This is a genomic window from Tautonia sp. JC769 (genome assembly GCF_040717455.1).
GTDB lineage: Bacteria > Planctomycetota > Planctomycetia > Isosphaerales > Isosphaeraceae > Tautonia.
Window position 1 is genome coordinate 57,672 of sequence record NZ_JBFEFH010000007.1, and the last position, 222,115, is coordinate 279,786.

Consider the following 222,115-nt stretch of genomic DNA (forward strand, 5'->3'; position numbering starts at 1 on the left):
TCCAGCCCGATCGGGACCCGGTGCGGCCCGGGCCCCCGGGCATAGAGGCTGATCGTCAACGAGAGTCGGGCCAGCCCGCCGTCGGCCGGCACCTGCCCGACCACCTCGATCGCCGTCACCCCCGAGAGGGCCGACCGGGCGACGTCCTCCAGCTGTTCCCCCGACCGGACGACCACCACCGGGATCTCCGATTCGGGACCCGCCGGAGGCCCGACCTCGGCCTGAACCTCAACCTCGGCCTCGGCCTCGCCCCTGACTCCAGGCGCATCCTCATCCTGCGCCGGCGATGCCCCGGGAGCCATCAGCAGCGTGAGGACCGCGCATCTCCAAAGAAGGTCACGATTTCGGGCCACGCGGCGCACCCTCGCTCAGGTCGTGGAGATTGACCGGCGTCGCCGAGACAGGATACGACGCGAGCCAGGTCAAACAGCCGGAGGGGATTCGATCCGGTCGTTCGATCGCAGCAGGATGAGTCATCCGGCAAATTGTACCACCTGGAGAACCCCGGAGTCACGGTGCGACCTGACCGGCTCGTCCTCCTCGACCTCCCGAGGAGAACGCCATGCAACCACTCCCCGAAGACTCCCGAGCCGAGCGGACGAAGCTCGGTCCTCGGTGCGTCCGGCCCGACCACCCGACGCGGTTCGACGCGGATCACGACTCCTCGGTCGATGACCCACTGCTCCCCCAGGCGGCCGCCGCCGCCCGGGCAGCCTCGTCGTGCACGAGGCCGTTGGTGGCGAGAATCTCCTGGCTGTACAGGTCATACGGCCCGCCGTCGAGGGCCGAGACGGTGCCGCCGGCCTCCCGCACGAGCAAGACCCCCGCGGCGACGTCCCAGGGATGCACGTGCGTCCCGAAGCAGACGTCGGCCCCTCCCGACGCGAGCGTGGCCAGGTTCCAGGCGGTCGACCCGCTGCGGCGCACCGAGTGCGTATCGGTCGAGAAGCGTCCCATCAGGGCGAGCTGCCGGGGAGCGTCGGAGCCGAACCGCGTGGGAAAGGCCGCGGAGATCAAGCAGCGTTGCAGGCGATCCGCCCGGCTGACCCGGACCGGCTTCCCGTCCCTGGTCGTCCCGCCTCCCAAGCTGGCCGACCACATGGTGTCGGTCAGCGGGGCGTAGACGACCCCCGCGATCAGCCTTCCCTGGTGTTCCAGGCCGATGGACACCGTCCAGATGGGGAACTGGTGGGCGAAGTTGACGGTCCCGTCCAACGGGTCGACGATCCAGCGGAAGGGGCGATCCGGATCGGGCCGAACCCCTTCCTCCTCGGCGAGCAGGGTATGCCCGGGGAACCGCTCGGCCAGCAGGGCGGCGATGGTTCGCTGGCTGGCCAGGTCGGCCGCCGTGACCAGATCGCTCGGCCCCTTCTCGCGGGCCTCGACGCGCCCGTAGTGCTCGAGCAACACCTCGCCCGCCCGCCGAGCAACCTCCTCGGCGACCCCCCGATACTCGTGATACGCTTCGGCCACGAACCGAGCCCTCCCCGAACGTCAATGACCGGGCCATTGCCATCGAAGCCCTCCCCGGGGACACCCGGGGAGGGCTCCTCCCGGCCATCGATCTTGCCAGACCCGGGGCGACGGCGTCTATCCCCGTGGGCCCGGTCCAGGACGGGCCCGGAGGGTCAACGGGCCGGGGTCAATCGGTCCTCCTTGAGCAGATCCTGCCACGCCTTCAGGCCAGGGCCATCGGGGGCATCGGGGTCGTAGCCGAGCGCCTCGCGGCCGGTCAACATCATCAAGGTATCGAGGGCGAGCTGACGGACCCCCGGGTTGGGCGAGGCCAGGTCGGCGACGAGCTCGGCGTAAACCTCCTCCTCGCCAACCCGATCCTCGGGGATCCCCAGCAGGAGGCGGTCGAACGCCTCGGCGGCCTCGGGGGGGGCGACGAACCGCTCCAGCAGCTCCCGGACCTCCTCGGCCGGCTCGCTCCCCCGGGCCATCCGCCGCATGACGATCCCGATGGCCGTCCCCCGGACGGCCGGGTCTCCGGGACGATTCAAAAGGGGCATGACCTGCTCCAGGGCCTCGGCATCGGACCCGGCCATCGCCCCCAGGGCCGCGACCGAGAGGCTTCGAACGGTCGGGTCCGGATCCTCGATCCCTTCGAGCAGGGTGAAGGTGATGGATCCGGTGGAATGCTCGAAGAGGCCCGAGAAGGCCTCACCGGCCTGGATGTCGGCGGGTTGCGGCTCGGGGTCGACGACCCACTGGGGCATCACGGCCGGCTCCGCGCCGAGGATGCCGTCTTCCGGGTCGACGCTGACCAGGATCGGCCCCTCGAACTCCTGCGGCTCGCCGCCGTCGAAGCTCGCGCCCAGCGTGCCCGCCGGGCAGAGGATCGTCAGCAAGGGACGGCCCGCCGCCGCCCCGGGCAACTTCAACCCCATCCAGGACAGGCCGACCGGACGCCCCGGGGGCAGTCGCAGCGACACCGTACGCCCTTCGAAGCCGACGGCGATCGGCGTCTCGGGATCGGAGGACCGGAGCACGACGCTCCCGTCGATCAATGCGAACCGCGGCGTGTCGGCCAGCTCCGGCTCCTCCACGCGCAGCTCGGACTGGGCGATCATGGTCACCCGGACCGCCCCCAGGCCGATCGAGGTGCGGAACGGGGCCAGGTTCACCACCCGGTCTCCCGGCGCGAGGGGATCATCGGCTTCGAGCCGCTCCCAGGTCGGATTCGCCCGCAGAACGACCCCATCCGTCTGCTCGACGACCGCCGCCTCCCCGTCCGCCAGGGGGGCCTCGACCTCGGCAGGGGGCTCCGGTGTCGGTTCGGGCTCGGGTCCGGGCTCGGGTCCCTCGGCCGGCAGGCTCGGATCCGGCTCGGTGACGGGCGGAGGGGCGGGTCGACCGCCGTCCTCGTCCTCGGCCTCGTCCTCGGCCGGCTCGCCCCCGGCGTCGGCATCGAACTGCGCGGCGACGAGCGCATCCGCCTCTCGGATCTGGACGCCGGCGTACCGCAGGTTCAGGTAACCGACCACCCCGAGCACCCCGATGAGCAGCACGGCCACCACCCAGGGCACGACCTGCTCGAAGCCGGATCGCGGCACCGGGGCCGTCTTCGCCCAGGGGGCCTCCGGGGCGCCTGACACGGCGTCGGGGAGCATGCCGGCCGCGGGGGGGACGGCCTCCCGGTAATTCGTCCGGACCGCCTCCGGCCCCTTGAACAGGCGATACATCCGGTATCGCGACTCGGAGGGGACCTTGGCCTTGTTCTTGATCAGGCTGAGAATCTGGTGACAACTGGCGGCCTCGGCCAGGTGCAGATCGGACTCCAGGCAGAGCTTTTCGTATTCGGCGACCTTGTCGGCTTCCAGCTCATTGTCGAGGTAAGCGGCCACGGTGTTCGGGTCAACCGCCTCGGGCCCGCTGTTCGGTGGCACCGTCAGCCGACGGCGGCGGGTCACCTTGCGAATCCGCTCGATGAGCGTCTGGGCGAACGGGGTGCTCGAAACCTGCAACCCGATCTCGCGCACCTCTTCCGGCGGAAGGGTATCGTCGAGCCAGGCAAGAAGCGTACGGAGAGTCAGTCGCATCGGAGTCGCTCGGGTCCAGAGATGCCGAGAGTCGGTCGGATGGCCGGAGCTTCCGGTTCCGAACCGCTCGTCCTCAATTCTATCAGTGCCCTGAGCCGAGCCGATCCGTCGAAAAACTTCCGAAATCCCCACCGCCATCAGCCGCTCAACCCGGAACAATCCGCTCGCTTTACGTCCTTTCCGACGACGCCTCGGCTCATCGACGCTCAACCCGGTAAATCCGAAACAAGGGGTCGGGCGGCTCCTGCCCGTAGAGAGGCGTGAACTGCCCGGGATATTGCTCGGCCCACTGGCGCTCGACGGGCCAGGGTTCGCTCGCATTATGCCGGGCAACCACCAGCAGCTCGATCTGCTCGGCCCGGAGGTTGGCGAGCCAGGCGTCGTAATCCTGCTCCTCGCGGTCCCAGCCGGGCATGTCGCCGGGCCAGTTCGGGCGCCCTTCGGCGACGGCCTCGCGGTGGTAGTCGTGCATCAACCAGTCGCGATGCTCGTTGACATTCACGTACCGCACCCGATTCTTCATGCCCGGCCCGAGCAGGAAGTACGGCAGGTTCGTCCCGGCATAGGCAACCCGAGCCCCGTCGGGACCGGACAACCGGTCGAGCGTCAGCCAGCCTCGGAAATAGTCGACGAACACCGGGAAGAATCGCAACGGTTCCGACATCCCCCAGGGAGCCGTCACCATCCCTCCGATCATAAACAACGCCGCCAACGCCCCCCACGCGGCCCCCTTCGTCTTCGCCTGCGTCGGTCGGTTGAGCGCCCGGCCGATCATGGCCGCCGCCCAGAAGGCCAGCAGGCCGATGATCCAAGGGCCGTACACGAGAGAACCGACCCGGACCATCTCCGCCCACTGACCGGCATCCACGGCTGCCGTGAGCGAGTCCCCCCAATCGTCGCTCGGCATCGGCAGCACGATCGGGCCGGGCGTGGTGTTCGGAATCATCGGCGAGAAATCCCAGGGGATCTTCTGTTCCTCCCCGAACCTCGCCCAGGGCCACCCCTGGCCGGTCATCGTATGCAAGGCCAGCAAGACGACCCCGACCACGCGCAGCAGCTTCGCCCGATCCAACAGCATCGCCACCGGCACCGCCGCCATGCCCACCGCCGGGAAGAGAAACCGCTGCTGGGTCCGATACGGGATGATTCCCCAGTAAATCACCGCATTCATCACCGCCAACGCCGCAATCGCCCAGGTCCAGCGTGCCCGAGCCTTCTCCCGGCGCCTCCCGATCGACCAGAAGCCCAGCAGCGCCGCCAGCCAGAGCGGGGCCAGCCTCGGGTCGAAGACCTGCAAGAACATGTCGATCCCCGCCCGCCAGTCGCGGGGGTCGATGTAATAGCGGCTCCCTTGCATCACCTCTGGCGCGTACCAGCCGGTCAGCCACACCCGACCGAAGGCCTCAACCTGCACCGGATAGAGCGGATTGCCGGTCAGCCGGGCGTTCCGGGCGTACCAGTATCCGGCCGTCAGCATCGGTGCGAGGGCCAGGATCGCCAGGTGACCGAGCTTCGATCGCCACCCTTCGGCCCGCACCAAGGCCGCCAGCCCCGCCGCCGCCAGCAAGGGGGGCACCAGGACCAGCCCCGTCGGCTTGCATCCCCAGCAACACCCCGCCGCCAGGGCCCCGAGCGTCAAGGTCCGGGGCCCACCCTCTCCCATCGCGTACCGGAGCAGGAAGAAGGCCGACGCCAGGTAGCCGGCCTGGAGGATCGTATCGACGTTCGCCTCGAAGCCGAACACGATGTAAGGGGAGCAGGTCAGCATCCAGGCCGCGGCGATCATCGCCGCCGATCGCCCCGCCCCCACCTGCCGGGCCATCGCGAAGACGGCCATCCCGGTCATGACGTGGAACGGCGCCTGGCCGACCTTCGCCAGCAGGTCGCCCCCCCAGCCGATCATCAGCCAGGCGAACCAGAGATCACCGATCGCCGAGAAGTAGGTCACCACGTTGTCGCCGAACGGCGCGGCGACCAGGTCGAGCGACCCCGATTCCCACCACCGGGCCGCGAACCAGAGGTGATAGATCGGCCCATCGCTGATCACCTTCACCGGCAACAAGAGCGACCGCATCCCGAGCAAGACCGACGCCCAGAGCGTCAGGCCGAGGGCCACCGTCGCATCGAGATGCCAGGTCGGATCGCCGGCGGGGAAGACCTCGTCGGGCCCGGCGTCCGGGATCGGCCACCGCATCCGTGACAACCAGCCGAGAACACCTCCCGCGATCGACCAGGCCAGCAGCGGGGCGCGCCCCAGGAGCCCGATCGCCCCGAGCACCTCCATCCCCAGCGTCACCCAGGTCCAGGCGATGACCGCCGTCGCGAGCCATCGGACCACCCCCCTCGGTTGCCCGAACGCATGGCCGGCCGCCCAGGAGGCCCCGGCCAGCACCGGGGCGTTGAGCAAGGTCGTCCAGAGCAGGCCGACGCCGATCGCGGTCATGCCGAGGGTCCTTCTCCTGGTTTCCGGCCCACCGCGATCGTCGACAACGCGGGCCAGCCGGGAATCCGCTCGATCACCTTCGCCACCGGCAGGAGCAGGTCGAACAGCCGCATCTGCCCCGGGGAGAGCCGATCGCGTCCGAAGATCTTCCCGCTCACGTACCAGCCGACCGTCCCGAACCGGTTGAACCCCTGTTGATGGACGACCTCGAAGCCCGCGGCCTCCAGCTTCCGGCGCAACTCCACCTCCTCGTACCGCCGCTCGTGCCCCAGCGCGCGGTCGGTCGGCGAGTAGAGCCAGGGGTGTTGCGGCACGAGGATGATCGCGTGCCCACCGGGCCGGAGCACCCGGAAGAACTGGCGAAGCACCTCCTCGTCGGGCGCGATGTGCTCCAGCACGTTCAGGCAGACGATCGTATCAAGCCGCTCGGCCTCGATCCGATCGTAGTCGGCCGATCGGGTCAGGTCCATCTCGACGGTTTCGACATTCTCGAGATGACCGAACCGTCGGGAGATCATTTCAACGTAAAAGGCTTCGTTATCGGTTGCGATCAGCCGGTCGCTGTCCAGCAGCAGCTCCGTCAGGTTCCCGATCCCGCAGCCGGCCTCCAGCACCCGGGAGCCGATCCAGGGCTCGATCTGCCGGAGCAGCCAGCGATTCAGGCCCCGGGCCTTGCGCATGGCGACGAGGATCGCGTAGCCGTCGTGCGTCGTGAAGCGGCGATCGAAGAACCGGCAGCGGAGCATCACCCCGATCGCCCGCAAGCCGTCGACCCATCGGACCTTCTTCCCCTCCAGGTACGTCCGGCCCGCGTAGCTGATCGCCACCTCGTACAGCCGGACGCCCCACTGGGCGAGCCGCACGGTCAGCTCCGGCTCGAACCCGAACTTTCGGCTCTTGAGCGGGGTCTGCCGGAGCAGGTCGGCGCGGATGGCCTTGTAGCCGGTCTCCATGTCGGTCAGGTTCAGGTCGCAGAGGACGTTGCAGAGCCACGTCAAGAGGCCGTTGCCGAGGCTGTGCCAGTAATACAGGACCCGTCGGTAGTCTCCGCTCAGGAATCGGCTGCCGAAGACGGCGTCGGCCCGGCCGTCGAGGATCGGCTGCACGAGCCGGGGCAGGTCGTTCGGGTCGTACTCCAGGTCGGCGTCCTGAATGACAACGATCTCGCCCCGCAGGTGGGGCAGGGCGGTCCGGATCGAGGCCCCTTTGCCCCGGTTCCTGGAATGGTGCAGCACCCGGATGCGCGGGTCGGACTCGGCCAGGGCGCGGAGCACCTCGTCCGAGCCGTCCGTCGAGCCGTCGTCCACGGCGATCAACTCGAGCGGCACCGGCACCGGCGCCTCGAAGACCCGCCGGATGATCGTCCGCAAGGTCCGCCGCTCGTTGAAGACGGGCATCACCAGGCTCAGGACCGGCCGATCGGCCGAGGCAGGGGGTGATCCGCAGGGGAGGTCGGGCTCGGGCATGCGTTCGCTTCGAGTTCGCCGAGGACAAGACGAGGGGTGGAGTGCCATCCGATCCGATCGTTTGGGCCTGCCCGGGGGCGACCGGTCACTCGGGGACGGGCCACGCGATCGCCCAAAAGGGTGACAGACCCGACGGCCCGCCGTCCAGAGGGTTCCCGGATCGATGCCCGATCCGAAGCGGGCCGATCCGAAGGTCAGGGCCCCTCACGCCGGGCATGATCATCATGGGCTTGTGGACGCCGCCAGCGCCGATAGGTCGTCAGCAACGACCGCGCGGCCCGGTCGCTGCCGATCCGAGCCAGCAGATTGCCGAGCGCCTCGGCGTGCATCCTCGGCTGATCGGCCCCGGAGGACGGGGCGGCCCTCGGCCGACCGAGGATCACCGCATGGGCCAGGGCCGCGATCAGGGCCAGCATCAGGAAGTGGCCGGCCACGATCCCCAGCTCCGGCACCTGCCGGATCACCTGCCAGGGGGTCGGCATTGCCGACTCGGCCCCCAGCAAGAACGCCCCCTCGACGAACGCCACCTTGCGCCCGGACGAACCGACCCAATCAGCCACCCTCATCGTCAACGGCCGGCGAGCATGCGGGACCACCGCCGCATTGAGCAGGAACGAGCCGTTGGCCACGACCAGCACGGCCGAGGGGTCCTCATCCTCGATCGCGTCTTCCCAGGACCAGTCCATCGCAAGCACCCGGTCGTCGTCCCCGGTCAACAGGGGGACCTCCGCGGGGCTGCTGATCTCCAGCGCCCGATGCAAGGGCAAGGCCGCGGCCCCGGGTTCCACCCCTTCGGCCCAGGGGCCGCCCAGCGTTTTCGAGGGCCCGGGCACCCCGACCTGCTCGTCGAACCGGAACCAGAGGTCCGGGTCGGCGAGCTGGAAGCCCGGCGGAGGGCCTTCCGACACCCAGTCCGAGGCCCTCGCCAGCCTCTCCTCGATCCGATCGCGTTGAGATTCGGGGGCGTCGGCGGGGAGGGCGTCCAGCGCGCCTTGCCAGTATTCGGCCTCGGCGCCGCCATCGCGACAGACGAGGATCAGGCGACGGCCATACCCGGACATCTGCCAGTCGAAGTACCAGTCGGCCTCCTCCTGGGTCACGCCCCCCGGCTCCGGCAGGAACCGGACGATCGTCTCGGCCCAGCCCCCCAGCTCGTCGTTCAGCCGGCGAGCCGCCCGGACCTCGTGCCCTCGGTCGCGCAGCAGCGAGGCGAAGACCCCCGTCCCGTTCACGCTCCGACCGGCGACCCTCCCATAGGTCGTATCGATCTGGGTTTCCCCGCACCCCGAGGCCAGCACGAGAACCCCCAGGGCCGGCCACCAGCGTCCCGAGCGTCGCCATCCGGTCCCCTCGAATCGGCTCATCGCGCCACCCCCGAAGCAAGGACCGCTTCCAGCGACTCGGCCTCCTCCCAGAGGGCCTCGAACGACTCGGCGTCGGGTTCCTGGTGGCCGTAGGAGACGGCCTCGAACATGCGAAGCGTCCGGCCGACCGCCCCTTGCACCACCCGGTCCTCGATCGACCGGACCAGCTGCCGGCCGGTCCGACCGGGGGCGAGCCGGATCAGGCCCATCCGGTCGAGCAGCAACAACTGGTGGACGAACAGCAAGACCACGGCCCGGCCACGATCCCCCCGATCCCGGAACCGGCGAGCGGCCTCCAGCGGGTCGGCGTCGTCCGTCTCCAGGCCCGTCGGCAGCGCGTCGATTCGGCTGGCCGACCCCGTCACCTGCGCCGCCTTCGAGGCCGTTCGGGACGGCCCGGACTCCTCGATCCTCCGCTGCCAGGTGCGGGCGAGGTAGAGGATCAGGGCCATCAATCCCGCGGCCAGCAGGACGAAGACGATCAGCCGGCCGAGGTCCTGCAGGTTCAGCGACGGCCAGTCGAACCACGACCCTCCCCCTCCCGCCCGGGCGTTCGGCAGCGTCGGAGGGCGGGGCGGCGTGACCGGGCGGAACCCGTCATTCTGGGCGTCGTACCAGGGGAAGCTCCGGTCGGCAAAGGCCCGGCGGACCGCCTCGACCGCCTCGCGATCGGCCGACGCTCCCGAGGGCGTCTGGGCCTGCCCCAGCGCGCACGCCCAGGGAACCCCCGAGACGAGCACGAGCACCACCATCCCGAGCATCCGTCGGATCACCATGCGTCGGAGTCCTCGTTCATGGCCCGCCCGACCGCCCGCAGCCGCAGCTCGACCTCCCAGCCTTCGAGCCGGATCCGCTGGTCGATGTACGTCAGGAAGCGGACGACCGCGAAGAAGGCGACCGCGATCCAGGCCCCGACGACGATCCAGGCGTTGAACACGAAATCGAGCTCCGAATACCCCCAGGTCAGCTCCCCCTCGAAGACGCTCAGCACCTGGCCGCTCGCGAACCAGAAGGCCAGCACGAACACGGCCCCGAAGATCACCTGCACCATCCACTGGCTGAACAGCTCGCCGCCGCGATCGCTGCTCAGGTCGGTGCAACGCGCCCAGGCCCGTCGCCACTTGCCGCGCTCCAGCAAGAGCACCTCATTCATGAACACCTGACGCACCGGGATCAACCAGGCCAGGACGATCGACACGAGCAGGATGCTCCGCAGGACGAACTGGTACGTCAGCAGGGGGACGAGGTGCCTGAGCATCGTGCCGAGCACCTGGCCCGGCCTCGGCGTGCTGCCGAACATCATCCCGCCCAGCACGACCGTCAGCGGGGCCGTGGCGAACGGCGCCTCCAGCGCGATCGCCCAGAGGTGGCCGACCACCCGCATCTCCTCGACGTCGCGCAGGATCCAGGCGTTGAGCAGGGCCCACGGGGCGATCCCCAGCGCCGCCGTGACCCCGATCGTCATCGGCCGGTGCCGGATCACCACAAGCGCCAGGTCGAGGATGTCCAGGAACGATCGCTCCCGGATCTGGACCAACGTTCGATCAACGGCCACGATCTCGCTCCGATCCCTTGCCGACCGACTCGGCGAAACCGCCCGACTCCCCGGCCGCCCCGCGACCCCCCAGCCCCACGTAAACCAGGAGCAAGAGCGTACTGCCGATCGCCACCCCCGCCTTCCCCCAGTAGGGCAAGGCCGACGCCGACACGAACCCCTCCACGAACGCCGCCAGCACGAACAGGCAGACCGCCGTGCCGACCACCGGCAACGAGGCCCGAGCCTCCCGGGCCAGCGAATCGAGCCGGCGCTGCCCCTTCGTGTCGATCAGGCCCCAGCCCAGCCGCAAGCCGGCCGCACCCGACATCACGATCGCCGTCAGCTCGAACGGCCCGTGGGCCGTGACGAACTCGTAGAAATTCGAGGCCGAGGGGGTCGTCGCCATGTGCCCGAACATCGTCCCCAGCACGATCGCCTGGAAGCTCAGCTCGTAGAGCGTCATGAGGCCGAAGGTCAGGCCATACGCATAGCACTTCAGGCCGATCGCCGCGTTGTGGTTGATGTAGAACCCGGTCATGAAGGCGTCTTCGCGGGGCATCTCGGTCAAGGGGCGGGCGTACATTTCCTCCAGGTTGGCCAGCTGGCCGGGGCCGACGATCTTCTCGGCGAAGCCGGGCCTGCCGGCGGCCAGCAGCCCGGCCAGGATCATCAGGCCCCAAAAGACCGCCGACGCCAGCTTCAGGAACGGCTCCGAGCGCAGCCGCCTCGGGACCACCTCCAGCAGCTCCGAGGCCCAGTCCCGGACGCGAAAGCCCGGCGTCCGGTAGATCGAATTGTGGGCCCGGCCGACCAGGGCGTGCAGATACGCCACCGTCTCCCGGGGCAGATCATACGCCTCGGCCAGCATCAAATCGGCGCAGGCGGCCCGGTACAGCTCCCCCAGCCGGACCACCTCGGCCGCCCCGATGCGGCCATCGGGGGCGGGGGCGGTCGGGTCTTCCTGCTGCTCGGCGGCGATCGTCGACGACCGGGGCAGGAGCCGACGGCCTCGCAAGGCCCCGGCCTGCTCGAATCGGATCAGGAGCGCATCCAGCTCTCGCCAGACCTGCTCGCGACGGGCAAGGCGCTCGGCGACCCTCATGCGCGATCACTCCTCCAGGAAGACGCGGTGGTACAGGGCGCAGAGCACGGCGTCTCCCGGCGCCTCGCCCGGCAAATCGTACGCCTTGCGGGCCGGGACCGCGAGATGGGCGGCCATTTCCTCCCGGCGCGACGCGCTGAACCGCTTCCGGTGCGCCACATAATCGGCCAGCGCCCTCGACAGCTCCGGCCCGGCCTCGATCCGGGCCGGCAGCCGGGGCAAGAGGGCCTCGACCGCCCGATCGTCGAGGGGCACCACGCCCCCCCGGGTCGGCCTCTGCTCGACGATCACCATCGTCCGGGCCGCCAGGTCCCCGAGCCGCTGGAACCGACGGGTCAGCATCATGCTGGCGATCGCCGGCAAGTAGCCGAACGGGACGATCCCGTCGAAGCACCAGAGCAGATTCCGCAGGAACGCCTGGCCCCCGTTGATCGGCACCCCCTCGACCGACACCACCCGAATCCCCATCGCCCGCTTGCCGACGGTCTGGCCGTTGAGCATCCCCTCGAGCAGGGCCCCGTAGCCGAACCGGAGCCCGAACAGGATGACCAGGAACAGCCCGCCGCCCGCCGCCGTCCCGAGCGCCAGCAGCAGCGACACCATCAGCCCCAGGAAGATGAGCATCCCCAGGACCCCCAGGTCGATCAGGTAGGCCGTCGCCCGGCGGAACGGGCCGGCCAGCGGGTACTGGAACGTGATCCGCTCCGGGGTGATCAACTGGACGGTCGTATCGAGTGCCTCGACCGTCGCGTCAGGGGCCGCCGTGGCCATGGGATGTGCTCGATCTCGACGCCGCAAGGTCCTGGGACCGGTCCCGCGCCCCGGGCCATCCGGCGCGCCGTCTCGCCCGTCCCCGGGGTCGATCCATGCTATCCCCCTGAGCGCCGGCCGGCAACGTCCCGAACCTCGGCGATCCGCCGATCCGGCCCATTCTCCTCATCATTGCGCCCGAGGCCGGGCGCGGGGACCACCACGCGGGCCGAGAACCACGAGGCCGCTCACCCGCCCGACTCCTCGGTCCGGAGGTGCCTCGGCACGTACTCTCGGAAGACGGTCGTGACCACCGCCCCGCGATAGAGGTCGGTCAGGTAATCGTCGACCAGCTCGGTCTGCTTCCGAGACTTCAGGAGATCCCGGATCTCGTCCTGCACCTCCTCGAACCGCTTCCGGCCGGCCGGCCGGACCGTCTCGAGCCGGACCAGGTGCAGGCCGTTCGGGCCCTCGAGCACCGTGCTCATCTGCCCGGGCTTGAGCCGCCCGAGGGCCTCGTTCACCGAGGCCACCGCATAGCTCCCCGGCGCCGTCGTCCAGAGGCCGCCGGTGTCGACATTCGGCCCCTCTCCCATGGCCCGAGCGATCTCCTCGAACGGTGCCCCCCGGGCGATCCGGGCCATCGCCTCGTCCATCTTCGCCCGGGCGGCCTCCCGGCTCGGATGATTGGCGAACCGCAGGTGGATCTCCCGCCAGGTCAGCTGCGGACCTTGCTGGAACCGCTCCTCCTCGCGATGCTCGAAGTAATACGCCCGCATCTCGGGCAGGTCGACATGCACCTTCGAGGCGACGTTCATCATCAGAAACTGCTGATAAATCGTCTCCAGCTTGAACGAGTCGAGGATCTCGTCGAACGACTCGTTGCGCTCCGAGAGCACCCGTTCCAGCGCGTAGCGGTCCTCCACGTTGTATTTCTTCAACAGGGCGGGGAGCCGCTCCTTCTCGAACAGCTCGACGGCGAACTTGTTGATCAGTTCCCAGCGCTTCGCGTCCTTCAACTCATTGCGCCGGGCGCGCTGGATCACGAGCGACCGGTCGATCAGGTGGTCGAGCACGTTGGCCGCCAGCGATTCCCGGACCCCGGGGGCCATCTGCATCTGGGGGTCCAGCTCACGGAACCGCCGAGCCACCTCCGACTGCAACTCGTTCCAGGTGATGATGTCGCTCTCGACCCGGGCCGCCCACTCCCCCACCGGCTGCCCGATGGGCACCTCGATTTCTTGCTCTCGCCCCGATTCCGCCGTGTCCGCGCCGGTCTTGAGGCCCATCCGGTCCGCCCCCGGAGACGCGTCCGGCTTTCGCCCCACCTCGGCCGAGGCCCGGATCACCTGCGGATCGACCGGGACGTTTCCCGACGCCGGCGGGAGCGGCGGGATCGCCACCTCACCCCGGGCCGCCATCGGCGGGTCGGCCGGCAATGCCGGCAGGTCGGCCGGCAACTCCGGCAATTCGCCGGGGACGCCCGCCTGATCGAGCGGCGTCGAGACGCCCTCGGTCGCGGTCCCGGTCGCGGTCGCGGTCGAGGCCAGGAGGGCCGGGGCCGGATCAGGAGCCTCAGACTCACCGACCCGAGCATGCTCATGCGCACCGCCGAGCGCGGCCGATCCTTCGCCCATCGACGACCCGTCGAGCATCCTCGGCGGGAACGGGTCGGGGCCGGCGTTGACCCGCTCCTGGATCGGGGGCAGGCCCGAGGGCAAGGCGGCCGGCGGCAAGCCCTCGGTCGGACGAATCCCCTCGCGGTTCTGAGTGCAACCGGTCACCGCCCCCGCGAGAATCCAAAGGCCGACCAGGCGATTCATCGACACTCTCCTCCATGCCCGAGGACCTCGGCGCAGGCCCATCGAGCCACCGAATCCGGATGGGGCCACGACCCGTCCCACACGACGTGCTGGCTGGCTGAGGAACGACGTCAAGAGGCGCCTCCGGACACACGAGAACTCGTCGAACGAACGTGCGATCTTGTGAGATGCGGGGACGGGAAGCCGGGACACTACGACGAGCCTCCCCCCTTGGCAAGTCCAGATCCAAGGCCCCCGGGCGCCTCGCCCCCCGCGCCGTCACGGCCGGCCTTGACCCTCTCGGCCGATCGGCTTATGGTACGGCCGCCCCTGGCTTCGAAGGCACCACCCCGAGGGAAGGAACCCGTGGGCTCCGATCGCACCTGCATCCTGGTCCTCAACTACAACGGCCGAGACCTGCTGGCCGATTGCCTGCCTTCGGTGCTCGTCGCGGCCGAGCGTGCCCCCATGCCCTGTCCCGTCGCGGTGGTCGACAATGACTCCACCGACGACTCGGTCGCCTTCATCCGAAGCCGCTGGCCCTCGGTCCCCATCGAGCACGAGCCGAACCGCGGCCTCGCCTCCTTCAATCGGGTGCTCGCCCGCCGCGATGAAGACGTGATTTTGCTTTTGAATAATGACGTGAAGCTCGACCCCCACGCCGTCGCCCCCCTGGTCGAGGCCGTCCGACGGCGCCCCGACGCCCTCTTCGCCGCCCCCCGCTGCTGGACCTTCGACGGCCAGACCTACGAGGGCATGCGGACCCGGGTCCGCATGCGGTTCGGCCTGGTCCAGGGCCGCTGCCGCGTCCCCGGCTTCGAGGCCCACGTCGACGAGCCTGGCCTGACGGCCGCCGCCGGGCCGATCCTGGCCGTCGACCGCGAGAAGTTCCTCGCCCTCGGCGGCTTCGACGAACTCTACTTCCCGGGCCGCATCGAGGACCTCGACCTCGGCTTCCAGGGCTGGATGCGCGGCTGGGTCGGCCTTTACGTCCCCGACTCGCTCGCGTATCACCGCGGCTTCGGCTCGTTCGGCCCGGCGTTCGGGAAGGCCGGCTGCGATCACCTGGCCATCCGGAACACCTTGCTCTTTTCCTGGAAAAATCTCCGGGGCCGGCTCCTGCTCTCGCATCTCCTCTGGCTCGTGGTGCGGTTGATCGTCGCCATCGGCTCCGGTCGGCTCGCATTCCTCAAGGCATTCCGCGACGCCCTGGGCAAGCTCGGCGGGGCGATCGCCGCCCGGCGCCGCGTCCAGGAGGCCCATCCCGGCTGGATCGCCCGCCAGGACGCCTTCTTCGGGGAATTCCGCTGGGAGTCGCCCCGGCCCCTCCCCGGGGCGAGCCGGATCGACGACCCCGCTCGCCCCGCGACCCGGCGCAGGCACGCCGGCCTCGGCGTCCCCCTGCACGGCCGGCAGACCTGACCCGTACGCCTCGGACCTCGACCGCCCCGCTCGACAACGCCGGCGCATGGAGGCGCCCGATGCCACGCTCCCGGACCCTACCCCCTCTGATCATCGACGCCCGGCCCCGAGGGCCCGAGGGGCCGATGGCCGGCGTCCCCTTGCTCGGCCGGCCGGTCATCGCCCACCTGGTCGACCTGGCCACCGGGGTCGGTGCCCATCCGACGCTCACCGTCCACGCCCGGCTCGAGGAGCACGAGACGCTCCGGGGGCTCCTCGGCGCGGCGGCTCCCCGCAACACCACCGGCATCACATTCGCCACCGGACCGCCCCCGGAAGGGGCCTTCATCCTCCGGACCGACCGGCTTTACGACCCCTCGCGCCTCCGTCGGGTCGCCCGACGGGGCAAGGATGCCGAATCCGCCGTGGTCTGGCGGCTCGACTCGCCGCAAGGCCTGGCCGGGGCCGAGGCCGAGCTGGTCCGTCGCAAATGCTACCAGCCGATCGGCCGCTTCTGGTCGGTTGGCCTGTCCGGGGTCCTCGTCCGGCTGCTGGCCCCGACCCGGGTCCGCCCCCACGCGCTGACGGTCGGATCGTTCCTGTTCATGATCGCCGCGGCGGCGATGGTCGCCTGGGGGACGCTCGATCCGTGGCTCCGCTGGTCCACCGCCGGGGCCTTGGCCGTCGCGCTGGTCCTCGATGGCGCCGACGGCCGGCTCGCCCGACGCCAGGGGACCGCCTCGCCGCTCGGCCGGTGGCTCGACACCACGCTCGACGAGAGCGGCGAGATGCTCCTCCACGCCGCCATCGCCTATGCCGCCTTCTCCCGGACCGGGTGGGCCGGCTGGCTCGGCCTGGGCATGGCCTTCGCCATGGGCAAATACCTGTTCACGCTGAGCAACGACGAATGGAACCGGGCCGTCGAGTCGGGAGACGGCAAGACGACCCTGGCCCGGGAACCGCTCGACGCCCGGCCCCGGCCCTTCAGCCCGACGTGGTGGGGCCGCAAGCTCGGCCACGCCGACATCCGCTGGCACCTCTGGATCGTCGCCGCCGCGGCCGGTCGCCTGGAATGGGCCCTGGCCGCCTACGCCGCGTATTTCCCGACCCGCGCCCTGGCCGGCGCGATCCGAAAGGTAGGACCGACATGGCGAAGCGACCTCGCATCTCGGCCCTGATCATCGCCCGGGACGAGGCCCGCAACCTGCCCGGCTGCCTCGCCTCGCTCGGCTGGGCCGACGAGCTGATCGTGGTCGTCGATGCCGCGAGCCGCGACGAGACCCTCGCCATCGCCCGGCAACGGGCCGATCGCGCCATCGTCCGGCCGTTCGACGACTTCGCCTCCCAGCGCAACGCCGCCCTCGACGCCGCGACCGGCGACTGGGTCTTCGCCATCGACGCCGACGAGCGCGCCACCCCGGCCCTCGCCGCCGAGATCCGCGCCGTCGTGGCCGACCCGAAGGCCCACCACACCGGCTACCGCGTGCCGATCCGCAGCGAGATCCTCGGCCGCCGCTTCTCCTACTCCGGCACCCAGGACGACCGCCCGTTGCGCCTCTTCCGACGAGGCCGAGGCTGGTGGTTCGGCACCGTCCACGAGACCGTCTCCCTCCGCGGCTCGGCCGGCACCCTCTCGCAGCACCTCCTGCACCGCACCATCCCGACCATGAATGTCTTTCTTTATAAACTCAACAAGTACACCTCCCTCGAAGCGATCGAATTCGTCCGCCGAGGCCGCCCCGTCCGCACGATCGACTGGACCGTGCGCCCCTTCTGGACCTTCGCCAAGCTCTACCTCGGCAAGCGAGGCTACCGAGACGGCGCCGAGGGCCTCGTCTTCTGCGCCCTCTCGGGGGTCTCGGTCGCCGTGCGACACTGGAAGCACCGCGAACTCGTGCGCCGGGCCGAGTCCCCTGGGAGGGCCGCGTGACGACCTCGGCACACGCCACCCCCCGATTCGAGGCCGAGGTCGCCGCCCGCTTCGACCTCCTGGAGGCCCGATTCAAGGACGAGGTCCCCGCCGACGACGTCCGGCTCGAAGCCATCCTCCGCCACCTCGGGCCGATCGCGGACCGCCTGGTCCTCGACGCCGGCTGCGGCAAGGGTCGCTTCGCCGCCCGACTGGCCGAACACGGCGCCCGGATCCTCGGCCTCGACCCTTCCGCCGGGATGCTCCGGGCCGCCCATCGCCGCGGCCTGCCCGTGGCGAGGGCATCGGCCAGGCGCCTGCCATTGCACAACGCTTCGATCGACGCGGTCATGTTCGTCGAAGTGCTCGAACACATGGAAATCCAGGGCATCATGGACAGCTTGCGCGAGGCGGCCCGGGCCCTTCGGCCCGGGGGCCGCGTCGTGATCGTGGACAAGAACGCGGCCTCGCTCGACCCGGTGCGCCCCTGGCTCCCCGCCGTCCTGGTCAAGCGGATCGACGAGCGGCGCGGGCGATGGATGTATCCCCCCGGCTCTCGGGCCCGCGAGCGCTGGTTCTGGCCCGGTCAGATGCGCCGCTGGCTCCGGCTCGCCGGGTTCACCAACATCCGCTCCGAGGCGCTGCTCGATCCTTCGGAGCGTCGCTCCGTCGCCTTCCGGCGCGTTCCGATGGCCCGGCGCTTCGTCGCCTGGTCGGCCACTCGACCAGAGGAAGGGGGCGGGCCATGTTGACGAGCACCGCATCCGTTTCACTCGCGGATCTGGCGACCGCCGCCGCGACCGGCCCGCCGCTCCTGCCGCTCCTGCTCTGGAAGACGCCCCCGGGGCTGGACCTGATCCTCCGCCAGGAAGGCATCCCCTTCGAGACGATCAGCGAGCCGCACCCGATCGTCCTCCATCGCGGCCGGTTCGTCCTCTTCGACAGCCACTCCGACGACTCGTCGCGCGGGGTCCCCGTGGGCGTCGACCAGGTGGCCATCGACATCGCCCGACTCCGGGACGGCTGGGCGTTCGACCCCTTCGCCGCCCTCATCGACACCCAGGCCGGGCTCCATTCGTGGGACGTCGCCGGGGTCACACTCACCGAGCGCATCGCCGCGTTCGACAAGGGGAGCATCCGACGCGCCTTGCTCGCCCGGCTCCGCGAGGAAGTCACCCGCCTCGGCGGCCTCTGGATTCGACTCGCCGTCTTCCCCTATCCCTACCGCGGGGCCTTCAACCTCCGCCTCGACCTCGACGAGCCGATCCCGACCGATTACCACCGCTTCGCCGAGGCCCGCCGGCCGCTCGACGACTGCACCACCCACTTCGTCAGCACCGCCGCCTACGGCCTCGACGAGTCGGTGCTCACCGACCTGAAACACGTCGACACCCAATCTCATGGGCATTTCCACGTCGTCTACCGCGACCCCGCCAGCAACCGCCGCAACCTCGAACGTGCCCATGACCTCCTGACCGCCGCCGGGTTCGATCCCTTCGGTTTCGCCGCCCCCGAAGGGCGATGGAACCCGGGGCTCGACGACGCGATCGAGCACCTCGGCTACCGCTACTCGTCCGATTTCTCGGTCGGCTACAACGACCTCCCCTTCTTCCCCTGGCGGGGCGATCGCTTCTCGAAAATCCTGCAAGTCCCGATCCATCCCATCTGCGAAGGGTTGTTCGTGGACGCCGGGCGGGGCGACGGCCTCGGCATCGCCGCCCACCTCGTCGGGGTCGTCCGCGCCCGGATCGACCAGGGCGAGCCGGCCTTCGTCTACGGCCACCCCGAGCGTCGCCTGGCCCGATTCCCGGAAGTCCTCGCGGCCCTGGCCCGGGAAATCGAGCGGTACGACCTGCTCTGGCGGACCACCTTGACCGACTTCGCGCACTGGTGGGCCTGGCGAGGCCGCCGCCGCTGGTCGGTCACCGCCCGAGGGGCCGGGCGGGTCGAGGTCGCCTTCGAGGACTGGAGCGACTCCTACCCCCTGACCCTCGAAATCGTCCGAGGCTCGCACGTCGCCAGCCTCCCCATGCGACGCCCGCGCGGCACGCTCCAGCTCGACGGCCTCTCCTTCGAACGCGCGACGGCCCGGGTCGATCTCCCCTCGCCGGCGCTCGTCCGCCGCCCGTTCAGCCTCAAATCCGCCGTCCGATCGGCGATCGACTGGGAGACGGTCACCCCCGTCGAGGAACTCGACGACAGCTCCCCCAGCCTCCTGCTCAAGAAGACCCTCCGCCGCCTCCGCGACCGCTGGCGATCACCCCGGTAGCCCGTGGTTTCCCTCGACCGTGGTGCAGACCCTCATCGAAACGAACCCAGCATCCTCCGCCCGGTTGGGAGCGAACCCTTCGGCCAGACGATGAATCGATCGACCGACCTTGCCAACTTCCTGCACCCCGGCCACGCCCGCCCGACCGCCTCCGCGATGGACTGGCTCCGGGGGCGTTCCCTCGGCCCGATGGAACCCGGCGCCGTCCTGCTCCACGCCCCCGGCCACGCCTTCCAGGCCCCCGGCGGCGGCGAAGTGCAACTGGCGAGGACGGCCAGGCATCTCGACGCCCTCGGCGTCCGCGTCCGGCCGATGAACCCCTGGACCGACCGGCTGGAGCAGGCTCGGCTGCTTCACCTGTTCGGCATGAGCCGCGAGGGTTTGGAACTGGCGAAGGTCGCCCGATCGCGGAACGTCCCCGTCGTCCTCTCGCCGATCTGCTGGTTCGAGCCCTCGGCGCTGGCCGCCCTGGCGGGAGGTCGCCTCCAGGCGGCTCGGGCCCTGGCGGCCTGGGGAATCCGCCGGGCTTTCCCTCGGGTCCCGGGCTGGCGGAGGGAACTGCTCCAGCGATCCGATGCCGTCCTGCCGAACTCGTCGGCCGAAGGCGTGCAACTCGTCCGCCTGTTCGGGCTCGCCCCGCGGAACATTCGAGTCGTGCCCAACGGCGTCGAGCCGAACGTGCTCGACGCCGACCCGGGGCCGTTCCGGGCGCTCGTCGGGCAAGCCGATTTCGTCCTCTACGCCGGGCGGATCGAGCCGAGGAAGAATGTGCTCGGGCTCGTCAGGGCCTGCGCCGACGCCCGATTGCCCCTGGTCGTCGTGGGCGACCCGGTCCCCGGTCATGAATCCTACGCCGAGCAGTGCAGGGGGGTGCCTCGATCCTCCGTCACCTGGATTGCTCGGATGGATGCGGACGACCCCGTACTCGCCTCGGCCTTCGCGGCGGCCCGGGTCTTCGCCCTGCCGAGCTGGTTCGAGACGCCCGGCCTGGCCGCCCTCGAAGCCGCCCTGGCCGGGTGCGCCGTCGTCATCACCCCCTTCGGCTGCACCCGGGAATATTTCGGAAATCGGGCAATCTACGCACGCCCCGGCAACATCGGGGAGATTTCGAGGGGCTTACGACAGGCGTGGGAGGCCGGTCGAGGCGGAACTGAGCTTGCCGAAGTTGTCCATCGGCGGTACCTCTGGGCAACCGTGGCCCGAAGGACGGCGGAGGTTTATGACGAAGTCGCCCCGACAGGATGATCGGGCGCCGAGCCCCGTGCCGGTGCGTCGCTATCGCTACAGCAAGTGGCGCTGGCGCGTCCTGGTCGGCACGCTGGATCTGGTGGGAGGGCTCGCGATGCGCCTCTGGCGCATGGCCCGGCCGATCCCGACGTGGCCCGCGCCGCGCCGGATCCTGGTCGTGCAGCTCGACCACCTGGGAGACTCGGTCCTCTCCAGCCCGCTCTTCCCGAGGCTCAAACGCCACCACCCCGACGCCGCGATCGATGTGCTCGCCTCGCCGAGCAACCGGGCCGTCTTCGAGGCCGACCCGCTCGTCGATCGGGTCCTCCTGGCCGACCGCAACTGGTTCGAGCGCCAGCCGGGCCGCTGGGCCCTGGCCTCGGCCGTCTGGTCGATCGCCCGGATGCTCCGGGGGAAGGGATACGACCTCGGCATCGACGTCCGGGGCGACGTGCTCTCCGTGCTCGTCCTGGCAATGGCCGGCATCCCGCGCCGGGTCGGCTGGGCGATGGGGGGCGGCGGCTTCCTGCTGACCGACCTGGCCGACTGGGTCCCCGGCCGTCACGAGGTCCGCTCTCGCCTGGCCCTGCTCGATGCCCTCTCCTTGACCGACGATCCTGCCGGCGACCGCGACGTCCCGGCCCGCGTCTCGGTCCACGTCTCCGATCGCGACCGATCCCGGGTCGCCCGGATGCTCGCCGACTCCTGGGCATCGCCCGCCCCCGCCTCGACACGCCCCGCGAAACGAGCCGTCCGCAAGGCCTCGGCCGAACTGGTGATCGTCGGCTCCGGCCCCCCGGGCCCCTTGATCGACGACGACTTCGCCCCCGGTCCGGAATCGGCATCGCAATTCGATACGATCCCTCGCCCGACCCTCGCCCCCGCCGGGGGAGAGGGCGGCCGCAGGCCGGGTGAGGGGGAGGTCTGCCGACGTGCCGAGCCTCGCGATCCGGCCTGGGCCCCCTCACCCCAGCCCTCTCCCCGCTCGCGGGGAGAGGGAGCGAACTCAACCCTCGCCCCCGGTCGCGGGGGAGAGGGTGGCCGCAGGCCGGGTGAGGGGGGCCGCTCCCCTCGGCCCGCCCGTGAAAACCGCCTCGACTCCCCGCTCAACGATCCCTCCAGCGGCCCCGAGGCCGACTGGCTCCACGCCGGACGATTCGGCGCACCGGCCCCGTTGCTCGCGGTCCATCTGGGCGCGGGGACGCCGGCCAAGCGCTGGCCGATCGAACATTGGGACTCCCTGCTCGCCCAATTCCTCCGCGACGGCTGGCGCGTGCTCATCGTCGGCGGTCCGGATGACGCCGAACTCGCCGCCCGGCTCACCCCGCACGATTCCCTCCGCGACTGGACCGGCCGACTGGCCGTGACCGAGACCACCGCCCTGCTCGAACGGGCCGACCTGTTCCTCGGCTCCGACAGCGGCCCGGCCCACCTGGCCGCCTGTGCCGGAGTGCCGTCGGTCGTGTTGTTCAGCGGGACGAACCGGGTCGGCCAGTGGCGCCCCTGGTCGCGCCGGAGCCTCGTCCTGCGGCACGACGTCCCCTGCAACCCCTGCCACCGCAAGGTCTGCCCGCTGGCCGATCACCCCTGCATGACCGCCCTGACCCCCGATCGCGTCTACCAGGCCACCCGCCGCTGGTGGTCGCGCCTGCATCGCGCGGAGTCTCCCCATGCCCCCCTCTGACGATGGACCAATCGAACTGACGACCTCCCGGATCGACTGGCGATCGTGGCTCGCCCTGGCCTGGGTGATCGTCTTCGGATCACTCTACGCCCGGATGGTCCTGCAAGAGCGGGCCCCCGGCCTCTGGGCCTCGATCCGGGGCGTCCTCCCCCTCGACTGATCCCGACATCTCGGGACCGAACGGTGGGGGCGGGCAGAGCCTCCCCAACTCCTCGGCATCCAACGGCAGCGCGAGCACCCCGCCGTAATAGTTGGCAAATCGGACGGTGCGGCGATTCGCGTGGGGAGAACCGTCTCCCCGCGCCGCCTGCTCGCGGAACGTGTCGAGGTCGAGATCCACGGGCGCCGTCCAGGGAATCTCGCTGGCCCCCAGCTCGACCAGCAGGACGGTCCGATCCCGCACCCCTTCGAATTCCCTCGTGTTCGCCGCCCGATCGGGCGGGAAGCACGTGCCCGGCCCGACGACGGCCACGACGCTCGTGAACCGGGTCGATCCGCCTTGCCTCGCCTGGTCGGTCGGGCACTGGAAGCTCGTCGGCATCCGGTCGATGAGCAACGAGTTGTTCGGCCCGTCCCACGGCTCATCGAACCGATACAAAGCGTAAAGCGCATGCCCCTCCAGGAAGGGCAGCACGAGCACCCGCCAGCTGTGCCAGGGGGTTCCATCCGGACCTCGCACGACGGCCGGGGGCAACGTCCCATGAAAGTCCTCGTAGTTCGCCAGCGCCATGCCCAGTTGGCTGAGCACCCCGATGCATTGCGATTGCCTCGCCTCCTCTCGTGCCGTGTTCACCACCCGAACAAAGGCGAGGACCAGGGCGATCACCACCATCCGCCCCATCCAGCCCAGGATGGTCGTCCCCTTGCGGCCTGTTCGGTCGGCCATCGGATCAGCCACGAGCGGTTCCCCCGATCGCGTTTTGCTTCAGGAGGTCGCGGCCTGGCTGGCCGCCTCGCCCATCCGGGTCAGGAAGCCGCGGAACTCGTCGATGTAGTTCGAAACCTCGGGCCGCATCCCCCCGTAAAGGTTCTGCTCCAGCATCAACAGGTCCTTTTCCAGGACGTTGCTACAGGTCGGGTGCGTCCCCTGGAAGTCGACCGTCTGCCCGGCGACCGTCAGGCGAGACGACCGCGCCTCGCGCATCGCCCGGGTCGCCTCCTCCAGCCGTTCGGGGTGTTCCGACAGGCTTTCGAGATACCAGAGGTAATGCAGTCGCCAGGCGAGATCGACCTTCTGCCCGCCGTTGAACCGCAGATAGGTGCTGCACAGGTTCTTCACGTGGGCGAACGCCTCCGGACCGAGACTCGGCACCAGCCCTCGCCTCGGCGATCGGGTCTGCACGTACGAGAACGGGTCGAGGTCCACCTCCCGGCCGTTGACCGTCGCCACCTTGTGATACCCGTCGATCGGCCGGAACCGCGAGCGCACCCACTGCGCATCGAGCGCGAGGTTCCAGCTCCCGAAGATCAGGTCGTCGGGCGTCAACCCGTCGAATCGTGCCGTCTCGTAGCCCGCGAAGTGCCACTCGTTGGCCTTCAGGGCCTCGTGCATCCGGGCGAAGTAATGAGGGTCGATCGGATAGAGGTCGAAGTCGTGCAGGATCGCGTAGCGGCTCCGGCAGGCGGCCAGGCCCCGCGTCCAGTTCAATGCCGCGTAGAACTTCGACTGGTTCACCTTCTCCGTGATCCGGCCGGCGATCGGCGGGTGGAACTGGAAGTCGAGCGGCAGCCCGGGGAACCGTTGCCGGATGCCCTCGATGAACGCCTCCCCCCCCGGCTGCTCGATCCGGTCGAAGACCAGGTGCACCCCCGCCAGGCCGTCCAATTGCTGCCGGCCGACGAACCGCAGGTTCACCGCCAGCAGGTGGCGGAGCGCCCACGGGACCCCCAGAATAATGCTGTAACCGGGCCGAGGATCGTGCAGGCGAGACCAGCGCATCAACGGATTCAGGGCCCGTTTGATCAACTCGCGCTTATTCAACATCAAGGGACTCGGATCGAAAACCATGAAGACGCTCCGAGGCCGGATCGTCGGCCCCAGAAGCGTCGGAGATCCTCTCGTCACCGGGTTTCCTCGGGTGTGCCCTCGATCTTAAGCTTCTCCGGCGACGGTTGACAGTCCCCCGCCACGGCCCACGGGGCCCCCCCTCCATCTCCGCGCCCCATCCCGATGCGTCCCGGCACGCCACTCGGTAGGCGCGGTCGCGGGGCCTCTGATACCTTGATCGCAGGGCGTCGGTCCCTCAAAATCGGGCCGAGCAGTGGGGGAGCCATGCGCCGCCGGTGTCGCGCGACGGCTCCTCTCCGCCACCATGCCGCTTTTTTCTTTGAACGATTCCAACAGCCAACGGGACGGACATGGCCGCGGTCGATCCTTATTCTCCCTGCCCGTGCGGAAGCCAGGAAAAGTACAAGTGGTGCTGCCACAAGGCCGAAGAACCGGCCCTGCGCGCCGAGCGCCTGATCCGCTCCGAGCAGTTCGACCAGGCCCTGAAGGTCATCGACGAGGGGCTTCGCAAGGTCAAAGGGGCCCTCTGGCTCCTGATGCAGAAGGCCATCGTCCACGAGCGTCGCGACGAGCCCGAGCCGGCCCGGGCGGCGGTCAACGCCATCCTCCAGGCGAAGCCCGACCACCTCGGCGCCCTGGCGCATCGGGTGCAATCGACCTTGATGGCCGAAGGCCCTGAACCGGCCGCGGCCGACCTCCAGTCCGCCCTCTCGGCCATGGCACCCGAGGATCGCCCGAAGTTCGCCGGCGTCTTCCGCATGGTCGGCGTCATGCTCGTCCGCTCCGGCAGCATCCCGGCCGGCATCGCCCACCTCGAGATCGGCACCGCGGCCGACGCCGAGGACGACCCGATCGCCCAGCCCGCCCTGCGGTCGTTGATGACCGACCCCGGCGTCTCGGCCTGGCTGAAGAACCCATACGACCTGATGACCACGCCCCCGGGGCTCGACCCGGAGACGCACAGGCGGTTCGAGGCCGCGCTGCAGGCCGCCGACGAAGCCCTCTGGGGCCAGGCCGCCGCCGGGTTCGAGACCCTCTCGGCCGACGGCGTCGCCGAGGCCGACCGCAACCTCGGCCTCTGCCGCCTCTGGATGGCCGACAACGCCGGGGCCATCGCGGCCTTCCGCCGCTACACGAAATTCACCGGCCCGACCGCCGAGGCCGTCGACCTGGAAGCCCTCTGCCAACAGACCGAGCCGATCGGCGACGAGGACCTCGTCGAGCACGTCCGCCTCACCTGGCCCCTGAACAACCGCGACGGCCTGCTCCAGGCCCTCAAGGACGCCGAGCAGAACGACAAGACCGTCGTCTCCGAGGGCGCCGGCGTGCTCGACCCGGACGACCCCGAGGCCGAGGAGGTCGAGGCGTTCACCCTGCTCGATCGCCCCCGGCCCGAGGCCCGGCCCGGCATGACCCCCTCGGAGATGGCCCGCGTCGTCGGCCGGGCGATCGTCGGGCAAGAGAGCGTCATGCTCGACGGCTTCGACCTCGGCAAGCAGTTCGACGACCTCCGCGAGCAGTTCATCGCCCTCGCCGGGGCGAATATCCCGCCGGCCCAGCCCCGCACCGACGTCCTGGAGAAGGTGGCCCGCGTCTCCCTGGCCATGCGGACCGAATGGGCCGTGCCCGAGGGGCTCGACCCCGAGGAGACCCGCCGCATCCAGCGCGAGGAGCAGGCCCGGGTCCTCCGCGAGGTCTGGCCCGAGACCCCCTTGCCCGGCCTTGGCGGCCGGACCCCTCGCCAGGCGATCAAGGACGGCAACGCCCAGATCCCCCTCCGCGCCGCCTTCTGCCAGCTCGACGCCGGCCGGGCCAACCCGAACCTCGACCTGCCCGCCCTCCGGGCCGAGCTGGGCATCCCCGGCGAGCCGACCCCCGACCCGGCCTCCGTCGACATCGAGCGGATCCACCTCGCCCGGCTCTTCCGCGTGCCGACCGCCCAGCTCTCCGACGATCGCCTCTGGCACCTCTTCCTCCGCAGCCGGACCTTCGGCCAGCACCGCGCCCTGGAGCAGGCCGCCCAGGCCCTGGTCAACCGGCCGAAACTCCTCGATTCCAAAGGGCCCTCCGAACGCTTCGCCGTCTTCGGCGACCTGGCCAACCTCACCGCGGGCCGGGGCGACTTCGCCGAGGCCCTCGCCTGGATCGAGCAGGCCCGCCGCGACGAGCCGCCCGCCCACCGCGGCCCCAACGCCCCCCGCTGGGACTTCCTCGCCCTCCGCATCCGGGCCCGGAACGAGTCGCCCGAGCAGTGGGTCCCCGAGCTGGCCGTCGTCCTCGACCGCTACCGCGAGGACCGCGCCGCGAGCCAGGTCGTCGTCTCGAACCTGCTCGACATGGGCCTGATGCAGATGGTCCCCCACCCCGACCAGCCCGAGCAGGTCATGCTCGACAGCCGCCCGCTCATGTCGCTGATCTCCCGCTACGGCCCCCGCGTCACCACCGCCTCGGGGGCGCTCGGCGTCTCCGCCTCCCGGCCCGAGATCTGGACCCCCGGCGGCCCGAGCAGCTCCGGCGGGGGCGGCGTCTGGACCCCCGACTCTCCTGGTTCGTCGGGGCAGGGGGGCGGCGAACGGAAGATCATCCTGCCGGGTCAGTAAAGCGCCGGGGGCTGGCGGCGTACTCCCGCCGCACGCCCCCGCTCAAGGCTGAGGGGAGGCTCGCCCCCGATGAACCCGATCTCCGTGACGGGACCGGGCCGCGAACTGGAGCGGCTCCGGGAACTCCTCCGCCGCCGCCGCGGTGGCGAAGCCTGCCCATGGAGCTGGAGCCCCTCACACTCCTGGTTTACCCTCCGGATTACCCGGATGGGCCTCGCAGGGAACCTTCACCTGGGTCTCGGGGATGCCGAACGCGTCGAATTCGAGAACCGGCTCCTCGACATCGACCTGCTCATCGACGTGATCGAGGACACGCGACGCAAGGCCCGAGGCGGATGGCCCTCGTCGGCACGATTCAGGGTCCGTGATCGTGATCGGCTCCTCGTCGAATGCAGCCTCCTCCGCGTCGAGTTCAACGTGCCTCCCGTCTTCGGGATCCCCTGAACGGCGCCTTCGAGGCGACCTCTCGGCCCGCCAACCTGCGTCCTCCTGATTCGCCCCCGTTCCGATGAGTCGACCGATGGCTTCCGACCTCCCCCCCCAGGCCGCCGAGGCCGCCCTGTCGCTCGTCCACGAAGGCTGGCGGCAGCTCCAGCTCCAGCGCCCGCTGGCAAGCTGGGCCTGCTGGCAGCAGGCGTTACGACTCAAGCCGGGCGACCGCGCCGCGAGCGAAGCCCTCGACCGCCTCGCCGATTCCGACGAACTCCCCGAGGTCGCCCGCAAGCCCCGACGCCTCGACAACCCCGCCGACGACGAATCCCGAGCCCGCTGGGACGAGACCTTCCGGTCCCGCAACCTCGCCAACCTCGCCGACGCCCTCGACGCCTTCGAGGAACTCTCCGAGGACGAGCCGACCGACGCCGCCGCCTGGTCGAACCGCGCCCTCTGCCTCGCCTGGCTCGGCCGCAATGAGGAGGCGATCGACGCCCTCGACTATCTCGTCCACCTGACCGCCTCGGCCGACCCCGACCGCGCCGCCGAGTCGTGGGCCCTGGCCGAGATCCTCCGCCACGGGGCAGGGGCCGAGCCCCGGGCCGACGACCTGAACTACGCCTTCGAGCTCACGTGGCCCGACGACGCCCCACCCCCCTTCGACGCCGACGAGGCCGCCGGGGCCGTCCGGGTCATGCCCATGCCCGTCGACCCGATGACCCTCGCGCCGATGGCCCCCGGCGCCCGGATCGTCGAGTGGCTCGACCGCCCGATGCCCCCGAGCGATCCCGAGCCGGCCGCCGCCGATTTGCCGATCGTCCGGGCCGTCGTCATCCTCAACGAGGGGGTCCTCCGCTGCTCCAGCCTCCGGCGCGGGGCGATCGAGGAGGTCGAGCGCGTCATCGAGGGCCGCCTCGGCCGCGGCCTGGAGTTCGACCGCACCATCTCCCCCTTGCCCCTGGCCATGCTCGACGCCGCCGTGGCCACCGTCCGCCTGCCCGACGGGCTCTCGGTCGACGCCCGGAAGCGCCTCCAGGCCGACGCCATCGCCTCCTACTTCGAGTCCCGCTGGGTCGACGTCCCCCGGATCGGCCTCGGTGCCGGCCTGGGGGACGAGGAAGGCCCGCCCCGGCGCTCCCCCCTCGACGCCGCCCGCCTGGTCGCCGAGGGTGATGACGTGATGCGGGCCAAGCTCTCCGGCATCCTCCTCGTCCGCGAGCAACTGGCCCGACGCCCCCGATCGGCCGAGCTCTACCTCGGCTACGACTTCGACCGCCTCCGCCGCCGCCTCGGCATCGACCCCCTCGACGCCCCACCCGCCGGCGTCGACCTCCCCCTCCAGCCCCGGGACGATTGACGTGACCTCCTCCACCCCGATCGAACCCGCCTTCCTCGACTCCTTGAAATGGGGCGCCGACGGCCTCATCCCGGCCATCGTCCAGGATGCCGAGTCGGGCGACGTGCTCATGATGGCCTGGATGGACCGGCCCGCCGTCCTCCGCACGATCGAGACCGGCCAGACGCATTTCTACTCCCGATCGCGCGGGCAGGCCTGGCACAAAGGGGGCAGTTCCGGCCACGTCCAGCACGTCGAGGAGATCCGGGTCGACTGCGACGCCGACGTCCTCCTGATCCGCGCCCGGCAGGTCGGCGGCGCCTGCCACGAAGGCTACCGCTCGTGCTTCTTCCGCAAGGTTGACGACTCGGGGGGGCTGGAAGTTTCCGGCTCAAGGGTCTTCGACCCGGGGAAGGTTTACGGTTCCGGGCATTGAGCGATTCTCGAGTTCTGGCGCGGCCCAGGTGCCGATGGGATTTAAGACTTGGATATCAAAGTGCTGTAAGGATTCGCGAGCGTTTCAGCCCGCTGTATATCCTCGTCCTTGGAGAATTGAAGATTGCATGACGCAACGCTGTCTCATAGCATGGAGTCAGCGATTTTGCGCTGTCCTTTCGATTTGTAGAAAGAAGAGGCTCCGATGAAGGCGATCCTGTTGCTACTCGCCCTGACCGTGACCGGTCAGTCCCCGGTCTCGTCGCACACGCAACTGATGGAAGCCATCGGCGAGCAAGGGGCCGCGGCGCTGGCCGCCGAACGGGGCTTGATCCCGATCCTGACCGACGCGGACAAGAGTCTTCGGCAGGGCTTCGATCAGGTCTACCGGTCGGGCAAGCAGGTGATCGTCATCGAGGCCAAGGGGGGATCGAGCCGCCTGGGAGTGGCGCGGGGGCACGCCCAGGCTTCCGAGGCCTGGACGCTGGCCGTGGCGCGAGAGACGCTCAAACGGTCGTCGGCCACCCAGGCCGAGCTGACTGCGGCCAGGGAGGTGCTCGCCGCCGCGCCGCGGGGCAACCTGACCATCGAGGTCGTGCGTACGAAGATGAAGGACGGACAGCTCCGGACGGTCGTCGAGCACGTCGTCAAGACTCGCAACGAGGTGGCCATCGCCCGGCTGGCGGCGGCAGTGGGCCTGGCACTTGAACTCTACACGCGGATCACTCGGGCGATGGCCATCGAAGTCGAGTACGGCGCCGGCCGCATCGATGTGGCCGAGCGGGACCGCCGCCATCTGAAGAACCTGGGCGGATCGCTCGGGGCACTGGGCACCGCCGGCACCGCGATGGTGCTCGTCGGGCCCCAGGGGGTGGCCGTCTCGCTCCTCTTCGGCGGCGGGGCCTATGTGATCGGTGACTGGGCCGGGGGGCAGGCTGCGGTCTTGCTTGCCGACTGGCTGCATGACCGGGACATTTCGGTCAGCGAGTCCTGCGCGGCGATGGCCGCTCGTGCGGCCTCGGCCGGGGCCGAGGCCTGGTCGTGGGTGCAGCAATCCGGCGGTGCTGCCTGGTCGTGGACCGCCGAGCAGGGAGGAATCGCCTGGAGTTGGGTCCGCGACGTCGGAACCGGCGCCTGGTCCTGGACCGCCCGGCAGGGCAACTCCGCCTGGGACTGGACCGCCGAGTCCTCGTCTTCGGCCTGGGGATGGACGAGCCGGAGCGCCGACAACGCCTGGTCCTGGACAAGCCAGACGGGGCAGGGTGCCTGGCGTTGGACGACCCGCTCCGGCCATTCGATCCTCGAATCGGCGCAGGAATCGGGCCTGGGAGCGTGGGATTGGGCACGCCGCAACGGCGGCGCCGCCTGGGAGTGGACCGCCCGCAAGCTCCCGGGCTGGTGAGCATCGCCAGTATGCGGAGCGAGTCGACCACTCCCAGCTCGGCAGGATGCCGTGTGACGAGTGGATCGAGAGCAAGGCCGGTTTGCGGGGTGCGTCGGCCGACCGTCTCGAGAGTGATCGGCGCTATCGAGATGGCAACCAGGACGAGGGGAACGGAGGGTTCTCCCGAACATCTCTCCCCGAACCCGGGTCGACTTGGGTAAAATGGTCCTTTACCCGCCCCAACGTGCCCGCCAACGCACGAGCGCGACATTCCACAAGGAACCTGTACGATGCGCAAGCCGCGCCTCATGGCCCCCGGCCCCGCTCCGGTCCCCGAAGACGTGATGCTGGAGATGGCCAAGCCGGTCATCCACTCCCGAGACCCCCGCACCAAGGAAGGGATCAAGAAGGCGGTCCAGGGGCTCCAGGAGATCCTGAAGACCTCCAACGACGTCGCCATCCTCGCCGCCACCGGCACCGGGGCGATGGAGGCCGCCGCCCTGCACGCCGTCCCGCCCGGCAAGAAGGCCCTGGTCCTCAACGCCGGCTGGTTCGGCCTGCGATGGGCCAAGATCTGCCAGGCCCACGGCATCGACTTCGAGACGATCGACTTCGAATGGGGCCAGCCGGTCGACCCGAACCGCGTGGCCGAGGCCCTCAAGGGGCGCACCGACATCGCCGTCGTCATGGGCACGCTCAGCGAGACCTCGACCGGCACCGGCCACCCGATCGAGGCCATCGGCAAGGTCGTCGCCGAGACCGACGCCCTCTTCGCCGTCGACGGCATCTCCGGCGTCGGCGCGATGGAGTGCCACGTCGACGCCTGGAAGATCGACTTCCTCTGCGTCGGCTCGCAGAAGGCATTGATGCTGCCCCCCGGCCTCGCCTTCGTCAGCGTCAGCCCGAAGGCCTGGGCCGTGATCGACTCCTTCGAGCCGAAGGCCTTCTACTTCGGCCTGAAGGCCGCGAAGAAGAAACTGGCCGACTGGGACACCCCCTACACCCCGGCCCACACCCTCATCTTCGGCCTGAACAAGTCGCTCGACATGATCCGGGCCGAGGGGATCGAGAACGTCTGGGCCCGCCACAAGGCGATGAGCGACGCCTGCCAGGCCGGCGTCAAGGCCCTCGGCCTCGAACTCTTCAGCGCCCGGCCCGCCGAGGGGCTCACCGCCTTCGTCGTCCCCGACGGCCTGAAGGACTCCGACATCCGCAAGAAGCTCGACGAGCGCTTCGGCATCACCGTCGTCGGCGGCCAGGACAAGCTCAAGGGCAAGATCGTCCGGATCGGCCACATGGGCTACAATGACGAGGTCGACGTCGTCGGCGCCCTCGCCGCCCTGGAGATGGTCCTCGCCCAGCTCGGCCACGACTTCGAGCCCGGCGCCGGCGTCTCCGCCGCCCAGCGGGCCCTGATCGGCCAGGGCAGCCCGGTCGGGGCGGCCTGAGCCCCTCGGATTCCTGGATGTCCGCTCCTCCTCTCGCGACCACGGGAGCGGAGGAGATTCCATCGCCGCCCCCCTCCTCGGGGCGGCGATCCCCGTTTCCGGACGATCCCTTCCCCATTCGCCACCGATCGCCAAAGTGGAGCCTGATCGACGTGCCCTATCGCGTGCTGGTCACCGACAAAGTGTCTGAAGAAGGACTCGCCCTGCTCAGGGCCGAGCCCGACTTCGAGGTCATCGTCCGAACCGAGCTTGCCAAGGACGTGCCCGGCCTGAAGGCCGCGTTGGCCGAGGCCGATGCCCTGGTCGTCCGATCGGGGACGCAGGTCACGGCCGACATCCTGCAAGGCCAGACCCGCCTGAAGGCGATCGCCCGCGCCGGGGTCGGCGTCGACAACATCGACGTCCCGGCCGCGACCCAGAACGGCATCGTCGTGATGAACACGCCGGGCGGCAACACCGTCTCGACGGCCGAGCACACGATGGCGCTCATGCTCTCGCTCGCCCGCAACGTCCCCCAGGCCAACGAGAGCCTCAAGGCCGGCCGATGGGACCGCAACAAGCTCACCGGCCGGCAGCTCGAGGGCAAGACCCTCGGGATCATCGGCATGGGCCGCGTCGGCCAGACGGTCGCCAAGCAGGCCCTCGGCTTCTCGATGCGGGTCATCGGCTTCGACCCCTTCCTCTCGGCCGAACGCGCCACCGAGCTGGGGATCGAGAGCGTCCCCCACCTGCACGACCTCTGGGGCCAGTGCGACTACGTCACCCTGCACACCCCCCTGACGGCCGACACCCGCCACCTCATCAACGCCGAAACCCTCAAGCAGATGCGCCCCGGCGTCCGCATCATCAACTGCGCCCGAGGCGGCCTGATCGACCCCGACGCCCTGAAAGCGGCCCTCGACTCCGGCCACGTCGCCGGGGCCGCGGTCGACGTCTTCGACCCCGAGCCTCCCCCGGCCGATCACCCGCTGGTCAACCACCCGAAGGTGGTCGTCACCCCCCACCTCGGCGCCTCGACCGAGGAGGCCCAGGTCGCCGTCGCCGAGGAGGCCGCCCGCCTCCTGGCCGACTTCCTCGCCCGCGGACAGGTCCGCTTCGCCGTCAACATGGCGACGCTCAACCGCGCCGAGATGGAAGACCTCCGCCAGTACCTCGACCTGGCCCGCCGCCTCGGCATGCTCCACGCCCAGATGGACCGCGGCATCATCCGGTCGGCCACCCTCCGCTACCGGGGGGAGGTCGCGGCCAAGAACACCCGGCTCATCACCGCCGCCTTCGCCGCCGGCTGGATGGAGACCGCGCTCCAGGGTCAGGTGAACCTCGTCAACGCCGAGGCCCGCCTGAAGGAGCGCGGCATCACCCTGACCGAGGAGAAATCGACCGAGCCGGGCGACTTCGCCTCGATGATCCAGAGCGAGGTCGTCACCGACCGGAAGACCTACGTCGCCGCCGGCACCACCTTCGGCCGCGAGTTCCTCCGCCTCGTCCGGCTCGGGCCGTATCGGCTCGACGCCCACCTCGACGGCACCCTGTTCATCTTCACCCACAACGACCGCCCCGGCCTGATCGGCGCCATCGGCACCGAGTTCGGCAAGCGCGGCGTGAACATCGCCCAGATGAACGTCGGCCGCGAGACCCAGGGTGGCGAGGCGATCGGCGTCGTCAACCTCGACGCCGTGCCCGACGAGGCCGCCCTGAAGGCCGTCTCCGAGCTGCCCGACATGCTCAGCGTCAGCCTCATCCGCCTCCCGGCCCACAACGAGCTGCCGAGCTGGCTCCAGCTCTGAGCCCACCCCCTCGCCGGCCTCCCCGACCGGACGGTTCTTGCCCCCACTCCCCACGCGGGGTCGTGGGGAGCGAGCGGGTCGCGCGGACGTCGGCGACACCCTCGCGAAGCGTCCGCAGCAGCGTCCGGCCCCCTCTCCCCACGCGTGGGGAGAGGGCCGGGGTGAGGGGTCCGTGCCTTCGAAGCCCGGCCCGGTGCATCGTCTCGGCCCGATTCGCCTGGATCCGTGTCCTCTCGTCGGGTCCGTGGCGCGGACCGGTCCCTCGACGCCGAATCAAGATCGGCCCACGCCGCGGACCCGACAACGGCAACTCATCCGAGGCATGCGGGATCAGCCCTCCGCTCCCTCGACTCGCGGAAGCGGGGAGGCTCCCAGCGGCCCGGGGCACCTCGCCGGCTCAATCCCCACGCTCGAACCGGCCAATCGTCCCCTGCTCACCTCTGGCACCGGGATTGCACCCGGATCAAGGCATGCGGAGTTCGGATGCCCGAGCGATCTCCCGATCGATCGGCCCGCCTCCTCCCCCTTTGATTTTGCTGCAACCACCCGAGGTGATCCCATAATGGCCCGCTCGACCGCCGAGCCCCCCCCCAAGGCGCAACAGACCGAACTCGGCCGCGAGGCCTGGGTGCGGACGGTGGCCCTGGTCGTCATCGCCGCCGTGCTGGTGCTGGCCGCCAGCACGCAGATGACCGGCCTGATCATCCCCTTGATCCTCGCCCTGGTCGTCGCCATCGCCTTGCATCCGATCGCACACTGGATCGAGCGCCGCGGGCTGGGCCGGGGCGTCTCCAGCATCTTCTGCACGGCGATCGTGGCGCTCATCTTCCTGGCCGCCGTCGGGCTGGTCATCGCGCAGGCCGGGCAGGTGGTCCGGAATTCGGAACGCTACTTCGAGCAGTTCAGCCAGCTCGCCTCCCGGGTCAACGAGTCGGTGCGGGGCACACCGCTGCTCGGCACGCTCATCGAGCCGGAACAGATGACCGGCAAGGAAGCGCCCGACGACTCGGACAACGACGAAGCCCCAGGCTCCGAGTCCGAGTCCGAGTCCGGGTCCGGGTCCGAGGCCGCACCGGCCCCCTCGGAATCCTCGCCCGATTCGGGCCGCGAATCCGGCTCCGGCTCGGGATCGTCGGCCGCGGCCGAGGACCGCCCGCAATTCGCCTCGCAGCATTACTGGACCTCCAAAATCCGGGAGAATGCCGGGGCCATCGGACAGTGGCTGCTCCAGAGCGTCGGGGGCGTCCTCGGCGTGCTCGGGCAGGTGGTGGTCTTCCTGTTCCTCGTTCTGTACATCCTCTACACCCGGGGGACCTGGTCGGACCGGATCATCCGCGCCGGCCGGGCCCTGGGCATGGAGCTGCGGTCGGACGACCTCGACCGCATGGGACGCACCATCAGCAGTTGGATCGGCTGCGTCCTGCTCGTCGCCACCGGCTACGCCGTGACGATCACCGTGGTCAGTTGGTTGCTCGGCCTCCCGCAATGGGGGCTCTGGGGCGTCATGACCGGCCTGCTGGTGCTCATCCCCTACTTCGGCGCCCTGATCGCCGGCGCCATGCTGGTCACCGTGGCCGCGATCACCAGCCAGGCGCTCTGGCCGCCGCTGGTCATGCTGGGCGTCTACGTGCTGCTCCAGACCCTGGAGAGCTACGTCATCCTGCCCATGCTCTACGGCGACGCCATCTCGATCGACCCGCTTGCCGTCCTCGTCGGCGTCCTCTTCTTCGGCTTCCTCTGGGGGCCGCTCGGGTTCATCGCGGCCTTGCCGGTCATGGTCCTAATCCGGGGCTTCGTCGAGGTCACCCCCGGCTCCGCGCCGCTCCAGGCGTTGTTCGGGGGCGATGGGCGGGGATCCTAGCCGACCGCTTCGCCGCCCTTCAAGCCGGGAGCGACCGATGCCGACGCCCCCCACCGCCTCGACCGCCGTCCCCCCGCACTGGGGGACGACCGTCCGGACCATCAGCATCCAGCTCGCCGCCGCGGTGGTGATCGGCGGGGCCGCCCACCTGGCCCCCGGCCTGGTGGTCCCCCCGCTGCTGGCCATCGTCCTGGCCATGGCCCTGTCTCCCGTGGCCCGATGGCTGGAAGGAAAGGGGCTGCCGCCACTCGGGTCGAGCCTGATCTGCACCGCCGGCATCGGGGCGATCCTGGCATTGATCATCTCCCTGCTCGCCTACGAGGCCGGCGAGCTGTTCCGGCAGCTGATCGGCAACCTCGACCGGATCAGCACCCTGATCGCCGCCGCCCTGCGACGGGCGGGGGTCGTCACCGCGGCGGCCACCCCCGAATTCTGGAGCGTCACGCTCTCGGAACTCATCCGGACCTCGCTCGACTGGACGGTCCGGCGGCTCGGCGGGTTGCTCGGCGTCGTCGCCGGGGCCATCTTCCTGCTCCTGAGCCTCTTCTTCCTGCTCCGACGGCGAGACGCCTGGGCGGGCCGGGCGTTCCGACTGGCCGACTGGCTGGGCCTCCGACGCGATCCCGAGGTTGTCAAGGCCACCCGAAACCGGGTCGCGAGCTATCTCGGCATCCTCTCAGTGATCGCCGCGTCTTACACCGTGCTCATCAGCCTGGTCTTCTGGGCGATCGGCCTGCCGAACCCGATCCTCTGGGGGGCCCTGACCGGCCTGCTCGAATTCATCCCGATCTTCGGCCCCTTGATCTCCGGGTCGCTGGCGACCCTCGGCTCCTTGGCCTCGGGGACCCTCTGGAAGCCCGCCCTGGTGGCGACCATCTTCATCATCCTGCACACGATCGAAGGGTACATCCTCTGGCCGATCGTCTTCGGCAAGACCATCCAGTCGGATCAGGTCACGATCCTCCTGGGCATCCTCTTCTTCGGCTGGCTGCTCGGCCCGCTCGGCCCGGTGCTCGGCCTGCCGCTGGTCATCATCCTCCGGGGGCTCACCGCCCTGACCCCCGGCACCCCCGCGCTCGACGCCCTCGTGGCCGCCGAGGATGCCGCCGATTGACCCCCGAAACGACCACCCCTCCGCCCCCGAATGTCCCGGGGGCGGAGGAGCGTGACATCACTCGTTCTCCCGACACAATCAGTCGAGCGACACCGTCACCGTCTTCTGCTCGATGTAATTGTCGAGCGCCTTCTCGCCCAGCTCCCGGCCGATCCCGCTGGCCTTGAAGCCGCCGAACGGCGCCGCGGCGTCGAACACGTCGTAGCAGTTGACCCAGACCGTCCCGGCCCGGACCCGGTTGGCGATCGCGTGGGCCTTGCCGATGTCCCGGGTCCAGACCGCCGCGGCCAGGCCGTAGTCGGTCGTGTTGGCCCGCTCGACGACCTCGTCGATCTCGCGGAACTTCAGGACCTGCATGACCGGCCCGAAGATCTCATCCGTGGCGATCGCCATGTCGTCCTTCACGTCGGCGAACACGGTCGGCTTGATGAAATACCCCTTGTCGCCGAACCGCTCGCCGCCGGACACGCAGCGGGCCCCTTGCTCCTTGCCCTTCTCGATGTAGCCGAGGATCTTCTCGAACTGCTCGCGGTCGACCTGCGGCCCCTGCTCGGTCTCCGGGTCGAACGGATCGCCGAGCCGCCGGGCGCTGCTCTTGTCGGCCAGGCGTTCGACCATCTCGTCATACACCGATTCCTGCACGAACAACCGGCTGCCGGCGCAGCAGCACTGCCCCTGATTCAGGTACAGGCCGAGCATCGCGCCGTCGACCGCCTTCTCCAGGTCGGCGTCGGCGAAGACGATGTTCGGGCTCTTGCCGCCCAGCTCCAGCGTCACCCGCTTCAGGGTGTTCGACGCATTCCGCATGATCAGCTTGCCGACCTCGGTCGATCCCGTGAACGCGACCTTGTCGACCCCCGGGTGATCGACCAGCGCCGACCCGGCCCCCGGCCCGTACCCGGGCACGATGTTGATCACGCCTTCCGGGAACCCGGCCTCCATGGCCAGCTCCCCCATGCGGAGGCAGGACAGGGGGGTCTGCTCGGCCGGCTTCATCACGATCGTGCAGCCTGCGGCCAGCGCCGGGCCCCACTTCCACGACACCATCAGCATCGGGAAGTTCCACGGGATGATCTGCCCGGCCACCCCGACCGGCTCCTTCCTCGTGTAGCTGAAGAAATTCCCCCGGATCGGGATCGTCTGGCCGTGGATCTTGTCGGCCCAGCCGGCGTAGTACCGCAGGCAATCGACCACCAGCGGCAGGTCGCCGTTGCGGGCCTCGCTCAGCGGCTTGCCGTTGTCGAGCGACTCGAGCGCCGCCAGGTCGTCGATCTGCGACTCGATCAGGTCGGCCAGTTTATTGAGGAGCCGGCCGCGGTCCCGGGCGTCCATCGTGCGCCAGGGGCCCGAGTCGAACGCCTTCCGGGCGGCCTTGACCGCCAGGTCGATGTCGGCGGCGTCTGCCTCGGCCACCCGGGCGATGACCTCCTCGGTCGCCGGGTTGATCGTCTCGAAGGTCTTCCCGCTGACGCTGTCGCGCCACTGGCCGTTAATGAGGAGCTTCGTCTGGAACGAACGATTGAGCGTGGGTCGGGCCTCGGTCGCCGTGGCCATGGGGGGGACCTCCGTTCTCGGTTCGGTCTTGGCGGACACTGTAAAGGGCGGAGAGGAGCCCTTCGCTCCCCGATCGATCCTCCGGGAGAGGGCACCTGTTCATCTTATCCCCCCGGCTCCGCCCGGCTCAACCCGCGGGACGGGCCGAATCGAACTGTTGAACAATCGGCCGGTTCGTGCTTACGCCCGGAATTCCCGCGTGATAGAGTCGACGTTCCGGCGTGGGGGTCGCGCCGGACGCCCGGATCCCGTTTTTCCCAACCACGCGGAGGCCATCCCTGATGTCTCTGGACAACCGCAACGACGCCCGCCCCGACTCGGTTTCTCGTCGCCAGTTCGTCCGCACCGTCGGCGGTGCGGCCGCCCTCAGCGGCCTGGCCCCGCTGGTCAACGCCCACGCCGGCTTCGTCGGCGACGGCCCGAGCCGCAGCAGCGCGGCCGAGACCGCCGCCGCCCGGCTCTTCGAGTCGCTCAAGCCCGAGCAGCGCGAGGTGCTCTGCTTCCCCTACGACCACCCGCTCCGCACCAAGATCAACGCCAACTGGGCCATCACCGAGCCGACCATCGGCCAGCTCGACACCGAGCAACAAATGCTCGTCGAGGACATCGTCCGGGGCGTCACCAGCCCCGAGGGCTACGATCGCTTCCGCATCCAGATGGATCAGGACTCCGGCGGCTTCGAGGAGTACCACATCGCCCTCTTCGGCAAGCCCGACTCCGACCAGTTCGAATTCGAGATGACCGGCCGCCACCTGACCCTCCGCGCCGACGGCAACAGCAACCCCGGCGCCGCCTTCGGCGGGCCGATCGTCTACGGCCACGGCGAAGGGGACGCCAAGAAGGGCCTGCCCGGCAACGTCTTCTACTACCAGACCGTCAAGGCCAACCAGGTCTTCGGCGCCCTCGACGGCAAGCAGCGTGAGCTGGCCCTCGTCGAGAACGCCCCCCGCGAGACCGCCGTCCAGCTCCAGGGCGAGGGCGGCCAGTACCCCGGCATCTGCCTCTCCGAGCTGTCCGGCGACCAGAAAGAGCTGGTCCACTCCGTCATCCGGGTCCTCCTCGACCCCTACCGCTCCGAGGACGTCGAGGAGGCCCTCGCCATCATCGAGGCCGGCGGCGGGCTCGACGCCCTGCACATGGCCTTCTACAAGGAAGGCGACCTCGGCGACGACAGCGAGTGGGACATCTGGCGCCTCGAAGGCCCCACCTTCGTCTGGCACTTCCGCGGCGCCCCCCACGTCCACACGTATGTGAACATTGCCAAGAAAGTCTGAGCCGATTCCTTCGTCCCCCAACCCCCTCCCCCGCGAGCGGGAGAGGCCCGTGCACGGGTCAATCGGGCCTGCTCCCTGAATCTCAACCCTCGCCTCCTTTTTGGGGGAGAGGGTGGCCGAAGGCCGGGTGAGGGGGTCCCCGGCCCGTTCGCCCTACTTTGCGATCCGAACGCAAACCCAGACCCCTCACCCCGGCCCTCTCCCCGCGAGCGGGGAGAGGGAGGCCGAAGGCCGGGTGAGGGGACCGTCCTGAACGACACCCCCGAAGCAACGCCACTCGCCGATCGGTCGGCCTTGCGACTCGCCGCCCGAGCCTCCCCTCACCTCCCGAGGCGCGCCCCATGACGATCACCCGACGCTCCTTCGTCCGATCCGCCGCGGCCGCCGGCGCCTTCGCCGCCATGCCCGGGATTCTGCAGGCGAAACAGGACCAGACCTACTCGACCGCCCTGATCGGCTCCGGCTGGTGGGGGACCAACATCCTCCGCGAGGCCATCGCCTCCGGCCGATGCCGCACCGTCGCCCTCTGCGACGTCGACGCGTCGCAAATCGAATCCTGCAAGTCGACCCTCGGCGGCATGCTCCCCGATTCGATCAAAATCTACACCGATTTCCGCGAGCTGCTCGACGAGCAGAAGCCCGACATCGCCATCGTCGCCACCCCCGACCACTGGCACCCGCTCATCACCATCGCCGCCTGCGACGCCGGCTCGCACGTCTACGTCGAGAAGCCGATCGGCCACACCATCCTCGAAGGCAAGGCCATGGTCGCCGCCGCCCGGCGCAACGACCGGGTCGTGCAGGTCGGCACCCACCGCCGCGTCTCGCCGCACAACCTCGCCGGCATGGAGATGCTCCGCGACGGGACCGTGGGCGACGTCGGCATGATCCGCGCCTTCGTCCACTACGGCGGCGGCCCCGAGGAACCGAGCCCCAACGACGATCCCCCCGCCGGGCTCGACTGGGACCTCTGGTGCGGCCCCGCCCCGCTCCGCCCGTTCAACCCCAAGCTCCACCCCAAAGGGTTCCGCAACTTCCTCGACCTGGCCAACGGCACCCTCGGCGACTGGGGCATCCACTGGATGGATCAGGTCCTCTGGTCCACCGACGAGGTCGCCCCGAAGACCGTCTTCTCCACCGGCGGCCGACCGATCGCCGGCCCCGCCATCGACGACGGCGACCGCCTCACCACCGACGCCCCCGACCACCAGATCGCCGCCTTCGCGTTCGACAACTTCTCCCTCAGTTGGGAGCACCGCCGCTTCGCCGGCAACACCGCCGAGAAGACCCACCCCCAGCAGGCCGTCGGCTGCTACTTCTACGGCACCAACGGCACCCTGCACATCGGCTGGCTCGACGGCACCACCTTCTACCCGCGCGACGCCAAGCGCGCCGCCGTCAACGTCCCCGCCCAGCTCCACGAGCCCGACCAGCAGAACATCCGAGAACTCTGGGCCGACTTCCTCGACGCCATCGCCTCCGGCCGCCGGCCCGTCTCCGACATCGAGATCGGCCACCGCTCGACCAACCTCAGCCTCCTCGGCATGCTCTCCTACAAGCTCGGCCGCAGCATCCACTGGGACCACGACGCCCACACCGTCCCCGGCGACGACGAGGCCAATGCCCTGCTCCGCCGCGAGTACCGCGCCCCCTGGACCTACCCCGCCTGACCGAGACGGGCCCGCGCGATTCCTCCCGCAAAGAATCTTTGTCTTTGCAAATCACCCCTCCCTTGATCCAAGATGAGGCGGCGGGGCCTCGGGGCGTGGACTTCGGTCCGCGTCCCGGGACCTCGCGTTGATGGTCGTCGCTCTGGAGTCAGCGGCTCGAATCCATCGTGAGGGAGGATTGCCATGGGGTCGCACGCCGGTCGCAGGCCGACTCGGGCCCTCGGGGCAGGGGCGGCGTGGCTCGTCGTCCTATCGGCCTTGATGGGCGCGTCATCGCACGCCCAGACGATCGCCCCGGAATTCGCCGGGGACTACTCGTTCCTCGACCTGGGCACCCCGACCGGGGTCCCGGGACGGCTCGGGGGCCTCACGCTCCTGGCCGGCGATCCGAACACCCTGCTCATCGGCGGGAACGCCAACAACGCGAACGGGGGCATCTACCAGATCGGCCTCACCCGGGATGCCGAGGACCACATCATCGGCTTCTCGGGCCAGGCGAGCCTCTTCGCGACGGCCCCCGAGATCGACGGCGGCCTGGCCTATGGGCCGGAGGGGGTCCTGTTCTACACGGGGTATATCGAGAACCTCCTCGGCCAGATCCGACCGGGGAGCACCTCACCCGACAAGATCATCGCCCTGGGACCGCTGGGGGTCGAACGATCGGTCGGCTCGCTCGCCTTCGTCCCCGACGGGTTTCCCGGGGCGGGCGGGTTCCGGCTGGTGTCGTACAGGACGGGGGCACTCTACGCGGCGGACCTGATGCCCGACGGCTCCGGAACGTTCGACCTCGACGGCCTGACCTTCCTGACCCGATTCCCAGGCGTCGGCCCCGAGGGCGTCGCCTACGTCCCGACCGGGTCGCCGCAGTTCGACGCGCCCTCGATGCTCGTCTCGGAGTTCGGCCTCAGCCGCATCTCGGCCTATGAACTGGACCCCTCGGGCATCCCCGTCCTCGCGACCCGACGCGACCTGGTCACCGGCCTCAGCGGGGCCCAGGGGGCGTTCATCGACCCCCTGACCGGCGACTTCCTCTTCTCGACCTTCGGCACCGACAACCGGGTGATCGTCGTCCGGGGCTTCGCCCAACCCTCCGTCATCCCGGAGCCGTCCAGCCTGGTGCTGCTGGGATTCGGGCTGGCCGGGGCGATCGCCTACGCCTCCCGCCGCCGATCCCGAGGGGGCATGGGCCCTTGACGAGCAGGCCATCGCCAGGCCCGCCATCCCGGCGATCGGGCCGAGGGGATCGCAGCCCCTCGGCCCGATCACGACCCCTTCCGCGTCTCCAACTCCTTCAGAATCCCCACCAGCAGCTCCGGCTCGCGCTTCTGCATCAGGTGCTCGATCCGGGAGGCCGGGAACTCCATCTTCGTCAGGATGTCGGCCGCCTGCTTCCACAGGCGGTCGCTCTTCTTCCCCTCGGCCAGGTAGATCTCGGCGATCAGGTCCGAGAGGCGCTGCGACTTGATCGCGTCGAAATTGTCGTAGTATCGCTTGATGATCTTCTGCTGGTGCGGCGAGTAGTTGCGGTCGGCCATCGGCGGGAGACTCCGTTCCGGATTCCGGTCAGTCGAATTTCGGGGGCTTGCGCAGCTTCTTGGTCGTCGAGCGTTGCTTCTTCTGCTCGGCCCGGCGCACCTTCGAGCCGAGCGTCGGCTTCGTGGCGATCCTCGGCTTCGGCGGCGTGGCCGCCTCCAGCACCAGATCCCGCACCTTGTCCAGGCAATCGTCGATATTCCGCAGGCGGTCCCTCGTCCGCTGCGACGAGACGATCAGATCCCCCTCGGTCGTCAGCCGAGAACCGATCTGACGCATCAATCGGCGGCGGACCGGCTCGGGCAGGCTCGGGCTGTCCCCCGGCCTCCAGCGCAGGACGGCCTTGGTCGCCACCTTGTTGACGTTCTGCCCGCCGGGCCCGCCGGATCGGATGTAATCGAATTGGAATTCGTCCATCGGGATCGAAATCCGGTCGTTGATCCGAAGCATGCCCGCCCCCTCCGGTCGGTGCGTCTCAAAGGATTACGAGACAAGCCCCCCGGCACAAGGTCCGGGGGGCTTCGCTCGATCAATCGTCCTATCCTAACGACCGCGAGGGGGGCCGGTCAGGTTCAGATTCGGATCACTCCCGGCCGGATCACCGCGCCGATCCCCCCCCGTGCTGGCCGTAGTCGATCGCGACGGTCGGGGCCGACACCGGCCGGGTCGAGACGACCGGCTGCACCGGCATCCGGATCGACGGGCCCCGCAGGGTCGATTGCGGGGCGGGGGTCGAGGCCCCCGGCCGGTTCCCGAGGGTGATCACCGGGCCGCTGCCCACCGTCACCCCCGGGTCTCGGGCCGCCCCGCCCCCCAGCGTGGCCGCCGGAGACGGCTGGCCGAGCAGCAGCCGAGGCGGCACGACCGGGGCAGGGGCCGGCGTCGGCGTCGGCGTCGGGGCAGGGGCCGGCGTCTGGAAGAGCTGCCGACCGAGCGCCGCCTGCGTGGGCACCGCGCCCAGGGTCCCGTGGATCGCCGGGGCCAGCACCTCCCGGAGCCTCGGTCCCTGGCCCGGCAGCAAGCCGTTATACAGGGCGAACGGCTGCGGCGGCGGGGTCGGGGCCGGCTGCGGCACCACGTTGATGCCCGCCATGAACATCGAGGCGTCGCGGTTGAAGATCTCGAACGGGCTCTCGAACTCCGTCCCGTCGTTCAGCTGGCCGGTCAGGGTCACGAACGTGGCCCCGGGCGGCAAGGGGTCGAGGTCGGTGCTCAGGAAGACGTACGTGGCGTCCAGGTACGGGTCCCGATTGGCGAAGCTCGTGAAGACCGACACCGGCTCGGCCCCCGAGAGGCGCACCGTCGGCGTCGCGATCTCCTCGACGTTGAACCGCGGCGACCCGAAGACGTTGACCCGGACCAGTTGCGGGTGCGCCGTGTTGACCACCCGGTGCTGGTGCGGATTGACCAGGATCTTCGGCTCCAGGGGCGGGCAATCCGGCGGCGGCGGCGGGGGCGGCGGCGGGGGCGGCGGCGGCGGCGGGGGAGGCGGCGGCAGGATCGACTCGCCGAAGGTGAACGGCAGGGGCGGGATCTGCGCCTCGCTGATCCCGTCGTCCTGGGCCGACCCGGCGAACGCCGAGACCTGCAGGTCGCGCTCGGGGGTCAGGGTCTCGCCCGTCTGCCGGGTGTACAACTCCGAGAAGTTCCGGATCTCGAACTCGAAGCTCGGCGACTCCGGCGTGTTCGTCAGGAACGAGGTCCCGATGAACTCCGGCAGCATCGCGCCGAAGCCCCCCCGGAGCGGGTCGGCCGAGTACTCGGCCACCATGTAGGTCTGCCGGAGCGGCTGGAGCGTGTCGGGGTCGATCCCCCCGTTCATCCCCGCCACCACGTTGTCCGTGAGCGTCGTCGGGTCGTTCAGGTCGTCGTTGTTCAGGAAGTCGATGCTGACGTACATGTACTCCGAACCCCCGAGCAGCATCGGGTCTTCGAAGAACAACGGCAGCGCCTCGATCTCCGACGCGACGGTCCCGCCGTTCAGGTTGTTGTCGGCGTCGCCGGCGATCACCGTCTGGCCGGTCTTCTGGTTGACCGGCTGCTGCATCCCGAACGCCAGGGCGTCGCGGTCCGCGTCATACGAGACGCGGATCGCGTCGAGCTGGAATCCGGAGACCCGGATGAAGTCCCCCAGCTCCGGCGGTTCGTCGGGAATGATGGGGACCAGGTAATCTGGGTCGCCTGGTTCGGGCGTGAGGACCACAACACCTGGACTTGTTGTTTCCGGAAAATCGATTAAAACGTTTCCCGTGAAGTCGACGCTCATGAGTTGTCGATGATCCAGATGCTCGACTGCGGCCCCCGAGCGCCTTCGCGACTTCCGCGCGAATGGCTCCCGGCGGGGTCGCCAGGAAAGCATGGCCTGGAGGATCTTCCTGATCGCGGTCATGGCGTCCTCGTCCTTTCTCACGGGAGGCCCGCGCCGGAGGCGGCCCCGGGCATGACGCGTATCGGGCCGCCGACGTGGCGGCCGGGCCGGCGCGCGACGCAGTCCGACGATGACCCCAGGAGGGGGAATCGATGGCCAACGCCGCCGGGGAGTGGAGCCTTTGCCGGTCGGCCCGCGGCACGACCCGAGCCAAACCCACTCCTCGATGATCGATCGTTCGGTGTCCCGGGGTGTTCGCTCCGAGCGGAATGCCCGGTCCCGATCAGCCGCCGAGACGTGGAAGGAGACACGGCATGCGGCAGCACAACTGCCCCATCTTGATAGCGGTCGGTTTCGGCCTGATCCTGGTCGCCAGGACGGCCTCGGCCGGTGCCATCCAGCTCACCGGGAACGTCGAGAACGACTTCCCGATCGAGCCCGGCAATGGCATCGTGGTCATCGTCGATAACCCCGACTCGTTCGGGAACCCGAGCCCCGGAGACGTGGCTCAGCACGCGTCGCTGTCCGGCACGACCGGGTGGAACATCAAGGACCTTCGACTGGCCTACGATGATTCCGCCGATCGCATGTCGTTCGGCCTGAATTTCTGGGGCATCGCCGGCGACGCCGACGGTGACGGGAGGCCCGGTCAGCTCTCCGCACCCCTCGGCAAGGATCGGCCCAGCCTCGGCGGCCTGGAGTCGATCGTCGTGGCCCTCGACCTGAACCTCGACGGCACGCCCGACGTCATCGCCGGCGTCCCGGCCAACAAGCCGTCCACCGGCAAGGGGACCGACCACTTCACCGTCGCCCAGTACAAGCAGTCGCCCGCCGGCATGGCCTTCAGCTTCGGCGATACCCTCACCGAGCACCTCGGGGCGCTCGCCTTCGATCCGTCGGCCGAGCACCCCGACTTCCAGTTCACCATCGACAACTTCATGCAGTTCGACGGCCTGGTGCCGGAAGACGGCTTCATCGTCAGCGCCTTCGCGGGCGCCCCCGACGACGTCATCGCCGGCGAAGATTACATCTCCAGCACCCGCATCGCCTTCCCCGGCCGGGAACAAGGGGGTTCGGGAGATCCCGTCGTCCCCGAGCCCTCGACCGTGCTCGCCTGGGCCCTGATGGCCGGAGGAGCCGTCGCCTACCGGGTGCGAACCCGGTCGCGGCAACCACTCTGATCCAGTCATCTCGACTCGGGCGACCATCGCTCGAACTCCGTGTCCAATCCGTTCCGATCGCAAGGCGGGACTCCCTCCGTGGGGTTCCGCCTTTTTCTTTCGGCGGATCCGATCGCCGAACTCCCGCGCCCGATCCGGATTGAGACGACCCCTCCTGCGCCCTCCGTCATCACCGTCGAACTCGACGCCGCCTGCCGTCACCCCCCAGCCCGCAACCCGCACCCGACCCTCCGCGTTGCAGCCCCTCGACCCGATCGGTACGCTTCCCTCAGGCGGCAACCCTTCCCGCATCCCCCAGGACGCCCCGACCGAACGACCCGAACCGAACCGGACCGAACCGACCCGCTCGCCGTCCGACCGGCCGACCGACTGCCCTTCGAGACACCCTCGCCCGGACCCAAGGGACACGGACTCCAATGGCGTACTCACCCACCCTCCGACCCCGGATCGCGGCCCTCGCCCTCCTGCTGCTCCCCTCGCTCCTGCTCGGCGGAGGCCCGATGCCGCCGGCCCTCGGCACGCCCCCCGGCGTCGACGACGACGACCCCGCCAAGCCCCGGCGCCCCGACCTGACCGACCCGATCATCTGCCTCAACGTCCGCGGCTTCCGCGACTTCGAGCCCCGGGACGAGCCGACCCTGACCCCCGACCAGAAGCTCGAAGTCTACTACGAGCCGTTCAACTTCCTCATCCTCCGCGACCCCGACGCCGGCCCCTACCGCGCCCACCTCGTCCAGGACGTCCACATCCGCCGCGCCGGCAACCCCCGACGCCTGCAGTCCCTCCCCGCCGCCATCGACTACGCCCCCCGGGCCAAGGAGCCCCCCACCTCGCTCTACCTCCACACCACCATCTCCCTCAAGGACCTCCGCCCCGGCCCCTACGAGGTCGACCTCGTCCTCCGCGACCGCCTCGGCGACGGCCCCTCCGAGACCACCCGCACCCTCTCCTTCCAAGTCGTCTCCTCCCTCCCCGACGATCGCTGACGGCTCGCCCCCCCGCCCCGCCATTTCCCCTGTCCCGATTCCCCCCGATCGCCTATGATCCTGCCGCGATCGGCGTCCGCGTCCCTCGCCCCTCGGCCCCCCCGCTCCCGCCTTTTCGTGGCGATTCGGGTGGCACGGCTCAACCCTCTCCCGCCTTGCGGGAGGGGCACTCCCAACCCTCGCCCCCCTTTGGGGGAGAGGGTGGCCGCAGGCCGGGTGAGGGGGCCCGCGGCCAGACCCCAAGCCGTCGCCCCCCGCAACGCCCGGCCCGGCCTGCCCGCAACGGTCACACGCCCGGGCGAGGTGATCCGCCGACCGCGACTCTCCCCGACCGCCGATCGAACGACGAGGGCCGCCCCCATGCCTCACGCTCGAAATCGAACCGTCGCCTGCGTGGTCGGGACCCGGCCCGAAGCCGTCAAGATGGCCCCCGTCATCCTCAAGCTCCGCCAGTCCGGGGCCGAGGCCGGCCTCCGCGTCCGCGTCGTCTCCACCGGCCAGCACCGCGAATTGCTCGACCGCGCCCTGGCCGACTTCGGCCTCCGGACCGACGACGACCTGGCACTCATGCGTCCCGGCCAGGATCTCGTCGAGTTGACCGGCCGATGCCTCCTGGCCGTCGGCCAGTGGCTCGACGCGCACCGCCCCGACGTCCTGATCGCCCAGGGGGACACGACCACCGTCTTCGCCTCGGCCCTGGCCTGCCACTACCGCCACGTCCCGTTCGTCCACGTCGAGGCCGGGCTCCGCTCCGGCTCCCTCGCCGAGCCGTTCCCGGAGGAGAGCAACCGCATCCTCACCGCCCGCCTGGCCGACCTGCACTTCGCCCCGACCGCCGCCGCCTGCGCCAACCTGCTCCGCGAAGGGATCCCGGCCGATCGCATCCGGGTCGTCGGCAACACGGTCATCGACGCCCTCCGCTGGATCGAGGCCCGCCCCGTCCCCCTGCCGGTCACGCCCAGCACCGACCGCATGATCCTCATGACCGCACACCGCCGCGAGAATCTCGGCCTGCCGCTCGCCCGCGCCTGCCGGGCCGTCGCGCACCTGCTCGAACAGGACACCACCCTCTGCCTCGTCTTCCCGGTCCACCCCAACCCCGAGGTCCGCGCCGTCGTCTCCCGGGAACTCGGCGGCCTCGACCGCGTCCACCTGATCGAGCCGGTCGGCTCGCCCCAGTTCGTCGCGTTGATGAAGGCGGCCCGCCTGATCCTCAGCGACTCCGGCGGCGTGCAGGAAGAGGCCCCCGCCCTCGGCCGCCCGGTCCTCGTCCTCCGCGACCGCACCGAACGCCCCGAGGCCGTCGAAGCCGGCTCCTGCCGCCTCGTCGGCACCGACCCCGACCGCATCCTCGCCGAGGCCCTCCCCCTGCTCGCGCCCGGCGCCGTCCCCGTGCCCGCCCGCTCCCCCTTCGGCGACGGCTTCGCCGCCGACCGCATCGTCCGCACCCTGGCCGACCGCTTCCCCTCCCTGAACCTCGAGCCCGACGCCGACGCCCCCGACCTCCCCTCGCGTGCCCCCCGCGCCGCCTGACCCCCGGCCCGCCCCCGTGTTTTGCCGGGTGCTCCCGTGGCGGATTCGCCGACGGGTCGTTATCCTGGCCCTCTCGCAAGCCGTCCGCGCCACCGCCGTCGATCAATCGAGGTCCCCGGGCTGACCTGATGCACGCCTTCGAGATGATCGGCTCCCGATCGCCGGGAGCCCTCCGGCCCATCTACGCCCTCTTCGGCGACGACGCGTTCCTCCGCCGCGAGGCGACCCACGCCATCATCCGCGCCGCGATGGACGACGGCGAATCCAGGGGCGACGCCGGTGCCGGTGCCGGTGCGGGCACCGATGCCGACGACGAGGACGAGATGGGCGTCTCCCGCGTCGCCGGCCCCCAGGCCGAGCTGGCCCGGGTGCTCGACGAGGTCCGCACCCTGCCGTTCCTCGCCCCCCGTCGGGTCGTGATCGTCGAGGACGCCGACACCTTCGTCACCGCCCACCGCAAGGAGCTGGAGGCCTTCGCCGCCCAGCCGAGCCCCACCGGCGTGCTCGTCCTCTCGGTCAAGTCGTGGCCGTCGAACACGAAGCTCGCCAAGCTCGTCGAGCAGCACGGCGCCTCGGTCGACTGCAAGGCCCCCCGCGAACGCGAGCTGCTCGGCTGGCTCGGCCGCCTCGCCACCGACCGCTGGGGCGTCTCCCTGCCCGACGACGCCGCTCGGCTGATGATCGAGCTGGTCGGCCCCGAGCCGGGATTGCTCGCCGTCGAGGTCGATAAACTGGTGGCGTACGTCGGCGATCGCCGATCCATTACCAGGGACGACGTCGGCCGGATGGTCGGCGCCGGCCGCACCCTCGAAGTCTGGGACATGATCGACCGGGCCACCCTCGGCGACGCCGCCGGCGCCCTGAAGGTCCTCGATCGCCTGCTCACCGCCGGCGAGGCCCCGCAGCGACTCCTGGCCGCGCTGGCCACCTCGCTCCGCAAGGTCCACCACGCCGGCAAGCTCCGCCAGGCCCGTCGCGATCTGAAGGACGCCTGCCGATCGGCCGGCATCCCCCCCATGGCCATCGAGAAGACCGGCCGACAGCACGCCCACCTCGGCCCCTCCCGCGTCGACCGCCTGCCCGTCGTGCTCCTCGAGACCGACCTGGCCCTGAAAGGGTCGTCCACGCTCAACGAACGCGCCGTCCTCGAACGCCTGCTCCTCGGCCTGGCCCGCCCCCGCAGCGATTGACCCGACTCGACCCGACCCGATCCGGCCCCTGCACCCCCAATAACCGAAGCCATGAGCACATCCGCACCCGACGACCCCGTCGCCCACTGCGTCGCCAGGGTCGTCGCGCTCGCCGCGATCGAATCTCCCGACCGCCGGGACTTGCTCCAGCTCGGCTACAACCTCGGCCGCCTCAGCGAGCTGACCGGCGCCGGCCGCGCCCCCTTCTGGGACGCCTGGAAAGGCCCCGTCTCCGCCTGGGACCGCGCCACGCTCCAGTCGCTTGCTCACCGGTTACAGATCAACCACAATCCCGTCCCATCGAACGATCCAGACGTCTCGACCCCGCCGGAATAATCGCGACGGCCGCCCCCGGATTCTGCCCCTGGCCCCTTGAGGACCCGGCGACAATCCTGTTTACTATAACAGGTCCGACTGACGGACCCAGATTTGCAACATTCTCAGCCCGAGCCCCCTGCAACCATGCAGCGTGCCGCTCTGGCGAGCCGACCGATGACCCCGGCACGGCGAAGCGACCCATGGAAGAATCCGCGATTTTGCTTGCAATTCGCCCGCTGAACGCCCCACAATGGTGCTGCTCAGACCCAAGGGCAAATGTGACTCCCTCCTGGATCGCTGACCCTTCGCGATCTCGACTCTCCGCATTGGATCTCAGGAGTGATGGACGATGAGGAGCAACCTTGGGAATGGTTCGACCTCATTTCTTCAGCAGGTCGAGCATTCTATCCGGCAGACGACGCATGGACGGATTCGTGACCTGGCCGTCGAAGAGGTGCAGGGCCGTTATGTCGTCCGAGGGCGGGTCCCCTCGTATCACACCAAGCAACTGGCGCTCTACGCGGCGCTCGAGTTGCTCCCGAGCGATCGGTTCGACATGAACATCCTCGTCTCATAGGTCGAAGACGTCATCGCTTGCCGTTCGACAGCCGGCCTTCATCCGCCGGCTGCCGTGCATCATCCCGTGCGTCCAACCACCCGGCCCCGCCAGCGGGCCCGACCTCTCCGCGCGCGATCGACCGATCCTGCGCGGCTCGGCTTGCCGCGCGTGCGGCTTCCGGCCATAGTGAATCGCACGGGTGCGGCCGCTCGCGACCGCCCCCGTGCGGTTCTTGTTTCTGTTCGTGATTGAGGAGCGATCGGGGCGGGGGCGGTCTCCCGGGCCTTGGCCGGTCGGTCTCGAACCCTCGCCCGCCGCGCGAGCCATCGCCGCGGGCCCCCGCGGGGTCGACCGTCCGTACGCCACGCGCGCGGGCCTCACTTGACTTGCCCAGCCCCTTCGACCGACCGGACCGGGAGGGCTTGGCCCGATGATTCGCAGTGGGATCGATCCGACGCGCCGACCCGCCCGAGGCGCCTCGTGGGCGCTCGGGCTCGTGCTCCTCCTGTCCGGGAGCCCCGGTCGCGCCGAGCCTCCCCAGGATTCCCCGCGGCAGCAAGAGCAGCCGCAGGCCACGCCCCCCGACCGCGCCACCCGAGAGGCCTGGGACGCCGTCTTCATCGCCGGCCGCAAGGTCGGCCACATCCACCTGCAGGTCGAGCCGGTCACGGCCGGCGACGGCCGCGAGCTGCTCCGCATCCAGGTCGACTCCAAGCTCACGCTCAAGCGGCTCGACGACCAGGTCGTCATCGCCACCCGCTACGGCACGATCGAGACCTACGACGGCCAGGTCCTCCGGCTCGACGCCCGCAGCCTCGCCGGGCCGAACGAGACCCGGGTCTCCGGCGACGTGCAAAACGGGGTCATGCCCCTGACCCTCACCGCCGGCGGCCGACAGACCCGCGTCGAGCTTCCCTGGCCCGACGACGTCCGCGGCCCCTACGGCCCCGAGCTGAGCCTCGCCCGGTCCCCCATGCAGCCCGGCGACCGCCGCGAGATCAAGACCTTCATCCCCGACCTCAACCAGATCGGCCTGACCACCCTCACCGCCCGGCAGGTCGAGCCGGTCGAGCTGGGCGGCGGCAGCACCGTCGACTTGCTCCGCGTCGAGGGCCAGGTCAAGGGGCCCGACGGCGCCCCCTTGCCCGGCATGGACGCCAGCTACTGGGTCGACACCGGCGGCCAGATCCTCAAGAGCCGCACCGACGCCTTCGGCGGCATCGTCACCTACCGGACCACCCGCGAAGGGGCCCTCGCCCCCGGCGGCGGCGGCTTCGACATCGTCCAGGCGACCATCGTCAAGGTCGGCCGCCGCATCACCCAGTCCGGCAACGTCCGGTCGGCCACCTACCGCGTCAACCTGACCGGCGACACCCCCGCCGAGACCGTCTTCCCGGGCGACGAACGCCAGTCCGTCCGCCGCGCCGGCGACGGCTCCGTCCTGCTCGACGTCCGGACCGCCGAGCCCCAGGCCGGCGCGGCCGACCCCTCCCCCGTCCCCCCCGAATACCTCGCCGCCAACCCGATGATCAACAGCGAGGACTCCCAGGTCGTCTCCCTCGCCCGGCGAGCCCTCGCCGACGTCGGCCCCGACCCCTGGGAACGCGCCCAGGCCATCACCCGATGGGTCGCCGACAACGTCCGCGAGAAGAACTTCGAGACCGCCTTCGCCACCGCCCGCGACGTCGCCCGCGACCTGAGCGGCGATTGCAGCGAGCACAGCGTCCTGACCGCCGCCATGTGCCGCGCCTCGGGCATCCCCGCCCGCGTCGCCGTCGGCCTCCTCTATGTCGACGAGCTAGGCGGCTTCGGCTTCCACATGTGGAATGAGGTTCACGTCAACGGCCGTTGGGTCGCCGTCGATGCCGCCCTGCGCCAGACCGAGGTCGACGCCACCCACCTGAAGCTCAACGCCACCAGCCTCGACGGCGTCTCCCCCTACGCCCAGTTCCTCGACGTCGTCCGCGTCTTCGACAAGCTCACCCTCGACCCCCTCCAGGTCCAGTAACCCCACCCCCTCATCCCACCCTCCGCGCGTCCGGCTCTCCCAACCCTCGCCCCCATTCGGGGGAGAGGGTGGCCGAAGGCCGGGTGAGTGGGCCCCGGCCCAAACGGCAGGCGTTGCGATCCTCCCTCCCGCGATCGCAACCCCCTCCGTTCACGTCGCCCCTCGCCCGACGCAAGCTCCCCTCTCCGATCCATCATCCCCCGCTCGCCACTTCCCCTAAACCCTCCACAAATGATCGTCTTTTCCCGCGTCCTCCTCCTTACCGAGGGACCCGCGGACCTTCCCAGCACCACCGCGTCGCCCCTCCACTCCCCGCGCCTGCCGATCGAAACCGGCTTGCGTGTCAATTCTGGGAAGATGCGAAAACTCTACCGCCCCCCGTCATCGGGGCGATTGAAAAAACGACCGTAGAAGGGGCATCCCGGGTCGAATTGGACTTGATTGTCATACAAATCGAGGCGTAGGATGTGCCCCGCGCGATTCACCGGATCACGGATGAGCCGACCGCGCCCGAGGTTCGATGCGACAGCACGGATGGGACATCGGGACGAACCACCTCAAGGAGGGGGGACCGAGACTGCAATGATCGTCAAGCTCGACGGTAGCAAGCGAGGACGAGGTCCGACCTCCGGCGCCTCCTCGCGAGGGTTCACGACGCCGGCCTTCGATGCCCAGGACCTCGACTCCGGCCTGGCCGCCACCCGCCGGTGGCTCCTCGACCAGCAACGCGACGACGGCCACTGGGTCGGCGAGCTCGAAGGGGACACCATCCTCGAATCCGAGTTCGTCCTCCTGCTGACCTCCCTCGGCCGCGAAGACGACCCGGTCGTCGCCAAGCTCTGCAACTACCTGCTCGAGCAGCGATTGCCCGAAGGCGGCTGGGCCATCTACCCCGGCGGCCCGTTCGACCTCAGCGCCTCGGTCAAGGCCTACTTCGCCCTGAAGCTCGTCGGGGTCGACCCCAACGACCCCGAGATGGTCCGCGTCCGCGAGCGGATTCTCGACGCCGGCGGTGCCCAGTCGAGCAACAGCTACACGCGCTTCTATCTCGCCCTGCTCGGCCAGATGTCGTACGACGACTGCCCGTACGTCCCCCCCGAGCTGATCTTCCTCCCCACCCACCTCGGCCTCAGCATCTACGACATGTCGTCCTGGACCCGGACGATGGTCGTCCCCCTGGCCATCCTCTCGGTCCTCCGCCCCGTCCGCCACCTGCCCGCCGAGCAGGGGATCGCCGAGCTCTTCCGGCCCGACCTCCCCCCCCCGTCGCGACGCACCGAGCAGACCTGGAGCTGGGCCAACTTCTTCGTCGCCTGCGACCGCCTGATGAAGTGGGCCCACCGGGTCGTCCCGAAGGCCGTCCGACGCCCCGGCCTCTCCGCCGCCCACCGCTGGATGGTCGAGCATTTCGACCGCTCCGAGGGGCTCGGCGCCATCTTCCCGGCGATGGTCTACTCCGTCTTCGCCCTCCGCGCCCTCGGCTACGCCGACGACCACCCCTTCGTCCGCCGGGCCCTGCGGCAGCTCGAAGACCTGATGATCGAGGAGCACGACACCGTCCGCGTCCAGCCGTGCGTCTCCCCCACCTGGGACTCGGCCATCGCCATGATCGCCCTGGCCGATTCCGGCCTCCCGGCCGAGGACCCGCGCATGGTCCAGGCCGCCCGCTGGCTGCTCGACCGCGAGATCCGGACCCCCGGCGACTGGCAGCGCCGCCGCCCCGGCCTCGAACCGACCGGCTGGGCCTTCGAGTACCGCAACGACTTCTACCCCGACATCGACGACACCGCCATGGTCCTGCTCGCCCTCGGCCGGACCGCCCTCATGCGGCAGCCCGAGGGCCGGGCCGTCACCGATCGCGCCGTCGCCTGGCTCCTGGCCATGCAGAACCGCGACGGCGGCTGGGCGGCCTTCGATGTTGATATCGACAATCAACTGCTCACCAAGGTCCCCTTCGCCGACCACAACGCCATCCTCGACCCGAGCTGCGCCGACATCACCGCCCGGATCCTCGAGATCCTCGGCACCCTCGGCTACCGCGCCGATCACCCGGCCGTCTCCCGGGGGCTGGAGTACCTCTGGTCCAGCCAGGAGCCCGAGGGCTGCTGGTACGGCCGCTGGGGGGTCAACTACATCTACGGCACCTGGCAGGTCCTGCTCGGCCTCCAGGCGATCGGCTTCCCGATGGACCACCCGAGCGTCCAGCGCGCGGCCGACTGGCTCGAATCGGTCCAGCAGGACGACGGCGGCTGGGGCGAGTCGTGCCAGAGCTACGACGACCCCGCCTGGATGGGCAAGGGCGTCACCACCGCCTCGCAGACCGCCTGGGCCGTCAACGGCCTGATCGCCGCCGGCCGCGCCCACAGCGCCAGCGTCCGACGCGGCGTCTCCTTCCTGCTCCGCACCCAGAACCCCGACGGCACCTGGGACGAGCCCCAGTTCACCGGCACCGGCTTCCCGAAGGTCTTCTACCTCCGCTACCACCTCTACCGCATCTATTTCCCCCTGATGGCCCTCGCCCGCTACCGCTCGGCCCTCTCCCTCCCCTCCCGCGTCCCCGCCTCCGGCGCCCTCGCCTGCGGCATCCCCGCCGACCCCCGCCCGCTCGACGTCTAACGCGGCCCACTCGACCGAAAGGCGCTCCCTCACCCGCCGTGGAGCGCCCGACACCTTCACCCCTCACCCCCCCTTCGGGTGAGTGGGTGGCCGCCAGGCCGGGTGAGAACCTCGACACGAGACGCGAGGCCCGACTCCGAACGCAACGACCCCTCACCCCGGCCCTCTCCCCGCTCGCGGGGAGTGGGGGCCAATTCAACCCTCGCCCCCATTTGGGGGAGAGGGTGGCCGAAGGCCGGGTGAGGGGGCCGATGCCTCGAACGCCTCGCCCCGCAATCCGATCGGGGCCTCCTCCCCCCGCCCGCGATGAGAGGGTGACCCAACTCTCCGCCCCCGTTCGGGGGAGAGGGGGGCCGCCGTCCGGGTGAGGGGGGCCGACACCCTGCACGACACCGCGACGATCACCCCGGACGCCCCTCTTGATTTCCGACGCCTCCCTCGGCCATCCTTCAGGGCCGACCCCTCACATTCCGCCTCGCACCGACCCGCGACCGACCGACCCAGACGCATGAACCAGGTCCTGCCCGCCCCCGAACCGTCCGACGTCGGCATCGTGATCGCCCTGCCCATCGAGGCCGACCCGATCGTCGAGCTCCTGCACGACGTCCGCACCTACTCCGACCCCGAAGGCTCGAACCGCTCCGTCACCGAAGGGGTGCTCGGGGCCGGAGGGAAGACCGTCGTCACCCTCATCGTCTCCGGCGTCGGCCGCAACCTCGCGACCAAGGGGGCCAGACGCCTCATCGGCGGCCACCGGCCGAAGTGGCTCCTCTCGGCCGGCTTCTGCGGCGCCCTCGATCCGACCCTCAAGCGCAACGACATCGTCTTCCCGACCGAGATCCTCGACGCCAACCGCCCCGACGATCCCCCGCTCGTCATCCCCTTCACCCCCCCCGAATCCTCCCCGTCCTCCAAAATCCGGTTCCGCCCCGGCCGCCTCCTGACCGCCTCGAAAATCGTCCGCACCGCCGCCGAGAAGGCCGCCCTCCGCGACCGCTTCGCCGCCGACGTCGTCGACATGGAGACCGCCGCCGTCGCCTCCCTCTGCGCCGACCGCGGCCAGCGCTTCCTCGCCATCCGCGTCGTCAGCGACGAGGCCGACACCGACCTCCCCCCCGAGGTCCTCACCGTCATGGGCCCCACCGGCGGCTTCCGCCTCGGCGCCACCCTCGGCGCCCTCATGAAACGCCCGAGCAGCGTCAAGGACCTCTGGACCCTCCGCGAGCACGCCGTCGAGGCCTCCGACCGCCTCGCCGAGGTCCTCCCCGGCATCCTCGCCCAGCTCTCCTGATCGCACAATCGAAAACGTGTTTCATCATGCGTTCCGGCTGCCCCCGGCCGCCTGATCGCGCGTATCATCACGAATCGCCCGGATCAGTCTTCGCTTGTAGGGTCCGCTCTGCGGACCGATCCCTCAAGACTGTCAGGAGATCGGTCCGCACAGCGGACCCTACAAAGGGAATTCTTCCGGGCGATTCGGTATCACAAGAACTGACACAACGATGCGTCTCAGGTACCCCCGGTTGGCGAGCAACCGGGGCGCGCAGCCGCACGAGGCGACGCGGTGCCCCACCAAGTCCAGTTCGCGTTCGAGTGCGAGCCCTCACGCCGCTCCACGACCGCGCCTGGCGAGCCATCGAAGCGACCCGGGCAAGTGATGCGCGAGCGGCGCAGCGCGTCTCCGCACGACGAACGATCGGGGATTCACGGCCCCGCCGGCGCCGTCGCCTTCTCGGGCGTCGGGGCCGGTTCTTCATCCCCTTGCGTCGGCATGTTCACCGTCGACGAGGCCGACTTGCGGATCGAACGCTGCTGCGGCGGGATCGGCCGATCGCGCATGTTCGCCCTCGGCCCGGCCTTCAGGCTGTCCATCGCCATCGCCGCCGTGAAGGCCACCAGCACCACCGCCACCGGCCCCAGCAGCAGCGCATGCGAGGCATGGAACTGCAACACCAGGCAGAACAGCACGAACCCGGCGATCGCCAGCATCGCCGTGTACGCGACGTCGGTCGTCACCATGTCCACGCTCGACGGGTCCCACCACGTCAGGAAGGCCGCCATCGCCAGCGAGCTCGCCCCCACCTTCAGCCCCGCAAGCGGCGTCACCTCATCATAAAAGTATCGCTGACCGTACTCGGTCACGATGAACGAGGCCACGAACAGCAAGAGCCAGTAAATCAAGAACATCCAGAGCCAGAACATGGCGCGACCCCTTCCCGATCCGAGCGAGCGTCCGTCCGACCGATCCACCGAATCCCTGCCGCCTGACGGGGCTTGCCTCCGGGGACATTTCCCCCCTTCGCCTTCCCGCGTCACCGACCTCTCCCGCACCATCCTACCTCACGGCTCACCGATCGCCACCGTCTGCCCCCATCGCCATCTCCCTCCCGCAGGATGCCATCAAGTCGTCGAACACGCACCGATCCGACTCCATTGATCCGTCCAGGGTAGCCCCGGTTGCTCGCCAACCGGGGCGGCGCGGCCGCACGAGGCGATCGGAGGCCGCACCGAAGCCTCTCGTCGCTCCGCGACCCCGATTGCTCGCCGATCGGGGCCACCCTGGAAAATCCCACCATCGTTGAGTGAAAGGTCGACGACGACCGCTTCCAGCGCCCCATGGGGCGAGGATCCCCCATCGGACGATGCTCCGTGTTCCGGGTCGTCCCGGTCCCGCGTCATCGTTCTTCTCAGGTTTTGTGACTAAGACTCCCCGATTTCCTGATGATATCAAGTGTGGCCCCGATCCGATCCCGCGATCGAACCCGATCGCCCCCGGCCCGGCCGGCCCCTCCCTGTCATGGCCCCTTGCCTCGAATCGACACCACCCGAATCCAAGGACCCTCCCCATGGCGACCCCCTCCGACTCCGTTTCGCACGCGACCGGCCCCCGCACCGAGGCCGGCAAGCTCGCCAGCTCGTTCAACGCCGTCTCGCACGGCCTGACCGCCCGCCGCCCCCTCTGCGACGAGGAGGCCGAGCGGCTCATCCTCATCGCCGACCGCTGGGTGGCCAAACACCTGCCGCAGACCGACTCCGAGGAGGCCCTCATCCGGTCGGCCGCCATGGAATACGTCCGCTACCTCCGCTGCGCCGACGCCGAGGAGGCCCGCCTCCAGCCGGCCACCCGCGAGGCCGTCCGCCGGTGGGAAGAATCCCGACGCCACGCCATCCGGCGCAAGGCCCAGGGGCTCCGCGACGACCCCGAGGCCGTCGTCTCCCAGTTGCAGGCCAGCGCCTTCGGCATCGACTGGCTCGTCCGGCACTGGCAGACCCTGCTCCACCTGCTCGACTCGGGCCAGGGCTGGGCCGGCTCCGACCTCGATACGGCCCTCCGCCTCACCGGCCGGACCGCCGAATTCGAGGACGATCCCCACGTCGACGCCCGACGCCTCCGCGACCTCGTCGCCCGCGTCAGCCCCGGGGCGATCCGGCCCGACGCCGCCCCCGGCCTGGCCGACGACCCCGACGCCCTCGCCCGGCTCCGCGCCCTGGTCGTCGACCGGATCGACCGCCTCCGGGACCTCCGCCCAATCGCCTGGGACGACGAGGAGGGTCCCCAGCGCCTCGCCGTCGAGACCGCCGCCCTCCTCGACACCTCGAAGGACGGCCAGCTCCGCCAGCGCTACCGCCGCGAGGCCCTCCGGGACATGCAGCGCAGCCTCTCGATGGTCGTGAACCTCAAGGTCGAACGCTCGAAGATGGACACCCGGGTCCTCCACCAGGACCGGCTCGCCGCCTCAAGCCGCCCGGCCTCCGAATGGTTCCGCTCGACGGCCCCCCACGAGCCGCCCGCGATCCCCCCCCGGTACAATCCCCCGGCTCCGCCTCCGACCGCCGCCGCCCCGGCCCCCGAGGCGTTCGAATCCCGAAACGAACGGCCCGACGCCCCTTCCGTCACCCCGACCGTCCGCCATAACCCCAATCAAGACAATGGCAACCGCCCCGAACTGCCCAACGCCCCGTCCCTCGATCGGCGGCGCACCTGGCCGCGTCCCGAGGCGCACCCGGGCGCACCGGGCGGCCCCCCCGAGTCCCCCTCCGGTGCCCCCGCGACCCCCGGCGATCCGCGTCCCGGGGCCTGATCGCCCCTGGATTCGTCCCCGCCCGAACCTCGGACCGCCCGCCGACGGAGGCCGACCGCCCGCCGGTCGCCCGGGGTGCGACCGGGGCATCCGGTCGGCTTTGGGGCTGCGAACCGTTCGCAGAAAGGCGTCGGAGTGGTAGAATCGCGGGCATTGATCGCCGTCCCACCGCCCCGGGTGTCTCCGACATCGGGACCAGCCCGTAGACCGGAACCGATCCCACCCACCCCCGGCAAAACCGAGACCGCCCCATGATCTACCTGAGCGCCTTCGCCGACGAGATCTCGGCCGACCCCGCCGAGCAGCTCGACACCCTCTTGATCCACAGCATCCGCTTCGTCGAGTTCCGCTCCATCTTCGGAACCAACGTGCTCGACCTGACCGGCGAGCAGCACGAGCAGTTCCGCACCATGCTCAAGGAGCGCGGCATGGGCCTCAGCGCGCTCGGCTCCCCCATCGGCAAGATCAAGGCCGACGAGCCGTTCGAGCCCCACCTCGAACGCTACAAGATCGCCCTCGACCTGTGCGACTTCTACGAGTGCCCCCGCATCCGGATCTTCTCCTATTACATCCCCGAGGGGACCGAGCCGGAAAGCCACCGCGACGAGGTCGTCCGCCGCATGGCCGCCAAGGCCAAGATCGCCGAGGAACGCGGCGTGACCCTCCTGCTCGAGAACGAGAAGGGCATCTACGGCGACACGGCCGACCGGGTCAAGGACTTGCTCGACGCCGTCAACTCGCCCGCGCTGGCCCACGCCTTCGACCCGGCCAATTACCTCGAAGTCGGCCAGCCGGTCGACAAGGCCTGGAACCTGCTCCGCGACCGCGTCCAGCACTTCCACGTCAAGGACTACGACACGAAGCTCAAGAAGAACGTCCCCGCCGGCGAGGGGGAGGGGATGATCCCCCAGCTCATCACCGACGCCGTGGCCAAGGGGTTCGACGGCTATTGCGTCCTCGAACCCCACCTCGTCGTCGCCGAGGCCAGCTACGGCTTCACCGGCCCCGACCGCTTCGGCGACGCCGCCGTCGCCCTCCAGACCGCCCTCTCCCGCGAAGGCGTCACCTACGCCTGAGCCTGGCCACGGCCCCTCTTCACTCCACCCTCTCCCAACCCTCGCCCCCGTTCGGGGGAGAGGGTGGCCGCAGGCCGGGTAGGGGGCCGTCGGCCGACCCGCCGAGCGTTGCGATCCCGCCAGTGACCCCTCTCCCCGCAAGCGGGGCGAGGGGGACGGAGTCAGCCCTCGCCCTCACCATGAGAAGAGCGCTGCCTCCTTCGTTACTGCCTACCGCCTACCGCTTACTCTTCCCAGGACTCAACACCATACTCAACACCAGGATCAACACCATCCCGCTCCAGAAGAACCAGCTCGGCATCTCCAGGTTGTGGGCCAGCCACTCGGGCACCTGATCTTTCCAGCCGCCGGTCAGGCGATCCTCCCCCCGATACAGGGCGTGATGGAACCCCGAGCCGATCAGCTTCAACCCGATCCAGCCGACCAGCAAGTACGCCCCGACCGCCAGCCCCTTGAACCGGTTCAGCAGCAGCAGGAAGTACCCGGCCACGAACCGCATCGTGATGATCCCGAGGACCCCACCGATGTAGATCACCCAGGTCTTGAGCGTGAAGAACCCGAACTCGACCTCCTGCAGGCGCTCCGGCATCCCGTCGGCGATCGCCACGGCGGCCAGGATCGAGTCGATCGAGAAGGCGATGTCCGCCATCTCGACCCCCGCGACCGTCGCCCAGAAGCCCCCGCGATGCCGCCGACGCTTCGGAGCGGCCGTCTCGTGCAACGCCGGCGCGGCCTGTTCGCCGGGCACGGTGGTCTCGGTCCCCTGGCTCACGGCGTCCGAGGCCGGCTCGGGCAGGGCGCTCGGCTCCGGCTCGTCGTAATGAGGCTCGTCTTCCCCACTGATCAAATGGCGGACGGCCAGTTGCAGCAGATAGATCCCGCCGACCACCTCCAGTTGCCAGTAATCCAGGATCTTCGCCGCCAGCAAGACGGCGATGAACCGGAAGACGAACGCGCCGATGATCCCGTACCGCAACGCCTTCTTCTGCTGCTCGCGCGGCAGGTGACGCACCATCACCGCCAAGACCAGCGCATTGTCGGCACTGAGCAACCCTTCCAGGGCGATCAACGTCAGGATCGTCCCGCCGAGCGTCATCCAGTCGGCGGTGGTCAGGACCTCAAACAAGGCAGGAAGCTCCGGGAAGGATCACGGCACGACGACGTGGCTCGGGCGGTCGCAGGGCGGGTGGAGGGACATTCCGGCGGGTCGATCGCCGATCGACTTCGACTATCATGGGGACCGACGGCGTCAAAGGTCAATGCGTCCCGGGGCTTCGATCCGATCCGGTCGGAGTGCTCGCCCGGTTCCTCCCGATCCGGCCCCCCAGCCTTCGGAGCTTCGCATGCGACGATCCTCGCCCGCTGAGCCGACGCCGACGCCGACCCAGACGCCGCGTCGAGAGTTCCTGGTCCTCGCCGTGTTGAGTGCCTCGGCCCTCGTCCCTCCCTCCCTCGCCGACGGCTCGAAGCCTTCCGATGATCCGCCCTCTCCTTCGACGTCGCGGCCAGACGCGGACGACCCGAAGCCGGAAGCCGCCGACGACCCGAAGCCCGACCCCGCCCCGCGCCGCGTCGGCCCGACGGTCCGATCGGCCAACGCCCTGGCCGACCAACGCCGCGGATCGCCGGGCGACCCCTACGACGGCTCGATCGACTGGCGGAGCATCCCCGCCTGGCAGCAGACCTCGTTCTTCGGCATCCGGGCCAAAGGGTCCTTCTTCGTCTTCGTCGTCGATTGTTCCGGCAGCATGGACGACGACTCCCGGATCGACCGGGCCCGGCAGGAACTCCGCCGCTGCATCAACGGCCTGCGCTACCCCCAGCGCTTCCTGGTCATCTTCTTCAACGAGCGCTCGATCCCGATGGCCGGCGGCATCCCCCAGTCGGCCGACACGAAGGGGAAGCGGGCCGCGACCGCCTGGCTCAACACGATCGCCCCCGAGGGGGGGACCGACCCCCGGGCCTCGATGAAGCTCGCCCTCGGCCTCCGCCCCGACGCCGTCTTCCTGCTGACCGACGGCGAATTCCCGGGCGGCACCGACACGACCATCCTCACCCGCAACACCGACCGCACCCCGATCCACTGCATCGACCTCGGCGGCGGCCGGGGCTCCGCCCAGCTCCGCGCCATCGCCGACGATTCCGGCGGCCGCTACCTCTCCCGGACCGCGTCCCCCTGATCCGTCATACAACCCGTCCACCCCGTCCGCCCGCTCTTTGACAACCCGACCTCTCCACACCCCCGGCCCGTTGGTTCGGCACGGGGACCATGTTCCGCGACGGCCCCGGTCACTGCCCGGCCGACCGCGAGCCGTTCGGCCCGCCTCGGATCGGCATGCCTTCGGGCAAGGGGCGGGCGGCGATGGTGAAGCCGTACTCGTGCAGGGCGTCCCAGAGCCTCCTGTAGAGCGGGAAGCCGTCCGGATAGACCCAGAGGGTGATGGTCGTCCGCCCCGGATCGAGGCGCTGGAGGACCCGGCCGACCTCCGAGACGGGGGACAGGGCCATCTCGAACGGCTCGCCCCGCTGGGCCCGCGTCGGCACGATCTCGAACCCCTGAAGCCCGAACGAGGCCGAGACCGCCGCCGGCCGCCTCGGGTCGGCCGAGATCCCGACACCCGTCGGCCCGATCTGGTACGACATCGAGAAGGCCCCGATCGGCCCGACCGTCCCGGAGACCCCCCGCGTGTTCAAGCCGGTCATCCGCAGGCGGAGCTTCGCGTCCGCCTGGGCCTTCTCCAGCAATCGGTCGAGGTCGATGAACGCGACCCGATCCCCGCGGATCTCGAAGTGGTACTCCTCGCCGGTGATCGTCCGGGCGACCGGGCTCCGGCTGGTGTTGAGCGCCTCCCTCGGCGGCGGGGCGGCCCCGATCGCGGCGATCACCCGATTCAAGCGGTCGCGCTCCTGCTGCAACACGGCGATGTTGGCGCGGGCCTCGGCCACCCGCTCGGCCTCGCGTCGGAGCCGCTCGGCCGACTCGGCCGCGGTCCGATCGGCCGCCAGGGTCCGGAGCTCGGTCGTCTCCCGTTCGGCGGCGAGCCGGGCCTCCTCCTGTTCGGCCGACCGCAAGGCCGCCTCGACCGCGTTCAACTCCTCCTCGGCCCGGGCCAGGGCGACCGGATCGGGTCCGATCGGCTCGGGTTCCGGCTCCGGTACCGGGTCGGGAAGGGGGGGCGGCTCGGGATCGGGCACCGCCTCCTCCGGCAGGACCTCCGGCACCGGTTCGGCCGGCGGCTCGGCCTCGACCACCGCCGGATCGACCGCGGCGACCGGCTCTGCCTTCGGAATGCGGACGATCCAGGCCCCCAGGCCGACGACCAGCAGGACCAGGGCGGTCGCCTCCAGCAGCACCCGGCCCGGCGATTTCCAGGCGGCCGCCGCGTCCGATCGGTTCGACGATGTGGCCGTGCTCATCACCAACGCTCCGATCCAAAGAGGGAGAAGGTCCTCGGCTGGCTGGCCTGCCAGGTGATCGGCCACTCCGGCCTCGCCAGCTCGACCTGGCTGCGGGCCGACCAGTAGAGGCCGTAGCCCCCCGGCTCGACCAGGAACCGGACCGATGGGACCGGGTCGCTGGCCGGCTGCTTCCGCCGCTCCGACGCCGCGACCGCCTCGATCGCCTTCATCAGCCGCCCGTCATCCTGCTTCACCGTCTCCTCGCTCAGGCGGTAGCCGCCCGGGTGGATCGTCACCCCCTTGCGGCCGCTGGCCACGACCAGCTCGATCCGACGCCGACCGGGACCGGAGCCGAACCCCGATCCGGGACTCGATCCCGACGACGGTGAGGCCGATCCGCCCGGCTCCCCTTCACCGTGATCCCCCGAGGCCGACCGCCGATCCCCCTCGGCCGACGGATCGCCCGGGTTCGGCTCACCCGAGGGCAGCCCGGCCCCGGCCCCCGAGCCGTTCGGCTCGCCGGGCCCGGCCCCCGACACGCCGCCCGATCGGCCCCCGGCCTGGCCATCGCCGTCGAAACCGAGCAGCTCATCCAGGCCCGGCACGGCAAGGCCCGGCCGGCCCGATCCCGGCTCGCCGTCCCGCAGGCCGAGGCCGGTCCCGCCGCCGCCCCCCGGGACGCCTCGCCCCCCGGTTGGATTGCCCGAGCCACCGCCACCGGCCCCCATCCCCGGCCGACCCGCCAGGCCCGACCCGGCCGCGATTCGGGAGCCGGGTTCCGACCGGTCGCCCCCCGGCAGGCCGTCGAGGCCCGGGACCTCCGGCTCGACGATGCTCGACCAGGCCCCTCGGCGGTTGGATCCCGCGGCGATCGACCCCTCAGGCCCGGCGGTGCCGGCGGGGGGAGGCCCCCCCCGGAAGTCGGCCCCCGGGCCTCCCGCCCCGAGCCCCGACTCTCCCGAATGCCCTCCGGGTCCGGGGCCTCGACGGCCGAGGCCAGAGCCGGCCCTCGGCTCGCCGGGCAGGCCGACGGGAGCGTCCGGCACCAGCTCGGCCAGGCTCCGCAGCTCGTCGGCGATCGCGGCCCCTCCGGGATACGAGGGGACGCCCAGGGGACTCGGCTCGCCGATCCCGCCGGCCATCCCCCCTTGGTCGCCGAGGCCGCCGTACCCGCCGTCGCCCCCCAGCCCGGCGAGGCCGGGGTCGTCGCCGGTCGCGGCGGCGGCGTCCCAGTCGGGCGGGTCGGACTGGAGCGAGGCATCGAGCGATTCCCAGATAGTAGGGTCGTCCCAGGCGGGATACTCGACCTCCCAATCCTGGTCGACCAGCTCGTACCCATAAGGGATCCCGACCGCGTCGAGCGACGACCGGGCCTCGTAGAACGGGCGGATGCCGTCGGGCCGGACCACGAACAGGACGTACGCCTCGACCCGCTCGCCGCCGGGTGCCCCTTGCTGTTCGAGCAGGAAGGCCAGCCGCTTGACCGCCGCGCCGAACGGCCCGGACCGGCCGGGCATGGCGGCCAGCTCGACCATCGAGAAGCTCATGCCGCCCGGCTCCATCACGGCCATCCCGTTGCGGCACTCGACCGGGATCGGCCGCCGCCAGGTGCCGGAGGGCCCCCGGTAGGGGAGGATGGCGTAGCCGGGACGCTCGATCTTCCGGCGATGCTGTTGCTCGGCCTGATTCCTCTGGCGTTCGAGCACATCCCGTTCCAGGGCCACCAGTTGCAGCTCGGCCTCCAGTTGCTGGGCCTCGGCCGCCAGGCGGAGCCGACGCCGGTCGGACTCCCTCGCCTCGGTCAGGAATGCCTCGATCCGCCGCCCCGCCTCGGTGACGCTGCCGCCGATCTCGGCCACCCGACGCGAGACCCGATCGACCTTCTCGGCCAGCCTCGCCCGCCTCGCGGCGATCTCGGCCAGGGCCTCGGCCGTCAGGTCGACCGCCGGCGCGGGGACGGGCTCGGGGACGGGTTCCGGGATTGGCTCAGGCTCAGGCTCAGGCTCGGGTTCCGGCTCGGGCGCGGCCTCGGAGGGCGGGACGTCCTCGGCCGGGCCGGTCGCGGTGCCGACGCCCGAGGCGGGCAACGCCACGACGGCCGCGGGAGGCTCCTCCGGCCCGACCCGCTGGTGCGCGGCGATGACCAGGGCGCAGGTCCCCCCGACCCCCAGCACAAACATCAGCAGGGTCAGGGCTTCCAGCAATACGACGGGCACGGCCCGGGCGCGGCCCTCGCCCTGGCCGTCGCCGACGCCCTCGCCCTGTCCCGGATTCCGCTCCCTGTCGGGTCCGTCGCGATCCATCGCGCCTCACCCTCCTGGTTCGATCAAGCCCGGCCGGTCGATCCTGACCGCCCGTCTTCAACGATCGGAAGGTGCGGGGTCTACCTTGAGCAGAGAACCCTGGGATTTGCGGGAACCTGGCTAGATCAAGGAAATTCAGGGAACATGGGCAATCCCTGAAACTCAGACAAGGCGACGCACGACGGCCGGGACGACCAGGGCCAGGGCGAGGGCCAGGCCGAGGCTGAACCCGAGCGGCAGGCCGAGGTTAGGCCCGAACAGGGCGACCAGCGCCGCCCCGAGGGACGCCAGGGCGACCGATCGCCCGGCCGACAGGGAGGAGGCCAGGAGGATCAACGCCGCCAGGCCGGCGCCGACGTAGCGGAAGAGCAGGGCGAGCAGGCGGGGGGCGACCTCAGCCCGGAGCGGCTGGGCCCGGGACGCCTCGGCCTGGAGGGACTGGCGGCGGGCGTCGAGCGACCGGCCGATCTCGGCGAGGTCGAGCTCCTCGGGCGACCGGGCGGCCTCGACCAGCTCCGAAGGGGTTTCCCGGGGGATCAGGCGGTTCTGATGGGCCCAGGCGAGGAACCCGGCCAGCAGGGCCAGGCCGACGAGCAATCGGACGCGAGGGCCGGTCAGGGTGTCCAGCAGGGTGATCGCCCGGCGCCGGAGGCGGTCGAGGGACGTCTCGGCCTCGACCGCGACCAGGGCGGACTCGGGGTCCCGGACCGCCTCGGCCAGCGAGGCGGCGAGGTTGCCGCCGGGCGGGCCTTCGCCGCGTTCGAAGGCCCGGGCGCGGGCGATCAGGGCCGGGCCGATCCGCCACGATCGGCGGCGGGCGGTCAGCTCGGGGACCTCGGCGGCCTGGAGACGGGCCTCTTCGAGGGCGGTCAGGACGGTGCGATCGCGCTCGTCGCGGCGGAGGCTCAGGCGGGTGTCGAGGAAGCGAGCCACCCGGCCGAGCAGCTCGACCCGCAGCAGGCGATCGGGCCAGGGCAACGCCCGACGCTGGGCGACGGCCCGGTAGGCGTCGTCGCCGAAGAGGCCCAGGAAGAGCGGCCCCCAGTGCTCGCCGCCGTGGTCGACGGCGAAGGATCGGACGGCCGGCTCGGTCAGGCCGTGGACGCGGAGGTCCCGGAGCAGGGCCGAGGCCCGCTCGATCGGCTCGCGGCGCTCCTGGGCGAGGCGGTCGTCGATCAAGGCCTCGCGGACCCCGGCCAGGATGGCCGCGACGATCCCCAGGGCGATCATGATGCCGAGCAATCCGGCCGCCTTCAGGCCGAGCAGGCCCAGCACCACCGCCGCGGCGACCGTCGCCAGGTCGCGACCCCGACCGCCGAGGACGAAGCGCCGGACCCGGTCGAACACGGGCCCACCGCGCCGGACCCCTCCCACGATGAACCCGAAGGCGGCGGTCATGAGCATCAGGTGGATCAGGCCGAGGGCCAGGCTCGGCAAGGCGAGCAGCAGGGCGAGCAGGGCTAATGCCCCCGTCCCGCCGTAGAAGCCCAGCGTGACGAGCTTCCGCAGGCGGGCGCTCGGGGCCTCGGCATAAGCCAGGGCGAACGACCGGTAGGCGTCGACCAGCTCTTGCCGGGGGAGGAACGTCTCAGCAGTCGGGGCGCCGACGATCCGCTCCAACTCGGCGACGGCCGGGGCGATCGACCCGAAGCCGCCGTCGGCGGCCGGCAGGCGGAGCCTCCGAATGACGGCGGAAACGCTGGCGGGGACGCGGCGGTTGATCGACTCGGGCGGGGGGGTGTCGGCGGGGTCGGGCGAGCGGCCGGGGGCGGTGCCGGTGAGCCGTTCGTAGAGGACCCGGCCGAGGGCGTCGAGGTCCGACCGCTCGGCCGAGGGGTCGGGGAAGGCGGGCGGCTCGGCCCCCTCGCGGTCTTCCGGGGGGGGTGGGATGCGGCCGAGGCCGGCGAGGATCACCCGGCCGTCGGCCAGCTCGACCAGCGACTCGGGGCCGATGTTGCCGTGGCTCAGGCCGAGGGCGTGCAGGGCCTGGACCGCCCGGGCGGCCTGGAGCGCCTCGCCGACGGCGCGGCGGACGGAGGAGGGGCCGGGGCGGTGCCGGGGTTCGTGGTTCGATTCGGGGGGATCCGGGGCCTCGGCCCGGACGGGGCCGCCGGGGCGTTCGACCAGGGCGAGGCGGCCGCCGAGGGATTCGAACCGCAGGACCTGGGCGAGGTTCGGGTGCCGGACCCGTCCCAGGGCGAACGCCTGACGGGCGAGGCGTTCGGCCCGGATCGGGTCCTCCTCGGAGCGCCGGCCGTCGATCCAGAGCGTCACCGCGTCCCCCTCGCCGGGGGACCAGGCCCGGTAGGAGACGCCCGAGCCGTCCGGCCCGATCGGCCCGAGCACGGCCAGGCCGGCCCGGGCGGCGGGAATCTGCGAGGGTCGGGGGACGCGGATCATGGCTTCGGGAGGCCCTCCGGTCGGGGCGGGCCGGCGCTCGCAGAGGAGGCCCGGGCCGATCGCGACGTCGGGGATCGGCCCGGGGTGCCCGCCACGATGCCACGATACGAGCCGCGGGGCGTCGGGAACAGTCCGTGCTCCCATCGATCCACAATCGGGCGGAACCGGCATGGCGGCCCGGGCGGGAGTCGGGGTATGCTTGGACGCGAGAGAGTCGCCACCGCAGGTCTTGCCACGCTGAACCCGACGATCCGAACGCACGGCCAGGCACGTCCCGTCGAGGAATCCAACCCGCCTCGTCGCGAGCGTCGCCGAGCAGAAGGGGGGACGACTGTGGCCCGATCCGAACGCTACACGATCGTGGTGGCCGACGACGACGACGCCCTGCGCACCGTGACCGCCAACTGCCTGCGGGACGCCGGCATGACCGTCTGGGAGGCGGCCGACGGCAACGAGGCCATCGCTCAGGTGCGGAAGCATCACCCGCACGTGCTCGTGCTCGACCTCTGGATGCCCCGGCGCGACGGGCTGCAGGTGCTGGAAGCCCTGCGGTTCGATCCGCTGGCGATCGGCCTCCAGGTGGTCATCCTGACCGGCGACGGCCAGGCCGACGGCCGATTGCTCGCCCTGGCCGGCGGGGCCTCCCGCATCCTGTTGAAGGGGGGGCCGTTCCAGGACTTGCTGGGGGCCGTCCGCTCGTGTGCCGAGCACGCCCTCAGGCCCCCGTTCGGCCTGGACGACCCCGACCCCGACGACGACGACGACCATCTGGAAGGGTCGGGAGCCGTCCCCGTGTCTCACGACCCTACGCGCGACCTTCACCCCACCAGGCCCGACCTGCCTTGAGCACCGACGCCTACCGGGACTGCCTCGACCGCCTCTACGCCCGGCTCGATTACGAACGGGTCGGCATGCCGGCCTCGGCCGCCTCGACCGAGCTCCGCCTGGCCCGGATGCGGCGCCTGCTCCGCCGGCTGGGCGACCCGCAACGCCACCTGCGGATCGTCCACGTCGCCGGGACGAAGGGGAAGGGATCCACCTCGACGATGATCGCCTCGAGCCTCTCGGCCGGGGGGATCACGACGGGCCTGTTCACCTCGCCGCACCTGCACCGCCTGGAGGAACGGTTCGTCATCGACGGCGCGATGATGGACCCGGGCGACCTGGTCGACCTGTACGAAGCGGTGCTCCCGAGCGTCGAGGAGGTCGAGCGGCGATGGCCGGCGCCGGTCGGCATGACCTTCTTCGAGGTGACGACGGCGATGGGCCTGCTCCACTTCGCCCGATCCGGCTGCCGGGCGGTGGCCCTGGAAGTGGGGATGGGGGGGCGGCTCGACTCGACGAACGTCGTGCGGCCGTCCGTCTCGGTCATCACGTCGATCTCGCTCGACCACGTCCGGCAGCTCGGGCCGACGCTCGGGCACATCGCGGCCGAGAAGGCGGGGATCCTCAAGCGCCGGACCCCGGCGGTGGTCGGCGTGGCCGAGGCGGAGCCGCGGGGGGTGATCCGGCGCATCGCCCGGGCGCGACGCTGCCCGATCCGCCAGATCGGCGTCGATTTCGCGTACTCCTACGAACGGCCGACGCCCCCGCCGGCTCGCCCCGACAACGGCCGGGTGGCCGTCCGGACCTGGAGGCGCGACTGGGGGTCGCTCGCCTGCCCCTTGCCGGGCGAGCACCAGGCGAGGAACCTCGCCGTGGCGGTGGCGGCGCTCGACGCCTTGGGGGAATCGGACCCGACGCTGGATCTGTCGGTCGAGGCGGTCGTGCGGGGTCTGGCCGGCCTGCGATGGCCGGCGAGGGTCGAGGTGGTGGGGGAGGCCCCCTGGCTGGTGATCGACGGGGCGCACAATGTCGCCTCGGCCGGGGCGCTGGCCGAGACGTTGCAGTCGTGCTTCCCGGAGGTCCCCCGCACGCTCGTCTTCGGGACGAGCCGCGACAAGGACCTGCCCGGCCAGCTCCGGGCCTTGCTGCCGATGTTCGGGGCGGTGGTCGCCACCCGGTTCGTCGAGAACCCGCGCGCGGTCGATCCCGAGACGGTGGCCGAGGCCGTCGCGCAGCTCGGCGGCCCCCCGTGCGTGACCGCCGCCGACCCGACGCTCGCCCTGAGCGAGGCCAGGAGGATCACGCCGGGTTCGGGCCTGATCTGCGTGACCGGCTCGCTGTTCCTCGCGGCCGAGGCGAGGGCGTCGGCCCTGGGGCTGAGAGGGGTGCCGGCGGCGCCTCGACTCGTCCCTTGAGTCGCGTCGCCGGCCGGGGAGCGGGGGCTGACGGGGCAAGGGGGGAGGGACGCGGGCGGGCCCAGCGATGCGGCATGCTGGCCGAACGGGATCGATTGCCGGTATGATGCCGGGAGATCCTGCTGGACGCCGCACCCCTCGGAGCCCGCGCCATGACTCTGATCCGGAACCGCTGGACGCCCGTCGTTCCCCTGGCCGCGACCGCGCTGCTGGTCCTGCTCGGCCCGAGCGTCCGGGCCGAGGAGGAGACCGCCAACGCCCTGTCGGCCGAGGAGGTCGCCGCGGGCTGGATCCAGCTCTTCGACGGCGAGACGACCTTCGGCTGGACGGTCAGGGCGGAGAACCCGGCCGAGGCGGTTGCGGTGGTCGACGGGGCCCTGGTCATCCGGGGGCCGGCCGTGGTGCGGACGACCACCGAGTTCGGCCCGAGCACGATCCGATTCGCCAGCCGATACGCGGGGGCGGGCGATGCGCTGATGGCCTTGATCCGGCCCGACACGAAGCCCGCCGCGCTCTTGGTCCTCGGCTCGGATGGCCCGACCGCGCCGGACAGTTGGGATCGCTACGAGGTGACCGCCGACGCCGAGGGGATCGACGGGAGGACGGAGACCCGGGACGGCGAGTTCCTCGCCGCCGGGGTGTTCCGGGAGAAGTACCTCGTGTCCGGCCCGGTGCGGCAGGCCGTCGGGTTCCGCGTGGGAGAGGGGGCGACCTTGATGCTCCGCGATGTGGAGCTGAAGCCCGAGGCGATGGAACCCCTTTTCAACGGCGAGGACCTGACGGGCTGGAAGGTGCTCGACGGCGGGGAGTCGGTCTATTCGGTGACGGATGAAGGATATTTGAACGTGTCGAACGGCCGGGGGGACATCCAGACCGAGGGGCAGTACGACGACTTCATCCTGCAACTCGACATCTTCTCGAACGGCGAGCACCTGAACAGCGGCATCTTCTTCCGGGCGATCCCGGGGGAGTTCTGGAGCGGGTACGAGTCGCAGATCCGCAACGAATACGAGGGTGACGACCGCACCAAGCCGGTCGATTACGGCACGGGGGCGATCTATCGCCGGGTGGCCGCGCGGAAGGTGGTGGCCGACGACTTCGAGTGGTTCACCAAGACCTTGATCGCGCACGGCAACCACTTCGCCGTCTGGGTGAATGGATATCAGGTGACCGACTGGCACGACGACCGTGAGCCGGCCGACAACGGGCGCAACGGATTCAAGGCGGCGCCGGGGGTCATCAGCATCCAGGGGCACGACCCGACGACGGACCTGAGCTTCCGGAACATTCGCATCGGCGAATTGCCGGGCGAGGAGTGACCCAGGAGGAGAAGGCGGCCGGGCCGGCGGGGTCGGCGAGCACGCCCGAGTTGAGGCAGGTTGCCGACGCGGCGACAATGAGGGGGAGAGGTCGGTCGGCGCGAACGATCAGACAGGGGGTTGTGTCGTCGTTCGCGACGCATCGAGCCATCGAATTGCATCGAACTGAATCGAATCGGAAAGGCAAGAGGCAGATGAACGGAGCACGCTGGGCGCGGATCGGGGCCGTCCTGGGCGCCGTGGCGGTGATCGCCGGGACGTTCGGGGCGCATGGGCTGGAGGGGAGGGTGGATCCGGACGCGCTGGAGACTTTCGAGATCGGCGTGCGCTACCAGATGTATCATGCCCTGGCCCTGCTGGCCGTGGGGTTGCTGGCCCTGCGAACCGGGCCGAGCCGGCTGATCGAGGCCTCGGGGTGGCTGTTCCTCTTCGGTTCGATCGTCTTCCCGGGGACCCTGTACCTGCTGGTGCTCGCCGGCGGCACGGCCAACTGGCTGGGGATGATCACGCCGATCGGCGGGGTGGGGTTCGTCTTCGGCTGGATCGCGCTGGCCGCGGCCTGCCGGGCCGACCGCCTCGGGCCCCCGAAGGAATGCCTCGACGGCGGCGCGACCCGGGTGGGCGCCCAGGATCCGCAGCGGGTCGCCTGACGATTCGAGCAACACGAATATTCATTACACAGGAGTCCCATGCACACCTATATCGTGACGGTCACGGCCGCCGACCGCGTCGGGATCGTCCACGCGGTCACCGGGTCGATTTCCGATCAGGGCGGGAACATCATTGAATTGAGCCAGACGGTCCTCCGGGGCTACTTCACGATCATCCTGGCCGCCGCCTTTCCGGAGGTGATTGACCCCCGAGCGCTCCGCGATGCGATCGTCGCCCGTGGCGAGCGGTTCGACCTGAAAGTCGCCGTCTTGCCCGATGAGGGGCACCACGTGGACCCGGTGCCCGGCGGCGATCGGTTCATCCTGACCGTGCTGGGGCAGGACAGCCCGGGGAATATCTACCGGATCGCCGGCAAGCTGGCGGACCGGGGGGTCAATATCGTCGACCTGCACGCGAGGTCGGACGGCCCGAACTTCCGATTGATCATGGAAGCATTCTTGCCTCCCCAGGTGAAGCCGGCCGAGCTGCGATCGGACCTGGAGCAGTTCGGCGCGGGGCTGGGCATGGAGGTGTTCGTGCAGCACGAGGACATTTTCCTGGCCACCAACGAGCCGCGCCCGGTCCGGGTCGGTTCGAGCCGCAATCCCGAGGGGAGCGACGTCGTTGTACCGCACTGAGGACGTTCTCACCACGCTGGGCATGGTCCGGCAGCACAAGCTCGACGTCCGCACCGTGACGATGGGCGTGGACTTGCAGAGCTGCGGATCTCCGGATGTCTCGATCCTGTGCGACCGCATCCGCGCCCGCCTGCTGCACTACGCCGGGCGGCTCCGCGAGGTCTGCCAGGAGGTGCAGGGGCGCTACGGCATCCCGATCGTGAACCGGCGGATCGCCGTCAGCCCGATCGCGGGGGTCGCCGCCGGGCACGACACCGAGGGGTTGATCGCCGTCGCCCGGACCCTCGACGCCACGGCGGCCGAGGTGGGCGTGGACCTCGTCGGCGGCTTCACCGCGCAGGTGCAGAAGGGGTGGACCGAGGCGGAGAAACGCCTGATCGAGGCATTGCCGCTCGTGCTCTCGACGACGCAGCGGGTCTGCTCGTCGGTCAATGTCGGCACGACGGCGGCGGGCATCAACATGGATGCGATTGCCCTGCTCGGTCATGTGCTCAAGGACACGGCCGAGCGGACGCGGTCGCACGACGGGTTCGGGTGTGCCAAGCTGGTGATCTTCGGCAACGCCCCGACCGACAACCCCTTCATGGCCGGCGCCTTCCACGGAGCGGGGGAGCCGGACTGCGTGATCAACATCGGCGTCAGCGGCCCGGGGGTGGTGAAGGCGGCGGTCGAGGACCTCGTCACCAACGCCAAGGCCCGCCCGACGCTGGGCGAGATCGCCGAGGAGATCAAGAGCACCGCCTTCCGCGTCACCCGGGTGGGGGAGTTGATCGGCCGCGAGGTGGCGGCGCGGCTCGGCGTGGCGTTCGGCATCGTCGATCTCTCGCTCGCGCCGACCCCGGAGGTGGGGGATTCGGTCGGCGAGATTTTGCAGGTGATGGGGGTGAAGCGGCTGGGTGCCCCCGGCTCGACCGCGGCCCTGGCGCTGCTCAACGACGCGGTGAAGAAGGGGGGGAGCTTCGCCAGCTCCAGCGTCGGCGGCCTGTCGGGCGCGTTCGTCGCGGTGAGCGAGGACGCGGCGCTGGCCGACGCCGTCGCCTGCGGCGACCTGACCCTGGCGAAGCTCGAGGCGATGACGGCGGTCTGCTCGGTCGGTCTTGATATGATCGCCGTCCCGGGCGACACCGACGCCGAGACCCTCGCCGCCCTGATCGCCGACGAGGTCGCCATCGGCGTCATCAACCACAAGACGACCGCCGTGCGGGTCATCCCCGTCCCCGGCAAGGGCCCGGGCGATCGCGCCGTCTTCGGCGGGCTCTTCGGCGAGATGGACATCCTGCCCATCCACGCCGCCGGGGGCAGCACCGCGTTCGTGCAGCACGGGGGGCGGATCCCGGCCCCGTTGTCGAGTTTGCGGAACTGATCCGAACGCGTTCGATCTTGACGCCGGCCGCCGATTGTGCGACTCACATCATCGCATGCCGCCCCCCCGATGACCGAGGGGGGCGGCCCCCACCCCCGGCGAAGGATCGACCGATGCGCTTCCGCTCCGGGCCCCGGACGGCCCTGCTGACCCTCATCACCCTCTCCTGGAACGCCGCCGTCGCCGACGGATCGGCGATCCGCTATCAGTTCCGGGGGACGATCGACGGCCTCCTGACCGGCGACGACGACATGGGAGGCGTCCGACATCACGACCGATTCGAGGCCGCCGGGTCGGAGTTCGGGGTCGGCGACCCGTTCGACGCCACGCTGGTCGTCCGGCAGATCCCGCCGTCCGACGCCGTTCGGGATCACACGGGCGAATTCCTCTCGTACCGCCTGGGCGGGGGGGACTCGACCTTCGAGGTCGCCGTCGGGGGCCGGACATTCGGCCGTTCGGCCCGAGGCGGCGACCTGTTCCTCAACGTCCAGAGCAGCCCGTACAGGAAGGCCTTCGACGGCTACCAGCAATTCGGGGAGGTCGACCCGACGGTCGCGTGGTCGGTCGCCGACTTCGACCTCGCCGGGACCTCCTCGGACCTGTTCCGCGACCCGGGGATGCCGACCCTGCTGCCCATCGATGCCTTCACGGGCCCGCCGCCGTTCTTCAGCCGCCGTTTCCTCCTCCAGCTCGGGTTCGAGGAAGGGGGGTGGCTCGAACTGACGGCCGTCATCGACGCGATCGAGGTCACGATTGAGGACGACCCGGTACCGGGCGGGCCGATCGGCCCCGGCCCGGCCGACCCCTCGACGCCCGTGCCCGAGCCTGGGATGATGACCCTGTTCGGCGGGATGGCGCTGGCCGTGCTGGCCCGGCGCCGCCTCCGGGGTCCCTCGGCCGGCTGACCCGGGCGGCCCGGCCTCGAAGGTGCCCGCCGCGATCGGGGTCCTCCTCTCCCCCCGCTTCGATCTCGCCACGCCCTTCGACTCGCCGCCCCGCCGAGGACTCCCATGAGACGACACCTCAGAGTGATGATCGCGTTGGTGTTCCTGTCTGCGCCCTGCGTCGCTGGAGACGACCTGCTCACCGTCGCCGAACGCAGCGACTTCGAGGCCACCGCCCGGTTCGACGAGGTGGTCGAACTCTGTCGGACGCTCGACGAGCGTTCGGACCTGGTCCGCCTGACGACCCTCGGCACGACCGTCGAGGGGCGATCGATCCCCGTCATGATCGTCGGCGACCCGCCGGTGGCCTCGGCCGAGGAGGCGAAGGCGTCGGGCAAACTGGTGGTCCTGGCGATCGGCGCCATCCACGGGGGGGAGGTCTGCGGCAAGGAGGCCCTGCTCATGCTCGTCCGCGACTTCACGGACGAGCCGGGGCATCCACTCCTGCAGGACGTGATCCTGTGCGTGGCCCCGGTCTTCAACGCCGATGGGGCGGAGCGATTCTCGACCGAGAACCGGTGGGGTCAGGACGGGCCGGCGCAGGGGACGGGCACGCGAGGGAACGCGGACGGGCTGGACCTGAACCGCGATTTTATCGCGCTGATGGCACCGGAGACGCGGGGATTGGTCCGGTTCCTCGGCGAGTGGGACCCGCACCTGTTCATCGACACGCACACGACGAATGGATCGGCCCACCGATACCTGATCACGTACGACGGCCCGAAGAATCCGGCCACCCATCCCGACATCCTCTCCTTTTCTCGGGAAACGTTCCTACCGGGGGTGGCCGATGCCTTCCACGAGGCGACCGGGGAGCACGCCTTCTTCTACGGGAATTTCGAACGCGATCACGCCGAGTGGACGACGTATCCGGCCAATCCACGGTTCGGGACGACGTACGTGGGCCTGCGCAATCGCCTCTCCATCCTTTCGGAAGCCTATGCGTATGCCCCGTTCGAGGACCGCGTGACCGGGACGCTTGCCTTCGTCCGATCGGCGCTGGAGCAGGCCGCCGATCACCGGGAGGAGATCCATTCACTGCTCGATCGCGCCCGATCGGAGACGACCAATGCCGACGACCCCGCCATCCCGATCCGTTCCGAGGCCCGGCCGTTCGATGAGCCGGTGACGATCCTCGGCTTCGAGGAATCGGCCGGGGCCAGGCCCTCGGAGAGTTACGCCGCCGGGGTGCCGAAGGACTACGAGGCCGCGTTCGTGGCCCGATTCGAGCCGACGAAGACCGTACGGCGGCCGTTCGCTTACGCGATTCCTCCCGGACATGACGCGGCAATCGCCACGCTCGGACGGCACGGGATTGACCGCGAGCACCTTCGCGAGGACATCGAGGTTGAGGCCGAGATCGCGACCCTGGACGCGGTTCGCCGGAACGGGGGCGGGTATCACGGCCCTGCGTCGATCGAGGCCGAGGTAACGGTGGAAACGGCCTCGCGGCGTGTGCCGGCCGGATCGGTGATCGTCCGAACGGCGCATCCGCTCGGCACGCTGGCGAGCTATCTCCTGGAGCCGGAGTCGGATGATAATCTGATGACCTGGGGATTCTTCGGTGATGAACTTGCGGCGGGAGACGAATTCCCGGTTCTCCGGCTGGTGAATGAGGTTGGTCTGCTGACGGTACCGGAGGTGCAGGATGACGAGGAGGAGCGGAGGCCGATCACCTTCGACGTGTTGAATGGCGGGGATCGGCCCGATTTCAACGGCTCGCCCGCCTCGGTGCGGTGGCTCGACGGCGAGCATTATCTTCAATCGAGGGACGGCCGCCTGATGAAGGTCGATGCGGCCAGCGGCGAGGCCGAGCCCTATCTCGATGCCGAGCCGATTGCCAAAGCCCTAGCCACCTTGCCGACCATAGGCGAGGATGCCGCCGAAGGCCTGGCCCGACGCGCCATCGCGGGCTACTCGGCGAACGATCCGGGCGTCTTGATCTCATATGGCGATGATCTGTACTTCGCCACGATCGACGGGTCGGAGGCGAATCGACTGACCAGCACGCCGGGCGAGGAGGAGATGGCCGAGTTCAGCCCCGACGGGCGATTCGTCGCCTTCGTTCGCAGCAACGATCTCCACGTCGTTGATCTGGAGACGGCCACCGAGCGAGCCCTGACGACCGGCGGCAGCGATCGGGGCCGGAACGGGAAGGCGGTCTGGGTCTACTTCGAGGAGTTGTTCGACCGGAGCTGGAAGGCCTTCTGGTGGAGCCCCGACGGCGAGCACCTCGCCTTCCTCCGGCTCGACGATCGCCCGTTGGACATGCACACCGTGCTCGACGACACCGGCCCGAGGCGGACGGTCGAGGACACGCCGTACCCGTTCGCGGGCGACCCGAACCCGAGGGTCGCGCTCGGCATCGTCGCGGCCCGAGGGGGGGAGCCGCGCTTCGCAGATCTCTCGCGATACCTGGAAGACTCGTTCCTCATCAGCCATGTCGGGTGGGAGCCGGATGGGAAGGCGGCGCTGGCGTATATTCAGAATCGGACGCAGACGTGGCTGGATGTGCTCCGCGTGCCGACCTCGGGCGGGGCGCCGACGAGGCTGTTCCGGGATCAGACGGAAGCCTGGATCACCAGCCCGGGCGACCCGATCGGGCTGCCCGACGACACCTTCCTCTGGCTGAGCGAGCGCGACGGCTGGCAACACCTGTACCACTACGAGGCCGACGGCACCTTGATCAAGCAGGTGACGATGGGCGAGTGGGAGGTGCGGAAGGTCGAGCACGTTGATCCGGAAGCCCGTGTGGTGTTCGTCACCGGGACGATGGACAGTCACATCGCGGAGAACCTGTACCGGGTGTCGCTCGATGACCTCTGCGTCGATCGGCTCACGACCGAATCGGGTCATCATACGGTGCGGGTCGCCCCCGACGGGAAGCACTTCGTGGATACGTGGTCGAGCGTGACGACGCCGGCGAAGGTTGCGCTGCGCTCGACGGAAGACGGTGCGCTCGTGCGGATGATCGACGACAACCCGGTCCCCGATGTCGAGCGGTACCGATTCGGCCCGAGGGAACTGGTGCAGATCGAGACGCCGGACGGCTTTTTGCTCGAAGGGGAGGTGATCCTGCCGCCCGACCTGGACGAGTCGAAGATGTACCCGGTCTGGTTCCAGACCTATGCCGGGCCGCACTACCCGACGATCCAGGACTCGTGGGCCGGCGGCCGGGCGCAGGACCAGGCGCTCGCGTCGGAGGGGTTCATCGTCTTCCGGGCCGACCCGAGGAGCGCCAGCGGCAAGGGGGCAGTCTCGGCCTGGACGGCGTACAAGAGGCTCGGCGTTCCGGAGCTGGAGGACATCGAGACGGCGATCGACTGGATCAAGGAACGCACCTATGTCGATCCGGACCGGATCGGCATGACCGGGCACAGCTACGGCGGGTTCATGACGGCGTATGCGCTGACCCACAGCGACCGGTTCGCCGCGGGGATCGCGGGCGCCCCGGTCACCGACTGGCGGAACTACGACACGATCTACACCGAGCGCTACATGCTCACGCCCCAGGAGAATCCCGAAGGCTATGCCGAGACCTCGGTGGTCGAGGCGGCGAAGGACCTGAAGGGGAGGTTGCTGATCGCCCACGGCGCGAAGGATGACAACGTGTCGGTGCGCAATGCGTATCAACTCATCCACAACCTCCAGCAGGCGGCCCGGCCGTTCGAGCTGATGATCTACCCGGAGGCGAGGCACGGGATCTACGGCGAGCACTACGCGAACCTCCGCCTCGAATTCATCCGCCGGACCCTGGGCGGCGGGCCGAAGGATCGCTCGACCGAGGCGGAGGCTCCGGTCGGGGCGACGACGGGGGAGGGCAAGTGAGGTGATCGGTCGGATCGAGGTGTCCCCGGTCGGCGATTGCGGTACACTGGGTCGAGGGCATTCCCGATCGTTGTCGTCGAGATCAACCCGACGGAGCATGCCGTGATCCGATTCCTCGCCCCCGCCCGAACCCGACGAGAGCCCGCGACGCGCCGCGAATTCCTCAGGATCGGCGGGCTCGCGGGCCTCGGCTCGCTCGGCCTGGCCCGCGGTGCGTCCGGACGCGGCGAGACGTCGGGGCCGGGGTTCGGCAAGGCCCGATCGGTGATCCTCGTGTATGCGAACGGGGGCCAGAGCCAGTTCGAGACGTGGGACCCGAAGCCGGAAGCCCCTCGCGAGATCCGGGGCGCGTTCGATGCGATCGCGTCGAGGGTGCCAGGCACGATGGTCTGCGAGCACCTGCCGAGGCTCGCGAGCCTGGCCGATCGGTACGCGATCCTCCGGAGCGTTTCGCACGATGACCTCGACCACGGGTCGGCCGCCTACCTCGCGCTGACGGGGCGGTATCACCCGAGGAAGTCGTCGAATCCCTTACCATCGCCGAACGATTTCCCCACGCTGGGGGCGGTGCTGAAGCGGGTCAGGCCCTCGGAGTCGAGCCCGTACACGGCGGCTCACATCAACATGCCGGTCGTGGTGCCCGAACTGCCCGCGCCGGGGCAGGACGGCGGCTTCCTGGGCCGGGCCGACGCGCCGCTGGTGGTGGGCGACCCGACCGATCCCGAGGGGTCGTTGCCCGACCTGGAATTGCCCGACGCCGTCCCCACTGTCCGGATGGAGGCCCGCCGGTCGTTGCTGGAGGCGATCGAACGGGCCCGGCGCGAGGCGATGGGGGTCGCCGGGACCGACGAGCATCAGGCCATGTATCGGAATGCCTATGCGATGCTCTCGGACCCGAGCGTCCGCCAGGCGTTCGACCTGGCGGCCGAGCCGGATCGGGTCCGCGAGCGCTACGGGGCGTTCCGCTCGGGCCAGGCGTGCTTGCTGGCGAGGCGACTGGTCGAGGCGGGTGTCCCCTGGATCACGGTCTCGTGGAACCATTCGGCACGCGGGCAGGACCGCCGGCCCGACGAGTTCGACTGGCTCGGGTGGGACACGCATAACGATATTTTTGACGTGATGGAACAATTACTTCCCCGGTTCGACTGGAGCCTGTCGGCCTTGCTGGAGGACCTGGACGAGCGGGGATTGCTCGACGAGACCCTGGTCGTCTGCATGGGGGAATTCGGCCGGGCGCCCCGGGTGGCGTTGGAGCCGAGGTTCTCCGGGGCGTCGCCGGGTCGGAAGCACTGGGCGAATGCCTATTCGATCCTGGTCGCGGGCGCGGGGACCGCGCGGGGGAGCGTGGTGGGGGGGACGGATCGGATGGGAGCCTATCCGACCTCGGATCGGGTCGGCCCGTGGGACGTCGCGGCGACCATGTTCGCGAGTCTGGGGGTGGACCCGGACGGCGAGTATCGCGACCCGCTCAACCGGCCCTTCCCGGTCACCGTCGGCAAGCCGATCTCGGCGCTCTATCGCTGATCCCTAATCCCCCGCATACGGCTCGACGCGCCGGATGATCGCCTCGACGGCGGATCGGGCCGCGTCGTCCGGGGAGCGGCTCAGGGCGTTGCGGGCATTGTCGAGGGCGACGTCGGCCCGACCGGCATCGAACTCGACGAGGGCGAGGCCGAAGTGGGCGTCGAAGAGGTCGGGGTCGTCGCGAAGGGCCTGGCGGTAGGCGTCGCGGGCGGCGTCCAGGTCGTCTTCGGCGTAGAAGGTGGCGGCGACCCGGGCCTGGCGGAGGGCCGGGTCCGGGGGATCGGCCACGGCCTGCCAGGACGATCGGGCCCGGTCCGGGTGGCCCAGGTGCATCTGCAGCGAGGCGATGCGGTCGGCGGTCGGCCAGTCGCTCTCGGCGGGGGGATACTGCTCTTCCAGCAAGTCGACGGCCGACTCCACCCGGCCGGAGTCGAGCAGGGCATCGACGCTGCGGCGGATGCGATCGCCATTGGAGACGTCGATCCGGGGCTCGCGGCCGAGCTGGGCCCTCAGGCGTGCCAGTTGGGCCCGCGAGGCGTCGCGAGAGGTCGCCTGCTGGGGAGAGCGGGGCGGGCGGGCGGCCGATCGCTCGAGCAAGGGGAGGGCGACCTCGGTCATCCCCCCCTGGAGGGAGAGGCCGAGCAGGGCCGACAGGGCAATTTGCTCATCGGGGTTGCGCCTGAGGGCCTGGCGGGCGAAGGCGGCGACCCGAGCCCGGTGGACGTCAGCGACGGGGTCGAACGGGCGGAGGTAGCGGCGGTCGGGCCCGGCCATCCCCAGCCCGGGGACCCGGCCCAGTTCGAGGGCGGCGGCGTAGGCCCAGGGTTCGGCGGCGTCGGGCAGGCGACGGCGGGTCTCCCGGGCGCGGTCGAGGCCGAGGGGGATGAGGACGGCGGCCTGATCGGGTCGGCCTCGCTGCTCGAGCAGGACGAGGACGAATTTGCTCAGGCCCTTGGTGGAGGCTTGCCACTCGGCGTCGAGGGTCGGGGGCGAGGGGTCGGGCTGGGTGCCGAAGTGGCGGCCGAGGAAGTCGACGGCGGGGAAGTCGGCCGAGCGGGCGTCGGACTCGTGGACGAAGACCGAGGCCAGCTCATCGAACCAGACGCAGCGCCACGAGGCATCGAGCAGGAACGAGATGCCGACCCGGGTGGCCAGGTCGTGGTCGGCCAGCACGACCGGGTTGCCGGCCTGCTCGAGCAGGGGCTTCCAGGGGGAGCGGGGGTCGTCGGTGGCGACCGCTCGGCTCAGATTCGAATAGGCGCGGTACTGATCGGGGCCCATCACTTCGAGCCGGGGGTCGACGAAGACCTTCCGCTCGGGGCCGTGGTGATAGATGAACAGGGCATCGTGGCCGATGTGGAACCCGAGGAAGCGCGGGGGCAGCCCTTCGCTGCCGGCGAACTCGACGGCGCGGTGCGGGAACCAGGCGGGTTCCTCGCCCAGGCCGATGGTGCGGCCCTCTTCGGCCAGGTCGTAGAGCCGTCCCGTGGCCACGGTGGCGAGCAGGGCGAGGGTGACACCGAGCGCGACGAGCCTCGGCCAGAGGCGAGGGGTCGCGTCCCGTCCCCGGTCGGCGCGGCGGCGGAGCACCGCGGCGGCCCACTCGCCGAAGTTCCAGGCGGTGACGGTGCCGACGATCGCGGCGAACTGGTGGCTGTTGCGGGTCGCCTGCCAACTGAGGGCCGTGAAGGCGAGGAAGAGGAGCAGGCGGAAGGGCCGGAGCGACCAGGAGGGCTCGCTCAGGTGTTCACGTTGGGCGGCGCGTCGGGCCGAAGACTTCGCCTTTTTCCCCTTGCTCTTCTTCGGGCGCTCGGGGGGCTCGGGGGCGGCGGAGGGAGGCTGCCGGAGGTCGCTGAGCCGGGCCGTGCCCTGCCAGAGGAACGGGAGGATGAAGCTGAGGCCGCCGAGCGTGGCAACCGTCAGGTGGACCATGAGCATGAAATGCGGATAGCCGGCCGACTCGGCGATCAGGCGGGGGATCGAGCTGAGTTCGGCAATCTCTTGCTTGAAGATCGGATCATTCAAGGTGCCGAACAGCAAGTCGGTCAACGGGAAGAGGGCGCCCCGGAGGCCGTAGGGGTTCATCAGGCAGGCGAGGCCGACGAGGGCCGTCACCCCCAGGGCGATCCGCCACCAGCGGCGGCGATCGGGGCCGAACGCATTCGGGCGCAAGGCGGCATCGATCAGCGCGAAGCCGAGCAGGATGGGGCCGAAGACGAACAGACCTTGCGTGTTGACCCAGCAGGCCTGCGTGACGGGCAGGATCAGCCCGAGCCACGGCCGCCGATCCCAGCGGAAGAGGACCGCCAAAAAGATGGAAATGTAGAGGAGCGTCAAGGTTTCCGGGCGGATGTACATGCGGCCGCCGAGCAGGACCAGGGCGGGCAGCCAGGCCAGGACCATCACCCAGAGGGGCCACTCCTTGCGTTTTGCGGTCACGAGGAGCAGGACGGCGACGGTCGTGATGACGCACTTGGCCAGGTTCAGGAAGACGACCCCGCCGCGTTCGAACCCGTAGCTGAGGAGGAGCTGGAACCCCCAGTGCAAGTCGATCCAGGAGCGATCGGGGACGGTGTAGGTATACAGGTCGGTGCGGGGGATCGCGCCGGTTTCTCGGATCAGATCCCCCGTGCGGAGGTGCCACCAGAAATCGACGTCCTTGAGCGGGAAGACGCCCAGCAGGAATGTGACGGCGGCGAACGCGAGCAGGATGGCCCCATCGGCCAGGCGGAGCCGGGCCGGATCGGCGGGGGCGGGGGTTTCACCGGGAGTGCTGGCCCGCGTCGGGACGGGAATCGTGGGCACGGACGGACCTCGACTCGGACGAAGGGGGCGATGACGCGGGCGATCCGAAGGAGAGGTTTTCGCCCTGGTTTCGAGACCTCAACGGCGTGGGGTCCGGACTGGCGGCCCTTGCCGGTTGGGGAGAGGTCCGCACAGCGGACCCGACACGTTCAGGCGAAAACCGATCGCGCGGGCGACGATGGAGTCATCCTAGCGCGCCGACGGGCGGCCGGGGAAGTGGGATCAGGTCGTCGGATCGCTCGGGACGCCCGGTAGATCAACGGCCAGGCGATCGCCCGGAGCCGATTACCCCTCCTGGCCGCGGAGCAAGGCGCCATAGTTGCGTTCGTTCTGGAAGTGGCAGAGGGCGACGGCGCAGGCGTCGGCGACGTCGTGGGGTTCGGGGAGGCGGTCGAGGCCCAGCTCGGTCCGGATCGCGTGCTGCATCTGCTCCTTCGGCGCCCGGCCGTGTCCGGTGAGGGTCTTCTTGATCCGGGAGGCGGCGTAGCCGATCACCGGGACCCCTCGGCGGGCGGCGGCGAGCATGATGACGCCGCGGGCATGGGCCATCAGGATGGCCGTCCTGGGGTGGGCCGGCCGGCTGTGCACCTGTTCCAGCGCAAGGGCGGAGGGGGGAAACGCGTCGAGGACTTCGAGAATCCCCTGGTAGATGGTCTCAAGGCGGCCGGCGAGCGGGTCGTCTCGCTTCGCGCGGATCACCCCGGCCTCGACCACCAGCGGGGGCGGGCCGATCAGGCCCGACGCGGGCCGAGGGGCCGGCTCGATCACGGCGTAGCCGGTGACCCCCAAGCCCGGGTCGATGCCGACGACCCGGCCGGGCACCACGCGGCCCGGCTGTCCCGATCCTGATTCCGCCACCGTCGATGCCATTGCGCCCTCCTCCGTCCCTGGACCTCGATCATGGCCGAGGCGGATGCATCCGTCCACCCCAACCGGGTCGGAAGGCCGCGGCCCGGTCCGAGACGGAGGGTCGACCGATCAGCGGTCGCCCTCGATCTTCCAGCCGGTGCCGTCGCGGCGGTCTTCGAGCACGACGCCGAGGGCGGCGAGGCGGTCGCGGATCTGGTCGGCGAGGGCGAAGTTGCGGTCCTTTCGGGCCTGGGCGCGGAGCTCGATGAACAGCTCGACCAGGGGGCCGGTCAGGCCGCCGGAATCGGGCTCGACGTGGGCCGGGGGCCGGAGAAACAGGCCGAGCAATCGGGACAGCTCGCGGAGGACGATCACCCCATTCGTCCAGGATTCGAGAGCAGGGGAGGGGTCCTCTCCTTTGCGGTCGTCGAGCCGCTCGGCGTCGGCGAAGCGGTTGAGGGCGCGGACGAGCTCGAACAGCTCGCCGACGGCGCCGCCGGTGTTGAAGTCGTCGTCCATCGCGTCGAGGAATCGGGAGCGATGGTCGAGGACGTCGGGCGGGAGAGTGCCGGAGGCGTGGCGGTCGCCGTCCTCTCGGGAGGAGGGGGCGTCGAGGTCGTAGAACGATCGCCCGGTGAGGCGCTCGACCCGGTCGAAGAGGGAGCGGAAGGCCCGCAGGCCGCGCTCGACCTCCTGGAGGCGGGCGGGGCTGAAGTCGATCGGGCGGCGGTAGTGGCTGGAGAGGAGCAGGGCGCGGATGGTGTCGGGCTCGTACTGGTCGAGCAGGTCGGCCATGAGGACGACGGTATCGGGGTCGGACTTGCTGATCTTCCGCCCTTTATTGGTGAGCAGGCCGTTGTGCATCCAGTAGGTGGCGAAGGTCTTGCCCGAGAAGCATTCGGACTGCACCACCTCGTTCTCGTGGTGGGGGAAGACGAGGTCGAGGCCGCCGCCGTGGATGTCGAAGTGCTCGCCGAGGAGTTTCATGCTCATGGCCGAGCATTCGATGTGCCAGCCGGGCCGACCGGGGCCCCACGGGCTTTCCCAGGCGGGTTCGCCGGGCTTCGAGGCCTTCCAGAGGGCGAAGTCGCCGGGGTGTTTCTTCTTCTCGGTCGGCTCGATCCGGGCGCCGGCCTGGAGTTCCTCGGGGTTCCGGTGGCTGAGCTTGCCGTACTCGGCGGCCTTGCTCACGTCGAAGTAGACGTCGCCGCCGGCCGGGTAGGCGTAGCCCTTGTCGATGAGCCCCTGGGTGATGCCGAGGATGCCGTCGATGTGCTCGGTGGCGCGCGGCATGTGGTCGATGCCGGTGACGCCCAGGGCGTCGAGGCAGGCGAGGTAGTCGGCCGTCACGCGCTCGGCCAGGTCCTTGACGGTCGTCCCCTCGGCGTTGGCCTGGACGATGAGCTTGTCGTCCACGTCGGTGATGTTCACCACCCAGGTCACGTCGTAGCCGCTGTGGACGAGGAACCGCTTGATCGTGTCGAAGATCACCGGCCCGACCATGTGGCCGATGTGGCTGTTCGAGTAAACCGTCGGCCCGCAGACGTACATGCCCACCTTGCCGGGGACGACGGTCTGGAGCGGTTCCTTGGCCTGGGTCAAGGTGTTGTAGACGCGGATGGGCATGGTCGTGGTGGATCCCAATGCAAAAAGGGGAGGCAGGGCCGAGCACCAGGCAAAGGGGGGCGGGGAGTCACTTCCAGCCAGGACGTCGATGCCCTCGGACCAGCGGTCAGGCCCGCGTGACCAGCACGATCGCCTCGCAGCTCATCGCCTCGGAGCGGCCGATCGGGCCGACGTGCTCGCCGGTCTTGGCCTTCACGTTCACGGCGTCTTCGGGGAGGCCGAGCAATCGGGCGACGTTGGCCCGGATGGCGGGCTTGTGGGCGAGCAGTTTCGGGCGCTGGGCGTGGATCACGAGGTCGCAGTTGACCGCCCGCCAGCCGGCCGAGGCGACCCGGGAGACGACCTCGGCCAGGAGCTTGCCGCTGTCGAGCCCCTCGTGCTGGGGGTCGGTGTCGGGGAAGAGCTCGCCGATGTCGCCGAGGGCCGCGGCGCCGAGCAGGGCGTCGGCCACGGCGTGCAGCACGATGTCGGCGTCGGAGTGCCCGGCCAGGCCGCGATCGAAGTCGATCCGCACGCCCCCGAGGATCAAGGGCCGTCCCTCAACCAGACGATGAGTGTCGTGACCGATCCCGACGCGCACGGCTGAACCTCCTTCAGGAAAACGAGTATCGTACCGCACGACGCCGAGGCTCGCCATCCCGGCCGGGCGAAAGCGGCTCGGGGGCGATCTCGGGGCCCGGCCCGCGCCTCGGGCTTGCATCGCGCCGTACAATGGGGAAATCACGCCACCCTCGGCCGTCGAGTCGTCGTCCATCGAGGAGCGAACGAATGACGATCCGCGTACTCGTGCTGGCGGTCCTGATGCTGGGTCAAATCCCGGGCGATCCGGAACCGCTGAGCGACCGGGAGGTCGTGGAACTGGTCGAGTCGGCCCGGAACCGCTTCCGGCAGCCGACGATCGACCGGGAGGAGCGGGGCAAATTCGCCCTCGACGTGGCCGATCGGATCGACTCGGCCGCCAGGGCCGAGCCGACCGCGGGGCTGCGGGCGGCCCGGTGGGGCCAGGCCGTAGCGTTGCTCGATGAGTTCCTCAAAGGCGATCCGACCCATCCCCTGGCCCTCTCGGTCGCCCTGCAAGCCGGGGTCTACCGATGGGCGGAGGGGCACACCTGGGCCTTGCAGTTCGAGCGGTCGTCGGGCGACGCCGGCGCGAAGGTCGAGGGGATCGAGGCGCTCGACGACGCGATCGCCCGGCTGCGCCGGCTCTGGACCGAGACGAACCGCCTGCCCGAGAGTGACCTGACCGCCCAGAATATCCGCTTCCGCTTCGCCCAGGCGTTGGCCGATCGGGCCAATCTGGAAGATGACCCCGGCATCGCACTCGACTTCCGACAGCAGGCGATCGGCAGGCTCCGTGGCTTGCCGATCGTCCCCCCGCTGGGAGGCCATATTGCCCTGTTGAACGCTCGATTGCTGGTTGAAATCGGCCAGTTCCGCGAGGCCGCTCAAGCCTTTCAAGAGGCTGGCGATCTCGACGGCCCCAGCGAGGCGGATCGGGTCGATACGAAGGTTGCGATCCTGCTGGCGGACAAACAGTTTGAAGACGCCATCGCGTTCATCGATCGCTCCGAGCTGGACCGGCCGTCGAAGGACTTCCGGGCGGCCCGCGTCCGTGCTCGCCAGTGGATCAACCTCTTCCCCGGCCCGGAACGATCGGAGGTCGAGGCCGACGCCATCGCCCGGGTCCGACGCCTCCGGGTCGCCGAACACCCCGACGCCGCCGCGGCGCTGGCCAGCCTGGCGGCCACGATCGTCGAGCCCGACGACCGGGACGATCCCGGCCTCTGGGAGCTGATGGCCGAAGGACACCTGACGCTCGGCGACGTCAGTCAGGCCGTCCGGCTCAACCAGGCCGGGGCCGACCACGCCGAGCGCCTGGGGGACCTGGAACGCGCCTGGGTCATGCGCTACCGGGCCGCGGCGATGCTCGTGCGGGCCGGCCGCACGGCCGAGGCGGTCGAGGCGCTCGCCCCGATCGCCGCCGCGGCCCAGGCGCCCGACAGCCCGGCCCCGGCCGACCAGCGGTCGAACGGCAGCCTGTTGTATGCATTGGCCTTGGGGAGGCTCGCCTCGGCGTCCGGGCAGGACGGGACGGTGCGGGCCTCGTACGAGTCGGCGCTCGGGGCCCACATCGCCGCCTTCCCGGACGACCCGACCGCCTCGGAGGCCCGCTGGATCCTCGGGCAGTTGCGGGCCTCGGCCGGGAAGGACGGCGAGGCGATGGCCCTCTGGGCCGAGGTGCCCCCTGGCCATGCGCGATGGCGAGAGGCCCGGCTCGCCTCGATCGACCTGCACCGCACGGCCGTCGAATCGCTCCGCCTGGCCGACCGGACCCGAGAGGCCCGCGACCGCCTGGCCGAGGCGCGAGCGGCCCTCACATCGGCCCGGGATGAGGCCACCGAGCCGACCGATCGCAACGCCCTCGACCTGGCTCGGGCCGAGCTGGAGCTGACCCCCGGCCTGGGATCGGCCGATGAGGCGCTGAAGATCCTCGATCGGCTGGTGTCGACCGAGGTGCAGGCCGATCGCCGCGACCTGGCCCGGCGGCTCCGGATCGTCGCCCAGGCGGTCGCCTCCCGCGAGACGGACGCGGAGCAGAACGCCCGGGCCGAGCTGGAGCAATCCGAGCCCGAGCAGGTCGTCGACCTCGCCGCCCGGCTCGACCGCTCGGCGGCCTCGCTGGCCGATCCGGCCCGCCGCCGGGTCTCGGCCATCGCCCGGCTATTGACCGAACGGGTGCTCTCGCAGGCCAATGCGCTCGACCCCGGCGTCCGTGCCCGGGCGAGGGTGATCCGCATCCGGGGGCAAATCGCCATGGGGGACCTCGACGGGGCGAGGCGGGCGGCCGAGTCGTGGTCGGGCGACCTCGACCCCTCCCGGCTGCCGGCCGAGTTGATCGCCCCGCTGGCCGACGCCCTCGACCAGCTCGGCCTCTATCATCAGGCGGCCGAAGCCCACCGGGCCGTGATTGCCGCCAGCACCCCGGGCGCCTCCCGATGGCTTGAGGCCCGCTACGGCCTCGCCGTGGCGTATTACCGGACCGACCGACCGGCCGAGGCGCGCCGGCTGATCGACGGCACGATGGCCTTGCACCCGGAGTTGGGCGGGAACGAGGAGCTCCGCGAGCGATTCCTCCGCCTCCGCCGGCGTCTTCAATCGCCCTGAGTCGTGACGTTCGTCGGGCCCGTCGGCGGGCCGATCGCCTTTTCAGCAAGGGAGATCGGCCCGCCGACGGGCCCGACAGCCGAACGGACCGAATTCGATCCGATCGGGGATCACTGCTGCCCGAGGAGGTAGCGGCCGAAGCCCGACCGGACGCGAGATCCGTTGGTCGGATCGATCGTCATGCGGGTCGGGACCAGGGTCGTGTCGGGATACTGCGCCGGGTTGGTGTATTCGTAGGAGATGCCCGACGAGGTCGGCCGGAGCACGCCGTCATAGCCCCGGGAGTAGGTGACGACCTCCGTGGGGAGTGACCGGAGCCTCGAAAACGGCCCGTAGAGCGACATGCTTCCGTAGGAGGTCGGCAGGCCCGCGGGGGCGAATCCGCCACCGGTGTTGTATCCGGAACGGACCATCAGGGTCGGATCGGGCCGGAAGGTGCCCAGGTAGGGGGATCGGGCCGCGGTCGGCACGGCCTCGGCGGGCAGGATGACGGTCGAGGTGGGCGAGGCGACCGGCACGCCGGAGACGACCGGCGCGGGCGGCCGTACGCGGCGTCCGCCGGCCTCGGCACCTGGGGGGGCGGCGATCAGGAGCAAGGTGGCCCCGATCGGCAGCAACAGGGTGATCCGGATCATTGGTGCGAACTCCGAAGAATCAATCGCGAGGGTGTGACCAACACGCAGCTTGAGGAACTTTACCACGCAAAATGGCCCGACCCCGGAGCAATCGGCACGATCGATGCCGGTATCCCCGGCCAGGCCGGCCCGTTGACCCGTCGGTCCGGGACCGGTTCAATCGAACAGGGGGGCGGTCCGGGGCCGCTCGCCCTCGCAATCGGCCCGACCTCGGACCCCTCCTTTCGAACCAACGACCGAGCCAAAAGGGACCTGACCCATGCCCACACGATCGCGAATCGGCGGCGCTCGCCGCACGCTGGCCGCGGCCTTCCTCCTGATCGGGGCGGCCTCGGCCCCGGCCGTCGCCGGAGAAATGGTCGAGTTCAAGAACCCGATGGGAGCCACGACGAAGGCCTATCTCGCCCTGCCCGAAGGCGATGCCAAGGCCCCCGCGATCCTGGTGATTCAGGAGTGGTGGGGCCTGACCGACTGGATCAAGCAGAATGCCGACCGCATGGCCGGGCTCGGCTACGTCGCCCTGGCCGTCGACCTGTACGACGGGAAGTCGACGGACGACCCGGGCGAGGCCCACGAGCTGATGCGAGCCCTCGACCCGAGCGAAGGGGTTGCCCACCTCAGGGGGGCCATCGCGTACCTTCAGGAGCACGACCGGGTCGACCAGGATCGCAAGGTGGCCGCGATCGGCTGGTGCATGGGGGGGATGTACGCCCGGTTGATCGCCCAGCAGTCCGACGCCGTCGGCCCGACGACCATCTGCTACGGCAGCGTCTCGATCGAGCCGGAGCAGATCGACGCGCTCGCCGGCCGCCCGGTGCTGGGCATCTTCGGCGCCCAGGATCGCGGCATCCCCGCCGACCGGGTCCGACAGGTCTTCGACGCCCTGAAAAACGCCGGATCGACGGTCGATTTGCACATTTACGACAGCGCCGGCCACGCCTTCATGCGTCCCGGAGGCGACCAGTACGTGGAAGACGCCGCCGACGACGCCTGGAAGCAGATCACCGAATTCCTGGCCGAGCATCACCCCGCGGAGGGCTGATCGCGCCCCCTCCCCGATCGTTCTCCCGCGCACTCCGACGGACCGAGGAGCCGAGGACACGCACGGTCCCCGGCTCCTCGGCGTGTGGCGACGCCCCGCGACGAGATGGGCGTCGATCGCCGGACGGGGGCACGAGGGGGTCGCGTCGCGGACCGCTCATGTCATGCCATGCTCGCCTCGGGCTCGATCACTCGGCCCGAGCGATCGTCAACTCGTCGGCAGGGACCGCGGGCTCGGGCACCGGGATCGCATCGGGGGGGCCCTGGAGCGCCTCGAGGAAACGGATCAACGCCCCTTGATCCTCGGCCGGGAGCCGCTTGAACGCCTTCGACACCGGCGCCGCATCCCCCTGGTGCCGCTGGATCGCGAGGCGGAGCGTCGGGCTGCCGCCGTCGTGGAAATACGGGGCCGAATCGGCCACGCCCCAGAGCGGGGGGGTCCGCCATTCTTCGGCGTCCGGATGCTCCCGGGGGATCGGGACGCCCGTCATCACGTCGCTGTAGGCGTATCCGGCCTCGCGATCGACCAGCCGATGCAGGAGGAAATCGCTGTAGACGCCCGCCACGCCGCCCAGTTCGGGCACGTGACAGATGGCGCATCCGACCCGCTCGAAGAGCACCTGGCCGCGCTCGACCTCGGCCCTGGCCTGGGGGTCGCTCGGCACGACGAGTCCGGGGCGAGGCAGCGTGTCGACGAAGGCCACGAGCGACGAGAATTGGGAGCGGTCGAGGTCGGGGGCCATGTCGGGGTAGGGGATGTCGACTCTCGGCTTGGCCTGCTCCATGTGAGGGTTGCCCAGGCCCAGTTCATTCGCGCAGGCGGCGGCCACGAATTCCTCGAGCGTGGCGAACTGGGCCTTCCAGCCGAACTTGCCGACCCGGCCGTCGGGCAGGACCCGATAACGGCCGGGGGGGATGGAGCTGAAGTCGGAGCTCAGCTCCCGGCCCATCGACTGCAACGAGGCCGCGAGGTTGCGCCGGGTGATGCTCCGGCTCGAGATCCGATCGATCCAGCCGGCCCCGAAGAGGGCCGTCGAGTTGACCTGTTCGGTGTTCACCGGGTCGAAATCCCGGACGAGCACGTAGCAGCCGTTGGTGATCCGGATGGCGTCGGGGACGATGGGGAAGAGCGTCCGCAGGTGCGACACATCCTCGAGGTAGTGGTTCTCGACCGCGAACTTGTGGACAAGCCCGCCCTCGATCTCGGGGCGGGTGTGGGTCGGTTTCGCCTCGAAGGCCAGGACGTTGTGCTCGTTCGACCCGCCGCCGCCGACTCCCCCCTGGAAGTGGCACTCGACGCACGACCGCGCATTGAAGACCGGCCCCAGGCCGTCGGCCCGGGCGATCGGATCGTGGGGGAGCCACTCATGAACGAACAGCTCGTGCCCGGCCTCCTTGCGATCGGCACTCGCCCGGGGCCCCCAGAGCACCGGCACGCCCGGCGCGGCGACCCAGCCCACCACCCCGACGGCCATGATGGCCAAACCGAGACCGACCCGCCGCCGTCCCCTCGCCAGATCGTTCCGTTGCATCGCGGCTCCTCCCTCGCGGCTCACTTCGGGATCCGCGCCGCGGGACCGCCCCCGCGGCAACCTCGGACAAGTGCAGAATGGAGTCGCGGGGGAATCAAGGCCGAAATTCTTCGGCGATGGCTGGCGAACGGGGAGCCGTCCGGCTCGATCGGGGGGATGGGCCGGAGGGAGGGACCCTCGCAGGCGCATCCGCCCGATCGGTGGTCGGGGTCCGTCCCGGTGCGGCGAGGGAGGTCAGGCGATCAGCTCGCGGAGCCGCTTGACGTGCCGGGGGATGGCGGTCATCGGGTCCTCGGCGGCCTCGTATTCGAGCACGACGTAGCCGGAGTACTTCACGTCGCGGAGGATCTGGATCAGGCGGCCGAGGTCGGCCTCCTGTTTCGGCTCGCCGGCCCGGGAGATCTCGGTCTTCACCTGCACGTTGACGGCGTAGGGGGCGATCCGGGCCAGGTCGCCGTAGGGGTCCTCGGTGCGGAAGTTGCCGGTATCGAGGTTCACGGCGAAGTACGGGTGGTCGATCGCCTCGATGAGGGCCATCATCTGATCGCTCGACGCGGTGATCCCGCCGTGGTTCTCGAGGGCGAGGAACACCCCCTTCTCGGCCGCGTAGGGGAGGACCTCCTTGAAGCCCTCGATCGCCCGGGCCACGGCGACCTCCTCGGACTCTCCGCGAGGGGTCCGGCCGGCGAAGACGCGGATCATGGGGGCGTTGAGCACCGCCGCGCGGTCGATCCAGGTGCGGGCGAGGGCGAGCTGGGCCTCCCGATCCGGCCCCGGGGCGACGCAGAAGTCGTTGCCGATCGCCGTCCCGGAGATATCCAGCCCTCGCAGGAAGGCATGCCGACGCAGGTTGCTGAGCATCTCGTTCGAGACGTCGCCCGGGAAGTAGTACGAGGTCGGCTCGATGGCGTCGAGCGCCATGTCGGCGGCAAGGTCGGCGAAGTCGAAGAGGCCCATCGTCGGCGAGTCTCCCGTGAGGAACTGCCGGTACGAGTAGGCGGCGATGCTCAGCTTCAGGTGGCTGGGCCGGGTCCGGGGGATCGGGTCCATGGCCCGGGCGGGGGGGACGGCCACCGGGCCGAGGGCCGAGGCGGCCGCGGCCATGGCGGCCCCTCCGAGCAGGGAGCGTCGGGTGATCGGGGTCATGGGGAGCCTCTCGATTGCGAAGCCGGTCTCGATCGCCGGTCCAGCGGGCGATTCACGACTCCCAGCGTAGAGGCTGACCCCGGAGAACGCTACCGGCTCACGCCGCCGGCGGGGGCATCATCGGCCGAGTGGTCCCGCACCATCGGCACTCCGGCGGTTGCCGAGGGGAGGTCGTCTTGCTTCTGGTCGAGCATCCGCTCCAGGCGATCCGACGACGCCTCGGCCGATCGGACGATGCTGCGGGCCATCCCCGAGAAGATGAACAGGTGGGCCGGAAGGCAGGCATACCAGTAGAGCCTGCCGGGCAATCCCGAGGGCTTGAAGTAAGCCGTTTGCGTCAGGGCCGACCGCTGCGAACCGAGCGGCTCGACCCGGAATTCGAGCCAGGCATCGCCGGGGACCCGCATCTCGGCGTGGAGCAAGAGCCGATGGCCGGGGACGTAATCCTCGACGCGCCAGAAATCGAGCGCGTCTCCGATGTAGATCTCGACCGGGTCGCGACGCCCCCGGCGCAGGCCGACGCCGCCGACGATCCGGTCCATCGCCCCTCGGATCCACCAGAGGAAATTCCCGTAGTAATAGCCGGTCGATCCCCCAATCCGCCGGACGCGATCGAACAGGACCGAGGCCGGGGCCTCGGCCTCGACCCGCTGCACGTCTCGGAGCGGGAACCGCTCCCGGTCGAACTGGGGGCGACGCAGCAGGGCCGCCCGGCTCGGCAAGGCGGCGTTGGCCCAGCGGGTGGAGACCTCGTTGTGGTGGACCCTGTCCATCGCGCGCTGGACGGCCTCGCCGAAGGGGGTGAGCGGGATGGGCACGAGGTCGCGGATGCGGTTGTTGTGGCAGACCACCTCCGCCCGCAGGCCCTCGACCAGGGGGAAGGCCAGGGCCGCCGGGATGGGGGTGACGAGGTTGATCCAGTAGGCCGAGAGCCTCGGCGTGAGGACCGGGACGACGACGATCCGCCGGCGGAGGCCCTGCATGGCCGCATAGCGAATCATCATGTCCTTGTACGTCAAGACATCGGGCCCGCCGATGTCGAAGGTGCCGTAGGCGGTCTTCGGCTGCTCCAGGCAGCCGACGAGGTAGGCCAGGACGTCGCGCACGGCGATCGGCTGGTTGCGGGTCCGGACCCATCGCGGGCAGATCATCACGGGGAGCCGCTTGACCAGCGCCCGCATCATTTCGAACGAGGCGCTTCCCGACCCGATGATCATCGCGGCCCGCAACTCGGCGACGGGGACGGAGCCGCCGCGGAGGATGTCGCCCACCTCCTGACGGCTCGCGAGGTGGTCGGAGAGGTGGTCGGCGCGCCTCCCCAGGCCGCCGAGGTAAATGATCCGTTCGATGCCGGCCTGGTCGGCGGCCTCGGCGAAGTTGGCGGCGGCGGCGCGGTCGCGGTCCACGAAGGACCGTTCGCCGGCCATCATCGCATGAACGAGATAGTAGGCGACCGAACATCCATCCAGTGCCCGGCGGAGCGACTCGGGGTCGAGCACGTCCCCGGCCACGATCTCGACCCGATCGGTCCAGGGCCGCCCTCCCAGCTTCTTCGGGTCGCGAGCGAGGCAGCGGACCGAGTAGCCGCGTTCAAGGAGCATCGGGATCAGGCGGCCGCCGATGTAGCCCGAGGCGCCCGTGACGAGAATTGGTTTCATGAACGCCTCTCGAAGCTCAAGGTCCGGTGCGGCCGCCCCGGCGACGGGGTCACCCACCACCGAGGGACGATCGCGAATCGGGCCCGGGAGCGGGGCGGTCGCCGGGGGCGGGCGATCCCGAAGGTTCACCGAGCGCTCGCTTGCGACCGAGCCACGCCCCCAGGAATGAGAACAATTTGAGGGCGAGCGGATCGACGTTCAGCATGCGAGCGATCAGGCCGGCCCGGTCGGTGCCGCCGAGTCGGGCGATGAGCCGATCGCCCACGCGAACGCGGCCAATCAACCCGATCGCCCGGAGCTGGGCGTCGGCTCGCCGCAGCGCCTCGCGGCGGGTCGAGGGGGAGACCTGCCGCATGATCGCGAGGGCCGATCGGGCATCCGACAGGTTCAGGTCGACGACCTGGTCGCGGATCTCGACCCGGGCCCGCCCGCCCTCGAATTCGAGCTGGAGGTCCCCCTCGATGTCCAGGGATCGATCCATGGGATCAGCCTTGTTCGCGGTCTCGGGTGCGGATCTTCAGGGTGCCGTTCATCCGCCAGCGGGCGTGAGCGGCCTGCTCCGAGGCGCTGCTGGGCACGAGGAGTTCGAAATTCTCAAACTCGTAGATGATCTCAGATCCTCGGCCGGTGAGCCGGTCGTAAAGGCCGATCGCCAGGTCGGGCCAGGTCCGGGTGTCGTCGAGACCGGTCGCCATGACCACCTCCTTCAAGGGTTCGACATTGCTGGAATTGGCGGGGATCACCAGCGCCCCTCGCCCTCCCCCGCTACTGTAGGCGCGCGTTCAGGGAGTCAACCGCAAAAAACAGGGGGAAGGGAACGCTTCGCGCGGCGGGGAGAACGTCTTGGACCCAGGTCAGTCCCGATCCTCGGGCGTCACGTCGATCACTGGTCCGTGGCCGGGGCCGGGGCCGGGGCCTCGGCCCGGCCGGTCCGGGCCGGGCGCGAATTCGGAGTGGAAGCGCACGCGAGTCGCCCCACGCTGGGCCGAATGAAGGAACCAGGAGTTGATCATCCGGCGATACAGGTTCCGCGAGAGAGGGATGAGCAGGCTCAGGCCGACCAGGTCGGTCAGGAATCCGGGGGTCAGGAGCATGGCCCCGCCGGCGAGGATCATGGCCCCATCGATCAGCGATCGGGCCGGGAACTGGCCTCGGGCGAGTGATTGCTGGAGTTCTCGGACGACCCCGAGCCCCTGCGATCGGGCCAGAGACGCGCCGAGAATCCCGGTCGCGAGGATCGCCCCCACGGTCACGAGCAAGCCCGTCTGGAAGCTGTACCGCTCGGCAATGGCCCCATGGACGGCGAGCAGCACGAACAGCTCGGCGATCGGGATGATGGTCAGCAGCAGCAGCAATCGAACAAACATCGTCGCTCAGCTCCCTCGAGGATGACTCTCCGCTGAAGGCATCGTCGCCGCCCGAATCGCCAAGTCAACCCGACAGTCCCGGGAGATTCGGCCCTCGCCTTGCAATACAATGGACCGCCCGGCGAACCACTCTCGTTGCCCCTGTGGCCACGCGACCCGATCGGGAAGCACGCTCGCCCCTCGATTGAGAAGGACCCTCACCATGTCGATCAACCGCAGGGAAATCCTCAGGTCGCTCTCGGTCGCCGGGGCGCTCGGCCTGCCCTGGAATCGTGCGACCCGGGCCCGGGCCGACGACGACCCCGATTGGCCCGATTCTCCCTTCCTGGGCGGCAATTACGCCCCTGTATTCGAGGAGATCGAGGCGGAAAACCTCCGCGTCGTGGGCCGGATTCCCGACGGGCTGGAGGGGATGTACGTCCGGAATGGGCCGAATCCGCAGTTCCCGCCCCTCGGGAATTATCATTGGTTCGACGGCGATGGGATGCTCCACGGCGTCTTGCTCCGCGGCGGCAGGGCGAGTTACCGCAACCGATGGGTCCGTACCCGCGGGTTCGTCGAGGAACGCGAGTCCGGGCGGGCGATCTGGGGAGGGCTGGGCGACCCGCCCAACCCCGCGCTGCTGGCCCAGGGCAAACCGATGTTCAAGAATGCGGCGAACACGTCGGTCGTCTGGCACGACGGGAAGTTCCTCGCCCTCTGGGAAGGGGGGGAGCCGCACGTCATCTCGGTGCCGGATCTCGGCACCGTCGGCCCCCACGACTTCGCGGGGAGGCTCAGGCACGCGTTCACCGCGCACCCCAAGATCGACCCGGAAACGGGCGAGATGTTCTGCTTCGGCTACCAACCCGTGCGGCCGTACTTGCAGTACAGCGTGGTCGATGCCGGGGGGACGCTGCGATCGACCACGCCCATCGACCTCCCCCGCCCCGTGATGATGCACGATTTCGCCATCACGGAACATCACGCGATTTTCATGGATCTCCCCGCGACCTTCAGCGTGATGCGGATGCTCTCGGGCGGCCCCTTCCTGAGCTTCGAACCCGACCGCCCCTCCCGCTTCGGCATCCTGCCTCGCGACGGAGACGGATCGCAGATTCGGTGGTTCGAGTCCCCCTCGTGCTACGTCTTCCACACGCTCAATGCCTTCGAAGTCGGGGATGATGTCGTCCTGGTCGCATGCCGATACGAACAGTTCCCGGGCGCGCTCGGGATGGGAGGACCGGCCGCCGAAGGACGCCCGGACGCCCCCGGGCCGATCGACGATGCGCCTCGCCTGCACCGCTGGCGGTTCAACCTCGCCACGGGCCGGGCGACCGAGGAAACGCTCGATGATCTGCCGTGCGAATTCCCGCGAATCAACGACGCCCTGACGGGCCGCCCCGCCCGATTCGGCTACGTCATGGACGGCGACATGGCCGGATTCCTCAAGGTCGACCTGCGAGGCGGGCCGACGCTCCGTCACCGTCACGGCCCCGGCCGATTCGGCGGGGAAGGGGTCTTCGTCCCCAGGCCCGACGCCGCGTCCGAAGACGACGGATGGCTGATGACCTATGTTTTCGACCAGGGGAACGGGACCAGCGAGCTGGTCGTGATCGACACCCTCGCATTCGACGAGGAGCCGGTCGCCCGCGTCCTGATCCCCAGCCGGATCCCGTACGGCTTCCACGGGACCTGGCTACCCGGGTCGCTCCTGGGTTGAGCCGACTGCCCTCGGTTCACGCCGAGGGTTCGAACTCATCGAGGAATCGGCGCTCCGACTCGGAGTCGCCCACGACGATCAGTTCCGCGTCCTCGGGCAGGGGCTGGTTCGCATCGGGGTTGATTTCGAGAGAGCCGTTCGAGGCCACGCCGATCACGTTGCAACCGGTCTGCTGGCGGACGGCGCACTCGCGCAATGATCGCCCGATCATCGAGGGGGGGATGGGGAGTTGGAACACGCTGAGCCCCTCGGAGAGCATCAGCGTGTCCATCCGCTGCAACAGATTGAAGATCGAGTTCGCCCCCATCGACGCATACGAGAGCACGAAATCGGCCCCGGCGCGGTGGAGCGTCGAGACGTTCCGTTCCAGGTTCGACCGGGCGAGGATCTGGATCGTCGGCCGCAAGCGCCGGCAATAGATGGTCAGGAAGACGTTCACGTCGTCACTCCTGGTGGTGATGACGACTGAGGAGGCCTTGTCGATGCCTGCCCGCTTCAGCACCTTCAGCTCGGCGGCGTTGCCGAAGACGAATTCCGGAGAGTTGTGGACCTTGCGTTTTTGCCGCTCGATGATCCGGTAATCGATCCCCTCGGCTTTCAGGGCGCGCGCCACGGCGAGGCCGACCCGCCCACCGCCGATGATCAGGACCGGGTCATCATGGGATCGGTAGATGCAGAACAGGGCGTCGTAGTCGTCGAGCTGCGCTCGGGAACCGGCCAGCAAGAGGACCGATGTCGACTGAATCAAGGTTTCTGGGCTGGCGATCTGGAACCGCCCCCGATCCCAGACGCCGACCACGCTGACGTTCGCATGGTCGCGCAGCCGGATGTCCCGGAGGGTCCGCCCGACCAGCGGGGTATCTCGGACCAGCGACTGGGCGATCAGCAGGTCGCCGACCTGGCCGACCACATGGCTCCGTGCGTCCCGGCCCAGCACGCAGAGCGCCAGCTGCCGACCCAGCAAATCCGCAAGCCGCAAGACCCGATTGCACCCGGCCAGTTCCAGGATGTCGACCGAGGCCGCGGCCGAGGCGGTCGCCACGATCGGCACCGATTCGGAGATTTCCCGGACGGTGAACGCCACGTTCGTGTTGCTCATGTCATTGCGCGTGGTGGCGACCAGGGCGGCCTGATCCACGCGTACCTGCCGATACGTCTCCGGGTCGTCCAGATCCCCCAGCATCACCCGGTAGCCCTGGTCGTGCAGCTTCAGCGCCTCGGTCAGTTCCGGAACCAGGATCACATATTCCAGGTGTGATTGGGTCAATTTCCGGATCAAGGGCCCTTCGATCGCGCCGAGGGACGTCAGCACGACGTGGCCACGGGCCTCGGGAGAGAGGGCCCTCGGCGCGCGGGCGGCCGCCTGGGCCTCCATCCAGGGGACGAAGAAGAACTGGATGAAGGTGAACGGGATCAGGATCAGCATGAAGACGGTGCCGCTGAGCAACACGACGACCGAGAACATCCGCCCCAGGTCCGACTCGAACGTGATGTCGCCGAAGCCGAGCGTCGACATGGTGACGAGGGTCCAGTAGAACCCCGTCACCCAGCTATGTTCCTTGCCTTCGTACTCGCTGATCAGGTGAAACCCGACGGTAAAGATCAGGACCAGCAGGGCGACGGCCAGGAGCAACTGCACGAGGATTTGAAGATTCCGACGTTCTTTCCTCGTGACGAGGTTATGCAGAATGACGATCAGCGATTTCATCGGGCGAGCCTAACTTCATCAACGAACTTTTCGATCGCCCCTTCTGGACGGCCTCGGCCTCTGGATCGAAGCCGGACCGTCCAGCCTGCTCGGCGTGTGGGTCGGTGGCCGATCAATAGGCCTCGGCCTTCGCCGCCGCGACCTCGCCCCGATCGACCAGGATGACCCCCAGTTCGTACAGGGCGATCATCGGCGCGGCGAGCATCAGCATGCTGACGATGTCCGCCGGGGTGAGCATCGACGCGACGATGGTGATCCCCAGCAGGGCGAATTTGCGCTTCTCCCGGAAGTCCTTCGCCGAAACGATCCCGAGCTTGCCGACGAAGAGCATCACCAGCGGCAACTGGAAGCCGATGCCGAAGACCAGGGGCAGGAGCGTGGCGAAGCTCATCCAGGCGGTGAGCTGGAGGCTCGGCTCCACGTTCAGCCAGATGTTGAACTGGAGCAAGAACTGCAAGGTGAGCGGGAGGACGCCGAAGTAGCAGAGGAAGACCCCGCCCAGGAACAACCCGACCGAGAACGGCAGGTAGCGGTAGACCGTGCGCCGCTCGTGCCGGTAGAGCCCGGCGGCCACGAATGCCCAGAGCTGGTAGAAGACCCAGGGGCTGACGATCACCAGCCCGGTGATGATGCAGACCGTGAACCAGATGATCACCGTCTCCATGGGCCGGAGCGCGATCAGGGCCTTCTGGCGTTCGACGTTCGTATTGACCATGTCGATCGCGGCCGCTTCCCGGACCTGCATCGGTAGCTCGACGTACCGACCTTCCAGGGCGCCGGGATCGTCCTCGGGGAGCGTGACGCTCGGGGCCACCTCACGGAGGGCGGCCACCAGGGCGGCGGCGGAAATCCGGGCGGGTAGCTCGGTGTAGGTCTCCCTGAGTTCCGCGGCGGCCATCCGGTTATTGGTCTGCCTGATATGATAGGCTTCCAGCGCCTGCTGGGCCGGCTCCTGCATGCCTTGCATGACGTAGTAGCCGAGGTTCAGCGGCGGGATCAGGGCCAGGATCACGCCCACGACCAGGCCGAGCAAGGCCAGGACCAGGCGCAGCCTGAGTTCTTCGATGTGGTCGCCGAAGCTCATGGCGACCATCTCTTGTTCTTCTTCAAACAGATCGCGTTCAACAGCCATGGCGATCAATCCCCCGCGGGCATCAAAGGCCGCTCGGGCGTGGGTGGGACGCTCGGGCGATGGACGGAGTCCGGGGAGGAGACGCGGGTCGCTCCGATCGGTCACTCGACCGGGGACCACTCCTTCGGCGCCGCCGTGAGCCTCGCGGGGACGGCTAAATCGGGCGGGGGCGTTCCTGCGTCATTGAAGATACCAGGAATCCCCCCCCGTTTACCAGTCCCGGCAGACTTCCAGTCGCATGATTGCCTGATCGACTCAACCCCGGCTACAATCCCGACCGAACGGTTGACGATCGGCCGGCGTTGTGCCGCTCGGCCCTTGAGACACTTTCTTCTCCTGTATCGCCCGAGATGCCCCGTGCCCGCCTCCGATTCCGGTGACGATCGCTCCCTGCTCGACCTGCTCTGCCTGGCGATGATCCCCGGCATCGGCCCCTTGACCAGCCGTGCCCTGCTCGATCACTTCGGCAAGGCCGGCAAGGTCCTCTCGGCCTCCCTCTCCGACCTGAAGCGGGTGCCGGGCGTCGGCCCGAAACTGGCCGAGAAGATCGTCTCCGCCCGACGGGAGCTCGACCCCGAGGTCGAGCTCGAGCGCTGCCGGCAGCAGGGCGTCCGGCCGATCCCGTTCGACGACCCCGAGTACCCGGAACCCTTGAAGTCGATCTCCGACCCGCCCGCCTTGCTCTATGTCAGGGGGTCGTTGAAGCCGACCGACTCGCTCGCGATCGCCCTGGTCGGCGCCCGCAAGGCGACCCCCTACGGGATGAGGATCGCCGAACGCCTGGCCGGGTCGCTCGCGAGGGTCGGCCTGACGGTCGTCTCGGGCCTGGCCCGGGGCATCGACGCCGCCGCGCACCGGGGGGCCTTGCGGGCCGGAGGCCGGACGATCGGCGTGCTCGGCAACGGCCTCGGCTCGATCTACCCCCCTGAGCACGCCGAGCTCGCCGCCGAGGTCGCCGCCTCGGGGGCGGTCGTCAGCGAACAGCCGATGGAGCAGAAGCCGCTCGCCGGGCTCTTCCCCCAGCGCAATCGCCTGATCGCGGGGCTTTGCCTCGGGGTGGTGGTGGTCGAGGCGGCCCCTCGCAGCGGATCGCTCTCGTCGGCGCATCACGCCATGGAGCAGAACCGCGAGGTCTTCGCCGTCCCCGGCCCGATCGACAGCATCACCAGCCGGGGCTGCCACGCCCTGATCCGGGACGGAGCCCGGCTGGTCGAGACCGTGGACGACATCCTCGAAGAACTCGGCCCCCTGGCTCGGGCCGTCTCCGTGTCCCAGGAGCCCGAAGCCCCCGAGGTCCGCCACCCGGCCGAACTCTCACTGACCGAGCACGAACGCGCGGTGCTCGGCCACCTCGACGACCTGCCCCGGGGCATCGACGAGTTGATCGTCCGGACCGGCCTGGCCCCGTCCCAGGTCATGGCGACGATGGCCATTCTCGAAATGCGTCGCCTGATCCGGCGCAACGCCGGCAACCAGTTCACCCGGATCTGAGCTGGCCGTCTCGCAGCCGCTTCCGACGAAGCCAGGCCCAGCCCCCGGCCCCCGAGGCTCCCAGGAGGACCATCAGGAGCGATCCCGGTTCGGGGGTCGCGTGGACGGTGGCCTCCCCGCCCGGATCGGGCGTTCCCGGGGCCTTCAGTTCGAGCAGGAAGGCGCGGGAGACGCCATCCTTCAGGCCGGTCCCGACGATCATCCCCGCGTCGTTGATGCCCGAGGCCGTTTGCAGCAGCCACCCCGAATCGGGGTCGATCAGGTGGTTCAGATCCACCATCCCGTCGGTCGCGGTCCAGCGGAAGGCCCGAGAGCCGAGGCTCCCGGACACCTGGCCGACGACCTCGCCGTGGGCGTTGATCCCCAGGCCGTAGCTCGACCGGCCGCCGGGGAGAAGTCCCAGGGAAACCAAGGCACCGGGACGCCCCAGAAAGGCCATGTCCCGGCCCGAGGCGTCGGTCGCGTGCCCGGTGATCAGGCCATCGTCGTTGATCGCTCGGGCGACACTGCCACCACCGCCCGGGAGCGTCCCCACGGCGTGAATGCCCGTGTCGTCGGCCACGAAGGCCCGACGCACGCCGAACCAATCGACCGACTCTCCCACCACGTCGCCGTGCGCGTTAATCCCGTAAGCCCGGCTCGACAGGCCGCCGTTCAGCGTTCCCAGTTCCACGAACGTCCCGTCGGTCGTGATTCGGAAGGCGACGGTCCGACCATCCTTGCGGTTGCCGTGGCCGGCGATTTCGCCCCCCGAGCTGATGGCCACCGCCTCGCTCCAGGAGCCGCCGTTCAGCGTCCCCAGTTCCACCATCGCCCCACCGCTGGATCGGAACGCTCGACGCGAGCCATCGCCAAAGTCGCTGACCCCGACGACGACCCCGCCGCTGATCCCCAGCCCCTGGCTCTTGCCCTTCTCCCCCGTCAGCGAGCCGAGAATCTGGACCGAGCCGCTGGGCGATCCCAGGAACGCCTGCGAGGAGCTCGGGGTCCGCGCCGTTCCGGCCACCTGGCCCGTGGAGCTGATCGCCAGGCCCGTGCTCCAGGACGAGCCATCCATCGGGCCCAGGTCGACCACCGAGTAGATCGGCAGCGACTCGGCCTCGGCACTCGGGCGCACGCCCGCCAGCAGCAGGGCCAGCACGCCCAGGATCAGGCCAATCCGTTGCCGCCGGATCGGCGATGCCAACACGAGGGGTCGCATCAGGAGCGATTCCCAGTCAGGACCATTCGCAAAAGAAGTCAAGTGCAACGCTGCTGTCATCCAGGATAGCCAACCGATCAATCGCCCGACCATGAAAAATCGCGTGATTCCGCGAAATTCTCCATGCAAGCATGCGCATCTCCGGCGAACGATCGGGACTGTCCCTGTTCTTTGTAGAAGCGATGCCGGCGTTCGTCCCGGAATCAGAATCGAGAAACGCCGGATCAATCCGCCCAATTTGCGTTGCAAAAACGCGAAAATGGAGCGTCCGCAAGGCCTACCGAGCTCCCGAGCACCCCGCGAAGGGCTCCCTTGTTCGGGGAGGCGGGGGGTTCGTATGATGCAAAGGGCCGCCCTCCCGCCGTTCTGAATTCTGCTCATCTCGAAACGATCGCGGATGGAGCCGGAGCCCTTCACCATGCCCCCTCGAATCGTCTCGCTCGGGATGCTGATCTTCTGGTCGGTCGCCGCCTCGGCCCTGCTCGTCCGCGACGTCCTGCCCGACCTGCTCATCGGGCCGCCTCCCGACATGCGCGACATCGCGCAGGCCGACGACACGAAGGGCCCGACCCGGTGGAACCTGATGGTCCCCGACCCCGAGGGCGACGGGCCGGACGACCTGACGGCCGTCGGCCAGGCCGTGACCGAGACGAAACGTCAGCGCGACGGCCACGTCCGCTTCGAGAGCGCGGTGACGCTCGACGCCGGGGCCCTGCTCGACCGCACCCCCCTGGAGTCGGCCGGCGACGAGCGCCTGGAGATTCGGAGCGTCATCGGGGTCGATTCGGCCGGCAATCTCAACGTCCTCCGCTCGGCGGTCCGGATCGAAGGGGACGAGACCGAGCTGCTCGTGCTCGAAGGGCACGTCGCCAGCGACGAGATCGTCATCACCGCCCGGGGGCCGCTCCTGATCTTCGGCAAGCGGACCTTCACCTTCCCCTATCAGGCGCGGGGCATGGTCCAGAATTCGCTCTCACCGCTGGAGCGCATCCCCGGTTTGCACGTCGGTCAACGGTGGGAAAGCCGGGTCGTCAGCCCATTGACCGGCCGGGTCGAGACGGTTCACGTGGAGGTGACCAACCGCAACGTCATGATCCCCTGGCAAGACAGCCTGGTGCCGACCTACCTGGTCGTGACCCGCATGCGGGGCCTGACCGCCCGCACCTGGGCCAGGGCCTCCGATGGCCTCGTGATCCGCCAAGAGGTGCCCCTGATGATCGTCAACCTCGTCATGGAGCGCGTCCCCGCGGCTCCCGAATCCCTCGGCAATCGCGCTGATACCCTCCCGGGGGGCCGGTGATGATCGAGCTGATCGGCGTGACCAAGACCTTCGGGCGCAAGAAAGCCGTCGATGGGCTCGATCTCCGGGTCCGGGCCGGGGAATTGTTCGCCTTCCTCGGCCCGAACGGCGCGGGCAAGACCACGACCATCAAGATGCTCTGCGGCCTCTTGACCCCCAGCTCCGGGACCGTCCGCATCGGCGGCTTCCCGAGCAGCAGCCGGGAGGCCCGGCAGCTGATCGCCTACGTGCCGGACCAGCCGTATCTTTATGAGAAGCTGACCGGACGCGAGTTCCTCCGCTTCGTCGTCGAGATGTACGGGCTCGACCGCCGCCACGCCTCGGCGAAGATCGAGGAGCTGATCGACATCTTCGAGATGCGCGACTACATCGACGAGCTGTGCGAGAACTACTCGCACGGCATGAAGCAGCGGGTCGTCTTCGCCTCGGCCCTGGTCCACGAGCCGAAGGTCCTGATCGTCGACGAGCCCCTGGTCGGGCTCGACCCCCGCAGCGGCCGGATCGTCAAGGATCTGTTCGTCTCCCAGGCCCGTTCCGGCGTGGCCGTCCTGATGTCGACCCACCTCCTGGCGATTGCCGAGGAGCTGGCCGACACCATCGGCATCATCGACCGCGGCACGATGCTCATGACCGGCTCGCTGGCCGAGATCCGCGAGCGGGCCCAGATGCACGGCCCGCTCGAAGACCTGTTCCTGAAGCTGACCAGCGGCGACCGGCCGAGGCTCTCGGCCCCCTCGGCATCGAGCGATTCGGATTCGGAGTCGGAGCCGGACTGCAACGCCGAATCCCATTCCGAGGCCATCGAGTTGGGGGACCGTCGCCCGTGATCCGAGGCCGATTCCGAAGTTCCGCCGACCCGATTCCCGATCTTCCGCCGATGGCGACCGCCCTGCGCGTCTCGCGGGGCTTCGGGTTCCTCCGGCGCCGGTTGCTGGTGAACCTGCTCGACTCGCTCGTGGCCGAATCCCGGCTGAGGCTCATCACCATCCTCATCTGCTCGGCGATCTTCTGGTCGGGGCTGTTCCTGCTCTTCTTCGAGGGCTTCGGCTTCCTGAAGGAGTACTTGAAAGTCACGGGAGAGATCGTCGAGTACCTGTTCAGCCTCTTCTTCCTCTCGCTCCTGATCATGCTGCTCGTCTCGACGGGCATCATCCTCTACGCCGCCCTGTTCCGCAGCCGGGAGGCCGGCTTCTTGCTCGCCACGCCGGCGACCGAGGACCGGGTCTTCGCCCACAAGTTCCTGGAGGCGATGGCCTTCTCGAGCTGGGGTTTCCTCCTGCTCGGCAGCCCGATGATGGTCGCCTACGGGATCAGGTCGATGGCCCCCTGGCCGTTCTACCTGATCGCCCTGGCCTATCACCTGGCGTTCGTGATCATCCCCGGCGGGGTCGGGGCGATCGGGGCGATCTTGCTGGCGAACCTCCTGCCCCGGCAGCGCAGGTCGGTCTTGCTCGGCACGATCGCCCTGATGATCGGCGGCCTGGTCTATACCGCGGCTCGGGTCTGGACGACTCCCGGATCGACCCTCTCCTACGAGTGGATGAACTCCCTGCTCGGGCGGCTCGAATTCAGCACGAACCGGCTGTTGCCGAGCCGTTGGATGGCCGCCGGCCTGCTCCGGTCGGCCGAGGGGCAGTGGCGCGACGGGCTCTTCTACCTCATGGTCATCTGCGCCCATGCCGGATTGGCCTACCTGGCCGCGGCGGTCATCGCCCGAGACCTCTACCGGCCCGGCTACAGCCGGGTGCTCGGCGGCCGATCGGCCCGACGCCACTTCGGATGGTACGGCATCGACGCCGTCTTCCACCGCCTTTTTGGTTTCATCCGAGAACCGATCCGCCTGCTCATCCTCAAGGACCTGCGCACCTTCCGCCGCGACCCGACCCAGTGGTCGCAGTTCCTCATCTTCTTCGGCCTGCTCGCGTTCTATTTCATCAACATCCGCCGCCTCGGCTACGACGTGCAAAGCCCCTACTTCCGCAACCTGCTGAGCTTCCTGAACCTGGCGGTCACGGCCTTGATCCTCTCGACCTTCACCAGCCGGTTCATCTTCCCGATGCTCTCGCTTGAAGGGCGGAACCTCTGGCTCCTCGGGCTGTTCCCGGTCCGACGGTCGTCGATCATCTGGGGCAAGTTCGCCTTCGCCGCCGGGATCTCGCTGGTGGCGACCGAGATCCTGATCCTCCTGAGCGGCCTGATGCTCAAGGTCGGCCCCGTGATGCTCATCTTGCAGGCGGCGATCGTGGCCGTGCTCTGCTTCGGCCTCTCCGCCATCAGCGTCGGCCTGGGGGCCCGGCTGCCGAACCTCCGCGAGGACGATCCGTCGAAGATCGCCGCCGGATTCGGCGGGACGCTGAACCTGCTCGTCAGCCTCGCCTTCATCGCCCTGGTGATCGCCCCCCCGGCGATCCTCAGTCACCTCTACTTCGCCGGGATCGGCAGCGAGGTGGCCATGATGTTCGGCGGCTCGCACGAGGTCCTGTATCGGCGACTGCTGCTGGCCGTCTCGTTCAGCCTCGTGGTGGGGGCCGTCGCCACGATCGTCCCCATGCGGATCGGCATCCGTGCCTTCGAGCGGATGGAATTCTGAGCCGAGCGTTCCCGACGGCATTCCCCCCGCCCAAATTCGATCGCCGAGCGGCCTGGAATCGCGGCTCCCATGGCGGTATGATGGGTGTTTCTCGCTCCTGACATGACGATGCTCGACGCCCTCGCCGCCATCAACCGACCGGCCGGTGCGGGGCGTCGATCGTTTGAGCCTGGATCCTCGAAAGGACGACCCGCCGATGGGCAAGGGTGACAAGCGTTCCAAGCGCGGCAAGCTGTTCCGGAAGTCGTACGGCAAGAGCCGCCCGAAACCCCGCAAGATTCGCCAGGACAAGGCCGCCGCGGCTGCCGCCGCCTCCAGCGAGTCCTGAGTTTCCTCCGCCTCGTGCACATGCTCGATTCGAACGGAATCCCCGCCCTGCAAGGATGGGTAAGCGTTCGCGGTGCGAACTGACACGGCTCGTCGAACAGGCGGTCGCCGAGGCCCGTGAATTGCCTCGGCCCGGCCTCTGGTTCTGCGACGATGCCGTTGAGGCCCCTGGCCGTCCTCCGCATCGGCTCAATCGTCTGGGCGACTCTCCACCTGCTTCCCGAGGGCTCGCCCTTCTGCTGCGCCCAGCCGGGATGCCAGCTCGGGTTGATCGACGATCGCCTCCAAGCGGTCGGCGACCGTCTCCGACGCGCCCTGCGTCTCCGCTACGACGTCGACTTCGGCGACCGACCGACTCCGGGTGTGCATCCACCCAGACGTCATGCTCGGCATTCGTGCCAACCGGTTGTCGTCATCCCGAGCAACTCCCCTCGGGAGGGGATTATCCGGAGGATACGCCGGGCAGGCTTGCCCCCGGCCCCCATTCGGGATCGGCCCGGAAGCGTCCTTCGAAGGCCGAGGCGACGACCGGCAGGTCCGAATCGAGCAAGAGGGCATACGGGTCGTCGGCTTCCCGATCCGGGAGCGAGACGATGGCCAGGTCGCCCGATTTCCCCGGCTTCAGGCTGCCGGTCACCGTCTCCGCGCGCAACGCCCAGGCCCCGAACAGGGTGCCCATCGTCAGCAGTAGCGGGCCGCCGAGGCTCGGGTCGAGCCGGTGAAGGAAGCGCATCTCGTCCAGGATGCTGAGGCTCGGGGTCGAGGCCAGGCTGTCGGTCCCCAGGCACACGACGACCCCGCGTTCGAGCATCGCCCGGTACGGGTGCGGCTGGTGGCCGAACCGGGCGTGCGTCCGGGGGCAGAACGCCACGGCCACCCGGTGCCCGTCGGCCGCGGCCTCGGGGCGCAGTTGCCAGAAGTCGTCGGGATCGAGATAGGTGCCGTGCGCCACGATCCAGTCGGCCTCGCGCAAGGCCCCTCGGCGGATGTAGTCGGCCGGCTCGGGGCTGATCGGCTCCCACTCGTCGTCCCAGGCGCCGAGGTCTTCGAGGAAGGTGCGGAGCCGGCCGCGACGGTGCTGGAGCAGTTCCCGTTCCTCCGGCAATTCGGCCAGATGGGTCGAGAGCGGCATCTGCGTGCCGGCGGCCCGGTGGTAGAGCCAGCCGGCCGTGCTGTAGGGCGCATGCGGGCTCAGCCCCGGTTTCGCGTTGGCGAACACCTGATCGGCCGGCTGGATCGAGGAGATCCAGTCCCACGCCTGGCGGTTCGTCTCCAGCCCTCGCATCCGCTTCAGGCCGATCAGCTCGGCGAAGACGACCGCCCGGACAGGAGCCCCGGCGATCGCGTCCCAGCTCAGGCCTGCGCTCGTGGTGTCGGCGAGCATGGTCGTCCCGGCCCGAAGCGCCTCGTCGAGGTTGCGATCCACCGCGTCCCGGAGCGATCCGGGGGGGTTCTCTCGCCGATGCGCGATGACCCGACCGAGCCAGTCGATCTCATCCTCCGGCCACGATGCCGGATCGTCCCGCGCCGGATCGATGGACGAGAGTTCCAGATGCGTATGAGCGTTGACCAATCCCGGGATGACCGCCACGTTCCCCAGGTCCACATCCGGCGAGCGATTGCCGGGGGGCCCCACCGCAGCGATCCGGCCGTCCCGGATCGTCACGCGGCCCTCGTGGATCGGATCGCCCTCGACCGGGAAGACGTAGCGAGCGCCGAGGATCAGGTCGGTCGTGCTCATCGGTCCTCACGATCGGGGTCACGAACCTCTCCGACGCCCACCGGCTCCGCCCCTTCGGCCTCGACCGCCGGCGCCTCATCAGCGGTCGGTGAGCCCGTGCCGCCCATCCGGGAGAGCACCACCAAGAGGGCGACCGAGCCGACGGCACCCAGGGCAACCCAGTACCATTGATACAGGAACAGGGTCTGATCGCGGTAGACCCAGCCCACCGCCAGCGACGGGCCGACCACCGCCAGCGCATTGTTCGTCAGGTGGAACGCGATGGCCGGCAGAAGGCTCCGGGTCTGGATCGCCAGCCAGCCGAGCACCACCCCGAGGAGCGTCGCATTGAAAAACTGCTGAAACAAGCTAATCAACACATGCAGGAACCCGAACAGGAACGCCGAGAGCAAGATGGCCGACCACTTCCCCAGCGTCGTCTCCAGGCCGGAGAGGATCTGGCCCCGGAAGGCCACCTCCTCGCACACCGCCGGGATGATCGCGAAGAGCAGGACGGCCGTGGCGACATTCGGGATCGCATCCTGCAAGCCCTGGAGCGCCTGCTCCATCGCCTTCGGGATCGGGAAGAGTTCCATGACGATCGGACGAAGCTCGGCCGACAACGGATTCAGGGTCAGGGCCAGCCCCACCCCCATCGCCAGGGCTCCCCAGCCCGGCCAGTGCAGCCGCAACGTCCGCCTCGGGCTCGACGTGAACAGGAAGGTCATGACCAGCGGCGGCACCAGGATGAACCCGACTTGACCGATCGCCAGCGCCACCAGCGGATTGGCCCCGAACAGGAGCATCGACGTATACCAGGCACACGCCTGGATGATCACGAAGCAGGCGATCGCCTGGCCCGCCGTGGGGGTCGGCCCTCGGTCGCGGATCAGGTGCCGGAACCAGGAGGCCAGGTCGAACCGCTCCGCCTCGCGGAACAGGACCTCCTCGGATCGGAACTGGCCGACCGCCCACCGCAGCGCGAGCAGGCCATAAACAATGGTCGACAACATCACCGGGAAGAAATACTGAAGCGCCTCGTTGTACTGCTCCAGCATCAGGGCCTTCAGCAGGAGCGAAACCCCCGTGATCGGCACGAGGCTGTAAAACGGCGTCAGCTCGACCCCGGGCATCAACGTCAGGAAGATCAACGGCAGGGCGATGAGATAGAGCGGGGTCATATAATATTGCCCCTCCTTCATGCTCCTCGCCAGCACCGCCAGCGCCAGGCAGACGGCGCTGAAGAAGGCCGAGAGCGGGATCAAGAGCACGATGATCCAGGCCAGGGCCAGCATCGACGGCGGGCTCAGCTCGTCCATCGGCGACCCGATCGCCGCCCCTCCCTCCATCCCGCCGAGCCCCGCGCCGAGCTGGCGGGCCAGGAAGGCCATCGTCACGCCCATGCTCGCCAGGTTGAGCAGGGCCGTGGCCACGCTCGCGGCCATGATCGTCAGGAACTTGCCGACGACGATCTCGCTCCGGTACGCCGGGCTGATCAGCAGGGTCTCCATCGTCCCCCGCTCCTTCTCGCCGGCGCAAAGGTCAACCGCCGGATAGAAGGCCCCGGTCAGGGCCATCATCACCAGCAGGAACGGGAAGAGCCGGGCCCAGACGCTCGCCCCCGAGGTGGACGAGCCGAGCACCTGCCGCGCCAGGTCGACGCCCTGCACGTCGATCGGGGCGATGTACTCGGCCGGCTTCTCGTCGGCGGCCAGTCGCCGGGCGACGATCGCGTCTTGCCAGCGCTTGATGATCCCCTCGACCGTCTGATAGGTCGCCAGGCTCTGCTCGTCGGCCCGCAGGAAGGCGATGCGGAAGGTCGGCTGCTCAAGGCGCTCGATCTGCTGGCGGACCTCGGCCGGGATCTCGACGATCACGTCGGCCAGGCCCTGGCGCATCGCCTCGAGCTGGGCCGACGGATCGGAGAGCGAGGAGTCCGACGGGACCTGCTCCACGAGCAAGAGCCCCTGCGTCATCCCTTCCGAGAAGGCCGGGTTGAACTGGACAAGCTCCATCTCGTCCGCCTCGACCGTCACCAGCAGCGGCGGCTCCTCGGGCAGGTGCTCGGCGCCGACGACCACCACCCGGCGCGGCCGCTGCTCGAAGGCCGCCGTCAGCTCCTTCACGGTGAAGCCGAGGATCGGGTAGAGCAGGACCGGGAGCCCGAAGATCATGAAGAGGGTCCGGCGGTCGCGGAGCTGATCGCGCAGCTCTCGGCCGAAGATCAGGCGGATGCGGGACCATCGCATGGGATGTCGGGCTCGGGGCATTGTGGATCGATGGGGGCGAGAGGTGATGCCGCGCGTCTCAAGCCGAGGCCACGGCCCCGGCATCGGCACGTTCGACGAGGTGGAAGAACAACTCCTCCAGGTCGGGCTGCCCGAAGCGTTCCAGCAGTTCGTCGGGCCGACCGTTGGCCTGGAGCCGCCCCTTGTAGATGATGGCGACCCGGTCGCAGAGCTTGGTCACTTCCTGCATCGAGTGCGTCGAGAAGATGATCGTCTTCCCCCGGTCGCGCAGCTCCATGATCTTCAGCAGGACGGCCCGGGCGACCAGCACGTCGAGGCCCGAGGTCGGCTCGTCGAAGATCAGGACCGGAGGGTCGTGGATGATCGTCCGGGCGATCGAGACTTTCTGCCTCATCCCGGTCGACATCTTCGAGCCGAGCACGTCGCGGAAGTCGTTCATCTGGAGCCAGTCGAAGATCTGCTCCATCCGACCGACCAGCGTCTGCCCCTCGATCCCGTACAGGCCGCCGAAGTACGCGACCAGCTCCCAGGCCGTCATCCGGTCGTAGACGCCCGTGCCCGAGGACATGAAGCCGATCTTGGTGCGGACCTCCTCCGGCTCCTTCACCACGTCGTGCCCGGCCACGATCGCCCGGCCGCCGGTCGGCCGCAGGACCGTGCTCAGGATGCGCAGGGTGGTCGTCTTTCCCGCGCCGTTCGGCCCCAGCAGGCCGAAGATCTGGCCGGGGACGCACTCGAAGCTCACGTCCCGGACCGCCGGGACCCATCCCCGCCGGTAGTCGAGGAACGCCTTGCAAAGCTGCTCGACCTGAATCATCGGGACGGCTCGACCTCGACTCGGCAAGAAGACCCCGCGAAAGGCGCGACGCGACACCGCCCCCTTCCCGACAATCTAGGCCATTCTAGCCGGACCGATCAGGCCGGGGAAGGAGATGACGGTCGCCCTCACGCCGGTAGGGCCGACGCGTCGGGCGTGTCGCGTCCTCAGAGACTCAACCATCCGATCGAACCCTCACGCCTCGACCACCCGTATACGCACGTTCGGAAGAAAGGGTGGTCGCAACGGTCGGATGGAGGGGCAGGGGAGTCGCGCAACACGCCCGGCGAAACGGCGTCAGACCACCGTCAGCGGCGACCCTGCCAGCTCCGTCTCCGGGTCGGCGTCGATGTACTCGTAAAACACGTTGCGCTGCCGAGGGATGTACCCGGCTTCCCGGATCGCCCGCCTGATCTCCCCGACCGAAAGGTGGAAGACCGTCCCGGCCTGCGAAACGACGTTCTCCTCGATCATCAGGCTGCCCATGTCGTTCGCGCCGAAGTAGAGGGCGAGCCCGCCGATCGCCGGGCCTTGCGTGACCCACGACGATTGAATGTTGGGGATCGAGTCGAGATACAACCGGGTCACGGCCTGCACGCGGAGGTACTCGAAGGCCCCCTGCGGCGGCACGTCGGCCATCTCGGTGTTCTCGGGCTGGAAGGTCCAGGAGATGAACGCGGTCAGGCCGCCGGTCTCGTCCTGGAGCCGTCGGCAGCGTTCCAGGTGCTCGACCCGTTCCTCCAGGGTTTCGACGTGGCCGAACATCATGGTGGCCGTCGAGACGCCGCCCAGCTCGTGCCAGGCGCGATGGACCGCCAGCCAGTCGTCGCTCAGCACCTTCCCCTTGGTGAGGATCTTCCGGACGCGATCGACCAGGATCTCGCCGCCGCCGCCCGGGAGGCTCCCCAGCCCGGCCTCCTTGAACCGGCGCAGGACCTCGATCACCGGCATCTTGAACTTCTTCGCCAGGAAGTGGATCTCCGGCGGGCTGAAGCCGTGCACGTTGACCCGCGGATAGGCGGCCTTGATGTCGTGCAAGAGGTCGATGTACCAGTCGAACGGCAGCTCGGGATGCAGGCCGCCTTGCATCAGGATCTGATCGCCGCCCAGCTCGACGGTTTCTCGGATCTTGTCGAGCAGGACCTCGCGATCGAGCACGTAGGCGTCGGTATCGCCGACCTTCCGGTAGAAGGCGCAGAAGTGGCAGATGGCCGCGCAGACGTTCGAGTAGTTGATGTTCCGGTCGATGTTGTACGTGCGGTACGGCTCGGGATGGAGCCGCTTGCAGACGGCGTCGGCGGCTCGGCCGAGCGACAGCAGGTCCCCCTCCTTCAACAGGGTGACCCCGTCGTCGAACGAGAGACGCTCGCCGTCAACGGCGCGCTGCAAGATCCGGGAGACGTCGGGTGTTGGCGAAGGCAAGATCCACATCCTCCGGGGCGAGCCCCAGCGCGGCGGCTTTCCGGGCAAACAGGCGGAGGGCGGCGACCTCCGGCTCACCCAGATCATACGAAATATTCCGGGTCAGGTACTCAATGCACTCGGCCCGCGTCAGGCCGAGTCCGGGGCCAATCTGCTCGGCGATCCGATCGACGTGCGTCAACCCTTCGGCCCGGCAGCGGTGCAGGACGTCGGGCAAAGCCCCCAGGTCGACCCCCGCCCGGGCCACCCACAGGGCGAAGACGAACGGCAAGCCCGTCAACGCCCGCCAGGCCGAGGCCAGGTCCACGACCGCGTGGAATTGCTCGTCGGGGTCTCGCATGGCGCGATCGCCGATCAGGAGGACCGCGTCGGCCGTGCTCTCCTGCACCGGGACGCCCATCGGCAAGCTCTCGACGATCGACGGCCGCACGCCGTGCGCCTCGTCCAGCCAGACCCGGGCCAGCGCCTGGCTGGTGCGCGACCCCTCATCGAGCGCCAGCCGATCGATCCGGGCGAACGGCACCCGGCTATACAGCTTGACGCTCCGCACCGGGCCTGCCGACGCGATCGCCAGGCCCGGGATGATCTGGTAGCCGAGGTGCGCCCCGCGGAGGTACTCGACCGACGGGATCAAGGCCACGTCCAGCGAACCGCCCGCCAGGCGATCCGCCAGCAGGCTCGGCAGGTCCATCTCCAGCCGGACTCCGGGCGCGAGGCGTTCCAGCCCGTGATACAACGGCTTCGCGTTCAGGTACCTGACGGCTCCCACGCGAAGCGGACCAGAACCAGGGCTGCCACGGGAATCGACGCGGCTCATCTAGCGAGCACTCCGAGCGAGCCACCCCCCGGACCGAACCGCCGGAACGGGGCGGTGTTTCAGAAACTTCTGAACGAATTATAGGCGCGATCGCCGTGACGAACAAGGTCGGACGCGGTCAGGCCGACCGGGGAGGCGGGCTCGGTTCGGGGGCGAACGGCTCGGCGTCTTCCTCGGGGCGATAGAGGTCGGGCCAGGGTGTGCCGTCCACCTCGCCTCGCAAGACGACGTAGATCCGGGCCATCGCCGACCAGGCATAGCTGAACGCCCAGGCGTGCAGCACCAGGCCGACTCCCTCTTGCCATCGGTCCCAGCCCACCGGCCACGATCCCATCCCGGCACCCGACCACGCAAAGCCCGGCGCGATCACGCCTTCCGGCCCGCCGATCGCCAGGCCCCAGCCCACCAGATGCACCACCAGGCGGGCCAGTTGCGACACCAGGACCAAGCCGACGGCGCCCGCCGCGACACTCAGCACGATCGAACCGACGAGCACGCCCGCCCGATGCCTCACGTAGCTGGCGGTTCGGCTCACTGACTCGAAGCCGTCTTCCCCCTCCACCGCCACCGTCAGCACCATCAGGGGCCAGCCGATCACCAGCAAGAGCACCAGCAAGGCCGCCGGGATCGCCAGCAAGAGCGGAACGACCAGCAATCCGCTGCCGATCGCCTCGGCCCCCGGGCCCCCGAATGCCATCCCCAGGCCGATCAACGCCGAAGGGAGCGAGAGCAACCCGACCCCGACCAGCAGACCCAACGGCGCCGCGATCAGGCTCCGAAGCCGACGCCCCATGAACCGGACGCCCGACCAGGCCCCGACCTCCTCCCGCATCGGGTCCAGCCTCGCGACCGCGAGCCGCCCGATCCCCCCGCCGATTACCCCCCAGACCGCCAACGCCCAGAAGGCTGCGGCAGACGACCGGCCCGGCCCCAACCGCCCGCGATCGATCGTCAAGACGCCCCCGATCGGCGCCGAGACCACCCGAATCGGATCGAGGATCGCCGACACCGAACGGGCCAGTGCCCCTTGCAACGCGTCCCGGCCCTCGAACCGTTCGATGGTCGGCCGAGGCCCGAGCATGGCTCGCCGGGTCGCTCCCGGCTCATCTCGGCTCAATCGGTCGATCGCCGCCCAGCCGATCGCGGTCAGTTGCAGGCCGATGATCGCCAGGACCAGCGCCCGGAACGACCCCGCCGCGGCGATCGCCCCGAGCAAGAAGCGCCAGGCCGGTGGCCGGTCCACCAGGGCAGGGGGGCGTGATCCCGACTCCACGGACTCGGCTGACACGGTCGCGACACTCCCAATTCCACGGCAATCCCGAACTCATCCTGCCGGATCGCGCATCGATCGCGCGGCTCGATCAGGGGACGGTGCAGGTCAGGACGATTGCCTCTCCCTCCCCGCTCGGCTCGATCGGGCACGCCCCCACCGAGGCCGGCACGAGCAGCGTCTGCCCCAGTTCGACGGGATACGGTTGCCCGTCGTGCCACACCACCGCCTTCCCCCCCAGGCCGATCAGGGCCGTGAATCGCCCGTGCTGAGGGTCGCCGATCCGCGTCGAGCCGGTCAAAACGTACCGATCGAGGGCAAAGTACGGGCAACGAATCAGATGCTCCCGCGTCCCGCCGTCGATCTGATCAGGCCGCGACCGGACCGGGTCGACCGGGCCTCGCTCGTAATCGGTCACCTCGATCGCCTCGGTGAGGTGCAACGCCCGGGGCGAGCCGTCCGGGCCGACGCGCCCCCAGTCATCGACCCGGAAGGTCGCGTCGGACATCTGCTGCACCTCGGCCAGCAAGACCCCCGCGCCGATCGCATGCACCGTGCCCGCCGGGATGAAGATGCAATCCCCCGCCTTCGGCTCGAAGGCGTGCAGGACTTCGGCGATCCGGCCGTGCTCCAGCGCCTCGGCAAACCCAAGTCGATCGACTCCGGCCCTCAGGCCCGCGTAGATCAGGCTGCTCGGCTCGGCGTCGATCACCACCCACGCCTCGGTCTTGCCGTTGTCGTCGGCCAGGCGTCGGCCCTGTTCGTCGTCCGGGTGGACCTGGACCGACAGCACCTGATTCGCGTCGAGAAATTTCAACAGGAGCGGGAACTGCTCCCGAGGCCCGACCGCCTCTCCCAGCAGTTCTGTCCCCCGCGTCATGACCAGGTCGTGCAGGGAAGCCCCGGCCAGCGGCCCCTCGGCCACGACGCTCTGGCCGTGCCGGTGATCCGACAGCTCCCACGATTCCGCGTAATCGGCCTCCGGGCCGAGCTCCTTGTGCAGCTTCGACCCCAGCCGACGCCCCCCCCAGATCAGGCGCTTCAGGATCGGTTGGAATCGCAGCGGGGTCAGCGGTCCATCGGCGTCCATCGCGGTCTGCCTCGGTTTGCAAGCCGATGAGCGTGCTCAATCGCCCGGCACTCAAGCACAACGGTTCGACGCCCAACTCTTACGCCAGCGGCCCTGTTTTGTCCAGCAACCAACGAGGAGGCTCGGTCGACCGGGAACCCCCGGGCCGTCACGGCTCGGCCTTGCGTTCGCCCGGCCGATGGGCCAAAATCGATCCGAATGGATCCCAACCCGTCGGCTCTCCCGGAGCGTGCGCACAATGCGGCGACGACCCTCGACGATGGCGATCATCATGCCACCGATCGCCGCCGCCTGCTTCATGCTGTCCCTGATCGCCGGCCCGGAGCCCACGCTTCGGGCGCAGACCGTCGGCGGGCTGGTCATCGGATCGAAGAATTCGAAGGTCTACCACGAGCCCGATTGCTCCTCGGCCCGGCGGCTCTCGGCGTCCAATCGCCTCGTCTTTCCGACTCCCGGAGTCGCCGAGGGCGGTGGCTTCCGCGCGTGCCAGTCCTGCAAGCCGAACCAGGCGATCCGCACGATCTCCCTCTTCAACCCTGAACCCGCTCCCGCCGCCCCGCAGGACGACGGCGAGGGCCCGAAGTTCTCGACAGACGTGGCCCCCGTCCTCGTGGCCAACTGCCTCCGGTGCCACAATGCCGAGGATCGCCGCGGCGGCTTCGACCTCAGCAGCTTCCGAGCCTTGATGACCGGGGCCGAGTCGGGCGCCGTCATCGAGCCTCGCGACCCCGACAGCAGCGAGCTGATCCTGCGAGTCAAGGGGGAGAGCACCCCCAAGATGCCCCCCGGCAATACGAATCTCGCCCCCGAGACGATCGCCCGCATCGAGGCCTGGATCGGCGCCGGGGCCTTGCTCGACGCCGGGGCCAATCCCGGAGCCCCGCTGACCGAGGTCGCCGTCTCTCCCGACCAGCTCCGCGCCGCCGAGCTCGCCCGCCTCTCCCCCGAGGAACGCCGCCGGCGCCTGACCGAGGCTGCCACCCTTCGCTGGGCCCAGGCCGGGGCCGGTGAGCCTCCCGAGCCGACCGCCGGCAAGCGTTTCCTCCTCTTCGGCTCTTTGCCCGAGGCGCGGGCCAATACCGCGGTCAAGACGCTCGACAAGGCGGCTGAGACCATCCAGGGCATGCTGGCTCGCCCCGGCCAGGCCGCCCCCTTCGGCCCCGCTCAGGTGAGCGTCTACGTCTTCACCGATCGCAACCACTACGCCGAGTTCGTCCGAACCGTCGCCCGCCAGGAGCCGCTCGACAACGAATACGCCCGCGCCGACCTGGCCGACGAGACCCCCTATCTCGTCGCCCTCGACCCCTTCGGCGGGGGCGAGGCCAGCGATGCCGCCGTCGATCGCAGCCTCGATTTCCTGCTCGTCGAGCAGCTCGGCGCCGGGGCCGTCATCCGGGCCGGTGCGAACGCGCCGCAATGGCTCGCCCTCGGCTACGGCGCCTTCCTCGCGTCGAAGCTCGAACCGCGAAGCCCGTACGTCGGGCGGCTCCGCCTGGCGACGGTTCGGGCGTCGCAGCTCGGCTGGACCACCAAGTCGGCCGAGGCGCTCGGCGATCAGCTCGACCCCGACGACACCCGGGCCCTCGGCTTCAGCCTCCTGGAATGGCTCTCGGCCGCCAATCCCCGCGCCTTCGGCCCGTTCGTCCGGGGGATGCTCGGCGGCAAGCAGCAGATCGACGCCGGCGTGCAACAACTCTTCGGCGTCGACCGCAACCAGTTCCTCGCCGCCTGGGGCCAGTGGGTCATGGCCCGATACCCCCGAGGTCGTTGATCCGATGCCCGCCAGCCCTTCCGAACCCGCTCCCGATTCCTACTTCATTTCCAGCGGCTCCGGCAAGCACCATCCCCTGTTCCCCGGCGTCGATCTCCGCGTCACCGCCGGCCAGGGGATCATGCTCTCCGTCGTCGAGTTTCAGGCCGGTGGCGTCGTCCCGGAGCACTCCCATCCGCACGAGCAGATGGGCTACCTCGTCTCCGGTCGGCTCGAATTCACCGTCGGCGGCATGACCCGAATCCTCGAACCCGGCGACCTCTGGCGCATCCCCGGCGGCGTCCCTCACCGGGTCGTCGCCCTCGACGGCCCCGCCGTGGCCCTCGATGTTTTCCACCCCATCCGCGAAGACTATCTCTGAGAATCTTCACCGCCATCCACCCTATCCAATCGGTCAATCTCGGCGTTGACCCCTCTCCCGTGTCCGTTTAAGGTCTGCGACTCTCTCCAGGAACGGGGGACCACGCGGTTCCCCCGCCGAGATCGCCCGGCTCGTTCACGCCATGACCGTCTCCGGTCACGCCCGCCCCGAGGGGTCGGCCGCGGACGATCGTCGGTCCGATCCCCCATGCTCGGCGTCGGGCTCCGTGTCCTCGCGCCCTGACCAACGAGGTGATGCGCATGACCGCCACGGCAATCGAACGGTCCCAGCCCCATGCCGCCCCCTTTCCGGCCGACGTGCCGCTGGAAGAGGCGCTCGCCCAGTGGTTCGGACCGGTGGCCGCGTATCAGCTTCCCGCCAAGGCCCCCGGCACCGATCGACTCTTCTCCCGCCTCGACTCGGGCGACCTCTCGCTCGTCGAGGAAACGCTCCGCGACCGCCTCGACCCCGACACCTTCCGCCAGTTGTTCGAGGGCTACGCCCATACCTCTCCCACCCACTTCCGACGCGAAATCCTCCGCTACGGAACCCATTTTCATCCTGATCGGATCGGAGTCAAAACCGGCCTTTGCGACGCCAATCCGCCGGCCCACATCCACTGCATGATGCGCATGCCGATCTTCGTCGGCGACCAGTACAGCGGCGACCTTTTCCTCGAAGAGTTGGAAGATTGCGGCGGCCGGATCGAACCGGGCGGTCGTTACCTCGACTTCGGTTGCTCTTCCGGGGCCGCGGTTCGCTACCTCGCCGCCGCCTACCCCGAGGCCCACTGGTACGGCTGCGATCCGGTCAAGGAGTCCATCGCCTGGGCCTCGGAGCACCTGCCCGCGATCGACTTCCAGGTCAGCCCCCAGTGGCCCCCCTTGCCGTACGCTGCCCGGCAGTTCGACGGCGTTTACGCCATCTCCATCTGGTCGCACTTCTCCGAACGCGCGGCCATGGCCTGGTTCGATGAGATGGCCCGAATCGTCTCGCCGGGGGGCGTCTTGATGTTCACCACCCACGGCGCCGCGACCCTGAACTACAGCCTCCGAACCGGCTGGCGTCCCCCCGATGCCGTCCGGGCCATCGCCGCCGACCTGCTCCAGAGCCGCTATCGATTTGAAGACGTCTATCGCCAGAATCAGGAAGTGCTGTCGCAGCTCGATTCCATCTCCGATTGGGGAGACGCCTTCCTTCCCCTCTCCTGGGTCATGCTTCATCTGCAACACCACTGGGACCTGATGGCCTTTCGGCCCGGCCGCAATCAGGCCAATCAGGATCTTTACCTCCTGCGGCGGAAAGCCGTCGGCTGACGCCCTCCTCGGCATCGGCACCGGGGTTGACGCCCCCTTTGAAGCCGGCTTGACCGCCTCCGGTCATCCTGATAGCGTCCCCGCGATCAACGGATGCGTGACGGTCCCCCGACCCAGGTCGAGCCGGTCGTCCCTGCCGAGCAGCGGGGAGGCCAACCTGTCGACCATCCGGATCGCCGACCCGCCGAGGCGCGGCCTCGCGGGTCGGTGTTTGGTCGATACTCAAGGAGGAATGGTCGATGTCGGACATCCAACTCTATCTCGATGACCCCGCCCAGCCGACCGTCACGCACCCCATGGAATACCTCTGGGGCTGGATCAAGGTCCCCGATTCCTCCGGAGAATTCGACGTGCGCATCCGGGGCGAGCGCCCCCAGTTCGCCCGCATCCGGCGCAGGGAACTCAACCCCAGCCTCCATGTCGGCTTCCTGGTCTTCGTCGATATGCTCGAACTGGCCGAACGCGGCAAGGCATCGGCCCAGGAAAGCCTGGTGGTCGAATTCTTCCTGGATGGAGAACTGATCGCCTCGCTGCCGATGAACATCCTCGCCTCGGCCTCCGACCCGCTGCCCCGCCTGCTGGAAGACCGTCGCACGAAGCGGGCCTTCATCGAGTCGAACGCACGACGGCCCCTGAACAGGCTCGAAGGCTGCCGGGCCCCCAGCGCGCTGCCCGACGACTGGTCGATCGACCCTCGCATGAGCGCCAAGACCGACGCCATCTCCGCGCACCACTACGGTCCGTCGATCTACGAATTCCTCAACACCCTCCCGCCCGACGCCATGATCCTCGAGGCCGGGGCCGGCTTCCGCCGCAACCCGGTCCCCAATGTGATCAACATGGAGATCTATGACTATCCCTCGACCGACATCCTCTGCATCGGTCAGGATCTCCCCTTCCGGGACGACTCGTTCGACGCGGTCCTGTCCATCGCCGTCCTGGAACACGTCGACGACCCGTTCCTCTGCGCCCAGGAGATCATGCGGGTCCTGAAGCCGGGCGGCAAGCTCTACTGCTCGATCCCCTTCCTGCAGGCCGAGCACGGCTACCCGTCGCACTACTTCAACTGCACCCGGTTCGGCATGCGGCGACTCTTCGCCGACCTGCAGCTCGACCAGCAGTTCATGGAGCTGTCCAATCAGCCGATCTTCACCCTTCACCAGATCCTCGGACTCTACGCCCACGGCCTCCGCGACCATCCCCAGATCCGCGAGCGTTTCCTCAAGATGACCGTCGAGGAGCTGATTCGCGAGGCCCCCGTCGACCGCTGGCTCCGCAACGAGGACATCATCACCGCCCTCGATCCCGAGGACGGCTGGAAGATCGCCTGGGGCACCACCGCCGTCTTCTCGAAACCCTCCTCCCTCCAGATCGCCGCGGCTTGATCCTGGGCCAACCCTCCCGTGCGTCGGGACCCCGGTGCATCCCCTGGGTCTGCTCGTCGGGATGCCCACCCATTGCGGCAACAGATCAGCAACCGCCCTCAACCCTCGCCCCCCGGGCCGGGGGAGAGGGTGGCCGAAGCCCGGGCCAAGGGGGCTCCCACGGCCCGAGCCGGCCTGGCTTACGCTCACACTCCTCGCGCCACCACATCCCGATCCACGTTCGCCAGCGCCGTCGGCTCGCCGTCGATCGGCCTCGAGATCACCGAAAACGAGCCATCCGTTTCCAGGACCACGGCCGATACCTCATCGAGCGACCCTTTCCCCTGCTGGCGCACCGACTGGAGAATATCCGCCTCGATCACCCGAGAGCGGTGCATCGCCTGGCGCAGCATCTGGCCGTCCCGGACCAGCAGGACCGGCTCGGCCTTGATCAGGCGAGTCACCTGCTCCGACCGGGTCGCCATCCAGGTAATCAGCCATTGAAGCATGATCAACAGGGCAAGCGCCACGACTCCCTCGACCAGTGCCGTGTCGCTCGACAGCAGGATCGTCGCCAGGGTCGAGCCGATCGCCACCGTCACGACGAAGTCGAAGGCGTTCATCTTCGACAACGTGCGCGTGCCGGTGATCCTCATGACCACGATCAGAGCCAGATAGGCCAGCGTGCCGACCACGATGACCCGGAGCGGGCCATCCCAACCCTGATAAAACCAATCGACAAATTGAACATCCTTCATCGTTCTGAGCCCTCCGGGTCGAATGCCTCCCGGCCCAAGCCAACTGTCCCCTCATCGAAGGTTTGTTGGGTGCTCAGGCCGAGTTCGAATTCCAGGCATCGATCACACGCCGGAGGGCATCGACCCTCGACAGTTACAGACTGCGATCGACCGCCTCGGCCACCCGACGACATTCGGCCATCATCCTGGCGAAGGCATCGGGCGTGATGGTCTGGGCGCCGTCGCTCATGGCGTGTTCGGGGTCGTCGTGGACCTCGACCATCAGGCCATCGGCTCCGGCGGCGATCGCGGCCCGGGCCATCGCGGGCACCAGGGCAGCCTTGCCCGTCCCGTGCGACGGATCGACCACGACCGGCAGGTGTGTCTTCGACTGCAAATACGGGACCGACGCCAGCGGCAGGGTGAATCGCGTGTGGTCCTCGAACGCTCGGATGCCCCGCTCGCAAAGCATCACATTTTCATTGCCGCGATCGAGGATGTACTCGGCCGCCAGGAGGAACTCCTCCATGGTCGCGCTCATCCCGCGCTTCAAGAAGGCGGGTTTCCCCGAGTCTCCCACGGCCTGCAGCAGCTGATAGTTCTGCATGTTCCGCGCCCCGATCTGGAGCACGTCGGCGTACTCGGCCACGACCGGGACGTGTTCGGGCGCCATCACCTCGGTCACGATCGCCAACCCGGTCTCGTCGCGGGCCGTGGCCAGCATCTTCAGGCCGTCGACCTTGTGTCCCTGGAAGCTGTAGGGGCTGGTCCTGGGCTTGTAGGCCCCGCCTCGAAGGCCGGTCGCCCCCAGTTGCTTCAGTTTCCGGGCGATGCTGACGATCTGCTCCTCGCTCTCGACCGAGCACGGGCCGGCGATGACACCGATCCTCTTCCCGCCCACCTCCAGCGATCGGGCCCGGACCACCGTCCGCTCGGTTTTCAGCTCTGAAGACGCCCGCTTGTAGGGGGCCATGATCGGCAAGACCTTGACCACGCCCTCGGCCGGTTCCAACGCCTCGACCAGTCCCGGTCGCTCCTGGCCGATGGCGGCAATCACCGTCTGGTGTTCCCCGACGATGACCTGCGGTTGCAAGCCGAGCGAAGCGATATGCTCGCGCACGTGGGAAATTTGCGCCTCGGTCGCGTCTGGCTTCATCACGACGATCACGGCTGTCCGCCCTCATTTGTGTTGGTAAGGTCCGGGTGTCTGGCCGGCCTGGCGGTCCCACGGTGAGACCGATCGTCGACCGCCCTCCGACACCGTCGAAACCCCCGGAAACGCCCAGGGAAATCGGACCAATGTACTCGATCACGATTCACGAAAAAAAAAGCCCCGAGGCCTTGGCAGGCCTCGGGGCTTGGGGTGATTCGTCTGGCTCAACGTCAGGTTGAGTCACAATCCCAGCATTGCCCGGCGACCTGCGGCCGACCACTCGGTAAACGAGCGGGCCCACCACCAATACCCGAAGGTAAAGGAGAAGGAAAATCGGCCAAACGTCGCGACGGGCTGATCCAAAGGACTCCGGCTCCGGGATGTCCAGGAACGTTGGGGTCGAAACGGGCAGGGGACGCGCCACCTCGGTCGCAATACGTCTGCCCGAAACAGGCCCGCGGAAGGATTGAAGGGTTCGAACTTACCAGACTGCTTCGCAAAAATGCAAGAGGCCGGACCCGGCGACCCGGATCCGGCCTCACTCACCGCTTGGAACGGCGAGTCTCAGGATGCGGCTGCCCGACGGGCACCCGTCGGCTGCCGTTAGGCGAGCCGCCTCTGGTTGTCGCTGCTACACACAGGATCACCTCCTTTCAAAACCGGTTCCCCCTGATCGCCGCCGGAGTCCAGCCTCGGACGGTTCAGGGCTCCAGTCTCGCCGCGCCACGTTCACGCGGCCCGTAGAGGCCGACCCTGCGTGTGTCCGCCTTGGGTCGACAGGGAAACTATATCCGCGCGGCAACCCCGAATCAACTCCCCCCGACGTCTCAGCCGCCAGAATCGAAAATCGCCGATCGACGCCAGCATGCCCCGGTCGGCCGGGGGGGCAACCGCCTCAGTCGAGGTCCATCGAACGCGTGTCCTGCGATCGGCCCAACGACTCGTCCCCGCGGACCTCTCCCGCCAGCTCCGCCAGGGTCGATCGGCCCAGCCGGGCCAGCGTATCGAGCCGGTCGTCGGAGCCCCCCGCCAGGCGATCGAGCACGAGGCGATATCGCTCGAGAATCTGGTCGCGCCCCGCGTTAAAGCGGCCCCAGAACGACGGCCCTTCGGCCGCCAGGTCATCGACCATGCTCCTCATGTTGTGCAGGCAGTCGGCCAGCACGATCGCCTTCGACGCCTCGGGAGCGGTCGCCAGCGCCTCCAGGTGATCGCGCTTGCGATCGATCCAGGGGCGTTGCCTCCCCTCGTCGTCGGTCTTTCGTTCCGAGCAATGGGCGACCAGCCCCGCGACCCGATCGCCGAAGCGATCCCGCAGGTCGTCGAGCGTCGCCTCGGTATCCTCCACCACGTCGTGGAGCAGGGCGGCGATCACCACGTCCTCGTCGAAGCCGAGGCGGTCGAGGATCCAGGCGACCGCGACCGGGTGCTGCACGTAGGGCGTCGGGCTGGCCTTGCGGTGCTGGCCATCGTGCCAGATGGCAGCCCACCGCAAGGCCCGTTCGAACCGGAGCGTCAGCGGATCTCGCATCGTCGTCGCCGGCCCCCGGGTCAGGACACCGTCCGACGCGCCACGCCGAGATGACGGGCGATCCGGGCGGAGACCTCCTTGCGGTGCGTCAGGAAGCCGAGATGCCCGGCCCCCTCGATCGAGACGAACCGCGACGGGGAGATCGCCCGGGCCAGCGCCTTCTGCCGATCGCTCGTGACGATCACGTCGCGCGATCCGGCCAGGATCAAGGTCGGCGTCTCGACCCGCCAGAGCCGATCGCTCGCGTCGAACAGCTCGAGCGCCCGGAGCCGATCGGCCATCACCCCCTGGTCCGTCTCCCAGCATCGCCGCACCACGAAATCGGCCAGCGGCCCCGACTCCGGCTTCCCGCCATGCAGGAGGTTGAAGAACTGATTGATGAACGGGCTATCGCTCGGCATCGGGAACCGTTCCAGCGCCCTTCGGGCGATCGTCGCGGCCCACTTCCGCCCGAACTGGGCCTCGGCCCCGAAGAGCGCCAGCCGATGGAACCGCCCCGGAGCCTCGATCGCCATCTCCAACGCCACCGCCCCGCCGTACGAGACCCCCATCAAGGCCGGCCGCTCCAGCCCCAATCGGTCCAGGGCCGAGAGCAGCGACTTCGCCTCGTCGACCACTCCCACCCCCGCGCAACGGGGGAGCAAGGCTCCGTCTCCCGAGAGCCCGATCAGGTGAACCTCGTGCCGCTTCGCCAGCTGCCTGGCCAGCGGCATCACCATCTTCCAACCTCCGGCCAGCCCGGGCAGCAAGACGATCGGCGATCCCCGACCAAGCCGGACCACCTCGTGAGTTCCTCCCTGCCCCTGCACCGGCCATCGTGTGATCGGGCTCCACTCGGTTTCCCAGTTCGGAATCACGCTGTACTTCGCCGATCGTCGCATCGTGGTTCCCAATCTCAAGAATTTGAAGACTCGATAGTGTTCCAACAACCCGACGAGTCATCCGTCAGGGGGCGTGTTCGTCACTTCGCCTGAAGTGCACCTGCCATGCCCGACGACCCCACCCTTCGCCAATCCCCTCCCACTCATCCTTTTCAGTTCTACCCAATATCGATTTTTCGCCAGCGAGCCTCGGCGCCGCACCATTTTCGCCACCACTTCGGCCCTCCTTACAGAAATACAACCCGCAAAAACACACCACAAATTCAACCCAGCAAGCAACTTGCTACCTGACAAGCAAAACACAACCCAGGCTATTCAGATACCCCAAACAACGAAAACTGTTCAGATTTCCCATGCGGCAATTTGTTGTCGGCTTCAACAATCCCGGCATGAAGTGCTGTCGGAATCGATAGCGAAAAATTGTTCCGTTGCTTTTCGGCGCCGAATCGCTATTGTGAAGTCAACTCCGAATTGATCGACCTCGTGGTATCTGGTTTTCCTGTGGTGTGAATGGTGTTTGCATCCAACTCCGAACACCGACGATGGGCCTTGCCTGCGGCGCTCCAGGGTCGGCAGCCGAATGCTTCTCCTCGGCTGGCGGTCATCTGCGCCACGATCGCCGTCGTGATCTACTCGCTCTCGGTCCTCTGGGTGGTGGCCACCTCGGGCGACATCGGCATTCGGTGCGTCTTCGGCACGGCGCAGAAGGAGCCGATCAGCGAACGATACATTTGGTTCGACCCGGGGCAGGGGTCTGAGGCCCGTCTCGTCCCCGAGGTCGGCGATCGTCTCACGCGGATCGCCTCTGCCGACGACTCGTGGAGCATCGACATCGCCGACAACGACTACACGGCCGTCATCCGGGCCCAGCGTCAGATCGGCCAGACCGCTCCCGACGCGATCTTGCAGGTCGAGTGGGTCCCCCTGGATGAGGACGGCAGGGAAGTCGGCGAGCCCGTCCGGGCCCTGGCCAAGGTCCGCCAGCGGCCGTTCGGCATGTATGTCTGGTCGCTCGTCTGGTTCGCGCAGGAGATGGTCATCTTCGCCCTCGGCGCGCTGGTCCTGTGGCGACGGCCGAATGATCGGTCGGCCCGAGTCTTCTTCTGGCTCTGCGTCTTCACCGTGGGGGCCTTCATGGGGGGCTACCACTGGTCCGAGATCGTCAGCTATCGCGCCTTGATCTTCCCCTTCGTCCCCCTGGCGATGGTCGTGCCGATCGCCAGCCTGCACTTCTTCCTGGTCTTCCCGAGGCCCAACCCGCTCTTGCTCCTGCACCGGCGGTGGGTGATGCTCGGCCTCTACGGCGTCTTCGCCCTGAACCTGGCGATCCTCTGGGCCGCCATGTTCTGGATCTCGCTGACCGGCGAGCCCGACGCCACGACGCTCGGCCCCCGGCTGGCGGCGCAGCGGCTCATCAAGTGGGTGGCGCTCGGGCATGTCGGCTTCTCGGTCTTGATCTTCGGCCTCTGCATCGCCTGCCTGCTCTACAGCTACCGCCGCGCCCGCAACGCGATCGAGCGGAACCAGGTCCGCTGGATCCTGCTCGCCTCCTTGCTCTCGACGGTCTTCATCGGCTACTTGCTCCAGCACGCCGCCGAGGACATCTCGGTCCTCGGGCTGGATAGCGCCGCCTGGCCCATGTATCTCGTCTCGCTCCTGTATACCTCGGCCTACGCGGTGAGCATCACCCGCTACAAGCTGATGCAGGCCGAGGAGATCTTCAATCGGAGCGTCCGCTACCTGCTCGTCAGCGTCGGCCTGGGCCTGCTCTATTCGCTGGTCCTGGTGGTCGGCGCGCTGGCGGTCGGTTACTCCCTCCAGGACGAGCAGACCTCTCGCGAGGCGACGGTCGTGATGGTCACGGCCCTGGTCATCCTCGTCCTCTCCGGGGGCGTCCGACGCCGGTTCGAGCAGGCGATCGACCGCCGCTTCTTCCGCGAGAAGTACAAATTCGATCAGGCGATGCGCAAGATGAGCCAGGCCGTCGACCGCCTCGTCGATCGCGGCACCCTGGGCCGTCGCCTGCTCGAGGCCGCGGCCGAGGTCCTTGGCCTCGACTGGGGGACCATCTACCTCCGCACTGCCCCCGATCACCCCCTCTCGGTCGTCGCCAGCCTCGGGCCCGAGCCGGACCAGGCCACCTTGCCCGACGACAGCCCGATCCTCCGCCGCCTCCGCTCCCGGCCCACTGTTCGGCTCCCCGGCTCGATGGCCCGAGCCTCGCACGACCCGACCGCCGACGCCCTCATCGCACTTGGCGGCGAGGTCGCCGCCGCGCTCACGTCCGACGGCGAGTTGGCCGGCGTCGTCATCCTCGGCCCCAAGCGTAACGGACTCCCGTACGATGACGAGGAGATGGTCTTCCTCGCCGCACTGTCATCCGTCGCCGTGCTCGCCCTGCACTCGGCCTCGATCCACCGGACCCTCGAAGACCTCAACCGAGAGCTCCGCGACAAGGTCGAGAAGATCGCCGAACAGCAGCGCCGCATCCTCGTCCTCCAGGACCAGCTCATCGGCCAGCACGGCGACGATCACGACCCGTCCTCCCGAGACGGCCGGCCATTCGGCCCTCCCACCCCTCCCGAGGCCGGCGATCAGCCGTCCTACACCGACCCGCCCGCCCTCGGCCGCATCCGGGGCACCAGCGCCACCATGAAGCGGGTCCTCGACACCGTCCGGAAGGCCGCCGCCAGCCCCTCGGCGGTCCTCATCCTGGGCGAGAGCGGCACCGGCAAGGAGCTGATTGCCGAGGCGATCCACGCCACGAGCCCCCGGTCCTCCAAGCCGTTCGTCAAGGTCCATTGCGCCGCCCTGGCCCCCGGCCTGCTCGAATCCGAGCTGTTCGGGCACGTCCGGGGGGCCTTCACCGGGGCCGACCGCGACCGCGTCGGCCGGTTCCAGCAGGCCGACGGCGGGACCTTGCTGCTCGACGAGATCGGCGACATCTCGCTCGACGTGCAGACCAAGCTCCTCCGCGTCCTCCAGACGAAGACCTTCGAACGCGTCGGCAGCTCGCAGCCGATCACCGTCGACGTCCGGATCGTCGCCGCCACCCACCGCGACCTGCCCACCCTGATCCGCGCCGGTCGCTTTCGAGAGGACCTGTACTACCGCCTGAATGTCATCAGCATCGTCGTCCCGCCGCTCCGCGACCGCCGCGCCGACGTCTTCGAGCTGGCCGTCTCCTTCCTCCGCCACTTCGCCGGCCGATCGGGCAAGCCGATCACCCACCTCGACGAGGACGCCATCGAGGCCCTCACCGACTACCACTGGCCCGGCAACGTCCGCGAGCTGGAGAACGTGATCGAGCGCGCCGTCGTCCTCTCCGAAGGCCCCGCCATCACCCGAGACGACCTGCCCGACGAGCTGTTCGGCCCGCTCGCCGCTTCCTCCTCGCTCCGCCGCCGCCCCGCCACCGTCTCCACCGGCCGCCGGGGCCGCCCCCGACGCCTCCCCGCCCCCTCCTCCTGGACCGCTCCCCCTCCCGCCGAACTCGACGACCCCGAGCTCGACGCCTTCGAGCGCCACCAGCTCCGCGACGCCCTGGCCGAGGCCCGCGGCAACAAGTCCGAGGCCGCCCGCCTCCTCGGCCTCCCCCGCAGCACCCTCGTCAGCAAGCTCAAGAAGTACGGCCTGATGACACCCGAGAATGAATCCCCCTGAGCCGTCCTTGCCCCTCGCTCCTTCCCGCAATCCCCCAGACGGAAGCTCCCTTCATCGAAATGCCGAGAGGCGTCCCTCCTCAGGCAATCGATCCGAGGTCCGCGATTCGTGACCGGTGGACTCCCGCGGCCATCGGGCCGAAATCACGAATGTCTCGGGCGTCGGCGATCGAAGGACTCGATCTCGACGCCTCCCGGCGAACCGTCGGCCGATTACTGGCGGCGGGCCTCGGCCAGGTAGCGATGGACCTCGGTGTAGTCGACCGGCTTGACCAGGTGGAGGTCGAAGCCGGAGGCGAGGCTGCGCTGGCGGACCGCGTCGCCATCGCGGGCGGTGACGGCGATCAGGGGGGTGTCGGCCAGGCTCGGATCGGCGCGGAGGGTGCGGGCGATCTCATGGCCGTCCATCGGGCCGTCGAGATGCAGGTCGCAGAGGACCAAGTCGGGCCGGGTCGACCGGGCAAGCTCCAGGGCGGTCGGGCCGTCCGCGGCCAGCTCGACGACATGCCCGGTCCGTTCCAGCACTCGCTTGGCCACGACGGCGAGCGCCCTTTGATCCTCGATCAGCAGGATGCGGTACGACGGGGCGGGGCCTCGCTGCGTCGAGTCCTCGGCGGGGAGGGCTGTCGAGTCCTCGGCGGGACGCGAGGGAGGGGGAACGCGCGATGGGCCGGTTTGAGATGCGCCCTGCCCGTTCGGCCGGGAGGCCGGGGCGATCCGGATCAGGCGGTCGAGATCCGCCACGTCGATGGGTTTGGTCAGGTGGTGGTCGATCCCGGCGGCGATGGCGCGGTCTCGGTCCCGACGCTCACCGTACCCCGAGAGGGCGATGAGGCGGGTTTCGGCCAGCGAGGGAAGCTTGCGCAGGCGACGGGCCAGTTCGAAGCCGTCGAGTCCCGGCAGGCCGATGTCGAGGACGACGACCTCGGGTTCGAGCCGCTCGGCCGATTCCAGGCCCGAGGGGCCATCGTACGCCGTGTCGACCCGGTGCCCCTGCTCTTCGAGCAGGCGTTGCAGGGCGCGGGCCATGTCGCGGTTGTCCTCGACCAGCAAGACATGCCGCCGTTGGTCCTGATCGGCGTCGGAGGGCAGGGGGGCGGGATCGGCCGGCTCGGGGGCGTCGGCCAGGGGCAATCGGACGGTGAAGGTGCTGCCCCGGCCGGGGCCCTCGCTGGCGACCTCGACGGAGCCGTGATGCAGCTCGACGAGGCGACGCACGAGCGTCAGGCCGATGCCGAGCCCGCCTTGCTGGCGATCGAGCGAGCGATCGGCCTGGGCGAACAGGTCGAAGACCCTGTCGCGCATCTCGGCATCGAGTCCGACGCCGTTGTCGATCACCCGGATGCGGACCTGACCGGGCTGGTCGGGATCGGGCGCGGCGTCCAGGGCGATCCGGCCCCCGGTCGGCGTGTACTTGGCGGCGTTGGTCAGGAGGTTGACCAGGACCTGCTCCAGACGAATCGGGTCTGCCAGGACCCAGAGCGGCCGGTGACTGACGGTCAATTCCAACCGATGCTGGAGCTCGGAGATGCTCGGCTGGACGACCCGGACGGCCTGTTCGGCCACCTCAGCCAGGTCGATCGGTCGACTCCGCAGGACGATCCGGCCGCGCTCGACCCGGGCCACGTCGAGCAGGTCGTCGACGAGCCATCGCATGTGGGCGACCTGGCGTTCGAGGATCGGCAGAACGTCGTCATCGTCGCGGGGCGCCTGGCGGGCGCCGCTGTGCAGCAAGGCCACGCCGTAGGCCATCGCGGCCAGCGGGTTGCGCAGCTCGTGGGCGAGCATGGCGAGGAATTCGTCCTTGCGGCGGTCGGCTTCCAGCAGTCGGGCCTCGGCCAGCTTCAAGGGGGTCACGTCGGTCAGGGTGACGATCGAGGCCAGCCGACGGCCGACCTCGTCTCGGATCGGCCCGGAATTGAGCAGGAGCACCGAGGGGGAATCGCCGCAACGCAGCGTCACTTCGAGGTTCCGGATCGGCACATCGCCGAGCATCTCGTCGATGGAGAGGGGCAGCCCGATGGCGGCCGCCGCCTCCTCGGGGTGGGGCCACCCGACATCGCCCGGCGCGGCCTGGTGCAGGGGGAAGGCCTCGTCGAACCGCTGGCGGAGGGGATTGCCGCCGCAGAGGCGGTGGGCCTCTCGGCTGGCCCGCAGGACAAGTCCGGCCGGGTCACAGACGATGATCGCATCGACCGCCTGATCGATGATCGACCGGGCCAGGCGCTCGGAGGCCAGCAGTTCCTCGTCGCGCTGTTGGCGAGACATGTCGGTGAGGGTCACGACGATGACGTCGAGGTCGTCGACGGCCAGGCGGCTGGCGCCGAGGTGGACCGGCAGCGGCTCGCGATCGCGCCGGTTGAGCCGGAGGTTGCCCTGCTCGGCCTGGTCGGTTCCGTTGCGGGCCGCGGCCATCAGGGCCTCGAGCTCGGTCACGGAATCGATCGCGAGGAAATCGGTGAGGAACTGGCCCAGGAGGCGGTCGGTCGACTCGCCGAGCAGGTCGAGCAGGGCCTGATTGGCCCGGAGAATCCTCCCCTCCAGATCGCAGACCGCGACGCCCTGGGCCATCAGCTCGAGAATCTCCCGGTACGACCGGTCGGCCCCGTCGCGGATGAAGACCTGGGGTGCCCCCCCCCCGGGGACGATAATGGCATCGGCCGCCCCGCTGTAGAGGGCTTCCAGGGCCTGTTCCGCCTGATCGGCCCGCTGGTTGGCAGCCTCGAGGGCCGATCGCAGGGCTTCGAGAGTGGATGAGTCCGGATCCAAGGCCATACCTCAAGCGCTCGGTCTGGAAATCGCGTCCGAGGCCGCGATCGCAGGCTCGGGCCGACCCCGCGGGTTCGTAACACCGGCGAAGGCGTCCGAGCGAACCGCAGGTCGATGGGCGCCTGGGCCTCGGCGTTGTGACGATATCCACGCCGTGCCTCTTCCGTTGCCGTCTTCCTGGGGCTCGGGAAACGACCTCGAGAATTCGTCTCGGACGATTCGAAATGTCGCAGCAATTCTCGGACCAGATTCGACTCGACCGAGGATCTCGGGGGCGAGGAGGTGAGAATCACGGGATCGGGGAGGGGTTTCGGGGTCGGAAGCACGAGGAGCGTCTCGATGCGGTGGTGTCGATCGATTCGGGACAGCGCGCGGGAGGTCCAACAGGACTTTAATCGGGCCGCCGGAACAGCGTCAACGGCCGATCCGAACGGGACGGCCGATCGGTCGATCGGCGTAGATGTCTAGCAAGGCGAACCCGGCGGTGGTAGAGTCGAAAGCATCTGTCGCGAACCGGGCGTGCGATGCTGTCGCACCTCGGCCCGCGGAATTGTCTAGACCGTCAGTCAGGGTTCGTCAATGCGCCTGGAGGCAGTCGTCCTGCCCAATCTGGGGACCGCCCCGGACGAGCCGATCATCATCAGCCACTGGTTCGCGGCACGGGGAGCCGAGGTCTGGGAGGGGGACCGGCTGGTCGAAGTGCTGGTCGGCCCGGCCACCTTCGATGTCCCCGCGCCCTGCTCCGGCCGCCTGGCCGAGATCCGTGGTTTCGAAGATGATCGGGTTTGGCCGGGGATGGTGCTGGGGCTGCTGGCCGTGGGCGATGACGGCCCTGATGCCGACGCGCCGTCGTCGGATGAGACCGGATCCCGTTGACCATGAGTCCCTTCTTCGAGCGATCCGCCGGCGTCATCCCGTTCCGGATCGCCGAGGACGGAACCCCGCGCTACCTGGTGCTCCACTCGGCCACCGTCCGCAACCCGAGGGCCCGCTGGGAGTTTCCGAAAGGGGGCATGGACCCCGGGGAAACGACCACGCAGACCGCCTCGCGCGAGTTCCAGGAAGAAACCTCGCTGACTGACTGGAGTTTCCGCAACGGCTTCGAGCGGAGCCTCTCGTATACCTACCTTCGCCAGGGGCGCAAGGTCCTGAAGACGGTCGTCTACTATATCGTCGAGGTGCATGACACCTCGACCCTGGCCTGCTCGGCCGAGCATACCGCCGACCCGTTCGGTCACTGGCACCGCTGGGGGACCTTCGAAGAGATTACCCGGCTGCTCTACCACGCCAAGATCCGCCAGCTCTTCGCCGACGCCCACCAGTGGCTGACCGGCGAGCCCGTCCGGGGGCCGGGGCGGTGATGGCCCTCGACGTTCCCGACCCGGTCGCCCCGTGAGCGTGATTCCCGCATGAGCACGTCCGCCCCCCCCCAGCCTCCGGTCTCCCAGGCCCCCGGGATCGGTCGCGGTGCGCGGGGGACGTTCCTCTGCCTCGAAGGGCCGGACGGCGCCGGGAAGTCGACCCAGGCCGCGCGGCTGGTCGAACTCCTGGAACGGCTGGGCCTCGGGGTCGTCTCGTGCCGCGATCCCGGCGGCACTCCGCTCGGCGACCGCCTGCGGTCGCTCCTGCTCGACCGAGACGGGGTGCCGATGGGCATGAGGGCCGAGATGCTGCTTTACATGGCCAGCCGGGCCCAGATGGTCGATCAGATCATTCGGCCCGGATTGGAGTCGGGGAAGGTGGTCGTGTCGGATCGCTACCTCCTCAGCAATGTCGTGTATCAAGGGCATGCCGGGGGCCTGGAAGTCGAGGGGCTTTGGGGCGTCGGCCGGGCGGCGACGGGGGGATTGATGCCCGACCTGACCTTCCTGGTCGACGTGCCCGAGGCGGTCGCCCGCGCCCGGACCGGCGGGCCGAGGGACCGGATCGAGGACCGCGGGGAGGGCTATCGCTCCCGCGTCCGCCACGGATTCCTCGAGGCGGCCCGGTCGTACCCGGGGCCCATCGTCGTGATCGACGGCGCACAGTCGCCGGACGAGGTCGCCAACCGGATCGAAGGAGAGGTGCTGCGTGTCCTGGGGATCGGTCCGCGGTCATGATCGGGTGGTGGACGACCTGCGCCGGGCGGCTTCGAGCGGCCGGTTCCCTCACGCGCTCCTGTTCGTCGGGCCGGAGGGGATCGGCAAGCGGACCTTCGCCCGGCGGCTGGCCCAGGCGTTGTTCTGCGATCGGCAGGCCGAGGCTTCGCTCGACCCGTGCGGCGAATGCCCGTCGTGCCGTCAGGTCGCCTCGGGCGATCATCCCGACCTGCACGAGGTCGGCCGGCCCGAGGACAAGCACGAGCTGCCGATCGCCGTCATCCGGGATCTCTGCCACGACCTCAGCCTCAAGCCCATGCGAGGGATGCGCAAGGTCGCCATCGTGGACGATGCCGACCACTTCAACGAGGAGGCGGCCAATGCCTTCCTGAAGACCCTGGAGGAGCCCCCCGCCGGCGCGGTCCTGATCCTGGTCGGCACGTCGTCCGAGCTGCAGCTCGATACGATCCTCTCGCGCTGCCGGGTCGTGCGGTTCGACCCTTTGCCCGAGGCGGAGCTGGCGGCGATCCTCCGCGACCGCGACCCCGAGGCCGACCCGGGCGAGGCCGACCGACTGGCCCAGCTCGGCGAGGGGAGCGTCTCCAGGGCATTGAGCCTGGCCGACCCGGAGTTGACGAGCTTCCGCCGCCGCCTGGTGGACGAGCTGGCCGACGCCCGGCCGCTCGACGCGCCCGACCTGGCCCGCCGGCTGGAGGAGTTCATCAAGGACGCGGGCAAGGAGAGCCTCGCCCAGCGGACCCGAGCGGCCGCGATCTTCGGCGAGCTGGCCCGGTTCTTCCGAGGGGTGCTCTGGCAAGGGGCCGGGCTCGACCCGCAGGCGCCCGACCCGTCCGATCGCCGGGCCGCCGCCGCCCTGGCCGATCGGCTTGAGCCGGAGGACGTGTATTTGCTGGTCGAACGCTGCCTGGAAGCCGATTACCACCTGCGCAGGCGAGTCTATCTCCCGCTGCTCGTCGATGCCTTCACGCGCGATCTGGGACGCTTGCTCTCCGGGCTCCGCTGATGCGACAGGCGGTGGCCGAGTTGCCTCGACGCGTCGAATGAGGCCAGGCCGGGGCAACCCATCGTGACACGGCAACCGGTCGAGGCCGGGCGATCGGCAAGGAGTGGGAGGGGAGGATGGCGGCAACCAACCGGCCCAGGACGATCGTGATTACCGGGGCCTCGGCGGGGCTGGGGGCCGCGGTGGCAAACGAGCTGGGCAGGGGGGGGCATCGCCTGGCGCTCGTCGCCCGGCGGGAGGACCGGCTGAATCAGGTGGCCCGAGGGGTTCAGGAGCGCGGCGGATCGGCCCTGCCGATCGTCGCCGACCTGGCCGACCTCGACGCACCGGCCCGGGTCGTTGCGCAGACCATCGAGCACTTCGGCGGCCTCGACGCCCTGATCAACAACGCCGGGATCGGCCTGCCCGACTACTTCGGCCGGTCCGACCCGGCGGAACTCCGGAGGCAGCTCGAGGTCAACTTCAACGCCCCCGTCCTGCTCACGAGGCTGGCCTTGCCGCACCTGATCGCGTCACAAGGGGTGGTCATCACCATCGGGTCGGCCATCGTGCAGATTCCCAATCCGATGCTCGGGGCCTACGGGGCGACCAAGGCCGGCCTGGCCTACTGGTCCGATGCCCTCCGGCGCGAGCTGGCGGTGCAGGGGGTCCGGGTCTGCCTGGTCGAGCTGGGCCCGGTGGAAACCGAGTTCTTCGATGCGGTCGGCCGTCTGGGGGAAGATTCGGGAAGCCAGGTCGATCACGCCCCTCCCGGAACCGTGTACAACGCCATGCGCGACCGGCCTCCCGCGATCCTCTCGGCTCCCGTCGAGGACGCGGCGCGGCGGATCGCCCGATTGCTCGATCGGCCTCGCCCGCGCCTGGCCTTGCGTCGGCGGGTCGTCTGGCCGGTCCGCATGATGGGGGCCTTCTTCCAAATCATCCCGGGGCTGGCCGACCTGGGGATCTCGGCCATGATCCGCCGGATTGATCGCGAGGAAGCCCGGGCCAAAGCGGCCGTCGCCGACGATCGTCGGGGGGCGGGTGGCCGGAGGGCGGGGCGAGGCGCACACTCGGGGGACCGAAGGCCATGACCCGGGACTCGGCGAGCGAGACGCGGAGCCCCGGGCCCGATCCCGAATCGAACACGAGGAGCAACCACATGCGCAGCCAGATGCTCGACGCGATCCGAGGAGGCTCGACCTGGGATCTGGTCGTCGTGGGAGGGGGGTCGACGGGCCTCGGGACCGCGCTCGATGCCGCCGCTCGCGGCTACAAGACCCTGCTCCTCGAAGCCCGAGACTTCGCACAGGGCACCTCCAGCCGGAGCACGAAGCTGGTGCACGGCGGGGTCCGCTACCTGGCCGGGGGTCAGGTGGGCCTGGTCCGCGAGGCGCTCCGCGAGCGGGGACGGCTGCTCGAGAATGCCCCGCACCTGGTCTTCGCCAGCCCGTTCCTGGTGCCGACCTATTCCCGGTTCGACCTCTTGCAGTACGGCACCGGCTTGACGCTCTATGACCTGCTCGCCGGCAGCCGGAGCTTCGGCCGGTCGCGATGGATCGGCGCGAGCGAGGCGAAGGAGCGTGTCCCGTCCCTCCGGGCCGAGGGCCTTCGCGGCGGGATCCTCTACTACGATGGCCAGTTCGACGACGCCCGGCTGGCCGTTGCCCTGATGCGGACGTTCCTCGACCAGGGGGGCACGGCCCTGAACTGGGCTCCCGTGACGAGGATTGTTCATCAAAACGGCCGAGTCGCGGGAGTTGAGGCCCGGGACGAAGAAACCGGCGAGGTGTTATCGGTCGCCGCTCGGGTGGTCGTAAATGCCGGGGGCGTCTTCGCCGACACGATCCGACACCTCGACCAAGCCGACGCCCGCCCGATGATCCGGGCGAGCCGGGGCTCTCACCTGGTGCTCGACCGCTCGGTCTTGCCGGGATCGACCGCGGTGATGGTGCCGAAGACCGACGACGGGCGGGTCCTGTTCCTGATCCCCTGGCTCGATCGGGTGATCCTCGGCACGACCGACACGCCGGTCGAAGGGCTGCCGATCGAGCCGAAGCCCTCGCCCGAGGAAGTGAGCTACATGCTCGATCACGCCGGTCGCTACCTGGCCAGACGGCCCGAACCGGAAGAGGTCAAGAGTGTGTTCGCCGGACTCCGCCCGTTGATCGATCACGCCGGGGTCAAGTCGACGGCCAAGCTCTCTCGGGAACACTCGGTGCTCGTGTCCGAGTCGGGCCTGGTGACGATTACCGGAGGCAAGTGGACGACCTACCGCGTGATGGCGTCGGACGCGGTCGATCGCGCGGCGAAGGTCGGCGACCTGCCGCGACGGCCGTGCAAGACGGCCTCGCTCCGGCTCCGAGGGGCGACCGATGCGCCTCCCGAGGGCTCGCTGGCCGAATACGGCTCGGATGCCGCCGAGCTGCGGGCCTTACTCCGCTCGAAACCCGGCTGGGACGAGCCGATCCACCCGAACCTCGCAACCCGACTCGGCGAGGTGGCATGGGCGGCCCGCTTCGAGATGGCCCGGAAGGTCGAGGACGTGCTGGCCCGCCGGTCCCGCTGCTTGCTGCTCGACGCCCGCGCGAGCCTCGACGCCGCGCCGAAGGTGGCCGCGGTGCTGGCCGAGGAACTCGGCCGCGACGACGCCTGGCAGGCCGAACAGGTCCGGCAGTTCCAATCGCTCGCCGAGGGGTATCTCTTGCCCTGATCGCGAGGGGAGGGGGGCCGGATCGAACGGAGCATCCTGGGGTTGCACCAACTCGACGCGGTCGGCGGCGCCTCGTACGATTGAGGTCCTGTCCGCGGCTCGCCTCTCAACCTCCCATCGGTCTTTCGTGTTCGAATCGCATCGAGCACTGAGGCCGAGCGAGATCAAAGCCCCATGCGACGATGGACCTGGCCGGTTGGAATCGTCTCGCTCTGGTTTACGATCACGGTGACGGGGGCGGGGGATGCTCCTCGCGACGAGCCTCCCGGCCTGACCGGGGAGGCCCCTCGAACCGCCTCGCCGGACCAGGCTCCCGGCGATCGGGTTCCCTGGACGACCTCGCGCATGGTCGGGTCGCCCGAGCCGCCTCGGCCGTACACGGTGGAGGTGGCGTTCCCGCACCTGACCTTCGATCGGCCGATCGAGCTGGTCTTCGTGCCGGGGACCGATCGCCTGGCCGTGGCCGAGCTGGGGGGCAAGATCCTGACCTTCCCGGATGATCCGGCGAGGGCAGTCGAAACGGACCAGATGTTCGATGTCAAATCGTGCCATCCGAGGTTCACGAACCTCTACGGCCTGGCCTTTCACCCCGGCTTCGAGCGGAACGGCCGCCTGTTCGTCTGCTACACGATCGGTTACGACGAGGAGGACGGCACCCGCGTCTCCGAGTTCCGGATCGACCCGAGCGACCCGCTCCGCGTCGACCCGACGAGTGAGCGCATCCTGATCACCTGGTATTCCGGGGGCCACAACGGCGGATCGTTGAAGTTCAGCCCGGTCGACGGCTTCCTGTACATCTCCAGCGGAGACGGCGCGGCCCCCAGCCCCCCCGACCCGTTCCAGGCCGGGCAGGACATGACGACGTTGCTCTCGAAGGTCTTGCGGATTGACGTGGACGGTCAGGACCCGGGGCGTGCCTATCGGGTGCCGCCCGAGAACCCATTCGTGGACCTGGCCGGGGCCCGGCCGGAGATCTGGGCCTATGGCTTCCGCAACCCCTGGCGGATGAGTTTTGATCGCGAGGGGGGCGACCTGTGGCTCGGCGACGTGGGCTGGGAACTCTGGGAGCTGGTCCACCGGATCGAGCGCGGCGGCAATTACGGCTGGAGCGTGATGGAAGGCCGCCAGGTCGTCTTGCCCGACGCCCCGAGGGGCCCGACGCCGATCTCCCCGCCGATCGTCGATCACCCGCACTCCGAGGCCGCCTCCGTCACCGGCGGTTTCGTCTACCGGGGCGATCGCCTGGCCGAGCTGCGCGGGGCCTACGTCTACGGCGACTTCCAGACCGGCACGCTCTGGGGGCTTCGTCTCGATGCGCAGGCCGTGACCTGGCACGAGGTCCTGGCCGAGACGCCGCTGCAACTGGTGGCGTTCGGCGAGGACCGATCGGGCGAGTTGTATCTGCTCGACTACGAGGCGACGAACCGCATCTATCGGCTCGTCCCCAACCCGGACGCCGCCGCGCCGAACATCCGGTTCCCCCGGCGATTGAGCGAAACCGGGCTATTTGCCTCGGTCGCCGAACTGGAACCGGCCCCCGGCGTCCTCCGCTATCAGATCAATGCCCCGGTCTGGAGCGATGGCACCCGGGCCGACCGCCTGATGGCCGTGCCCGACCTCGGACGCATCACGTGGAGTCGAGACGGCCTCTGGGGGTATCCCGAGGGCTCGGTCTTCGCCCGAACCGTCCTGCGCGACGTGGGGTCGGACGCCGCGCCGCCGAGAAGGCTGGAAACCCAGGTGCTCCACCTCGAAGACGAGCGCTGGCGGGCGTACTCGTACCGATGGAACGAGGAGCAGACCGACGCGGAACTGGTCGGCCCCGAGGGGGAATCGGTTTCGATCGGGCTCGACGACGCCCGGGCGATCACCCATCGGATCGCCCCGCGGTCCGAGTGCCGGCTCTGCCACAATCCCTGGGCCGGCGAGGGGCTGCTGTTCGGCCGACAGTCGGCCACGCCGCTGACGGCCAACACCCTGCAACTGAACACGATCGAGCAGGGTGAAGGCAGAGGCATTGCACAGCTCCACACGTTTGAACGCCTCGGGCTGTTCGAAGAACCGTTACCCGAGGCCCCCGAAGCACTTCCGAGGCTGGCCAGTCCGTACGACGAGGCGGCCGACCTGGATACCCGGGCCCGTTCGTACCTTCAGGTCAATTGCGCACACTGCCACCGCATCGGGGCCGGGGGATCGGCCAATCTGAGCCTGACCTTCGATCAGCCCCTCGCCGAGACAGGCCTGCTCGGGGTCGAGCCGATGCAGGGGAGCTTCGGCCTCGAGGAAGCCCGGCTCCTCGCGCCGGGCGACCCGTTCGGGTCGATCCTGCTGTTCCGGATGGCAAAGCTGGGGGCGGGTCGGATGCCCCGCGTCGGGTCATCGGAGGTGGACGTCGAGGCGATCGACCTGATGCACCGCTGGATCGCGGGGCTGACCGTCGAGGGCCGGTCTGAGGCCCCCGCCGACCCCTTCCGCTCCCTCCCCGCCGAGGTCAACGGGGCGATCGGGCGGCTTTGCCAAGGCGAAGCGACCGATCCGGCCGCCCGGGCCGCTGCCTTCGCCCAGGCAACCGAGACCATCCGGGGGACCCTGGCCCTGCTGCGGCGGATCGACGAGGGGGCGATCGGTGCCCCGGCCGTCGAGGAACTGGTGAGCTTGGCGCGCGAGGCCCCCTCGGTCGAGGTCCGCGACCTATTCGAGCGGTTCATCCCCGCCCCGGATCGCCTGGCACGGCTCGGCGAATCGTTCGATGCCACCGCCCTGCTGGCCCTGACCGGCGACCCCGACCGCGGCCGGCGGCTCTTCCTCGACGGGAACAGTGCGCAGTGCCGCACCTGCCACCGAATCGGCGGGGAAGGCACGGTGGTCGGCCCCGACCTCGACAGCATCGGCGCGAAGTATGATCGGCAGGAGTTGCTGCACCACATCGTGCAACCTTCGGCCCTGGTCGAGCCGCCGCATGTCAGCTACCTGCTGGAGACGACCGGCGGATTGCTCCAGACGGGGATGCTCGTCGAGCAGACCGATCGGTTCGTGGTGTTGAAGGACGCCCAGGGCCGGACGATCCGTGTCGAGGCGGCCGAGGTCGAGGCGCTGGTCGCTGTCCCGCGGTCACTCATGCCCGAGGGGCTTCTGGCTCCGCTCACCCCCCAGCAGGCCGCCGACCTGCTGGCCTTCCTCGCCGAGCAATCGCGCCCAGTTCCCTGAGCGATCGATGCTCGGACGCGGATCAGGATCGGAGGCTAGGCCGAGGAGTCGGGCCGACCCGCTCCATCGGGCGTTCGGGGATGGAAAGGGGGTCGGCCTCGCGCAGGCCGCCGCCAGATCCGAGGATCCCGATTCGCTCATCGCGAACCGTTCAACGAAATGACGTTCAGCGATTCCGACCCGAGGAAGGAGGGGATGGAGGAGGGCGATCGAGGCGAGGCGAGGCATCAAGCAAGCAAGAGGAGTCCGGACGACACTCAGGTCGGAGTCGAGCCGATCGCATCGGCAGCGACTCCGGGCGTCAGGCGACGCCGACCCCGTGGCAGTGGCAACGATCGGCCGAGGGGTACATCACATCGGCGTCGCAGGCGTCGAGCAGACCACCGACCTGGACCTCCAGGCGGTCGAACCAGCGGGCCAACTGGGCGTTGGCCTCCGACTCGAACACCTGTCGGACCTCGCCGATCTGGTCGAGCAGGGCGAGCACCTCGCACCGGTCTTGCGGCGTTTCATCTCGCAAGACCCGGTATGCTCGGGAGGCGAGGTCCCGCAATGCGGCTGCGGGGGCATCAGCCACGTTGTTGATTGAAGATTGTCTTGGCATGGAAACGGTCCTTCACACGATTCAGCCTTGCCGACGCCACCCGACATGGGGCGAGCCGCTTGGCTCGAAGCAAGAGACACTCCAACGGGCCGCCAGGTTCTCCAAGGCGATCGGAACGGCCGAGGTTTGGTCATCCTCAGTGTATACGCTCGTCACGGCCGATTCTTTTGGAGCTTTTTACGTCGCTGCGAAGAAATTGTTCGATCGCGCCACGAAAACGCCCCTCATTGAAAAAATTACGACGCCCATCCCTCAGAAAGGACACACAATCCGAAGGCGTCTTCCCGATCACTCGCAATCAGACGGGGCGTGACGACACCTTCCCGACGCGGTTTCCGAAGGGCGGATCGACCTCGGCCCTCTTTTCGTCACGATCGATCGGGACGACGCAAGGCGGGCGGTTCAGGGCGAGAGGATTCGACCGTCCTTCATGCGAACGACGCGATCGGCCGCGGCGGCGACCTCGGGGCTGTGGGTGATCATCAGCAGGCTGATCGACCGCTCGGACCGGAGCCTTGCCAGGAGGTCGAGAATCTCCTGCTGGGCGAGCGAGTCGAGGTTACCGGTCGGCTCGTCGGCCAGCAGCAGGGCCGGCTCGTTGGCCAGGGCCCGAGCGATTGCCACTCGCTGCCGCTCGCCGATCGAAAGGCTCCGGGGTCCATGCCCAATCCGATGCGGCAATCCGACCTCCTCCAGGAGCCTGCGGGCCACCCGGGGACGCTGGGCGCGAGGACGGCCGCCGGGGAACATCGGAATCTGCACGTTCTCCAGGGCCGTCAGGGTCGGGATCAGATGGAACGCCTGGAAGACGAACCCGACCTCGCAGGCGCGATACCGATCAAGGTCCAGTTGCGAGAGGGGCGTCCCCTTGTAACGGACCGTGCCCGAGGTCGGCCGATCGAGTCCGCCGAGCAGGTGCAGCAAGGTGCTCTTGCCGCAGCCCGATGGCCCGGTGATCGCGACGAACTCCCTGGCGTTGACCGCGAGGGAGACCCCTCGTAGCGCCTTCACGTCGCCGTCGGGGTAGGTCTTCACCAGGGCCTCTCCCTGGAGCAAGGGGGGCTCGGCCTGGCGGTTCGAATCGTGCTCAGTCATGGCGAAGCGCCTCGGTCGGTTCCAGGCGGGCTGCCCGGATCGCCGGATACAGGCCGCCGAGCAGGGTCAATCCGATCCCGAGCGCCACGCCGATCCCCAGGATCATGGGGGAGAGGTTCGGCTCAATGAATCCCCGGGAGGTGGGCGAGAGGACCAAGGCCCTCGCCCCGGAGATCGCGAGCAGGGTTCCCCCGATCACGCCGAGCACACCCAGCCCTCCTGCTTCTCCCATCAAGAGGAGAATGATCCGGCTCCGCCGCCAGCCGAGGGCCCGGAGGAGTCCGATTTCCCCCGTGCGTTCCGTGACGGCCATCGCCATCGTGTTCAGGAGGCCGATCGACCCGAGCACCAGCGCCACGATGGTCGTGGCGCTCGCCATCGCCCGGGCGAGCCGGAGCTGGAGATTCCCCTTCACATAGTCTCGGGCTGGGATGGCCGCGACCCCGGGGACCTGGCGCTCAACCTCGACCCCCAGGGCACGAGGGTCGGCCGCCCCATCGGCCACGATGACAAAGCCCGTGACCTGGCCTTCGCGTCCCATCATGCGCTGGAGTTCGGGCAAGGGCATGACCAGGCCGCCCGACTCGAACAGGCTCTCGCTTTCATAAATGCCGACCACCCGAAACGATTCGCCGGCAATGTCGACGGCGTCGCCCACCGCTTTGTCGAGGTTCAGGGCGAGGACACGGCCGAGGAGGACCTGTCGGTCATCGGACGCATCGAGCGGGCGACCGTCAAGAAGTCTCAAGCCGTCGATGAGCAATCCGCCCGGTTCCCAGCCGTTGGCCAGCACGCTGACGAGGTTGGCCTCCTCGAACGAGACGGCATCCATGAGCGAAGGGGCCACCGAGGCCACGCCGGGGATCTCCCGGATGACCTGCTCCAGGTTCTGATCAAGGTTGCTCGAAAGCTGATCGCTGATTCCGGCGCGGACCACGATCAAGTCGATGCCCCGGGATTGATAAATCGCCAGGAACGATCGCTCGAATCCCCACGAGATGCCCGTCAGCAGCATGACGGCCGAGACAGCGACCGCGAGGCCGAGGACGGTCAGCGTGGTCCGGGCCGGCCGGCCTCGCAGGTTGCGGACGATCAACCGCACATATCCCATCGACGTCCCCTCACTTCACCCCTCGAAATCTGACAGGATCGCCCTTCGGATCATTCGGGGGTACGACCGACGAAGACATAGCCGACGCCTCGCCAGATGCGCTCAAACCGGCAATCGCTGAGGACGCGACGGGCAATCGCCTCGACGTCGAGCTCTCGGTGTCGCTCGACCATCTCGGTGAATTCATCCCCCAGATTCATCCCCCGCGAGACGAGCCAGTGTTGCAGACCCGTCAGGCCGATCTTGCGGAACGGGAGATAATCCGTCAGGTCGGGGACCTCGTCTGAGACGACGATCGTGCCTCCCGGCCTGACCGCCCGGGCCATTTCGCGGAGCGCCTTTTCGGGATCGTTAAAGTAATTGAATGCCCCGATGCTCAATGCGGCATCGAATTGATGGTCGCGGACCGGCAGATCCTCCGCTTCGCCGAGGACGAGCGTGAGGTCTCGCTCGGCGGCGTGCTTCGTTTTGCAGGCGTCGAGCTGCACTTCCGAAACATCGATCCCGACGACTGACCAGCTCTCGGGAAGCCAGGGGAGATAAACACCGTCTCCGATCGCGACATCCAGGAGTTTGAGAGTCTCGCCTTGGGGCAGGTGCTTCAGCACCCGGGACCGAGCCCTCCGCTCACCACCGAGATTGACGAAGGTAAACCATTCCCAGAACCGGAACTTCGGCCAGAGCGGGCTGTTGTAGAACGATTTTGCCACCTCGTTATTGGCGGTGACCGACTCCCGGACCACCACGATCCCGTCTCGCACCGGATACCGATGACCGCAGGACGGGCAGGCGATCGGACCGCCGTCGCCGGGGTCGTTGGCATCGGCTCCACAGGAGACGCATCGCCAGAGGCGTGTATGCCACTCGGTTCTCGGCCTGGAAACCACGGTCGACATCTCGTTGAATCCCCTTCATCATGTCCGATCGAGCCAGGCCGATCGTCACCCTCGATGAACGAAGCAATACCCCAGGCCACCCCAGATCCGAGATCGCTCGACGCCCGGCAGCGCGGCCTCGGCGACAGCATCCAGGTTCTGCGGGAGCGCGAACACCATTTCAATGAATGCCTCATCGAGCCCGAGCCACCGAAGCCAGGCCGCATCGATCCGAGGGACTCCGATCAGGTGTCCGATTCCCATGCGGCAGAGCCAGGGCACCTCGTCGGCCACCACCACCGGGCCTCCGGGCCGGGTGACGCGACGCATTTCCTGAAGCGCGCGGGCATGGTCGCTGAACATGGTGAAGCCGCCCACGCAGAGGGTCGCATCAACGCTCGCATCGGCAAAGGGCAGTGCCTCGGCCTCCGCCCGGACGAGGCGCCCCGTCAACCCCGGGTACTTCCGAAGACACGCTTCAAGCCGAGATCGTGTGTGATCGACACCGAGCACGTCCCAGGAGTCTGGCAGGAACCGGAGGTTGTCCCCATCGCCGATCCCGACTTCCAGGAATCGCATCGACGCATCGCGTGGCAAGTGTTTCAGGATGGGTCGACGAGCCCGACGATTGCCTCCTTGCAAGGCAAGGAAGAACCGCTCCCAGGGACGAAAGGCTTGCCAACCGCGGCCCCCGTAGAAGGCCTCCGTGATGGCATTTCGTCCTGAAAGCGGGCCGATCGCCTCGATCACTCCCCCCGTCTCCGGAAAGCCACGGCCGCACGACGAGCAGGTCCATCGACCGTGCATCGGCGACCGACATTCAAGGCAGCGCAGGACGTCCGCCAGGATCGTTGACGAATCGGAAAGAGGGGGAGAGATCGGCGACATCGAACCTCACTCGATTCCACGACTGGGAAGAGTTTAGAAATCGACCGTGAGTGCTTCAGGACCGGCGCGATCCATCATCCAGTCGTAGACGCGACCCGGCATCCGTCGAAGAAACCCCATCCCCACGGCGGTGCCCAGGGGGAACACGAAATCGCGGGGCCGACGTTCGATCGCTCGGACGAGATACGAGGCGGCTTGCTCGGGCTCCATCATCCGTATCGGTCGGCGGAACGGGGTCTCCGCCGTCATCGCCGTCCGGACAAAACCGGGATAGACGGTGGTGATCGTCACTCCCCTTCGTTTCAAGGCGGGGCGGAGTCCTTCGAGATAGGTGGTCAAAGCGGCCTTCGAGGCCGAATAGGCCGCCATCCAGGGCATGCCTCGGTAACCTGCGACGCTCGAAATCCCGACAAGATGTCCGGATTTTCGGGCGATCATCCCAGGAAGGACAGCGTCGATGGCATTAGCGACTCCGACCACGTTGATCTCCAGCATGGAACGCAACGCATAGGGCTGGAGGTCCGGCAACAAGGTGAGCCCACCGACTCCCGCACAGGCGACGAGGACATCAGGCGGACCCACCCGGTCCTCGAGTTCCGCGGCCGATGATTTGATCCGATTCAAATCCGAGACATCGACAGTGCTGATCGCGTGAATCGCTCCCAATGCTCGGAGCTGTTCCGAAAGCTCCCGCAATCCTCCCGCATCTCGATCCATCAGTCCCAGGCGGTACCCCCGGACCGCGAGTTCAAGGGCGGTCGCTCGACCGATGCCCCGGCCCGCTCCGGTGAGAAACAGCGTGCTGACAGAGGGCTGGGTCATCGGGCGTCTCCCGCCGGTCGGGCGGCATCGACCGACGCCAGGAAGGTGGTCAACGCAGCCAGAAATGCTTCGGGGTTCTCCTCGGGTGCCCGGTGCCGGGCTCCAGGCACCAGGGCTCGTCGGCAATCGGGCAAGTGCTCGACGAGATAGTCGGCGGTCGCAAGGAACGGAGACGCCTCGCCATACAGTGCCAGGACAGGCACGGTAATGGATCGGATTCGATCGATGGTCAAGCCCGCCTCCACCTTGGTGTCGTCACCACAGGTCGTCCGACACAAGCGGAGCAATCGTTCGGTGCCCGGCAGGCCGACAGCCTGACGGAACTTGAGCATGTCCTCGTCGCTCAGGTGCAAGACCTGATCGAAAAACTGTCCAAGGTCGTACCAGTGCTCATCTGACACGGTGACGCCGGCGTCTTCCGCCTCTCGGCGGAAGTTCTGCCAGTGTCCCCAACGACTCACGTCTTCCAGGTGGCGTAGGGCGGGGAAATAGGGGTCGGAGAGGACAACCGACTCGACGCGATCGGGGGCCAATGCAGCGGCATGAGCTGCGATCACCGCGCCGAAGCTATGGCCAACCAGCCGAGCACGGTCGGCCCCGAGGTCGTCCATCAACGCAAGCAGATCCGAGGCATGATCGGCCGAAGTATACCCGGAAGGTGGCACCTCGCTGTAGCCATGCCCCCTCAGGTCGAAGGCAGTGACCCGGTAATCCGAGGCGAGGACCTGCATGGCCCGGCAAAGAAACCAGATGGAGAGATCCCCCGTCACGCCGTGAATGAGAATCACATCAGGGCCTTCCCCTGCATGCTGCACATGGAGCCGGAGGCCATTGACCGCTCGATGGGGCATCAGCTCGGACTCCGATCAGTCGTGGAGGTGTCTGGCAAGGAACGAAGCTAGCTCTCCCATCGAAAGGTCGCGATTCGAACGACGGCCGAGCTCGGCCATCAGTTCGCCGAACGGGAGAGGTCGACCGTAATGCGCCTGGAGCGTTTCGCCGAGGACCACGGCGTCGATCGACGCGAGGCCCAGGTCGGCGAAAAAGCGCGTTTCAGGGCCAATGAGGTCGGAGTACTCTCGCCCTTGGAAATCCGAAAGCACGCGGGCCAGGTCGTCCAGTATCTCGGATTCCTTCATCAAGGATTCCCCCCTCTGTAAAACCATGCAAGGGCATAACCGTCTCGAATCGCCGATCCGACCCGAAATTGTTCGCCCGCGAGATCCGGTCGGAGTTCCGAAAGCTCCGGGCCCAGCCTCGCTGCGATCCAGCCGTTTCGCACATCGAACGCCACCACTTCGGTGCTCGATGGCCCAGCCACCATGCCCCGTCCGGTGACCTTCCCCACGGTTTCCTTGGCAGACCAGAACCGGGCGATCCATGCCGATCGGTCTTCCCGTGCAATCTGGTCGAGCAGCCTGCGCTCACCATCGAGGAACGCGATCGATTCGAACGACTCCGAACGAGGGACGACCTGTTCCACGTCGATCCCCAGGATCGCTCCGGGGGATCGAGCGGCAAGAGCCACGGCAACTCCGCGTGTGTGAGCGATCGAGACGACCGGGAGTTCTTGTTCGTCAGGCTCTCGGCACGAGCGAACCCACGGACGCCCATGATCATCAGGCGTGATGGTCAGGTCCGCGGGATATTCCGCAGGCCTGCCCTCATTGAGCCAGATCCGACGTACTGCCTCCTTGGCCGCGATCCGCCCCCAGAGTCGCAATGTTCGACGCTCGTCGGACCCGGTCGGGCGAAGGCACCCCGCCCGCTCGTCTGGAGAAAGCTGGACATATTCCAGGACGTCTCGCCAGATCGGCTTCCCCATGTCCTCTGGGGGCTGCAACCAGACCGCGACGCATTCGGCCCCCAACCCCGGGAGGTCCAGGGCCTCGCCGAGCAGTTCGCGATCGGGTTGGCGAAAAACATCTCGATAGCGGGGCGGCCAGTAGAAACGCCAGTCTTCCCAATCATCAAGTCGCATCCAGACCCGCCCATCGGGCAGGAGAATCTCGGCGTCCACCCTGACACGTAGCCGGTCGATCTCCTTGACCGCGATGCGGCACGTCAGGTCGGTGCCCTCAGCCGGGTCATCACCGAAAATGCGGAGTGAGCTCAGGCGGAGGGGGAAGATCACATCCCCTTCGGAGAGTTGATCGAGCCCCCAGCACCCCAGCAAATGGGTAAACGCATCCAGGACTATGGGGTTTGTCAAGGGAGCTGGGGCGGCGGGGTCGGCTTGGATCGCCCCCAAGGGGAGGAGCCGCAAACGCCCTTCGATACCTCGATCCGAAGCATTCCCGATCCCGACGACCGCCTGGAGTGCCGGCCCGTGGAACAACCACTGCTCCGAATACATCGATTCGGCCGTGAACCGCGTCGGCGCGGCATGCCCTCCCAAGTCGAGTGGGTGTGCCTTCGGGGGATCGGGACGCTGTCGATCGAAGTCGATCACAGCCTCGACTTCCGGTTGATCATGCTGGCGAGTCGGGCCAGCCACCGGCCCTCGATGATAGAGGGAGGTACGAAACGATTCAGGACGATTCGGAATTCTGGAAACTCGAATCTCAAGTCGGATGGGCTCATCTTCATAGCGGATCCATCGCCGCGCTCGGATGTCGCGTAGCCCAACCAGGACCCGGCCACCAGCGTGCTTCGCCGCGGATTCTGCCAGCATCTCCGCCATGAGGGTGAAGGGCAAAACCGGAAGCCCCTTCATCTCCGGGTCGACCGCTGAAATTCGCCGGCCTCCGAACGTATGGTGTTCGGCAATAGGGTCACACGTCGCATCAAGGACCCGCCATTCGGTCCACCAAGTAGGATCTCCGGAGGCATCCTGCTCGGCTCCTTGCCCCTCGGACACTGGCGAATGATCCTTCGGCAAAGCACCGCCCTTCACAATGCGATTGTGGGGTTGGAGGCCGAACTCCCCTTCAAGTCGAGTGAGCCATTGCAATGGGTCATGTTCCACAGAAACGTCTTGAATCAGTGCTTGCTCAAGTGAGTCGAAGCCTGAATCTGGGAGATTGTCGTTCAAGGCAGTCGCAATTACACTGCGTTGCGTATCGAGGAATGACTGCATGGTGCGAAAATACGAGAGCATTGCCGTGTCATCATCACACGAATCACGAGGAACCTGAGAACTCGGGTCTAAAGCCGGAGTGCTCTCAGGCGGTGTGACCGACTTTCGCGAAGTCTCACCCGAGGAATTTGAGAAGTCAGGACTGCCCGTACTCTGAGCAGTAGGCCGATGGAGAGCTGAAATAAAATTGTCCGAAAGGCGCATCTCGGGGAAGCCGAGTCGGAGAGGAACCCCTGGGTTTCGAGGCATCTCCGTCTGCTCAAGGTCGACTCGTTCCGGCCGTCGCCTCGAGACCAGAACCGTCGGGTCCACCGCAACTCCTTGGGCGAATAGCGAGGCGACCAAATGATTGAGCTGGGTGATCCCGGATCGCCTTGGGAGGTTTGCAGCGATCGCGAATGACGGACGACCACGGAGGGTATCCTCGACAAAGGCCGACAGGTTGCCACGCCCTCCCACGTCGACAAAGAGGCGAAGTCCATCGTCGTGCATACGCTCAATTGTCTGGCGAAATTCAACGGTCCTTGTCCACTGGGCTGTCGCAAGGCCGCGAATCTCCCGGGCAGACGTCGGGAAACGATCGGCAACACAGCAGGAATAGACGGGAACCTTGGGCGACTGGATCGGCAACGATTCGAAAAGTTCCTGGATCGGCGCGAGTGCCGGAGAGAAACGCTCAGAATGATAGGCTCTGGAGAAGGGCATTTCCTGATGGGCAATCCCCTCTGCCCTCAACCGGTCGACCATCGTCGCCGCGGACTCGGAATCGCCCACAAGCACTACTTGATGCGGACAATTGTCAACTGCGACGGCCATCGACGACGAAGATGCCCTCAGAAGCTCCTCGATTCGAGCGCGATGCGTGGCCACCCCCAGCATCCGAGCCTCCGGAATCGCCCCCGACCGATCCAGCCGCGAGAACACCGTTGCAAGCTCGTTGAATCGTCGCTCGAGATGGTCGTCGTCTGCGATGGCTCCGGCGGCAACGAGCGCGGGAAACTCTCCGCTACTATGTCCGCAAAGAGCATCGGGGCGCAGCCCCATGCGAATCAGGATTTGATAGATCGCCCACTGAGCTGCGAGGACGACATGCACAGCGGTCGAGGTTTCCCAAAGCCCGGAGTCTTGCTGCCGATCTGTGCGAAACAATCGGCCGCTCGGCGGCTCGATCGCACCAGAATGGAGCGCCATGCGGTCGATCCGATCGAAGGGAATCCGAACTTCGGGGAAATGCATGCAAAGATCGGCCAGCATCCCCGGATACTGTGAGCCTTCCCCCGGAAACAGAAAGGCAAGTCCTCCCTCTTTTCCAAGGGGACGATCCCAGAAATAGGCACCCTTCGTGTCCCGGATCGAAGCGCGATCCGGCTCGGTGAGCCTCTGAGCAATCGAGTCGAGCCGAGCGATCAGTGCTTCGAGCGATTCAGCAACAACCCCCAATCGGCAAGAGTGTTCTGACTGAGTGGCTTCGGCGTTCAGTGTCGCCGCGAGATCTTTCAGCGAACACGCGGGGTTACGTCGCAACTGACGAATGAGCGAGTGAATCCGTTCTATCAATGCAGTCCGGCTCTCCTCGGCGATCAATACCGCCTCGTCCGGCCAACTCAGCATTGTTCCAGGGACCGCATCATCGGACCTCGGATGCTCTTCCAGTACCGCGTGCGCATTGATTCCTGCGAATCCGAACGCATTGACGCCCGCTCGCCTGGGAGACTCCTTACCTTGAATCCAGGGGCGGCTTGCCGGGTTCCATTCGAATCGTTCAACTGCCTGCTGCAGCAGCGGGTGCGGATTTCCTACAACGGGGCTGGCTGGAAGGACTCGATGATGGAGCGCGAGCGCGGCCTTGAGAATTCCGGCCATCCCCGCCGCAGGCATCGCATGCCCGACCAGTGCGGAAACCGCGCCGAGAACTCGACCCTGTCCTCCACCCCGATGGGGAAATGCAGCTCGCAAGGCTTTCAATTCCGCGCGATCGGCCGCCGGGACCCCCAGTCCATGCCCTTCGATGAGTCCGACGGAATCGGGATCAATCGCCGATCGCCGATAGGCTCGACGGATTGCTCGGAGATGGCCCTTCGCGTCTGGCGCGGCCAATCCACGGCCCAGTCCATCGCTTGCCAGGCCCACTGCCTTGAGCACCGCATAGATTCGATCCTGGTTCCGTTCCGCATCTCGCAACCGTTTCAGCACGAGCACCCCAACACCTTCTCCGGGCACAAGGCCGTCAGAATCGGCGGCAAATGGCCGAGGCACTCCCGTGCGGGACAGCACTCCCAGTTGCGAGAAAACCATGGGAAAGTCCACATCCGCTTCGATGTAGACCCCTCCCACGATGGCCAGATCCGCTCGCCTCGAAATCAGGGCGTTCGCCCCCAGGTCGATCGCCACGAGGGCCGAGGCACTCGCTGCATCGACCACGTAGCTTGGCCCGGTCAAGCCCAGCCGATGACTCACTCGACCGGCGGTCGCATTGGTCATCTGACCTGGGATCGTGGCGGAATCAAACGGAGGGAGCGTCTTCTTCAACTCGGCCCGGACGGCCTCACGCTCAGCCTCCGACCATTCAGGATGCAAGGAGTTCAAGATCGCAAGTGTTTGCGCGAGCACTCTCCCATGCTGAAGTCGTGTCAAATTCCCCCGGTTAAAGTAATTCCCTCGGCCTACAATCACTTCCACACGTCGTCCATCCTGGATGCCATTCGGATACCCTGCATCGGTCAAGGCCGACCGCGCGGCGTCGTAAACAAGAAACTGCTCGGGTTCGCCTCCCTCCAAGGTTCTCGGCATCACCCCGAGTAAGCTTGGATCCATCACTATTGGCTCTTCGAGATATCCACCCCTCCGTCCACTGACACGATCACTTGCCTTGGATTCCGGGTCATGAAAGAGATTCGCATCCCAGCGACTCTCGGGAACCTCGGAAATGGACGCTCGCCCTTCGAGGATATTCTGCCAAAACTGGAACAGAGTACTGGCTCCAGCGAATCGACAGGCCATGCCCACGATTGCCACGTCGAGAGGACGAGCGTCCCGGCTCATCGCAACGCCCCCTGAAGATCCCGAGAGTGGAGATTCAGGGGAGCCTCAAGGCCACCGAGATCCGAGGCGAGAATCACCTCGACATCGCCTTTTCGGCCAAATCGAATCTCATCCAGGAGTGCCTGGCAACCGACTGCTGGATCAATCATCCCCAGCCCGCGACGGCCAAGATGATCCTGTAATTCGGAAACCATGCCGACCCCGGCCCACGGTCCCCAGTTGATCGCGACCACTCGCCCCGGCCATCGGCGATCCAGCCAGAGTGCCAGCTTGTTCAGCACTTCATTCGCCGCCGCGTAATCCGACTGCCCCTGATTCCCGAACCTCCCTGCAACTGAGGAAAAGAGCGCCGAGAATCGAAGCGATTCACCGCGCAGCAATCGAATCAGGTTCAACGCGCCATCAACCTTGGTACTCACCACGCGGTCGAAGGATTCGGGAGTTTTGTCCCGGAGCAATTTGTCATGGATAACACCCGCCCCATGGATGAACCCGACCGGGTCGCCATATTGCGTTTTCCAACGAGCAAGCACATGCCCCAGGGCATCCGCATTTCGCACATCGACCTGGGCGTATTCCACGGTCGCTCCCTCGGCTTTCACGCGTGCCAAAGTCGATCGGATCTCTCGAGCACGCAGAAGTGAGCGGTACGAATGCTCCAGCGCCGAGGGAGTCACCGTCCGACCGCCCCGACGCGCCTCCTCCAGAAGCACCGATTTCAAGGCATTGCCCGACGCCACCCCCTCCGTAATTTCCGATTCTGAATCCTCGGGGAATGGACTGGTTCCCACCAATAGGAGGGTCGGTTGCCAGGCCCTCGCGAGTGCCACGGCAACCGCCGAGGAAATACCTCGAGCACCTCCGGTTATTAAAATCGGCTCGCCTGATTGGACGTGAATCCTTGGTTTGTCTCGGCGAAGATCCCGTTCAACGGCCTGGAGCCGAAGTCGGCGTCCCTTGCGATAGCCGATCTCGGGCCACCCATCGTCATGAAAGGCTTCGAACATCAGGTGATCGGCGAGAACGGTCGCATCCTCCGCCGGGTCAAGGTCGACGACTCTCGATCTGACAGCCGGCCACTCCCGGCTCAATGTCTTCACGAGACCTGCAATCCCTCCTTGACCGGGGAAGATCCGGCCAGAGCAATCCGCTCCCGAGCCGAATGCGCCTCCCATGGCGGTCGCGGCGATCAAGCACGCTCCCCCCAGCCCTGCGGAACGCTCCAGATCGTCCGCCGCGGCGCGTGCCAGGAAAAACAAGCCCCGCGCACTTAGACCCATTCGGTCCGGCCACATCTCTGAATCGCCAGCCTCCGGCCTTGGGTCCCCAAGTGGTTGGACATGCACAATTCCTGTGATCTGTCCACGGGCGCGGATTTCTGCGAATCGCTCCGCCACCGCCGAGGCGGAGGACAGATCCGTCCGATCGCTTGCAATCAATTCGACCCTGAATCCGTCAGCTCTGAATCGTGCGGCAACTGACTGGGCGAATCCTCGCCCATCATCCGTCACCAGGACGGTCCCGCCTGCTGTCAATGACGACTTCACCGCCTCGACGGGAGCGTCCACGGCCTCGATCAGCAACCGTCGAAGCGGAGCGTCGCTCAACGGTGCGATACCATTCGCCCTTGATCGATCGCGCTCGTCTCGGACCGGTTCGTTGATTGCCCGAGTCCCATGTCGAGGCTGTGCGTCGATCGATGGTTGCTTTCCGTTCGTTCTGACCTCGTCTCGCGAGTCCTCGCTGCTCATTTGGGGCGGTGCAGGTCGTTGTGACCCCGCCAGTACGACCTCGACCCGATTGACAATCTCTCCCAGCGTTTTGGCGCGCGTCAGGCCATCCATGAGATTCGGGGCGACGTTCGACCGAAGCTCCACGATCGAATCGCGCAAGGAACCCAGGATTTCAACGCGTTTGATGGAGTCGATCCCGAGATCCGCCTCCATGTCGAGATCAATCCCGAGCATCTCGATCGGATAACCTGTACGATCCCGAACAATCTCCAACAAGCGTTGAGTCACGGAAGTCACTGGCATCACATCCGACCCGGTGTGCTCCGGTGCAGTCTCACCCGCATGGCCGACCGACGCGGTTTTGCTCTGTTCAGGAACCGCTGACTCTTCACGATCATCCTGAGCCAATGCAGCGTGACTATTCTCGATCAAGTCCTCGGTTGAAGGCCCCTCGTCCCGCAGGATCGGTCGCTGAGAGGGAATCGCCACATCCTGCGAAGATCCCGATTGAGGCTTCTCAACGCCGGCGTGATGATCGCTCGAGGGCTCGACCGAACCTCGATCCAACCCGGAAGCCGTGCGATCCTCGCGGGCGGGCCGTCCCGTGAAATAGGCCTGCATGGTGGTTTGCTGGACCTGGAGAAATAGCCGCATCGTTTCCTGAAACGATTCCATAACATGTTCGGATTTTGAATTCGTCAACAGTTTCCTCGCATGGCCATTGTCCCGAGCCAATCCATCCCCCGATCGGGAGTTCATACTCCGGGTCTTCTCTTCGTTGCTCCCGCTTCTTCGTGGTGGATTCATGCGAGGCGATCCATCTCGACGCTCAGAAGAGGCTGCCCTCAAGCCATCACCAGCATCACCGTTTCCGCTCGCATGCCCGTTGCGAGCAGGGTCTCCGGTATGCCTGGATGTCGGCTCCTGTGCGACGGTCCCGTTTACCTCCATCTCGTAGCGACGCGGGCTTTTCGCGTCAGCCTTGTGCGAAGTCCCATTCATCAGATGCTCTGTCGCCATCCCCAGTCGTTCGGGTTCCGATCCATTGATCGGTTTCGCCCGGCTTCCATTCACGTACCAGGTCGATGGACTCACGGAGTGATCCAGTTCGCCCAAGCGACTGAGATCCAAGACCCTTGCACCCCGACGGCGGGTCAATCGTCCCAGGCCCCTCATCTCGACTCCGGCGACCAGCAATCGGCCCAGTGTCTTCAATATGGACGGGATTCCCGGGCTACCCGGAGCATCGCACGAAACCGCCAGGTGCGGCCGGTCATCGAGGATGGACTTGACCAGGGGGGCGAGGATTGATCCGGGGCCGCACTCGATGAAGACCCTGGCGCCGTCCCCGTGCATCGCCTCGATCATGTCCGAGAATCGGACCGGCGAGACAAGGTGATCACCGAGCCTTTGAGCGATCGTGTTCGGATCGAGTGGGACCGTACAACCATCCAGATTTGAGTAGACCGGAATCGATGGGGCGTGCATCCCCATCTGTCTCGCGTAATCGACCATGGGGGTCCGAGCGTTGGAGACCCGCGGCGAATGGAAGGCAGCGGCGACCGCCAGGTCGAACGTTCGGACCCCACTCGACCGAGCCCGATCGATCGCGCGGTTCGCCGCGTCGCGGCCCCCCGCGATCACCGTCTGCCTTGGCCCATTCAGGTTGGCGATCACCACATCATCGATCCCCTCGATCAGCGAGGCAGCCCGATCGGCATCGCAAGCAAATGCCGTCATGACACCCCGATCATTCCCGGCGGCCTCGAACATCAACCTCCCTCGGGCCTCGGAGAGTGCTGCCAGGGTGTTGAGATCGAATGCCCCACCGGCATGCAGGGCGACGAGTTCGCCGTAACTGTGACCCGCGACCAGGTCGGGCCGAATCCCCAGGGCATCCAGCCACCGAAGCATCCCAACCGACGCCGCGCCCACCGCTGGTTGTGCCACCTCGGTCGCCGTCAGGGCAAGACGGGCCCGATCGCGATCGAGATCGTCCAGCGTCGGCGGAGGGAAGACCTTCGGCCCGACCGACGTTCGACCCGCGGCAACAAGAGCCTCATCGAACGATTCATAGCCGCTTCGCACCTCCTCGAACGCAACCGCCAGGTCGAGAAGCATCTCCAGGCGTTGCGCCCCCTGACCGGGAAAGAGGAAAGCGACCTTTGCCCCCCGAAAGGGCGGTCGCTCCTCGAATGCGATTCCCCGGGGGTCGTGGAACGACGTATCACCTCGGCCAATGGCCTCGCGGGCAATCGTCAGCAAGCTCCGCAAGTGTTCGATCGAGGTCGCCGTGATTGCCACCGCCGGCCGACCCGGGTCGAACTCCCCGGACAACCGAATCAGCGTATGGGCAAGATCCTTGAGAGGGGGACTGGCACCCTGATCGAGTTGTTGAACGAGGTGATCGATGGAATCGCGGAGTGCTTCCCGATCGTTGGCCCGCCAGACAAAGAGCTCCGCGGGCCACTCGTCCAGCGGATCGGGCCGAGGAGCGGGGTCACCCTCGTAGGCTTCCAGCACCGCATGAAAATTCGTGCCACCGAAGCCGAACGCGCTGACCCCCGCCCGCCTCGGACGCTCAGGGTCGGCATGCAGCCAGGGTCGGACTGCCGAGGAGACGCGAAGTGGCCCGTCTTTCAGGTCCGCAGCCGGATTGGGCCGTTCGATCCCGATCGTCGGCGGCAATGTCTTGTGATATAAGGCCAGCGATGCATTGATGAGTCCGGCCAGGCCGGCCGCGCATTTCGTATGGCCGATCATCGACTTGACCGAGCCCACCGCGATCGATGCCGGCGCCGCTCCATCCTGCCGGAGGAACTGGGAGAGCGCGTTGACCTCGACCACGTCCCCCACGGCCGTCCCGGTTCCGTGTGCCTCGACATATCCAAGACTCCTCGGGCTGACCCCAGCCTTGGCGTATGCTCGCGCCAGTGCTCTCGCCTGCCCATCGCCGTTAGGAGCCGTCAAGCCTCGGGCGCGGCCGTCGCTCGAACTCCCAAGCCCCTTGATGACGGCATAAATGCGATCGCCGTCGCGCTCGGCGTCGGCAAGACGCTTGAGCACGACCACTCCGACGCCCTCGCTGATCACGATGCCATCGGCCGACGCGTCAAACGGCCTGCTGCGCCCCCGGGGTGAAAAGGCCTGGGTTTTGCTGAAGGCGAGATACGTAAAAGGATTTTGAACCGTATCCGCTCCTCCCAGAATCACCATGTCTGCCGCGTGCGTCTCCAGCTCGCGAACGGCCAGGTTTGCCGCGGCCAGCGACGAGCCACAGGCGGCATCGACCGTGTAATTCGCCCCTCCGAGATTGAAGCGATTCGCCACGCGCCCAGCCGTGACATTCAGGAGGAAACCGGGAAAGGCGTCCTCGGTCCATTCGGGCAAATAACGCTCGGCCTGCTCCCGGGCGGTCCGACCGGCCTCGGGCGCGATCGATTCAAGCATCGGTAAATAGGATCGGAACGCATAACCCATGGCAAGCTGGGCCGCGCCTCCTCCCATCCCGAGGACGACCGCGGTCCGATCCCTCGGGAACGGTCGATCCGTGTATCCCGCGTCGTCCAGGGCGGCACGGACGGCCTCCAGCACGAGGAGCTGTGCCGGCTCGATGGACGGCAAGCTTGTCGGCGGCATCCCGTAACGAAGCGGGTCGAAGGGGATGTCCGGGACGAATCCACCCCACTTGGACACGATCTTGTCGGGGGCCTTCCCGTCGGGGTCGTAGTACGGCCGCCAGTCCCAGCGATCCGGGGGGACTTCGACGATCGCATCCACGCCGTGAAGCGTGTTGTTCCAGAACGCATGCAGAGTTGCGGCCCCCGGCATGATCGCCGACATGCCAACGATCGCGACGTCCGAGGGGGTCGCGGCCGATCCCTCCCTTACGGGTTCCACGATCGGGCGGCGAACGAGTGCCGAACTTTGCACACTTAACTCATCGTGCAACTCGGCAATCGTGACAACCCGATCACGCAAGGTCGCCACCTGGCCAATCATGTAGAGGCCGCGAGCATACTGCTCGGCTTCGCCCAGGGGTTCGAGCGGCGCCCCCGCCCCGGATCCCCGATCCAGCCCCTTGCTCGCGACCCGCAGGCGCCCGACATTCAGGGCTTCCAGCCCAGCCCGGACCGCCTCGGCGGGGGTGCCCGTCGCGAGCAAGCGCGATCGTTCCTCCGCGAACTGCGCCGTGAACGGTGTCGGGACCGCTCGCACTTCATGCCCGGGACCGGTCTGCAGCAAGACGGTGGATCGGCATCGCACCGCCTCGGCCTGGAACCTCGGCGCGATCGCCCCGGTTTCGACCGCCTCCCGGGTGAACAGATAGGCGGTCCCCACCAGCATTCCAATGTTCACCCCTCGATGCGCAAGGGGGCCTGCCAGCGCCGCCACCCCCGCGGCCGATCGGGCATCGTGGATGCCGCCGGCAAACAGCAGTTGCACCTCGCTCGGATCCGTGATCCACCCCTGTTCGATCCCCTCCCGAATGATCGTGGCCGCCTGATCCCACAAGACGAGGCTCGACCTGGGTCCGACGTGCCCGCCGCATTCGCGGCCCTCCAGCACGAACCGCCGTGCCCCGTCGCGGAGGTATTGCGAGAGCAGGCCCGGGGACGGAGCATGCAAGAACGTCTGAATCCCGATGTGCTCCAGCGCTTCCGCCTGGTCCGGCCGCCCCCCGGCGATCAGGGCAAACGGGGGCCGAACCTGTCGGATCGCGTCGATCTGTTCTGCCCGCAAGCCCGGATCGACGAAGCCGAGCAGGCCAACGCCCCAGGCCTTCCCCTCCAGTCGTCGCGCCGTCTCGGTGAGCAAATCGAGGGAGGCCGGCCCCCGGAGCATCGCCAGGGCGAGCATCGGCAACGCCCCTCCGCCCGCCACCGCCTCGGCGAAGCGGGCCGAGTCACTCACGCGCGTCATCGGCCCCTGAACGATGGGGAAGCGAGTCCCGAGCAATTCCGCCATCGGCGATCCAGGCGCAAGCGGTCGAGCCGTTGCTGCCGCAGCCAATCCCCGGTCGATCGCCTCCGAAACCGCCTGGACGATCCCCCCGACCGTCACCCAGCGCCGCGCCAGCGTCGAGGCGAACGCCCCGTCCTGGCCGATCGGCCTGGCCTGGCCCCGCGACCAGCCGACATTCTCGATCACCGCCCGGCACCAATCGTCCCCCCCCACCTCGGCCGCTTCCTTCAGGCGCACCACGGACGGACTGCCAGGAAGCGCATCAATCCGGACCATCGGCCCCTCCTCGGGCCCGATGAGCACGGTCTCGCCGCCGTCGAGCCGGGCGATCCGAGAACGATCCGGCTCCTCAAGGGGTGATTCCCGGGCGAGCAACACCGCGCCCTCGAGCACCACCCCCGACGCTCCCGCTCCCAGGCACGCCGCGGCCGAGTCCCGCCCGATACCGCCCCGAACCCAGCACGGCCCGTCCCCGTCGGCGAGCAACCCCTGGAGCAGGATGAAGGACGACTCCGTACCGCATCGCCCTCCCGCTTCGAGCCCCGAGGCGATGAAGCCCGCCGCTCCCGCATCGCGTGCCGCCTGGGCCGACGCTCGGTCAACCACCTCGGCGATCGGCACGCGACCCGATTGGCGGATGGACCGCACGACCTCGTGCCAGGGGGTCGAACGGTCCCCCGGGCAGATCACCACCTCGAGCCGATCGGGCCAGTCTCCCGACGCGAGATGCTGGGCCTGGATCCGCGCCGCGAAGGGTCGATCGGCCCACCGCCGAACCCGGTCCAGGGCCGACCGACAGGCTGGAACGTCGAGGCGGTCGAGATCGAGTACCCCCATCGCTCCCGACCGACCGGCCGCGACCAACGCCCCCTCCCACCCCGGTTCACTCGGGATCAGGACGAGGATTCGAGGCAGACTACCTGGGCTCGGGTCGGTGTTCGTCACGGCGTGAACTCCCCCAGCGATCTCCGGCGCACCACCGTGGCCGCCCTGGTCGCTCGCAATCGGATCATTTCGTCGTGGCGTTTCATCGTCCTGAGCCATTGTGATTCGACCCGACTCCTCATGTTCGACATCTCGAGGCGACGCGGATTGCTGAAATTTTTCGAAAGGCAGACAGTTGGTTCTCGCCCCGGGATCGCGTCCAGCACGGCCCACCTCACGGTTCCCTCCCCGCCTCGGAGCACCACGGGCGGCCCTCGTCGTCGCGCTCGCGGCCGTTCGATCTGATTCGCCGGGCAATCCGGTTCGGAATCGTTCGCCAAGACAACTTTACCCGAAACTTAGGATGCGAAAAATTCGCCGACTGGACAAAATAGGAAATCTCGACGCCGTCGCCCTCGGTTGTCGGATCGTCCGATCGCTTGTGCGTGAGACGCCCCTCGATGCCCGGGCGTCCAGGGACGCGAATGGGTTGCCAATCGTCTCAGGGCGTCACTCGAAAGGGCCGAACTTCCCCCGCAAACCATAACCTGAAAACGGGATACGACGCGAACACTCCGAGGACCGGTGGCTCCGACAGGCCCTCCCCTCGCCCGCATTCTGGTGCGATGGAACCAGGACGCTGGCGGCCCTCACTGACTGGTTGGGTCGAATCAAGCACTTGCGCCGGCCGACGGCAGAAACGCGTGATGGACGCTAGAGTGAATGTCGAGCGTATTGATCGGAGAACTTGATTGACGGTTGGGTGCTCCAGGAGGATTCGAGGAATCATGGTTCGTCACGTGGTCCGGATCACTGGTCTCGCTCTGGGATCGCTCCTGATTGCCTGCGGGAGTGGCGACGACACGCCTCTGATGCAGGAGGAGCCGCAAGCGCTCCCCCGGTTGGTTCACCTGGAACCTGGGGCGGAGGTTGGGCAAGGGGCACCGGAGGGCTGGACATCTCGGGTCGTCCGATCGGTCCCTCGACTGGTCTCGGGCGATTTGGCGTCGCTCCCTGATTCGGCCGGTGCCACGGCGACGCGGTTCCGGACGGTCATCACGGCGGAGGTCGCCCCGCCCGAGCCTCGGAGGAGGCCCGCTCGGCTGGTCCGGGTCGGGGTCGGCAACGCCGTCCCGGTCGGCAATCGCGAGCTGGTCGTGACTCGGCACGGCCCTCCCGAGGCGTTCGACTCGCTCGGGGTCGTCGATCGCGTCGTGTTGATCGCCGCCGAGGCGAAGTTGCATCGAGGGCGGCTGATCGCCCGGTCGCCCACGTTCGCGCTGTTCCAGACGCCGACCGTCCTGGTCGTCGAGGGCAAGCACCGCGAGGTCAACCTGCACTACGCCCTGATCGTGGAGCCGACCACCGGGGCCTTGACGACCTTCTGCTGGCCCGACCCCGCCAGTGATTCCGGGCCGATCGACGCGGTCCTCAGGTTGGCTCCCGAACTCAGCTTCGATGCGGGGCTCGACGCCCGGGTCACCCGGCGGATCGGCCCGGCCCCGGTCTCCTGGTCCTTTGCGATGACCAGCCCTCCTCCCGGCGACCGCATCCCGCTGGGCTTCGGAGACGCGACGGCCCTGACCTCGCACACCGACGTTGATCGTCTAGAGCGCATGCTGCGGTCGCTGGCGGAGCAGCCCGTCAACACTCGCCGCCCGCCTCGTCGGGCAAAACGCTGAGTCTCGCGCGTGGCGAACGGGCAGTTCAGGGATTGCGGCGCCGGAATTGCTCGAGCAGGTCTGGCCCAATCGTCCCCGAGCCGCTCGATGGATCGGATCTCCATCCGGTCGGGGAAGGTCGATCGTTGACCGGCAACGGCCCACGATCGTTTCTTGTTTTGAGGAATGCTTGCCATGACCCATCGAACCGCATTCGGATGGTGCCTGACCCTGCTGGCCTCCCTGGCCTTGTGCGTCGGCTGCGAACAACAAGGGCCCGCCGAGCGGGCCGGCGAATCGATCGATAACGCCGCCGACGACATGCAGGATGCCCTCGACCCGCGCGGCCCGGCCGAGGAGGCCGGGGCGGCCGTCGACGACACGCTCAATAACTGATCGGATCGCCCTCCGATCAGTCGGCCGGCCGTCGGCCTGGTCGCTCAGCGGCCCAGTTCCCGTCGCAGGCGGCGGATCTGGTCCTGGGCGATCAGGCTGAACTTCGACCGCAAGATCGGGGCGCCATTGAACCAAGCGGTCGGCTCGGCAAACGCGAAGCGCAGCTCCACCAGGACGGTTTCCGGATCGTCCTTGAGCCGAGTCAGCTTGGCATAGCCGATGCCCCCGGAATACGGTTCGGGCGGCCCGGTCACCTCCGAGGTCCCCTGGCGATCGATGGTCCACCAGCGGTTCGGCCATCGGTCGTGGCCGTCGAACCCCCGATCGGTCCGGGACGCGACCACGACGGAATCACCCGATCGCGACGCCGCCACCCGCGCCGTCGACTCGACGCCGATCCGGTCGAGCAGCCTGCCTTCCGAATGGACGAACCGGGCCGAAGCCGAGCCTGAGTCTCCACCCTCCCCATCCTGATCCTCCAGGACCTGGGCCTCGAAGCGCATATTCCCCGCCTCGACCGGCTCGCTGTCCCCCTGCCCGAACAGGGTTTCCGGGTCGATCGCGTCGAGATCCACCCGGATCGCGAAGAAGAGATCGCCCGAGCGGATCATCGCCCCGTCCGCCGTTTCATCTTTCAGGGAAAGGAGAAACGGCGCGGTCACGGACGGCCGGAGCAATCCCTCCACCGCTCGATCCGACCCGGCGAGGTCCCGGAGCGCCTCCCGCTGCTCCTCGGCGGTCTGGCCGTCCGGGAACCTGGGCCCGTCGAGCCGGATCGTCCGGCCGCCGACGGCCAGACCCTCCTGCCGGACGGAATCATAAACCCCGTTCTCCTCGTGCGATGCGGCGATTCCGTCCGCTCCGCCGACCAGGACAACCCAACCGACGCCGACAATCATTCCGATCATGACGATTGCGAGCCTCTCGCTGCTCGGGTCCGCTTGCAAGTCCCATCCGTGTGCTACCGATAACTGCGATTGTACCGAACCGACCGAAGGAGCGGCGGCCCCTTCGCCCGATTCCGCCGCGGCCATTCCTCAATCGCCAGCAGGATGAGGGTGGTCGAAGGCCGGGCGAGGGCGGCCAGGATGCGCGACCACGAAGGGTTGAACAAAGGGGACTCCTGGTGTTGATCGGATTGCATCATCTGGGCCGGCGTCGGGTGCTGGGATGGGCCCTCGGGCTGATCATCCTGCCGGGATTGATCGGTTGCGGTCACATCCCGGTCGTCGGCCGGTTCGACACCGACTCGACCTTCCGGGGCCATGCCGACGTGGCCGCGACCGTCTCGGCACAGGTGCAGGGGCCGATCGAGGTGAAGATCCCGACCGTGACCGACCCCGGCCCGATGGCCGCCGTGCCGGTCCGATCGGGCAGAGCAGGGGGGGGAGCTGCCCGGGTTGCCCTGGTCGAGGTCGATGGCTTGCTCCTGAACCAGGCGCCGACCGGCCCGTATTCGGCCGGGGAGAACCCGGTCGCGGCCTTCCGGGAACGGCTCGACGCCATCGCGGCCGACCCGAGCATCCGGGCCGTCGTGGTGCGGATCAACAGCCCTGGCGGGTCGGTCACGGCCTGCGACATCATGGCCGAGGATCTCCGCCGCTTCCGCGAGCGTTCGGGCCTGCCTGTCATCTGCTGCCTGATGGATCTGGGCACGTCCGGCGCCTACTATCTGGCGGTGGGGGCCGACCGGATCGTCGCGCACCCGACCACCGTCACCGGCGGCATCGGGGCCCTCATCAATCGCTACAACCTCCAGGACGCGATGGCCCAGTTCAACATCCTCGCCGAGCCGATCACCTCCGGCGACCTGGTCGACATGGGGAACGTCGCCGAACCCCTGCCCGACGAGGCCGCCCGCCTGCTTCAAAGCATGGCCGACCGCTTCGCCGATCGGTTCGGCCGTCGCGTCCTGGAGCACCGGCCGACCCTCGACGACGACGCCCGCGACCTCCTGGCCGATGGCCGCGTCGTGCCGGCCGACGAGGCCCTGACGCTCGGGCTCGTCGATCGCCTCGGCTACCTCGACGACGCCATCGCCGAGGCCGAGGCCCGGGCCGGCATCCCCGAATTCGGGGCCGAGGTGGTCCTGTTGAAGCGGCCCGGCGACCCCGCCCGCTCCGTCTATTCGGTCACGCCGAACCGGCCGATCCAGGGAGAGCTGTTCCCGATCAGCTACCCCGGGCTCGACCGCGCCAAGCTGCCGACCTTCCTCTACATCTGGGCCCCCGACCCGACCTTGCTCTCGACCGGGGGCCCCTGACCGTGCCGGCGATCGCCCCGGAAAACTGGCCGGTCCTCGTCACCGGGGCCGGCGGCTTCGTCGGCGGCCACATCGCCCGGGCGCTGTCGCGGGCCGGGCACCCCGTGCGCGGCCTCGCCCGAAGGCCGCCGCCGATCGAGCCCTGCGACCCGCCGATCGACTGGCAGATCGGCGACCTGCTCGACCCCGCCACCCGCCAGGCCGCCGTCCGGGGGATGCGGGCCGTGATCCACGCCGCAGGATGGGTCAGCCTCGGGCCCGACGACGAGGATCGCGCCCGGCTCGTCAACGTCGAGGCGACTCGGGCCCTGCTCGCCGAGGCCGACGCCGCGGGGGTCGAGCGGTTCGTCTTCACCTCCACCCTGCACACGGTGGCCGCGGGGACTCCCGAAGAACCCGCCGACGAGCAGACCCCCTGGAACCTGCACGCCGTCGCATCTCCCTATTCTCGGACCAAGCGCGAGGCCGAGGCGATCGTCCTCCGAGGGTGCGGCGATCGGATGCAATGCCTGGCGATCTGCCCCGGCATGGTCATCGGCCCCCGGGACATCCGGCCGACCTCGACCGGCCTCCTGCTGATGATGGCCCGGACCCCGGTCGCCGTCATCCCCGGCGGCGGGATCCCGATCGTGGACGCCTCGGTCATCGCCCAGGCCCATCGCGCAGCCCTGTCGCACGGCGATCACGGTCGTCGCTACGCCGTGGTCGGGCCGTATCTGTCCTACACCGACATGGCCCGCCTCGTCTGCCGGATCACCGGTCGCCCCCGCCTCGTCCACCGCTTGCCCGACGCCGCCCACCGGCCCATGCGGTATTCCTACGCTGCCGGCGGATTGATCTCGCGCCGCTTGAGAGCCATCGGCTCCCCGGCCCTCGTCGCCGGGGCCTTCCTCCGCCTTCATGTCCGCGGCGACCTGGCCGACGACACCTTCGGCCTGTCCCACCCCGAGCCGGTCGTCACCATCCGATCCGCCCTGGCCGACGCCCACCAGTCCGGCCGCGCCCCCTGGCTCCGACTCCGTCCCGAACCGTCCCCGTAGGTCGGCGTTCACGATCCCGGCCGGATTCCCATGCGAGGCCGGTCCGGATCGGGCGGCGCATTCAAGGCCGCTTCCAGGCTCGACAGCGGCTGCCACTCCGAGACGAGTTCCCGGAACGGGAACGCCCCGGCCGAGGCGAGGAAGTCGAGCGCCCGGCCCAGGTGGTCCGGCCGGTAATTGTGCACGCCTCGGATCGTCAGGCAGCGGCGGACGATCTGCTCGGGGACGATCGCCACCGGCCTCGTCGGGCAGACCGCGCCGACCAGGACGAACACGCCGCCGATCCGGACGATCGGCAAGGCGGCCTCGATCGCCTCCGGCGCCCCGGTCAACTCGATCGCGACATCCACCCCCCGGCCCTCGGTCGCGGAGGAGACGACCTCGGCCATCGTCTCGGGCGTCGCCGTCCGCGACGCGCCGAACACCTCGGCGAGGTCGAGCCGTCGGGCGTCGGCATCGCAGCAGATCACCTCCCCGGCCCCGAGCGTCCGGGCCCAGGCGGCGGCGGTCAGGCCGAGCATCCCCGAGCCGAGGACCAGGACCCGGTTCCCCTCGATCGGCCCCGCCGCCTCCAAGGCCGCGGCGACCGTCGCCGTCGCGCAATTGGCAGGGCAGGCGACGGCGTCGGGCAGCTCCTCGGGAACGAGAAAAATGGCCGTCCCCGGCACGAGGACGCAGTGCCCGGCCAGTCCGCCGGTCAGTTCCAGCCCCGGGCGGATCGCCTCGTGACCGTACTTCACCATCCGCTCGCATTTCTGCGGTAGATCATGTCGACAGGAGAAGCACTCGCCGCAGCAGGCCACCACGCCCCAGGTCACGCGATCGCCCACCTTCAAGGGCCGACCGTCCGCATCCTGCCTCGGGGCCTCCGGGCCGAAGGCGGCGATGCGGCCGAGGATCTCATGGCCGAGGACCGTCGGCACCGGCACCGATCGTCGGCCGTGGTAGCTGTGCAGGTCGCTGCCGCAGAGGGTGCAGGCGACGACCTCGACCAGCATCGCGGCCCCGATCCGGTCGGGATCGGGCAGGGCGACCTCCCGGAATTCCAGGGGCACGCCCGGGCCGTGAAAGATCGCCGCCACCGAGGAACCCGTCACGCTGAATTCCCCCCGACCGCCTCGATCGACGCCACCTTCCGGGCGAAGAATCCCCAGCTCACCGCCAGGCTCACGCTGGTCAAGACGGCGACGATCCCGCAGGTGACGGCGAAAAAGGTCATGAACGACTCCCCGGTCGGCAAAAGCCCCCGGGCGATCATCAATCCCGCGTAGCCAAGGTATCCGGCCGAGTCGGCCACGTACATCAGGAATCCCAGGTTCCCCCGGTCCCTCGTCATGGCGATCAGGCGTTCGAACACCGTGGTATGGATGGCCACATACGGCAAGTAGAGGCCGGTGCCGATCAGGACCATGAACGCGAAGCCGCCGACCCAATGCTGCCGCAACGCCACCAGGGCGAGCAGCATCATCACCCCTCCGGAGAACGCCGTGGCGATCGAGGCGAAAAACGCCCGGCGATTGTCGAGGATCAGGACGCTCATGCCATTGGCCACCAGCACGAACAGCATGACCAGCAACTCCGAGTTCGCGAACGTCGCCGGCACCGCGTCCACCCCCAGCCCTCGCCAGAGTTCGGTCATGAAGTCGGCCCGGATGTTCCGCAGCACCGTGATGAGCAGGTACGCCAGCACGACGAGCAGCAGACCCGGCCCGTACTTGATGAGCAATGCCGCCCGGTCGTGCCGATCCATCGCCGATCGGTGACCCCGGCGTTCGACGTCGCGACGGTCGGGGGGCGGAATCCGCGTCAACATCCCCACGAACAGCAGCAACGGCGGCACGAACATCAGCCCCGCCATGCCCGGCATCCGGCGCTCGGACACCCCGAGACCGAGCAACCACGTCCCCACCGACTTCGCCACCCCGTCGGCCAGGATGAAGCTCCCGCAGAGGCCCGCCGCCAGCGCCTCGGTGCTGCGTCTCCCCTCGACGAACCCGAGCACCATGCCGAAGACCATCCCCAGCGCCAGGCCGTTGACGAACAGACACAACACATGAAGCGGCGACGGCACCACCGCGAACAGCAGCAGCGCCACCAGGGCCGACCCGTTCAGGACCAGGATGCCCGACGCCCTCCGGCTCGGCGGCAATTCCGCGATCACGCGGATGCCGACGATCTTCGAGATCGTGTAGCCGAACACCTGCGCCGTCACCAGCACCGTCTTCTCTTCGAGCCCCCAGATCGACCCCTCTCGGAACACGGCCGCCGTGAATGGCTTGCGAAAGGTATACATGCAGAAGTACGTCCCGAACGCCGCCACCAGCGACCAGAGCGCGATCATCGACATCGACCGGCCGGTTTCGGCCCCGGACTCCGGCTCCGCCTCGGCCTCGGCCGGTTGCCCCTCGGCGGTCGTCATGGAATAATCTCCTCCGCGAATCCGGCATCACGTCCCGATCGGCCTCGGCTGCCCGGGAACGCCCCGGGGTCCTCGACCGGCGGCCCGAATGTCGAACGCGTCTCCAGCCTAACGCACGCTCATGAAGATCGGATGGAGATCCGAGCCGATGGCGAACACACCGGCCGACGCGATTGCCACCATCCGCCGCCTCTTCCTCGATCGCGGCCACGCCGAATACGGCGGCGAGGCCGTCTCGCAGCTCCAGCACGCGCTCCAGGCCGCCGACCTCGCCCGGCGATCGGGGGCCGCCCCCGCGTTGATCGCCGCCGCCTTGCTCCACGACATCGGCCACCTGCTCCACGATCTCCCCGAAGACGCCACGCAGCAAGGCGTTGACGACCACCACGAAGGGCTTGCCGGTCGTTGGCTCTCCCGTCACTTCGGCGCCGAAGTCGTCGAACCCGTCCGTTTGCATGTCGCCGCCAAGCGCTTTCTCTGCGCCGTCGAACCGATGTACCGGGAACAGCTCAGCCCGCCCTCTCGGCTCAGCTTGCAGTTGCAAGGCGGGCCGATGGCGGCCGAGGAGGTCGAGCAGTTCCGCTCCTCCCCTCACCACGAGGCCGCCGTCTCCCTCCGCCGCTGGGACGACGAGGCAAAAGACCCCAACGCCGACGTCCCCGAGTTCGACACCTATCTCCCCCTCCTCGAAGCCGCCCTCGCCCCCGCCGACTCGCGCCGAGCCGATCCATGACCGCTGAATCGTTCGCGAAAGCTGAACCCCCTGAGACCATCGGCATCGTTGGCGCGGGCATCGTCGGCCTGGCGCATGCCTGGTCGGCGGCCCGTCGCGGCCATCGCGTGACCGTCTTCGAGCGTTCCCCGATCGCCTCCGGCGCCTCGGTCCGCAACTTCGGCATGGTCTGGCCCATCGGCCAGCCGAGCGGCGAGGCGTTTGCCATCGCTCTGCGAAGCCGCTCCTGCTGGCTCGAATTGCGTGATCAAAGTGAAATCTGGGTCAACCCCTGCGGCTCGATCCACCTGGCCCATCGCGAGGACGAATGGGCCGTCCTCCGGGAATTCAGCCGGATTGGCCCTGATTTTGGCTATTCCTGCGAACTTCTCTCGCGAGCCGAGGTCCTTGCCCGCTCGCCGGGAGCCAATCCCGATGGCCTGCTCGGCGGCCTGTTCAGCCCGATGGAGCTGTGCGTCGACCCCCGCGCCGTCATCCGCACGATGCCCGGCTGGCTGGCCGATCGCTTCGGCGTCTCCTTCCAGTTCCAGACCGCCATCACCCGGGTCGAGCCCGGCCGGGCCCGATCGGCCGACGGTCGCTCCTGGACGTTCGATCGTTTGATCGTCTGCGGCGGCTCCGATTTCGAGACGCTCTTTCCCGACGTTTTCCAGCATTCCGGCCTCCGACGCTGCAAGCTCCAGATGCTCAAGGCCGCTGCTCAGCCGGACGGCTGGACCCTCGGTCCCCACCTCGCCAGCGGCCTGACCCTGCGGCACTACGCCAACTTCGAGGTGACGGAGAGCCTCACCGCCTTGAAGCAACGCATCGCCACCGAGGCGCCCGAACTCGACCAGTTCGGCATCCACGTCATGGCCTCGCAGAACCAGGCCGGCGAGATCATCCTCGGCGACTCGCACGAGTACGACGATGCCATTGCCCCCTTCGACAAAGCCGTGATTGACGACCTGATGCTTCGCGAACTCCGCCAGGTCATCCAGCTCCCCGACTGGTCGATCACCGAGCGCTGGCACGGCATCTATGCCAAAAACGCCGCCGCCCCCGTGTTCGAGGCCGAGCCGATGCCCGGCGTCTCCATTCGCACGGGGACCGGCGGCTCGGGCATGACCATGTCCTTCGGCCTGGCCGAACACTCCTGGGAGACGACCCGATCATGACACCGTCTTCGCCCCCTCCCATCGGTGCCATCCTCTTCGACTGGGCCGGGACGACCATCGACCACGGCAGCCGCGCCCCCGTCGAGGTCTTCGTCGAGGTCTTTCGCCGGGCCGACGTCCCCATCACCACCGCCGAGGCCCGCGGGCCGATGGGCATGGCCAAGCGCGAGCACATCGCCAGCATCCTCGCCGTCCCCCGCGTGGCCGCGGCCTGGCACTCCCGATTCGGCCAACCCGCCACCGAAACCGATATCGACCGCCTCTATGCGGACTTCCTGCCCTTGCAACAGGAAGTCCTGGCGAGGCATTCCGACGTGATCCCGGGTGTCCCCGAGGTCGTCGCCGAGTGCCGCCGCCGAGGGATCCGGATCGGCTCCAGCACCGGCTACACCCGGGCCTTGATGGAGGTCGTCGCCCCGATCGCCCGCGCCCAGGGCTTCGACCCCGAGGTCATCCTCTGCGCCGACGACACTCCTCGGGGACGCCCCGCCCCCTGGATGATCTTCCGGGCCGCCGAAGCGCTCGACGTCTTCCCCATGTCCCGGGTCGTGGTCGTCGATGACACCGTGCCCGGCATCGAGGCCGGCCGCAACGCCGGCGCCTGGACCGTCGCCGTCACACGGACCGGCAACGCGCTGGGCCTCTCGCTCGAAGAACTCGCCCGGCTCGACCCGAGCGATCTCGCCTCTCGGCTCAACTCCGCCGAGGAGAACTTCCGCAAGGCTGGGGCGCACGCGGTCATTGAGTCCGTCGCCGACCTCCTCCCCGTGCTCGACACCTTCACGAGCGGCGATCCCAACCGCCCGTGATCTCCCCTCGGGCGAAGAAGGCAAGTTGCCTCTCCCCCTCTCTTTCGTTAAACTGCGGTTCAACAATTGGTCGAATTGCGTGCCAATCCGGCCGCCCGCGTTTCTGCTCTCGCCCTGAGGGGGTTGCCCGCCCATGACCCTCCGCCGACGATTCCGAGCCACCGGTGTGCTCCTCACCTGTCTGGTCCTCTGGCGCTCCGGAGCCGATTCGACGGCCAGGGCAGGGGGGGCCGATCCTCCGTCCGATCCCACCGCGATCAGCTTCGAGCGCGACGTGCGGCCGATCCTCAAGGAGCACTGCTTCCACTGCCACGGCGAGGAACCGAGGCTCAAGAGCGGGCTCGACCTCCGCTTCGTCCGGACGATGCTCGACGGCGGCCTGACCGGCGAGGCGATCGTCCCCGGCGACCGCGACGGCAGCTTCCTCTGGCACCGGATCGACGCCGACGAGATGCCCCCCGGCGACGCCAAGCTCTCGAGCGATCAGAAGGCCACCATCGCCGCCTGGATCGACGCCGGCGCCCCCATCCTCCGGCCCGAGCCCGATGAGATCCCGCCCCCCGGCGAGATGGTCCTCACCCAGGAAGACGCCGGCTTCTGGTCCTTCCAGCCGATCCGACGCCCCGAGGTCCCCAGGATCGATGGCGACGACGCCCCCCTCGTCCGCACCCCGATCGACGCCTTCCTCCTCGATCGCCTCCAGGCCGAAGGGCTGAGCTTCGGCCCCGAGGCCGACCGCGCCACCTTCATCCGCCGCGCCTCGATGGACCTGCTCGGGCTGCCGCCGACCCCCGAGGAGGTCGCCGCCTTCCTCGCCGACGACCAGCCTGATGCCGTCGAGCGCCTGATCGACCGGCTGCTCGAATCCCCCCACTACGGCGAGCGCTGGGCACGCCACTGGATGGACGTCGCCGGCTATGCCGACAGCGACGGATACACCCTGGCCGACCCCGTCCGCCCCTGGGCCTATCGCTACCGAGACTACCTGATCCGTGCCTTCAACGCCGATCGTCCCTGGGATGAACTCATCGTCGAGCAACTGGCCGGCGACGAACTCGTCGCGCCGCCTTACGAGCAGCTCGGCCCCGAGGACCTCGACCGCCTCATCGCCACCGGATTCCTCCGGATGGCCCCCGACGGCACCGCCGACCGCGAGGTCGACCCCGTCGTCGCCCGCAACGACGCCGTGGCCGAGACCATCAAGGTCGTCTCGACCGCCTTCCTCGGCCTGACCGTCGGCTGCGCCCAGTGCCATTCCCACCGCTACGACCCGATCTCGCACGAAGATTACTTCGCCTTCCGCGCCCTGTTCGAGCCGGCCCTCGACGTCTCCGACTGGAAGCTGCCCAACGCCCGCCTGATCTCCCTCTGGACCGACGCCGACCGCGAGCAGGCCAAACTCGCCGCCGAGGCCCTCGCCCAGGTGAATAAGGAACGCGCCGCGGCCATCAACGACCTCGTGAACCGCACCCTGGAGGAGGAGCTGGAGGCCGCCCCCGAGGAGCTTCGCCAGCCGCTCCGCGAGGCCCGCGACCTCAAGCCCTCCGACCGCTCCGAGGAACAGGTCGAGCTGCTGCGGACCTACCCCCGCGTGCTCGTGACTCCCGGCAATGTCAGCCTCTACGACGCCAAGGCGTACAACGAAATCACGGGCGAATTCGCCAAGCGCACCGCCGCCGTCGAGCCGAAGCGACCGCCCGACAACTATGTCCACGCCCTGACCGAGGTCCCCGGCAAGGTCCCCACCACCCACCTCTTCCTCCGAGGCGACCCGAACCAGCCGGCCGAGGCCGTCGACCCCGGCGAGCTGACGATCCTGACCGTCGCCACCGGGTCGCCCGACATCCCGATCGACGACCCGGACCTCCCGACCACCGGCCGACGCCTCGCCTATGCCCGGCACCTGACCGGCGGCGAGCACCCCCTGGTCGCCCGCGTTTTGGTCAACCGGGCCTGGATGCACCACTTCGGCCGCGGCCTCGTCGCGTCGACCGGCGACTTCGGGTTCCTCGGCGATCGACCCTCGCACCCCAAGCTGCTCGACTGGCTGGCCGACGACTTCATGCAAGAGGGCTGGACCCTCAAGCGCCTGCATCGGTTGATCATGACTTCGACCGCCTACCGCCAGGCCTCGACCCGACGCCCCGACCTCGACGCGATCGACCCCGAGAACGTCCTCCTCGGCCGTCAGAACGTCCGACGCCTGGAGGCCGAGACCGTCCGGGACGCCATCCTCGCCGCCGCCGGCACGCTCAACCCCGAACCGTTCGGCCCCCCCGTGCCCGTCGCCCCCGACGAGGCCGGGCGGATCATCGTCGGCAAGGACAACCGCGACTCCGCCGGCCGCCCCTCGAAGGCCGACCAGTCGCTCGGCGATGCCGCCCTTCGCCGAACCCTCTACGTCCAGATCCGTCGCACGATGCCCCTGGGCCTGACCGAGTCGTTCGACCCGCCCGACCTCTCCCCGAGCTGCCCCCAGCGCGACAGCTCGACGGTCGCCCCGCAATCCCTCATGCTCATGAACAATCCGTTCGTCCTGGAGCAGTCCGAGGCGATGGCCGACCGCGTGATCGCCTCGGCCGGCGACGCCCCGGAGGCTCGCGTCCGCCTCGCCTGGCAGCTCGCCTTCGCCCGATCGCCCGACGCCGAGCAGGTCGCCGGCGCGCTCGACTACCTCGACCGCCAGCGTGCCACCCTCGCCGATCAGCTCAAATCCGAAGACGACGCCGAAACCGAGGCCGACCCCGACCGCCTCGCCCTGGCGAGCTTCTGCCACGCCTTGCTCTGTTCCAACGGATTCCTCTACGTCGATTGATCTCGATCCGATCCAATCCGATCCGCTTTCCCGGAGAAGGCTCATGGCCGCTCATCGAGCCGTCGGCTGCTCGTCTCGCCGTCACTTCCTGGCCTCGCAAGGCGTCGGCATCGGCTCGCTCGCCCTGGCCTGGCTCGCGCACCAGGAGCGTGCCTCGGGTCGCCAGGAAGGCCCGAGCAAGCCGACGCTCGAGACCCCGACCTACGACCTCACCCCCAAGGCTCCCCCCGCCCCCCCTCGGGCGAAGAACATGGTCTGCCTGTTCATGCAGGGCGGGCCGAGTCATCACGACCTGTTCGACCCCAAGCCCGAGCTGGCCCGCCGCAACGGCCAGGCGTTCACCGGCGAGATCAAGTTCGACAACGCCGGCCAGGCCAGCTCCAAACTCCTCGCCTCCCCCTGGAAGTTCCACCCTCGCGGCGAATGCGGCATGGAGCTGAGCGAGCTGCTCCCCGGCCTCGGCGAGGTGGCCGACGACATCTCCTTGATCCGGTCGATGCACACCGGCGTCAACAACCACGGCCAGTCGATCTCCGCCATCCACACCGGCCGCATCCAGCGCGGTCGGCCGACGGTCGGCTCGTGGCTCTCCTACGCCCTCGGCACCGAGAACCAGAACTTGCCCGCCTACTGCGTCCTGACCGACCCCGGCGGACTGCCCGTCCTGGGGGTCGAGAACTGGTCGAACGGCTGGCTCCCCTCGCTCTACCAGGGCACGGCCATCCGCCCCCGAGAGCCCCGGATCGCCGACCTCGAACCCCCCGAGCACTACGAGGGCCGGGTCCAGCGCCAGTTCCTCGACTACCTCGGCACGATCAACCGCGACCACCTCTGCCAGTACCCCGGCGAGCACGACCTCGCCGCCCGGATCAGCAGCTACGAGCTGGCCGCCCGCATGCAAGGCGCCGCCGCCGAGGCCCTCGACATCTCCGAGGAATCGGCCGCCACGAAGCGTCTCTACGGCATCGACGACCCCGACTCCGCCGAATTCGGCACCCGATGCCTCATCGCCCGCCGCCTCATCGAGCGCGGGGTCCGCTTCGTCCAGGTCTGCACCGGCAACCAGGACTGGGACCACCACGGCAACATCACCGACCGCTTACCCCGCATGTGTCGCCGCGTCGATCGCCCCTCCGCCGCCCTCGTCCGCGACCTGAAGACCCGCGGCCTGCTCGACGAGACCGTCGTCTGGTGGGGCGGCGAGATGGGCCGCCTCCCCGTCGTCCAGAACGAGGCGAACGCCGGCCGCGACCACAACACTTACGGCTTCAGTGCCTGGATGGCCGGCGGCGGCATCAAGGGGGGTTACGTCCACGGCGCCACCGACGAGTTCGGCATCAAGGCCGTCGAATCCCCCGTCTCCCACGCCGACTACCACGCCACCCTCCTGCACCTCTTCGGCCTCGACCACTCCCGCCTCTCCTTCCCCCGACCCGGCGGCAGTGCCTCCCTCGTCGACGGCCAGGAGGCCCGCATCGTCACCGAACTGCTCGCCTGATCTCTGCCCCACTCCACCCTCCCCACCATCGCAACCGCCCCCGATCGCTCCCCGAGCCATGTGCTCCGGGCGCGATCGCAATCGCCACTCGTTTCATCATGTCAGAGATCGCCTCCTGGCCGTCCTGGCCCGTGAGACCACCGAAGGGGGGTGGCCTCACGCAAGTCCGATCATCGAGATGGTGCGTTCTTGCAGCGGGGGGAGGGATCCGAATTCCCGGAGACGTTCCCGCCTCAGCGGGCTCTCCGACCTGTCCTGTCCCGGGCGCCGGCGGACCGGGCGCGCCGCGTCGCCGGCCCAGGGCGTCGAGAGGTCTCGTTTCACATCCATCCCGCTCGGTAATCGCGGCAGAGCAGGGATTCGGCCTCGGGGGCGTTCTCGATGGCGAGCCGGGAGGCGTCCCATCGCAACGTCCGTCCGCTCCGATAGGCGACATTGCCCAGCAGGACGGCCTCGGTGACGCGCATCGAGTAGCCGAAGTGACACGACGGCTGGCCCTCGCCCCGGCAGGCGTCGATCCACTCCTGATGATGGCCGACCGAGGGGGGGATGCTGGGGTCCGGTCGGCGGAAATCGGCGAACCTCCCCTCGGGCAGGAGTTCGTGGCGCGGGTAGCTGACCAGGAGCCGGCCCTCGCTGCCGACGAACACGCCCCATGCCCAATCGGGTAGGCGATGCTCGGCGAGCTCGCCGCGCGGCTCGGGGCCGTGGGTCCAGGTCAGGGTGAACGGCGACCGATCCGGTCCGCGATCGAAGGTGTAGCGAACGTGCTGCCAGGCCGGTGACGACTCCGGATGCGAGGGCCTGGGACCCTCGGATTCGACGGTCGAAGGGGCCTCAAGCTCCATCGCCCAGAAGACCAGGTCCGTGTAATGGCAGCCCATGTTGCCGAGCATCCCGCCGCCGAAATCCCACCACTGATGCCACCGGGTGGGGATGTAGGACGGATGGTAGGGACGCTCCGGGGCCGGGCCGAGCCACAGGTCCCAGCGCAGATCGGGCGGGACGGGGGGCGTCTCGGCGGGCCGATCCGCGGCCGGCCAGCCGGAGCGCAGCCAGAGATAGCAGGCCGAAACTTCGCCGATCGCCCCGTGGCGGATCAATTCGACGATCCGGCGATAGTTCTCCGAGGAGTGCACCTGCGTGCCGAGCTGCGTGGCGACGCCCCGCTCGGCGGCGACCCGAGACATCGCGCGGGCCTCGGAGACCGAGTGTGCGCCCGGCTTCTCGCAATAGACGTGCTTGCCCCGACGCATGGCCATGAGGCTGGCCGGGGCGTGGTGGTGATTGGGCGTGCTGATGATGACCGCGTCGATCTCGCGGTCCAGCTCGTCGAGCATCGTGCGGTAGTCGTGGTGCTTGGCGGCGTCCTCGAACTCGTCGAAGGCGCGGGCGGCGCCCGGCTGGCGCGGGCCCTCGCGTCGGAGGTCCACATCGCACAGGGCCACGACGCGCGTGCCGGTGACGCGGCCGCCGGCGAATTCCTGCTCGTCCCGACCTGAGATGGAGGCCAGGTTGCGCCAGCCCCGGCCGCCGGCGCCGATGACGGCGACGTTCACGCGATCGTTGGCCCCCGCCACCCGCCCATACGAGCGGGCCGAGAGACCCGCGCCCATCGCCCCGCCCGTGGCCAGGATCACGCCGCCCCGGATGAAATCTCGCCGATGCATCGCTGGCTTGCTCCTCAGCATCTCCGCGTGAGTCCGAGGCCCTTCCGCGTGGTCCGGGTCGTGCGTCGACAAGCGGCCTTCGTGAGGCCGGCTGTTGGATTCGGCGAAGCCTTCTCAAAGACCGCCGGCGGCTGCGCGCCGCCGATGACACGGGCGAAGTCCCGGCCAGTCGCACATGCAACAGCTCGACCGGCCCGGTTCGCCCGGGATCAGGCACCACTGGCGGCTCTTGCCCACCACACTCGACCGCGCCGGAGGATTGACATCAAGCTAACAACGCCAGTCATCAATCGCTACACCGAAGTTCGGTTCGCCGTGTGCGGCGATCGATGTCCTCCACTGCTCCAGGATTTGCGATTCACCGGCCAGAACCCAGGTCGATCGCGCTGGACTCCCTCCTGGACTGGAGCCGGAACCCAGCCCTGGCCCCGAATCAATCGCCGCGATGGGGACCGATGGCCCGAACCGTGCCCACTATTTGCCCGCCGAGGGGGACGGATCGGGCGGATGGCGTCGGAATCGGACGACCCGACACAGATCAAAATAAATTCTTATAACACAACAATCATGGATCGCAGCTCTCCTGAATACTCAGGAGTTTGACGCTCCATGTCGGCCTCTGTCGCATCCTGTCCGAGCGGAGGGGGAGGGATTCGAACCCCCGGAGACGTTGCCGCCTCAGCGGTTTTCAAGACCGCCCCAATCGACCACTCTGGCACCCCTCCAGCAGGTTTGCCCCCGAACGGCGGGGCCGTGGGAGGGGGCAATCCTTATGGTAGCGACTCGAGGCAGGGCAGGGTAGTCAGAAGCAGAATTTGCCGCGGATGTCGCAGATGTCGAAGCCGTTGGCCGAGTCGCGGTAGATCTCGACCAGCGGGAGCGTGGCGGCGCTGCGCAGGGCGAAGCGGCCGTGGCGGTGATTAATCAGTTCCTTGAGCCGGGCCACGGACTCGGCGCGGTCGGCGGCGCCGGAAGACTCGAACAGGTCTCGGGGAGACGACGAGCGACGCACCAGGCGCTCGGCGATCAGGTGCATCCGGGTCGCGGCGGCCTGGGGGACGTACGCCCGGCGAAGGCACACGCGAGCCGCGTCGAGCAGCAGGTCGAAGCGGTCGGTCGGCACGGCCGGGTTCGCCTGGCCGACGCCCACCTCGCCGTTGCGGTACGAGACCCAGACGGTCAATCGGCCGGCGCAGATGCGGTGAAACCGCAGCTCCTCGATCAGGCGTTCCAGGTTCCGGACCAGCCAGGCGTACAGGACGATCGGGTCGGTCGCCGGCTCGCCGAAGCTCCCGCCGCGCGACAGGACACGCTGCACCGGCCGCTCCGGCTGGATCGGGTGGACCGCCTCGCCGTTGAGCTCCCACCAGAGCGACTCGCCCGAGGCCGTCAGCAGCCCCCGGACGAGCCGACGATCGGCCTCGGCCAGGTCGCGGCAGGTCCGGATGCCCCACGGCGCCAGCCGACGCTCGCGACGGCCGGCGATGCCGGTGATCTCCGTGACGGGCCGATCGGCCAGCAGGGCCCGCTCGGCCTCCTCGTCCAAGACCGCCAGGGCGCCGAACGGCTTGGCCGCGTCGGAAATCAGCTTGGCCAGGGTCCTCGACCGCGCGATGCCGACCGTCACCGGCACCCCCAATCGCTCCCAGATCGCATCGCGGATCGCCCCGGCCGTCTGCTGAAAGTCCTTGCCCCGCAACGGAATCGCTCGGAAGAAGAACTCGTCGATCGAGTAGTATTCGACCCGGTCCGAGAACTCCTGGGCCACCTCCAGCATTAGGCGGCTGAGGACCTCGTACCACCGGAAGTCGCGCTTCAGGTAGACCCCGGTCGGGCAGCGGTCGAGGGCGTCCCAGATGGGCATGCCCGTGCCGACGCCGCTGGCCTTCATCTCGTAACTCTTGGCGATGACGCACGCCCCCTGATTGCCCAGCACGCCGACCGGCTTGTCGCGCAGGAACTCGTCGCGCACGCGCTCGGCCGACACGTAGAAACAATCCGCGTCCAGGTGCCCCACCGCTCGCTCTGCCGTCATCATGAACGGAAGCATACTCTGCACAAACGGCCAGTCAACCCCGAAGCGAGGACGGCGGCGGGCGGTCCCATCGGCCGATCGACTTTGGCCCGCGGCGTGCTGTCTCTGCTTGCCCAAACGTGTACGCTATATCGAGATTCGCGAAGTCGACCGGCAGCCGTCTCGACGATCGGACGTGGCCCGATCGGCCGGCACGGCGTCCCGGGTCGGATTTCGCCACGCTCACGCCCCAGGGAACCCGATCGGATCGCGGCGCGACGGCCGCGTCGACGGACCGTCACCGCGTCGAAGGAGTTCGCATCCGCATGACCTGGTCCATCAAGCTCGGCAAGCTCGCCGGCATCCCGCTCTACGTGCACTGGACGTTCTTGATCCTGCTGGGGTTCATCGGCTGGCGGGCCTATACCATCAGCGATCAGGACATCGGGGCCGCCCTGGCGGCGGTCCTGATGGTCATCGCCGTCTTCGGCTGCGTCGTGCTGCACGAGCTGGGCCACGCCCTGATGGCCAGGCGCTTCGGCGTGCCGACGTCCGACATCACCTTGCTGCCGATCGGCGGCGTCGCCCGGCTCCAACGCATCCCCGAGAAACCCTCGCAAGAACTCCTCGTCGCCCTGGCCGGCCCGGCGGTCAACGTGGTGATCGCCGCCGTCTTGATCGGCGGCCTCTTGCTCTCGGGCAAGGGGCTGATGGCCATCTGGTCGACCGGCAACCTGTTCGACGCGGGCACCAACCCGTTCGGCACGCTCGCGTTCCTCAACCTCTTCCTCGTCGTGTTCAACATGATCCCCGCCTTCCCGATGGACGGCGGGCGGGTCCTGCGCGCCCTGCTGGCCATGAGCCTGCCCTACGCGCGGGCCACCCGGCTGGCGGCCACCATCGGCCAGTCGCTGGCCATCGCCTTCGGCTTCCTCGGACTGATCAGCAGCAACCCCTTCCTGCTGCTCATCGCCCTGTTCGTCTGGATCGGGGCCGAGGCCGAGGCCCGGCAGGTCGAGGAGCGGGTGAACATGAAAGGTGCCTTCGTCCGGGACGCCATGCTCACCGACTACCAGACCCTCTCGCCCGACGACTCGCTCGGCCATGCCGCCGAACTCTTGCTGGCCGGCTCGCAGCAGGACTTCCCCGTCGTCGAGGACGACGACCGCCATCGGCCGATCGGCGTCCTCACCCGATCCAGCCTGATGGACGGCCTCTCCAAAGCCGGGCGAGACGGCCGCGTGGCCGACTTCGCCCAGCCGACGCTCGGCACCATCGCGCTCGATTCCCCACTCGTCCCCGCGCTCGCCCGGCTCCGCGAGGGGGAAGGCCCCTGCCTCCAGGTCGTCGACGGGATGGGACGACCCATCGGCCTCCTGACGCTCGAAAACATCAGCGAGTACGTCATGGTCCGCACGGCGCTCCGGAACGCGACGCCGCAGCCCGCCCCGTCGGGCGCCTCCCGAGCCCCCGAGCACTGGGGAGGACCCGGGACCTCCTCATGAGCCTCGCCCGCACGTTCGACCAGGTCGCCCGCACCGACTCCACCTTCGAGCGGCGCGGCGACCTCTGGGTCGGCAAATGCCTGATCTGCAACGGGCCGATCGCCTTCGACGCCCGGACCGGCGAAGGGGCGACGCTCGAACACATCCGCGCCCGCAGCCGAGGGGGCACCGACGACCCCCGCAACCTCGCCCTCGTCCACGCCTCGTGCAACCACGAGAAAGGCCGACGCTGGGATCCCCGACGCCGACGCTCCGCGCCCGATTACGACACCTTCATCGATCGCCTGCTCCGGCGACGGCTCGATCGCTGGCGAGACGCCCCGCCCCCCGGCACGCCTCCTCCCCCCCGTCCCTGAGCAGCGCCGCCCGGCCGATCAGGCGTTGCGAATCCACTCCCGGGCCCGCGCCCTGGCGACCGCCCGGCGCTTCGCCGGATTCCGGCCCGCCGGGTCCCACCGCCATCGCCCCGGTCGGGCCGCCCTCCGCGACGCATGCTGCTCCCGGTCCGATCGAGGCGCGGTCGCCCGGGCCGGCTGCCGATCGGACGTCGCCCGCCAGGAGCACCCGGCGTCCCCGGCCCCCCGGTCACTTCCTCGATCGGATCGCGTGCGTCGTCCGGCCCGAGCGCACCGCCGACACCACCGACACCACCAGCGCCAGCGCCGTCAGCGGCAAGACGAACAGGAGCATCACCGTGCTGAACTCTTCCAGCAACGAATGCTCACCTTGCTTCAAATACAAGTATGCCAGGTAGGCGACGTAATACCCCAGGAACAGCAGGCCCTCGCGCCGGGCGATCCGGGCCCCGGTGAAGACCACCGGCAGGCAGGTCAGGGCGACGGCGATCATCACCGGGATGTCGAAATTCAGGGCCGCCCGAGACACCGGGACCCCCTCCGGCGTCGCCAGGCCCGCCAGGCCGAGCACGGCGAAGATGTTGAAGATATTGCTGCCCACCGCGTTGCCGAGCGCCATCTCGCGCTCGCCCTTCAACGCGGCGATGATCGACGTGGCCACTTCCGGCAACGACGTGCCGACGGCCACCACCGTCAGGCCGATCACCAGCTCGCTCACGCCCAGGCTCTTGGCAATCGCCGTCGCCGCCTGGACCAGGAGATCGGCCCCGACCACCAGGATCGACAGCCCGAGGACGATCAGGAAGAATTGCAAGGCGATCTGGCCCGGGCCCGCCGCCGGGCGATCCGGCACCTCTTCCAGTTCGGCCAGCGCCGCCCGCTCTCGGGCCGTCACCCGACGGCCGTGATAAATCGACGCGAATGTGTACAGCACGATCCCCGAGAAGAGGACCGCCCCGTCGGCCCGACTCAACCGCCCGTCGCGCCCCAGCAGCAGGATCGCCACCGAGGCCACGATCATCACCGGCACGTCCCACCCCACCAACCGCGACCGCACCACCAGCGGCGTGATCAAGGCCGAGAACCCCAGCACCAGCAGCACGTTCGCGATATTGCTGCCGACCACGTTCCCGACCCCCAGGTCGGCCATGCTCGGGTCGCCCGACCAGGCCGCGCGCAGCGTCACCGCCATTTCCGGCGCCCCGGTGCCGAAGGCCACCACCGTCAGGCCGATCACCAGGGGAGGCACCCCGACCGTCACGGCCAGCCGAGCCGCGCCCTGGACCAGAAACCTTGCGCCGAAAATTAAGCCCACCACCCCCAGCAAGAACTGACCGACGATGACCCCATTCACGCTGCGATCCTCCCCCGTTGATGGATTCCCTCTCGCAATCGCGGCCTCCCACGCTCCAGGAGATTCACGACCGGCCCCGGCCATCGCTCGGTCCTCGATGCACCGCACTCATCATGCCACCCTCAGGCGTCGGCCGTCCCCGCTCCCGCCCAGCCCTCCCGGCACACGCGAAGCAATCCCGCCCGATCCCCCGGCTCCAGCGTCACCACCCGACACCATGATCCCGGCCGATCGCCCCGGCCCTGATGGTCCTCCTCCGTCGCGGCGACATTCTCTCACGACCCCTCGAACGATACCAGGGACCGGCGATCGACTCCCGCCGATTCATCACTCCTTCACGCCTCCCCATCGTTCCGCGTCTCCGACTCCGGCTCGATTGCCCGGGCAAAGCCCGGCGCAAAAAGAACCCGATCGACGGCCAATGTGCCATCAATCGGGCCTGGTCCGGTTCGGTTGCGTTGCAAACGCCCGGCGAATCAGGGGGCGTCGGCCGGGGCCTCCTCAGCCGCCGGCTCCCCGTCCGAGGATTCCGGCCCGGCCGATTCCTCCGCGGCACCCGCCTCAGGCTCCTCGGCGGATTCGCCCGATTCCTCGGCCGTCGGCGGATCGAGCAGGGGGCCTTCCAGGTCGAAGTCGAACGTCCCGCCGCGGTCGGTGACCTCGACCGTCAGATCGGTCTGGCCGAAATCGCTGTACCTCACGGGCAGCCGTTCAAAGGCCTGCTCGAAACCGGGAGGGGTCGTCAGGGCGTCGCGAGCCCCAAGGCTCATGACTCGGCCTTCCGGGGTCGTATAGAGACTCACCCCGACCTTGTAGCTCCCCGGAGCGGTCCCCGGAGCCCCTTGATAGCGTAAGAAATAGGACCCCTCCTCATCGGTTTCGCTCACCGTGAGGGAACCCTTCTCGTCGGTCGGGAGGAAGGTGACGACAGCACCAGACAGCGGCTCGCCATCAAGGGAAACGACTCCCATGACAGGCACGAGTTGTTGGGGGCCGCTCGACGGAGCAGGAGAGTCGGTGCAACCAGCAGCAATCAAGACGATTGCACTCCAGTGAGCAAGGCGAATCTGGGCCCGTTCCAAAATGTCTTACTCCTTCGGATCAAGGACGCCGGCGCAAGACGGCTGCTTGCCCGGGACGGGTGGCGGGTTAGCGGCCCTTGGAGTCGAGTTCGAAGTCATAAGGCCCATTGCCTTCGGCGACTTCAATCGTGAAGGCGGTCTTGCTCAGGTCGGCGTAAGTGTCCGGGAGCGTCTGGGTCGTCGCGCCACTCAGACGCAGTTGTTCGGGATCGTCGAGCATCTCGGGAGGGATGTTTCCCATGTCCGGGGCCACCGTGGATTTGCTCAATGTCACCTTGTACGTACCCGGGCTCAGGCCGAATTTCCCGAGGTAACGCGCCCGATACTCCCCATCCGCATCGGTGATGCCCGTGCCGGGGGTCACATCAACATTACTTTGTTCGGGAACGAACGTCAGTTCGGCGTCGGCAAGGGGTTTGCCATCGAACATCACGGTCCCTTGAACCGGGGTCAGGGGCGGCCCGTCCCCTCCACAGCCCCAACAAAGGGCGGCAAGAACCAGACCCGGCGTCCATCGCCAGTATGCTCGCATTGCAGGTGAATTCCTCGAGTTCGACTCAACATGAAGCGGAACGAAATCGACGACGGGCTCGACCAATCTGACGACGCGATCTTGGGGCCGGCCCGTTCGTCATTCCGGTACAGATACGAGCTGTCGCGTGAAGTCGATCAGAACTGGTCGGCACTGATGACTTCACCACCCTGGATCGTCTGCAAGGACCACCAGGTAAACGCGTTGATCGTGTCCTTCACGAACCGAACGCTGCCATCACCCATGGTCATGTTCACGCCTCCCGGGTGCTGACTGCCGATCCGCCAGGCATAGCCAAGACCTCTCGGGTTGTTCACCGGCGGGTTGGCGGTGGGCCAGGGCGCATTCGGCAGCGAGTTGGGGGCATTTCCGCTGGTCGGCGGATAGACGGTCCCGTGACTCGACGTATGCGTCCCCGATCCCCAGAAAGGACCGTAGAATTCGCTCACCTTCTCCTGCCTCGACTCGCCGATCATCACGGTGTTGCTCAGGCCATCCTTGACGTCGGCGAACTTCACGGAGAGGTCGGTGAAGAACATCCCCTGACGGGCCTTCAGGTTCGAAGGGGCGTTCTGCGGGCAATTGTATTCGGTGAACTCCGAGGCCATCATGACGAAGTTGCTGCGGCGGCCATCCTGCATGTAATACGGCACCGAGTTGGTCACCGTCCGCCTCACCCCCTCGATGTCCGACGGGCATTGGTAGACCGAAACCAAGCTGCCGACCACGGTGGTATTGACCGACTGGTCACCGATCAGCGTGGTGTTCGGCGTCGATGCTTGCCATCCGATCGAGTTCGACGAGGCCTGGCTGAAATTGTAAGCATCGAAGAGCGCGGTCTGCTCGATCAGGCCGAGGATCATCGTGAAGCCGGTCGTGTTCAAGACCGCGCCCTGGGGCGCGTTCGCCGTCGCCGGATAGGGGACGTTCGAGCAGGCCGAAGAGTTGAGCTTCACCGGCGGCAGCGCCCCATGAATGCTCTCATAGTTGTGCATTGCCAGGCCAATCTGCTTCATGTTGTTGACGCATTGCGAACGCCGGGCGGCTTCGCGAGCGGCCTGCACGGCCGGCAGCAGCAGGGCGATCAGGACGCCGATGATGGCGATGACAACCAGCAACTCGATCAGGGTGAACCCGCCTCGATTGCTCGAACGGGGATCGCGGGTCTCGGAATTGCGCATTAGAGGATAGACTCCAGGAAATGAAAAAAGCGCGCGAGAATCACTGCCAAATCCGGGGAAACGTCCCGCCACACCCCAGTTACGGAAGGGGAGCGTGAATCGAGATGAACCCTCAGATCAGAGTGAACGCCTGCTAGAGGACTGAAAGCCCTAGCATTCGTGGATCGAACAAGGCACGCCGGGAGAGAAGCATGCCGAAAGGCGATGGCAAAACCAGTCGGATCACAAAGCATGGGTGCCTATGAACGGCTCGACCCGACTTTGTTGAATCTCCGCGTGGTGAAATACGGTGTGCTGGCCGGTTGTCCTCTCAATGGAAGGTCATACCAGAAAAAAAACAATCGACGGATCCGGATCTCTTGCGAATGGGAACTCAAATTCGAGAGTAGAAGCCCGGTTGAGAATTCGGACAATCCAATCGCTTGAGCGTGATTGAATTTCTCACGAGCCTGACGAACTGTCAACCATCATTTTTCACAATTGCGAGACCTGGCAGAGACATGGCGAGCAAAATCCGATTCATCAGCTCGAATTCTCAGGCTTTCGCCACACGTGCCCCGGTTCCAATGCGAATCAGTCGCACATCTGTCCCGATGACAGCGCAGCCCTGAAACGATAGACTCTGCTCTCACGACCAAATTCGACACAGGACGAGACCTCATGATCCACGTCATCGCCACCATCACCACCCACCCGGGACGACGCGCCGACCTGCTCACCGAGTTCGCCAAGATCCTCGAACCCGTCCGCGCCGAAGACGGTTGCATCGAATACGGCACCGCCGTCGACGCGAAGACCGACATCGCCGCGCAGATCCCCTTCCGCCCCGATGTCGTCACCGTCGTCGAGAAGTGGGAGAGCCTCGACCACCTCAAGGCCCACCTCGACGCCCCCCACATGCACACCTTCCGCGACCGCGTGAAAAACATCGTCACCGAGACCTCGCTGAGCATCCTCGAGTCCGCCTGACTCATCACGACTCCGGCCACCCCCCTCCCGACCGCGCAAACCTCCCATTCCCCCAGGGGCTCCGGGCTGTGGCCGGCCGCTCCGGCGCCCCCTCGGCCCCGGAGCGGCCGGCATCGGTCGGAGCGACCCAGGACCAGGACGAGCCTCCCGGTCCCGTCGCCCCCAGGTTCTCGGGTTCGCGCGGCGGGACTCGCCGGTTAAACTCGGCGAAGCACTGGGGCGTTGCGTCACCGCGCATTGTTCCAAAGAAGGAGTCGGACGGACCCGAATTCGATCGAATCCAGGCCTTCGAACGCGAACCAACCCCACACTCCGCGACCAGGGAGGGAACCCGATGACGCGCCGGATCGCGGTCTTGAACCAGAAGGGGGGCGTGGGCAAGACGACCACGACCGTCAACCTCGCCGCCGCCCTCGCCAACGAAGGGCACCGGACCTTGGTGCTCGACCTCGACCCGCAGGCCCATGCCACCTTGCATCTCGGCCTGATGCCCGGCCGATCGGGGCCGTCTCTCTATGACGTCCTGACCCAGGGACTCCCCCTGAAGGACGTCCGCCGCCAGGTCGCCGACAACCTGTTCATCTGCGGCAGCCACATCGACCTGGCCGCCGCCGAGGTCGAGCTGATCGGCACCGTCGGCCGCGAGGTCATCCTCCGCGACCTCCTCGCCGCCGACGAGGCCGACGACGCCCCCTACGACTTCGTCCTCATGGACTGCCCCCCCTCGCTCGGCATCCTCACCCTCAATGCCCTCTGCGCCGCTCAAGAGGTGTTCATCCCCCTGCAGGCCCACTTCCTCGCCCTGCACGGCCTCTCGAAGCTCCTGGAGACGATCCACCTCGTCTCGAAGCGGGTCAACCGCGACCTTCGCGTCTCCGGCGTCGTCCTCTGCCTGTACGACTCCGGCACCCGCCTCGGCGCCGAGGTGATCGACGACCTCGAACGCTTCTTCGAGGCCCGGCGCCAGGCCAGCTCCCCCTGGTCCGACGCCCAGATCTTCAGGTCCCGCATCCGCCGCAACATCCGCCTGGCCGAGTGCCCCAGCTTCGGGCAGTCCATCTTCCAGTACGCCCCTTCCAGCCGAGGAGCGGCCGACTACTCCTCGCTCGCCTCCGAAATCCAGGGCCGCCCCCCCACCGGCACCTGGGCCTCGACCACGTCCACCGCCTCCACCCCCGAACCCGACTCCGACGGCGAACTGCCCGCCGTCGCCCGTCCCGCTCACCTCGACGAACCCTCCTCCGCCCCGGCCGCCTGACCCGTCGCTCCCCCTCGAGAAGACCGCCTCAACCCTCGCCCCCACTTGCGGGGCAGAGGGTGTCAGATTCAGCCCTCGCCCCCGCGTGCGGGGGAGAGGGTGGCCGCAGGCCGGGTGAGGGGGTCCGCGGCCCGATCAATCCGCCACGGACAGCCAACTCCTCATTCGTGATCGCCCACCGAGCGTCGTTCAGGTCGTGGTCGACCCCGCCCCGCTCGGGCCGCTCCCTCGACACCCTTCCGCCCCCTTCGAGCCTGGCCCTCTCCATGCGCTGGATCGGCATCGACGAGGCCGGATACGGCCCCAATCTCGGCCCCCTGGTCATGACCGCCGTCGTCGCCGAGGGGCCGGACGACGCCCGCCCCGACCCCTGGCTCGACTGCCCCGGCACCGTCTGCCGATCGGGGATCCGCGACGCCCGCCTCTGGATCGACGATTCCAAACGCCTTTATCGCCAGGGCGTCGGCCTCGACCGGCTCGACGCCGCCGCCTTCGCCGCGATCGACGCCGCCGGGCTCCCGCTCCCCGGCGACTTCCGATCACTCCTCAGCACGCTCGGCGTCCATCCCGACCGCGAGGGGGAGCTGCTCCCCTGGCTGCCGGTCGGCCGCGATTGCCCCGTGCCTCACCCCGCGTCCGCCGCCCGAGTAGCAACGGCCATCCGGCTCCGCCCCTTCGCCTCGGCTCCCTGGCGGATCGTCGCCCTCCGCAGCGTCATCCTCGGCCCGTCCCGGTTCAACCGGCGGCTGGCCGACCTCGGATCGAAGGCCCTCGTCCACTTCTCCGCCTTCGCCGAGCTGCTCGGCTGGGCCTGGGACCTCGCCGCCGACGGCACCCCCACCGTCGTTCGCGGCGACAAGCACGGCGGCCGCCACTTCTACGCCGACTTGCTCCGCTCCTCCCTGCCCCCGTTCACCACCTCCATCACCCCCGGCCCCGAAGGCCCCGCCCTCAGCCGCTATCACATTCGCTCCGATGCTGATGCGAGCACCCCTCGCCGATCCCTCACCCTCGACCTTCTCCCCCGCGCCGACGCCGACGACGCCCTCGTCTCCCTCGCCTCGATCCTCAGCAAGCTCCTCCGCGAATACTGGATGAGTTGCTTCAACGCCTACTGGGCCGCACTCGTCCCCGGCCTCAAGCCCTCGGCCGGCTACCCCGTCGACGCCTCACGCTTCCGCCGCGACCTGCTCGCCCACCTGCCAGACCCCGACCCGCCCGCCACCTCCTGGTGGCGATTGAAATAATCTCAACTTATTCACGACAACATAAGCAAAAACGGGACGATCGCGCCACAAAGGCCCCGATCGTCCCGCGGTGCTCCGTTCGGCAACCACCAACCCGGCTGTTACCGAACCGTGATCCCCGGCCACGAGTCGGTCCGGAAGGGGGAGGCGGGCAGGTCCGCGCCGTTCCAGAGGTTCACCACCGGGTAATCGTCCCACCCGAAGCGGACGGCGACCGGATGATCGACCTCGGGGCTGGAGACGACGATCGTCTCCTCGTCCACGATCTCGGCCTCGGCGTTGACGAACTTCTGGTCCTCCCCGGCGATCGTGAAGCCGGTCAACGACCCGTCCTTGGCCACCAGGCCGCCGTCGGCGTGGTCAAACTTCAAGGTCGCCTTGCCGCCGGCGAACGAGGCCGAGCGGAGGGTCGGCCCGGAGTAGGGGATGTCCTTGCCGTACTCCAGCGCCAGGGCCGCCAGCGCCAGCCGCTGACCGACCGGCTCCTTGGCCTTCGGGTGGATGTCGTCTTCCTCCCCCACGTCGGTGATCACGGCCATCGCCACGTTGCGCAGGACCTGGGTCGCCAGCAGTTGGGCCTCGCGCAGTTCGGCCCAGTCGCTCGGCCCCGGCTCGGTCCGGATCGCCCTGAACGGCGCCAGTTGCACCAGCAGGAACGGGAAATCTCCCTGGCCGAAGGCGTCTCGCCAGTTCTCGATCATCGTCGGGAACAGCGTGCGATACTCAAAAGCCTGCCCCGCGTTCGATTCCCCCTGGTACCAGATCGCCCCGGCGATGCCGTAGGGGACGATCGGGTGGATCATCGCGTTGTAGAGCCAGCCCGGCCGGTGCGACTCGCGCGGGTTCTCCGGCCGGTCGAGGATCCCCTTCAGGTACGGGTGCGCGGCCAGGGCGGCCGTATCGGTCCAGGCCTCGGCCGGGGTGCCGCCGAAGTTCGTGCTGATCAGGCCGACCGGCACGCCCAGCTCCTTGCGGAGCATCTTGCCGAAGTGGTACGCCACGGCCGAGAAGCCGGGGATCGTCTCCGGGCTCGAGGCCGACCAGGAAACGTCGACCGTGTCCTGGGGCTCGCCCGTCCCGACCCGGGGCACGGTCAGCAGGCGGAGCTGATCGTCCTCCGACCCGGCGATCACCTCGTCCGGGTTGGCGCTCTGGCTCACGGCCCACTGCATGTTCGACTGCCCGGAGCAGACCCAGACCTCGCCGACGAGCACATTCTCAATCGTCACCGAGTCGTCACCGCTGGCGATCGTCAGGGTGCCGCCGTCGCCTCCGGCCTCCAGGTCGTTCAGAGTGGCCATCCAGGTTCCATCGTCGCCGGCGGTCGCGGTCGCCTCCTGGTCGCGGAAGCTCACCGTCACCTCGGCCCCGGGGTCGGCCGTCCCCCAGATGGGGACCGTGGTGCCTTGTTGCAGCACCATGCCGTCCGAGAAGATCGGGTTCGGCGTCACCTCGGCGACGGCCGGCATCGCCGCGGCCATCCCCACCGCCACCACGGCGGCAAACCACCTGCTCTTGCGGAGAGTCATCGATCAATCGCTCCTGTTGGCGCTCGCGTTGCGAAATCGAAGGGCCATCCTCCTCCCGACCGGTCAGTCGGAAGGAGCATTCGGCGATCATACTCCCCGATCCTTCCCGTCGCCACGCTCCAGAATCCGGCGGATGCACCAAGGGATTGTGTCATCGACACGACACCGCTCCCGCACCGCCGTCGAGCCACTGGGGAGCGAGAAACGTCTCTCCCCCTCCGTTCTCCGCGTCTCCGCGTCTCCACGCGCGGTCCCCTCTCCCCGTCCCCTGATGCCCCCAATCCGGCATCTTGCCCGTGCTCAACCGATCGCCCGATGCTCCCGCAACGCCTGCAAAACCGCCTGCATGTCCTCCGGCACCGGCGACACCAGCTCCATCGGCTCCTCCGTCTTCGGGTGGATCAGCGAGAGCCGATGCGCATGCAAGGCCTGCCGGCCGATCAACACCCGATCCGCGTCGGGAGCCTCGGGGCCGATCAAGTCGCCCATCGTCAGCCTGTCCCGCCCCGAGTACAGCTTATCGGCCACGATCGGGCAGCCGACGTGCGTCAAGTGCACCCGGATCTGATGCGTCCGGCCCGTCTTCGGCTCGCACAGGATCAACGCATACCCCCGGAATCGCTCCAGCACCTTGTAGAACGTCCGGGCGACCTTCCCGCCGTCCTCCGGCCTCCGGATCGCCATCTTCTCCCGATGCGTCGGGTGATGGCCGATCAGCTTGTCGATATAATCACTATCCCGCTCCGGCGACCCCGACACGATCGCCAGGTACTGCTTCCGGATCGTCCGGTCCTCGAACTGCTTGGCCAGGTGCGTGTGCGACCGATCCGCCTTGGCAATCAAGATCAGGCCCGACGTATCCCGGTCGAGTCGGTGCACGATCCCCGGCCTCAGCTCCCCCGAGACGCTCGACAATCGATCGAGATGATGCTGCAAGGCGTTGACCAGGGTCCCCGACCAGTTCCCCTTCGCCGGGTGCACCACCATGTTCGGCGCCTTGTCCACCACCGCCATCGTGTCATCTTCATAGATGAAGTTCAGCGGGATGTCTTCCGCCTGCGGCACGTCGTGGTCGAGCACCGGCAGCCAGACCCGCACCCGGTCCCCCAGCTGCACCTTGTACGACGCCTTCACCGCCTGGTCGTTCACCAGGACCGCCCCCGCGTCGATCACCTTCTGGAAGACGCTCCGCGAGTAGTCCGGGAACCGGCTATGCAGGTAATGGTCGATCCGCTTCGCCTCCGACCGGGCCCGGATCGTGAACTCGGTCGGTTCTTCAGACAGCGATCGCTCGCGAGGCATGGGCCGATGGTCCGGTCGGACAAGGAGGTGAGACACGACGCCGGGCGCGAATTCCCCACGCGGCGCCCCGGCCGCAAGCAAGCCGGCAGAGGCCCCCAGGCCCGACGCCCTCTCGATCGATTCTAGCAGAACCCCCCCGGCGAACGCGCAAAGTCCCTTGTTCGCCGCTCACCACCAATCGAACAGGTTCGAGCCGACCGTCAGGCCGATCCAGGCCAGGCCGATGGCGATCCCCAGGCGGTCGATCCAGCACCGCTCGGGCCGCCATCGCCCGGCGAAGGCCAGCACGAGCCAAACCGCCCCGATGGCCTGCGCGATCTCATAGGGAGGCACCGCCTGGCCCGCGTAATCCGACCAGGTCGGTTTGTACTTGGCCCGAATGACGACGGCAAGCACGAAACCGGCCGCGACGACGAGCAGGTAGGCCGCTGTCACGGCCGCCGCCACCGTCCCCGGCTGCGAGATCAACCGGGCCCGCCTCGGCCGGGGTGGCCTGAGGCGGACGATCAGCACCGCGATCGAACCGCAGGCCAGCAGGCGAGCGGCCCCCATCGTGAACTGGCGGAGCCGCTCCGCGAACGTCATCGGCCTCGGGGCGTCGAACTCACGAGCGAGGAGTCCCACCCCCTCGCCCGAGATCGCGACCCCCAGGGACTCGCGGCCCCAGGCCAATCCGATCGCGGTTGCCGCCACCAGGATGAGCGCGTCGGCCACTTGAACCTGCCGCGCGTTCCCGGTTGTCATCGCTCCTCCGCTCGTCAGCGGGCGCCTGGACCGCCGGATGGGAACACCTCATCCGGCAATTCCCCGCTCGGAGCCGGAGCCGGGGGTTCCGCGGCCGGTTCCGGATCGACAGGCGCCGGCTCCGGCTCGACCGGAGCAGGGGCAGGCGTCGATGTTCCGAACGGATCATCAGGCACCCGCGGCGCCTCCGGGGCCGGCGTCTCCGTCGGGGCAGGGGCCGGCGTCTCCGTCGCCGACTCGCCCGGGGCCGGCTCGGGGGCCGGGGTCACCGGCACGTCCGCCGCCGGGTCCTCGGTCGTCGCGGGGGGCAGATCCGGCAGGCCGACGGGGGCAGGCAAGTCGGGGGCATCAGCCGGCGACTCGGAATCGGAGGGCGAACTCAGATCGATCGAGGGAGACAGATCCAGCCCTTCCAGCCCCGGAATCGTGCCGCCGGGCAAACCACCGGGGCTCCCGCCACCCGGAGGCAAGCCGAACATCCCTTCCAAGGGGCTCGATGCCCCCGGCGCCAGGTTCAGGCCGGGCAGGCCAAGCCCCGCGGGGCCTCCGGCCGAGGCGCTCGGCTCGTACGCCGACAGGGCCTCGTAGAAGGCGATGCTGTCGCTCCGCCGCAGCCGTTTCAGGGTGCCGGTGGCCTGAGTCGCCTCGGGAGTCTCGGGAAACTCCTCGATCACCGCTTCGTACAGCGCCACCACGTCATCGAGCTTCGCGTGGTCGGCATCGTCGGCATTCAGGCCCATCCGGGCCTCGGCCGCCCGGGCTCGGCCGAGCGCCGCCAGGCGCTTCAACGCGTCGTTCGACTCCGCGTCGTTGTAGACCGCATTGAACAGGTCATCGGCCTCGACCACCTTGCCCGCCCCGGCCGATCGCCGCGAGGTCGCCAGCTCGGCCGACCCCTCGTTCAGCAACAGCGAGGCGGCCCGCAAGCGGGCCCACTGGGCGGCGGCCGTGTCGGGATGCGTCTCGGCAATCCCCTTGAGCCGCTCGGGCAGGCCCGCGTTCGGGTCGGCGCCGAAGGCGGCCGCGGCCGACGGCGCCACGCCGATCGAGGCCAGTTCGTTCCAGGCCGCCACGCCCGCCTGATTCGGCCCGCCGATGCGATAGGCGATCCAGAGCCCGCCGACCAGGCCGGCCAGGATCAGGAGCACGCCCGCCCAGAACCCCGGCCCTCTCTGGATCATCCGACGGATCCACTGCTCGAGCATCGTCGGCTCGTCGTGGTGAATCAACGACTCGGGGGGCGGCTCGCCCTCGTGATGGTGGCGAGGTTGGGGCTCGGTCTTCATGGTCGCTCGGCACGCTCGGCCCCGGAGCCGGGGCGATCTCGGGATCGGCAACACAACACGCAAAAAGGGGGTCCCCCTTTGCCACCGCGTCATCTTAGCGGCCGGTCGTCAACCCGGTCAAGCGCAGCCATCTCCGCTCGGACGGCTTGACGGCGATCGGCCAGTCCAGCGCGCCAACGCAGCGACAACGCCACTCATTCACGCACGATCCGACCGAGCCCCAATCGGCCCTCGATTTGCTCGGCCCAGGGCCGGGGGAAGTCCCCCAGCCGAACACCAACATCCTTATTGCCGATCGCGCCGAATGCCCCGGGATGAGCGTCATGGATCCGAATCGCATCGTGTTGAACAGCCTCCGCAAACTGCTGACCGATTTCCTCTCCATCCTGCCGCAGTTGGCGATCGGCGTGGCCTTCCTGCTGATGACCTGGCTGCTCGCCATCGGGGTCGACCGCGCCTTGAACAACCTGTTCCGGAGGACGAGGCTCCGCAAGTCGCTCGGCGAATTGTTCCGCCAGCTCGCCTACATCCTCGTCTGGGTCGCCGGGTTGCTCACCTCGGCCGTCATCATCTTCCCCACGGTCACCCCGGCCAAGGCCCTGACGGCGCTGGGCCTGGGGTCGATCGCCGTCGGATTCGCGTTCAAGGACATCTTCGAGAACTTCATCGCCGGCATGCTCATCCTGCTCCGCGAGCCGTTCCAACTGGGCGACTTCATCGAGTGCCAGACGCTCGAAGGGTTCGTCGAGGAGATCACGATCCGGGACACGCACATCCGCCAGGTCGACGGCCAGCGCGTGGTCATCCCCAACGCCACCTTGTTCATGAATGCCGTCACGGTGCGGACCGACCTCGACATTCGACGCACGACCATCATCTGCGGCGTCGCCTATGGCGAAGACGTCGACCGCTCCCGAGAGGTCATTCGAGCCGCCGTCGAGCCGCTCCCGACGGTCTCGAAACGCAAGGCGGTCGAGATCTTCGCCAGCGGCTTCGGCGACAGCAGCATCGACTTCGAGGTGACCTGGTGGACCGGATCGCACCCCCTGGAGATCCGCCGCTCCCGAGACGAGGTCGTCGCCGCGGTCAAGCGGTCGCTCAACGACGCCGACATCGAGATCCCCTTCCCCTATCGCACGCTCACCTTCAAGGAACCGCTCGGCGTCGCCACCGTCCCCCACCGCGCCCTCTCCTCTCAAACCGAGGACGACGACGGCGAAACCCCGGGCCGTCACCCCGATGCCGACCGACCTTCCTAACGTTCGGCTCGCGCCCGCCCCAGGCCCCGCTCCCCTCTTACGGCTCCAAGGGGTCGCGCGACGGCCCCGAGGCCGCTGCCGATCCGTTGCCCTCCCTTTCCCCGGCTTCGCGCATCGCGCCAACCAGCTTCCTCGTCCCAAGGCATGCAGATTGCACCACTTCCATGCGCTTCGTCTCTGATGGCGGCGAAGTCTCCTCACACGACGACGAACGGATCCCGATCGACCACGAGAGACATTCACCCATGTGGAAGATTTTCACCAACCGCCCTCGACGGCCGTCCAAGGGTTCGCGCCGACCGACCCTCGAACGCCTTGACGACCGTCTCGTCCTCTCCGTCACCGTCCCGACCCTGGCGGAGGCGCAACCCGAGGCCGTCCAGGCCGCGATACCCGAGGCCCCGGCCGAGACCCGAACGACCATTTCCCTCCAGCGAGCCCGACAGGTCGTCGGGACCGACGTGGAGGATCTCCGGGTCGAGCAGTTCCGGAGGACGATCGACCAGTTCCACTCCTCCTATCTCCGCCAGATCGACCACTTCAATCGGACCTTCGCCCAGCAGCAGGACCAGTTCCGCAGGATCTACCTCCGGGGCGTCAGGGCCTTCGGACCCGACGAGGTCGGCCCCTTCCAGGAACGCTTCTCGACGGCGGTCGACCGGTTCCGCGATCAATTCCTGCGGCGCGTCGACCAGGTCAACGAGCACTACGCCGACGCCTACACCCGGTTCGGCAACCGCCTCTCCCGGTTCGGCCTCATCCCCAACGCCAGCCTCGCGCACACCGCCGGCACCCCCGGGCGCCTGGCCCTGGCCGCCTCACAGACCGGCACCGCCCGGCAGCTCGGGTTCGGCGGCTTCGACTTCGGCGGCGCCTACGACACGTTCGGCAGCGCCTTCGCCGGCTTCGGCAGCAACCTCGCCGGCCTCTACAACGACTCCTTCGGCTACTACGGCGACCTCTACAACACCGGGTTCGACGACTACTACGACTCGGGCTACCTCGACCCCGATGGCTACGAAACCGGCTTCAACACCGCCTTCAACACCGGGTTCGACACCTACGGCGGCATCTACACCGGCGCCCTGAACGACTACTACAACTCCTATAATACCTTCTACTCCGACTACGGCCTGGGGATCCCGTCGATCGACTATGGCTATCCCGGCTACGGACTTCGCTCCGGCTTCGCGTTCTGACGCCGATACCCGGAACCATCGACAACAATCAACGCATCTGACCCGAATGGGCCGATCGCGTCAGGGGCTGGCCATCGGTCAGCCCCTTGGAAACGGATCTCCTCGGCCGTGCCGTTCGAGGGCGGCTTCCGGGGGCCCGGCTCGCGACCGGGGCAGGGGGGCATCCGACGCCGCTCCATCACGACCACGCTCTTGCACGTGCTCACATTCATTTGCGAGGCCGCGTCGTCGTCGCCTCGGGCGGTTCCCGAGGGATCGATCGTGGAGTCCCGATCGACGCGACGGCGGATCGTCCGGGCCATTGCCGTCGGATGGATCCGCCGCGCCCCCGATCGGCCCGAGACCGTCACCCTCCGATTCATCCTCCCGGATCGGCCGTCGGCTCCGGCTCGTCCTGCACGGGGACCTCGCCGCCGCCGGGTCCCCCGGCATCGCTCCCGGTGTCGCCACCACCCTGGGCGGGGGAAGGAGCGTCCTCGACCCTCGGCTCGGGGCTGCCTTGCGGCTCCTCCTGAACGGGGGCCTCGCGCTCGTCCCCGCCGGATGGCTCGGAGGCGGGTTGCGGCTCCTCCCGGATGGTGACCTCGCCGCCGCGATCCTCCGGCGGGCCGCCGGGGAGATCGACCTCCTGCGACGCATCGAAGGTCGTCCCCGACTCGCCCCCGGCAGCATCAACCTGGCCCGCGCCGGCGGCCTCGGGGTCCTCGGCGACCGGGACCCGCGCCGAAGGATCGGGCGAATCGGCCTGCCCGACCGGGTCGGAGGCGCCCCGACGACGGGCCTCGGCGTCGGCCCTCGTGCCGACCAGGGGGGCAGCGTCGGCGTCGGCATCGACATCGGGGTCGGTCGTCGCGGCCGCAGCGTCGGGGTCGGCGGCCTCGCCGGGGACCATCGGGGCCGGGGCCGAGGTGGTCGCGGGGACGACCGGGCGCCTGCCCCGCGCCCCGTCGTCGGCGAACAGGTCCGAGGCGCCGAGGATCCCCCCGACGATCGCCGCGACGCTGGAGACCGCCGCGATGCCGAACGACCACCAGGCGGCGTCGGCCGCGACCTTGCGCACCTCCTCGGCCTGCTCCAGGGCCTCCTGGCGAGCGCGGCGGAGTTCGCGACGGGCCTTCGACTTCAGCTTGTCGGCCTGGGCCAGCGCCTCGTCCCGGACCGATTCCAGTCGGGCGAGCAACGCCTCGGCGTCGTCCTCGTCCAGGTCCGATCGGCTCGAAGCGATCACGGCCCGCAGGGTGTCGCGGTCCATCGCTTGCCAACGGTTCCGCAGGCCCTCGGCACCCGCCTTCGGGTCGTGGAAGAGCAGCGCGACGTCATCCTTGATGTCGTCGTAATTCAGCTCCGGCTGGCCGAGCGAGTCGAGGTAGTCCCGGATCTTCCGCTCGGCGCCGCGACGGACCGAATCGGCCCCCCCCTCCACCTGCGAGAGCCGCCGATCCATCTCCTCCCGGCCGGTCCCGGCCATCGACGCGACCGAGGCCACCACCTCCTCGATCGTCCCGGCGATGCGGTCGGCCTGGTCCGAATCGACATCGCCTCGGGCTTCCAGCAGCGACCGGACCGTCTCCCGGTCGACCATCGCCAGCCTGGCTTGCAGGGCGGCCGCCCCGACCCGGGGCTCGGTGACCAGGCGGGTCAGGTCCCGCTTGATCCCCTCCGGGTTCAGCTCCGCCAGGTCGGTGTCGCGGAGATACTCCTCCACGCGGCGACGGCCCGCCTCGGCCGACCTCCGAGAGCGGCCCGTCAGTCGCTGGGCGGAGTCGATGGCCTTCTCGGCCGGCCCCTTGCTCGGGTCGGCGGCCTCGACGCGGATGACGTCGATCGCCTCCGAGAGCCCCCGACGGACCGACTCGACCTCCCTCGTGCCGAGCGTCCCCCGGCTCTGCAGGTCGGCGACCACCCCCTCGACGTCGATCACCGGCCCGGAGCCGTCGGCCGACGCCACGTGCAGTTCCAGGTCGTCGAGCAGGCCCGAGACCTGTCGGCGGATCGCCCCAGGGTCGACCGGCCTCGGCTTCAACTCGCGGAGGTAGTCGCGCAGCTCTCGCTTCAGGCGCTGGGCGTCGCCGTCGCGTTGCAAGACGTCGGCCACGGCCTTCGTCATCTCGCCGGCCACGTCGGACGCCTGCTGCTTGGCCGAGGGCTCGAAGAACGACGAGGTCGCCGAGGCCACCGACCGGAACCCGGCCATCGCCGTCCGGATCAGGGTCCCCACCGCCGACGTGACCGCCATGCCCTCCAGCATCGTCAAGAGCGTATAGAACAGCGCCCAGATCGTCAGGCCGATCAGGGTCCCGAGCAGCACGTTGGTCCACCCCTGCTGCTCGTCGCTCAGGGCCACCTGACGCTCGATCAGGCCCAGCTCGCCGGCCAGCCAGCAGGCGGCGAAGAGCGAGATGGCCGTGGTGATGGCCGCCCAGAGGCCGAAGGCGCCGGTGATCTCGCGGGCCTCCTCGGCGATCTCCTCGGTCGAGGGCAGCCCGCCTTTGTTCCCCCGCCTCTTCCGGCCGTCCCGGCCGTTGTCCCCCTCGTCGAGGGGGCCGAGCATCGAGATCCCGGCCGCGACCGACACGTTCGTCAGCAACAATTGAAACGCCACCGCCAGGATCAGGCCCACCAGGATCGCCAGGACGACGTAACCGGCATCGGGCAGATACGGGACCACCAGCGCCATGCCGCCTCGCTCGACGCCCGAGGCCGAGACGCCCGCCGCCCCCGCGGGGGGGACCACCTCGTCTTGCCCCGTCGAGCAGCCCGGCGCGGCGACGCTCGCCGCAACCAGCAGGATCAGTGTCGATGTGATTGCGCGCATGGTCCGGCTTCTCCCTGGTGTCTCTCAAATGATGTCGGGATGATTCGTCGGGCCGCCGGGCCGTCGCCGATTCAAGCGAGGGCGCCGGGGCGTGCCCGCCGGCCGAGAACCCGCGAGCGACCGCCTCGGCGGCGCCGCCCGGCGCCCGTCGACCAATCGTGATTCCTGGGATCAACCCGGGCGAATTTCATGCCAGCCGCCCGGGGGCGGGCCGGCGTCCGTGGCCCCATCCCCCTCGGCTCGTCACCCCTCCGAGCCGTCGCCCGCCGACGCGCCGGGCCCCCGATCATCCCGGCCCGCCGGCCCCATCGCCGGATCGGCCCGGCCCGCGAACCGGGCGATCAGGTCGCGGAACAGGTCGGGAGCGGGCCTCGGGGGAGGCCCCTCCGGATGCGAGGCCGCCCACTCGGGCGCCAGCACCAGGGGGACCCAGTTGATCGTCTCCGCCTCGGGAGACGGGTCGCAGAGCCTCGCGAAGGCCATCCAGAGCGAGCCGGGCAGCGTCACCCCCTCGACCGCCCCCGGCGTCGGCCTCGCGCAATGCTCGGGATGCGAGGTCACCAGGTACTCCCGGCAGACCAGGGGGCGTTCCGGATGGATCGAGCACGACTCGTCCTCCAGGAACGGGCAGGGGACCCCCGCCGCGAAGTAGGCCCTCCCCAGCCTCCCCCTCGCCTCCCGGTCCATTGTCCTCCGATCGTCCGACCGCAGCGGCCCCAGCACCCCCGCCTCGTCGAGCCGCCGGACCGCCTCCCCGAACCGGGCGAGCACCGCCGACCGCCTCGGCCCCGGCATCGCCTCGACCATGGCCGCAACCCGCCTCGCCTCCACCTCCGAGACCGGCACGAGCTGCCTGCAGCACGCCCCGCACCCGGCCCTGCACGACACCCGACGCCCCTCCGCCTCCACCTGATGCACCGTCAGCTCGACCACCCTGTCTTCCATCGCCCTCGCCAGCGGCAACAGCTCCTCCAGCGCCACCGGCCTCGTCGGCAACGTCACATCCAGATCCAGCATCCCCCCCGGCAGCGTCAATTGCAGCTTCGCCGACACCGACGCCCCCGGCCCCGCCCCTCCCTCCCGATCGCTGGCCTCGCCCATCGTCCCGCCCTCCCGCGATGATTTGCGCCAATGAAACGCCCCCGGCGGGCCGGAATGACCCCTGAGCGTGAGGGATGCTCCGTCCGCCTCGCCCGTGATGACGGGCGGGACGCCGTCGAGCGTCCCCGACCGGTTCCGCCGCGATTCAAGGCCCCGCAATCAGGCTTTCCGCAGGGCGATCCGCATGGGAAGCAGGTCCCTGTCGTCGAAGACCCTCCACGCGTTCGCGAGATATGCCAGGTACAGATTGTAGGTCCTGACGCCGACCAGTTCGATCGCCCTGCGTCGGTTTTCGGCGAGCCGATCGAACCACGCCTCCAGCGTCGGGCGATAGTCGTGGATCGAGTGATGGACGATCCGGAAGCCGGCCCTGTCGAAGACCCTCAGGTGTTCTTCCAGGGCGGCCAGCTCCGAGCCGGGGAAGACCTCGAATCCGGGGAGGATCGTCGGCACCGTCCCGGGCGTGCTCTTGCAGAAGAAGTGGTGCACGATGCGCCCGCCCGGCTTCAACGCGTCGCGAAGCGTCCGCGAGAACCGCTCCAATTGGTGGTTCCTCACATGCTCCATGATGCCGATCGAGTAGATCGCGTCGAAATGCTCCCTCGGGTACTCGCAGGTGATGGCATCCTTGAATTCGACGCGGAGCCCCAGCCTCTCCCTGATCGAGTCCACCTGCTCCCTGGACAGCGTATAGCCGACGAGGTTCTCGCGGTCGTTCGTCATCCCGGCGATCTTCTTCAGCATCCCCCCCCAACCGCAACCGAGTTCGAGGATGATCTCGCCGGGCCTCGGGTCGATCAGACGGGCGATGAATGCGGCCTTGTTCTCCTGAGCCTCTTCGAGGGTCTCGCCCGGCCGATTGAAGTCCCCATAGGTGTAGAACATGTACTCCCGATCCAGGAACAACTCGTAGAACTCATTCGACACGTCGTAATGCTTCTCGATCCCGATCCGGTGGTTCCGGTACACGCGCGACCGCCGATACAGCCACAGGATCAGGCCCACCACCACCTGGGGGGGATAGATTCGGTCGAACCGAAGCCCCCCCCGCGCCATCCGCCCCCAGACCTCGCTCGGGTCCAGGGGGGATTCCTGGCGGCTCAGGTGCCTGAACATCGCCCAGGACCTCCCGAGCAGTGCCGCCTCCGCGGCAACGGTCAAATGCGTCAGCATCATTCGTTCTCGACGGAACCGAGAGATCGGGTCAAGACACACACACACACCACAACGGCACACCCGAAGCAAACGGAGCAGACCGAAGGACACGAAGCCGTTCGACCATTCCGGCGTCCTCGGACGCCCCAGGGGCCGTGGACTCGATTCTAAGCCCCGCGTCGCGGCGGTGTCTCGGGTCCAGTCCCCCGGGCCGTCGGGCGTACCGCGAACGCCCCGCGGCCGCGGCCGCGACGCGGACCGGCCCGCGTCGTTCGCCGGCCGGTCGACGCGACCGGCCCTCGATCGCGGGTCCTCACCCCCGGGCACCGGTTTCCGCCGGGAGGGGCCACTCCTCAGCCCACCCGGACCAGCCCGACACGCAAAGACGGTGCGCCCGACATCCCGCCGGAGCGTCAGCAGCAAATCCCGAGCAGGCGACCAATCACAGAAGGGCGGGGGCGTCCCTCGACGCCTCCCGCCCCGTCATTGCAGGCCCTTGTGCGCGTGACCGGTCGTCAGTACGAATCGGCGCTGATCACCTCGCCGCCCGCCACGGTCCCGAGCGCCCGCCAGGTGAAGCCGTTGACCGTCTCCTTGACGAATCGCACGCTCCCGTCGCCGAACAGGGCGTTGACGCCCCCGGGGTGGTAGCTCCGGGCCGTGATCGCGGCGAAGGTGGGCCCGCCGATCTTCTCGCGCCTGCTCGTCAGGTCGAGGTCGGCATATTCGCCGTTCGGGCCCCCGGAGATCGTCCGGTTCGGGGGCCAGGCGGTCGTGAAGCCGGTGTGGTGGGTGGCCGACTCGACCCACTCATTGTGCCCCTCGGCCCGGAAGGCGCAGCCGCCGAGGTACTCGGGGGCGACCGCGTGCGGGTCGGCGTCCGGCGGCGGGACGTTGGCCGGGTCGTTGATGTTCGCGAGCGTCGGGCAGTCCCGATAGTACTCCTGGTACGACCTCCCCTCGGACAGCAGGATCGTGTTGCTCAGGCCGTCCCGGAACGCCGCCCAGTTCCTCGACAGCATCGGCCCGAAGGCCGAACGCCCCTTCAGGGTCGTCCCGGTCCCCCCCCAGACGAACCAGTCCCCCGTGCAGTAGCCATAATTGCAGACGCTCATCCGACCTCCCCGGTCGTGGGTGAACTCCTGCTGGACCTCGCTCGGGCAGACGAGCAACGAGAGCCGGGTCGCGGTCGCGGTCAAATTCGACGGATCATACATCTCGATGTCGAAGTTCAAGGCGCTGGAGATGGCCCCCTGCTCGACATAAGGCAGGATGCGCGGGTGGGCGCCGAAGCTGTTCGTCCAGGCCACGGCCCCCCCGGTCCCCGTGATGACCAGCGTCGGGGGCAGGCCGCCCACCGCATCGTGATAGCCGTGCAGCGCCAGCCCGAGCTGCTTCAGGTTGTTCGTGCATTGCATCCGGCGTGCGGCCTCTCGGGCCGACTGCACCGCCGGGAGCAAGAGCGCGATCAAAACGCCGATGATGGCGATGACGACCAGCAGTTCGATCAACGTAAACCCGCGACGAGGCATCAGGGAAACTCCAGGGGGATCGGCACCGGACAGGGTATCGTTCGACGCATGCCGCCACGCAAGTCCCGTTCCGCCCCCGTCCGTCCGGATAACTCACGACGGAGCAACACCTTGCGTCATCGTCCCTCGTCCCGCCGCACCGCATGCGGCGGATTTTTGGCCAGGCAAGGCGATCCGTTGTCCTCCCCGCCCCGGAGGCCCGGCGAATGTAACCCCCCGCGGGCCGCCCGGAGCGGGCGCCGTGCCGCGAGGCCCGATCCCGGCGTCGCCCCGCCGCCGAGGGGTCCTCGCGGGAGTCGACACGGCCCCCGACGTCCGCCAATTTCCCGGAACTTCCCGTTGGCACGAGGGACCCATCGCGGTTAGCCTCATTCGACCCCCTCTTTCGAGCCGTCTCGAACCCGAGCCGAAGTGCCAACCGCCCCGTCCTCCCGTCACAACCCGAAGGATCGGACTTGCCCATGGCCCGCATCTGCCTGATCAACCCGCGATTCCCGACCTCCTTCTGGGGGCTGAACCACGGCCTCCCCTTGATGGGCAAGAAGTGCAACATGCCCGTGCTGGCCCTGCCGACCATCGCCGGCCTGACCCCCGAAGAGCACGAGGTCGTCGTCATCGATGAGAACATCGACGACCTCGACTTCGACGACCTCGACGGCTTCGACCTCGTCGGCGTCACCGGCATGACCGTCCAGCGCGACCGCATGATCGAGATCCTCCGGGAACTGAAGGACCGCGGCCACTTCACCATCGTCGGCGGCCCCTGGATCACCGTCGCCGAGGGCTGGGAGGCCTTCGAAGGGCTCGTCGACGTCGCCTTCATCGGCGAGGCCGAGGAGACCTGGCCCCGCTTCCTCGACGAGTGGCAGCGCGGCGAGCACGCCGACCGCTACGAGCAGGCCGACAAGACCGACATGACCAAGGTCCCCATGCCCCGCTACGACCTCGTCAAGTTCGACGAGTACGCCATGGGATGCGTCCAGACCTCGCGCGGCTGCCCCTTCCAGTGCGAGTTCTGCGACATCATCGTCATCTTCGGCCGCCGGCCCCGCATCAAGACCCCCGAGATGGTCGTCGAGGAGATCGACTACCAGTACCGCCAGGGGGCCCGCATGATCTTCCTCGTCGACGACAACTTCATCGGCAACAAGAAGGCCGCCAAGGAGATCCTCCGCGCCATCATCGCCTGGCAGCACAAGAACGGCTACCCCGTCGTCCTCGGCACCGAGGCCAGCCTCAACCTCTCCGAGGACGACGAGCTGCTGGCGCTGATGACCGAGGCCAGCATGAACACCGTCTTCGTCGGCATCGAGAGCCCCGACGAGGAGGCCCTGCTCGAGACCAAGAAGATCCAGAACGTGAAGAAGGGCTTCACGATGATCGACCGCGTCCACAAGATCCAGGACGCCGGCATCGAGGTCTACGCCGGCATGATCGTCGGCTTCGACTCCGACGACCTGACCGTCTTCGACCGCCAGTTCGAGTTCCTCACCGCCGCCCGCATCCCCAACGTCATGGCCGGCATGCTCTCGGCGATCCCGAGCACCCCGCTCTACGACCGCCTCATGGCCGAGGGCCGCCTCGACAACCCCGCCGCCGACGACCCGACCATCGCCACCAACATCATCCCCCTGCAGATGTCCGTCCACGAGATGCGCGACGGCTGGCTCGACCTGATGGACCGCCTCTACGACCCCGAGGAATACTTCAAGCGCTTCGACTCCCTCTTCACCGACCGCGCCATCCCCCTCGGCGCCGCCAAGATGGCCTGGATGCGACGCCACCGCCCCGTCTCCTACGTCCTCCAGCACATCGGCATCATCATCGCCGCCGCCACCATCCTCGCCCGCATCTGGCGAGACCCCCGCACCAAGCCCTTCCGCCCCGTCTACGCCCGTACCCTCCGCAAGCTCCTGCTCCGCCGCCGCCCCCTCCGCTTCCTCTTCACCTTCGCCACCCGCTGCGTCATGCACACCCACTTCGCCGTCATGACCCGCCAGATGGTCCGCGGCGAGTCGCGTCTCGTAAACACCTGACGACCCCTCCGCCGGCTCGACCCCCTTGCAATGCCGCAGCGACGGATGCACACTCGGGAGCATGAACAGAACGGGATTGCCCCTCACCTACCGGCCGCGTGGCCCTGAACGGTAGCTGATCTTTCGGGGCAATCCCGACCGAGCGTCCCACCGAGTTGCTTCCGTCAATGCCCGCCTCCCGGCCCGACCCGATCGCCGCGATGGCCGACGGCCAGGCCCGCCTGCTCCTGGCCGACAGCGTCCCGGATGCGCTCGCCGCCCTGCGCGAATCGCTCCCCGATCCCGACGGCTCCCGCCTCGTCTCGGTCCTCCTCGACCCGATCCCCGGCCCCGCCGCGATCCTCGATGCCGCCATCGCCGACCTGGCCGAGGTCGCCCTCGCCCTCTGGCCCTCCTGGTACGGCGATTCGGTCCCGCTCCGCGACGACGGCCCGGCCGCCCTCTCCTGGCAACGGCTCATGGCCCTCGGGCCGGATCTGGCCGATCGACCCCGCAAGGACCTCGTCCTCCCCTGGTTCCGCAAGGCCGCCTCGCGCTGCCAGAACCGGCAGCCGCCCACCCTCCCCGAGTTCGCCCCCGCCCTCCAGGCCCGGCAGCTCGCGCTGGCCATCGCCCCGGGCAACCTGATCGTCGCCCTCGGCATCGGCGACCACCCCCCCGAGCCGGGCCGGCTCCTCGCCCTCGCCCGCTGCGCCGAGTGGCTGGCCCGGGAAACCTCGGCGCGGGTCCTGGTCGTCATCCCCGAGGCCCTCGCCGACTCCAGCGAGCTGGACCCGATCAGCTTCCGCCCCGTCCGCATCCTCCCCCCGGACCAGCCGACCGGCCGCCTCCCGACCGACGACGAGCAGGCCCACCGCGTCTGGCCGGTCGTCGGCCGGCCGCACCCGTACAGCCCCGGGGAGCAGAAGCTCGCTGCCCTCCTCGCGACCGACCCGGACCTCGGCCCGCTCTTTCACCACAATGTCCGCGTCCAGTCCCGACGCGGCCCGTCCTTCCTCGTCGATCTCCTCTGGCCCGAGGGGAAAGTGGTCGTCGAGATCGACGGCTACAGCTTCCACTCCTCCCGCGCCTCCTTCTCCGCCGACCGCAGCCGCGATTACCACCTGCTCATCAGCGGCTTCCTCGTCCTCCGACTCCCCCACGACGAGGTCGTTCAGGACCCCTTCCTCGCCCTCGACAAGATCCGAGACGTCGTCCGCTTCCGACACCCCCAGCCAACGCCCCGGAGCACCCCGCAATGAGCTACGAACCGGAACCGAGCGACCGAGTCCTCCTCTGGCGACTTGCCGTCATCGGTGGCGATTCTCCGCTCAAAGACCTCGACAAGCCCAAGGTCGACCCCAAGGTCCGCAAGCGCCTGAAGGCCGCCGGGTTCACGGAAGAAGAATCGCGCGAACCTGCGACTGGCAGACGTCGCGTGCTTCACCTCTCCCTCTCGGAAAAAGGCTGGAACTACCTCGCCGAACACACCACTGCCCCCCTCTCTACCCGCGCCAACGTCGTCCCCGTCCTCTCGGGCTTCCTCGCCCAGCTCGACCGCTTCCTCTCGGCCAACAATCTGAGCCTCGCCGACTTCTTCCGCGCGACTCCCCGGCCGATCCCCCCCGCCGACCTCCCCCAGCGCATCCTCGACGCCTACCACCACCTCTCCGACGGCCGGGGCAATGTCCGCGTCCGCCTGGCCGACCTCCGCGAGGCCCTGGCCGATGTCCCGCGCCCGGCGCTCGACGACGCCCTCCTGCATCTGGCGACCAGCGGCCGGGCCGCCCTCTACCGCCTCGATAACCCCCTGGAAATCACCCCGCGCGACCGCGAGGCCGTCCTCATGACCCCGGCCGGCGACCCCCGCCACCTCATCTATCTCGGAGGTCACGGTTCATGACCCCTCCCGCGACGCCCGGGGCGTCCCTCCGCCAATCGCGGCTCGACGCCCTCCGCCAGGCCGATTTCGACTGGGCCATGCACCTCTCCAGCGTCTGGCGCAATACCGAGACCGACGTCCCCGGCCTGCACGAGAACCTCCGCCGCGAGTTCGCCGCCAAGCTCGACGCCATGGCCCAGTCCAAACAGGCCCAATCCCCCCTCGGCTGGGTCATCACCGGTAGCGCCGGCACCGGGAAGACCCACCTGCTCGGCTCCTTCCGCCGCAAGGCCGCCCGCCGCCGCGCCGGGTTCGTCCTGGTCGACATGACCGACGTCCGAGACTTCTGGGAGACCGTCCTCCAGGGCTACGTCCTCTCGCTCCAGGTCCCCTACGAGGACGAAGCCTTCCAGCACCAGTGCCTCCTGCGCAACCTCATCGGCCGGCTCGGCCCCGACAAGCCCGCCGCCGAGGTCCTCAAGCTCATGGCCGAGCGCCCCTCGGCCAACCTGAAGAACGACATCCAGAAGATCCTCACCGTCCTGCACAAGGTCCACCCGCAGGAAATCCTCAAATATCAGAACACGATCCGCGCCCTCGCCTGCCTCAATTCGACCGACTTCAACATCGTCAACCTCGGGATGACCTGGCTCCAGTCCCAGCCCCTCGACCCCGAGGAACGCATTCCCCTCGGCTACACCGCCGACCGCGAGGAGCCGAGGAAGATCGTCGAGGCCCTCTCCTGGATCATGAGCCTCTGTGGCCCCACCGTCCTGGCCTTCGACCAGCTCGACCCGATCGTCACCGAGCTCTCCCACCGCGAGCTGGCCGACGACTCCCCCGAGGGCTTCAACAAGGCCCGCGCCATCATCTCCCACATCGGCAGCGGCCTCGGCGCCCTCCGGGACACGACCCGCAAGACCCTCGCCATCGTCAGTTGCATCGAGGCCACCTGGAGACACCTGGACCACTCCGTCCTCCACTCAGTGATCGACCGCTTCGAGCCCCCCCGGCGCCTCGACGTCGCCCCCTCCGCCGCCATCAACGAGGCCATCGCCCGCAGCCGCCTCTCCCTCGCCTTCCAGGCCGTCGGCTACGCCCCCCAGCCGGGCGAGACCTGGCCCTTCCACCCCAGTGCCTTCGCCAAGCTCGGCGCCAGCACACCCCGCGAAGTCCTGCAGAAATGCGAGCAATGCCGCATCGCCCTCCTGCATTCCGACACCCTTGAGGAAATCACCGAATTCGAGAAATGCGGCAAGCCTATCGTGCCTGTTCGCGAGTTCGAACAGTTTGATGCGCACTTCGCAAAAACTTGCTCAAACGTCGACCTCTCCACCCTGACCGACGACGAATCCCTCGCCCCCGTGTTCCAGACGGCGCTCCAGTGCTTGCTCTGGGAGCGCGAGCCGGGTTGGCCCCCCGAGGTCGACGCGATCATCGACACCGACTTCGCCGGCGGCAAGACCACCAAACCCCTCCACGCCCGCCTCCGGCTCATCTTCCAGGCCGAGAACGGCCGGGAAGAACACTTCTGCATCCGTGTCATCCAGCACGACAAGGCGATCGCCTATCAGTCGCGTCTCAACCTCGCCATGACCCAGTCGGGCATCGACCGCGACCTCCCGTTCCGCCACCTCCGCATCGTCCGCACCCTCCCGTTCCCGGGCGGGGCGAAGACATCCAAGATGATGGAATCGTTCGCGGCCGCCGGCGGCAAATTTCTCAAGCCGACCGAGAACGACCTCCGCACCCTGGCCGCGCTCCATCGCCTCAAGCTCGATGGCGACGAGCTATTCCGCCCCTGGCTCCAAAACCGCAAGCCCCTCTCCTCGCTCGAACTCATCCGCGAACTCGCGCCCAGCCCCTTGCTCCTCGGCCCCAGCACGCCCGAAACGAATCAAGACGATTCAATATCCTCGGACCAAGAATCCAATGTTGCTGACGATTCCGGCGGGCCAGAACCCCCACCGCCTCCGCCGCCGCCGCCGACCAACCCGGCCCCCAGCACGATCACCGTCGGCTGGCGCCTCCAGGGCAGCACCCCCACCAACGACCCGGTTACGATGACCCTCGGCGGCCTCTCCAAGCACACGGTCATCCTCGCCGGCGCGGGCTCGGGCAAGACCGTCCTCGTCAAGCGACTCGTCGAGGAGGCCGCGCTGGCGGGCATCCCGTCGATCGTCGTCGATTGCGCCAACGACCTGGCCGCGCTCGACCAGCGCTGGCCGTCCCCCCCCGACGGCTGGCGACCCGACGACCCCGACCGGGCCGACCGCTACCACCGATCGACCGAGGTCGTCCTCTGGACCCCCGGCAAGGAGTCGGGCAACCCCGTCGCCTTCGAACCCCTCCCCGACCTCGCCGCCGTCGCCGACGACGGCGACGAGTTGGAAAGCGCCGTCGCCATGGCCGCCGCCGCGCTCGAACCGATCGTCTGCCCCGGGAATTCCCAGAAGTCCCAGAAGAAACGCGGCGTCCTCCACCACTGGCTCCGCCGCTTCGCCAGGCAAGGTGGCGGGCGGCTCGACGCCTTCATCTCCCTCCTGAATGATCTCCCGATCGACGGCGGACTCGGCGTGAACCAGGAGCCCGAACTCGGGGCCGAGATGGCCGACGCCCTCAAGGTCGCCATCGCCACCAACCCCCTCCTGCGGTCCCAGGGCACCCCGCTCGACCCGGCCGTCCTCTTCGGCGACGACCGCCCCTCGGAGAAGGTCCGCGTCTCGGTCCTGAACTTCATCGGCCTCGCCAACCTGGAGGCCCAGCGTCACTTCCTCAATCAGCTCGCCATGACCCTCTTCTCCTGGATCAAGCTGAACCCGAACCCCGGCTCCCGGCCGCTCCGCGGCCTGCTCGTCCTCGACGAGGCCAGGGACTTCGTCCCGTCCGTCAAGGCATCGGCATGCAAGGACAGCCTCATCCGCCTCGCCGCCCAGGCCCGCAAGTACGGCCTCGGCCTGGTCTTCGCCACCCAGAACCCCAAGGACATCGACAACAAGATCATCGGCAACTGCTCCACCCACTTCTACGGCAAGGCCAGCTCCCCCGCCGCCCTCGACGTCATCCAGGAGCAGATCAAGCTCAAGGGCGGCGGCGGCCAGGACGTGGCCCAGCTCCCCAAGGGGCGCTTCTATGTGCATAACGCCGACCTCGGCCTGAAGGCCCCCGTCAAGGTCGCCATCCCGAACTGCCTCTCCGAGCACCCCCGGAACCCGCTCGACGAGGCCCAGGTCCTCCAGAAGGCCGCCGCCTCCCGCGATCGCCTCGGTCGCTGACCCGGCCGATCGGGCACCGCCCCGCCCTCGATCATCGCGTCCCTGCCACCCCGGGCGGCCGCATGCCCGGGGCCCGGGACCGAGTGACGGCTGGTCATCCCTCGCCCCCGGCGCTACAATCGTTGGAACATGGTTTCCTCGCGGAACTTGGACCTCGGGACGGTTCCCGGGGCCGGCCCTCCGTGATTCTCCCCGCCACCGACAGGAACTCGCGTCCATGACCCGCTGGATTGCCCCCTGGACCGCCTCGGCCTCGGCCCTGATGTTCGCCCTCGTCGCCGGATGCGCCTCGAACGACGACGCCCCGGTCGAGCCGGCCCCGACCACCGGGATGCCCGGCGACGCCGAACCCGCCGAGACGACCGACACCGACGCCGCCCCCGCCGAGGGCGAGCTGACCGCCGAGCAAATCGAGTATGTCCGGCAGCTCCCCGAGGCCGACGCCGAGCTGGCCCTCGTCCAGAAGGCCTGCCCCGTCACCGACGAACCGCTCGGCTCAATGGGCGTCCCCGTCAAGGTCACCGTCAAGGACCGCGACGTCTTCGTCTGCTGCGCCGGCTGCAAGGGAGACGTCGAGGCCGACCCCGACGCCATCCTCGCCAAGGTCCCCCAGGGCGGCCCCGACCTCTCCGGCCCGGGCGGCTCCCGCTGACCGTCGATCCCAGCCGACTCATCGCCTCTCACGCTCCGATCGGCCGGCCCCTCCCCACCGGCCGGCCGGTCCAACGCAGAACGGCCCGGCTTCGATCGCCCCATATCGAATGAGGGTCGAAGCCGGGCCGTTGGTGTGCGCGGTGCGCGAGCGCCGATCGCTCGCAACGCCCGGCCGACGGCACATCATGCCGATCGGCCGGGGTCGGTGCGGCCGTCCTCGGCAGCTCGATCAGATGTCGAAGTAGAGGTAGAACTCGTACGGCACCGGCCGCAGATTGACCTGTTCCAGCTCCCGCTCGCGCTTGTAGCTGATCCAGGTCTCGATCACGTCCGGGGTGAACACGTCTCCCTTGAGCAGGTAGTCGTGGTCCTTCTCCAGGGCGTTGAGCGCCTCGGCCAGCGAGTGCGGGGTGCTCTGGATCTTCACGGCCTCCTCGGGCTCGAGGTCGTAGAGGTCGCGGTCCATCGGCTCGCCCGGGTCGATCTTGTTCTGGATCCCGTCCAGGCCGGCCATCAAGAGCGCCGTGAAGGCCAGGTACGGGTTGCACGACGGGTCGGGGCAGCGGAACTCGATCCGCTTGCCCTTGGCGCTCTTGCTGTAGAGCGGGATCCGGATGGCGGCCGATCGGTTCCGCTGGCTGTACACCAGGTTCACCGGGGCCTCGTAACCGGGGACGAGCCGGCGATACGAGTTGGTCGTCGGGTTCGTCAGGGCCAGCAGGCTGTCGGCATGCTTCAAGATGCCGCCGATGTAGTGGCGGGCCGTGTCCGACAACCCGGCGTACTTCGTGTCGTCGAAGAAGAGGTTCGTGCCCCCCTTCCAGAGGCTCTGGTGCGTGTGCATCCCCGAGCCGTTGTCGCCGAACATCGGCTTGGGCATGAACGTCGCGGTCTTGCCGTGCTTGCGCGCCACGTTCTTGATGACGTACTTGTAGTAGAGGACCTTGTCGGCCATCTCCCGCAGGGTGTCGAACCGCATGCCGATCTCGCACTGGCCGGCGGTGCCGACCTCGTGGTGGTGCAGGTCGATCGGGATGCCCAGCTCCTCCATCACCAGGATCATCTCAGAGCGGATGTCCTGCAGCGTGTCGGCCGGCGGGACGGGGAAGTACCCCTCCTTGTGCCGCAGCTTGTAGCCGAGGTTCGGCCCCTCGTCCTTCGCCGAGTTCCAGATCGCCTCCTTCGAGTCGATCTTGTAGAACCCGGTGCTCGACGACTGCTCGTACCGCACGTCGTCGAACAGGAAGAACTCGGCCTCCGGGCCCCAGTAGCTCACGTCGGCGATGCCGGTCGTCTTCAGGTACTCTTCCGCCTTCAGGGCGATGTACCGCGGGTCCCGGTTGTACGGCTCCAGCGTCACCGGGTCGTACACGTTGCAGATCAGGCTGAGCGTCGGCGCCGCCATGAACGGATCGAGCTTCGCCGTGCTCGGATCCGGCCGCAAGAGCATGTCGCTCTCTTGAATCTGCTGGTAGCCGCGGATGCTCGAGCCGTCGAATCCCAGGCCGTCCTCGAACAGGTCGTCGGTGAGGTTGCGCACCGGGATCGAGAAATGCTGCCAGATGCCGGGCAGGTCGATGAAGCGCAGGTCCACAATCTGGGTTCCGGCGTCCTTGGCCATCTTCTGAACGTCGGCGGGGGTCATAGCCATCGCTGGGAGGGACTCCGTGAGAGAGAGAGACAGGGAGAGGAGCGGGTGAGGTCTGCGGGTTATCTGGAGATTCTCAGACGTGCGGCATTCTCCCGGCACGGTCGTCGGCGCGCGGCGCGACCGCGTCTTGATTCCTGGCATGGGGAGGAGAGATACCCGGTCCGTCGGCCCAATGCAAGAGCCTAGTCCCCCAATCTTGCCCATCGGGCCATTTGCAGGGGTTCTCCGGTCTTCGCCAAATCGACCGATTCTCATGCCCGGCCGATCGAAAACCGAAGATACAGCGATATCGGAATCCACCCCCCCCCCGATGGTCACGACGGCCCCGAGGGCGGAGATCGACGGACGTGCCAGCCTGGCCGGCGAGACCTCGCCGAGCCCCCGGCCGGCCGATCCGCCCGGCGTCTCTCCCGCCGGCTCCCCCCCCGAGACACGTCGTCCGGCATTAGACAGGAGGTCTCCGCGCGTGCCGTACCATTCCAGGAACCGATTGAAGTGGCTAGGTTGGGCAGCGGCTCTGGCATCCATCGGTGTCATGGGAGAGGCCGGTGCCCAGGTCGAGTCGGGCGGATTGCCGCCGCTGCCGCCGTCGGCCGCGCCGGAGCCCCTGGCGCCGCTGCCCCTGGGGGAATCCTCCGCCCCGCCCCCCGCACAGCCCTACGCGCTTCCCGCCGCCGAGAACGTCTACGCCGGTGAGCAGCCGACGGCCGAAGCCGCCGCCGAGCAGGCCCAAACGGCGGACGTGCCCCGCCGCTACATCATGGAACTGTTCGGGGCCCAGGAGAATCCGCTGCAGATCTACGGCTGGATCCAGAACAGCTTCACCGCCAACCCCGCCTTCCCGGCCGACGGCATCAACTTCGGCGTCACCCCGAACTACGCCGCCAACGACTGGCGGGGCAACCAGTACTACACCGTCTTCGAGAAGCCGCTGACCCAGGACGACACGATCAACTTCGGCGGCCGGCTCGACTTCCTCTTCGGCCACGACCACGCCTTCACCAAGATGCGCGGCGTCTTCGACGGCGCCTTCGGGGCCACGCAGTTCGCGGGCATCGACCTGCCGCAGTTCTACGGCGAGGTCCACCTGCCCGTGCTGACCGAGGGCGGCCTCGACGTGAAGTTCGGCCGCTGGTACACGCTGCACGGCTACGAGGTCGTGCCGGCGATCGGCCGGCCCTTGCTGTCGGTCCCCTACATGTTCACCTTCGGCCAGCCGTTCACCCACTGGGGCCTGATGAGCACCTGGAACGTCAACGACAACCTGGTCATCTACAACGGCATGCCCCAGGGCTGGGACGATTTCCAGAACGCCAACCTCGTCTGGACCTACATGGGCGGCTTCAGCTACACCGGCCTGCAGGACAAGCTCAACCTCACGTTTGTCTACAGCTACGCCACCAATCAGTCGGATAAATTCTTCGTCGAAGCCATCGAGGGCGGCCCGCTGGTCGAGGTCTCCAACAACGGCTACTCCGGCAACTTCACCCACCTCTGGACGACCGTGCTCAGCTACCAGTGGACCGACCGGCTCACCCAGGTGCTCGAGAACGACATCGGCTATGAGGAGAACGTGCCGATCGACGCCGGCGGGCAGGTCGTCGCCCGAGCCCCGTCGCGCTGGGCCAGCTTCGGCAACTGGTTCCTCTACCAGTTCGACGAGAAGTGGACCGGCGTCTGGCGGAGCGAAGTCTTCTGGGACGTCGACGGTTTCCGCACCGGCTTCGCCGACCGCTACTACGAGCAGACGCTCGGCCTGATCTACAAGCCCTGCCCGAACCTCTGGATCCGCCCCGAGACCCGATGGGACTGGGCCCAGTACGGCACGCCCTACAATGCCGGCGTCTCCGGCAGCCAGTTCACCTACGGCCTCGACATCATCCTGCTGTATTGATCCCCCGGGCCCGCTCCTCAAGCGGCCCCGTCGAGGCCCGCCGACCGCCGAACCCCGGCGCGGCGGGCCTCGGCCGCGCGCCGTGCGCCGCCGCCCGCAAAACCGGCAGCCACGCACAACGAGGCAGCAACGACCAGATCCAATCCCCCGGGCTCCCCCCCGCGATCATTCCCGATGTCGTTGCAAAGACGACACTTAAGGAAGAATAACTCGCCTCGCCCCGGCTCGCGGCACGGAATGTTCTTAGCGAGGAAGCCATCCCGGAGGCGGAGCGCGCCGTCGAGGCCCGCCGGGCATCCGCCCTCCTCCCCACGATTCATCAACGAATCGATCGCATGGCGGCCCTCCTCCAGGGCGGGAGGCGCCCTGACGTCGCCGATCGGCGTCCGACGGCCTACCCCCGACTCGCCGACGATCGACCTGTCCCGAGGGAACTGACCGATGCAACGCCGCGGGAACCGGACCCTCTTCAAGGCGCTGGCCGTGACGGCCGGCCTGCTCCTCGCCCTGGCCCCGCCTGCCATGGCGCAGGAGGAGGACCTGGCCACCGTGGTGGCCAATCAGCAGGTCGCCCTGGACACCCTCTGGGTGATGCTCGCCGCCTTCCTGGTGTTCTTCATGCAGGCCGGCTTCGCCTACGTCGAGGGCGGCCTGTCCCGCGCCAAGAACACCAACAACATCATGATGAAGAACCTGGGCGACTTCGCCCTGGCCACCCTCGGCTTCTGGATCTTCGGGTTCGCCATCATGTTCGGCGACGGCAACGGCCTGTTCGGCACCCAGGGCTGGCTGCTGTCGGGGGCCGACAACTCGCCGGCGCTCGACGGCGAGGGGTACGAGGGCGTCTACGGCTCGATCGCCTGGTCGGGCGTCCCGCTGGCCGCCAAGTTCGTGTTCCAGCTCGTCTTCGCCGGGACGGCGGCCACGATCGTCTCCGGGGCGATGGCCGAGCGGACGCAGTTCCACTCCTACCTGATCTATTCCTTCATCATCAGCGCCTTCATCTATCCGGTCGTCGGCCACTGGATCTGGGGCGGCGGCTGGCTCGCCGGGCTGGGCATGTGGGACTTCGCCGGATCGACCGTCGTGCACTCGACGGGCGCCTGGCTGGCGATGATGGGGGCCCTGTTCCTCGGCCCGAGGATCGGCAAGTTCACCAAGGACGGCAAGGTCAACCCGATCCCCGGCCACTCGATCCCGATGGCCGCGCTCGGCGTGTTCATCCTCTGGCTCGGCTGGTTCGGCTTCAACCCCGGCTCGACCATGGCCGCCACGCCCGACATCGCGCACATCGCCCTGACGACCAACATGGCGGCCGTCACCGGGGCCATCGGGGCGATGGTCCTGTCGTGGATGCTGTTCAAGAAGGCGGACATCAGCATGACCTTCAACGGCGTGCTCGCCGGCCTGGTGGCCATCACCGCCCCGTGCGCCTTCGTCGCCCCCTGGTCCGCGGCGCTGATCGGCCTGGCCGCCGGCTTCCTCGTCGTCGGGTCGATCCTCTTCTTCGACAAGGTCCGCATCGACGACCCGGTCGGCGCCATCTCCGTCCACGGCGTCTGCGGGGCGATGGGCACGATCGCGCTCGGCCTGTTCGCCGAGGACCGCTTCCAGCCGGAGACGACCGGCGACGGCCTGTTCTTCGGCGGCGGCGCCGGGCTGCTGATCAATCAGCTCATCGGCGTCGCGGCGGTCTTCGCCTTCTGCGTCACGACCGGCGCGATCCTCTTCGGCGCGATCAAGCTGACCCTGGGCCTTCGGGTCTCGGCCGAGGAGGAGGTGCGCGGCCTCGACATCGGCGAGCACGGCTCGGAGGCCTACCCCGACTTCGCCCCGACGGTCAAGGCATCGGTGCCCTACGAGGAATATCCGATGGCCGCCCGCAAGGCCTCGTCCAGGGTCGCACCCGCTGCTCCCGTCGCCCGTCCCGCCGAGGTGACGGCCCCTTGATCTCCCCCGGCCCCCGACGCGGTGTCGCGTCGGGGGCTCGACCGCGGGACGCCACCCCCGCCCCCGAACGAATCAACCCCCCCGATCCCGAGAGGATCGGCCTCCTCCTCTTGAATCCACCGGACGCCCCCGGCGATCGTCGGCCCGAGTCGGGCCGCCCCGGCGGCGATGGGAGCGGCACACCGACCCAATCATGAAGCTGATCATCGCGATCATCCAGCCCACCAAGCTCGAGGCCGTCAAGCTCGCGCTGTCCAAGGTCGAAGTCTACCGCCTGACGGTGATGGACGTGCAGGGCTTCGGCCGGCAGAAAGGGTTCACCGAGGTCTACCGAGGCCACGAGTTCACCGTCAACCTCCTGCGCAAGATCGAGCTGCAGATCGCCGTCAACGACGAGTTCGTCGAGCCGACGATTGACGCCGTCATCGACGCCGCCCGCAGCGGGCCCGAGGGCACCATCGGCGACGGCAAGATCTTCATCCTTCCCCTGGACGACTGCATCCGCATCCGGACCGGCGAACGAGGCGCCGACGCCATCTGACCGCCGATCACCCTCGGATGACCGCGATCCGGCCGGAGCCATCCCCGTGCGCGTGGCGGGATCGCCTCAACACCCGAGGGCCGGCCCCGAGCCCGCGAGGTGCCCTGCGTGATTCCACGAGGGAGGATCCGCCGCGATCGACCCCGTGTGCCCGGGCCTCTCGAGGCCGTGGGACGGCCGGGTCGTCGCGGTGGCTGGGGCAGCGAGGCTCCTGTCGGATCCGACGGGAGTCGCCATGCCCCCGGCCCCCCCGACACTCCTCCGCGGTCGATCACGGATCGAGCGTCTCGAGCACCCGCTCGGACGCCGCCTTGACCGTATCAAGCTGGTTCTGCAACGACTCCCGGAGCGCCTCGGCCGAGTTCAGCCGCATCCGGCGAGCCAACTGGGCGAAGTCATCCGACGGGGAGGCCGGGACCGTCAGATCCTCCGCATTCCCCCGCACGACCCGCAGGGCACCGATCAGCGACCGGAAGAAGCGGCACCCGTCGCTCAGCGTGTTCGCCGTCTCCCGGTCGAGGTGCCCGGCCTCCCGCAGCGCCTCGATCGCCCCCAGCGTGCTCGGGCAGCGCAGGTTCGGGTCATCCCTGCCGTGGGCAATCTGCATCGCCTGCACGGCGTATTCGATGTCGACCAGCGCCCCGGGGCTCAGCTTCGCGTTGACCGTCCCCGGCCGGATGAGCTGCCGGAGCTGCATCGCGCGCATCTTCCGCAGGGCGTCGTGGTCGAGCGGCTCGGGGCCGTACACGAAGGCGTCCCGATGCCGTTCCAGCAACGCGCCCAGCCCCCGATCGCCGGCCACCGCCCTCAATCGGATCAGGGCCTGCCGCTCGTACGCCCAGGCCGCGCCCCCGGCGCGGTAATAGGTCTCAAACAACGACAGGGCCGTCGCCGGCGGCCCCCCCTTGCCGTATGGCCGCAAGCGGAAATCCGGCTCGAAGGTCGCCCCGTGTCGCACCCCGAGCACCTGGCGGAGCGTCGTCACCACCCGGTCGAAGTACTCCGAAGCGGGCGTCGCCCGGGCCGAGGCATCCAGCCCGCGGTCATCCCAGACGACCATCAGCTCCAGATCCGAGGCGAACCCCAGCTCCCGGCCGCCGAACTTCCCGAGCGCGCAGATCGTGACGGGGACGGGGCTCCCATCCCCCCGCTCGGGCCGTTCCGGCCCCAGGCGTTCCAGGCTCAACTCCAGCGCCGAGGCCACCACCACCTCGGCCACGTCGGTCAGCTCGTCGGCGAAGCCCTCCGGCCCGTCGCTCAGGCCGAGGATCGTCCGCACGTCGGCCCGGAAGATCTCCCGGTCCTTGAACCGCCTGAGGGCCCGGATCCGGTCGTCCAGGTCGGCGTCCCGCGCCAGGCGCTGGGCCAGGTCGCGGGCCAGCTCGTCGCGGTCGGGGCTGCGTCGCCAGCGCTGCGGGTCGTCGATCAACGGCAGGATGTTCTCCGGCTGCGACTGCAGGAAATCCTCCCATAGAAACCGGCTCTCCCCCAGCACCCGCACCAATGCGTCGAGCACCTCCGGCCGGTCGAGCGCCGCGAACTCCCGGGCCCGATCCGGCCGGGCCATCAGGTCGTTCGCGAACCGGCTGAAGTGGATCAAGGCCGATTCGGGGTCGGTCGCCCTCGGCAGCCTCGTGCTGAAGTGCTCGATCAGGATCAGGGCGTATTTCAGGGCCAGCAGGCGATCGGCATCCAGGATCGGCCGCCCCGACCGGTCGGTGATCCAGAGCGTGTCCTCGGCCCAGCCGTGCTCGGCCACCGTGCAGATGTCGGCCCTGACGATCCGGAAGCCGCTGAGCGCCAGCGCCGAGGCCGTCAGCGACAGGAACCCGAAACTATCCCGCGCCCTCACGTCGATCCGGGTCGGCGTCTCCGGCCCTTCGGCCGAGATCTCCAGCAAGATCGAGTCGAGCGGCCCGCCGATCGGACGCCGGTCCCCCAGCGCCGCGGCGAACCGGCGGATCAGGCGGTGATGCACCTCGTCGTGCTGCCCCTGCCGCAGCAATTGCGCCAGCTCCGACAGCTCCTCCTCGAACGCCTTCCAGTCCGGCGACCCGCTCCCGCCCGTCGGCCTGACCGTGAACACGTCCAGGATCTTCCGCTTCCGGTCCGGCTCGCGGGCCGATCGCTGCGGCCGAGACGCCCCCGGCCGCCAGAAGGCCGACCGGCCCGCCCCGGCCGCCGCCGGCCTCGGCCGAGGAGACGCCCCCGCCCCCGCCGGCGCCGGCTCCTCGGCCGGCGGGTCCGACGTGAAGATGCTCGCCTCGACGATCGACAGCCGCGCCACCGTCAGCAGCATGCAGACCGTCGAAAGCAGCTGGAAGGCGTCGTAGCCGGCGATCTCGACGCGCCAGGTCTCCGGCCCCTCGGGCAGGCGCTCGGCCCGCAATCGCACCGGATGATCGACTTCCAGCCCCCGGATCAAGCCCAGGTGCCTCGAAATTGCCTCGGCGTCGAACCGCTCGCAATACTCCGGAGGGAAGGCCCCGAGCAGGTGATCCACCCAGGCTTCGGGATGCTCCCGCACCAGAGTCCGACGCAGCTCGGCCGGGATTGGCGTGGCCATGACAGAGGTCCCGGACGATAATGAGTCCTTCACCGTCGGCCGTTCCCCGCGCACGATCGGGTGCCGGCGTTCGACGAGCCCCTTGGAGTGTACCAGTTCTCCGCCCCGACCGAATCGGGGAGGTCGAGGTCAGTCAACGGAACACGATGAAAATCGGCCTGCTCGGCGACATTCATGGAGACACCCGAGCCCTGGAGTCGGCCCTGCGGCACCTGGAATCGCTGCGCGTCGATCGGCTGCTCTGCACCGGCGACCTCATCGGCTACGGCTATCAGTCCGATGCCGCCGTCGCCCGGGTCCAGAGCCTGGCGATCCCCTGCGTCCGGGGCAATCACGACCGCTGGGCCCTCGAACGCCGGCAGCTCCTCGGCCCGCGCGGCTGGCGGCCCGCCAACCTCCAGGACAGCACCTGGGAGTTCCTCGAACGGCTCCCCGCCTCGTATTCGGTGACGATCAAGGGCGTCACCATCGAAGTCCACCACGGCTCCCCCGCCAGCGATACCGAGTTCGTCACCCCTTACCGACCCCTGCCCGAATCGGTCACGCAATTCTGGGACCATTCCGACGCCTCGGTCCTGGTGCTCGGACACACCCACCTGCCCATGATCGACCGCCAGCTCGGCCGCGGCACCCTGGTCAACCCCGGCTCCGTCATGGGCGTGCCCGGCATCCAGACCTCCTACAGCTTCGCCGTCCTCGAAGTCCCCTCCCTCGCCATCCGCGTCTTCGAGGTCCGCACCGGCCGCGAGATCCGCCGCGACCCCGTCTTCCTCAACGGCGACACCGTCTAGCCCCCGTTCCGCTCGCCCGAACCGTCCGGATGCGTTCGTCGGAGGGGCTCCGTCCCTCGATCCGAATCCTTCCACCCTCAATGCTCCCATCCCGAGTTATTCCGGTGCTCCTGGAGGAAAACCGATGGGGCTCGAACTCATCTTGCTCTCATACGCGCCCGGCCTTGTCTTGCTCCTCTCCGGCGTGTCCATCATCGTCGTCGGCCGCATCGTCCTGGGCGTCCGAAGCCGCCCCCCCATCCAGGGGCTCGAAGCCCGCGCCTGGGGCCTCCTCTGCGTCGTCCTCGCCGTCTCCTGGTTCCTCGCCGTCACCTGGGCCTGGGGCAAATTTACCCGAGTCTAGCGCTGCGACCCCTCCCCGATTCATGCCGGGTGCCATGCCCACGCCTCGTGGGCATGCTGTCCCGCTTCGCCCTCCCGCCTCGCACGGCCACGCGGACGTGGCCATGCCACCCGAGCGCCTCCTCTCCACACCTCCCCCTCAACCCCCTCTTTCCCATTCTCCCCTCCCATCCGTGTTCCATCCGTGTTCCATCCGTGGCTCAAAATCTCCCTTTCCCAAAAAAAGGCAATTAAGCCTCCCCGTTTTCCTGATTGTTTCAGACAGGAGTCGTTTCACTTCTCGATGCCCGACACCTCCTCTGGGACACGCCTCATGGCCGCCACCTTGAAACAGACCCTCGCCAATCGCCTCAACGCCCTCCGCTCCACCGGCCCGACCTCGACCGAGGGCAAACGCCGATCGAGCCGGAACGCCCAGACGCACGGCCTCTCCCGCGTCGGCGTCCACCCGCCAGCCGCCCTGGCCGAGGCCATTGCCGATCGCCGATCCCTCTGGCGGCCCGACTACCACCCCTCCGGCCCCGCGCAGGACTGGGCCTTCGATCGCCTCGTGGCCGAATCCGTCCGCCTCGACTTCTGCGAGGTCCGCATCTGCGCCGCCCGCTTTGAACGCGCTGCCCGCGCCTCCGAATCCTGGGACGACGACCAGGCCGCCGCCATCGCCCAGCAGGCCGCCTCGCTTGCCAAACGCCCCGAACTCGTCCAGCCGACCCTCCTGCAATCGAAGCACGGCGTCCTCTGGCTCCTCGAGCGCTGGGACGAGGTGGTCGACTCCCTCCGGCGCCTCGACGGCTGGCACCCCGACACCTGGGCCCTCGCCCTCGACCTGCTCGGCGTCCCCCTCTCCGCCCGAGACGGCTCCGGCCCG

General features: G+C 68.8%; 163 protein-coding genes, 1 tRNA gene and 1 pseudogene (1 of these 165 running past the window's edge). 87 read left to right on the forward strand and 78 right to left on the reverse strand.

The window, feature by feature from the left end:
- From AB1L88_RS09430 to AB1L88_RS09480, 11 genes are all read right to left on the reverse strand, one after another.
- Positions 1 to 353, reverse strand: partial view of a hypothetical protein gene (locus AB1L88_RS09430; RefSeq protein ID WP_367096398.1) — the 5' end (the start) only. 3,148 nt of this gene lie to the left of the window's left edge; the window shows 353 of its 3,501 coding nt (coding positions 1–353); it begins with the start codon at positions 351 to 353; the stop codon falls past the left edge of the window.
- Positions 354 to 654: 301 nt separating this feature from the next.
- Positions 655 to 1,473: an inositol monophosphatase family protein gene (locus tag AB1L88_RS09435; RefSeq protein WP_367096399.1), complete on the reverse strand. Its 819-nt coding sequence runs from the start codon at positions 1,471 to 1,473 to the stop codon at positions 655 to 657.
- A gap of 155 nt (positions 1,474 to 1,628) precedes the next feature.
- On the reverse strand, positions 1,629 to 3,545 hold the full coding sequence (locus tag AB1L88_RS09440; RefSeq protein WP_367096400.1) for a HEAT repeat domain-containing protein: 1,917 nt from the start codon (positions 3,543 to 3,545) through the stop codon (positions 1,629 to 1,631).
- 196 nt (positions 3,546 to 3,741) lie between these two features.
- Positions 3,742 to 5,988, reverse strand: coding sequence for a 4-amino-4-deoxy-L-arabinose transferase (locus AB1L88_RS09445; protein WP_367096401.1), 2,247 nt, complete (start codon positions 5,986 to 5,988; stop codon positions 3,742 to 3,744).
- Positions 5,985 to 7,454 carry a bifunctional glycosyltransferase/class I SAM-dependent methyltransferase gene (locus AB1L88_RS09450; protein WP_367096402.1) on the reverse strand — a complete coding sequence of 490 codons (1,470 nt, stop codon included), beginning with the start codon at positions 7,452 to 7,454 and terminating at the stop codon, positions 5,985 to 5,987. The genes AB1L88_RS09445 and AB1L88_RS09450 overlap by 4 nt, the downstream gene beginning before the upstream one ends.
- Positions 7,455 to 7,648: 194 nt before the next feature.
- Entirely contained in the window at positions 7,649 to 8,818 is a 1,170-nt protein-coding gene (locus AB1L88_RS09455; RefSeq protein WP_367096403.1) for a DUF4350 domain-containing protein, read from the reverse strand.
- The gene (locus AB1L88_RS09460) at positions 8,815 to 9,594 is read right to left on the reverse strand and encodes a DUF4129 domain-containing protein (protein ID WP_367096404.1); all 780 of its coding nucleotides are present in this window, start codon (positions 9,592 to 9,594) and stop codon (positions 8,815 to 8,817) included. Before AB1L88_RS09460 ends, AB1L88_RS09455 begins: the two co-directional genes overlap by 4 nt.
- A complete protein-coding gene (locus AB1L88_RS09465; RefSeq protein WP_367096405.1) occupies positions 9,588 to 10,373 on the reverse strand; it encodes a hypothetical protein in 786 nt (261 codons plus the stop codon). Before AB1L88_RS09465 ends, AB1L88_RS09460 begins: the two co-directional genes overlap by 7 nt.
- Positions 10,363 to 11,457: a stage II sporulation protein M gene (locus tag AB1L88_RS09470; protein ID WP_367096406.1), complete on the reverse strand. Its 1,095-nt coding sequence runs from the start codon at positions 11,455 to 11,457 to the stop codon at positions 10,363 to 10,365. The genes AB1L88_RS09465 and AB1L88_RS09470 overlap by 11 nt, the downstream gene beginning before the upstream one ends.
- A gap of 6 nt (positions 11,458 to 11,463) precedes the next feature.
- Positions 11,464 to 12,228 (reverse strand): RDD family protein, encoded by a 765-nt coding sequence (locus tag AB1L88_RS09475; RefSeq protein WP_367096407.1) that lies wholly within the window; start codon positions 12,226 to 12,228, stop codon positions 11,464 to 11,466.
- A 227-nt stretch (positions 12,229 to 12,455) separates the two neighbouring features.
- A complete protein-coding gene (locus AB1L88_RS09480) occupies positions 12,456 to 14,030 on the reverse strand; it encodes a peptidyl-prolyl cis-trans isomerase (RefSeq protein WP_367096408.1) in 1,575 nt (524 codons plus the stop codon).
- 345 nt (positions 14,031 to 14,375) lie between these two features.
- Between AB1L88_RS09480 and AB1L88_RS09485 the strand changes: the two genes are divergently transcribed.
- The 7 genes from AB1L88_RS09485 to AB1L88_RS09515 all read left to right on the forward strand — a co-directional run bounded on the left by AB1L88_RS09485 (position 14,376) and on the right by AB1L88_RS09515 (position 22,499).
- Entirely contained in the window at positions 14,376 to 15,431 is a 1,056-nt protein-coding gene (locus AB1L88_RS09485) for a glycosyltransferase (RefSeq protein ID WP_367096409.1), read from the forward strand.
- Positions 15,432 to 15,490: 59 nt separating this feature from the next.
- A complete protein-coding gene (locus AB1L88_RS09490; protein ID WP_367096410.1) occupies positions 15,491 to 16,588 on the forward strand; it encodes a CDP-alcohol phosphatidyltransferase family protein in 1,098 nt (365 codons plus the stop codon).
- On the forward strand, positions 16,558 to 17,340 hold the full coding sequence (locus tag AB1L88_RS09495; RefSeq protein ID WP_367096411.1) for a glycosyltransferase family 2 protein: 783 nt from the start codon (positions 16,558 to 16,560) through the stop codon (positions 17,338 to 17,340). Before AB1L88_RS09490 ends, AB1L88_RS09495 begins: the two co-directional genes overlap by 31 nt.
- A complete protein-coding gene (locus AB1L88_RS09500; protein ID WP_367096412.1) occupies positions 17,337 to 18,071 on the forward strand; it encodes a methyltransferase domain-containing protein in 735 nt (244 codons plus the stop codon). The genes AB1L88_RS09495 and AB1L88_RS09500 overlap by 4 nt, the downstream gene beginning before the upstream one ends.
- Positions 18,065 to 19,588, forward strand: coding sequence for a hypothetical protein (locus AB1L88_RS09505; RefSeq protein ID WP_367096413.1), 1,524 nt, complete (start codon positions 18,065 to 18,067; stop codon positions 19,586 to 19,588). The genes AB1L88_RS09500 and AB1L88_RS09505 overlap by 7 nt, the downstream gene beginning before the upstream one ends.
- A 90-nt stretch (positions 19,589 to 19,678) precedes the next feature.
- The gene (locus AB1L88_RS09510) at positions 19,679 to 20,833 is read left to right on the forward strand and encodes a glycosyltransferase (protein WP_367096414.1); all 1,155 of its coding nucleotides are present in this window, start codon (positions 19,679 to 19,681) and stop codon (positions 20,831 to 20,833) included.
- Positions 20,808 to 22,499, forward strand: a complete 1,692-nt coding sequence (locus AB1L88_RS09515; RefSeq protein WP_367096415.1) for a glycosyltransferase family 9 protein — start codon at positions 20,808 to 20,810, stop codon at positions 22,497 to 22,499. Before AB1L88_RS09510 ends, AB1L88_RS09515 begins: the two co-directional genes overlap by 26 nt.
- Before the next feature lie 79 nt (positions 22,500 to 22,578).
- Here AB1L88_RS09515 and AB1L88_RS09520 read toward each other — a convergent pair whose 3' ends face one another.
- Positions 22,579 to 23,385 (reverse strand): DUF1559 domain-containing protein, encoded by an 807-nt coding sequence (locus tag AB1L88_RS09520; RefSeq protein WP_367096416.1) that lies wholly within the window; start codon positions 23,383 to 23,385, stop codon positions 22,579 to 22,581.
- Between the two features lie 39 nt (positions 23,386 to 23,424).
- A complete protein-coding gene (locus tag AB1L88_RS09525) occupies positions 23,425 to 24,483 on the reverse strand; it encodes a hypothetical protein (protein WP_367096417.1) in 1,059 nt (352 codons plus the stop codon).
- Between the two features lie 374 nt (positions 24,484 to 24,857).
- On the opposite strand from AB1L88_RS09525, the gene AB1L88_RS09530 reads away from it, so the two are divergent.
- The 9 genes from AB1L88_RS09530 (at position 24,858) to AB1L88_RS09570 (ending at position 36,904) form a co-directional block, all read left to right on the forward strand.
- The gene (locus tag AB1L88_RS09530) at positions 24,858 to 27,107 is read left to right on the forward strand and encodes a hypothetical protein (protein WP_367096418.1); all 2,250 of its coding nucleotides are present in this window, start codon (positions 24,858 to 24,860) and stop codon (positions 27,105 to 27,107) included.
- A gap of 69 nt (positions 27,108 to 27,176) precedes the next feature.
- Positions 27,177 to 27,551, forward strand: coding sequence for a hypothetical protein (locus tag AB1L88_RS09535; protein WP_367096419.1), 375 nt, complete (start codon positions 27,177 to 27,179; stop codon positions 27,549 to 27,551).
- 76 nt (positions 27,552 to 27,627) lie between these two features.
- Positions 27,628 to 28,896: a hypothetical protein gene (locus AB1L88_RS09540; RefSeq protein WP_367096420.1), complete on the forward strand. Its 1,269-nt coding sequence runs from the start codon at positions 27,628 to 27,630 to the stop codon at positions 28,894 to 28,896.
- Position 28,897: 1 nt separating this feature from the next.
- Positions 28,898 to 29,311: a phosphoribosyl-AMP cyclohydrolase gene (gene hisI, locus AB1L88_RS09545; protein WP_367096421.1), complete on the forward strand. Its 414-nt coding sequence runs from the start codon at positions 28,898 to 28,900 to the stop codon at positions 29,309 to 29,311.
- Between the two features lie 204 nt (positions 29,312 to 29,515).
- Positions 29,516 to 30,712 (forward strand): hypothetical protein, encoded by a 1,197-nt coding sequence (locus AB1L88_RS09550; RefSeq protein ID WP_367096422.1) that lies wholly within the window; start codon positions 29,516 to 29,518, stop codon positions 30,710 to 30,712.
- 272 nt (positions 30,713 to 30,984) lie between these two features.
- Positions 30,985 to 32,142, forward strand: a complete 1,158-nt coding sequence (locus AB1L88_RS09555; protein WP_367096423.1) for an alanine--glyoxylate aminotransferase family protein — start codon at positions 30,985 to 30,987, stop codon at positions 32,140 to 32,142.
- Between the two features lie 152 nt (positions 32,143 to 32,294).
- The gene (gene serA, locus AB1L88_RS09560; protein ID WP_367096424.1) at positions 32,295 to 33,929 is read left to right on the forward strand and encodes a phosphoglycerate dehydrogenase; all 1,635 of its coding nucleotides are present in this window, start codon (positions 32,295 to 32,297) and stop codon (positions 33,927 to 33,929) included.
- A 562-nt stretch (positions 33,930 to 34,491) separates the two neighbouring features.
- Positions 34,492 to 35,790 (forward strand): AI-2E family transporter, encoded by a 1,299-nt coding sequence (locus tag AB1L88_RS09565; protein WP_367096425.1) that lies wholly within the window; start codon positions 34,492 to 34,494, stop codon positions 35,788 to 35,790.
- 37 nt (positions 35,791 to 35,827) lie between these two features.
- Positions 35,828 to 36,904: an AI-2E family transporter gene (locus tag AB1L88_RS09570; RefSeq protein ID WP_367096426.1), complete on the forward strand. Its 1,077-nt coding sequence runs from the start codon at positions 35,828 to 35,830 to the stop codon at positions 36,902 to 36,904.
- Positions 36,905 to 36,982: 78 nt separating this feature from the next.
- Here AB1L88_RS09570 and AB1L88_RS09575 read toward each other — a convergent pair whose 3' ends face one another.
- Entirely contained in the window at positions 36,983 to 38,458 is a 1,476-nt protein-coding gene (locus tag AB1L88_RS09575; protein WP_367096427.1) for an aldehyde dehydrogenase family protein, read from the reverse strand.
- A 281-nt stretch (positions 38,459 to 38,739) separates the two neighbouring features.
- Here AB1L88_RS09575 and AB1L88_RS09580 point away from each other — a divergent pair, with 281 nt between their 5' ends.
- The 3 genes from AB1L88_RS09580 (at position 38,740) to AB1L88_RS09590 (ending at position 42,596) form a co-directional block, all read left to right on the forward strand.
- On the forward strand, positions 38,740 to 39,732 hold the full coding sequence (locus AB1L88_RS09580; RefSeq protein ID WP_367096428.1) for a DUF3500 domain-containing protein: 993 nt from the start codon (positions 38,740 to 38,742) through the stop codon (positions 39,730 to 39,732).
- Positions 39,733 to 40,079: 347 nt separating this feature from the next.
- On the forward strand, positions 40,080 to 41,402 hold the full coding sequence (locus AB1L88_RS09585) for a Gfo/Idh/MocA family oxidoreductase (RefSeq protein WP_367096558.1): 1,323 nt from the start codon (positions 40,080 to 40,082) through the stop codon (positions 41,400 to 41,402).
- Between the two features lie 183 nt (positions 41,403 to 41,585).
- On the forward strand, positions 41,586 to 42,596 hold the full coding sequence (locus tag AB1L88_RS09590; RefSeq protein ID WP_367096429.1) for a PEP-CTERM sorting domain-containing protein: 1,011 nt from the start codon (positions 41,586 to 41,588) through the stop codon (positions 42,594 to 42,596).
- A gap of 68 nt (positions 42,597 to 42,664) precedes the next feature.
- On the opposite strand, the gene AB1L88_RS09595 is transcribed toward AB1L88_RS09590, so the two are convergent.
- The 3 genes from AB1L88_RS09595 to AB1L88_RS09605 all read right to left on the reverse strand — a co-directional run bounded on the left by AB1L88_RS09595 (position 42,665) and on the right by AB1L88_RS09605 (position 45,138).
- Entirely contained in the window at positions 42,665 to 42,937 is a 273-nt protein-coding gene (locus AB1L88_RS09595; protein WP_367096430.1) for a hypothetical protein, read from the reverse strand.
- A 28-nt stretch (positions 42,938 to 42,965) separates the two neighbouring features.
- The gene (gene arfB / locus AB1L88_RS09600) at positions 42,966 to 43,385 is read right to left on the reverse strand and encodes an alternative ribosome rescue aminoacyl-tRNA hydrolase ArfB (RefSeq protein ID WP_367096431.1); all 420 of its coding nucleotides are present in this window, start codon (positions 43,383 to 43,385) and stop codon (positions 42,966 to 42,968) included.
- Between the two features lie 148 nt (positions 43,386 to 43,533).
- Positions 43,534 to 45,138 (reverse strand): hypothetical protein, encoded by a 1,605-nt coding sequence (locus AB1L88_RS09605; RefSeq protein ID WP_367096432.1) that lies wholly within the window; start codon positions 45,136 to 45,138, stop codon positions 43,534 to 43,536.
- 479 nt (positions 45,139 to 45,617) lie between these two features.
- Between AB1L88_RS09605 and AB1L88_RS09610 the strand changes: the two genes are divergently transcribed.
- From AB1L88_RS09610 to AB1L88_RS09650, 9 genes are all read left to right on the forward strand, one after another.
- Positions 45,618 to 46,484, forward strand: coding sequence for a hypothetical protein (locus AB1L88_RS09610; RefSeq protein WP_367096433.1), 867 nt, complete (start codon positions 45,618 to 45,620; stop codon positions 46,482 to 46,484).
- A 416-nt stretch (positions 46,485 to 46,900) separates the two neighbouring features.
- Positions 46,901 to 47,470 carry a hypothetical protein gene (locus tag AB1L88_RS09615; protein ID WP_367096434.1) on the forward strand — a complete coding sequence of 190 codons (570 nt, stop codon included), beginning with the start codon at positions 46,901 to 46,903 and terminating at the stop codon, positions 47,468 to 47,470.
- Positions 47,471 to 47,830: 360 nt separating this feature from the next.
- Entirely contained in the window at positions 47,831 to 49,003 is a 1,173-nt protein-coding gene (gene wecB / locus AB1L88_RS09620; RefSeq protein ID WP_367096435.1) for a UDP-N-acetylglucosamine 2-epimerase (non-hydrolyzing), read from the forward strand.
- Between the two features lie 128 nt (positions 49,004 to 49,131).
- Positions 49,132 to 50,193, forward strand: coding sequence for a DNA polymerase III subunit delta (holA, locus tag AB1L88_RS09625; RefSeq protein ID WP_367096436.1), 1,062 nt, complete (start codon positions 49,132 to 49,134; stop codon positions 50,191 to 50,193).
- Between the two features lie 51 nt (positions 50,194 to 50,244).
- The gene (locus AB1L88_RS09630) at positions 50,245 to 50,529 is read left to right on the forward strand and encodes a hypothetical protein (protein WP_367096437.1); all 285 of its coding nucleotides are present in this window, start codon (positions 50,245 to 50,247) and stop codon (positions 50,527 to 50,529) included.
- 331 nt (positions 50,530 to 50,860) lie between these two features.
- Positions 50,861 to 51,088 carry a phospholipid-binding protein gene (locus AB1L88_RS09635; protein WP_206352206.1) on the forward strand — a complete coding sequence of 76 codons (228 nt, stop codon included), beginning with the start codon at positions 50,861 to 50,863 and terminating at the stop codon, positions 51,086 to 51,088.
- 412 nt (positions 51,089 to 51,500) lie between these two features.
- Positions 51,501 to 53,078, forward strand: a complete 1,578-nt coding sequence (locus AB1L88_RS09640; protein WP_367096438.1) for a transglutaminase-like domain-containing protein — start codon at positions 51,501 to 51,503, stop codon at positions 53,076 to 53,078.
- A 582-nt stretch (positions 53,079 to 53,660) separates the two neighbouring features.
- Positions 53,661 to 55,694 carry a squalene--hopene cyclase gene (gene shc, locus AB1L88_RS09645; RefSeq protein WP_367096439.1) on the forward strand — a complete coding sequence of 678 codons (2,034 nt, stop codon included), beginning with the start codon at positions 53,661 to 53,663 and terminating at the stop codon, positions 55,692 to 55,694.
- A gap of 508 nt (positions 55,695 to 56,202) precedes the next feature.
- The gene (locus AB1L88_RS09650; protein WP_367096440.1) at positions 56,203 to 56,985 is read left to right on the forward strand and encodes a nucleoside phosphorylase; all 783 of its coding nucleotides are present in this window, start codon (positions 56,203 to 56,205) and stop codon (positions 56,983 to 56,985) included.
- Between the two features lie 413 nt (positions 56,986 to 57,398).
- On the opposite strand, the gene AB1L88_RS09655 is transcribed toward AB1L88_RS09650, so the two are convergent.
- Complete coding sequence (locus AB1L88_RS09655) at positions 57,399 to 57,896, reverse strand: hypothetical protein (protein WP_367096441.1); 498 nt, start codon at positions 57,894 to 57,896, stop codon at positions 57,399 to 57,401.
- A gap of 644 nt (positions 57,897 to 58,540) precedes the next feature.
- On the opposite strand from AB1L88_RS09655, the gene AB1L88_RS09660 reads away from it, so the two are divergent.
- On the forward strand, positions 58,541 to 59,776 hold the full coding sequence (locus tag AB1L88_RS09660; protein WP_367096442.1) for a hypothetical protein: 1,236 nt from the start codon (positions 58,541 to 58,543) through the stop codon (positions 59,774 to 59,776).
- Between the two features lie 251 nt (positions 59,777 to 60,027).
- The gene (locus tag AB1L88_RS09665) at positions 60,028 to 60,852 is read left to right on the forward strand and encodes a sugar phosphate isomerase/epimerase family protein (protein WP_367096443.1); all 825 of its coding nucleotides are present in this window, start codon (positions 60,028 to 60,030) and stop codon (positions 60,850 to 60,852) included.
- A 217-nt stretch (positions 60,853 to 61,069) separates the two neighbouring features.
- Here AB1L88_RS09665 and AB1L88_RS09670 read toward each other — a convergent pair whose 3' ends face one another.
- Entirely contained in the window at positions 61,070 to 61,978 is a 909-nt protein-coding gene (locus AB1L88_RS09670) for a TerC family protein (protein WP_367096444.1), read from the reverse strand.
- Between the two features lie 217 nt (positions 61,979 to 62,195).
- Between AB1L88_RS09670 and AB1L88_RS09675 the strand changes: the two genes are divergently transcribed.
- Positions 62,196 to 63,032 carry a VWA domain-containing protein gene (locus tag AB1L88_RS09675; protein WP_367096445.1) on the forward strand — a complete coding sequence of 279 codons (837 nt, stop codon included), beginning with the start codon at positions 62,196 to 62,198 and terminating at the stop codon, positions 63,030 to 63,032.
- Between the two features lie 109 nt (positions 63,033 to 63,141).
- On the opposite strand, the gene AB1L88_RS09680 is transcribed toward AB1L88_RS09675, so the two are convergent.
- The 3 genes from AB1L88_RS09680 to AB1L88_RS09690 form a co-directional block, all read right to left on the reverse strand.
- Complete coding sequence (locus AB1L88_RS09680) at positions 63,142 to 64,269, reverse strand: hypothetical protein (protein WP_367096446.1); 1,128 nt, start codon at positions 64,267 to 64,269, stop codon at positions 63,142 to 63,144.
- Complete coding sequence (locus tag AB1L88_RS09685; protein WP_367096447.1) at positions 64,269 to 66,554, reverse strand: hypothetical protein; 2,286 nt, start codon at positions 66,552 to 66,554, stop codon at positions 64,269 to 64,271. Before AB1L88_RS09685 ends, AB1L88_RS09680 begins: the two co-directional genes overlap by 1 nt.
- A 162-nt stretch (positions 66,555 to 66,716) precedes the next feature.
- Positions 66,717 to 68,954, reverse strand: a complete 2,238-nt coding sequence (locus AB1L88_RS09690) for a hypothetical protein (protein WP_367096448.1) — start codon at positions 68,952 to 68,954, stop codon at positions 66,717 to 66,719.
- Positions 68,955 to 69,287: 333 nt separating this feature from the next.
- Here AB1L88_RS09690 and AB1L88_RS09695 point away from each other — a divergent pair, with 333 nt between their 5' ends.
- From AB1L88_RS09695 to AB1L88_RS09735, 9 genes are all read left to right on the forward strand, one after another.
- Entirely contained in the window at positions 69,288 to 69,800 is a 513-nt protein-coding gene (locus AB1L88_RS09695; protein ID WP_367096449.1) for a response regulator, read from the forward strand.
- A complete protein-coding gene (locus AB1L88_RS09700; protein WP_367096450.1) occupies positions 69,797 to 71,194 on the forward strand; it encodes a Mur ligase family protein in 1,398 nt (465 codons plus the stop codon). The genes AB1L88_RS09695 and AB1L88_RS09700 overlap by 4 nt, the downstream gene beginning before the upstream one ends.
- Positions 71,195 to 71,346: 152 nt before the next feature.
- Positions 71,347 to 72,513 (forward strand): DUF1080 domain-containing protein, encoded by a 1,167-nt coding sequence (locus tag AB1L88_RS09705; protein ID WP_367096451.1) that lies wholly within the window; start codon positions 71,347 to 71,349, stop codon positions 72,511 to 72,513.
- A 194-nt stretch (positions 72,514 to 72,707) separates the two neighbouring features.
- Positions 72,708 to 73,163: a DUF423 domain-containing protein gene (locus AB1L88_RS09710; RefSeq protein ID WP_367096452.1), complete on the forward strand. Its 456-nt coding sequence runs from the start codon at positions 72,708 to 72,710 to the stop codon at positions 73,161 to 73,163.
- Positions 73,164 to 73,202: 39 nt separating this feature from the next.
- Positions 73,203 to 73,802 (forward strand): ACT domain-containing protein, encoded by a 600-nt coding sequence (locus AB1L88_RS09715; RefSeq protein WP_367096453.1) that lies wholly within the window; start codon positions 73,203 to 73,205, stop codon positions 73,800 to 73,802.
- Positions 73,789 to 75,165 carry a PFL family protein gene (locus tag AB1L88_RS09720; protein WP_367096454.1) on the forward strand — a complete coding sequence of 459 codons (1,377 nt, stop codon included), beginning with the start codon at positions 73,789 to 73,791 and terminating at the stop codon, positions 75,163 to 75,165. The genes AB1L88_RS09715 and AB1L88_RS09720 overlap by 14 nt, the downstream gene beginning before the upstream one ends.
- Positions 75,166 to 75,278: 113 nt before the next feature.
- A complete protein-coding gene (locus tag AB1L88_RS09725) occupies positions 75,279 to 76,070 on the forward strand; it encodes a hypothetical protein (RefSeq protein WP_367096455.1) in 792 nt (263 codons plus the stop codon).
- Positions 76,071 to 76,175: 105 nt separating this feature from the next.
- Positions 76,176 to 79,937, forward strand: a complete 3,762-nt coding sequence (locus AB1L88_RS09730) for a DPP IV N-terminal domain-containing protein (RefSeq protein ID WP_367096456.1) — start codon at positions 76,176 to 76,178, stop codon at positions 79,935 to 79,937.
- A 102-nt stretch (positions 79,938 to 80,039) separates the two neighbouring features.
- The gene (locus AB1L88_RS09735) at positions 80,040 to 81,461 is read left to right on the forward strand and encodes a DUF1501 domain-containing protein (RefSeq protein WP_367096457.1); all 1,422 of its coding nucleotides are present in this window, start codon (positions 80,040 to 80,042) and stop codon (positions 81,459 to 81,461) included.
- Between the two features lie 3 nt (positions 81,462 to 81,464).
- On the opposite strand, the gene AB1L88_RS09740 is transcribed toward AB1L88_RS09735, so the two are convergent.
- From AB1L88_RS09740 to ispF, 4 genes are all read right to left on the reverse strand, one after another.
- Positions 81,465 to 84,266 (reverse strand): tetratricopeptide repeat protein, encoded by a 2,802-nt coding sequence (locus AB1L88_RS09740; protein WP_367096458.1) that lies wholly within the window; start codon positions 84,264 to 84,266, stop codon positions 81,465 to 81,467.
- 285 nt (positions 84,267 to 84,551) lie between these two features.
- On the reverse strand, positions 84,552 to 85,136 hold the full coding sequence (gene ruvC, locus AB1L88_RS09745) for a crossover junction endodeoxyribonuclease RuvC (RefSeq protein ID WP_367096459.1): 585 nt from the start codon (positions 85,134 to 85,136) through the stop codon (positions 84,552 to 84,554).
- Positions 85,137 to 85,244: 108 nt separating this feature from the next.
- The gene (gene cysS / locus AB1L88_RS09750) at positions 85,245 to 86,741 is read right to left on the reverse strand and encodes a cysteine--tRNA ligase (protein ID WP_367096460.1); all 1,497 of its coding nucleotides are present in this window, start codon (positions 86,739 to 86,741) and stop codon (positions 85,245 to 85,247) included.
- 106 nt (positions 86,742 to 86,847) lie between these two features.
- Positions 86,848 to 87,321: a 2-C-methyl-D-erythritol 2,4-cyclodiphosphate synthase gene (ispF, locus tag AB1L88_RS09755; protein WP_367096461.1), complete on the reverse strand. Its 474-nt coding sequence runs from the start codon at positions 87,319 to 87,321 to the stop codon at positions 86,848 to 86,850.
- A gap of 188 nt (positions 87,322 to 87,509) precedes the next feature.
- Between ispF and AB1L88_RS09760 the strand changes: the two genes are divergently transcribed.
- Positions 87,510 to 89,906 carry a hypothetical protein gene (locus tag AB1L88_RS09760; RefSeq protein ID WP_367096462.1) on the forward strand — a complete coding sequence of 799 codons (2,397 nt, stop codon included), beginning with the start codon at positions 87,510 to 87,512 and terminating at the stop codon, positions 89,904 to 89,906.
- A gap of 110 nt (positions 89,907 to 90,016) precedes the next feature.
- Here AB1L88_RS09760 and AB1L88_RS09765 read toward each other — a convergent pair whose 3' ends face one another.
- Entirely contained in the window at positions 90,017 to 90,541 is a 525-nt protein-coding gene (locus tag AB1L88_RS09765; protein WP_367096463.1) for a hypothetical protein, read from the reverse strand.
- A gap of 259 nt (positions 90,542 to 90,800) precedes the next feature.
- On the opposite strand from AB1L88_RS09765, the gene AB1L88_RS09770 reads away from it, so the two are divergent.
- On the forward strand, positions 90,801 to 91,583 hold the full coding sequence (locus AB1L88_RS09770; RefSeq protein WP_367096464.1) for a dienelactone hydrolase family protein: 783 nt from the start codon (positions 90,801 to 90,803) through the stop codon (positions 91,581 to 91,583).
- A 187-nt stretch (positions 91,584 to 91,770) separates the two neighbouring features.
- On the opposite strand, the gene AB1L88_RS09775 is transcribed toward AB1L88_RS09770, so the two are convergent.
- The 6 genes from AB1L88_RS09775 to AB1L88_RS09800 all read right to left on the reverse strand — a co-directional run bounded on the left by AB1L88_RS09775 (position 91,771) and on the right by AB1L88_RS09800 (position 97,285).
- Entirely contained in the window at positions 91,771 to 93,114 is a 1,344-nt protein-coding gene (locus AB1L88_RS09775; protein ID WP_367096465.1) for a di-heme oxidoredictase family protein, read from the reverse strand.
- Positions 93,115 to 93,348: 234 nt separating this feature from the next.
- Positions 93,349 to 94,260, reverse strand: a complete 912-nt coding sequence (locus tag AB1L88_RS09780) for a sugar phosphate isomerase/epimerase family protein (RefSeq protein ID WP_367096466.1) — start codon at positions 94,258 to 94,260, stop codon at positions 93,349 to 93,351.
- An 89-nt stretch (positions 94,261 to 94,349) separates the two neighbouring features.
- Entirely contained in the window at positions 94,350 to 95,918 is a 1,569-nt protein-coding gene (locus tag AB1L88_RS09785) for an SDR family oxidoreductase (protein ID WP_367096467.1), read from the reverse strand.
- A 49-nt stretch (positions 95,919 to 95,967) separates the two neighbouring features.
- Complete coding sequence (locus tag AB1L88_RS09790; protein ID WP_367096468.1) at positions 95,968 to 96,399, reverse strand: hypothetical protein; 432 nt, start codon at positions 96,397 to 96,399, stop codon at positions 95,968 to 95,970.
- A gap of 4 nt (positions 96,400 to 96,403) precedes the next feature.
- Positions 96,404 to 96,613: a hypothetical protein gene (locus AB1L88_RS09795; RefSeq protein ID WP_367096469.1), complete on the reverse strand. Its 210-nt coding sequence runs from the start codon at positions 96,611 to 96,613 to the stop codon at positions 96,404 to 96,406.
- 159 nt (positions 96,614 to 96,772) lie between these two features.
- The gene (locus AB1L88_RS09800; protein ID WP_367096470.1) at positions 96,773 to 97,285 is read right to left on the reverse strand and encodes an FxsA family protein; all 513 of its coding nucleotides are present in this window, start codon (positions 97,283 to 97,285) and stop codon (positions 96,773 to 96,775) included.
- A gap of 202 nt (positions 97,286 to 97,487) precedes the next feature.
- Here AB1L88_RS09800 and AB1L88_RS09805 point away from each other — a divergent pair, with 202 nt between their 5' ends.
- Positions 97,488 to 98,987: a carotenoid oxygenase family protein gene (locus tag AB1L88_RS09805; RefSeq protein WP_367096471.1), complete on the forward strand. Its 1,500-nt coding sequence runs from the start codon at positions 97,488 to 97,490 to the stop codon at positions 98,985 to 98,987.
- Between the two features lie 16 nt (positions 98,988 to 99,003).
- Here AB1L88_RS09805 and AB1L88_RS09810 read toward each other — a convergent pair whose 3' ends face one another.
- Both AB1L88_RS09810 and tatC read right to left on the reverse strand, forming a co-directional pair.
- Entirely contained in the window at positions 99,004 to 100,695 is a 1,692-nt protein-coding gene (locus AB1L88_RS09810; protein WP_367096472.1) for an NAD-binding protein, read from the reverse strand.
- Between the two features lie 112 nt (positions 100,696 to 100,807).
- Complete coding sequence (gene tatC / locus AB1L88_RS09815) at positions 100,808 to 101,827, reverse strand: twin-arginine translocase subunit TatC (protein ID WP_367096473.1); 1,020 nt, start codon at positions 101,825 to 101,827, stop codon at positions 100,808 to 100,810.
- Between the two features lie 357 nt (positions 101,828 to 102,184).
- Here tatC and dprA point away from each other — a divergent pair, with 357 nt between their 5' ends.
- Positions 102,185 to 103,318: a DNA-processing protein DprA gene (gene dprA, locus AB1L88_RS09820; RefSeq protein WP_367096474.1), complete on the forward strand. Its 1,134-nt coding sequence runs from the start codon at positions 102,185 to 102,187 to the stop codon at positions 103,316 to 103,318.
- Here the strand turns inward: dprA and AB1L88_RS09825 are convergent.
- Positions 103,305 to 104,519: a PEP-CTERM sorting domain-containing protein gene (locus AB1L88_RS09825; protein ID WP_367096475.1), complete on the reverse strand. Its 1,215-nt coding sequence runs from the start codon at positions 104,517 to 104,519 to the stop codon at positions 103,305 to 103,307. The two genes, dprA and AB1L88_RS09825, sit on opposite strands and share 14 nt — an antisense overlap.
- 418 nt (positions 104,520 to 104,937) lie before the next feature.
- Here AB1L88_RS09825 and AB1L88_RS09830 point away from each other — a divergent pair, with 418 nt between their 5' ends.
- From AB1L88_RS09830 to AB1L88_RS09845, 4 genes are all read left to right on the forward strand, one after another.
- Complete coding sequence (locus tag AB1L88_RS09830) at positions 104,938 to 105,819, forward strand: hypothetical protein (protein WP_367096476.1); 882 nt, start codon at positions 104,938 to 104,940, stop codon at positions 105,817 to 105,819.
- Positions 105,819 to 106,646 carry an ABC transporter ATP-binding protein gene (locus AB1L88_RS09835; RefSeq protein ID WP_367096477.1) on the forward strand — a complete coding sequence of 276 codons (828 nt, stop codon included), beginning with the start codon at positions 105,819 to 105,821 and terminating at the stop codon, positions 106,644 to 106,646. The genes AB1L88_RS09830 and AB1L88_RS09835 overlap by 1 nt, the downstream gene beginning before the upstream one ends.
- A gap of 50 nt (positions 106,647 to 106,696) precedes the next feature.
- Positions 106,697 to 108,409: a hypothetical protein gene (locus AB1L88_RS09840; protein ID WP_367096478.1), complete on the forward strand. Its 1,713-nt coding sequence runs from the start codon at positions 106,697 to 106,699 to the stop codon at positions 108,407 to 108,409.
- Between the two features lie 163 nt (positions 108,410 to 108,572).
- Entirely contained in the window at positions 108,573 to 108,737 is a 165-nt protein-coding gene (locus AB1L88_RS09845; protein WP_367096479.1) for a 30S ribosomal protein THX, read from the forward strand.
- A gap of 441 nt (positions 108,738 to 109,178) precedes the next feature.
- Here the strand turns inward: AB1L88_RS09845 and AB1L88_RS09850 are convergent, their stop codons facing one another.
- From AB1L88_RS09850 to AB1L88_RS09880, 7 genes are all read right to left on the reverse strand, one after another.
- Positions 109,179 to 110,477 (reverse strand): amidohydrolase family protein, encoded by a 1,299-nt coding sequence (locus AB1L88_RS09850; protein ID WP_367096480.1) that lies wholly within the window; start codon positions 110,475 to 110,477, stop codon positions 109,179 to 109,181.
- Positions 110,474 to 112,705, reverse strand: a complete 2,232-nt coding sequence (locus AB1L88_RS09855; RefSeq protein WP_367096481.1) for an ABC transporter permease subunit/CPBP intramembrane protease — start codon at positions 112,703 to 112,705, stop codon at positions 110,474 to 110,476. The genes AB1L88_RS09850 and AB1L88_RS09855 overlap by 4 nt, the downstream gene beginning before the upstream one ends.
- Positions 112,706 to 112,763: 58 nt before the next feature.
- On the reverse strand, positions 112,764 to 113,522 hold the full coding sequence (locus AB1L88_RS09860) for an ATP-binding cassette domain-containing protein (protein WP_367096482.1): 759 nt from the start codon (positions 113,520 to 113,522) through the stop codon (positions 112,764 to 112,766).
- Positions 113,523 to 113,819: 297 nt separating this feature from the next.
- The gene (gene mqnC / locus AB1L88_RS09865) at positions 113,820 to 114,944 is read right to left on the reverse strand and encodes a cyclic dehypoxanthinyl futalosine synthase (RefSeq protein WP_367096483.1); all 1,125 of its coding nucleotides are present in this window, start codon (positions 114,942 to 114,944) and stop codon (positions 113,820 to 113,822) included.
- Positions 114,895 to 115,713 carry a menaquinone biosynthesis protein gene (locus AB1L88_RS09870; RefSeq protein ID WP_367096484.1) on the reverse strand — a complete coding sequence of 273 codons (819 nt, stop codon included), beginning with the start codon at positions 115,711 to 115,713 and terminating at the stop codon, positions 114,895 to 114,897. The genes mqnC and AB1L88_RS09870 overlap by 50 nt, the downstream gene beginning before the upstream one ends.
- Positions 115,714 to 115,879: 166 nt before the next feature.
- Positions 115,880 to 117,049 (reverse strand): hypothetical protein, encoded by a 1,170-nt coding sequence (locus tag AB1L88_RS09875; protein WP_367096485.1) that lies wholly within the window; start codon positions 117,047 to 117,049, stop codon positions 115,880 to 115,882.
- Between the two features lie 73 nt (positions 117,050 to 117,122).
- A complete protein-coding gene (locus AB1L88_RS09880; RefSeq protein WP_367096486.1) occupies positions 117,123 to 118,121 on the reverse strand; it encodes a type I phosphomannose isomerase catalytic subunit in 999 nt (332 codons plus the stop codon).
- A gap of 238 nt (positions 118,122 to 118,359) precedes the next feature.
- Between AB1L88_RS09880 and AB1L88_RS09885 the strand changes: the two genes are divergently transcribed.
- From AB1L88_RS09885 to AB1L88_RS09900, 4 genes are all read left to right on the forward strand, one after another.
- A complete protein-coding gene (locus AB1L88_RS09885; RefSeq protein WP_367096487.1) occupies positions 118,360 to 119,892 on the forward strand; it encodes a c-type cytochrome domain-containing protein in 1,533 nt (510 codons plus the stop codon).
- A gap of 4 nt (positions 119,893 to 119,896) precedes the next feature.
- Positions 119,897 to 120,253, forward strand: coding sequence for a cupin domain-containing protein (locus tag AB1L88_RS09890; RefSeq protein ID WP_367096488.1), 357 nt, complete (start codon positions 119,897 to 119,899; stop codon positions 120,251 to 120,253).
- 260 nt (positions 120,254 to 120,513) lie between these two features.
- Positions 120,514 to 121,569 carry a class I SAM-dependent methyltransferase gene (locus AB1L88_RS09895; RefSeq protein ID WP_367096489.1) on the forward strand — a complete coding sequence of 352 codons (1,056 nt, stop codon included), beginning with the start codon at positions 120,514 to 120,516 and terminating at the stop codon, positions 121,567 to 121,569.
- 239 nt (positions 121,570 to 121,808) lie between these two features.
- A complete protein-coding gene (locus AB1L88_RS09900; protein WP_367096490.1) occupies positions 121,809 to 122,954 on the forward strand; it encodes a methyltransferase domain-containing protein in 1,146 nt (381 codons plus the stop codon).
- A 185-nt stretch (positions 122,955 to 123,139) separates the two neighbouring features.
- Here AB1L88_RS09900 and AB1L88_RS09905 read toward each other — a convergent pair whose 3' ends face one another.
- The 4 genes from AB1L88_RS09905 to AB1L88_RS09920 all read right to left on the reverse strand — a co-directional run bounded on the left by AB1L88_RS09905 (position 123,140) and on the right by AB1L88_RS09920 (position 127,235).
- Positions 123,140 to 123,691, reverse strand: coding sequence for a YetF domain-containing protein (locus AB1L88_RS09905; RefSeq protein WP_367096491.1), 552 nt, complete (start codon positions 123,689 to 123,691; stop codon positions 123,140 to 123,142).
- Positions 123,692 to 123,824: 133 nt separating this feature from the next.
- The gene (gene aroF, locus AB1L88_RS09910) at positions 123,825 to 124,838 is read right to left on the reverse strand and encodes a 3-deoxy-7-phosphoheptulonate synthase (RefSeq protein WP_367096492.1); all 1,014 of its coding nucleotides are present in this window, start codon (positions 124,836 to 124,838) and stop codon (positions 123,825 to 123,827) included.
- Positions 124,839 to 125,718: 880 nt separating this feature from the next.
- Positions 125,719 to 126,354 (reverse strand): HD domain-containing protein, encoded by a 636-nt coding sequence (locus tag AB1L88_RS09915; RefSeq protein WP_367096493.1) that lies wholly within the window; start codon positions 126,352 to 126,354, stop codon positions 125,719 to 125,721.
- Positions 126,355 to 126,374: 20 nt separating this feature from the next.
- A complete protein-coding gene (locus AB1L88_RS09920) occupies positions 126,375 to 127,235 on the reverse strand; it encodes an alpha/beta hydrolase (protein ID WP_367096494.1) in 861 nt (286 codons plus the stop codon).
- A 549-nt stretch (positions 127,236 to 127,784) separates the two neighbouring features.
- Between AB1L88_RS09920 and AB1L88_RS09925 the strand changes: the two genes are divergently transcribed.
- Positions 127,785 to 130,898 carry a sigma 54-interacting transcriptional regulator gene (locus AB1L88_RS09925; RefSeq protein WP_367096495.1) on the forward strand — a complete coding sequence of 1,038 codons (3,114 nt, stop codon included), beginning with the start codon at positions 127,785 to 127,787 and terminating at the stop codon, positions 130,896 to 130,898.
- 212 nt (positions 130,899 to 131,110) lie between these two features.
- Here AB1L88_RS09925 and AB1L88_RS09930 read toward each other — a convergent pair whose 3' ends face one another.
- Positions 131,111 to 133,672, reverse strand: coding sequence for a response regulator (locus AB1L88_RS09930; protein WP_367096496.1), 2,562 nt, complete (start codon positions 133,670 to 133,672; stop codon positions 131,111 to 131,113).
- Between the two features lie 573 nt (positions 133,673 to 134,245).
- Between AB1L88_RS09930 and AB1L88_RS09935 the strand changes: the two genes are divergently transcribed.
- The 7 genes from AB1L88_RS09935 to AB1L88_RS09965 all read left to right on the forward strand — a co-directional run bounded on the left by AB1L88_RS09935 (position 134,246) and on the right by AB1L88_RS09965 (position 142,667).
- On the forward strand, positions 134,246 to 134,542 hold the full coding sequence (locus AB1L88_RS09935; protein WP_367096497.1) for a biotin/lipoyl-containing protein: 297 nt from the start codon (positions 134,246 to 134,248) through the stop codon (positions 134,540 to 134,542).
- A 2-nt stretch (positions 134,543 to 134,544) separates the two neighbouring features.
- Positions 134,545 to 135,027, forward strand: coding sequence for an NUDIX domain-containing protein (locus tag AB1L88_RS09940; protein ID WP_367096498.1), 483 nt, complete (start codon positions 134,545 to 134,547; stop codon positions 135,025 to 135,027).
- A gap of 48 nt (positions 135,028 to 135,075) precedes the next feature.
- Positions 135,076 to 135,765, forward strand: coding sequence for a dTMP kinase (gene tmk / locus AB1L88_RS09945; protein WP_367096499.1), 690 nt, complete (start codon positions 135,076 to 135,078; stop codon positions 135,763 to 135,765).
- On the forward strand, positions 135,737 to 136,768 hold the full coding sequence (gene holB / locus AB1L88_RS09950; RefSeq protein WP_367096500.1) for a DNA polymerase III subunit delta': 1,032 nt from the start codon (positions 135,737 to 135,739) through the stop codon (positions 136,766 to 136,768). Before tmk ends, holB begins: the two co-directional genes overlap by 29 nt.
- A 116-nt stretch (positions 136,769 to 136,884) precedes the next feature.
- A complete protein-coding gene (locus AB1L88_RS09955) occupies positions 136,885 to 137,841 on the forward strand; it encodes an SDR family NAD(P)-dependent oxidoreductase (RefSeq protein ID WP_367096501.1) in 957 nt (318 codons plus the stop codon).
- 68 nt (positions 137,842 to 137,909) lie between these two features.
- Positions 137,910 to 139,460, forward strand: a complete 1,551-nt coding sequence (locus AB1L88_RS09960; protein ID WP_367096502.1) for a glycerol-3-phosphate dehydrogenase/oxidase — start codon at positions 137,910 to 137,912, stop codon at positions 139,458 to 139,460.
- A gap of 174 nt (positions 139,461 to 139,634) precedes the next feature.
- Complete coding sequence (locus tag AB1L88_RS09965; RefSeq protein ID WP_367096503.1) at positions 139,635 to 142,667, forward strand: PQQ-dependent sugar dehydrogenase; 3,033 nt, start codon at positions 139,635 to 139,637, stop codon at positions 142,665 to 142,667.
- A 301-nt stretch (positions 142,668 to 142,968) separates the two neighbouring features.
- Here the strand turns inward: AB1L88_RS09965 and AB1L88_RS09970 are convergent, their stop codons facing one another.
- From AB1L88_RS09970 to AB1L88_RS10015, 10 genes are all read right to left on the reverse strand, one after another.
- On the reverse strand, positions 142,969 to 143,187 hold the full coding sequence (locus AB1L88_RS09970; protein ID WP_367096504.1) for a hypothetical protein: 219 nt from the start codon (positions 143,185 to 143,187) through the stop codon (positions 142,969 to 142,971).
- A gap of 486 nt (positions 143,188 to 143,673) precedes the next feature.
- Positions 143,674 to 144,366, reverse strand: coding sequence for an ABC transporter ATP-binding protein (locus tag AB1L88_RS09975; RefSeq protein ID WP_367096505.1), 693 nt, complete (start codon positions 144,364 to 144,366; stop codon positions 143,674 to 143,676).
- The gene (locus tag AB1L88_RS09980; protein WP_367096506.1) at positions 144,359 to 145,477 is read right to left on the reverse strand and encodes an ABC transporter permease; all 1,119 of its coding nucleotides are present in this window, start codon (positions 145,475 to 145,477) and stop codon (positions 144,359 to 144,361) included. Before AB1L88_RS09980 ends, AB1L88_RS09975 begins: the two co-directional genes overlap by 8 nt.
- Before the next feature lie 50 nt (positions 145,478 to 145,527).
- Positions 145,528 to 146,373 carry a methyltransferase domain-containing protein gene (locus AB1L88_RS09985; RefSeq protein ID WP_367096507.1) on the reverse strand — a complete coding sequence of 282 codons (846 nt, stop codon included), beginning with the start codon at positions 146,371 to 146,373 and terminating at the stop codon, positions 145,528 to 145,530.
- 45 nt (positions 146,374 to 146,418) lie between these two features.
- The gene (locus AB1L88_RS09990; RefSeq protein WP_367096508.1) at positions 146,419 to 146,931 is read right to left on the reverse strand and encodes a class I SAM-dependent methyltransferase; all 513 of its coding nucleotides are present in this window, start codon (positions 146,929 to 146,931) and stop codon (positions 146,419 to 146,421) included.
- A 342-nt stretch (positions 146,932 to 147,273) separates the two neighbouring features.
- Complete coding sequence (locus AB1L88_RS09995; protein WP_367096509.1) at positions 147,274 to 148,062, reverse strand: SDR family NAD(P)-dependent oxidoreductase; 789 nt, start codon at positions 148,060 to 148,062, stop codon at positions 147,274 to 147,276.
- The gene (locus AB1L88_RS10000; protein ID WP_367096510.1) at positions 148,059 to 148,913 is read right to left on the reverse strand and encodes an alpha/beta hydrolase; all 855 of its coding nucleotides are present in this window, start codon (positions 148,911 to 148,913) and stop codon (positions 148,059 to 148,061) included. The genes AB1L88_RS09995 and AB1L88_RS10000 overlap by 4 nt, the downstream gene beginning before the upstream one ends.
- 15 nt (positions 148,914 to 148,928) lie before the next feature.
- Positions 148,929 to 149,201, reverse strand: a complete 273-nt coding sequence (locus AB1L88_RS10005) for an acyl carrier protein (protein ID WP_367096511.1) — start codon at positions 149,199 to 149,201, stop codon at positions 148,929 to 148,931.
- Entirely contained in the window at positions 149,201 to 154,183 is a 4,983-nt protein-coding gene (locus AB1L88_RS10010; protein WP_367096512.1) for a beta-ketoacyl synthase N-terminal-like domain-containing protein, read from the reverse strand. Before AB1L88_RS10010 ends, AB1L88_RS10005 begins: the two co-directional genes overlap by 1 nt.
- Positions 154,180 to 161,502, reverse strand: coding sequence for an SDR family NAD(P)-dependent oxidoreductase (locus AB1L88_RS10015; protein WP_367096513.1), 7,323 nt, complete (start codon positions 161,500 to 161,502; stop codon positions 154,180 to 154,182). Before AB1L88_RS10015 ends, AB1L88_RS10010 begins: the two co-directional genes overlap by 4 nt.
- A 1,091-nt stretch (positions 161,503 to 162,593) precedes the next feature.
- On the opposite strand from AB1L88_RS10015, the gene AB1L88_RS10020 reads away from it, so the two are divergent.
- Positions 162,594 to 163,487: a hypothetical protein gene (locus AB1L88_RS10020; protein WP_367096514.1), complete on the forward strand. Its 894-nt coding sequence runs from the start codon at positions 162,594 to 162,596 to the stop codon at positions 163,485 to 163,487.
- 174 nt (positions 163,488 to 163,661) lie between these two features.
- Positions 163,662 to 163,862 carry a hypothetical protein gene (locus AB1L88_RS10025; protein ID WP_367096515.1) on the forward strand — a complete coding sequence of 67 codons (201 nt, stop codon included), beginning with the start codon at positions 163,662 to 163,664 and terminating at the stop codon, positions 163,860 to 163,862.
- 44 nt (positions 163,863 to 163,906) lie between these two features.
- Here AB1L88_RS10025 and AB1L88_RS10030 read toward each other — a convergent pair whose 3' ends face one another.
- Complete coding sequence (locus tag AB1L88_RS10030) at positions 163,907 to 164,770, reverse strand: hypothetical protein (protein WP_367096516.1); 864 nt, start codon at positions 164,768 to 164,770, stop codon at positions 163,907 to 163,909.
- A gap of 218 nt (positions 164,771 to 164,988) precedes the next feature.
- On the opposite strand from AB1L88_RS10030, the gene AB1L88_RS10035 reads away from it, so the two are divergent.
- A complete protein-coding gene (locus AB1L88_RS10035; RefSeq protein WP_367096517.1) occupies positions 164,989 to 166,125 on the forward strand; it encodes a S49 family peptidase in 1,137 nt (378 codons plus the stop codon).
- 2 nt (positions 166,126 to 166,127) lie between these two features.
- Positions 166,128 to 167,165, forward strand: coding sequence for an NAD-dependent epimerase/dehydratase family protein (locus AB1L88_RS10040; protein WP_367096518.1), 1,038 nt, complete (start codon positions 166,128 to 166,130; stop codon positions 167,163 to 167,165).
- Between the two features lie 8 nt (positions 167,166 to 167,173).
- On the opposite strand, the gene AB1L88_RS10045 is transcribed toward AB1L88_RS10040, so the two are convergent.
- Both AB1L88_RS10045 and AB1L88_RS10050 read right to left on the reverse strand, forming a co-directional pair.
- A complete protein-coding gene (locus AB1L88_RS10045; protein WP_367096519.1) occupies positions 167,174 to 168,262 on the reverse strand; it encodes a zinc-binding dehydrogenase in 1,089 nt (362 codons plus the stop codon).
- Positions 168,259 to 169,584 carry a DUF5690 family protein gene (locus AB1L88_RS10050; protein WP_367096520.1) on the reverse strand — a complete coding sequence of 442 codons (1,326 nt, stop codon included), beginning with the start codon at positions 169,582 to 169,584 and terminating at the stop codon, positions 168,259 to 168,261. The genes AB1L88_RS10045 and AB1L88_RS10050 overlap by 4 nt, the downstream gene beginning before the upstream one ends.
- Before the next feature lie 148 nt (positions 169,585 to 169,732).
- Between AB1L88_RS10050 and AB1L88_RS10055 the strand changes: the two genes are divergently transcribed.
- The 5 genes from AB1L88_RS10055 (at position 169,733) to AB1L88_RS10075 (ending at position 176,596) form a co-directional block, all read left to right on the forward strand.
- Positions 169,733 to 170,317, forward strand: a complete 585-nt coding sequence (locus AB1L88_RS10055) for a phosphonate degradation HD-domain oxygenase (protein ID WP_367096521.1) — start codon at positions 169,733 to 169,735, stop codon at positions 170,315 to 170,317.
- Positions 170,314 to 171,474 (forward strand): TIGR03364 family FAD-dependent oxidoreductase, encoded by a 1,161-nt coding sequence (locus AB1L88_RS10060; protein ID WP_367096522.1) that lies wholly within the window; start codon positions 170,314 to 170,316, stop codon positions 171,472 to 171,474. Before AB1L88_RS10055 ends, AB1L88_RS10060 begins: the two co-directional genes overlap by 4 nt.
- Positions 171,471 to 172,283, forward strand: a complete 813-nt coding sequence (gene phnX, locus AB1L88_RS10065; RefSeq protein WP_367096523.1) for a phosphonoacetaldehyde hydrolase — start codon at positions 171,471 to 171,473, stop codon at positions 172,281 to 172,283. Before AB1L88_RS10060 ends, phnX begins: the two co-directional genes overlap by 4 nt.
- 166 nt (positions 172,284 to 172,449) lie before the next feature.
- On the forward strand, positions 172,450 to 175,098 hold the full coding sequence (locus tag AB1L88_RS10070) for a PSD1 and planctomycete cytochrome C domain-containing protein (RefSeq protein ID WP_367096524.1): 2,649 nt from the start codon (positions 172,450 to 172,452) through the stop codon (positions 175,096 to 175,098).
- A gap of 43 nt (positions 175,099 to 175,141) precedes the next feature.
- The gene (locus tag AB1L88_RS10075) at positions 175,142 to 176,596 is read left to right on the forward strand and encodes a DUF1501 domain-containing protein (protein ID WP_367096525.1); all 1,455 of its coding nucleotides are present in this window, start codon (positions 175,142 to 175,144) and stop codon (positions 176,594 to 176,596) included.
- Positions 176,597 to 176,916: 320 nt separating this feature from the next.
- Here AB1L88_RS10075 and AB1L88_RS10080 read toward each other — a convergent pair whose 3' ends face one another.
- The 3 genes from AB1L88_RS10080 to AB1L88_RS10090 form a co-directional block, all read right to left on the reverse strand.
- On the reverse strand, positions 176,917 to 178,266 hold the full coding sequence (locus AB1L88_RS10080) for a Gfo/Idh/MocA family oxidoreductase (protein ID WP_367096526.1): 1,350 nt from the start codon (positions 178,264 to 178,266) through the stop codon (positions 176,917 to 176,919).
- A 638-nt stretch (positions 178,267 to 178,904) separates the two neighbouring features.
- A tRNA-Ser gene (locus tag AB1L88_RS10085) sits at positions 178,905 to 178,991 on the reverse strand.
- Positions 178,992 to 179,068: 77 nt separating this feature from the next.
- Positions 179,069 to 180,304: a nucleotidyltransferase gene (locus AB1L88_RS10090; protein WP_367096527.1), complete on the reverse strand. Its 1,236-nt coding sequence runs from the start codon at positions 180,302 to 180,304 to the stop codon at positions 179,069 to 179,071.
- Positions 180,305 to 180,606: 302 nt separating this feature from the next.
- Here AB1L88_RS10090 and AB1L88_RS10095 point away from each other — a divergent pair, with 302 nt between their 5' ends.
- Both AB1L88_RS10095 and AB1L88_RS10100 read left to right on the forward strand, forming a co-directional pair.
- Positions 180,607 to 181,785, forward strand: coding sequence for a site-2 protease family protein (locus AB1L88_RS10095; protein ID WP_367096528.1), 1,179 nt, complete (start codon positions 180,607 to 180,609; stop codon positions 181,783 to 181,785).
- Positions 181,782 to 182,141: an HNH endonuclease signature motif containing protein gene (locus AB1L88_RS10100; RefSeq protein ID WP_367096529.1), complete on the forward strand. Its 360-nt coding sequence runs from the start codon at positions 181,782 to 181,784 to the stop codon at positions 182,139 to 182,141. The genes AB1L88_RS10095 and AB1L88_RS10100 overlap by 4 nt, the downstream gene beginning before the upstream one ends.
- 229 nt (positions 182,142 to 182,370) lie before the next feature.
- On the opposite strand, the gene AB1L88_RS10105 is transcribed toward AB1L88_RS10100, so the two are convergent.
- The 4 genes from AB1L88_RS10105 to AB1L88_RS10120 form a co-directional block, all read right to left on the reverse strand.
- Positions 182,371 to 183,495 (reverse strand): calcium/sodium antiporter, encoded by a 1,125-nt coding sequence (locus tag AB1L88_RS10105; protein WP_367096530.1) that lies wholly within the window; start codon positions 183,493 to 183,495, stop codon positions 182,371 to 182,373.
- Positions 183,496 to 183,971: 476 nt separating this feature from the next.
- Positions 183,972 to 184,382: a carboxypeptidase regulatory-like domain-containing protein gene (locus AB1L88_RS10110; protein ID WP_367096531.1), complete on the reverse strand. Its 411-nt coding sequence runs from the start codon at positions 184,380 to 184,382 to the stop codon at positions 183,972 to 183,974.
- Between the two features lie 262 nt (positions 184,383 to 184,644).
- Positions 184,645 to 185,007: a carboxypeptidase-like regulatory domain-containing protein gene (locus tag AB1L88_RS10115; protein WP_367096532.1), complete on the reverse strand. Its 363-nt coding sequence runs from the start codon at positions 185,005 to 185,007 to the stop codon at positions 184,645 to 184,647.
- A gap of 239 nt (positions 185,008 to 185,246) precedes the next feature.
- Positions 185,247 to 186,290 carry a DUF1559 domain-containing protein gene (locus tag AB1L88_RS10120; RefSeq protein WP_367096533.1) on the reverse strand — a complete coding sequence of 348 codons (1,044 nt, stop codon included), beginning with the start codon at positions 186,288 to 186,290 and terminating at the stop codon, positions 185,247 to 185,249.
- A 660-nt stretch (positions 186,291 to 186,950) separates the two neighbouring features.
- On the opposite strand from AB1L88_RS10120, the gene AB1L88_RS10125 reads away from it, so the two are divergent.
- The 3 genes from AB1L88_RS10125 (at position 186,951) to AB1L88_RS10135 (ending at position 189,764) form a co-directional block, all read left to right on the forward strand.
- Complete coding sequence (locus AB1L88_RS10125; protein WP_152051488.1) at positions 186,951 to 187,259, forward strand: putative quinol monooxygenase; 309 nt, start codon at positions 186,951 to 186,953, stop codon at positions 187,257 to 187,259.
- A 334-nt stretch (positions 187,260 to 187,593) separates the two neighbouring features.
- Positions 187,594 to 188,517 carry a ParA family protein gene (locus tag AB1L88_RS10130; protein ID WP_367096534.1) on the forward strand — a complete coding sequence of 308 codons (924 nt, stop codon included), beginning with the start codon at positions 187,594 to 187,596 and terminating at the stop codon, positions 188,515 to 188,517.
- A 266-nt stretch (positions 188,518 to 188,783) separates the two neighbouring features.
- Positions 188,784 to 189,764 (forward strand): hypothetical protein, encoded by a 981-nt coding sequence (locus tag AB1L88_RS10135; RefSeq protein ID WP_367096535.1) that lies wholly within the window; start codon positions 188,784 to 188,786, stop codon positions 189,762 to 189,764.
- 101 nt (positions 189,765 to 189,865) lie between these two features.
- On the opposite strand, the gene AB1L88_RS10140 is transcribed toward AB1L88_RS10135, so the two are convergent.
- From AB1L88_RS10140 to AB1L88_RS10155, 4 genes are all read right to left on the reverse strand, one after another.
- Positions 189,866 to 191,293: a sialate O-acetylesterase gene (locus AB1L88_RS10140; RefSeq protein WP_367096536.1), complete on the reverse strand. Its 1,428-nt coding sequence runs from the start codon at positions 191,291 to 191,293 to the stop codon at positions 189,866 to 189,868.
- Between the two features lie 300 nt (positions 191,294 to 191,593).
- The gene (locus tag AB1L88_RS10145; RefSeq protein ID WP_367096537.1) at positions 191,594 to 192,595 is read right to left on the reverse strand and encodes an RluA family pseudouridine synthase; all 1,002 of its coding nucleotides are present in this window, start codon (positions 192,593 to 192,595) and stop codon (positions 191,594 to 191,596) included.
- A 168-nt stretch (positions 192,596 to 192,763) separates the two neighbouring features.
- Positions 192,764 to 193,339: a hypothetical protein gene (locus AB1L88_RS10150; protein ID WP_367096538.1), complete on the reverse strand. Its 576-nt coding sequence runs from the start codon at positions 193,337 to 193,339 to the stop codon at positions 192,764 to 192,766.
- 14 nt (positions 193,340 to 193,353) lie between these two features.
- A complete protein-coding gene (locus AB1L88_RS10155; protein ID WP_367096539.1) occupies positions 193,354 to 194,625 on the reverse strand; it encodes a hypothetical protein in 1,272 nt (423 codons plus the stop codon).
- Positions 194,626 to 194,948: 323 nt separating this feature from the next.
- Here AB1L88_RS10155 and AB1L88_RS10160 point away from each other — a divergent pair, with 323 nt between their 5' ends.
- Positions 194,949 to 195,884 (forward strand): mechanosensitive ion channel family protein, encoded by a 936-nt coding sequence (locus AB1L88_RS10160; RefSeq protein ID WP_367096540.1) that lies wholly within the window; start codon positions 194,949 to 194,951, stop codon positions 195,882 to 195,884.
- A gap of 245 nt (positions 195,885 to 196,129) precedes the next feature.
- Positions 196,130 to 197,083 carry a hypothetical protein gene (locus AB1L88_RS10165; RefSeq protein ID WP_367096541.1) on the forward strand — a complete coding sequence of 318 codons (954 nt, stop codon included), beginning with the start codon at positions 196,130 to 196,132 and terminating at the stop codon, positions 197,081 to 197,083.
- Between the two features lie 358 nt (positions 197,084 to 197,441).
- Here AB1L88_RS10165 and AB1L88_RS10170 read toward each other — a convergent pair whose 3' ends face one another.
- The 4 genes from AB1L88_RS10170 to AB1L88_RS10185 all read right to left on the reverse strand — a co-directional run bounded on the left by AB1L88_RS10170 (position 197,442) and on the right by AB1L88_RS10185 (position 203,686).
- Entirely contained in the window at positions 197,442 to 199,898 is a 2,457-nt protein-coding gene (locus AB1L88_RS10170) for a hypothetical protein (RefSeq protein ID WP_367096542.1), read from the reverse strand.
- 243 nt (positions 199,899 to 200,141) lie between these two features.
- A complete protein-coding gene (locus tag AB1L88_RS10175) occupies positions 200,142 to 200,999 on the reverse strand; it encodes a YkgJ family cysteine cluster protein (RefSeq protein WP_367096543.1) in 858 nt (285 codons plus the stop codon).
- 159 nt (positions 201,000 to 201,158) lie between these two features.
- Positions 201,159 to 202,115, reverse strand: a complete 957-nt coding sequence (locus tag AB1L88_RS10180) for a class I SAM-dependent methyltransferase (RefSeq protein ID WP_367096544.1) — start codon at positions 202,113 to 202,115, stop codon at positions 201,159 to 201,161.
- Between the two features lie 554 nt (positions 202,116 to 202,669).
- On the reverse strand, positions 202,670 to 203,686 hold the full coding sequence (locus tag AB1L88_RS10185) for a DUF1559 domain-containing protein (protein WP_367096545.1): 1,017 nt from the start codon (positions 203,684 to 203,686) through the stop codon (positions 202,670 to 202,672).
- 461 nt (positions 203,687 to 204,147) lie between these two features.
- On the opposite strand from AB1L88_RS10185, the gene AB1L88_RS10190 reads away from it, so the two are divergent.
- From AB1L88_RS10190 to AB1L88_RS10210, 5 genes are all read left to right on the forward strand, one after another.
- Positions 204,148 to 205,722 (forward strand): DUF4070 domain-containing protein, encoded by a 1,575-nt coding sequence (locus AB1L88_RS10190; protein ID WP_367096546.1) that lies wholly within the window; start codon positions 204,148 to 204,150, stop codon positions 205,720 to 205,722.
- Positions 205,723 to 205,889: 167 nt separating this feature from the next.
- A complete protein-coding gene (locus tag AB1L88_RS10195) occupies positions 205,890 to 206,963 on the forward strand; it encodes a DUF559 domain-containing protein (protein ID WP_367096547.1) in 1,074 nt (357 codons plus the stop codon).
- The gene (locus tag AB1L88_RS10200; protein ID WP_367096548.1) at positions 206,960 to 207,604 is read left to right on the forward strand and encodes a hypothetical protein; all 645 of its coding nucleotides are present in this window, start codon (positions 206,960 to 206,962) and stop codon (positions 207,602 to 207,604) included. The genes AB1L88_RS10195 and AB1L88_RS10200 overlap by 4 nt, the downstream gene beginning before the upstream one ends.
- Positions 207,601 to 210,858: a DUF87 domain-containing protein gene (locus AB1L88_RS10205; RefSeq protein WP_367096549.1), complete on the forward strand. Its 3,258-nt coding sequence runs from the start codon at positions 207,601 to 207,603 to the stop codon at positions 210,856 to 210,858. The genes AB1L88_RS10200 and AB1L88_RS10205 overlap by 4 nt, the downstream gene beginning before the upstream one ends.
- Positions 210,859 to 211,075: 217 nt before the next feature.
- Positions 211,076 to 211,510: a hypothetical protein gene (locus tag AB1L88_RS10210; RefSeq protein ID WP_367096550.1), complete on the forward strand. Its 435-nt coding sequence runs from the start codon at positions 211,076 to 211,078 to the stop codon at positions 211,508 to 211,510.
- A gap of 231 nt (positions 211,511 to 211,741) precedes the next feature.
- On the opposite strand, the gene glnA is transcribed toward AB1L88_RS10210, so the two are convergent.
- On the reverse strand, positions 211,742 to 213,157 hold the full coding sequence (gene glnA, locus AB1L88_RS10215; protein WP_367096559.1) for a type I glutamate--ammonia ligase: 1,416 nt from the start codon (positions 213,155 to 213,157) through the stop codon (positions 211,742 to 211,744).
- 541 nt (positions 213,158 to 213,698) lie between these two features.
- On the opposite strand from glnA, the gene AB1L88_RS10220 reads away from it, so the two are divergent.
- The 3 genes from AB1L88_RS10220 to AB1L88_RS10230 all read left to right on the forward strand — a co-directional run bounded on the left by AB1L88_RS10220 (position 213,699) and on the right by AB1L88_RS10230 (position 217,548).
- Entirely contained in the window at positions 213,699 to 215,057 is a 1,359-nt protein-coding gene (locus tag AB1L88_RS10220) for an outer membrane beta-barrel protein (protein ID WP_367096551.1), read from the forward strand.
- 441 nt (positions 215,058 to 215,498) lie between these two features.
- Positions 215,499 to 217,007 (forward strand): ammonium transporter, encoded by a 1,509-nt coding sequence (locus AB1L88_RS10225; RefSeq protein ID WP_367096552.1) that lies wholly within the window; start codon positions 215,499 to 215,501, stop codon positions 217,005 to 217,007.
- A gap of 193 nt (positions 217,008 to 217,200) precedes the next feature.
- Positions 217,201 to 217,548: a P-II family nitrogen regulator gene (locus AB1L88_RS10230; protein ID WP_367096553.1), complete on the forward strand. Its 348-nt coding sequence runs from the start codon at positions 217,201 to 217,203 to the stop codon at positions 217,546 to 217,548.
- Between the two features lie 271 nt (positions 217,549 to 217,819).
- Here AB1L88_RS10230 and AB1L88_RS10235 read toward each other — a convergent pair whose 3' ends face one another.
- Positions 217,820 to 220,114, reverse strand: a complete 2,295-nt coding sequence (locus tag AB1L88_RS10235) for a hypothetical protein (protein ID WP_367096554.1) — start codon at positions 220,112 to 220,114, stop codon at positions 217,820 to 217,822.
- A gap of 146 nt (positions 220,115 to 220,260) precedes the next feature.
- Here AB1L88_RS10235 and AB1L88_RS10240 point away from each other — a divergent pair, with 146 nt between their 5' ends.
- The 3 genes and pseudogenes from AB1L88_RS10240 to AB1L88_RS10250 all read left to right on the forward strand — a co-directional run.
- Positions 220,261 to 220,905 carry a metallophosphoesterase family protein gene (locus AB1L88_RS10240; RefSeq protein WP_367096555.1) on the forward strand — a complete coding sequence of 215 codons (645 nt, stop codon included), beginning with the start codon at positions 220,261 to 220,263 and terminating at the stop codon, positions 220,903 to 220,905.
- A 124-nt stretch (positions 220,906 to 221,029) separates the two neighbouring features.
- Positions 221,030 to 221,248: a hypothetical protein gene (locus AB1L88_RS10245; protein WP_367096556.1), complete on the forward strand. Its 219-nt coding sequence runs from the start codon at positions 221,030 to 221,032 to the stop codon at positions 221,246 to 221,248.
- 312 nt (positions 221,249 to 221,560) lie between these two features.
- Positions 221,561 to 222,115: pseudogene (locus tag AB1L88_RS10250) on the forward strand (hypothetical protein); the annotation flags it as partial.

Bases quoted from the DNA above. Each gene is read 5' to 3' on its own strand.
- AB1L88_RS09835 (WP_367096477.1), top strand. From the start codon at position 105,819: ATGATCGAGCTGATCGGCGTGACCAAGACCTTCGGGCGCAAGAAAGCC.
- AB1L88_RS10205 (WP_367096549.1), top strand. From the start codon at position 207,601: ATGACCCCTCCCGCGACGCCCGGGGCGTCCCTCCGCCAATCGCGGCTC.
- AB1L88_RS10180 (WP_367096544.1), bottom strand. From the start codon at position 202,115: ATGTTCAGGCACCTGAGCCGCCAGGAATCCCCCCTGGACCCGAGCGAG.
- AB1L88_RS09805 (WP_367096471.1), top strand. From the start codon at position 97,488: ATGTCGATCAACCGCAGGGAAATCCTCAGGTCGCTCTCGGTCGCCGGG.
- AB1L88_RS09505 (WP_367096413.1), top strand. From the start codon at position 18,065: ATGTTGACGAGCACCGCATCCGTTTCACTCGCGGATCTGGCGACCGCC.
- AB1L88_RS09800 (WP_367096470.1), bottom strand. From the start codon at position 97,285: ATGTTTGTTCGATTGCTGCTGCTGCTGACCATCATCCCGATCGCCGAG.
- AB1L88_RS09615 (WP_367096434.1), top strand. From the start codon at position 46,901: ATGGCGTACTCACCCACCCTCCGACCCCGGATCGCGGCCCTCGCCCTC.
- AB1L88_RS10115 (WP_367096532.1), bottom strand. From the start codon at position 185,007: ATGTTCGATGGCAAACCCCTTGCCGACGCCGAACTGACGTTCGTTCCC.
- AB1L88_RS10155 (WP_367096539.1), bottom strand. From the start codon at position 194,625: ATGAAGACCGAGCCCCAACCTCGCCACCATCACGAGGGCGAGCCGCCC.
- AB1L88_RS09475 (WP_367096407.1), bottom strand. From the start codon at position 12,228: ATGGCCACGGCGGCCCCTGACGCGACGGTCGAGGCACTCGATACGACC.
- AB1L88_RS09550 (WP_367096422.1), top strand. From the start codon at position 29,516: ATGAAGGCGATCCTGTTGCTACTCGCCCTGACCGTGACCGGTCAGTCC.
- AB1L88_RS09760 (WP_367096462.1), top strand. From the start codon at position 87,510: ATGACGATCCGCGTACTCGTGCTGGCGGTCCTGATGCTGGGTCAAATC.
- AB1L88_RS09915 (WP_367096493.1), bottom strand. From the start codon at position 126,354: ATGCGAGATCCGCTGACGCTCCGGTTCGAACGGGCCTTGCGGTGGGCT.
- AB1L88_RS10245 (WP_367096556.1), top strand. From the start codon at position 221,030: ATGGGGCTCGAACTCATCTTGCTCTCATACGCGCCCGGCCTTGTCTTG.
- AB1L88_RS10030 (WP_367096516.1), bottom strand. From the start codon at position 164,770: ATGATCGGAATGATTGTCGGCGTCGGTTGGGTTGTCCTGGTCGGCGGA.
- AB1L88_RS09840 (WP_367096478.1), top strand. From the start codon at position 106,697: ATGGCGACCGCCCTGCGCGTCTCGCGGGGCTTCGGGTTCCTCCGGCGC.
- AB1L88_RS09650 (WP_367096440.1), top strand. From the start codon at position 56,203: ATGAACCAGGTCCTGCCCGCCCCCGAACCGTCCGACGTCGGCATCGTG.
- AB1L88_RS10240 (WP_367096555.1), top strand. From the start codon at position 220,261: ATGAAAATCGGCCTGCTCGGCGACATTCATGGAGACACCCGAGCCCTG.
- AB1L88_RS10235 (WP_367096554.1), bottom strand. From the start codon at position 220,114: ATGGCCACGCCAATCCCGGCCGAGCTGCGTCGGACTCTGGTGCGGGAG.
- AB1L88_RS09535 (WP_367096419.1), top strand. From the start codon at position 27,177: ATGAACCCGATCTCCGTGACGGGACCGGGCCGCGAACTGGAGCGGCTC.
- AB1L88_RS10000 (WP_367096510.1), bottom strand. From the start codon at position 148,913: ATGCCCCATCGAGCGGTCAATGGCCTCCGGCTCCATGTGCAGCATGCA.
- AB1L88_RS09955 (WP_367096501.1), top strand. From the start codon at position 136,885: ATGGCGGCAACCAACCGGCCCAGGACGATCGTGATTACCGGGGCCTCG.
- AB1L88_RS10140 (WP_367096536.1), bottom strand. From the start codon at position 191,293: ATGACTCTCCGCAAGAGCAGGTGGTTTGCCGCCGTGGTGGCGGTGGGG.
- AB1L88_RS09685 (WP_367096447.1), bottom strand. From the start codon at position 66,554: ATGGATCGCGACGGACCCGACAGGGAGCGGAATCCGGGACAGGGCGAG.
- AB1L88_RS10095 (WP_367096528.1), top strand. From the start codon at position 180,607: ATGACCTGGTCCATCAAGCTCGGCAAGCTCGCCGGCATCCCGCTCTAC.
- phnX (WP_367096523.1), top strand. From the start codon at position 171,471: ATGACACCGTCTTCGCCCCCTCCCATCGGTGCCATCCTCTTCGACTGG.
- holA (WP_367096436.1), top strand. From the start codon at position 49,132: ATGCACGCCTTCGAGATGATCGGCTCCCGATCGCCGGGAGCCCTCCGG.
- AB1L88_RS09525 (WP_367096417.1), bottom strand. From the start codon at position 24,483: ATGTTGAATAAGCGCGAGTTGATCAAACGGGCCCTGAATCCGTTGATG.
- AB1L88_RS10200 (WP_367096548.1), top strand. From the start codon at position 206,960: ATGAGCTACGAACCGGAACCGAGCGACCGAGTCCTCCTCTGGCGACTT.
- AB1L88_RS10210 (WP_367096550.1), top strand. From the start codon at position 211,076: ATGACCCGCTGGATTGCCCCCTGGACCGCCTCGGCCTCGGCCCTGATG.
- AB1L88_RS09590 (WP_367096429.1), top strand. From the start codon at position 41,586: ATGGGGTCGCACGCCGGTCGCAGGCCGACTCGGGCCCTCGGGGCAGGG.
- AB1L88_RS09975 (WP_367096505.1), bottom strand. From the start codon at position 144,366: ATGACTGAGCACGATTCGAACCGCCAGGCCGAGCCCCCCTTGCTCCAG.
- AB1L88_RS09850 (WP_367096480.1), bottom strand. From the start codon at position 110,477: ATGAGCACGACCGACCTGATCCTCGGCGCTCGCTACGTCTTCCCGGTC.
- AB1L88_RS09780 (WP_367096466.1), bottom strand. From the start codon at position 94,260: ATGACCCCGATCACCCGACGCTCCCTGCTCGGAGGGGCCGCCATGGCC.
- AB1L88_RS09595 (WP_367096430.1), bottom strand. From the start codon at position 42,937: ATGGCCGACCGCAACTACTCGCCGCACCAGCAGAAGATCATCAAGCGA.
- AB1L88_RS09880 (WP_367096486.1), bottom strand. From the start codon at position 118,121: ATGGACGCCGATGGACCGCTGACCCCGCTGCGATTCCAACCGATCCTG.
- AB1L88_RS09470 (WP_367096406.1), bottom strand. From the start codon at position 11,457: ATGAGGGTCGCCGAGCGCCTTGCCCGTCGCGAGCAGGTCTGGCGAGAG.
- AB1L88_RS09680 (WP_367096446.1), bottom strand. From the start codon at position 64,269: ATGAGCACGGCCACATCGTCGAACCGATCGGACGCGGCGGCCGCCTGG.
- AB1L88_RS09565 (WP_367096425.1), top strand. From the start codon at position 34,492: ATGGCCCGCTCGACCGCCGAGCCCCCCCCCAAGGCGCAACAGACCGAA.
- AB1L88_RS09690 (WP_367096448.1), bottom strand. From the start codon at position 68,954: ATGATCCGCGTCCCCCGACCCTCGCAGATTCCCGCCGCCCGGGCCGGC.
- AB1L88_RS09665 (WP_367096443.1), top strand. From the start codon at position 60,028: ATGATCTACCTGAGCGCCTTCGCCGACGAGATCTCGGCCGACCCCGCC.
- ruvC (WP_367096459.1), bottom strand. From the start codon at position 85,136: ATGGCATCGACGGTGGCGGAATCAGGATCGGGACAGCCGGGCCGCGTG.
- AB1L88_RS09675 (WP_367096445.1), top strand. From the start codon at position 62,196: ATGCGACGATCCTCGCCCGCTGAGCCGACGCCGACGCCGACCCAGACG.
- AB1L88_RS09795 (WP_367096469.1), bottom strand. From the start codon at position 96,613: ATGGCGACCGGTCTCGACGACACCCGGACCTGGCCCGACCTGGCGATC.
- AB1L88_RS09580 (WP_367096428.1), top strand. From the start codon at position 38,740: ATGTCTCTGGACAACCGCAACGACGCCCGCCCCGACTCGGTTTCTCGT.
- AB1L88_RS10175 (WP_367096543.1), bottom strand. From the start codon at position 200,999: ATGGGCGAGGCCAGCGATCGGGAGGGAGGGGCGGGGCCGGGGGCGTCG.
- AB1L88_RS09860 (WP_367096482.1), bottom strand. From the start codon at position 113,522: ATGATTCAGGTCGAGCAGCTTTGCAAGGCGTTCCTCGACTACCGGCGG.
- AB1L88_RS10075 (WP_367096525.1), top strand. From the start codon at position 175,142: ATGGCCGCTCATCGAGCCGTCGGCTGCTCGTCTCGCCGTCACTTCCTG.
- AB1L88_RS09445 (WP_367096401.1), bottom strand. From the start codon at position 5,988: ATGACCGCGATCGGCGTCGGCCTGCTCTGGACGACCTTGCTCAACGCC.
- AB1L88_RS10100 (WP_367096529.1), top strand. From the start codon at position 181,782: ATGAGCCTCGCCCGCACGTTCGACCAGGTCGCCCGCACCGACTCCACC.
- AB1L88_RS10195 (WP_367096547.1), top strand. From the start codon at position 205,890: ATGCCCGCCTCCCGGCCCGACCCGATCGCCGCGATGGCCGACGGCCAG.
- AB1L88_RS09440 (WP_367096400.1), bottom strand. From the start codon at position 3,545: ATGCGACTGACTCTCCGTACGCTTCTTGCCTGGCTCGACGATACCCTT.
- AB1L88_RS09930 (WP_367096496.1), bottom strand. From the start codon at position 133,672: ATGGCCTTGGATCCGGACTCATCCACTCTCGAAGCCCTGCGATCGGCC.
- AB1L88_RS10190 (WP_367096546.1), top strand. From the start codon at position 204,148: ATGGCCCGCATCTGCCTGATCAACCCGCGATTCCCGACCTCCTTCTGG.
- AB1L88_RS09460 (WP_367096404.1), bottom strand. From the start codon at position 9,594: ATGGTGATCCGACGGATGCTCGGGATGGTGGTGCTCGTGCTCGTCTCG.
- AB1L88_RS09480 (WP_367096408.1), bottom strand. From the start codon at position 14,030: ATGAATCGCCTGGTCGGCCTTTGGATTCTCGCGGGGGCGGTGACCGGT.
- AB1L88_RS09710 (WP_367096452.1), top strand. From the start codon at position 72,708: ATGAACGGAGCACGCTGGGCGCGGATCGGGGCCGTCCTGGGCGCCGTG.
- glnA (WP_367096559.1), bottom strand. From the start codon at position 213,157: ATGACCCCCGCCGACGTTCAGAAGATGGCCAAGGACGCCGGAACCCAG.
- AB1L88_RS10060 (WP_367096522.1), top strand. From the start codon at position 170,314: ATGACCGCTGAATCGTTCGCGAAAGCTGAACCCCCTGAGACCATCGGC.
- AB1L88_RS09510 (WP_367096414.1), top strand. From the start codon at position 19,679: ATGAATCGATCGACCGACCTTGCCAACTTCCTGCACCCCGGCCACGCC.
- AB1L88_RS10010 (WP_367096512.1), bottom strand. From the start codon at position 154,183: ATGAGCCGGGACGCTCGTCCTCTCGACGTGGCAATCGTGGGCATGGCC.
- AB1L88_RS09630 (WP_367096437.1), top strand. From the start codon at position 50,245: ATGAGCACATCCGCACCCGACGACCCCGTCGCCCACTGCGTCGCCAGG.
- AB1L88_RS10185 (WP_367096545.1), bottom strand. From the start codon at position 203,686: ATGCCTCGTCGCGGGTTTACGTTGATCGAACTGCTGGTCGTCATCGCC.
- AB1L88_RS09635 (WP_206352206.1), top strand. From the start codon at position 50,861: ATGAGGAGCAACCTTGGGAATGGTTCGACCTCATTTCTTCAGCAGGTC.
- AB1L88_RS09715 (WP_367096453.1), top strand. From the start codon at position 73,203: ATGCACACCTATATCGTGACGGTCACGGCCGCCGACCGCGTCGGGATC.
- AB1L88_RS10090 (WP_367096527.1), bottom strand. From the start codon at position 180,304: ATGATGACGGCAGAGCGAGCGGTGGGGCACCTGGACGCGGATTGTTTC.
- wecB (WP_367096435.1), top strand. From the start codon at position 47,831: ATGCCTCACGCTCGAAATCGAACCGTCGCCTGCGTGGTCGGGACCCGG.
- AB1L88_RS09770 (WP_367096464.1), top strand. From the start codon at position 90,801: ATGCCCACACGATCGCGAATCGGCGGCGCTCGCCGCACGCTGGCCGCG.
- AB1L88_RS10020 (WP_367096514.1), top strand. From the start codon at position 162,594: ATGGTTCGTCACGTGGTCCGGATCACTGGTCTCGCTCTGGGATCGCTC.
- AB1L88_RS10160 (WP_367096540.1), top strand. From the start codon at position 194,949: ATGGATCCGAATCGCATCGTGTTGAACAGCCTCCGCAAACTGCTGACC.
- AB1L88_RS09575 (WP_367096427.1), bottom strand. From the start codon at position 38,458: ATGGCCACGGCGACCGAGGCCCGACCCACGCTCAATCGTTCGTTCCAG.
- AB1L88_RS09540 (WP_367096420.1), top strand. From the start codon at position 27,628: ATGGCTTCCGACCTCCCCCCCCAGGCCGCCGAGGCCGCCCTGTCGCTC.
- AB1L88_RS10165 (WP_367096541.1), top strand. From the start codon at position 196,130: ATGTGGAAGATTTTCACCAACCGCCCTCGACGGCCGTCCAAGGGTTCG.
- AB1L88_RS10120 (WP_367096533.1), bottom strand. From the start codon at position 186,290: ATGCGCAATTCCGAGACCCGCGATCCCCGTTCGAGCAATCGAGGCGGG.
- AB1L88_RS09610 (WP_367096433.1), top strand. From the start codon at position 45,618: ATGCGGCAGCACAACTGCCCCATCTTGATAGCGGTCGGTTTCGGCCTG.
- AB1L88_RS09900 (WP_367096490.1), top strand. From the start codon at position 121,809: ATGTCGGACATCCAACTCTATCTCGATGACCCCGCCCAGCCGACCGTC.
- AB1L88_RS09905 (WP_367096491.1), bottom strand. From the start codon at position 123,691: ATGAAGGATGTTCAATTTGTCGATTGGTTTTATCAGGGTTGGGATGGC.
- AB1L88_RS10225 (WP_367096552.1), top strand. From the start codon at position 215,499: ATGCAACGCCGCGGGAACCGGACCCTCTTCAAGGCGCTGGCCGTGACG.
- AB1L88_RS09490 (WP_367096410.1), top strand. From the start codon at position 15,491: ATGCCACGCTCCCGGACCCTACCCCCTCTGATCATCGACGCCCGGCCC.
- AB1L88_RS09855 (WP_367096481.1), bottom strand. From the start codon at position 112,705: ATGCGATGGTCCCGCATCCGCCTGATCTTCGGCCGAGAGCTGCGCGAT.
- AB1L88_RS09810 (WP_367096472.1), bottom strand. From the start codon at position 100,695: ATGAAATCGCTGATCGTCATTCTGCATAACCTCGTCACGAGGAAAGAA.
- arfB (WP_367096431.1), bottom strand. From the start codon at position 43,385: ATGCTTCGGATCAACGACCGGATTTCGATCCCGATGGACGAATTCCAA.
- AB1L88_RS10135 (WP_367096535.1), top strand. From the start codon at position 188,784: ATGCGCTGGATCGGCATCGACGAGGCCGGATACGGCCCCAATCTCGGC.
- AB1L88_RS10125 (WP_152051488.1), top strand. From the start codon at position 186,951: ATGATCCACGTCATCGCCACCATCACCACCCACCCGGGACGACGCGCC.
- AB1L88_RS09790 (WP_367096468.1), bottom strand. From the start codon at position 96,399: ATGGATCGATCCCTGGACATCGAGGGGGACCTCCAGCTCGAATTCGAG.
- AB1L88_RS09450 (WP_367096402.1), bottom strand. From the start codon at position 7,454: ATGCCCGAGCCCGACCTCCCCTGCGGATCACCCCCTGCCTCGGCCGAT.
- AB1L88_RS09995 (WP_367096509.1), bottom strand. From the start codon at position 148,062: ATGACCCAGCCCTCTGTCAGCACGCTGTTTCTCACCGGAGCGGGCCGG.
- AB1L88_RS09530 (WP_367096418.1), top strand. From the start codon at position 24,858: ATGGCCGCGGTCGATCCTTATTCTCCCTGCCCGTGCGGAAGCCAGGAA.
- AB1L88_RS09655 (WP_367096441.1), bottom strand. From the start codon at position 57,896: ATGTTCTGGCTCTGGATGTTCTTGATTTACTGGCTCTTGCTGTTCGTG.
- AB1L88_RS10050 (WP_367096520.1), bottom strand. From the start codon at position 169,584: ATGACGACCGCCGAGGGGCAACCGGCCGAGGCCGAGGCGGAGCCGGAG.
- tatC (WP_367096473.1), bottom strand. From the start codon at position 101,827: ATGGCTGTTGAACGCGATCTGTTTGAAGAAGAACAAGAGATGGTCGCC.
- AB1L88_RS10170 (WP_367096542.1), bottom strand. From the start codon at position 199,898: ATGCGCGCAATCACATCGACACTGATCCTGCTGGTTGCGGCGAGCGTC.
- AB1L88_RS09455 (WP_367096403.1), bottom strand. From the start codon at position 8,818: ATGAGCCGATTCGAGGGGACCGGATGGCGACGCTCGGGACGCTGGTGG.
- AB1L88_RS10005 (WP_367096511.1), bottom strand. From the start codon at position 149,201: ATGAAGGAATCCGAGATACTGGACGACCTGGCCCGCGTGCTTTCGGAT.
- AB1L88_RS10080 (WP_367096526.1), bottom strand. From the start codon at position 178,266: ATGCATCGGCGAGATTTCATCCGGGGCGGCGTGATCCTGGCCACGGGC.
- AB1L88_RS09520 (WP_367096416.1), bottom strand. From the start codon at position 23,385: ATGGCCGACCGAACAGGCCGCAAGGGGACGACCATCCTGGGCTGGATG.
- tmk (WP_367096499.1), top strand. From the start codon at position 135,076: ATGAGCACGTCCGCCCCCCCCCAGCCTCCGGTCTCCCAGGCCCCCGGG.
- AB1L88_RS09890 (WP_367096488.1), top strand. From the start codon at position 119,897: ATGCCCGCCAGCCCTTCCGAACCCGCTCCCGATTCCTACTTCATTTCC.
- AB1L88_RS09960 (WP_367096502.1), top strand. From the start codon at position 137,910: ATGCGCAGCCAGATGCTCGACGCGATCCGAGGAGGCTCGACCTGGGAT.
- AB1L88_RS09940 (WP_367096498.1), top strand. From the start codon at position 134,545: ATGAGTCCCTTCTTCGAGCGATCCGCCGGCGTCATCCCGTTCCGGATC.
- AB1L88_RS09765 (WP_367096463.1), bottom strand. From the start codon at position 90,541: ATGATCCGGATCACCCTGTTGCTGCCGATCGGGGCCACCTTGCTCCTG.
- AB1L88_RS09990 (WP_367096508.1), bottom strand. From the start codon at position 146,931: ATGCGATTCCTGGAAGTCGGGATCGGCGATGGGGACAACCTCCGGTTC.
- AB1L88_RS10230 (WP_367096553.1), top strand. From the start codon at position 217,201: ATGAAGCTGATCATCGCGATCATCCAGCCCACCAAGCTCGAGGCCGTC.
- shc (WP_367096439.1), top strand. From the start codon at position 53,661: ATGATCGTCAAGCTCGACGGTAGCAAGCGAGGACGAGGTCCGACCTCC.
- AB1L88_RS10055 (WP_367096521.1), top strand. From the start codon at position 169,733: ATGGCGAACACACCGGCCGACGCGATTGCCACCATCCGCCGCCTCTTC.
- AB1L88_RS09985 (WP_367096507.1), bottom strand. From the start codon at position 146,373: ATGTCGACCGTGGTTTCCAGGCCGAGAACCGAGTGGCATACACGCCTC.
- AB1L88_RS09555 (WP_367096423.1), top strand. From the start codon at position 30,985: ATGCGCAAGCCGCGCCTCATGGCCCCCGGCCCCGCTCCGGTCCCCGAA.
- AB1L88_RS09935 (WP_367096497.1), top strand. From the start codon at position 134,246: ATGCGCCTGGAGGCAGTCGTCCTGCCCAATCTGGGGACCGCCCCGGAC.
- AB1L88_RS09885 (WP_367096487.1), top strand. From the start codon at position 118,360: ATGCGGCGACGACCCTCGACGATGGCGATCATCATGCCACCGATCGCC.
- AB1L88_RS10130 (WP_367096534.1), top strand. From the start codon at position 187,594: ATGACGCGCCGGATCGCGGTCTTGAACCAGAAGGGGGGCGTGGGCAAG.
- AB1L88_RS09920 (WP_367096494.1), bottom strand. From the start codon at position 127,235: ATGCGACGATCGGCGAAGTACAGCGTGATTCCGAACTGGGAAACCGAG.
- AB1L88_RS10150 (WP_367096538.1), bottom strand. From the start codon at position 193,339: ATGACAACCGGGAACGCGCGGCAGGTTCAAGTGGCCGACGCGCTCATC.
- AB1L88_RS09705 (WP_367096451.1), top strand. From the start codon at position 71,347: ATGACTCTGATCCGGAACCGCTGGACGCCCGTCGTTCCCCTGGCCGCG.
- AB1L88_RS09660 (WP_367096442.1), top strand. From the start codon at position 58,541: ATGGCGACCCCCTCCGACTCCGTTTCGCACGCGACCGGCCCCCGCACC.
- AB1L88_RS09895 (WP_367096489.1), top strand. From the start codon at position 120,514: ATGACCGCCACGGCAATCGAACGGTCCCAGCCCCATGCCGCCCCCTTT.
- AB1L88_RS09640 (WP_367096438.1), top strand. From the start codon at position 51,501: ATGATTCGCAGTGGGATCGATCCGACGCGCCGACCCGCCCGAGGCGCC.
- AB1L88_RS09570 (WP_367096426.1), top strand. From the start codon at position 35,828: ATGCCGACGCCCCCCACCGCCTCGACCGCCGTCCCCCCGCACTGGGGG.
- AB1L88_RS10145 (WP_367096537.1), bottom strand. From the start codon at position 192,595: ATGCCTCGCGAGCGATCGCTGTCTGAAGAACCGACCGAGTTCACGATC.
- AB1L88_RS09495 (WP_367096411.1), top strand. From the start codon at position 16,558: ATGGCGAAGCGACCTCGCATCTCGGCCCTGATCATCGCCCGGGACGAG.
- AB1L88_RS10025 (WP_367096515.1), top strand. From the start codon at position 163,662: ATGACCCATCGAACCGCATTCGGATGGTGCCTGACCCTGCTGGCCTCC.
- cysS (WP_367096460.1), bottom strand. From the start codon at position 86,741: ATGCCCATCCGCGTCTACAACACCTTGACCCAGGCCAAGGAACCGCTC.
- AB1L88_RS09725 (WP_367096455.1), top strand. From the start codon at position 75,279: ATGCGCTTCCGCTCCGGGCCCCGGACGGCCCTGCTGACCCTCATCACC.
- AB1L88_RS09825 (WP_367096475.1), bottom strand. From the start codon at position 104,519: ATGCGACCCCTCGTGTTGGCATCGCCGATCCGGCGGCAACGGATTGGC.
- AB1L88_RS10220 (WP_367096551.1), top strand. From the start codon at position 213,699: ATGGGAGAGGCCGGTGCCCAGGTCGAGTCGGGCGGATTGCCGCCGCTG.
- AB1L88_RS09515 (WP_367096415.1), top strand. From the start codon at position 20,808: ATGACGAAGTCGCCCCGACAGGATGATCGGGCGCCGAGCCCCGTGCCG.
- AB1L88_RS09965 (WP_367096503.1), top strand. From the start codon at position 139,635: ATGCGACGATGGACCTGGCCGGTTGGAATCGTCTCGCTCTGGTTTACG.
- AB1L88_RS09830 (WP_367096476.1), top strand. From the start codon at position 104,938: ATGCCCCCTCGAATCGTCTCGCTCGGGATGCTGATCTTCTGGTCGGTC.
- AB1L88_RS09980 (WP_367096506.1), bottom strand. From the start codon at position 145,477: ATGGGATATGTGCGGTTGATCGTCCGCAACCTGCGAGGCCGGCCGGCC.
- AB1L88_RS09785 (WP_367096467.1), bottom strand. From the start codon at position 95,918: ATGAAACCAATTCTCGTCACGGGCGCCTCGGGCTACATCGGCGGCCGC.
- AB1L88_RS09730 (WP_367096456.1), top strand. From the start codon at position 76,176: ATGAGACGACACCTCAGAGTGATGATCGCGTTGGTGTTCCTGTCTGCG.
- AB1L88_RS09775 (WP_367096465.1), bottom strand. From the start codon at position 93,114: ATGCAACGGAACGATCTGGCGAGGGGACGGCGGCGGGTCGGTCTCGGT.